Origin of the sequence: Winogradskyella wandonensis (assembly GCF_004346845.1) — a bacterium.
Lineage (GTDB): Bacteria > Bacteroidota > Bacteroidia > Flavobacteriales > Flavobacteriaceae > Winogradskyella > Winogradskyella wandonensis.
In genome coordinates this window covers 461,372-692,057 of sequence record NZ_SMGI01000002.1, presented here as the reverse complement: position 1 = coordinate 692,057, position 230,686 = coordinate 461,372, and the positions used below count along the sequence as shown (strand labels likewise).

Here is a 230,686-nt window from a genome sequence, read left to right as displayed (position 1 = left end):
TACCCTATCAAAAATAAAAAACAATAATTGCAAGGTGGTCATAGGAATGGACACTCAGTGGAGCGGATCCATTAGACAGTGCCTAGGAAGTTTATACTTTAGATTTTTTTTAAAGAAAAGATATGATTTTTGTTGGGTAAGTGGTTACTATCAATATGAGTTAGCCAGAGCTATAGGTTTTAAGAGAACCCAAATAATTAAAAACCTATACTGTGCAGATTTAGAAAAATTTAAACATAAAGAAATAAGTAAACTTCATAAAAATATAATTTATGTAGGTAGAATAGCCAAAGAGAAAAATATTAATCTTTTAATAGATTCTTTCAAAGAATTAAAAGTAGACTCTAAATATGAAGATTGGACATTAACTATCGTTGGAGGAGAAAAGAAATCGGTAAATAATAAAGGAATTTCGTATTTACCCTTCTTATCTCAAGAAGAGCTTTCGGTAATTGCTCAAAAATCATCTGTTTTTTGTTTACCTAGTTTATTTGAACCTTGGGGTTTAGTAGTACATGAGTTTACTGCCATGGGTTTAGCCCTATTAGTATCTGAAAAAGTAGGAGCATCTACAGAGTTTATGATTAATGGATATAATGGGTATCTATTTAATCCACTAGACAGAAAAGAATTTACTATTCAATTAGAGAAAATAATGAATAGCAGTGATTCTGAGTTAATCGAAATGATGAATAATAGTAAAAAACTTTCTCAGAGAATTTCATTACAAACAACATCAGCAAACCTATTGTCAATAATTAGGTAAAGTATTTAGTATTTATCTCTATTTATAACTAGTTAATACTAACCATAACAAAAATCAATTATTTATTTTTGTTTTTTACTAATATTTAGTTTGAGAAAGAAAATCATTTTAGAGGCTAGCAATATATATTCAGGAGGCGGTTTAGTTCTATTAAAATTGTTACTTGAGGAGATTCAGTTTAAAAATGTTGATGCTATAATTTATTTAAATTATAATCACGTCATAAATGAAATAGAAAAAGAAGGATATAAAAACTTAGAGATAAAAAAATCCACTTTTAAGTCTACTATAGTAAGATATTTTAAAAAAAGAAGCAATGTTGTTTTTTTATGTAACCTCCCCCCTTTTTTTAAAAACAAGAGGTCTTCACTTGTTTTCTATAATGAGCTTTTTTTTAAGAAGAAAAATTTATTAACGGCATCAGGGATTAAATTTCAGTTCTACAATCTTTGGTTTAGGTTATTTTGCAATAATGTAGACAGAGTTTTAGTTCAATCTCCACATATTGAAAAGTTGATTAACAAAAAGACTAGATGTAGAAATGTTATAAACATACCAATTTATAAGAAGTTTAATAAGACCATATCAGTAGATAAAAAATACGATTTCTGTTATGTAAGTAGTGGTGCTCCACATAAAAACCACGCTAAATTATTTCATGCTATTAGTATTTTAAACGCACAAGGACACGAGCCTAGTGTGGTTTTAACAATCCCTAAAACAGAAAAAAAATTAATAGAGAGCTTACACGAATTAAATAAAAAGAACAACAATAAAATTGTAAATTTAGGATATATTGATAACTCAGAAATAGAGCAGGTATATTCAGAGTCTAGTTGTTTAATATTTCCTTCTATTGCTGAGGCCTTTGGAATGCCTTTAATTGAAGCTCATGACTTAGGGCTAAGGGTTTTAGTTTCAGATTTGCCTTATGCTTATGATGTGTTTGAAAAAGTTGAAACTTTTAATCCCAAGGATGCATTAAGTATTGCTGAAAAAATGAAGGCCTTTTTAGATGGGGATTTAAATGGTAAAGAACAAATATCCAAAGTAGAAAATAAATTGGATGAATATGTAAATATACTTTTAGAAAGTAAAAATGAAGATGATCAATAAAAAACTTCTTATAACAGGCGGAACAGGGTCATTTGGGAATGCTGTCTTAAATAGATTTGTGAGCACAGACCATTTTTCAGAAATTAGAGTGTTTTCTAGAGACGAAAAAAAGCAAGACGAACTCAGACGAAAGGTAGCCAACCCTAAGGTAAAGTTTTATATAGGCGATGTTAGAGACTACAGGTCTGTAGAAACTGCTGTAAGAGGTGTAGATTACATCTTTCATGCAGCTGCTTTAAAGCAAGTGCCGTCTTGTGAGTTCTTCCCTATGGAAGCGGTAAAGACCAATGTTGTTGGTACGGAAAATGTTTTAGATGCTGCTATTGCTCATGGCGTAAAAAACGTTGTTGTATTGAGTACAGATAAAGCCGTGTACCCAATTAATGCAATGGGTATTTCTAAGGCTATGATGGAAAAGGTTTTAGTTGCAAAATCTAGAAATGCAGGCAATACCATTATTTCAGGAACACGATACGGAAATGTAATGGCCTCAAGAGGCTCAGTAATACCTTTATTTGTTGAGTTAATGCAAAGCAAAAGTGACTTAACAATTACTGACCCTCGTATGACAAGGTTTATGATGACTCTTGACGATGCAGTAGATTTAGTACTTTTTGCTTTTAAAAATGCCAAGCCTGGAGACATGTTTGTTCAAAAAGCGCCTGCGGCTACGATTGAGATTTTAGCAAAAGCATTGTTAGAACTCTACAAATCTGATAGTAAACTTAAAATTATAGGAACAAGACATGGTGAAAAGCTTTATGAGTCCCTATTAACAAGGGAAGAACGTGTTAAGGCAGAGGATTTAGGAGATTACTACAGAGTCCCAGCAGATGGTAGAGATTTAAATTATGCGAACTATTTTTCTGAGGGAGAAATAGACATGAATACAGTTGAAGATTATCACTCTCATAATACAGAGCAACTAGATGTCCAAGGCATGAAAAAACTCCTGCTAAAACTAGATTTTATTGGAGAAGATATAAAGTAAGATTTTCATGCAAGAATCATTACCAGAAATAATTACAGGAGGTTCTTATTCTGATAATAGAGGACTGTTACAATTTTTTAATGAGTTTGACATGTCTGAAATTAAAAGAATGTATTTCACAACTCATTTTAATACTAATGTTATCAGAGCATGGCAAGGACACAAGATAGAAAGCAGGTGGTTTAGATGTGTGAGAGGCAGCTTTGAAGTTAAGCTAGTTAAAATTGATAATTGGGAAACTCCAGACGATAATTTAAAGGTTAACGAATATACATTATCCTCAAACAAGGAAGAGATACTTTATATACCAAACGGGTATGTAAATGGCTTTAAAGCATTAGAAGAAAACTCTAAGCTTATGATTATGTCAGACTATGGTTTTCAAGAAATAGAAGATGATTATGTTAGATATGACCAAAATAAATGGACAACATGGTAAACAAAATTAAAGTTGGCATTACTGGTCAAGGAGGTTTCATGGGAAGCCATCTTTATAATTTCCTTGGCACAAAGCAAGAGGTAATTCAGCATGTTGAATTTAAAAGAGATTTTTTTCAAAACGAATCCCAGCTTCAAAATTTTGTCTCCACATGTGATGTAATTATTCACATAGCAGCTATGAACAGGCACGAAGACCAGCACGTTATTTACAACACAAATGTTAACTTGATTAAAAAGCTTTTAGATGCATGTGAGGCTACAAAAAGTAATCCTAAGATAGTTTTTTCATCTTCAACTCAGGAAGAGAATGATAACCTTTATGGGAAGTCTAAACGAGATGGAAGAAAACTTTTTGAAGACTGGGCATCTAAAGTAGGAGCATCAGTAACTTCATTTATTATACCCAATGTTTTTGGACCTTTTGGGAAGCCATTTTATAATTCTTTTATAGCAACATTTTGCCATCAAATAATTCAAGGGGAAAAACCTACTGTAATCAATGACAGTAAAGTTAATCTTATATACATCAACGAACTATCAAAAGCTTTCTATGACGAAATTTTAAAACCAAAAACTAAAAGTATACAATCTTTTGTTGTACCACACACGTCATCAAAAAATGTTTCAGAAATATTATCTCTCTTAGAAGACTTTAAAAAAGATTATGTAGACAATGGACAAGTACCAAAAGTAAATTTAAATTCTTTTGAGTTAGATTTATTTAATACGTTTACTAGCTTCATTCCCAAAGATTACTTTCCGAGAAAATTTGTAAAACATACAGATAACCGCGGTGCATTTGTAGAGATAATGCGATCAGATACCGCTGGTCAATCCTCTTACTCAACAACAGTTCCAGGGATTACTAGAGGCAATCATTATCATACGCGTAAAGTAGAGCGTTTTGCAGTAATTAAGGGGAAGGCTTCCATAAAATTGAGAAAAATTAATACAGATGAGGTTATTGAGTATTTATTAGATGGAGATGAGCCCGCTTATGTAGATATGCCTATTTGGCACACACATAATATTACTAATATTGGGAATACCGAATTAATAACCTTATTTTGGATTAACGAATCTTACAATCCCGATGATGCAGATACTTATTTTGTAGAAGTATAAAATTATTAAAATGAAGAAACTAAAAGTACTAACCGTAGTAGGTACAAGACCAGAAATAATAAGACTATCATGTACTTTAATAGCATTGGATAAAAATGAAGCTATCGAGCACATACTAGTGCATACAGGACAAAATTATGACTATGAGTTAAACGAAATTTTCTTCGAAGATTTAGGTCTAAGAAAGCCCGATTATTTTTTAGAAGCAGCAGGTAAAAACGCAACAGAAACGGTTGGTAATATTCTTATAAAAATAGACCCAATACTAGAGGAGGTAAACCCTGATGCTTTTCTTGTTTTAGGAGACACTAACTCTTGTTTATGTGCCATACCCGCAAAAAAGAGAAAGATTCCAGTATTTCATATGGAAGCAGGCAATCGTTGTTTTGACCAGCGTGTCCCTGAGGAAACAAATCGTAAGATAGTAGATCACGTTGCAGATATAAACTTAACCTACAGTAGTATTGCTAGGGAATACCTTTTAAGAGAAGGTCTGTCTCCAGATAGAGTAATAAAAACGGGAAGCCCTATGTACGAGGTTTTACATAAGTTCTTACCTCAGATTGAAGCATCTGAGGTATTAAATAAACTTAATTTAGAGAGCCACAAATTCTTTGTTGTTTCTTCTCATAGAGAAGAAAACATTAGTAATCCAAAAAACTTCAAAGGGCTTATAGATTCATTAAACCTAATTGCAGAAAAATACGATTACCCGATTATAGTCTCAACACATCCTCGAACACGAAATATGTTGAATGATAAAAATCTAAAAACGCACAAAAACATTCAATTTTTAAAACCATTAGGCTTTTCAGATTACAATGCATTACAGATGTACTCTTTTGCCGTATTGTCAGACTCTGGTACAATCTCGGAGGAATCTTCAATTTTAAATTTCCATGCTTTAAACATTCGAGAAGCTCATGAGCGCCCAGAAGCAATGGAAGAAGCTTCAGTTATGATGGTGGGGTTAAATCCAGAACGAATAATGCAAGGCTTAACCGCTTTAGAAGTTCAAAACAGAAGCCCAAAACGTAATTTTAGAGAAGTTTACGATTACTCAATGCCAAATGTTAGCGAGAAAATGGTGCGTATAATTCTATCTTATACAGATTATGTCAATAGAGTTGTCTGGTCAAAATAATAAAAAGCACATATGGCTTGTTTCTGAGTTATTTTATCCTGAAACTATATCAACGGGATATATAATGACTGAAATTGCCAAGTCATTGTCAAATGATTATAAAGTTTCTGTCATATGTGGTCCAGAATTTTACGAAGAAAAAGAAGAACAAAACGAAATAAAAACCCTGCCTGAAATAGAAATCAATCGAATAAAATCTAAAGGCTATAATAAGAATAGTCTTTTTTTTAGGGCAATAGGACATTTTTTGATAACCTGTAAGATGCTGTCTTTAATGACAAGAAAAATTCCTAATAATTCAGAAATTTTCATGGTTACTAACCCTGTACTTTTAGTTCTTTTTGCAAGTTCAGTAGCCAGAAGAAGAAATTGGAAAATAAAAATACTAGTGCACGATGTTTTTCCTGAAAACTTAGTCATATCAGGAGTTTTAAAATCTAAAACAAGCTATATCTACAAAATGATTAAGCGCATTTTTGATAAAGCTTTTGAAAAAATGGATACTATAATTGTACTAGGTAGAGATATGCTAAAACTATTTGAGAAGAAAGTAGGAAATCAAAAAAATATTACAATTATTGAAAACTGGTCAGATACAGAGAATATTTCGGCTCGACCAATTCCTGAATCATCTATAAAGAAACTACTATTTGCAGGAAACATGGGACGTTTACAAGGTCTAGAAATTCTGCTTGAAGCCTTAAAAAAAACTAAAAACGAGCCATATATGTTTACGTTTATCGGAAATGGAGCGTTGGAAAATGATATAACAGCTTTTATAAATAAAGAAAAAACTAAACACATTGAAAAGTATGGGTGGATACCAAGAGAACAGCAAGATGAGTTTATGTCTGATGCCGCTGTAGGAGTTGTTACATTAAAAGAAAATATGTACGGATTAGGTGTTCCTTCAAAATTTTATAATCTTTTAGCTGCCGGTAAACCTATTTTTTACATAGGAGATGTTAATTCTGAACTATATTTTGTTTTAAAGAATCACGATATCGGCTGGTTTGCTGAGGCGGGAAATTTAGAAGATATTTCAAACACGCTTATTAAGATAGCTAATACAAATACTAATGAGCTTGAGATGCTTTCCAAAAATGCAAGATTTTTAGCCGAAACACATTATAACAAAGAGCTTATTTTAAGAAAATTTAATAAGTTGTACAGTAACTACTAAAATTGTTTATGAAAAGAGTTTTGGTTACTGGGGCTTCAGGTTTTTTAGGAAAGTATATTATTTCAGAACTAACAAGGTTAAATTTCAATTTTGACACCTTAGGTAGAGATAGTACATCAACTATTTCTGCCGACATCTCCAAGACAATACCTGTTTTATCTCAAGAATATGATTTGGTTATTCACGCTGCCGGGAAGGCACATTCTATTCCTACAAATGATAAAGAAAGAGAGGAATTCTACAATATAAATTATTATGGTACGGAAAATTTGCTTTCTGCATTAGTGCATAAGCCTCAATTTATAGTTTTTATAAGCACCGTTTCGGTTTATGGGTTAGATAGTGGATATAATATTTCAGAGGACGTTGAGCTACTTGCTACAGATGCGTATGGAAAGAGTAAAATTAAAGCAGAAGAAGCAATAAGAGAATGGGGAAAAAATCACGGAGTAATTGTAACAATTTTACGACTCCCTCTGTTATTAGGAGCAACCCCACAAGGAAATTTAAAGTCTATGATTCATGCTTTGGAAAGAGGATACTATTTCAATATAGGGAAAGGTAATGCTCAAAAATCTATGGTTTGCGCATATGATGTTGCTGTATTTATACCTAGTATAATGAAAATTGGAGGGACTTATAATTTAACAGACGGATATCACCCAACGTTTTATGAGTTATCCGAGAAAATAACTGAGTTTCTAGGTTTAAAAAAACCAATATCAATACCTTACTATTTTGCTTTATTTGGAGCATATATAGGAGATATTATTCAAATTATAACAGGCAGGAGATTGCCTTTAAACAAAAGACAATTGATTAAACTCACAAAGCCTTTGACATTTAATGACAAAAAAGCGCGAACTTGCGGTTGGAATCCCAAGGAGGTTATTAGTCATCCAGCTTATTGGTTAGAAAAATAAATAATTCTTTAAGTAAGAATATAGAATGGAATACATTGTAGTAGCACTAGTATTATTGGTGTTTTCAATATTATATATTAAAATAGCAGAACGATATGATATTGTTGACAAACCAAATCATAGAAGTTCACATACAGAGCCAATAATCAGAGGAGCAGGATTGATTTTTTATTTAGCTATTTTAATATTTTTTATTTTCAGTGGTTTTAAAATGTCATATTTTATGATTGGATTAACCATAATCTCCCTGATAAGTTATATAGATGATTTAATCTCACTTAGCTCAAGAATAAGACTAGTATTTCAATTTATCTCTATAGGATTAATAATGTATCAATTAATTCTTTTTACTGACATATACTGGGGTATTATCCCAATACTACTAACTTTTGGGGTTGGTTTTATAAACATCTTTAATTTTATGGACGGTATAAATGGAATGACCGGTATATATTCTTTACTAGCGTTTTTAAGCCTTTACATAATTAATATCTATGAAAATTTAATAGATGGGCAATTATTAATTTTCATTATCATATCTATACTAATTTTCGGTTTTTTTAATTTTAGAAAGCAGGCACGCTTTTTTTGTGGAGATATTGGTAGTATATGTCTTGCAGTGACACTTTTTTTTCTTCTTTCTTTCTTTACAATAAAGTTAAAGTCACCTCTCTTTATCCTTTTGATGGGAGTTTATCTTACTGATGCTGGTTTAACTATTATTTACAGAAAATTTCTTGGAGAGAATGTTACAGTGGCTCATAGGCATCATATATACCAAAAGCTAACAGATGTTCTAAACTATTCTCACATAAAAGTATCTTTAATGTACGGTTTGTTGCAATTCGCGATATTCTTAATTATATTGAATACATATAAGCAAAGCCTAGTAATTCAGTCTATAGTATTTTTTGTAATAAGCTTAATTTTGCTTTTAGTTTATATAGCATTATTTCGCTTATTAAAAAACCAGAACTAGCAGGAATATTATTATCCTTTATTTTACGTTTAAGACTTAAATAAAAAGAAAATCAAACCTTTTGAAAAAGAGAAAAATTTTTCTATCGGCAACACATGTCAGCCCCTCTGTTAATAAATATGTCAGTAGAGCCTTGTCAAGCAATGAACTTTCATATTACGGAGAGAATATTGAAGACTTTGAAAGAGCATTGAAAAGTTATTTAGGCGGAAATAAAGAGGTCGTTTTGTTGAATTCGGGAACATCTGCTATACACTTAGCATTGATTCAATTAGGCGTTTCTCATGGAGACGAAGTTATTTGCCAAACTAACACATTTTGCGCTACAGCAAACCCAATAAAGTATGTAGGCGCCGAACCAATATTTGTTGATAGTGAACCGCAAACATGGAACATTTGCCCCAAGCATCTTGAAACTGCTATAAAAAATAGATTAGAAAAAGGCCGTAAGCCTAAAGCTATTATTATTGTTCATGCATATGGTATGCCTGCAATGATAGATGAACTTTTAATGATTTCTAATAAATATAATATTCCCATAATTGAAGATGCCGCAGAAGCACTTGGCTCCAGCCACAGAGGTCAAAAATGCGGTACTTTTGGAGACTATTCTATAATATCATTTAATGGAAACAAGGTTATAACTTCTTCTGGTGGAGGTGCTTTAATTTGTAATTCTACAGAGGAGAAAGAGAATATAATTTATTATGCAACCCAAGCTAGGGAGGCTAAAAAGTTTTATTACCATAATAATATTGGTTATAATTATAGAATGAGTAATCTTAATGCTGGTGTTGGTTTAGGTCAAATGGAGGTTCTTAATGATTATATAAAAAAGAGAAGAGAGATTAATCTTTTTTATAGAAGCGTTTTTAAAGATATAGAAGGCGTAAATGTTTTTACTGAAAATAGAGACTATGTTTTTTCAAACTTTTGGCTAAACTGTATTTTTTTTGATGAAAAGACAGCTCCTTTTACAAAAGAGGAATTGTTAAAAAAGTTTGAGGAAGAGAATATTGAAACAAAACTTCTATGGAAACCGATGCATAAACAACCTATTTATAAAGGCTCAATGTATTTTGGATACGGCGAAAGTGAAAAACTTTTTTCTTCTGGGCTTTGTTTGCCAAGTGGCTCAATACTAAGTGAAGAGGACTTGTTTAGAATCAAAAGAACAATAGAAACTATATGAAGATAAATAGACTAGCCAAAATATTATTTGTGGCAATTCTGGTTTTTTTGAGTTATGTAGTTTTCAATAATAATGGAATAAGATATAACCTAAGCTATTTATTTACTAGTTTTTTAATAATAGTTGTTTCTTTAGTTGGTATTTTTTCTTCTAAATCTCGTCCATTTTCATTAAATATAATGTTTCATTTATTCAATCTTTTTTTCATAGGAATAGCTCCTGCAATTCAATTTAAAGAGGACATTACTTTTATGGGAATTGAAAACAAATTATCTGACTCGGATTATTTAGCTGGTAATATTTTATTCTTAATTGCAATTTTGACTTATGTTTTAATTTATCACATTAAAGCTAAAAAATATTATACGCAAAACATTATAGTAAGCCAATTAAAACCAAATCCCCAAAAAGACTACGGAAAACTAGTTTTAATAGCATCAATCTTAATTCTTATAATTATTTATTGGAGCTTTAATTTCAACATTAAATTTTTTCTATCACGTGAAATGTTAATTAATGGGCAATCTAATTTTTCTTCTCATGTATTTATGATAATAAATCAGCTAAGAATTTTGCCACTAGTTTTTTTTCTGTTCTATAAGTTTTCGGGCAAAAAGATTTTTAAAATAGAAATCTCACTTTTAGTTATAATTTTATTACTAAACTTTCCCACGGCTATTCCTAGATATAGTCTTGGAGTAATATATTTACCAATACTACTTGTGTATTTTAGGATTTTTTATAGAAAATATATATTCTCTATAGTTTTTATTATTAGTTTCTTAACCGTTTTTCCTTATTTACACCATTTTAGATACAACACCAAATTATTACCTGAGAATGTTTTTCAATTAAATATGTTCAAAGAAGCTCACTTTGACTCTTACCAAAATTCAGTTCAGGCAATAACAAACTCTGTTAACACAGGAGGCGAACAATTATTTTGCACTATTTTCTTTTTTGTGCCAAGAAGTATTTGGGAAGATAAGTGCACAGGAAGTGGACACTTGTTAGCAAGCAAGTTAAATTATGATGGATTTTCTAATGTAGCAATTAGCTTTTTGGGAGAGGGATATATTAATTTTGGATATATTGGCATGGGAGTATTCCTTATTTTCCTTGCATTATCATTTTCATATTTAGACTCTCGTTTTTGGTACTTTAAGAACACTTCGCTATTTAAAATTATTTATTTAGTGAGCATTCCTTTTGTTTTTTATATTTTAAGGGGCGGTTTATTGTCTTCTTATGCCTATTATATTAGTTTTGTCTTCTTAATCTTTACGGTATCTTTGTTTTTAAAAATTTACTTTAATAAGCATCTAAAATAATGCCAAAACCCCAACTAAAGCAAGCAATAGAGCAAGTTTTAAAATCTAGTAAAAAAAGACTAGACTTTAAAAACATTGGGTACTTGCCTAGGTGGGCCATTTTAGGGTTTGACACTACTATAATAATTTTCTCATTACTAATAACTAAGATAATAGTAATCAAGATTAAAAGTCAACCATTTGATTTTACATTTTCGACAGCAGAAATTTTAATTATATCAGTTAATGTTGCCTTTTTTATCCTTTATAGAACATACGCAGGGTTAATAAGACATTCAACATTTTTAGACGCAATTAGATTCTTAGTTGCATCTGTATCCACTTTGATTATCATCTTAACGGCATATTATGTTTATTTTCTTTATAGTGAGCAAGAAATAATATTCGTACCGACACTCTTAATCTATTCACTTATATCTTTTTGTGGATTATTTTTGTTTAGGGTTTTAGTCAAACAAGTATTTGAGACCTATTTGAATTACTCAAATAAAGATAATGAATTAAAAGTGCTTGTTTTTGGAACAGATGAAAACGCAATTGCTATAGCTAGTGCATTAAAATCCGAAAAACCACACAGATATACAGTTATAGGATTTCTTGATAAGGGAGATAGAAACAAAAGTAAGCAAATACTTGGCCTTCCCATCATTAGTATTCAGAGAAATATTGCTGTTACATTAAGAGCTCACAAAGCACAAGCGCTTATTCTCGCAGATAGAGATATCAAAAATCAAGAGAAAGTTTCGTTAATAGATAAATGCTTGGATTATAATCTGAAAGTCTATCGCGCACCAATTTTGTCTGATATAGAAGAAAATAAAAATATCGCCAGTCAGATTGAAAAAATTCAGATTGAAGATATATTAGAAAGGCCCCCCATAAAACTTGATAATAAGTTAGTAGCCAAAGAGATATTTAATAAGTGTGTTTTAGTCACTGGTGGAGCAGGTTCTATAGGAAGCGAAATAGTAAGACAAGTAGCAGGTTACAAGCCTAGCAGGTTAATTATTTTAGACCAAGCAGAATCTCCATTATACAATATTCAACTTGAGATAAAGGATAATTTCCCCAAACTTACTTATGAAGCTGTGATATGCGATATTAGGAACATTGAAAAGACAAGAAAAGCTTTTAACAAGTATAAACCAGATGTAGTATATCATGCCGCTGCTTATAAGCACGTGCCGTTAATGGAGAATCATCCGTCCGAGGCTATATTTGCCAATGTTTTGGGTACTAAAAATGTAGCTGATTTGTCTCAAGAATTTGGTGCAGAAAAGTTTGTAATGGTATCTACAGATAAGGCCGTAAATCCCAGCAACGTTATGGGAGCTTCAAAGCGTATTGCTGAAATATATGTACAAGCCCTGCAAGAAGATAATAATACAAGTCTAAAGAAAAGAACAGGTTTTGTAACCACAAGATTTGGTAATGTTTTAGGCAGTAATGGTTCAGTTGTTCCATTATTCAAAAAGCAAATAGAAGAAGGAGGACCAGTAACTATTACTCATCCAGATATCATTAGATATTTTATGACTATTTCCGAAGCCTGTCAGTTGGTTTTAGAGGCTGGTGCAATGGGTAACGGAGGTGAGATTTTTATATTCGATATGGGTAAGGCTGTAAGAATAATTGACTTAGCAAAGAAAATAATCAGGCTAGCAGGTTACACTCCAAATAAGGATATACCAATTAAAATTATTGGCTTAAGACCTGGAGAAAAGCTATACGAAGAGTTATTGAACGATAAAACAACTACTTTACCAACATACAATGATAAAATAATGATTGCTAAAGTTAGTACGCTTGGGATTACTCAAGTAAAATCTGATATTGAAGAACTTTTAGAAATGGCTGAAAAAGGCGATAAGTCAGAGATTGTAAAAAAAATGAAAGAAATAGTGCCTGAATTTGTTAGTATGAATTCGGACTATGAAAAATTTGATAAACCAGAAGAAAAAGCAAGTTAGTTTATGAATATAACGGTTGTAGGCTCAGGATACGTGGGTTTAGTAACAGGAACGTGTTTGGCTGAGACAGGTAATAATGTTCTTTGTATAGATATTGATGAAAATAAAATCCATAAAATGAAAAACGGAGAGGTTCCAATATACGAACCTCATTTAGATATCCTTTTTCATAGAAACATAAAGGCAAATCGCCTCAATTTTTCAACAAGCCTTCAAGAAGGTTTAGACCACGGGGAAATTATATTTTTAGCTTTACCAACTCCTGAAGATGAAGACGGTTCTGCGGATTTAAAATATGTTTTAGGTGTAGCAGAAGACATCGGTAAAAAAATAACAGAATATAAAATAATAGTCGATAAAAGTACTGTACCAGTAGGAACTGCCGAAAAAGTTGAAGCTGTAATAGGCAAACATACTAATATAGAATTTGATGTGGTAAGCAATCCAGAATTCTTAAGAGAGGGTTTTGCTGTTGATGATTTTTTAAAGCCTGAACGTATTGTAATAGGTTCAAGTAGTGAGCGTGCTATTGAAAAAATGAAAAAACTTTACAAGCCCTATGTTAGATCTGGTAATCCAATAATTGTAATGGATGAAAAATCTGCTGAGCTTACAAAATATGCAGCAAACGCTTTCTTAGCTACAAAAATCACCTTTATGAATGAGATTGCTAATTATTGTGAGCGTGTTGGTGCTGATGTAGACAAGGTGCGTATTGGTATGGGGACTGATTCTAGGATAGGAAAACGTTTTCTTTTTCCGGGGATTGGTTATGGAGGTTCTTGTTTTCCTAAGGATGTTAAAGCTCTTCACAAATCCGGTAAGGATTCCAATTATGATTTCAAAATTCTCGATGCGGTAATCGATGTAAATCAAAAACAAAAACTAGCATTAATACCTAAAATCGAAAATTACTTTAACAACAGTTTAAGCGATAAAAAAATTGCTATTTGGGGCTTGGCATTTAAACCCGAAACAGATGATATAAGAGAAGCACCGTCATTAGAAATTATAAATGAGTTACTAGAAAATAATTGTAAAATTACAGCTTTTGATCCTGAAGCAATGCCAAACGTTGAGAAAAAAATAGGTAATAAGATTGCTTATGCAAATGACATGTATGATGCAGTTAAAGATGCGGACGCACTTATTATTTGTACCGAATGGAGTATTTTTAGAACACCTAATTTTGATAAACTTAAAGGATTAATGGCAAACCAAACAATTTTTGATGGACGAAATCTTTACGAAGTAAATGATGTTTTAGCAGAAAATTTTGAATATTTTTCAATAGGAAGATTGTAGTATGGAAGCTCAAAAGACAATATTGATAACTGGTGCTGCGGGTTTTTTAGGATCTCATTTATGTGATAGGTTTATCAAGGAGGGATATAAAGTTATCGGAATGGATAATTATATCACAGGAGATAGAAAAAACATCAATCATTTATTCAACCATACTAGCTTTAGTTTTATAGAGCATGATGTTACAGAGCACATAAAAATCAAAGATGAATTAGATTTTATTTTGCATTTCGCTTCTCCAGCAAGTCCAATAGATTATTTAAAAATACCAATACAAACCTTAAAGGTTGGATCATTAGGAACCCACAACTTATTAGGATTGGCTAAAGCCAAAAAAGCGAGAATTCTTATTGCTTCTACTTCAGAAATATATGGAGACCCATTAGTGCATCCTCAGCCAGAGTCATACTTTGGAAATGTGAGCACAATAGGTCCTAGAGGAGTTTACGATGAAGCCAAACGTTTTCAAGAATCTATAACTATGGCCTATCATAGATTTCATGGAGTTGAAGTTAGGATTGTTAGAATTTTTAATACTTATGGGCCTCGAATGCGATTAAATGATGGGCGAGTAATACCAGCTTTTATGGGACAAGTTTTACGAGGTGAGGATTTAACGGTTTTTGGAGATGGTTCACAAACACGTTCATTTTGCTATGTTGATGATCAAGTAGAGGGGATATTCAGATTACTATTGTCTGATTACTCTGAGCCTGTTAACATAGGAAATCCTCATGAGACAACCATATTAGATTTTGCTAAAGAAATAATTAAACTAGGTGAATCAGAGCAAAAGATAATTTATAAACCCCTTCCCCAAAATGATCCCCTTCAGAGGCAGCCTGATATTAGCTTAGCAAAACGATTACTGAATTGGGAACCAAAAGTACCTCGTGAAATAGGTATGAAAATTACATTTGATTATTTCAAGAGCTTAAGTCATGACGAATTGTATAAGAAAGAGCACAAAGACTTCTCGAAATATCATAAGCACTAAAAAATGGGTTACATAAGAGGCAGATATTCTTGGTTACTAAGACCTATTCTTATTCTCTTCGATATTATAGTTATTCTATTTCTTGCGTCTTATTATATAGACTTTAAGACGTTTGGATTGCCCTATTGGTCTGTTGGCTTTTTAAAGAGTGAGGCTACTGTTTTTGTTTTTTATGCTTCTATACTTTGGCTCATTTCAGCGTTTAGCATTAAGTTTTATAATGTTTACCGCTACACAACCTCCTTAAATATCTTTGGGCTTCTAATAAAGCAGTTCTTAATATTTTTTATAATAGTATTTGCATTTGTTGGCTTTTACAGAGGAATAGATATTAATAAAACAATCATCTTAAAGTACCTCTTATCCTCTTTTTTTATAATTGGTGCTGCAAAATTTTTAATGTTTTATGGACTTCGGAGTTACAGAAAACTCCTTAAAGGAAATCATAGGCAAATATTAATTATTGGCAATACAGAAAGTGCTAAAGAGCTAGAAACATTTTTTAAAGAAAATGAAAAGTATGGTTATAATGTTTTAGGCGTTTATAGCAATAAACAACCCTCATCAGTATCCGGAAACTTAGATGATGCCATTAAATTAATTTCTAAAAATCAAACCATTGACGAGATTTATTGTGCAATGGAAGAGTTAACAGAAAACGAGATTAATAGTTTTGTAAAATATGCCGAAATTAATCGATTCAACATCAAGTTTATTCCTAAAACAAGTGACTTTTTAAACAAACGACTAAAAACAGATTTTTACAATTATTTACCTGTATTATCCATACAAGAAGTGGCGCTAAACCAACCTTTTAATCGGGTATTAAAGCGCGCTTTCGATGTTTTGTTTTCTATTTTAATAATCGTGTTTGTATTGTCTTGGCTTAGTATAATTCTCTTTGTGCTTATTAAGTTAGAATCCAGAGGGCCATTATTTTACAAGCATAAAAGAAACGGTATCAACTACAAGGAGTTTAATTGCTACAAATACAGGTCATTAAAAACAAATGGCTCTGAAAAAGAAGATTATATAAAAAGGCAAGATAGTAGGGTAACCAAGATAGGCGCTTTTTTAAGACGAACCAGTTTAGACGAGCTGCCTCAATTTATTAATGTTTTAAAGGGAGAAATGTCCGTAGTCGGTCCAAGACCTCATATGTTGGCTTACACTGAGGCATACTCAAAAAAGATAGATACCTATAATTTTATTTTTAGACATAACGTAAAGCCAGGAATTACAGGTTTAGCTCAAGTTAAAGGCTTTAGAGGAGAAATTAAGTCTGATGAGGACATTATTAACCGAGTGAAATACGATATTTTTTATATCGAAAATTGGTCTATTTTACTCGATTTGGATATCATCGGAAAAACGATACTTTCTGTAATCAAAGGCGATGAAAAGGCTTATTAAATCAATTCTTTCAAGGCTTTTAATTGTACAGAGGCATTGAAATTATCTATTGCAGTTTTCTGAATCTCTCTTTTTGAATCGCTATTAAAATCCGATAGCTTTAATTTTGAAATAACAGCATTCAAAGCATTGTAATTTCCTGCTTCAGCAACCCATCCCAAACCATTTTGTTTAACGATGCGCTCACCTTCACCACCACCAAAATAGATAATTGGTAAGCCTAAACGTGAATATTCGAATATTTTTGAAGGGACAGCCCCATAAATTCTATTCTTTAGCGGAATTATAGTAGCGTCATACTTTAACAACTCATGATGCAAGACAGCTCTGGAAACACTACCATGAAATATAATTGGTAACTTTAAGTTGCTCTCAATGAAAGCTCTTAAAGATTCTTCTTCTGCGCCAGAACCATAAATATGAAATTCAATATTACTATAGTCTAAATTTTTCGCCAAGCTAACAATATCTTGTGCAACACCAAGCAGTCCGGCATATACAATTCTAATTTTACCTAAAGTTGAAGTGTTTTTTGTTTCAATTTTAGGGGGTTCAAAATCTGGATAATTTCTGAAGAGTATCGTTTCCTTTTCAGTGACAATAGTTTTTATATGCGACAATATTTCTTCGCTTTGACCTGAAATTAAATCGGCTTTTCTGTAATTGTAACGTTCAATTTTCAGTAATAAATTGTAACCAAAACCTTTTTTAACGGCATTGAGTTCAAGGGCAGATTTTGGCCATAAATCGCTCACGTTGAGTATTAATTGATGCTTTTTTCGACTTAAAAATAGTAGAGAAGCATAGGCAACAAAAAGTGGCGGCGAATTAACGATGACAGTTTTAGGAATGCGATGCCATAAAAAGTACCAAACAATACTTAAGCTAAAAGATAGTATCGAAAATAAGCGTACAAACTTGTTTTTAGATTTAGACGGATATAGCCACAAACGATTAACGGTTACATTATTAAGGGTTTCCTTTCGGTTGTAATTCTTAAACACTTTTCCTGTTGGGTAATTTGGTAAAGGGCAGATAACCGTGACGTTATAATCTTTAGAAAGTGATTTTGCCAACTGAGAGATTCTATTGGATGCAGCACCGATTTCTGGCGGAAAATAGTTCGATATAATAAGAATATCCTTCATTTATTGGTTGACATACGATGTAAATTGCTTTAGCTTTCCGCTATTAGAGCGATTTAATTTCTCAAATCTTTCGTAGATAATAGTAACGCCATCTTCTAAATACTTAATCATAGCCCTATTAATAGTTTCCTTTTGAGACTCTGATAACGCTTCAGAAGCAACATAATTTACTTGAAAAAGATGAGGTTTTAACTGCTCTATAGTAAACTCTTTTACGTTACCACCATCTTCTATAATGCTTTTTGTAATATAGTAAAACGTTAGTCCTGCTGCTTTTTTTCCGCTAGGCAAAACGGCAATATCATTTGTGCGTCCAATAAGTTTTTCTAAAATAGGCTTTTGTACTGAACTATTTTTTGAAAGCACACCCATGTCTCCAATATCGTATCTAATAAAAGGCGAGGCTTTGTTGTATAGCGACGTAATTACCAATCGGCCTTCTTCTCCATAAGGTAAAGGTTTGTTATTCTCATCTAAAACCTCAACAAATAGCGTTTCACTATTAACTTGCCATTCTCCTTGTAGATTTTCGAAAGCAATTAAATCTAATTCGGATGCGCCATACTCATTTACTATAGGCACACCAAATTGTTCTTGCATTAATATTTTATCGCTATCGAAAAGCATTTCAGACGTGACGACACAAACATTTAAAGACGGGCAAACGTCTTTTAAAACAATATTTTTTTGTTTTAAAAACTTAGCAAATTGTACTATGGGGCTTGTGTAGCCATTTATGTATTCAAAAGATGTTTTTTCAAATTTTTTAAGGCATTTTTCAAAAGCGTCATCACTTAAATCAAAAACAGAAAATCGAAATCGATTTGCTAAAAGGTCTTTTAAACGCTCTTTATAATATCCTTTTTTATCTAATGGAATTCCGTAAAATCGAGCTTGCTTAGAAGTGTTAAAATCTATATTGTACCAGGAGAAGCGGTCTATAATTTGCGCCCATGTGAGTGCATGACAAAATTTGTCTTTTGCGAAATAAAAGGGGTCGCCTGATGCACCAGAGGTTTTATCAATGTAGATATTTTTTTTATGAAATCCATCGGAGAGAACATTAGACAAAGGTTGTTGTAAATCCTTTTTAGTCATTATGGGTACCGAATACCAATCATCTAAATCAATATCCTTTCCTTTAGATTTATAGAATGAATTATGCGCTAAATGATATTCTAAAATAGATTGCCTTTGGTTTAAGACATAAGCTTCAAACTCAGCAATTTTTATATCCTGAATTTCAGACAATACGTGTTTTGCCTTGTCAATTGCAAAGCCTTTAAGTTGTAAAGTAAGGTCGAATAATCGCAAAAAATATGAAGCCAAAAGGTTTGTGTAAATTAATTGTTTTTTAAGCGTAAAAGCAATTATTTTTGTGCAAACAACACACAACTCATGAATATTTTAGTACTTGGTTCTGGCGGAAGAGAACACACATTTGCTTGGAAAATAGCACAAAGTCCACTTTGTAAATCGCTCTTTGTTGCGCCCGGAAATTCTGGAACTTCTAAAATAGCTGTAAATCTTCCAATAGCTGTAACAGATTTTCAAGCGATTAAAAACGCTGTTATAAAAAACAAAATAGACATGGTGGTTGTTGGGCCAGAAGACCCATTGGTTCAAGGAATTCATGATTTTTTCTTAAATGACGATACCCTAAAACACGTTACAGTGATTGGTCCGCAGAAAGCTGCAGCAGAACTCGAAGGTAGTAAGGAGTTTGCCAAGAAGTTTATGATGCGTCACAATATTCCAACCGCTGCTTACGAGAGTTTTACAGCAGCTAATTTGGAAGAAGGCTATGCTTTTCTAGAAAAGTTACAAGCACCATATGTATTAAAAGCTGATGGTCTAGCAGCAGGAAAAGGGGTTTTAATTCTTAATGATTTAGAAGAAGCTAAAACGGAGCTTAAACACATGCTTGTAGATTCTAAATTCGGAAATGCTAGTACTAAAGTCGTCATTGAAGAGTTTTTAGATGGGATTGAGTTGAGTTGTTTTGTATTAACCGATGGGAAAGATTACAAAATTCTACCAACAGCAAAAGATTATAAACGTATTGGCGAAGGTGATACAGGCTTAAATACTGGAGGAATGGGAGCGATTTCTCCCGTACCGTTTGCTACTGACGATTTTTTACAGAAGATTGAAACGAGAATTGTTAGACCAACTATTGAAGGTCTAAAAAAAGATAATCTGCCTTATGTAGGCTTTGTTTTTATAGGCCTTATAAAAGTAGGTGATGACCCAAAAGTTATCGAATACAACGTACGTATGGGCGACCCAGAAACTGAAGTTGTACTACCGAGATTAAAAACAGATATCGTTGAGATTTTTAAAGCTATGGGAAATGAAACACTCTCGGAAATTAACTTAGACATCGATTCACGAGCTGCAACCACAATAATGCTAGTCTCTGGCGGCTACCCTGAGGCTTATGAGAAAGGTAAAGAAATTATTGGACTAGAAACTATCACAGATTCGATACCGTTTCATGCTGGAGCGCAGTTAAAGGACGGAAAAATAGTAACTTCTGGAGGAAGAGTAATGGCAATAACATCTTTTGGCGACACTTACCAACAGGCCATAAAAAAATCTTACCATAGCATAGATAAACTATGTTTTGATAAGATGTATTTTAGAAAAGATATTGGTTTTGACTTATAAATAAGAGTGAGCCGAAACGCTTTTATCTTCTTCGTTGTTATCGTTATATTTTTTAAGCTCTAGCATCCAATATACAAAGGCTACAAAGCCAATAAGCATAAAAAACCATGACATAGCATTGGCTGCCCACCAGTTAGTTAACTCTAATTCTCTAAGAAAGTCTAGTGGCGCAAAAAGCACGTCAACAAATAAATCTTGTATACCGTAAAAGAAATCCTTCATAACTTTAATAAATTTACAGAGCAAAAATACAAAAACTGCAAATGATTACAAGCATTTTTAGTAAATCTAAACCTGTCAACCTAATAATTGGTTGCGCGTTGATTATAATTGCATTTGTATATCATATTTTTTTTCAGAAAGATTTAGAAAATTTATCAATGGCTGTTCATGGGCTAATCTTATTTATTGGCCTTTTTTATATGTTTATAACCGACTTCATTGTTTCTAAAAATAACCTTACCAAGCGTCATAGTTTCGCTATAATGATGCTAGGCTTGTTGTTTCTGGCAATTCCAGAAGCGTTTTCAGACGTTAATTTGTTGGTAGCAAATCTCCTTGTGTTATTTGCTATGCGAAGATTACTTAGTCTTCATTCTAAAAAAGGATTAATTAAAAAGTTTTTTGATGCTGCACTATGGATTGGTCTCGCAACCTTATTCTATTCTTGGGCAATTCTTTATGTGGTTGTTCTCATTGTTGCCTTAGCCTATTATTGGCAAAGTGAAGTAAAATATATCATGGTTTCCGTATTTGGAATACTTACCGTAGCCATACTTCTAATACTTTACAATGTTTTATGTAAAGACCAATTCTTGCTACTTAGTAATTTTAGTATGGCAATTAGCTTTGACTTTTCTGTGTATAATTCGCTGTCCAATATTTTAAAATTAACCATTGTCGCATCTGTCTATTTTTGGAGTTTGGTGTATTATTTAAAGGGAATTTCAGAAAAGAATAAAAAAATGAAGCCATCGCACGTGCTAATTGTAATAGCATCGATTGTCGCAGTAATCATTGCAGTGATTGCACCTTTAAAAAATGGAAACGAATTCGTTTTTATTCTCGTTCCATTTGCTATTATAGTTGCCAATTACTTAGAAACTATAGAAGAGAAATGGTTTAAAGAGGTTTTTGTGGCGCTTTTACTTCTGGTGCCTATCCTTAATTTAATTCTGTAATTTGGTGCCAAATGCCAAATCGCCAGCATCGCCAAGCCCAGGAACGATGTATCCTTTTTCGTTTAGTTTTTGATCAATAGCAGCAATCCATAAATGGGAGTCAGTGTCAAAATTTTCTGAAACAAAATCCACACCTTTTTGTGCCCCAATAACACTTACCAAATGAATTTCTTTTGGCGTACCAAAAGGTTTTAAAGCTTCAAAAGTAGCGACCATAGATTGTCCTGTAGCCAGCATTGGGTCTGCTAATATAAGCGTCTTGTTTTCTAAACTAGGACAAGCCAAGTACTCCACAACGATATCAAAACTTTCTGGGTTTTCTTTGTGTTGTCTGTAAGCTGAAATAAATGCATTTTCCGCTGTGTCAAAGTAGTTAAGTAAGCCGTTATGCAGCGGAACTCCTGCTCTTAAGATAGAGCAGAGAACAATATCTTTTTGATGAAGTTGCGCCTGTAAATTATCAAGCGGAGTTGTAATTTTTTTAGAATTATATTGAAGGGATTTACTCAATTCATAACCTAAGATTTCACCGATACGCTCAATATTTCTTCTAAAACGCATAGAATCTTTTTGAATCACCTCATCTCTAATTTCAGCAAGAAATGTGTTTAAGATTGATGGTGTTTCAGAAAGATGATGAATGTGCATAAGGCTAGATAAGTATTGAGTATTCAAAGTTAATAATTCAAACTATATTTGCAGAACTAAATCTTTTACAATGTTTTCAGAAAAAGCAAACTCCATATTTCAAGACGTCATTAAAACGTATAAAGTATTAAACACCGTTGATCAACCGTTTACAAATAAGTATGATAAGAATGACGATTTAATCGCTCATTTATTATACAGAAAATGTTGGATAGACACTGTACAATGGGCATACGAAGATATTATTAGAGACCCAAATATAGACCCAGTTGCCGCTTTAAAATTAAAGCGAATGATTGATGCGTCTAACCAAGACCGAACAGACACGGTAGAATATATAGACAGCTACTTTCTTGACAAATACAAAGATGTAGAGGTAAAGCCAAATGCTAAAATAAATTCCGAAAGTCCTGCGTGGGCAATCGACCGCTTGTCTATTTTGGCACTTAAAATTTACCATATGCATTTAGAGACTGTTCGCGAAGATGCAAGTGACAGCCATAAAGCAGCTTGCCAGAAAAAACTAGATGTTTTATTGGAGCAACGTGTGGACCTAAGCACAGCCATTGACGATTTATTGACAGATATTGCTAATGGCGATAAGTATATGAAAGTGTACAAGCAAATGAAAATGTACAACGATGATGAGCTTAACCCAGTGTTGCGCGGACAAAAATAATTAGCAACGTACATAAACTACTGTCATTTCGAGCGTAGTCGAGAAATCTTTAAAATTGATATTTGACACACTTACAACTTACTGCGTAAGGTGCTTTCTTCGAAATATGTTTCTCATCAAGCAATGCTCAGTGTGCCATTTAACAAAATGTCCAAACCTAAACACATACTCGTTTTACGTTTCTCAGCCATGGGAGACGTAGCCATGTCTGTACCTGTTATTACTGCGTTAACCCAAAAATATCCCGACCTAAAAATTACTGTAGTTACTCGGGCATTTTTTGCCCCATTCTTTAGAGATTTAAAAAATGTATCAGTTTTTGAAGCCGATTTAAAGGGAAAACACAAAGGTATTTTAGGACTTTATAAACTTTCAAGAGAACTAAAGAAACTAAGGATTGATGGCGTAGCCGACATCCATAATGTACTTCGGACAAAGATTTTAAAGTTTTTTTTAGGTGGAAATTTTAAACAAATACACAAAGGCCGAAACGAAAAGAAGGCTTTAGTTTCAGGCGAAATATTTCAGCAATTAAAAACCACGCACCAACGTTATGCCGATGTGTTTGAAGCGTTAGGTTTCCTAGTAGACTTATCAAATCCTAATTTCCCTAAAAAAGCGAGTTTAAATGAAAAGTTGAGACACTTCATTTCTAATAAGAATTTACCAATTATTGGCATTGCACCGTTTGCGGCATTTGAAGGTAAAATGTATCCGTTAGAGCAGATGAAATTGGTGATTAATCAGCTTTCCAGAGCAAATAATATCATTCTTTTTGGAGGTGGTAATACTGAAGTTCTTCAGCTAAATCAGATTGAAGCCCAAACACCAAACACCAAATCCATAGCAGGAAAATTAAGTTTAAGCGAAGAGTTAGATGTCATTTCTAACCTAGATGTAATGTTAGCCATGGATTCTGGAAATGCGCATATGGCTGCCATGCTTGGTGTAAAAGTGGTTACCATTTGGGGTGTAACACATCCGTTTGCGGGATTTTCACCGTTTAACCAACCAAAAGATTATTGCCTAGTGGCAGACAGAGAAAAGTATCCTAAAATCCCAACATCTATCTACGGCAACAAACAACCCGAAGGCTATGAAAATGCTGCTGGTAGCGTTTCGGTAGATGCTGTAGTTAAGAAGATTGGAGATGTTTTAGATGCGTAATTACAAATTATTAGAAAGCTATTAATTCTTCTTCTGGTATAGTTCAATAGCTTTAACGTAGTTTATGGCACCCATCATGCTCATATCATTTACAAAACCATCAAGTTTTGGATGATTTTTGGCAACCCAATTTACTAGACTATCTTTTTTTGATGTCCAGATATTCCAATTAACATCAATATAATCTAAGTCTTTAATTTTTTCAATCTTACCATTTTTGAATGAAATTTCAAGCTGGTATACCAAAGGATTATTTTCTAAAAATGCATTCCGAATACAATTTTGTGATACAGTGGCTATAACTTTTTCATTTGTTTCGACTGCTTTTAAAATATTGTATTTTGATTGAAAAACAGAATCCCATTTATATTGCTGGTAAAGACTTTCTCGGCTATATGGCATTATAAAATCACCGGAAATTAAAGTAATACTGTCGCTTACTTGTTTTTTAAGCGCATTAAAATTTCCTTGAGTTCGAGCTTCAAAATAGTTGTTAACTGTCGCAATAGGATTTGCCTTTTGCTTGTTACAGCTTGTAAGTAGCGCAGCTATTATTAGATAAACAAAACAATACAGAATCTTAACTTTCATTCAATGATTTTTGTTCAATTTAAGAAAAGAAATAAACTTATTGATTGCCACTTTGACTTAGCTCAGTAACCAATACGTTTAAATAAATCTCCAATCGAAAAATTTTTCTCTTCCCTTTGGGAAGAGATTAAGAGATGGGCTCTTTTTTACACATCGTCATAATCCACAACTACCTTCGGTGTTGTAGGATGCGCCTGGCAAGTGAGAATTAAACCTTCAGCAACTTCGTTATCCGTTAAGATATTGTTTTGTCGCATAGTAGCTTCACCTTCAGTAATTCTTGCAATACAGCTACTGCAGATGCCACCTTGGCAAGAGTATGGTGCATCTACATCTTGTTTTAGAGCTGCATCAAGAATTGTGGTGTCTTGGTTCATTTCAAACTCAAACTCTTCATCATCAACAATAACTTTAAGTTGTGTTTTTCCATTTCCAATTTCAGTAGAAGTATCGGCTTCAGTTTCTGTTGGCGCCGTAAATAATTCAAAGAAAATCTGCTTTTCTTTAATATTGTTTTCTAGAAGCACATCTTTTACAACATGAATCATGGCTTCTGGCCCACATAAATAGAAGCTGTCTATGGTAACACCTTTGTACTTGTTTTTTACAATGAGATTTACAGTACTTTTTTCGATACGTCCAAAAAGTGCATCCTCTTCTTGAGCTTGACTGTAAATAAAGTGCACATGAAAACGATTGCCAAAGGTTTGCTTTAATTCTAACAAGTCCTTCGCAAACATAGCATCCTTGAGACGTTTGTTTCCGTAAACTAAAATAAAATTACTAAAAGGTTCGTCTTCTAGTAAGGTTTTGGCTATGCTTAAAATTGGTGTTATTCCACTTCCTGCGGCAAACGCAGCAACAGTTCTTGTTTTGGCATCGTTAGCTTCAAAAACAAAGCGACCATTGGGTTCGGCAACTTCTAAAACATCTCCTGCATTTAGTTTTTCATTAGCATAAACCGAGAACGTTCCGTTTTCAACAGCTTTTACTGCTACCGTTAAATTACCACTACTTACCGAAGAGCAAATAGAGTAATCGCGACGAATATCTTCGCCATTGATTTCGGTTTTTAGCGTAATGTACTGCCCAGCTTTGAACTTAAAATTTTCTTCTAAGCTTGCAGGAATATCAAAAGTAATGGCTACTGATTTTTCAGTAACACGGTCAATAGATTTTATAGAAAGGGTATGAAATTGTGCCATAGCAAAAGTTTTTGGCGAAGATACATAATACATCACTTAAACTAAGGTCATTCAAAGGATGTAGATTTTAAAATTTTCTTAAAAAATGAATACCTAAGAAACTTATACATAAGAAAATTATGTATATTTGTTTTATGAGTAATTCAAAATTATACAAGGGAAGTTTAACCACTATTATCTTAAAGTTATTAAACGAAAACGATAAAATGTACGGTTACGAAATTACCCAAAAGGTAAAGGTATTGACTAAAGGCGAACTTAATATTACTGAAGGCGCATTGTATCCAGCATTGCACAAACTTGAGGCCGAAGGCTTACTAGATGTAGAGGTTGCTAAAGTCGATAACCGCTTGCGCAAGTATTACAAACTTACAGAAAACGGCACCAAAGAAACGGTAAACAAGCTGGAAGAACTAGCCGAGTATATTAAAACGATGCAAGCTTTGGTTAATCCTAAATTGGCATAAAATGAAAGTAAATAAGGAAGAAATACAGCGTATTGATGATTATTTGAAAAAAGGTGGTATAAAATATTGGGATGTACGTCTCGAGATGGTAGATCATTTAGTATCGGATATCGAGTCATATGAAGGTTCAGCAGATTTTGAGACACTTTTTAAGCAAAGTCTTATCAACGCAAATTGGCACAATAATCTTAAAGCTGTTAACACTCAAAGTTGGAAAACCACAAATAAGATTTACAGAAAAAAACATTCAAAAGAAATAATATCAGTAATAAAGGATCCTGTGAATTTACTTTTTTTTATTCTTTTTTATTTAGGGATTAATTGGATTGCACAGTCATTTCCTAAAATGTTAAAACCATTGTTTTTTGTAGTGTTGTTTTTACCATTTGTAATAATGACTTATGAATTTATAAAATCATGGTTAAAAAAACTAGGTAGGTCTGTAAATATGGACTATGGATTTTTTTATTTTTCTTTTGGAATATTCATAACCAATTTACCAATACAACTCATTCCAAAAGCGCAGCAGTCTATATGGCTACCTATAATTTTAACTTTATACCTAATAGTTATGTTTGCTGGATATAGAGTTTATAAATACGCTCTTAAAAAAGTACTTATAATGAAAAGTGTAACTTAATGAAACTTAACAAATCCCAAATACAAGACCTTTACGCATTTACCAGAAAGCATTTTGTTGAGTATTACGATTTGCAAACCGAGCTCGTAGACCATTTGGCAAACGATATCGAAAATATGTGGACGGAAAATCCAAAACTCTGTTTTGAAGACGCTAGAGATAAGGCGTTTAAAAAGTTTGGTATTTTTGGTTTTATGGAGCCTATAGAACAGAAGCAAAAGGCTATGGGTAAACGTTATAGAAAATACCTCTGGCAAGAGCTAAAACAATGGTTTCGAATACCGCAAATAGTAATTACTATAAGCATCTTTTTTATTTTATACATCTCCTTTTCCTCGGAATATGCAGAGTCATTTTCTGTAATACTATATGTCTTAGCTGCAACTTACAGTGGTTATAAGGCATTTAAACTCAACCGTTATTACAAAAAGAGACAAGACGTTTCGGGTAAAAAATGGCTACTAGAAGAAATTATATTTAGGCAAGCCAGTGCAACAGGACTTGTTTTATTGTCTCAAATGTACTCTACAGTTCACCTTTCTAATGGCGCATTAACCAATCCATACTTACTGCTAGTAGCTTGTACTTTATTTACGGTCTTAATTTTAGTGAGTTACATAAGTTTTGAACTTATACCCAATAAAGCAGAAGATTTGTTAAAAGAAACCTATCCAGAATTTATTGTGTAACAAAAGTTAGTATCTTGCTACTAACACCAACAGACAACCTAACCAAACTATGATAAAACACTTTTTAAGCTTAGAGAGGAAACAATATTTCCGGTCTTCGTATTGGCAAAAAAACATTGCACTAAATATTCTTCTTGTATTCTTTGCGCTATACATGATTGGTATTTTCGTGTTTTTTGGGGTATTTATGTATAAAATATTAACCAAACTTTTCCCAGAACAAGACCCATTTATAGTCGCAAATACATTTATCTTCTATTGGATTATTGCCGAATTATTTATTAGATTTTTCTTTCAGAAATTACCAGTAATGAGTGCAAAACCACTATTAACATTGCCGGTTAAACGCTCGTCTATTGTTAATTTTATTTTAGGGAAATCAGCACTATCCTTTTTTAACTTTTTACCATTATTCTTAACGGTTCCGTTTAGCGTTTCGTTGTTAAATAATGGTTATTCTGCTTCTGTTGTATTAACATGGTTAGCAACAATGGTCTTAATAACGTTTATTGCTAATTTTTTAAACTTTATTCTTGAAGCATTTTCTGCAGAATTAGATATTCCGTTTTTACCTCTTTTGATAGTTGGCGGCGGCCTATTTGCTTTAAATTATTTTGGGATTATTTCCTTCTCAGAAATCGTAAGCCAAGGAATTTTAGCAATAACTGAAAACCCTGTTTACATCTTAGTACTAATAGCGCTTTTAATAGGTCTATATTTTTACAATTTTAAACTACTTAAGGATAAATTATATCTAGACGCTTCATTACAATCTAAGGTAAAAGAGGTAAATGCATCAGACTTATCGTGGACTAATCGATTTGGTGATATTGCACCATTTATGCAATTAGATTTAAAGTTAATTTGGCGTAACAAACGCACTAAATCTATGGCATTTTTAATGGTAATAGGCTTGCTTTATGGCTTGTTTTTTTATCCACAGCCTATCTACAGAGACATGACGTTTATGTTCGCATTTATCGGAATTTTCTCCACTGGATTCTTCCTAATTAATTTTGGACAATTTATTCCAGCTTGGGATAGTGGTTACTACAAAATGCTGATGAGTCAGAATATTAAATACGAACAGTATTTGCGTTCAAAATGGATTCTTATGACTATGAGCGTGGTAGTAATGTTCGTTTTAGGTATTCCTTATGTATACTTTGGCTATAAAATTTTAATTGCGCATGCTGCCGCTGCGGTGTATAATATCGGTGTTAATACGCACGTCATTATGTGGGGCGGAAGTTTTAATCGTAAAAAGATAGATTTAGATAAAAAAGCAGCCTTCAACTACCAAGGCACAGGAGCAGTACAATGGCTAATTGGTATTCCTTTAATGCTGGTGCCTATGGCAATTTTTGGACTTTTAGATTGGCTTATCGGGTTCGAAGTTGCAGTAGCTGTACTCGTCCTGGCAGGAGGTTTAGGAATTTTACTACACAAACCATTAATGAAAGGTATCACACAAAAATATCTCGATTCTAAATACAAAATGATTGCTGCATTTGGCAAAGACTCTTAATAAAACACAACCATGATATATACTAAAGACATTTCAAAATCATACAACGGCGTTCAAGTTCTAAAAATAGACGAATTAGAAATTCCAAAGGGCCAAAGTTTTGGGCTTGTAGGTAACAACGGTGCTGGTAAAACCACCTATTTCAGCTTACTTTTAGATTTAATAAATCCGTCAACAGGCACAATTACTAATAATAGCGTGGTGGTATCGCAAAGTGAAGATTGGAAACCATTTACCTCGGCTTTTATTGACGAAACGTTTTTGATTGGCTACTTAACACCTGAAGAATATTTCTATTTCATCGGCGATTTAAGAGGTCAAAACAAAGCAGATGTAGATAGACTAACCGCTAAGTTCGAAGATTTCTTTAATGGTGAAATTATAGGAAAGAAAAAGTACTTACGCGACCTAAGTAAGGGTAACCAAAAGAAAGCTGGGATTGTTGCTGCCTTAATCGGTAATCCAGACGTTATTATTTTAGATGAACCTTTTGCAAACCTAGACCCAACAACACAGATTCGTTTAAAGCAAATCCTCAAAGATTTAGCTGAAAAACAAGGCGTTACCGTTTTAGTGTCTAGTCACGATTTAATGCACGTTACAGACGTTTGCGAGCGTATTGTGGTGTTGGAAAAAGGTGAAGTTGTTAAAGACTTAGAAACTAACCCTACAACCTTAAAAGAACTCGAAGCACACTTTGCAAAAAGTGCAGTTACCGTTTCTGAAGAGGAAGAGTAGGAACTAGAAATATGTCTAAAAAGACTCGAGTTATATCTCGGGTTTTTTTGTTTTCGACTTCAACTTCAGTTTCGATTTCGACTTCTTTTTCAAAAAGATGTTTATTTTTACCACTTAAGATAACATTAACGTCTATTTTTCGTTATGCTTTAACCAAATAATCTATCTTTTGAAAACCTTTACAAAAGCTTCAATATCACTTCTTTTAGTTGTATTAATTACTCAGAGTTGTTCAAGAAAAAAAGACAACTTTATAAACAGAGCTTGGCATTCTGTTGGTACAGAATATAACATTCTTTACAATGGCGAAATTGCTTTACAACAAGGTTTAGAAACCGTTAATAATGCTTATACAGAAAATTTTTGGGAGTTACTACCAATCGAGCGTTTCGAAGCTAATACAGATGAGGTTAGATTAGGCAATAAAGCCGAAAACTCGGATTTTGAGCGTGCTGAAGAAAAAGCCACAAAAGCTATTCAGAAGCATAGCATGACGATTAACGGGAAAGAAAAAAACCCACAGATAGACGAAGCCTACCTGTTGCTTGGTAAAGCAAGGTATTACGACCAGCGTTTTGTCCCTGCAATGGCGGCTTTTAATAACATATTAAACAAGTATCCTTCTAGCGACAAGATTAATCAGGTAAAAGTTTGGCGCGAAAAGACTAATCTGCGCTTAGGCAATCCAGAACTTTCTATAAAAAACTTAAAACGTCACTTAAAACAAGAAGAGGTCGAGGGTCAGGATTTAGCAGATATCTCAGCTGTTCTTGCAGATGCTTACTTAGACATTAAACAAAAAGATACAGCGTTAAAATATTTAGATACAGCAGCAGTAGCCTCTAAAATAAATGCTCAGAAAGCAAGATATCATTTTATTAGAGGACAACTATACAACGAGTTTGGTAAAAAGGACAGTGCAAATATGGCTTTTGACCAAATTATCGAAATGCATCGAAAAATTCCGCGCGCATTTTACATTAATGCGCATTTGGCTAAGTCCAATAACTTCGATGCAGAAACGGGTAACAAACTAGAGTTCTTGGAATACCTCACCGAACTAGAGGAAAATCGGGAAAACAGACCGTTTTTAGATAAAATCTATCACCGTATTGCACGATACCATCAGTCGCAATCTAGAGATAGTCTTTCAGAGGTTTATTACAACAAATCCATAGCATCTAATAAAACATTAAATAACGATAAAGTTCTTTTTGCAAGAAACTATCTAACGCTAGGAGATATGTATTTTGACCGTACGGAATACAAAACCGCTGGGGCTTACTACGACAGTACATTAACCAACATGGTCGAAAAGACCAAGCCTTATCGTGTTGTGGCTAAAAAGCGTAAAAATTTGGACGACGTTATATACTACGAAGGCATTGCTAGAGCTAATGATAGTATTATCGATTTGGTGAAATTACCTAAAGAAGAGCAAGTTACTTTTTTTAATGACTATATTAAAGAGTTGAAAGTTCAAGATTCTTTAGCTAAAGAGTTCGAGAAAAAAAGAGCGGACAAAGCAGCGAGCAGAAGTGGTAGCTCCAAAGGCAGCGGATTTGCTGGTCTAACAGGTCCAGGAGGCAGAACTGTACCAGGATTACCAGGTTCTAATAGTGGTAGTAATTCAGATTTTTACTTTTATAATCCTACAACTTCAGCATACGGTAAAGAGGAGTTTTTTAAACTTTGGGGAGAACGAAAACCACAAGATAATTGGCGATTGTCTGCTGGGAGAAAGGGAGCTTCCTCCGAAGGAAAAGGTGGAGAAACAGCCGAGGAAATCGTAACACAATTAGAATTGTACGATCCTGAATATTACATAAAAAAACTCCCTTCAGACAAGGTAATTTTAGATAGCATAGCCACAGAGCGAAACTTTGCATATTATCAGTTAGGCCTTATTTATAAAGAAAAGTTTCAGGAGTATATTTTAGCAAAAGATAAATTAGAAAACCTTCTGAAAAACAATCCTGAAGAGCGATTAATTATCCCTTCAAAATACAACTTGGTTAAAATTTACGAATTGCTTGGGCAAACAGACGAGTACGAAATTGCTAAAAATAACCTCATTGCGGAACACCCAGACTCTAGATATGCAGAGATTTTAAGAAACCCAAACTCTCAATTAGCAAAAGACCAAAACAATCCAGAAACGGTTTACGAGAATCTTTACCGTAAGTTTGAAGCGCAGGCTTACGCACAAGTTATTTCCGAGGCAGAAGAGAATATAAAACGTTTTGAAGGTGATGGGTATGTCCCGAAATTCGAAATTCTAAAAGCGTCTGCAATCGGACGATTAAAGGGCTTTGATGCTTACGAAGAAGCAGTTAATTATGTAGCGCTAACGTATCCAAACTCAGAAGAAGGTAAACGCGCTCAAGATATTTTAAAAGATGCGTTACCGCTAATGAAAAGTAAAGAGTTTTTACCAGAGGACGAGGGAAATTCGTTTTATGTCATTTATCAATTCGATAGCGCTCAGAAAGAAGAAATTAAGACCTTTAAAGATAAACTATCTAAAATAATGGAGCGTTTGCCATACAAGGATATAAGTCTTTCAGAAGATGTATATAACGAAAACACGACTTTTGTAGTAGTGCATGGCTTAACGTATTTAACTTCGGCTATGGGCTTTGGGCCAACCTTAGACGATTACACGTTAGATAACGAAAAACCAATTACTAAACCTTACATTACGGCTTCATCAGCCAATTATGCTATTATTCAACGCCATAAAAGTTTAAATGAATACATAAATCCAGAATAAATTCCCCAGAACAATGCGTTCAAATAAAAAACAAAAAACAACCATGGAGTCAACGAGTCAACAAAATATAATCGCACACGGAACAAAAATCGTAGGCGATATTGAAAGTAAAGGACCATTTAGAATCGATGGAACCGTAGAAGGAACTGTTAAGACCGATGGCAAAGTTGTTATAGGAAAAGCCGGAAGCATCGTCGGTACCTTAGAAGCGGTAAACGTGGATATCGAAGGTAAGTTTTCAGGTAAACTTAGCTTAAAAGGTACTTTATCCCTTAAATCTTCTGCTCAAATCGATGGCGAAGTACAAGTGAATAAATTAGCAGTTGAGCCAGGCGCAACATTTAACGCAACGTGTTCTATGGGCGCTGTAAAAACTTTGGCAAGTGATGCAGGAGAAGGAAAAAACCAAAAAGGACAAAGCGCCTAGTAAATTTATACGGTTTACAGGGACAGCATTTCAGATGGGTGGCACTATTTTCTTAGGGAATTACTTTGGGAAATGGTTAGACACTAAATATGGGACCGATTATCTAGAAACCACAGTAACATTATTTTCGGTGTTTGCAGCAATGTATATGGTCATTGCGCAAGTAATAAAAATTTCTAAAGAAGATGATTAAATCTTTGCTGATTTATGTGGTGTCCTTTGCGGCACTTTTTTTTGTGGTTTTACACTTGCAACATTGGTTGTTAGAGGCAAATAATCAATCTGTTAGATTTAGCTATTACGACACAAATATATTTTTTGCAGTTGCCTCGGCATTAATTTGTATTCACCTTCAGTTATTTTCTTCTATTAAAAGTTTACAACCTCAGTTGGGATATATTTATTTACCTACATTATTCATTAAAGGAGGTTTGTTTTTTTTCAGTTTTCAAGACGCGGTGTTTGCTTTAGAAAACCTAACAGTTTCAGAGCGCTTATGCCTTCTAAGTTCGTTGCTTATTTTTCTTCTTTTAGAAGTATTTTTTGTTATTAAAATCCTTAAACAAAACACGCCCAAAATTTTAAGCTAAAAAGCGCATTGTTTTCTTAATAAAAAGCGTACTTTTGCACCGAATTTGAAAAGAGTGGTTTTTTTGATTTTATAACAATGAAGATATTTCAACAAAGTTTTAAATTTTTAGCCCTTGTATTACTTGTAGTTTTGCCGACTTCAATTTTTGCAAAAGACACTAAAAACGATGGTGGTCAAGTAAATACAAAAGAAGAAGTAGAAGCTTATATTTTGCATCACATTCAAGATTCTCATGACTTCTCGTTATTCTCTTACACAAATGATGAAGGCGAACGTGTTCACGTTGGTTTTCCGCTTCCAGTAATTTTATGGACGTCTGAAGGTTTAGTGACGTTTATGTCTTCGGAATTTCATCATAACGATGATGGTTCTGTTATTGTAGAAAAAGACGGCTTAAAGTTTGCCAAAATTCATTCTAAAATTTATGAGTTAGATAAAGGAGCATCAGAAGTAAAGTTTGATGAAGACCATCACGCTACAAATGCGCATAGAGTTTTAGACTTTTCGATAACCAAAAGTGTTGTGGGAATTTTAGTTATTGGTTTGTTAATGTTGTTTTGGTTTTCTAAACTAGCAAGACAATACAAGAAAAAACAAATCCCAACAGGTTTTGGTCGTGTTTTAGAGCCTTTGGTACTTTATGTTAGAGATGAGATTGCAAGACCAAATATTGGAGAAAAGCATTACAGGAGATTTACAGGATATCTGTTAACTGTATTCTTTTTTATATGGATATTAAACTTAGCAGGTTTAACACCGCTAGGTTTTAATGTTACTGGTCAATTGGCCGTTACAGCATGTTTGGCGATTTTTACTTTAATCATTTACACAGCAAGCGGAAACAAAGACTACTGGATGCACATTCTATGGATGCCAGGCGTACCAGTTTTAATTAGACCAGTGTTAGCGGTAATTGAATTGGCTGGCGCTTTGCTAATTAAACCGTTTTCGTTATTAGTGCGTTTATTCGCAAACATTTCAGCAGGACATATCGTAGTGATGAGCTTAATAGCAATCATGTTTACTTTAAAAAAGGAGTTAACTCCTATAGGTGCAACAGGATTGTCTTTAGTTTTGTCATTTTTTATAACATTAATTGAGGTTTTAGTGGCTTTCTTACAGGCCTATATCTTTACAATGCTTTCGGCATTATTTATTGGTATGGCAGTAGAAGAACACGAGCATCATTAATACAATTTGTTTAATAAATTAAATCATTTAACATGGTAACTTACAACTTAATTGGAGCAGGTTTAATCGTAATCGGCGCAGGTATTGGTCTTGGACAGATTGGTGGTAAAGCAATGGAAGGTATTGCTCGTCAGCCAGAAGCTACAGGAAAAATCCAAACAGCTATGATTATTATCGCTGCACTTTTAGAAGGTTTAGCATTTGGTGCTTTATTCTTAGGAAAATAAGAACCAAAACAAACTCAAAATACGTTCCTGCAACGGTTGGTTGCAGGACGTATTTTAAACATTAAACAAAGACAACTATTTAAGTATTTATTAAAATGGATAAATTATTAAACGACTTTTCACCAGGGTTATTCGTAGTGTCAACGATACTATTGTTAGCTTTAATTGCATTAATGGTAAAGTTCGCATGGAAACCAATTCTTAACTCGTTAAATGAAAGAGAAGAAGGTATCCAAAGCGCTTTAGACGCTGCAGAAAATGCAAAGAAGGAGATGGAGAATCTTCAAGCAGATAACCAGAAGTTATTACAAGAAGCACGTTTAGAAAGAGAAACAATGCTTAAAGAGGCGCGTGGGCTAAAGGCAAAGATTATTGCGGACGCAGAAGAAGAAGCCCAAGCACAAGCAAGCAAGATGATAGCCCAAGCGCAAGCTGCAATAGATAGCGAAAAGAAAGCTGCTATGGCAGAATTAAAGTCTCATGTTGCTGGATTATCTATCGATATAGCAGAAAAAGTAGTCGGTAAAGAATTATCTAACAAAGGAAGCCAAGAAAAATTGGTTGAGGAAATGTTAGGTGAAGCAACTTTGAATTAAATTGAATTGGTCACTTCGAGTACCTCAGTGACATTTCAGAATAAATTAATATGAACAGAGCAGCCATAAGATATGCCAAAGCCGTTTTAAGCTTGGCGCGAGATCAAAAAGCAGAAGAGGCGGTTAACAACGATATGAAATCTATAGTTAATGCCATTGCTCAAAGCAAAGAGTTACATCAAATGCTTCAAAGTCCTGTTGTAAGATCATCAGAAAAAAAAGCAGTGTTGTCTTCAGTATTTGCTACAGCAAATAGCAATACAACCAATCTTATAGACACATTAATTTCTAACAAAAGATTAGCGTTGTTAAATGATGTAGCTACGAGTTACACGCATTTGTACGATGAGCTAAGAGGAAGTCAATTAGCAAAAGTAACAACGGCTGTACCTTTAACAGATGAACTAAAAACTAAGGTTTTAGCAAAAGTAAAAGAGCTAACAGGTAAAGAAGCCCAAGTCGAAAATATTATAGATGAAAGCATTTTAGGCGGTTTCATCCTCCGCGTAGGAGATAAGCAATACAACGCAAGTATTGCTAATAAGCTTAATAAATTAAAAAGAGAATTTACATTAAATTAAAATGCTTTTGAGAGTGTCACCCTGAGCGCAGTCGAAGGGTCTTTTTCAATAGCTAAAGACTAATAAAAATGGCAGAAGTAAAACCAGCTGAAATATCAGCAATCTTAAAACAACAACTTTCAGGATTTGAAGCAGGTGCTTCATTAGACGAAGTAGGAACAGTATTAACTGTAGGTGATGGTATTGTACGTGCTTACGGACTTGCTAATGCAGAGTATGGCGAATTAGTAGAATTCGATGGTGGTGCAGAAGGTATCGTACTTAACTTAGAAGAAGATAACGTAGGTATCGTATTATTAGGTGCTTCTACAGGCGTTAAAGAAGGTTCAACGGTAAAGCGTACTTCTCGTATTGCCTCTGTAAAAGTAGGTGAAGGGATTGTAGGTCGTGTCGTGGATACATTAGGTAACCCAATCGATGGTAAAGGACCTATCTCTGGTGAAACTTATGAGATGCCATTAGAGCGTAAAGCTCCTGGTGTAATCTACAGAGAGCCAGTGACAGAGCCAATGCAAACAGGTATTAAAGCGATTGATGCTATGATTCCAGTTGGTAGAGGACAGCGTGAGTTGGTTATTGGTGACCGTCAAACTGGTAAAACAACAGTTTGTATCGATACCATCTTAAATCAGAAAGAATTTTACGATGCGGGTGAGCCTGTATACTGTATATATGTTGCCGTTGGACAAAAAGCGTCAACAGTTGCAAACATTGCAAAGACGTTAGAAGAAAGAGGTGCCTTAGCCTATACAACTATCGTCGCAGCAAACGCATCAGATCCAGCAGCAATGCAAGTATATGCACCAATGACTGGAGCATCTATCGGAGAATATTTCCGTGATACTGGTCGTCCAGCATTAATTATTTACGATGATTTATCTAAGCAAGCGGTAGCATACCGTGAGGTGTCTTTATTATTACGTCGTCCTCCAGGACGTGAGGCATATCCAGGTGACGTTTTCTATTTACACTCAAGATTGTTAGAGCGTTCTGCGAAAATCATCAATGACGATGCTATTGCTCAAGAAATGAACGATTTACCAGATGTGCTTAAGCCAATGGTAAAAGGTGGTGGTTCTTTAACGGCGTTGCCAATTATTGAAACTCAGGCTGGTGATGTATCTGCATACATCCCAACTAACGTAATTTCGATTACAGATGGTCAAATTTTCTTAGACGGAGATTTATTTAACTCAGGTGTGCGTCCAGCAATTAACGTAGGTATTTCAGTATCTCGTGTTGGAGGTAACGCACAGATTAAATCTATGAAAAAAGTATCTGGTACATTAAAGTTAGACCAAGCGCAGTTCCGTGAATTAGAAGCGTTTGCTAAGTTTGGTTCTGATTTAGATGCATCTACATTAAACGTTATCGAAAAAGGTAAGCGTAATGTAGAAATTCTAAAACAAGCACAGAACGATCCGTTTACAGTAGAAGATCAAGTCGCCATTATTTATGCAGGTTCTAAAAACTTATTAAGAGATGTTCCTGTGGAGAAAGTAAAAGAATTTGAAAGAGATTATATAGAATTCTTAAATGCTAAGCATAGAAATATTTTAGATACGCTTAAAGCTGGTAAATTAACGGATGAGGTTATTGATACGTTAACAAGCGTGGCAAAAGATTTATCTGGCAAGTACAGAGCTTAATTATTAACTAAATAATTCCTCTCCTTTGGAGAGGTTTGGAGAGGCTATGGCAAACTTAAAAGAAATACGTAACAGAATATCGTCCGTGTCTTCAACGATGCAGATTACCAGTGCTATGAAAATGGTATCTGCTGCAAAGTTAAAGAAGGCTCAAGATGCGATTACTGCTATGCGTCCTTACTCTAATAAGTTAACCGAATTACTTCAAGGATTAAGTGCAAGTTTAGATGCAGATTCTGGAAGTAAATATTCGGTTCAAAGAGAAGTTAAAAATGTACTCATTGTTGCTATTACGTCTAACAGAGGATTGTGTGGCGCTTTTAATTCTAACATTATAAAGCAAACTAATTCCTTGATTAATGATGTATATGGAGATAAGAATGTTTCTGTACTAGCAATAGGGAAGAAGGCTAACGATGCTTTTCAAAAACAAGATAGAGTTATTGCTAATAAAAGCGAAGTTTTTGATGATTTAACCTTTGAGAACGTTGCGGAAATAGCAGAAATGCTGATGGAAAAATTTGTTGAAGGCGAATTTGATAAAATCGAAATCGTTTACAATCACTTTAAAAATGCAGCGACCCAGATTGTTATGACAGAGCAGTTTTTACCAATTGTTCCTGTTGAGGCAGACGAGAATGTTAATTTAGACTATATTTTTGAACCTTCAAAAGAAGAGATTGTAGAAACATTGATTCCAAAATCTTTAAAGACGCAACTTTATAAAGGTATTAGAGATTCGTTCGCTTCAGAACATGGTGCTCGTATGACAGCAATGCACAAGGCAACGGACAATGCCACTGAGTTAAGAGACCAACTTAAATTGACTTACAACAAAGCAAGACAAGCAGCAATTACTAACGAAATTTTAGAAATTGTTGGTGGAGCGGAGGCATTGAATAATTAATACCTAGATGTGTCATGCTGAACTTGTTTCAGCATCCCATTATAATTAACAAGACCTAACTTTTTTAAGTTAGGTTTTTTTGTTTTAAAAATGGTATTTTTAACCAGATATTTCACAAAGATTGAGCGGATTTAAAAGCCTTTTTAAACAAACATTCATTTACGGTTTAGCAACAGTTTTACCGCGTATGCTAAGCTTCTTGTTGGTGCCGCTTTACACCAACCCGGATGTGATGTCTGTTGAAGAGTATGGTCGTGTATCCTTTATTTTTGCTTACTTCGTCTTATTTAATGTGGTTTTAGCTTACGGAATGGAAACTGCATTTTTCCGATTTTTCAATAAAGAAAAACATCCCGAAAACGTAACCAGCACAGCTAGTATCTCTTTAGTTGTGACGTCTTTTTTAGTTTTAGGAATAGCATTCCTATTTCGCGATTTTATAGCTAGTGCTATTGAAATAGATTTAAAATACTTGAATCTGGTATTTATTATTTTACTCTTAGATGCCTTAGTTATTATTCCTTTTGCTTGGTTGAGAGCCACCAAAAAACCTACAAAATATGCTATAATTAAGATTCTTAATGTAGCTATTAATTTAGGCTTAAATGTCTTTTTACTACTGTATCTAAAAGGGCTCTCAGACGACTTTGATATTCTAAAAAGCATTTATAAGCCCGATTTTGAAATCAGCTATATTTTCATTTCTAATGTTGTTGCAAGTGGAGTTACGCTACTCTTATTAATTCCGTTTTACACAAAAATCAAGTATAGTTTTGATTCAAACCTTTGGAAACGGATGCTCAAATATGCAGCCCCAGTTTTATTAGCCGGAGTGGCATATTCAATAAACGAAACGTTTGATAGAATTTTACTCAAAGAATTATTACCAGCAGATATTTCAGAAGTCCAAATAGGTATGTATTCGGCGTGTTATAAAATAGCATTATTCATGACCTTATTTGCTACAGCTTTTAGATTGGGAATAGAGCCCTATTTTTTCAGTCATTCAAAAACTGAAAATCCTCAAAAAAACTATGCAAAAATTCTAGAATTTTTCGTGGCTTTTGGGTCAATTATTTTGTTAACGGTCGTCGTGTTTTCAGACATTATAAAACCATATATCATCAGAAGCGAAGACTTTTATGAAGCCATGTGGATTGTGCCTTTAATTCTTATCGCTAACTTCTGTTTGGGAATCTACCACAATCTATCAGTTTGGTACAAAATAACAGACCGTACTAAGTTTGGAGGCTATATTTCTGTTTTTGGCGCTATCGTTACGCTAGTCATAAACTATCTTTTAATTCCGCATATTGGATTTAAAGCCTCAGCAATCGCAACAGTTTCAGCCTATGGCGTTATGATGTTGATATCATTGTACTACGGTCAGAAATATTATCCAATCCCATATAATTTCAAAAAGATAGGACTTTATTTTATCCTCTCTATAGTGTTTTCAACCGTATATTTCTACGGATTTAGAGAGAACTATTACATAGGATTTGGCGCATTAATCGTATTTTTGATAGTTGTTTTTCAACTCGAAAAAAAGAATATTTCAGTATTAATTAAAAACTAAAATTTTCTTCGTTTTATCTCGGCTTAGCGTAGTTGAAAAGGAAGATTAGACATAAGGATATGAACATAAAAATCATTAATAAATCCAATCACGATTTACCGCACTACGAAACTATTGCTTCAGCAGGAATGGATTTACGTGCAAATATTTCGGAATCGATAATTCTAAAACCTTTAGAACGCACTATCGTAAAAACAGGGTTGTTTATTGAATTACCGATTGGAACAGAAGCTCAGGTACGTCCACGTAGCGGTTTAGCCGCAAAAAAAGGAATCACAGTACTCAATGCTCCAGGAACTGTAGATGCCGATTATAGAGGTGAAATAGGTGTGATTTTAGTAAATCTTTCTAGTGAAGATTTTGTAATAGAAAATGGTGAACGCATTGCGCAACTCGTCATAGCAAAACACGAACGCGCCGAATGGCAAGAAGTCCAAGAATTGTCTGAAACCTATCGTGGTGGTGGGGGTTTTGGAAGTACAGGTGTAAAGTAATTAAGTATGTCATTTCGAGCGAAGTCGAGAAATCTCATCAATAAAAGAAAATAAAGTCTAATTAAAAAGATTACCGCTTTCGCGGCAAATGAATATGAAAATAATAGTCCCAATGGCAGGTCGTGGTTCGCGATTAAGACCACATAGTTTAACAGTACCTAAACCATTAATTCCTGTTGCAGGCCAACCGATTGTTCATCGCTTGGTAAAAGACATAGCAAAGGTTTTAAAACAACCAATCGAAGAAATCGCTTTTGTGCTTGGTGACCCAGCATTCTTTGGAGACGATGTAGTAGCTAAATTAAAAGATTTAGCCAAAAGTTTAGGCGCCAAAGCATCTATATACAGGCAAGACCAGCCTTTAGGAACAGGTCACGCCATAATGAGTGCAAAATCATCCTTGTCAGGACCTGCGGTCATAGCCTATGCAGATACTTTAATTCGTGCCGAGTTTGATTTAGACCCTAACGCAGATGCGGTGATTTGGACAAAACGTGTTGCAAATCCTGAAGCTTATGGTGTTGTTAAGCTAAATACCAATGAAGAAATCGTGGAGCTGGTTGAAAAACCAGAAACTTTTGTGAGTGACCAAGCCGTAATTGGTATTTACTATTTTAAGGATGCCGCAGTTTTAAAAGATAAACTTCAAGAAGTTTTAGACGAAAACGTGATGAATGGCGGTGAGTACCAAATCAATGATGGTATTAAGCGTATGATGGCAGACGGAAAAGTATTTAAAACAGGTACTGTAGATGAGTGGATGGATTGTGGAAACAAAGCCGTAACATTAGAAACGAATACAAAAATGCTTGGTTTCCTTAAAGCAGATGGTGAAGAGACTTTAGTTGATGACTCAGTAGTTCTGGAAAATTCAACTATCGTAGAGCCTTGTTATATTGCTAAAAACGTAACCCTAAAGAACAGTACCATTGGTCCTAATGTGTCAATAGGAGAAGGGACAACAGTAGAAAATTCAGTCGTTAAAAATAGCTTAATTCAGACGCAGACTCATATTAAAAACGCTACATTAGACGAAGCCATGATTGGCAATTACGTAAAGTATAATGGTAAGTTTACTAAAATTAGTATTGGCGATTATACACAAATGGAATAATTGTTGAAGTTGATATAACGTGAAATTTAAACTAATATATAGAGCTTTTCTCACTGTACTAATGTTAACGCCATTGTTGGCATTATCTCAGGTAGATTTTAATCAAAAACCAGATGACGATTTAGGTAATGTTACCGACGCTTACCAAGACCATTTTTTTGAAGCCTTAAAACAGAAAGGCATAGAAAATTATGAGTTGGCAATTAAAGCGCTTCAAAAATGCTTGGATATCGACAGTCAGAAACCCGTTATTTATTTTGAGCTGGGTAAAAACTACAACCAACTAAAAAAATTTGAAGCTGCCGAACAAAACTTAAAAATTGCTATTAAAATGCAGCCAGATAACGAATGGTTTTTGGATGAGCTTTACGATGTGTATTACAAGCAAGACGATATTGATAATGCCATAAAAACCTTAAAACAACTGGTTAAATACCATCCAGATTATAAGCAAGACTTAGCGACGCTGTATATTAAAAAAGAGCGATTTAAAGACGCATTAGTACTTCTAGACGAGTTAGATGCCTCGTTAGGAGAAGACGAAGTGCGTAACACAATGCGTAATAATATTTATAACCTTACGGGAGACGCCACAGACCAAATTCAGAGATTAAAAGCACGAATTTTAGCGAATCCGACAAACGAAAACAATTATTTACAACTCATCTATAGATACAGCCAAACAGGAAAAACTAAAGACGCTTACGAAGTAGCAAAAACGCTTTTAAACGCTATACCAGAATCTAAATATGTGCACTTAGCATTGTATAAGTTTTACTTAGAAGAAGATCAAGTAGATATGGCGGTGTCTTCGATGAAACGGGTTTTAAATGCTCCCGAAATCGAAGAATCTTCTAAATCTAAAGTGCTTAAGGATTTTGTTCAGTTTGTGGAAAAAAACCCCCAATACCAAAAAGATTTAATCGAGGCTACGGATAGTGTTAACACTCAAAAAGACACAAAATCACTCACGAATCTGGGAAGCTTTTACCTAAAATCTGGTGATAAAGAAAAAGCACTTCAGAATTATAAAGCCGCTTTAAAACAAACGCCCAGTGACTTTAAATTATTACGAGATATCATTCTTATTCAAATTGATTTAAAACAATATCAAGATGCTTTACAACAATCTAAAAATGCTTTAGAATTATATCCAGCGCAACCTATTTTGTACTTGCTAAACGGTGTAGCTTATATTAATCTAGGCGAAGCCAAAAGCGCAATAGAAAGCTTGGAAATAGGACTTGATTTTTTAGTTGAAAATCCTAAAATGGAGCGTGATTTTTATCTGCAATTAAGCGAAGCTTATAAATTAAGTAATAATATTACCAAATCTAAAACGTTTGCTAAAAAGGCCGAAATGATTAAAGTAACAAATTAGAGTGATGCAATCTATTTCAAACAAAACAATAAAGGTATTTGCTATTATTTTATTAGTAACTGCGTGGTCTTGTAAATCAACCAAGGCAATAGTTACATCGGGAGAGGCTAGTTCTGCATTGTCCGCAAAGCAGGTCATTAAAGCACATCAAAAAAACAATGTTAATTTTAAAACGCTTCAGGCAAAAGCAAAAATCAATATTACACAGAACCAAAAATCTCAAGGCGCCACATTTAATTTAAGAATAAAGAAAGATGAGGTGATTTGGCTTAGCGCGCCACTAAATTTAGCTCGTATGATGATTACCCCAGACAGTGTTAAGTTTTATAACAAAACAGATAATACGTTTTTTAATGGTAACTATGCGTTATTAAGTGATTTTGCAGGCTTTGATTTAGATTTTTTTAAGGTTCAGAATATACTAATGGGGCAGGCAATTTCCGATTTAAGAGCAAAAGACCATGTGATTGATGTACAAGAAAATGCTTATGTCCTTGCGCCAAAGAGCCAGAATGTATTATCAGAATTATTTTATTTACTGAATGCCTCACATTTTAAGCTAAATTCTCTTCAATTAGCCCAGTCGGCGAAACGCAGATTTCTTCAAGTCGATTACAAATCGTACCAAGACATAGAAAAAAACGTAATTCCAAAGGAGATTAAAGTTATTGCTGTAGAAGATACGAGTGAAGCTTTAATAGACATGGAGATTAAATCAATTACACTTAACGAGGAGGTACGTTTCCCGTTTAGGATTCCTTCTGGCTATAAAGAAATCGAACTAAACTAATATGCGTTTTAAATCTATTTTTATACTTGTTTTAGTTTCTGTTTTTTCTTTGTCGGTTGTTAATGCCCAAAGTAATAAGCAGAAAGAACTTGAGGCTAAACGACAACGTATTCTAAGAGAAATAAATCAGCTTAATTCGTTAAATAGGCAAGTAAAGAAGAAAGAAGTTTCGGTTTTAAAGCAAGTTGAAGACGTAGACTTAAAGATAAGAATACGTCAAAATTTAATTAACGTCACTAACGAGCAAGCCAACCAGCTCACACGGGATATTAATAATAATCAAAAGCAAATTACAGAGCTAAGAGACCAATTAGAGCTTCTAAAGGATAATTATGCTAAGATGATCGTTAAGTCTTACAAAAGTAAATCAGAGCAAAGCAAAGTTATGTTTTTGCTCTCTTCAGATAATTTTAAGCAGGCTTATAAACGTTTACAATACATCAATCAGTATAAGGCTTACCAAAAGAAGCAGGCAGAAGATATCAAATTAAAAACCCAAGAGCTACAGAAGCTTAATCTAAAATTATCGGAACAGCGCGAACAGAAAAAGAAGCTTGTTGCAGAAAATCAAAAAGCAAAACGAGAATTAGAAAAAGAGATGAAAGCTCAGAAAGAGCTAATGGCACTTATTAGAAAAGATTTAAAAACATACACAGCTCAAATCCGTAAAAAGCGACAAGAAGCAGACCGTATCGATAGAGAAATAAATAGATTAATTCGAGAGGCCATTGCGGCATCTAATAAAAAAGCAGGTAAAACATCATCGTCTGGGGAATTTGCATTAACTCCAGCAGGAAAAGCTCTTGCTGAAAATTTTGAAGCTAATAAAGGTAGACTTCGATGGCCAGTAGACAGAGGTGTTATTAAAAGCAGATATGGTGTACAACGTTCAATTACTGATAAAACGGTAAAAAACAATTATCGAAGCATTTATATTACAACTGAAGAAAACGCTTCAGTTAAAGCTGTTTTTACAGGAGAAGTTTACAAGATAATGATTATTAAAAATGCGAATCCAGCTGTTATGATAAGACATGGAAATTACATTACAGTTTACATGAATATGTCAAAAATAAATGTAAAACCTGGTGAAAAAGTCGAAACAGGACAAGTTATAGGTAAAGCCTTTACAAATAAGACTACAGGCGAAACACTCCTTGGGTTTAGGGTCTATAAGAATGATGCTACCCAAAATCCTGAGTATTGGCTGTCTAAGAATTAAGTATAGTCACTTCGAGTGAAATTCAATTTTTTATAAATTGAATTTTGTATCGAGACGTTGTTAAATCCTCACAACAACATAACCATTTCTAGTTTTACGATAATGTTTTCCACCCCAAACATAATAACGCGTGCCATTAATTCTAACAACCTTATGCTGTCTTGGTAATGTTTTTACAACTGTTACATTGGTTGGTTGTCTTACAACCACACGTCTTGCACAAGAATTAAAGCTTAAGGAGAATATTAACCCGATTAAAATAAATAGATGTCTCATTATTAATTGATTTAAGATTAACAATGAGTAAGACTGATAAAGAATAAAAAAGTTTAATCACTCAAACAACGCTTTAAGCTCGGTAGCTTCAGCGGGCTTTAATTTGCCTGCTAAGACCAAACTTAGTTGTTTACGACGCAGCGCTGCCGCATAACGCTCTTTTTCTAGTTCGGTTTCTGGTATAAGTTCAGGTACTTTTACTGGCCGACCAGTAGCATCTACAGCAACAAAGGTGTAAATAGCTTCATTGGCTTTTATACATTCGCCAGACTCTCTATCTTCTATCCACACATCCATATAGACCTCCATAGACGATGTAAATGCTCTAGAGACTTTAGCCTCAATCGTTACCACACTTCCTAAAGGTACAGAGCGATTAAACGCCACATGATTTACAGAAGCTGTAACGACTATACGTCTAGAGTGGCGCCTTGCTGCAATACTAGCTGCACGGTCCATACGTGCCAATAATTCGCCACCAAAAAGATTATTTATAGGATTTGTTTCGCTTGGTAAAACAAGGTCAGTAACTATAGTTTTAGATTGAAATGCCGTTTTTGCCTCCATAAAAATTTAAAAAATTTCGTTTCCGAGACTTCGGAAAACTTTAATAGTGCAAAGGTAAATTAAAAAACAGGGATTTGGTCTAAATCTACTTGTTCAAATTCTTCACCAATAACCAAGCATCTTTATTGTGCGTTTTACGAATCTTGTACATTTCGCGCTGCGCTTCTGATCTAGTTTGGTAACTAGAATACACAACCTCGTGCAGACCATATCGATTTACGCCAATTTTTCGAGCCTTATAACCTTTAGCCTTAAGCTGCTCTACTTTTTTATCAGAATTAGCCTCAACTCTAAAAGCGCCAGCAACTATGTGATAATTTCCTGTTTGCTTTTCTACAGAAAACGTAGCTGCAGGTAACGGATTACTTATAAAGAAGGTCGCTTCTTGAATTTTGTTGTCAATCTCTGTTTTAGCTTCTTGTTCTGCAATTTGGTTTTGTTGTTCGATACTAGCAGTGTAGATTTTACCAGCTCCAAGACCGGTAAGTCCTAAAACAATTACGGCTGCAGCGGCATATTTTAGCCAATTACCTGAGCGTTTTTCTGGTGTAAGCGCAATAGGTGCTTTATCTTCAATGGCTATAGCTTCTTGCTTGTAGGTTTCGCGCGCAATATCAATAGAGTTAAAATGAGATAAGCCAAACGAGTCCGTCAAGTAATTAACGTGATACGATGGATTAAAAACAATGCTACCTTCAGCGTTTAGAAGTAAGTCTCCAATATTCTGAAATGAAATAGTTTCGCCCTCAACCAAATAAGATTTAATAGATTTTACCTGCTTAGCCACTTTTTCGATAGCGACCTGATACGGAATTTTCTCAATTTCAGCAATATAATTAATTAATAAACCATCGTTATTCTGAAGTTGTTCATTAAAAGATAATACTTTTTTAGGCGGATAAAACGTATGTGTAGATTCGTGAATTTTAGCCGATACGCGTTGCGTTAAAAATGCACCAAAATTAGGCACGATTACACAATCGTATCGGTAAAGTAAATCGCTGATGTAGGTTTCTAGTTGCATATGATACAAATTTAGAAATTTTTAAATGCTAACGAAGCTCCAAGACTCAAATTTATTAACAGTCAAAAAAAGAGTATTTTTAGTCACTATTTTTCTTATATGAACGAACAGCAACTTATACATACGCTCGCTTTACAGCATATACCAAAAATCGGAGGAACAACAGCTAAAAAATTAATTGCGCATTGCGGCAGTGCTGAAGCCATTTTTAAAGAGAAAAAAAGTAATCTATTAAAGATTGATGGTATTGGCACTATAACCATTGATGGCTTATATGATAAGAGCCATTTTGAAGAGGCCGAAAATGAACTTAGGTTTATTAGAGATAATAATATTGCATATAGTTATTTTTTAGATGACAATTATCCAGAGCGATTAAAGCATTGTATCGACGGTCCAATTTTGCTATTTCAATCAGGCAATATCAACTTAGAAAACAAGCATATTATTAGTGTTGTTGGCGCAAGAAAAATAACAACTAACGGTATTGCGTTTTGCGAAAAATTAGTTGAAGATTTGGCACCTTACAATCCAGTGATTGTTTCTGGTTTTGCTTATGGGACAGATATAACAGCACATAAAGCTGCACTAAAACACAACTTGCAAACCATAGGCTGTTTAGCGCATGGATTAAACCAAATTTATCCTAAAGTGCACAAAAAATATATGGCTGATATCGAAAAGCATGGTGGATTTCTCACCGATTTTTGGAGCTCTGATGCTTTTGATAGAAAAAACTTCTTAAAACGAAATAGAATTATTGCAGGTTTAAGCGAAGCCACTATTGTTATAGAATCTGCCGAAAAAGGCGGCAGTTTAGTCACCGCAGATATTGCCAATTCTTACAACAGAGATGTATTTGCTGTCCCTGGCAGAGTTACAGATAGTCAAAGTGTGGGTTGTAATAATTTAATAAAAGCCAACCAGGCACATTTATTATCTAATCCTTTGGACGTACCGTATATTTTGGGTTGGGAACTACAAAATGAAGCAAAACCTATTGTGCAAAAACAATTATTTGTGGAGTTAGAACCTGATGAAAAAGTGATTTACAATTATCTTAAAGAAAACAACAAAGAATTACTCGATGTTATTGCACTAAACTGTAATATACCAACCTACAAATTGGCAGGCTTATTACTAAATATGGAACTAAAAGGTGTTGTTAGACCGTTGCCTGGGAAGTTGTTTGAGGTTGTTTAAAAGAGGAAGTTAATATTCGCAAGAAAATACGCCGCCAAAACTAATTCCGAAAGGAGATTTTTCGCTCATATCAAAATATTTGTTAAGGCATTCCAAACTAATTTGTCTTATAGTTCCGTCATTTAATGCTTTTAGTGCTTTCCTAGAAAAGTCTAAAGCTTCCTTACCACATTCATTTTTAGAAAGAAATTGTTTAACAATTAAAACATATTCTTCAGAGACCTGATAATCCCCCAAATTCAATGAAGATAAACAATCCTTACTCAAAGAAATTTCACTTTTTGATTCTTTACCTTCTTTTACAGTCCTACAAGAATAAACTATTGTTACACAAAAAATAAATAAAACTAACTTATAAGTATAATTGCTGATGAATTTCATATGACTAATTTAATACCCAACTTTCGTTCTAACACGTGCTAACACTTCATTAGCAATACTACTTGCTTTTTCAGCACCAACAGCTAACGCAGCATCAACTTCGTTAAGGTTATCCATGTAGTAATTATAACGTTTACGCGGCTCGGCAAAACGCTTTAATATAAGTTCGTATAACGCTTGTTTCGCATGGCCGTATCCGTAACCACCGTTTTCGTAATTGGCTTTCATTTCTGTAATAGCATTATCATTAGCCAATAAACTATACAAAGCAAAACAGTTGCAAGTTGCCCAATTTTTTGGGTCCTCTAAAGCAGTACTATCGGTTTGGATAGACATTATTTGCTTTCGTAATTTCTTTTCCGGTAAAAAGATATTTATGGTATTGCCCTTACTTTTACTCATTTTAGCACCGTCTGTACCAGGAATAAGCATGGTTTCTTTTTGAACATCGGCCTTTGGCAGCACAAAGGTTTCGCCACCCATTTTTGCATGAAAACGAGAGGCGACATCTCTGGTCATTTCTATATGTTGTTCTTGGTCTTTCCCAACAGGAATAATTTCGGCATCATACAACAAAATGTCTGCAGCCATTAGCATTGGGTAGGTAAATAGTCCGCCATTAACATCGTCTAAACGGTCGGCCTTATCCTTAAAACTATGCGCTAAGGTTAAACGTTGATACGGAAAAAAACAACTTAAATACCATGATAACTCAGTCACTTGTGGAACATCACTCTGTCTGTAAAACACCGTCTTCTCAATATCTAGTCCAAACGCTAACCAAGTAGCCGCGGTAGAATAGGTGTTCTGACGAAGCATTTCTGCATCTTTTATCTGTGTTAATGAGTGCATATCTGCAATAAACAAATACGAATCGTTGGCATCGTTTTTTGCTTTTTCTATTGCAGGGATAATAGCGCCCAAAATATTACCCAAATGTGGTGTTCCTGTACTTTGTATGCCTGTAAGTATTCTTGCCATATTCATTTCCCACGAAAGTGAGAATCTTTTTAATAATTAATGAAAAAACAAAGGTAATTTTTTCTTTAAGACTATTTAATTTATTTAGCTAGTTTTGGAACGATGAAAATAGTCAACTATCCATTTTGGATTTTATATCGAATTTGGTTTTATGTTTTAGTAGCCATTCCTATTTTGGTTCTCATGCCTTTTCTATTGATTTCAATATCAAGAGAACAGTGGTACCCTCAATTTTTTAAGCTAGCACGTTTTTGGGCTAAGTTTATTCTGTTTGGAATGGGATTTAATTACCGTATAAAAAAGGAGCAAACACCAGATCCTAAAGCCAGTTACATGTTTGTCTCTAACCACACGTCGATGACAGACATAATGTTAATGTTGGTAGCCGTTAAAAACCCATTTGTTTTTGTGGGTAAAAAAGAGTTAGCAAAAATTCCGCTATTCGGATTCTTTTACAAACGCACTTGTATTTTGGTAGATAGGAGTAGCCCTAAAAGCCGACAAGCTGTGTTTTTAAGAGCGCAGAGACGACTTAAACAGGGTTTAAGTATTTGTATTTTCCCCGAAGGTGGCGTGCCAGAAGAATCTATTATCCTAGACGAATTTAAAGACGGTGCTTTTCGTATGGCAATTAATCAGCAGATACCAATAGTACCTATGACCTTTTACGATAATAAAAAACGGTTTTCATTTTCTTTTTTTAGCGGTGGCCCAGGAAAAATGCGTGTAAAAATTCACAAATTTGTGTCTACAGAAGGTCTAACCATAGAAGACACCAAAACCATAAATCAATCTGTACGAGAAATGATTTTAAAAGATTTAGTAGAAGACCAGAAACTACTGAAATAAAAAAGTCGCTCAAACCACTGAGCGACTTTTTTTATAGTTATTGCCATCATTGCTTAATTGAGTTTACAATAACTATCGTCTAACTAAAAAACCTAAAACTTAAAATTTAAGCCCGTATAAACACCAATAAAAAACGGTCTAAAATCACCAGATGTATTATTGAATGTGTTAAGTTGATACTTGAACTTGGGTTCAAGATTAATATTTAATTTTTCTGTAATATTATAATCGATGCCAACACCAAAATTGGCACTAAAACTGGTATTGTTTAAATTATTTGCTTCGCCTATAAGGGTACTTTCGCCATTAACGTCCGCAAATATGTCATTTTCATTAAGTAGCAACGTACTAAAACCGCTGCTAATATTAACACCAATTTTTTTATCGATTAATCTATATTCGACCTCTAGTGGAATTTCAATAAACCCAAAACGCTGTTCTAAATCACCTGTTTCTAAAGTTTTAATTGCTTCTGAAATTGTATTTTGATTTAAACTAGACCTACTCATTACCATAAGTGATGCATCGTTTACAGAATTGTTAAGCGAAACATTTTGCAATCGGCTTGCAGAGTCAGTAACTGAAGAAAAACTGTTGTCTGATATGGCGATAACATCACTCGTTGTACTGTTAAAATTAACACGATTAAAACCTGCAGTAATTTTAAGTCTTTTGTTAACAGCGTAAGAACCTTTAAGGCCATAGCTCATGCTAATATCACTACGTCTGTTGTTACTGTTAAACTGAGGGTCTATTGATGAGCCTTCACCTAACGAATTAAAATAAACCGGCGCAACATTTGGCGCTATGCTCCACCGGCGGGATTCTTTTTCTTCTTCATTTATTTTATTTGCTTCGGCAATAGCCTCTTCTATATCTTGACCTTTTTCTTGTTCTGTAATGTTTTTATTGGTAATAACTTCGTCTTTAGCCTCATTAAGTTTTTCAGTATTAGCATCTGATTTAACAACAACATCTGATGATGTAGAATTTGAATTAATGATACGGTCAAGTTCCTTTTTAGATTTCAGTTCTGGTTGAAGCGGCGATTTATTTTTGTTTGTTTGCTCATTAGAAGCAATAACACTATTTACATCTTTTTCGGAAGTTTTATCTGTAATATTGGTATTGTTTTGGTATTGCTTTGAAGCTGAATTTTGAGCTACAGTCTCTTTACTCTTTCTACTGTTTAATAAGGTATTGTTCTTAAAACTTGTAGTTTCATTAGATTTAGGTGTCTTGTTATTATCTAAATCCTCAGAAGCTTCAATATTTACTTTATCTGTAGCACTTAAGACGACTTTAGACTTTTCTTCTGAAGACGAATTTATTTCTTTAGAATCAATTTCTTTATTAGTCATTGTTTCTTTAACAATAGGAACATTGGTATTTGCATCTCTAGAAAAAATCGTTTTTCCTACTGCAAACAACAGTAAAAGTGCTGCAGCCACGCCACCTAATTGCCACCAAATAGGAATAATGCGTCTTTTCTTTTTCTTGTTTTGAAGTCTGGCCTCAATGCCTTCCCAAACGTGTTCGCTTGGTGTAGCTTCAAAATCTTTAAATTTCTCTTGAAAGAGACGGTCGATATGTTTTTTATCGTTCATTTTATAAGGATTGCGAATTTAAATTCGCTTTGTAATCTTCAATTTTTTCTTTTAAAATTAGTCTTGCTCTAGATAGATTAGATTTTGATGTTCCTGCAGAAATATTCAATAATTTAGAAATTTCTTTATGAGAATACCCGTCTAATACATAAAGGTTAAAAACTAAACGGTATCGATCAGGTAACTCTTGAATAATACTTAGAAGAAAATCTAAATCTATTTCATCGTTATCAACATCTAGTGAAACATCTTCGATAGCAGCTTCATCAATAATATTAAAAACGCCAACCTGTCTATATCGCTGTAGTGCAGTATTAATTGCAATACGCTTTATCCAACCTTCAAAAGAACCTTTTTGTTTGTACTGCTCTATTTTATTAAAAATCGTTACAAACGCGTCTTGCAGATTATCTTCTGCTTCGACGTAATTTTTAGAATACTTAAGGCAAAGAGAAAACAATTTACTTGCGTACTGCTTATATAATTGGCTCTGTGCGTTAGCATCCCTTTTCTTACAATTATTTATGAGTTCTTCTAAACTCACATTAAATGATTGGTTTAGTTTAATATTTACTCTACAACAGGTACATCAATAATTAAGTATTGATCCTCACCGTTTTCGTCTTTACCTTGATAAAATTGAAATGTATAAGTTTCTAAACTTAGCACATTAAAATTAAAGCTTACTGAAACCTCTTCAATGGCTTCTGTACAGTTAGCATCCAAATATACAGTATCAACAACAGCGACTATTCTTGTATTACCAATTGGGTCTACTAAAAAACGGTTAAATTCATGACAGCCATTAGGTTGGGTGTAATTAACAGTTATTTGATGTACTTGACCAAAAGTAAATTCGGATGGCACTTCAACACTATCAATAGGCATAAGTTGAAAGTCTATATTAGGTAAATCGTCATCACCACCAATGTCACATGAAAAGAGACTTACTAAGACAAATAATAAAAGTATTTTTTTCATTTGGGCTTTATTAAATTTATACTTGCTTCTAGCAAGATGCAAAAGGTTACAAAAGGTTGCGTCATAAATCAAAAAAATCCTGAAAATTTCAGGATTTTTTTGATTAGGCTTTACTTTCGTTGATTTTGGTTCTTACTTTTTCTTCAAGTTCGTCCATTAATTCTGGATTATCTTTAATTAAAGATTTAACGGCGTCTCGGCCTTGCCCAAGTTTTGTATCATCGTAACTAAACCAAGAACCACTTTTTTTAATAATGTCGTGTTCTACAGCTATATCTAATATTTCTCCAACTTTAGAAATACCTTCTCCGTACATGATATCAAATTCTGCCATTTTAAATGGTGGAGCTACTTTGTTTTTTACAACTTTAACTCTTGTTTTATTACCCATTACCTCGCTATTGCTGTCTTTTATTTGCGTTGAGCGCCTAATATCTAAGCGTACAGAAGCATAAAATTTTAGTGCATTACCACCAGTTGTAGTTTCTGGATTACCAAACATAACACCAATTTTTTCACGTAATTGGTTAATAAAAATCATGGTGCAATTGGTTTTGCTTATTGATCCTGTAAGTTTTCTTAATGCTTGGGACATTAAACGCGCGTGAAGTCCCATTTTAGAGTCTCCCATTTCGCCTTCAATCTCACTCTTTGGAGTTAATGCCGCAACAGAATCTACAACGATAATATCTATAGCCCCAGAACGCACTAAATTATCAGCAATCTCTAAAGCTTGCTCTCCATTATCTGGTTGAGATATAATTAAATTCTCTAAATCGACTCCTAATTTTTCAGCATAAAAGCGGTCAAACGCATGTTCGGCATCAATAAATGCTGCAATTCCGCCAGCTTTTTGAGCTTCAGCTATAGCATGAAGCGTTAATGTGGTTTTACCAGAAGATTCGGGTCCATAAATTTCTATGACTCGTCCTCGCGGATAACCACCAACACCTAAAGCAATATCTAACCCAAGTGACCCTGAAGAAATAGCATCTACATCTTCAATGGCTTGGTCGCTCATTTTCATTACTGTTCCCTTACCATAAGCCTTATCTAGCTTATCTAAAGTTAACTTTAATGCTTTTAATTTTGCATCTTTTTGACTACTCATTTTCTTATTTTTTCTCTATTAATCGTGATGATAAAAATAACACTTCTTTTAAGAGATTACAATTTACGACGCAACCATTTTACACTTTTTGCATCTACTATTTGAAAAAGGAAAAAATTGCTATGAATCACTTAAGGTTTTAGGTTAAATGAAATTTTTAGGAAAATTAATTCTTAGTAAAACTTTAGGTAAGACAGCAGCCGTATTCTTATTCTGCTGTTGTAAAGCCGATGGAGGTTAGCTCGTTATTAAAAACACTTAATTGTAAAAAATTAATATTAATAACGAGTTAGTCCTCAAAAAAGCGCTTTGATATAAATCAAGGTGCTTTTTTTATGTCGAGAAGTTATTGTACCAAATATGTTGATGCTGCAAGTGGAAAGATGAATTTTTTAAGTTGTTATAATTAATAATCTCTAATCTTTGCGCCTTTATTATTAAAAACTCCAGAAACTTCGTTGCCTGATTTACTATACTTCATTTTCCCAAGGCCATCGATTTTGTTATTTATAAACATGCCTTTAAAGACAGATCTATCGACGTAAGTGTACATACCATAGCCATTTCGATTACCATCGTCCGAGTAAGAACCTACATAATGGCTGTTGTTTGTCCAAGAGTAGGAACCAACGGCAGAGCGTTGTCCGTTTTTAAAAAACCCGCGATAAACATCTCCATTAGTATAAGTGAATTCTCCAAAACCATTAGAGCAGTCTCCGACACAATTTCCGTTGCTGGTCTGATTTTTATAATTGCCAGTTTTCTTTTCGATAAGAACACCATTTTCATAAATTCCTCCAGACAAAATATTAGAGTTTTGGTCCATTAAATAACCAATACCATGTTGTTTTCCATCTTTCCAATAGCCGACATATGTGTTTCCGCTTTTCCAACGATAATACCCAAACCCATGTCGAGTATTGTTAGCATATTCGCCATGATAAAATGAGTTTTCAGGATATGTAATGTAGGCTACACCATGAATGGCACCATTTTTAAATGTAGCTTCTGTGAGTATGTCCCCGATTTTTACTTTCCCCCAGCCATTTTCACAATCGCCTTGTATACAATCTAAACTACTGGATGAAGGTGCCGTTGTGTTCTCTGAATTTAACGTGTTGTTTTTTAATTCATTATCATATCGTCTTCCAATTTTAACTTCACCTTCTTGTGCTGTTCTAAAACCAGTTAACAGATACTTAGGCTCGTCATTTACGAATATTACGGGGTCGCCGTTGGTAAGATATTCAAATCGTGCTTTTTTGTAATCGATATGTTTACCCTTATCTACAATAAAGAAGTTTTCGTTTTGTAATTCTCGCAAATACAATATTGAGGTGGTATCTGCTGAAAACAGTTCCATTTGTTTTACAACCTGGTCCTTTATGTTTTTGTAATTTCTTATAATGTAAGTCCGTCCAAGGGATTTGTCTACACGATAATCAATCATGTGTGGACCGATAAAAGCAAAATCTCGAGATTTCACTTTGTTATACCCATGGACGTAGTTAATAAACTTGCCATCGTAAACATAGTTTATGTAAGGGTTACCTTTAGAAAGCACCTCTGTAACAGGAATTCGTGTTTGTAATGTGTGATTTTCTGGTATAATATTTTGAACTGAATAATACGTTTGTGTCAATCCATCGTAGACAATCTTTTCATTCGGTTTAACGCCTTTGCTAATAGCTACATCAGAACTTCGTTTACCGTTGACATATATAGTTTCCGTCTTTTTTGCTGTTTTACTAGTGCTAGTTGTATAATATCCGAACTCAATGGTTATAGGTTTGTTTATATCACTATAGTATCGATTAACAGTTTCGAAATGCCTGGGGTTTTCTCTTTCGGCATCGTAAAAATCGATTTTATTTCCTTTGGAATCGGTATCTACAATATATTTATAAGCCCCAGAGCTTACATCTTCTTTTACTAAAAATCCATTTAAATAGTATGACTTGGCTTTAAAGCTATTGCGACCGTTTGTATAGCTATATTTCATATCTACAACAACAGAATCACCACTTTTGCTATAGGAGAAAGTACGTTCTTGGCTTAAAACGCCTTTCTTTTTAATACTGGTTTTTATAATTCGGTTACGATTGTCGTAAACATGGTCTTTCTCATCGCCATAAGACGATTTTTCGTAGACCAACAGATTCTTGTTGTTAAATCTGTAGTTAGACTCACTTCCACTTTTGTATTTAAATTTTATGATGTTTCCTTGCGCATCATACTCAAAAATATCTCCGTAATTATTTCCAGTAATTCTATCATTATTATCATAATAATAGCGCGTACCGTAATTAAATACTATGTTGCCATTTTTGTCAAATATTTTTCCTCCGGAGGCATAAATATCGCCTCTTAAGAAGAAGTGTTCTTTTTTATGCTTAAACCCAATAGGGTTTCTCGGCGCATTAATCATATCAATTTTTTGTGCGTAAACGGAAATACACAAAGAGACGGAGATAAATAAATTGAGTGAGGTTTTTAAAGTCATGTCTTATTGATAATTTATGTTAGGCTAAATTCTTAATTCACAGCACAATATTCAATACGAAGAAATGCGTATATTCTAAAAGCGCTAATCGATAAAAAAATTGAAGTTGAGAGCCAGTTAGTCCTTTAAAAAATTACCTTTGCAACTGAAAATAAATTCTTTAACCTTAAAACATTAGTATAGCATGCAACTGTACAATAACTTAAGTAACGAAGAAAGAGCAGTGCTTATAGAACAAGCAGGTAAAGACCGTTTGACTATCTCTTTCTACAAATACGCAAAAATCGGAAACCCCGAATTATTAAGAAATCATCTGTTTATTAACTGGAACGAACTCGATGTGCTAGGACGTATTTACGTTGCACACGAAGGGATTAACGCCCAATTATCTGTACCTGCCGATAATTTTGAAGCGTTTAAAAAACATCTCGACTCCATATCGTTTCTAGAAAATGTTAGGCTTAATATTGCAATCGAGCACGATAATTATGCATTTCTTAAGCTAAAAGTAAAGGTTAGAAATAAAATAGTAGCAGATGGTCTTAATGACGATACCTTCGATGTAACAAATAAAGGCATACACGTAAATGCCGAAAAATTTAATGAGCTTATCGAAGACCCAGACACCGTCTTAGTGGATATGCGCAACCATTACGAAAGCGAAATAGGTCATTTTAAAAATGCCATAACTCCAGATGTCGATACTTTTAGAGAGTCGTTAGATTTAATAGAAGAGGATTTAAGAGAACATAAAGAGGATAAAAAATTAGTAATGTATTGTACTGGTGGTATTCGCTGCGAAAAAGCAAGTGCCTATTACAAGCACAAGGGTTTTAAGAATGTATACCAGCTCGAAGGCGGTATTATAAACTACGTCCGACAGATTGAAGCCGAAGGTTTAGAAAACAAGTTTATCGGTAAAAACTTTGTGTTTGATGAACGGCGCTCAGAGCGTATTTCGGATGATGTTATTGCTAATTGTCACCAATGCGGTGAGCCTGCAGATTTGCATACCAATTGTGCTAACGAAGCATGCCATTTATTGTTTATACAATGCGATAGTTGCAAGGAAAAAATGGACAATTGCTGCTCTACCAACTGTCAAGAAATTATAAAACTACCTTACGAGGAGCAAAAAGCCCTTAGAAAAGGTCAAGGTAATAGTAACCACATCTTTAAAAAAGGTCGTGCAGATCATTTGCCATACAAAAAAGATTTGCGGAATATTTTTGAAACCTTGAAGAAGTAGGTTTTATAATTCTGAATGACTGAGAATTTCTCAATTTTTACTTGGTAGAAACACCACCTTTCCTCAAGGAAAGAACCTATTTTTAAACTGAAGGAGGTATTCTTAAAATTCGAAAATTTTAAATAAACATCAATGAAAAACTCCTTCTCTTTTAGGGAAGGTGAGGCTGTCTGAAAAGTAAAATATATGTAAATCTGTCACATTGAGCGGAGTCGAAATGCATTGAAATTCAATTTTTTAATTTTCTCGCCTACGCTCGAAATGACTGAAAAAATTACTTTTCAAACAGCCTTGGAAGGGTTTTTAGAATGACATGGCTTTTTAACCCTAAAAATCCATAAATAATTTTATCTTTACTTTTCAAAGAATTATGAATCCTTCTTTCAGAATTAAATTGATATTCTGAAATATATATAACACATTATATGGCTTGTAACAGTTGCTCAACTGGTAAAGATGGCCAACCAAAAGGATGCAAAAACAATGGTACTTGCGGCACAGACAGCTGCAATAAACTCACTGTTTTTGACTGGCTGGCCAATATGTCGCTTCCTAACGGACAAGAACCTTTTCTTGGGGTCGAAGTACGTTTTAAAAACGGAAGAAAACAATATTACAAAAACACAGAAAATCTTACGTTAAGCATTGGCGATATCGTAGCTACGCAAGCCAAATCTGGTCACGATGTAGGCATGGTAACACTTACCGGAGAATTGGTCCGTGTACAAATGAAACGTAAAAAAGTAGATATAGACGATAAAGAAAACGTCTTAAAAATTTACCGGAAAGCATCTCAGAAAGATATAGATATTTGGTCTGCTGCCAGAGACAAAGAAGAACCGATGAAAGTAAAGGCAAGGCAATTTGCTATTGACCTTAATCTTAAAATGAAAATATCTGATATCGAGTTTCAAGGCGATGGCAGTAAAGCAACATTTTACTACACTGCGGAAGAACGTGTGGATTTTAGGGAGTTAATTAAAGTATTTGCAAGAGAGTTTAGGACGCGTATAGAAATGAAACAAGTTGGTTTCAGACAAGAGGCTGCAAGACTTGGAGGCATTGGCTCCTGCGGTAGAGAATTATGTTGTTCTACATGGTTAACCGATTTTAGATCAGTTAGTACATCAGCAGCGCGGTACCAACAATTATCGCTAAACCCATTAAAATTAGCTGGGCAATGCGGTAAACTTAAATGTTGCTTAAATTACGAGTTAGATTCATACTTAGATGCTTTAAAAGCATTCCCTAAAACAGATAAAAAACTACAAACCGAAAAGGGAATAGCTGTGTGTCAAAAAACAGATATTTTTAAAGGGCTTATGTGGTATGCCTACGAGGGCGAATGGATGAATTGGCATGTTATCTCCACAAAACAAGCAAACGAAATTATTGAATTAAACAAAAAAGGAAAAAAAGTTGCAAGTCTTGAAGAATACGCTGCCGAGCACCAACAAGATGCTATAGTTGAATTCGAAAATGTTGTCGGTCAAGATAGTTTAACACGTTTCGATAATCCAAAAGGGAATAACAGACGTAAAAACAATAAGAGTCGTAACAGAAATAAAAACCGTAGAAATAGAAACCCTCGAAATAATGCCAAGAAAGACTAGCTTATTCTTAGTACAATTTCTGTTGTTGGTTTTGGTTTTGTCTTGCGATTCAAAATTAGTGTTTGACCAATACCAATCATTGCCTAATCAATGGAATAAAGATGAAATTATTTCATTTAAAATCAAGGCGCCAGATACGACAAACAACTACAATTTGTTTGTTAACATAAGAAATAATAAAGACTACAAGTATAATAATCTTTTTCTAATCACGGCATTAGAATATCCTAACGGAAAGACATTTATAGATACTTTAGAATACAAAATGGCGGCACCAGACGGCACACTTTTAGGCGAAGGTTTTACTGATGTAAAAGAAAATAAACTTTGGTATAAAGGACACAAGGATGCCTTTAGATTTAAAGAAGAAGGCGTTTATACATTCTCGGTACAACAAGCAATGCGTAAATACGGAGAGGTGTCTGGCATTGATAATTTACAAGGTATCACAGAAGTTGGTTTTAGAGTAGAAAACAAATAGATATGGCTAATAAAAAGGCTAAAAAGACAGCAAATAACACTCAAGATTTTTCAAAATACATCCGTTGGTTTTGGATGTTGTTCTCTTTTGGAATAGTATCCATAATACTTATATTTTTACTAGCATCATGGGGATTTTTAGGAGAAATGCCAGACCATACCGTGTTAGAAAATCCCAGAACAAATCTAGCTTCCGAGGTTATTTCTTCAGACAATAAAACTTTGGCTAAATTCTATTTCGAAGATAACAGAACGCCAGTAGGATACGAGGATTTACCAAAGCACTTAGTAGACGCCTTAGTCGCAACTGAGGATATAAGATTTTACGACCACTCCGGTATAGACGGACGAGGAACTTTAAGAGCAATTTTCAAATTAGGTAGTGGCGGAGGAGCTAGTACTATAACGCAACAATTAGCTAAACAACTATTTACAAAACAGGTTTCAAAAAATAAATTTGGTCGCGTTTTTCAAAAGGTAAAAGAATGGGTTATTGCCACGAGATTAGAGCGCCAATACACCAAGGAAGAAATTATAACGATGTACTTTAACATCTATGACTTCAATAACAATGCAGATGGTATTCGTTCTGCGGCACGTATTTATTTTGGTAAAGAGCCTAAAGATTTAGATTTAAAAGAATCTGCTATGTTAGTGGGGATGTTTAAAAATTCGTCACTTTACAACCCAAGACCACAAAGAAACCCTGTTGGAACAAGAAATCGACGTAATGTTGTTTTAGCCCAAATGGCTAAGTATAATTTTATTACCGAAAAGGTTAAAGACTCACTTCAACAAACAGAGTTAGACTTAAACTATTCGCCAGAATCACATCGCGAAGGTTTAGCTACCTATTTTAGAGCTAACCTTGCAGAATTTATGAAAGACTGGATTAAGAAAAATCCAAAACCAGATGGCGAATTATACAATCTCTATAACGATGGGTTAAAAATTTATACCACAATAGATTATAGGATGCAAAAGTACGCAGAAGAGGCAATTGCGCAGCATATGCCAAGGCTTCAAGCGGAGTTCGATAATCAAAATACACCCGATAGAAATCCAACAGCACCATTTTTGGAATTAGACCAAAAAGAAATTGAAAGTCTAATGAATGTTGGTATGCGTCGAAGTGAGCGCTGGCGACATATGAAAAACGATTTAGGTAAATCCGAAAAAGAAATTATAGCGTCTTTTAGTAAACCAACGCAAATGGAAATTTTTGCATGGAAAGACGGAAAATATACCGAGATAGATACCGTGATGAAACCTATAGATTCGATGCGTTATTACAAATCGTTTTTACGACCTGCGATGATGTCTATGGACCCGCAGACTGGTCACGTGAAAGCTTGGGTTGGAGGCATGAATTACAAGCATTTTAAATACGACATGGTTAAGCAAGGAAAGCGTCAAGTAGGGTCTACCTTTAAACCGTTTGTTTATGCCACGGCTATTGACCAATTGCAATTATCGCCATGCGATAGTTTACCTAGAACACCAATTACTATAGAAGCCAATAAGTTTGGTAATCCTGAGCCATGGACAACAAGGAATACAGGCGGAAATTATCAAGGATATCAAACACTTAAAGCGGCATTAGCAAGTTCTACAAATACAATTACCGCTCGCCTGATGAATGAAATAGGTCCGCAACCCGTTGTAGAAATGGCTAAAAAATTAGGAGTAGAACAGGAGATTTTACCTGTTCCTGCAATTGCATTAGGAACGCCAGATATTAGTGTTTACGAAATGGTTGCTGCCTACTCAACATTTGCTAATAAAGGCGTTTATAATAAGCCTGTTTTAGTAACGCGGATTGAAGATAAAAACGGAACAGTTTTGTATCAGTTTAAGCCAGAAAGCCGCGATGTACTAAGTGAAGAAGTGGCATATGTTACGATTAATCTTATGGAAGGCGTGGTTCAGTCTGGTTCAGGTGCTCGATTACGTGATAACTGGAGAAAAAATCAAAAGTTTACTAAAGAAATGCTCACTGGTTATCCATGGGAACTTACCAATCCGATAGCAGGTAAAACCGGAACTACACAAAATAATAGTGATGGTTGGTTTATGGGCATGGTGCCTAATTTAGTTACTGGTGTATGGATAGGGTGCGAAGATAGAGCAGCTCACTTTAAAGACACAAAATACGGACAGGGCGCTTCAACTGCGCTTCCAGTCTGGGCGCTTTTTATGAAAGCATGCTACGAGGACGAAACGCTTAATGTTTCTAAAGAAGCTTTCGAAAAACCAGCCAACTTGTCTATTAATACCGATTGTACAAAAGAATCTAATGATGCTGCTTCAAGTAGCGATAATGACGACGATGACGATTTAGGTATAGATTTTTAAAATCCTTTTTGGGATGTCTTTCACAATCTTTATTGCCAAACTTTTGTAATTTAGAGCAGCAAATAATCTATAGCTCATGATTAATAAAAAAGTGGTCAATGTTACTTCGGCATTAGAAGGTGTTACTGATAATATGACCCTAATGCTTGGTGGATTTGGTCTTAGTGGCATACCAGAAAATGCAATAGCCGAATTAGTAAAACGAAACGTCAAAGGTTTAACCTGTATCTCTAATAACGCAGGTGTAGACGATTTTGGATTAGGCTTATTACTTCAAGCAAAGCAAATTAAAAAAATGATATCCTCTTACGTTGGCGAAAATGATGAATTTGAGCGTCAAATGCTAAGTGGAGAATTAGATGTAGAACTTATTCCGCAAGGGACACTGGCTGAACGATGTAGGGCTGCTCAAGCTGGATTTCCTGCGATATACACACCAGCAGGTTACGGTACTGAGGTAGCAGAAGGAAAAGAAACAAGAGAGTTTGATGGTAAAATGTATGTATTAGAATATGCATTTAAAGCGGATTTTGCTTTTGTAAAAGCTTGGAAAGGTGATGAAGCAGGAAACCTTATATTTAAAGGAACTGCTCGTAATTTTAATCCAAACATGTGCGGAGCAGCGAAGATTACAGTTGCTGAGGTAGAAGAGTTAGTTCCTGCAGGAGCGCTAGACCCAAATCAAATTCATATACCTGGAATATTTGTACAGCGTATTTTCCAAGGAGAAGCTTACGAAAAGCGCATAGAACAAAGAACTGTAAGACAAAGACATTAATTATGCTGGATAAAAACGGAATTGCAAAACGCATAGCAAAAGAAGTAAAGAACGGGTACTACGTTAATCTTGGAATTGGGATACCAACCTTAGTCGCTAATTTTGTAAGAGACGATATCGAAGTAGAGTTTCAAAGTGAAAATGGTGTTTTAGGCATGGGACCTTTCCCTTTTGAAGGCGAGGAAGATGCAGATATTATTAACGCAGGAAAGCAAACCATTACAACCTTGCCTGGCGCGAGTTTTTTCGATTCTGCAACAAGTTTTTCTATGATACGCGGAAAGCACGTAGATTTAACCATATTAGGTGCTATGGAGGTAGCAGAAAACGGGGATATTGCCAATTGGAAAATTCCCGGTAAAATGGTTAAAGGTATGGGCGGCGCTATGGATTTAGTTGCAAGTGCGGAGAATATTATTGTAGCTATGATGCATACCAATAGAGCCGGAGCGTCTAAATTATTAAAACGTTGTTCATTACCGCTTACGGGTGTTGGTTGTGTAAAGAAAATTGTAACAAATCTTGCGGTTGTAGAAGTTACCGACAAAGGATTTAAGCTATTAGAGCGTGCTCCAGGTGTCTCGGTGGACGATATTAAAAATGCAACGGAAGGGCATTTGATTATTGAAGGTGATATTCCAGAAATGGATGTTTAAGTCATATCTTCTAAAGACATGAAGGCCACAGAAATATAGCTTTTTTTGACTGAAATGTTAAAATTTAATGTATTTCATCGATTAATTATGTATTTAATCGTTGTATTTTAAAATTTGTTTCATATTAGCAGTCCCAAATCAAAATAACCAAGTTAGCCAAGTCTATCATAAACTTAATTTTATGATTTGTCCCAAATCTATCATAAACTTAAACTTATGGAAACAAAATCAAATCTACCAGAACCTACTTACGAAGTAAAACCTTCTAAACTAAAAAATACGCTTAGATTAATATCTGGCGTATTTTATTTAACCAAGAAAATCTTTTTTCTATAGACCTTTAGGGATAGCATCAATTAATATTTTGGTGTATTCTTTTTTTGGATTTTTATAAATAGAATCGGCTTCACCCATTTCTTCAATTTCACCTTTATTCATAACCAAAAGTTGGTCAGACATATATTTTACAACAGCTAAATCGTGAGATATAAATATATAGGTAAAACCAAAATTCTCTTTTAAATCGTTCAAAAGATTTAATACCTGCGCTTGCACCGATATGTCCAAAGCAGATACCGATTCGTCACAAATTATTAGCTTCGGCTCTAATGCTATGGTTCTAGCAATACCAATACGCTGACGCTGTCCACCAGAAAATTCGTGTGGATATTTATTAAAGTCTTCTTTTGATAGTCCAACCTCATTTAAAATATCAATAGCTTTTGCCTTGCGCTCTTCTGCGTTGGAGCCAATCCCATGAACCATCATAGGTTCTGTAATGGCTTGCCCTACAGTTAACCTGGGGTTTAATGACGCAAATGGGTCTTGAAAAATTATTTGAATATCTTTTCTAAGACTCCTAATTCTATTAGAATCTAGATTTGTAATATCTTCTCCTTTATATTTTATAATTCCTGCAGTAGCCTTATCTAACTGCAAAATAGCATTACCTAAAGTAGATTTTCCGCATCCGGATTCGCCAACTAACCCAACAGTTTCTCCCTGATAAACATTAAAACTCACATTATTTACAGCTTTAAATTGAGTTTTTGGTTTAAAAAATCCTTGTTTAGAGATATACGTCTTTTCTAAATCGATAACTTCTAATAGTGGTGGACGGTTGTAAATGGCTTGATGCCTTTTCAGGCGCTCTTCGGAGGTGACAACAGTTTTATTAACTGTATCCTTAACAAAGTCGCTGACTGTTGGCAATTTTTTTAATCGCGTCTTCATTGATGGGCGCGAATTAAACAACGCTTTTGTATACTGATGTTTAGGTGACTTAAATAGTTCTTCGACGTCGCCATTTTCGACAATTTGTCCTTTATACATTACAACGACCCTATCGGCCAGTTCCGACATTAGTGCTAAATCATGTGAAATAAATATAATGCTCAACCCTGTTTCTTGCTGAAGCAGTTTAAGTAAATCTAGAATCTCTTTTTGTACAGTAACATCTAGGGCTGTCGTAGGCTCATCTGCAATGAGTAGCTTTGGTTTGCAGGAAATCGCCATCGCAATCATAACACGTTGCTTTTGTCCTCCTGAAATTTCGTGGGGATAAGCCTTGTAAATACGCTCTGGATTAGGTAGTCTTACACGACTAAATAAGTCAATTACTTCTTTTTTAATTTCTTTTTTAGATAGAGACGTATGCTTTTTAATTAACTCTGAAACTTGTTTACCGCATGTCATAGACGGATTTAAAGAACTCATCGGTTCTTGAAAAATCATTGCAATATCATTTCCTCTTATATTCTGAAGCTCTTTTTGCGATGCAGATAATAAATCTTTTCCGCCAAATTGAATAGAACCAGAAGTAATTTTAGACACTTTTTCAGGCAGTAAACGCATTATTGCAAGAGAGGAAACAGACTTACCAGAGCCAGATTCTCCTACAATTCCTAAAATTTCATTTTCGAATACATCGAAAGAAACCTCATGGATTACTTCAGTTTTTTTGTTTTTAGAAACAAAACTGATGCTAAGATTTTCGACCTGAAGCAATGTAGAATTTTGCATGGCTAAATTTAGTAATAGATAATTAGTATATGGTATTAATATTAAAAAAACACCAGTCCTTAAAAGCCTGAAAACGAACGATTTAAAAAAGCCTTACATTTTAAAATTAATAAAAATTTAAAAGTTTTATTATCATATTAGCAACATTTCGTCGAAAATACTAACAATTTTATTGTGACTTAACAATATTTTAATATTTTCAGCCACTGAAATTTGGATATACATCTCTCTATAATTTATCAAGAAGAAAGGTTTTAAAAAAATAAATTTTATAGCTGATGTAGTCTTTTTCGTCATTACATATGTGGGAAAACCGTAATAAAAAAGAAATCAGTGTTAATAAACACAATCCTACAAAATGAATGATGAAATTTTAATAATTTGAATTAATTAAAATAAAAACCAATTAATATTCTATGAAAAAAACACTATTCTTCGCATTTTTTGTATGCTCGTTTTTTGCATTTTCTCAAAGTCAATCACTTTGGAAAAAAGAGTCAGCAAAAACGGTTGATGTTAAAGAAAGTAGGAGAGAACTTCCTACAAAACAAATCTATTCGTTAGATATTGAAGGCTTAAAAGCCATGCTATCTCAAGCGCCAGCAAGAGGTGAATTTAGTGGTCAGTCAAATGTTATTGTATCGTTTCCAAATGCTGATGGAGAGCTAGAGCGTTATCGTGTTATGGAGGCGTCTGTAATGCATCCTGATTTGGCAGCCAGATATCCGAATATCAAATCGTACGCAGGTCAGGGAATCGATAATCCTTCAGACCGTATTCGTTTTAGTGTATCTCCGTTAGGCCTACAAAGTATGCGCTTATCATCGGATAAACCAGCTTCTTTTATAGAGCCTTACACAAACGACTTATCTCAGTACACAGTATATAAGAGACAAGACAAATTACCAGTACAAGATAATTTTGAATGTGAGGTAACGGCTCAAGCAAATTCTTTGCTGCAAGGAAACTCTACATCATTAAGAAATGCAGACGATGGTACTTTGAGAACGTACAGACTTGCCGTCTCTACTACTGGAGAATATACACAGTATCATGGAGGAACTAGAGCGCTAGCACTAGCAGCAATAAATACCACGATGACAAGAGTTAACGGTCTTTTTGAAAATGACTTTAACGTTACTATGGTTCTAATTGCAAACACAGACAATGTTATTTATACAAACCCTAGTACAGATCCATATTCTAATGGAAGTTTCAATAGTCAAGTACAAAATACATTAACAAATGTAATTGGTGAAGCCAACTATGATGTTGGTCACTTATTTGCTAGAGCATCAGACAATGGAAACGCAGGATGTATAGGCTGTGTATGTGTCAACGGACAAAAAGGAAGCGCTTTTACATCGCGCTCAACCCCAGAAGGTGATCCTTTTGATGTAGATTATGTAGCTCATGAGCTAGGGCATCAGTTTGGTGGAAATCACACGTTTTCTTTTAGAAATGAAGGTACAAATGCACATTTTGAGCCAGGAAGTGGCACGACTATCATGGGATATGCAGGTATTACTGGAGCAACTGATGTTCAACAGAATAGTGATCCATATTTCCACTGGTTTACAATACAGCAAGTTACAAACTATGTTAAGTCTACAAGTTGTCAAACCAATACAAATACGGGCAATTCAGTACCAACGGTTAATGCTGGTCTTAATTATACAATTCCAAAGGGTACGCCTTTCGTCTTAGAAGGCACTGCATCAGATGCTGATTCAGGAGACGTATTAACTTATTGCTGGGAACAGGCAGATGAGAATAATGCAGCTACAACCTACCCGAGTACTACAGCAACCACTGGCGTAGCTTTTAGGTCATTTAATCCAACTACGGATAATAAACGTTATTTTCCAAGACTTCAAACTATAAAATCTGGTGCTACTTCTTGGCAATGGGAAGCTGTTCCTAATGTGGCGAGAATATTAAATTTTAGATTAACTGTAAGAGACAATCGCGTTGGAGGCGCAACAAATAATAGTGACGATACACGTATTACAGTAAATGGTACAGCAGGGCCATTTGTACTAAATTCTCCAAACACCAATGTAACTTGGGATGCTGGCACAACACAAACAGTAACTTGGAATGTTGCCGGCACAACAGGAAACGGAGTAAACGCAGCGAATGTAGATATCTTCTTATCAACAGATGGTGGAGACACCTATCCTATCACTTTAGCATCAGGAGTTCCTAATGATGGTTCTCATGATATTGTAGTGCCTAATAACCAAGGGTCGCAAAACAGAATTATGGTTAGAGGTTCTAACCACATCTTCTTCGATATCTCTAATGCTAACTTTACAATTGGAGCACCTGTTGTTTGTAATGCTACCACACCAAGTGGACTAGCAGCTTCGAACATTGGGTCGTCGACAGCTACTTTAAGTTGGAATGCAGTAGCGGGAGCAACCTACGATTTAAGATATAGAGTTTTAGGTTCATCTACTTGGACAACAGTCGCAGTGACTGGAGTTTCTTCTAACCTAACAGGGCTTAATACCCAAACACAATACGAAGCTCAAGTAAGAAGTAAGTGTAGTGGAGGAAGTAATTCAGCATACTCAGCTTCAGTTAATTTTACAACTACAGAAGTACAATTAAATTATTGCGCATCTAATGGTAATAATGTAAATGACGAATTTATCTCAAGAGTACAATTAGGGTCGATAGATAATTCTTCTGGTGCGGCAGCTAGCGGTTACGCAGATTTTACATCACAATCTACGGTACTAACTAAAGGAGCTTCAAATACAATTACAATAACACCAACTTGGACAGGTACTCTTTATAATGAAGCTTATGCAGTTTGGATAGATTACAACAAGGATGGAGATTTTACTGATGCAGGAGAGCAAGTCTTTTCTCAAGCTCCAACACAAGCAACACCTGTAAGCGGAAACTTTACGGTGCCAACTGCGGCTGTAGAAGGTGCAACCCGTATGCGTGTTTCCATGAAATACAATGCAGCTCCAGCGCCATGCGAGTCGTTTACGTATGGTGAAGTTGAAGATTATACAGTTGTAATTGAATCTTCTGGGCCAGACACTACAGCGCCAGTAATTACTTTAAATGGTTCTGCTTCGATTACTTTAGAGTTGCAAGAGACTTATAACGAATTAGGAGCAACAGCAACTGATAACGTCGATGGCGATTTAACATCGAGTATTGTAACATCAGGTACTGTAAATACTAATATAGCCGGAACATATACAGTAACATACAGTGTTAGTGATGCCGCAGGAAACGCAGCAAGTGCTACAAGGACGGTGACTGTAAATCCAGATACGACTGCTCCAGTAATTACATTATTAGGTTCAGCAACTGTTAGCTTAACTGTAGGTGACGCATATACAGATGCAGGTGCTACAGCTACAGATAACATAGATGGTAACTTAACATCTAATATTGTTGTTACAGGAGCAGTAAATACTAATGTTGCTGGAACCTACACACTGACTTACAATGTGAGTGATGCTGCTGGAAATGCAGCTATACCAGTAGTAAGAACAGTGACTGTAAACGAAGTATCGAATGGCTGTTCTGGAGGAGTATCGCTTCCATATGCTGAAGGCTTTGAGAGCGGTATCGGCGCTTGGACGCAGAGTAGTGCAGATGACCTTAATTGGACAGTAGATGCTAACGGTACTCCATCGAACAACACAGGACCATCAAGCGCAATAGAAGGAAGTAACTATATTTTTGTAGAGGCTTCTGGTAATAATACTGGTTATCCAAATAAGCGAGCTATAATTACGTCGCCATGTTTCGATTTATCAAGTGCAGCAGAAGCGACGTTCTCATTCAAGTATCATATGTTTGGTTCAACAAACGCAGGTTCAATAGCATTAGAGGTGAGCAATGACGAAGGTGCTAATTGGACAAGTTTATGGAGCCAAACTGGAAACCAAGGTAACCAGTGGTTAACGGTAAATATAGATTTGGTAGCTTATTTAGGAAGTGGTATTCAGTTACGATTTAATAGACTAACAGGTGGCACATGGCAAGCAGATGTAGCTATAGATGATATTAGTTTAACGGATGGTGGCACTAATCCACCTGCAGGTTGTGATACATTAAATTTCAATGATTATACGCTTAATTCATTTTCAACTCAAGATGCAAGTGGTGCTAATTCTATAGGAAATGGAGGAGCTTCATTAACATTAACCAATAATACTTGGAAGTATATCGATTTTCCTTATACAGTTACCGCAAATACTGTAATAGAATTAGAGTTTAGCAGTACATCAGAAGGTGAAATTCATGGTATCGGATTCGAAAATGATAATGCGTTAACATCTTCGTTCTACTTTAAGTTTTATGGAACTCAGAATTACGGAATTACCAATTTTGATAATTACGTAAGCGGAACAAGAACCTACGTTATTCCGGTAGGCGATTCTTACACAGGCGTTATGGACAGATTAGTATTTATAAATGATAATGATGCTGGTTCTGGTAACAACTCTACATTTACTAACGTAAAAATTTATGAGACCTCTTGTCCTACTTCTAGAGGAGAAGTTGTCTTTGGTGAAAGAGTTGATGTATTAGGTGATGAAGATGAAGATGCATTTAAAATGAGAATGTATCCTAATCCAGTAACAAACACGTTATATGTTGAAACTGTAGGCGTAGAAAATGCAACTTACCGAATTGTAAATATGCTAGGTCAAACCGTTTTACGCGGAGTTAACTCTAGCCAAATTGATGTTACTACACTAGATAAAGGCGTATATTTCTTAGAATTAAGTACAGGAGAAGTGTCTGTATCTAGAAAGTTTATTAAGCAATAAGCCTAACCAATATCTTAAAACAAAAAGAGCTCAGATTTTATCTGGGCTCTTTTTTATTGTAAAAAAATAATAGTTTAAATATGCTTTATCTCATTCTCATGAAGTAACTCATCACCTCTTAATCGCAAGAATATTTGTGCTACAGCAATCGTATCTTTTTCGCAATAGGTGATAATACGGTCTATGTTATTATCATTATAATAAACACTATAGACTTCGCTTCCATCAATATCATCTTTAGGAGAAGGAATCCCCAGAACATTAGTCAAAAGCTTGAGCGATGTATAGGTTTTATAATCGCCAAATTTCCACAATTCTAAAGTATCGAGATGTGGAACTTCCCAAGGTTTTTTCCCGAATAAATTGAGTTTATAAGGCAGCTCTATATTATGAATAATCATACGTCTGGCTATATACGGAAAGTCGAATTCTTTTCCATTGTGTGCACAGAGCAGATGCTTGGTTTGGCTAAAGTGCGAAATCAGTAAATTTTTAAAGTCTTTGAGGATTTTAATTTCATCACCGTAAAAAGACGTCACACGAAAATTTCTAATGTCGCCATCAACCTTAAAATAGCCTACTGAAATACAAATAATTTTTCCAAACTCTGCCCAAATACCTGCACGGTCATAGAACTCTTCGGCGGTGTAATCATCTTTACGTTGATATTGTGATTTTAGTTCCCAAAGTTGTTGTTTGGTTTCGTCTAAGTCCGAGAAATGCTGTGTTTCTGGTACGGTTTCAATATCTAAGAATAAAATGTTTTCAAGATGAAGCTTAGAAATCATAACGTTAAAATTTATTTAGACTTCAATACTAAAGATAATTGTTTTCCAAATAAAGCCGAAACGCCTGCTGCTAAACCTCCGATTAATCCCGTAACTAATAGTAACAGATATTCGTTACCAGCAAGAGGTAATAGTACAGCGATTTTTTTAGCCAATATAAAATCGTTTGCACTACTCAATGACCAAGAATAGACTATCCAAAACAGCGCAATGGCTAATAGTGGAACAACGAATACCGAAGCTTTTTTTAAGGGAATTAAAAGCGCTGAACTAAATCCCGCTAACATAACTGACCACCAAGGGAAAAACTGTGATAAAATGATAGCTAAAACGATTGTAATGATAAAGTTGATGCTATTTCGTTTCATATTATTTAGCTGGCTTTAAAGTTTGTGTAGATTGGATTGAAGTCGAGTCACTTTCTGACTGCAAAAAGTTAATTTCAAAATAGTTGCCCTTTGCCCAATCGTCTATAAAATTATCGTAATACTTACTACCCGGATTTCCTGATTGTCCACCTGGATAAATGCCAAAACCTTTGGGTTTGTTGCCCATTTCTACAATCATTCGCCATGAAGGCCCATGGTTTCTAGTCATGGCATTTACGGTATTGCCATCGCCACCAATTGGGATGTTCTGTACTGAGAATGCAGGTAAGGCCTGAAGCAAGTGTCCCACATAAGAACGCTTATAATTTTTCCAAGTGTAATCGCCATTCTTTTCTTTCCATTTGTTTAGTTTTTCCACCGTTTCTTTAAAGGATTGCTGAATTAAATCCTTCGCTGTTTCTTTTTCGGGTGTGTCTTGAATGTCCATAAAGTCATCATTAGGATGATTTTTAAGCATGTACATATATTGATAGGTAAACGGCCATTTTAGGGTTTCTTCTTCAACATCAAATTCATCCCAAAGCAAATTGTAAAGACTATTATTCCAACTCGAAAATAAACCTGGTGCTTTGCTGTCTATGTGATTATCAAAATCCCAATTTTTCAGAATATCCAAAGCTTCCTTTTCGGCGTCATTGAGTTCTGAAACTTCTAAATTTTCGATTAAATAAGGCACAATTTCACTTGCTTTTAAGTTGAAATTGTTGTTTTGTAAATCTTTAAAATCTTCGACATCAAACTTCTCCTTAGACCTAAAGAAGTTATTGATAATACGAGAGCGATACGTGTCATAACCATCGTTAAACACATAAAATGGGTACATAGAATCTGTAGGGTGCTGATTTGCGGAACTTACAAAACCACGTTCAGGATTTTTAGTATGTGCATTGTAGTCCGATGGAATAAAACTTTGCCAATCATGGTCAGGGTTACTACCATCCATTAAGAATTTACCTTGACCTTTCCATTTATTTGGGAATTGGCCTTGTACCCACATGGCAATGTCTCCAGTTTTTGAGGCGAAAATAAAATTCTGTGCCGGCGCAACATGGTTTTTTATAGCATTTCTATAATCATCATAATTTTTAGCACGATTGAGCTTATAAAACAAATCCGTAAAGTTATGGCCAATGTGACCAGCCCATTTCATCGCATAGCCTTTAAGCTCGTTATCACTTTTAAAATTATAATCGTAGCTGACGGGACCGTGATGCGTATAAATGACAGAGTCTATAAAGGTTTCTTTTCCTTTTATTTTAATTTCTTCGAGTCTCACTGAAGTTTCTTTCCACTGCCCGTTATACTTATAGGCTTTTCGGCTTTTGTCTTCAAAGTCTATTTTGTACCAATCTTTTACGTCTCGTGTGGCGTTGGTTACACCCCAAGAAATATCGTCGTTAAAGCCAATAATAACACCCAATGCGCCTGGTAAAGTAGCGCCATACACATTATGCTCTGGTGTTGATAATTGCATAACAAACCAAATAGAAGGCAAATTTAAACCCAGATGTGGGTCACTAGCTAAAATAGCATTACCGCTTGCTGATTTTTTAGGAGCCACAGCCCAATTGTTACTTCCGTTATTTGGATGTGGTTTTGCCATGAATTCAGTTACCGAAACAGTGTCGTCTGCCATTTCACTTTTTGGAATTTCCGTCATTTCCCCATATATAAAACTCCAGTCGGTGTCTTTTGAAATTACTGGGTCAATAATATCATAAAAATCGGGGAACAACATGTCAAAACGTTTCTTACCGAACTTTTTTATGGTATTAGTAAATTCTAAATCGTAATCCCGACCACAAAGCATATCGGTCATATACATCAGTAAATGCATGGTTTTATCGATAGTCCAAGCCTCTGGTCGGTAACCCAAAAGTTTATACTCTACAGGATAGTTTTCTGGTTCTAGACTATTAATATATGCGTTAACACCAGCACTGTAAGCCTCCAAAAGCGCTAAGGCTTCTGGGTCTTGTTTTACAACATCTAAACTGTTTTCAGCACCGAAAAGCATACCATTACGGCGTTGTTCTCTATCGTAGTTTAGAGCGCCTTCGCCAATAATTTCAGATAGGCGACCTGCCGCAGCATAGGTTTGAAACTCCATTTGCCACAAACGGTGTTTTGCCGTAATGTAACCTTGTGCTTTGTATAAATCTTTATCGTTTTTTGCAAAAATATGTGGAATGAGTTGTGCGTCGTAATGCACAGTGACAGCTTCATCCAATCCTGAAATTGCAATCTCTCCGCTGATAATTTCATCACCTTCATTTTGCCAAATCCCTTGATTCGGTGCAAGGAATTTTCCTAATGCTGGTATGTCTTCGAATTTATTGTTAAGACCGTAGAAAACAGCTGCTGTTAGGATTGCTGTTATAAGGAGTTTTAGGTATTTCATAAGAAGCTTAATTCTAAATATGCTGTAAAATACAAAAAATGCTGTCTCCTCGAGCGTCTGCGTGTCGCCGAAGCTATAACAGAGGAGCAAGTCGAGAGGTTTTAGTAATCGCAGCTTTGAGGTCTCGACTGCGCTCGACCAGACAAAAAATCAGTTAGTTCCCAAGCATTTTATAACCTTCTTCAATATACAAACTAATATCATCTGTAAAAGGTTTTGCGTTGAGGTTATCTGGCGATTTTTGATGACCGAGACGTACAATGATTACGTTGTCTTCGGGCTGCACAAATACATATTGTCCCAAATGTCCACGCATCATAAAAAAGTCTTTTCCCAGATGATTTTTAAGCCACCAACCATAGCCGTATTCTGGGCTATCCGGAAAACGAGGTTTTACAGATTTCGCTACAAATGCCGAATCTAAAATTTGTTTGCCATTCCATTTGCCGTGGTCTTTGTATAGCTTCCCGAAACGTGCAAAATCTTTGGCATTACTGGCTATACAGCAATAGGCTTTTACCAAATCATGGTCGTCACTATCAACTTGCCAAAGGGTTTCGTTTTCACTGCCGAGTGGTTTCCAAAAGCTTTCTTCAAAATAATCGTATAGTTTTTTACCAGTTGCTTTTTCAATAACCATGGCGAGCATTTGCGTATCGCCACTTGCGTATTTAAAGGCTTGACCAGGCTCGTCAACAACTTTAAGGCCGTTCATCACTTTGGCTAAATCGTCATCAAAATAAGCACGAGTTGTAATGCTCAATGGCGAATAATAGGCTTCGTCCCAATTGGTGCCAGATGCCATGCTACTTAAATCGCCAACGGTCATTTTCGCTGCTTTGCCATCGCAAAATGCAGGAAGAAAATCGCAAACAGGTTGGTTCAGACTTTTTATATGACCTTGCATAATGGCTTTTCCCATTAAACCAGATACATAACTCTTCGCCATAGAAAAGGAATTGGATTTTGAATCTTCGTTAAATCCATCGTAATAATTTTCAAACCAAATACTGTCATTTTTTATGATGACGTAAGCAATTGTTCCCCAATCTTTATTGGCTTTTGCTAGACGTTCTGTTTCTATAGCTGAATTATAACCGACATGATTTGGCCATGGTTGCGGATTGTTGCTGGCATCAATTTCTTGATTGTCAAAATGTTTATAGTCTTCTAGATACGCTGTAGTGTGACCTTTTAGGTAAATGGTTCTTACGGCTTTGAGCAAATAATCGGTATCTGTGATATAAAGTACGGCAATGACTAAACCGAAGAATATGATAAGAAATTTGAAGAGTTTTTTTAGCAATTTCATTTGATAGTATTTGTTGTCCTAAATATACTAAACCTTAGAATAAAGTTTGTTGTTTATTGGAGCTTTCGTGGTTGATGAGCCATTGTTTTCTATGTAAACCGCCAGCATAGCCAGTTAGGCTGCCGTCGCTACCAACGACGCGATGGCATGGGACTATAATCCAAAGCGGATTTTTACCATTGGCGTTTGCCACAGCTCTAATAGCCTTTGGGTCGCCTAATTGTTTTGATAAATCTAAATACGAACAGGTTTTACCAAATGAAATTTGCTGTAAGTGTTGCCACACGTTTTTCTGAAAGACGGTACCTGATGGATTTAATTTTAAGTCAAAATACTGACGCTCGCCCCTAAAATAGGCTTTGAGTTGCGTTACACAATCTAATAATTCTTCTGAGATAATTTCTGAAAGTTCTTGAAATGTATCACTAATGGAAACAGAAGAAATACCATTGGCATCACCAGTAATTTTTGCGTGACCAAGTGGTGTTTCAATCGTGCAACTTGGCATTAGTCTTCTGTATTATCTTCTTCTATAATACCTAGACGCTTGGCTCGCGTTTCCCAACTTTTACGGGCTAATAACTGTAGGTCGGACACATTATCACTTTCGTCCATAATTTCTAGACCGAGGAGTGTTTCAATAACATCTTCCATAGTCACTAAACCACTTACAGAGCCATACTCATCAACGACTAAAGCCATGTGATTACGGCTTTCCACCAACTGCTCAAAGAGTTTTGGAATTGGTAAGCTACGATTAACGATAATGATATTCCGCTTTAATTCGGATAGTAATTTAGAGCCATTTCCAAAGGCCATTTCTTTAAACACATCGTCCTTTAGAACCAAGCCTGTTATATTATCAGAATCTTCGGTATAAACTGGAATTCTAGAAAACCGAATGTTAGAATTTGCCTTAAAAAAATCTTCGACAGTCATAACCTCATTTTCAGTTTTCATAACCGTGCGAGGCGTCATCACATCTTTGGCTTGTACGTCTTTAAAGTTGAGTAGGTTTTTAATGACCTTGCTTTCATTTTCTTCAAAAACACCTTCTTCGTGTGCAATATCTGCCATTGCAGCGAATCCTTCACGACTTAAAACACTACCATGTCCTTTACCGCCAATAAGTTTTGTGGTGAGTTGCAATAACCACAAAATACCTGTCCATTTTAAAGGGAAAATAAGAGCGTTTAATGCTTTTGATGTAAAATTAGCCAGTTGCTTCCAGTACGTAGCACCAATGGTTTTAGGAATAATTTCTGAAGCTACTAAAATTAAAATGGTCATAATCGTAGATACAACACCGACCATAACATCTTCAGTAAATTTTATACCAAAAACAGAGCGAATTTCAGTGCCATAAAGCTCTGCATAGGCTACTTTGGCTTGTACACCAACTAATATGGCACCAACGGTATGTGCAATTGTATTAAGCGTTAAAATAGCAATTAGTGGTCTGTCAACGTCTTTTTTGAGTTCTTCCAATTCCTCGGCATATAGTTTACCTTCTTTCTTTTTAACATTTATAAATGTAGGCGTGATGCTTAATAGAACAGCTTCTAAAATAGAGCACAAAAATGAAAAGAATATTGAAATTACGGCGTAAAAAATGAGTAAGCCCATTAACGGTATATTGAATTGGTTAGTGCTAATTTACGAAATCAATTTTACAACATCCTTAGCAACCTTTCGACTCCGCTCAAGGTGATCAATTATGAGTAAAATCTAGTATGTGTTTAATATTTTAAAAGTTTAACTACGTCTTTTGCGAAGTAGCTGGCTATAATATCTGCGCCAGCACGTTTAATAGAGGTTACTTGTTCCAACATGACACTATCGTGGTCTAACCAGCCTTTTTCTGCAGCAGCTTTTAACATCGCATACTCACCAGAGACTTGGTAAACGGCAATTGGCACATCGAAACTATTTTTAATATCACGTACAATATCCAAATAGCACAAGCCTGGTTTTACCATAACAATATCAGCACCTTCGTTAATGTCCATTTCGGTTTCACGTATGGCTTCTTCGCGGTTGGCAACGTCCATTTGATAGGTTTTTTTATCCTTCGGAATATTCTGAATATCCACAGGAGCAGAATCCAAAGCATCTCTAAATGGGCCGTAAAATGCAGAAGCATATTTGGCTGAGTAGCTCATTATACCAACATCAATTAGATTGGATTGGTCTAAAGCTTCACGAATACCCAAAATACGACCATCCATCATATCGCTTGGCGCCACAAAATCGGCACCAGCTTCGGCATGAGAAATGCTCATTTCAGCTAAAACTTCTACAGTAGCATCGTTGGCTATTTTGCCATTTTCAACGATACCATCATGCCCGTAAACCGAAAATGGGTCAAGCGCCACATCCGTCATTACCAACATATCCGGACAAACCTCTTTTACGGTTTTAATGGCACGTTGCATTAAGCCGTTAGGGTTTAGCGCTTCTGTACCTTTGTTATCTTTTAGACTATCCTCAACCTTTACAAAGAGCAAAACCGATTTTAGGCCTAAGCTCCAAAGTGTTTTTACTTCATCTTTTAGTAAATCTAGACTGTAGCGGTAATAGTTTGGCATTGATGCTATTTCTTCTTTGATGCCTTTACCTTCAACAATAAAAAGTGGCACTAAAAAATCGTTTGGTGAGATGATGGTTTCTCTAACTAAACGTCTTATTGCATCAGATTGTCGTAGTCTTCGGTTTCTTCTAATTGGGAACATAGTTGTTTAAATTTAAATACCAAGGAATTTATTAACCTTGTCTGCCATTCGCATAAATGATTTAGGAGCTTTAAGCCTATAGCCGATGTAAAACTCTAAAAACGTTATTTGATCATCTATTCTTACAGACCTTTTTTCTTTGTGTTCAAAGATATTTAGACTAGAGTTAACTCCGGCAAAAAATCGTTCAGAATTGTATCCAATAGATGCACGACCTCCAAGCTCTAGTAAACCACTAGTAATGGTTCTCTCACCTGATGTATTTAGATTAAGACCAAAACCAGATGATGCGCCAACACCAAGTATAAAATTCTCATGTAGGACAAAGTTATAATAATATGAAGGCGCTACAGCTATATCAAAATTTTTGGTTTGATTTGTAATGCCTGTTGTATTGATATCGAAATTAGAATAATAGTAATACAATGTGGGAATAAAACTCCCGGCACTTTTGCGTTGCCACTCGTTTTGAAAACCAACGGCTCTGAACGAAAAATTAGGATTGAAGATATATGATGTAGAACCTCCAATCTTCAATGTTTTTACATCTGGATACGCAGTTTCTTGACCTTCAAAATCTTCAAAAAATCCTTTTTGGCGGTACACATCTATGGTTTGCATCCACTGGCCTAAAAACATTCTAAAGTTGAGGTTAAGTAGCTTTGAGTTATCGTTGTCTCTGTTCTGTTTTAAAAAGTTTGGAGAAAAGCCTAAATCTAACTCTACAGACCTAAAAAGAACAGAAATCCCCAAATATTCTCGGGTATTTGGTGAAAGATTAAAACGTCTATTGCTTTCTAAATCATTAAAAATAAATGAGTTCGACGTATTTACTAACCCAATTCTAGCTGTTATTTTATCATTAAAGGTCTGTATAGAAGTGCTATCTCTTACTTGTGTTTGCGATAAAACAGCATTTACAAATAAGAAAAGTAGAATACAATATTTAATTTTTAAAGCCATTCTTTAGGCTCCTGTAATACTTTAATTAATTTTTCTTCTTCGCTACCAGGTTCTGGCTGGTGGTCATACACCCATTGTACATGCGGTGGTAAGCTCATGAGAATGCTTTCAATTCTGCCATTGGTCTTTAATCCAAATAAAGTGCCTTTGTCGTGTACAAGATTAAACTCTACATAGCGTCCACGACGTATTTCTTGCCAATCGCGTTGCATTTTAGAGTAGTCTAAATCTTTTCGTTTTTCTACAATAGGTACATAGGCTTCTAAAAAGCTATCACCAACTTCGGTAACAAAGTTAAACCAATCGTTCATCGACATCTCGTCTGTTGCTTTGCAGTAATCGAAAAATAATCCACCTATACCTCGCGCTTCGTTTCTGTGGGCGTTGTAAAAATACTCATCGCATCTTGCTTTATATTTTGCATAAAACTCTGGATTATGTCTATCGCAAGCGGTTTTACAGGTTTGGTGAAAATGTTTGGCATCGTCTTCGAACAAATAGTAAGGTGTTAAATCTTGACCACCTCCAAACCACTGGTCGGCGATATTTCCATTGGCATCGTACATTTCAAAATAGCGCCAATTGGCATGTACGGTTGGTACCATTGGGTTTTTAGGATGCAATACTAAACTCAGTCCACAAGCAAAAAAGTTGGCATCTTTCACGCCAAAATGCTGTTGCATGGTTTTTGGTAATTCGCCATGAACCGCAGAAATATTAACGCCACCTTTTTCAAAAACACGACCATTTTCTATAACGCGCGTTCTTCCGCCACCACCTTCGGGACGGTTCCATAAATCCTCATGAAAACGCGCTAAACCGTCAACCTCTTCTAGTCTTGATGTTATTTGGTCTTGTAGATTTTGTATGTAGTCGTAGAATTTGTCTTTGATTTTTTGGTCTTGCATTTTTGTTTTTATGTTTTGACCTGCTAGGTTTTAGAAACCTTGCAGGATTACAAAGATTTATATAATTCGAACAACTCCATGTCGAGTGCTTTTTCTCCTGGAGGTGTATAGGATTCTTTTAGTGTTTTTATCCACTTAAAATTGTTCTTTTCGGCAACTTTAATACTTGCTGTATTTGTTTTATGCGAAATAACTTGAAGTATTTCTAAACCTAGATTTTGAAACGCATATTTTGATAAGGCTTTAATAGATTTAGAAATAAGGCTTTTCCCTTCAAAATTATAATCTATGCAATAGGCAAACTCGCCTTGTTTCTCATCCCAATCTAATTCTTTTATATAGATTAAACCAACTAATTTTCGAGTTTCAGAATGTTTTAATGTGAACAAAAAAACCGTTTTATTTTCAAAGGCTTTCACCTTATTATCCACAAAGATTTGAGATAATGTAGGGTTGATATTTTGTTCTAAGGTTTTAGGAAAATAGCGTTTAAAACGGTCTGCATTTGCAACACACAAATCACAGATTTTCCATGCGTCTCCATTATGCACAGGGTTGATTTCAAAACCATCGAATTGCGCAACCATTATCTATTCTCTATAACTTCAAATGGCTCGAAACCAATGTGTTCGCCTTCATCATCATCAAATAATAAGTCCACGGCAATTACGGATGCTGAAGTAACGCTTAATGGTAGAACTAAAATTACACCAATTACAGGGATAAATAGTAAGAGTAGAAACCCAATGCCATTTCCTATAGCTAAACCTCTGTTTTTTCTAATAAAGTTCACACTTTCTTTATAGGTGAAATGACGTTCAAGCGTATAATCCATATTACCGAAACCAGCATAATATGCCTGTACTATAAAGAGGAGCGCCGTTGAAAATATATTGACAACTGGTATAAATTTCAGCAGTAAAATAGGAATAGTATAAAGTAATTCTTTTGCAAGGTTTCTTAAACCTAGTCTAATGCCTCTAATTAATTGTTGCGTAAAAGATGATTTTATTTTGTTTTCGGCAGGTTGTCCTGTGTAATATTCTTCAATTTTTTCTGAAACAGGACTCATAAATGGTGAAGAAAGCGCCATAATAATGTGCTTAAACATAATAATACCAAGCGCAAAAATGATGACACCAGCAATTAGTGTTGAAATGAAAGTTACTGTAGCCTTACCCGTTTCCCACACCCATATACCCGCAATCCATTCACCTAGATTGTCTGAAAGACCATAAGCCGAAACAAATATTAAAATAAAAACCACAAAACTAATTAACATAGGAATTACGAAGTATTTCCAAAGTTTTAGTTTAGAAATAAGCCCGTAAGCTCCAGAATACACTTGTAAACCTCTAAAAATGTCTTGTATCATCGTTTTGTTTTTTAATAGAGTTGTCTATTAAATAGACGCAAAAACACATGATGTGTTACGTTTAATCTGGGCTTTTATATTCCTTAACCGCATCTATAAAGGCTTTAGCATTATCTAAAGGAATATCTGGTAAAATCCCATGACCTAAGTTAACGATGTATTTGTCTTTTCCAAAATCGTTAATCATTTTCGTGACCATTTTTTTGATTTCGGCTGGAGGAGAATACAGACGTGTTGGGTCAAAATTACCTTGTAAAGTAATGTTTCCGCCTGTTAAATAACGTGCGTTACGTGCAGAGCATGTCCAATCTACACCAAGAGCAGAAGCGCCAGATTTTGCCATTTCGCCAAGTGCAAACCAGCATCCTTTTCCAAAAGCAATCACAGGTGTTTCATCTTTTAAAGAATCAATAATTTGCTGAATGTATTGCCAAGAAAATTCTTGATAATCTACTGGAGATAACATACCTCCCCAAGAATCGAAAACCTGAACGGCATTTACGCCAGCTTTCACTTTTTGTCTTAAATACGAAATGGTCGTATCTGTTATTTTTTGAAGTAATCCATGTGCCGCAACTGGATTTGTAAAACAGAATTTTTTGGCCTTATCAAAGTTTTTACTGCCTTGACCTTGTACACAATAGCAAAGGATAGTCCATGGTGAGCCGGCAAAACCAATTAACGGAATTTCGTCATTCAGTTTTTCTTTTGTGGCTTTTATGGCTTGGTAAACGTAATCTAATTCTACAGTAACATCTGGAACAACTACATTGTCTACATCTTTTTGAGAACGAATAGGATTTGGTAAATACGGACCAAAATTAGGTTTCATCTGTACCTCAATATTCATGGCTTGTGGAATCACCAAAATATCTGAAAATAAAATGGCTGCATCCATACCATATCTACGAATGGGTTGAACTGTAATTTCACTAGCTAATTCAGGTGTTTGGCAACGTGTGAAGAAATCGTACTTGGCCTTTATCTCCATAAATTCTGGCAAGTAACGTCCCGCTTGACGCATCATCCATACAGGTGGACGTTCTACAGTTTCTCCTTTTAATGCTCTTAAAAATAAGTCGTTTTTTATCATGATAGCTGTTGGCTATTAGCTTTTGGCTTTTGGCTCAATGACTATTAGCTGTTTTTTATTTTATTTATTAAACTATTTAGCATTTTAGCTTCAATTTGAATTGAGCTGATAACACCTTTCAATTCTTTTTCTTCAATGAAATTAAGTTCTTGCGCAATTATTAATTGTGTTTCAACTTCAAAAAGTGATCCCATAGCAATTTCTAAAAACCGTTTAAATTCAATTTCACTATTTCTGCTACAACCTTCAGCAATATTAGAAGGAATAGAAACTGAAGCTCTCGTAATTTGACTCCTCAATCCAAATTTTTCCTCTGGTGGTAAGTGATTAGAGAGTTGATAAATCTGCTTTACAATCTCAATTCCATTTTTCCAAATTTCAAGTTTTCTAAAATCTCTCATGACATTTTATATTAGTGTTTCGTATTAAGTTAAGCATGATTTAGGCTAACAGCTAAAAGCCAATGGCTAAAGGCTTTTTATGCATAATATTCATTCACTAATTCTATCACACTTTCCACAGTTGGCACTTTAGCTACGCGGACATCTTCAAAATATTTGCGTGCTATGTTTGCAGTCGTTTCTCCAATACAAAAAGCAATACCATTGGCTTTGTTTTGTTTCAAAAAACTTTCAATTGTTGAAGGACTATAGAACATAATTCCATCAAGGTTTTGTTCTACTTTTATAGCGTCGTATTTGGTTTGGTAGGCTTCAACTTCATTCACTTTGATGTGATTTTCTGTCAAAATATTTGGTAAATCATCTAAGCGTAAATCACTACAGAAATAGGTGACTTCTGTGCCTTCTATAAATTCAACTAAATGCTCGGCTAACTTTTTAGCATTAGAAGCCATGTGAGCAACTTTACCAATACGCTTTTCAATCATACGCTTGGTTCGACGTCCTACACAGTAAATATTTTTGAATTGTAATTCAGGTGCTGAAAAGTTAGTCAATAAAGCTTCAACAGCGTTTTGACTTGTGATAACTACATTCTTAATTTCGTTTCTAACCACACTTTTAGGAATACGATTAAGACTGATTTTTATAGCATCATTACTTTCTGCAACTACATCTCTATGAAATAATTCTAATTGCGCTTCGGTAAGTGTTTTTGTAGAGTATATATTGGTCGTTTTATCGCTGCGTTGTAATTGGTCTATTAGTGTTTTTCCACCTTTGCCAATAATATAATCCGCACAAAATTCTGCCAAATTATCGTGTTTACCTAGCGGAACAACCTTAGTGACCTCAATCTTTCGTGTGCCATCTTTACTTAAAAGGATGCCTTTAAAATTGACTTCTTCCTCCTTATTTATGTAACAAATTGCACCGATTGGTGCTGTGCAACCGCCTTCGAGATGGTTTAAGAATTCCCGCTCAATGCTAGTACAAATTTCCGTTTCTCTATGGTTGATTTCGGCGCAAATCGTGCGTATTTCTTCGTCTTCTTCTAGTGCCGCAACCATAACGGCACCTTGAGCAGGTGCAGGAATCATCCAATGGAGATTAATCGCATTCTCTGGTTTTATGCCTAAACGCCCTAAACCAGCAGCGGCAAAAATTGCAGCATTCCAGTCGTTATTTTCTAACTTTTCTAAGCGGCTATTTACATTTCCTCTTAAATCAGTAACGGTATGTGTAGGATAACGGTTGAGCCATTGTGCACGACGACGTAAACTTCCTGTGGCAATAACTGCATCGCGTTGTGAGAGAAACTCTTCATTTTTCTTAAAAACTAAAGTATCGTTGATGTTTCCGCGTTTTAATACGGCAGCTTGTACAATACCTTTTGGTAAGACTGTAGGTACATCTTTTAGAGAGTGAACCGCGATATCAATATCACCATTGAGCATGGCAATATCTAATGTTTTTGTAAAAATTCCAGTGATGCCAAGCTCGTATAAAGGCTTGTCTAAAACGATATCTCCTGTAGATTTTACAGGAACTAATACGGATTTATGACCGAGTTGTTCAAGTTGAGATTGAACCGTTTTTGCTTGCCACATAGCGAGCTGGCTGTCGCGTGTGCCAATGCGAATTAGTCTAGACATTTTGGGTGTTTTCTAACTGAAATATTTTTTTGATGAGCTCTAAGCTTTCATCTGAAGTATTGGAGTCTTCTCTTAAGTGGTGAGCAAATTGATTGGTAATTTTCTGTATGAGATTGTTGGTAACCAATTCGATTTGCTCCTCGTTAAAGTTATCTAACTTTTTGCGCTGATTATTAACTTCAGAATTTTTAATATCTGTCAACTTGTGTTTTATCGCCTGAATGGTTGGCACAAACTTTAAAGTGTCTAACCAAGCATTAAAATCTGCGGTAACTTCAGCTATTATGTTTTCTGCGGCAGGAATAAATGCTTTGCGTTTTTCTAAAGTATCATCAGTGATTTTAGCCAAATCATCCATATGAACAAGTGTGATATTATCTAATTCCTTAACATCCTCATTCACATTTTTAGGAATAGATAAATCTAAAATCAGTAATGGTTTTTCTCTTGTAATAAGAGATTTGTAAACCGTAGGGTTTTGCGCGCCAGTCGCCACGACTACAATATCAGAAGTATTAATTTCGCTTTGTAAGTCTTCATAATCTCTGACGATTAAATTGAATTTACCCGCAATAGCTTCAGCTTTATCTTTAGTTCTGTTAATTAAAGTAATGTGTGGATTTTTAGTATGCTTCACTAAATTTTCACAAGTGTTTCTGCCGATTTTCCCTGTTCCAAAGAGTAAGATGTTTTTATCTGAAATATTCTCAACGTTATTCATGATGTATTGCACAGCGGCAAATGAAACAGATGTTGCTCCAGAAGATAATTCAGTTTCGGTTTTTATACGCTTACTAGCTTGAATAACAGCATTAAGAAGACGCTCGATATAAGAATTGAGCAAGCCAAGCGCTTTAGACTTCCGTGCACCAGCTTTAAGTTGCCCAATAATTTCGAAATCACCAAGGATTTGACTGTCTAAACCAGAGCCCACACGAAACATGTGTGAAATAGCCTCAGAATTTTTATGAATGTAAGCAACTTGTCTAAATTCCTCAACGGTGCCTTTGGTGTTTTCGCAAAGCAACTCAATAAGTTGGCAAGGACGCTCAGCAAATCCGTAAATTTCTGTACGGTTGCAAGTGGATACTAACAATAAACTTTCAACACCACTAGCTTTAGCCTGTGTCAAAATAGCTTCTTTAGCAGCATCACTTAAACTAAAATGACCACGCACCTCAGCATCAGCTTTTTTGTAGCTAAGCCCAATAGCATAAAAATGTGTTTGTTTGTGTTGCATTCGCTCGTTTACCTGACTTCGGAATTAACAATGCAAAAATAATTTTGTAAATAACATAAAAATAACGCTAGAAGAACTTAAAATAACGTTTGTGGTTTTTTAACGTCATTTTAAATAAAAACATGATAAATGTCATATTTTTGCAGTAAAAATAAGGGTTTTAACACCTTTTGTTTAGAATGAATCTAAATAACAAGAAAATGAAAATTGAAAATTCCATTTCTAAAAGTGTCGCTCAAGGGTCTTTTGAAGAAACCTATCTTGAAGAAGGCTTTTTTATTCTGTCTTATAAAAATGATAGTAATGCCATAGAAATCGCAGAACGCCAGATAGATAGCAGTTACATTCAGTTTCATTTTTGTGCTAAAGGGCAAGCCACGTTTGTATTTAATCAAGGCAGCTATCGCTTGCCCATTCTCGAAGATACCTCTTTGCTTTTGTATAATCCACAACGCGATTTACCTATACATTTAGAAGTTCAGCCAGGATGTATGCTCATTTCGTTAGTGATTTCGCTGGAAAAATTTCATCGTTTATTTTCTCAAGATGCATCGTATGTAACGTTTTTATCAGAAGATAATCGTGATAAAAAATATTATAAAGATGGAAGCATTACACCATCGATGGCAGTTGTTCTTAATCAGTTATTAAGTTTTAATCTCAATAATTCCATTAAACCCTTGTATTTTAAAGGGAAGGCTTACGAATTATTGAGTTTGTTTTTTAACCGTAGTGAAGATGCTAATGTAGAGCAATGTCCGTTTTTGGTAGACGAAACTAATGTGGCCAAGTTGAAACAAGCTAAAGATATTATTATTGCACAAATGGCCGAGCCACCAACGCTTCAAGAATTGGCAGACCAAATAGATTTAAGTTTAAAAAAGTTAAAAGAAGGCTTTAAGCAGATTTATGGGGATACGGTTTATGGCTTTTTATTTGACTATAAAATGGAAGTTGCTCGAAAACTCCTGGAATCGGGTAACTATAATGTAAATGAAGTGGGATTAAAAGTGGGTTATAGCACAGCAAGCCATTTTATTGCGGCGTTTAAGAAAAAATATGGAACAACGCCAAAAAAATATATTACTGAGGCCAATGGCTGATTTATTTAAATACTATTATAACAAAATACAATAGATCAATAAAAAACACTTTACTCAAACGGTCGTATCTTTACACTTGAAAAAGAAAATATAATATGAAAGGAATACTTCTTGTAAATCTTGGTTCACCAGACACACCAAACCCAAAAGACGTAAAACGTTATTTAGGCGAGTTCTTAATGGACGAGCGCGTTATAGACGTACCGCTTTGGGCGCGAACGCTTTTAGTGAAAGGAATTATTTTAAACACACGACCAAAAGCTTCGGCAAAAGCCTATAAAAAAATCTGGTGGGACGAAGGTTCGCCATTAATTGTATTGTCCGAGCGTCTTCAAGAAAAGGTGCAAAATAAAGTCGATTATCCAGTCGCTTTGGCGATGCGTTACGGAAGTATGACGCTTAAAAATGGTTTACAAGAGTTGGTTGATAAAGGTTGTACGGAGATTAAAACCATTCCGCTATATCCACAGTTTGCCATGGCAACAACGGAAACGATTGATGTGAAAATTGACGAGTTGGTCGCAGAGCATTTCCCACAAGTAAAAATCACAAGAACGCCAGCATTTTATAAGCGCGAAGATTACATAAATGCACTTTCTGCAAGTATAGGCGAAGTTCTTAATGGACTGGATTATGAGCATATTTTATTCAGTTATCACGGTGTGCCTGAGCGTCACATTCGTAAAAGTGACGTCACTAACGGTAATTGCAAAATGGATGGTAAATGCTGTTTTAAAAAAGGAAGTCCGCAACACGAATTTTGTTATCGTCACCAATGCGAAATCACTACTATAAACGTTGCTAAAAAATTAGGTTTAAAAAACGGAACGTATTCCACAACCTTTCAATCGCGTTTAGGATTTGACCCATGGTTAAAGCCATACACAGACCGAACGATTGAACGTATGGGAAAAGAAGGCATTAAAAAAATGGCTATTGTAACACCAGCTTTTGTAAGTGATTGTCTTGAAACTTTAGAAGAGATAGCTATGGAAGGCGAAGAAATTTTTCACGAAGTCGGCGGAGAAGAATTTACTGTGATTCCATGCCTCAATGAACGTGATGATTTCGCTCAAGTGTTAACCAATATTATTGAAGAATGGGCGAAGACGCCTGAAAATGCCATGGTTTAATGGCTAAAGTATCTTCACAAGACTTAGGGTATGAACCTATTGGTAAACTCCTGATAAAGCAAGCCGTACCAGCATCTATTGGTATTCTGGTGATGTCCTTAAACATTCTTGTAGATACTATTTTTGTTGGTAATTGGATAGGATCAACAGCAATTGCAGCCATTAACGTTGTGTTGCCAGTATCTTTTTTTATTGCTGCTTTAGGTATGGCCATTGGTGTTGGTGGTTCGTCCATAATCTCTAGAGCACTTGGCGCTAACCAAAATGCAAAAGCTTGTAAGACATTTGGTAATCAAATTACGCTTACCATTTTGTTTACTGTTGTTTTTGTGATTTTTGGACTTTTATTTGTAGATACACTTGTTCCAGCTTTTGGAGGTAAAGGTGTGATTTTCGAACCTGCAAAAACGTATTATACTATTGTCTTGTATGGTGTGCCAGTTTTAGCACTTTGTATGATGGGAAATACCGTAATTCGTGCTATCGGTAAACCAAAATTTGCCATGTACGCCATGATGTTTCCATCGGTTGGTAATCTTCTTCTCGATGTGTTATTTATAAATATTTTAGACTTAGGAATGGCTGGTGCTGCTTGGGCTACAACAGGTTCTTACATACTATGTTTTTTGTTTATCCTTTGGTTTTTTCTTTCAGAACATTCCGAATTAAAAATCAATTCAAAACATCTTGGACTTGATTTACCCATTATAAAAGAAATAGGAGCTTTGGGTTTTGTGACCCTTTCGAGACAAGCAATTGTTAGTGTTACCTACTTATTAATGAATAATATTCTGTTCGATTTAGGTGGTGAGACTTCCGTTACAGCTTACGCTATAGTGGGACGAATGCTTATGTTTGCGCTTTTTCCAATCTATGGCATAACGCAAGGGTTCTTGCCTATTGCAGGTTATAATTATGGTGCAGAAAAGTATAAACGTGTAAAAGAAGTTATCTATACGGCGATTAGGTATGCTGTACTTTTAGCGACAGTTATTTTTGTGTTTTTGATGATTTTTCCTGAGACTATAACAAAAGTATTTACACAAGATGCGCAAGTTATTAAAGAAACACCATCAGCAATGCGATGGGTTTTTGCAGCTACGCCTATAATTGCACTCCAGCTTATAGGAGCGGCTTATTTTCAGGCCGTTGGTAAAGCAATTCCGGCTTTGCTACTAACCCTAACTCGCCAAGGCTTATTTTTTATACCTCTTATTTTAATTCTTCCAAAGTTTTATGGCGAATTGGGCGTTTGGATAGCATTTCCTATTTCTGATGTGTTATCTACAATTGTCACTTTCTTTTTCCTAAAACGCGAAGTAAAGTTAAAGTTAGAAACAGCCTAAATCTTCTAGATTTTATTCTTTATTTTTAGATTTCGAAAACTAACTTATAACTACTCATGCGATTATCAACCATTATTATAGCAGTTCTGCTATCGTTTTTTAGTTTAAACCTTAACGCTCAAAATTTTGACGAATCCCATTATTCAGGATTAGAATACCGTCTTATTGGACCTTTCCGTGGTGGTAGAAGTGCTGCCGTAACAGGCGTACCCAATCAACCCAATCTTTATTATTTTGGTGCTACTGGTGGCGGCATTTGGAAGACTATGAATGGCGGTCGCCAATGGGAAAACATTTCCGATGGTTTTTTCGGGGGAAGTATTGGGGCAATTGCAGTTTCAAAAAGCGACCCTAATGTTATATATGTCGGTGGCGGAGAGAAAACAGTAAGAGGCAACGTATCTTCAGGCTATGGTATGTGGAAAAGCGTTGACGCAGGTAAAACTTGGCAAGCTTCAGGATTACCAAAATCGCGTCATATTCCACGAATTGCTATTCACCCAACAGACCACAATATCGTTTATGCAGGTGTTATGGGAAATATCTATAAACCAACACAAGAACGTGGTGTTTATAAGAGCGTAGATGGTGGAAAAACATGGAAAAAGACCTTATTTTCTAATGAACATTCTGGAGTGGTCGATTTAATCATGGACCCAACAAATCCAAGAATTTTATATGCTTCAACATGGCGTATCCAGCGTACACCTTATAGTTTAAGTTCTGGTGGCGAAGGTTCAGCATTATGGAAAAGTACCGATAGCGGAGAAACTTGGACAGAAATTTCTAAGATGAAAGGTTTTCCTGAAGGCACTTTAGGCATCATTGGTGTAACGGTTTCACCATTAAATAACCAGCGTGTTTGGGCAATTGTAGAGAATAAAGATAAAGGTGGTTTATACCGAAGCGACGATGGTGGCGAAACTTGGAACCAAGTAAATAGCGAACGCAAATTACGTCAGCGTGCTTGGTATTATACTCGTGTATATGCAGATACCAAAGATATTAACACAGTTTATGTGTTGAATGTAAGTTATCATAAAAGTACAGATGGTGGAAAAACATTCGGAAATTATCGCGCACCTCATGGCGACCATCATGATTTATGGATTGCACCAGAAGACCCAAACCGTATGATTATTGGAGATGATGGTGGCGCACAAGTCACCTACGATGGTGGCGAAACATGGAGCACCTATTACAATCAACCAACCTCACAGTTTTATCGAGTAACGACAGATAATGCATTTCCATACCGAATTTACGCTGCGCAGCAAGACAATTCTACGATTAGAATTCCGCATAGAACAGATGGATTTTCAATAACAGAAGACGATTGGGAAAGTACAGCTGGTGGCGAATCGGCACACATTGCTGTTGATCCAGAAGATAATGATATTGTTTACGGCGGAAGTTATGACGGTTTCTTAACCCGAGTAAACCATAAAACAGGAACGGTTAGAGCCATTAACGTTTGGCCAGACAACCCTATGGGTCATGGTGCAGAAGGTATGAAGTATCGTTTTCAGTGGAATTTCCCGATTATATTTTCTAAGCATAATCCAAATAGAATGTACACCTTTTCACAGCATGTACATGTTACTGAAAATGAAGGCCAATCGTGGGAAATTATTAGTCCAGATTTAACACGTAATGATCCAGAAAAACTAAAATCTTCAGGTGGACCAATTACACAAGATAACACGTCTGTAGAATATTATTGTACCATTTTCGCAGCGCAAGAATCGCCATTAAAAGAAGGTTTACTTTGGGTTGGAAGTGATGATGGATTGGTGCACGTGTCTAAAGATGGTGGAAAAAACTGGGATAACGTCACGCCAAAAGGAATGCCAGAATGGATGATGATTAACAGCATTGAGCCTAGTGCTTTTGACGAAGGCACCTGCTACATCGCAGGAACAAAATATAAAACAGGTGATTTTACACCGTACTTATATAAAACTACCGACTACGGAAAAAGCTGGACAAAAATTACAAACGGCATCTATAACGAGCATTTTACAAGAGTGCTTCGCGAAGACCCAAAACAAAAAGGATTGCTATATGCAGGTACAGAAACTGGAATGTATATTTCATTTAACGATGGAAAAAATTGGAAACCATTTCAGCTAAATTTACCAATAGTACCAATTACAGATTTAACCATAAAAGACAATAATTTAATCGTGGCAACACAAGGTCGAAGCCTTTGGATGATTGATGATTTAACGGTTATTCATCAGTTGTACAATGCCGATTTGAATAAGAATATATTATTCAAACCAAAAGACACTTACCGTATGCGTGGCGGAAGTCGTAAAGGAAGCAAAACAGCAGGCACCAATCATCCAAATGGTGTTATTACATATTTCAATTTGAAAAATTTAAAGGACGATGATAAAGTGTCTTTGACGTATTTTGATAAAAAAGGTGATACAATAAAAACTTATTCTAACAAAGACAAGAAGAATAAACTTACGGTAAAAAAAGGTGCAAATCAGTTTGTTTGGGATATGACCTACGATGGCGCAGAACGTTTGCCAGGCATGATTTTATGGTGGGCAAGTTTAGAAGGTCCAAGAGCAACACCAGGTAAGTATAAGGTGAGTTTAAATGTCAATGGTGAAGAATTATCGCAGCCTTTCACAATTCTTGCTGACCCAAGAGCAGAAAGTACTTTAGCAGATATGGAAGCACAATTCAAGTTTATTGAAGATGTAAATGCAACAATGGATGAAGCGCACAAATCCATTAAAAAGATTAGAAATATTAATAAGCAATTAGGCGCTTTCCAAAGCCAATATAAAGATGATGAAAATGTGAAAGACTTGGTAGAAAAAGCAAAAACACTCCAAGAAAAACTAGGCGATATTGAAAAAGCCTTATACCAAACTAAAAATCGAAGCGGACAAGACCCGTTAAATTTCCCAATTCGTTTAACCAATAAATTAGGGCATCTTAATTCTTTAGTTCGTATGGGCGATTTTGCACCAACGGCTCAAGATATTGCTGTAAAAAATGAATTAACTGGTAAAATTGAAACGCAATTATCTGCTTTTAATACCATTTTAAGTGATGAAGTAAAAGCGTTTAACGCAGCCTTCAATAATAAGCAGCTAAATTATTTATTTGTAGAGGATTAATAAAGATTCAGATGATAAAAGGACTCTATGAAACGCATTTATTTGTTGAAAATCTTGAACGCTCTATTGATTTTTATAAGAATACGCTTGGTTTAAAACAATGCCGTTTTAATAATGAAAGACGCACTTCCTTTTTCTGGATTGGAGATGACAAGCAGTATATGCTTGGTCTTTGGGAAAAACCAAAAGACCAAATTGATGTTAGACATTTCGCCTTTGAATGTGAGCCAGATTGGGTGTTAAATGAGTCAGTCGATTTTTTAAAATCTCGAAATATTGAATACTGGAATTTTTTAAATGACGGAACAAAAGGCCCTATGGTTTTCGTTTGGATGCCAGCTATTTCCATATATTTTTGCGACCCTGATGGACATTATCTCGAATTTATTGGTATTCTGCCAGGCAAGCCAAAATCCGATAGTGAAAAGCGAGTGGTCACGTATGAAGAATGGCTTAAAATAAAAGACGAATAACCATTAAATAGCATTTCATCTTAGAGAACTTATATAAAATCTGAAATAGGTAAGATTACATATGGAAAACATTTTAGCAGAATATTACAACTACATAAAATCACTACATATCATTTTTGTAGTCACTTGGTTTGCAGGCTTATTCTATATCCCAAGATTATTTGTTTACCAAATTGAGGCGTTTCATAAACCATCTCCAGAAAAAGAAATATTAGGGAAACAACTAAAACTAATGGCCAAACGCTTATGGTTTATTATCACGTGGCCTTCAAGTATTTTGGCAACTATATTTGGTATTTTACTGGTTTGGTCAAGACTGTTTTACTTAACAGACGCTTGGATGCAGGTAAAATTAGGCTTTGTGTTATTGCTCATTGTATATCAAATACAAACGCATGTGTATTACAAGCAACTTCAAAAAGATATTGTAAAAAAATCATCGAGTTTTATGCGCATTTGGAATGAGGGCGCCACATTCATTTTATTTGCCGTAATCTTCCTTGTAGTACTAAAAAACGCACTAAATTGGGTGTTTGGAGTTATAGGAATTGTTGTTTTAGGGACTTTGATTATGCTTGGTTTTAAGATTTATAAAAACATTAGAGCAAAAAACCCAGATGCTTAGTTGGCTTGATTATTGCTATATTTAAAACATCTTAAAACACCGCATGGCATTAAAAAAACTATCTCTTCGGTCGCGCATATTTATTGCTATGATACTTTTGGTATTGCTAGCATCTATTTTAATAGCACTAGTTACCATTCATCAATACAACGAAGAAGCAAGAGAGTATCATGCCGATAGATTAGAACGTAAAGAGGCAGCCATAAGACGAAGTATCGATTTAGTAATTGATAAGACCTCATTTCCTGTTATTACAGAAAAACTCCCTTTTATTTTTAAAGACGAAATTTTTAATATTGCCAGCGTTCATGGGCTTCAAATAAATTTATACGATTTAGAAGGTCAGTTATTAAAATCTTCTAAAGCAGCATTACAACAAAATACAGTTGAAATCTGTTTAAGTGCTGAGGTTTTAAATCAGCTTGCTAATACGGCCGAGCACCGTTATGTTATTAAAAACGAAATTAACGGGAAGGTTTTTCAATCGTCATACTCCTACATCACTGACGAAAAATTTAAAAACATTGCTATTCTAAACATCCCTTATTTAGAGGATGATGATATTTTTAATAGAGAGCTTAACGAATTCCTCACGCGCTTAGGTATTGCTTATATCGTTATGATTTTAGCAGCAATCGTCTTAGCCTATTTTGTATCTAGGTATATTACCCGTTCGCTTAAAACTATAAGTGATAAGATGAACGAATTCCGTCTAGAAAAACGAAACAAGAAAATAGATATCGAATCATCGAGTATTGAAATTGAAAACTTGGTAAAATCCTATAACGGAATGATTGACGAGCTTGAAGAATCTGCAGTACAATTGGCAACTAGTGAGCGCGAACAAGCCTGGCGCGAAATGGCAAAACAAGTTGCTCATGAAATTAAAAATCCATTAACACCTATGCGATTGAGTGTGCAAAGTTTTCAGCGAAAATTCAATCCAAATGACGAGAATATAGAACAAAAGGTTGCCGAATACAGCAATACGCTAATTCAACAAATAGACACCATGAGTTCTATAGCTTCAGCATTTTCAAATTTTGCTAAAATGCCAGCACAGCAAAAGGAAGAACTCAACGTAGTTCATGTCGTAAAGTTGGCATTAGACATTTTTAACGAAAGTTATATCCAATATTTTCCAGATGAGGAAGAAGTCATTGCAAAATTTGACAGAACGCAACTCATTAGAGTGGTAACTAACTTGGTAAAGAATGGTATTCAGGCTATTCCAAAAGATTCGGAAAATCCTAAAATTGAGGTTCGTGTATTTACAGACGACGAAAATGTAAATATTACCGTAGCGGATAATGGAATGGGAATTAGTGAGGACAATAGCCTTAAAATTTTCGAACCAAAATTTACGACCAAAACTAGCGGCATGGGCCTTGGTTTAGCCATGGTAAAAAATATCGTAGAAACCTACGGCGGAACTATTACTTTTACATCAGAATACGGAAAAGGCACTATATTTACGGTAACTTTTCCAAGAAAGTGATTTTATCATCCTGAACTGTCACACAGAGCGCAGCCGAAGTGTTATTTCAGGGTCTTTTTAAACGAACGAACTTATGAGTTACAACAACATTCTTACCGAAACATTAAACGGAATAACTACAATTACGATTAACAGACCAAGCAAGCTTAATGCACTTAATCGTGAAACTATTCAAGAATTGCATAATGCTTTTGATGGAGCAGACCAGTCTAAAGACACAAAAGTGATCATCGTAACCGGTAGTGGTGAGAAGGCTTTTGTTGCAGGCGCTGATATTAGCGAGTTTGCCGATTTTAATGTTGAAGAAGGTGGAAAATTAGCCGCAAAAGGGCAAGAGCTACTATTCGATTTTGTAGAAAATTTGAGCACACCAGTGATTGCTGCTGTCAACGGTTTTGCCCTTGGTGGAGGATTAGAGTTGGCTATGGCATGCCACTTTAGAGTAGCGAGTACTAATGCTAAGATGGGCTTGCCTGAAGTGTCTCTTGGTGTTATCCCAGGTTATGGCGGAACACAACGTTTACCGCAATTAGTAGGCAAAGGTCGAGCTATGGAAATGGTGATGACCGCAGGAATGATAGACGCTAATCAAGCCTTAAGTTATGGATTAGTGAATCATGTGGTTGAGCAAGAGGAACTATTAGCGTTTTGCGAAAAAATTGCAGGTAAGATTATGAGAAATTCTTCAGTGGCCATTGCCGAAGCTATTTCTGCTATTAATGCTAATTACAAAGATGGTGTCGATGGTTACCAAGCCGAAATAGAAGCTTTTGGTAATTGTTTTGGCACTGAAGATTTTAAAGAAGGCACGACTGCCTTTTTAGAAAAACGTAAAGCTGATTTTCCTGGTAAGTAATTGTTAATACTACATATTGTAGCTACATATAGTTGGACATAGTTCTAATTTTGAAGAATGTCCAAAAGCAGAATTATTAAAGGTCGCGGCGCACAACATAATAGTCACAATCGTTTTTTTGAGTTGTCTTATGAAATGCGTGACGATTTCTTAGAATTTTGCCATAAAGAAGGTGAGATTGCAGATAAAAACAAGATGCAATACCTCAATGTTTTTCCAAAAACTATAGTCAACAAAGTGACCAGTCCAGATGTGGGCATGGCCTATTCCATGAATATGTATCAAGGTTGCGAGCATGGTTGTATTTATTGCTACGCACGTAACAGTCATGAATTTTGGGGTTATAGTGCAGGCCTAGATTTTGAACGTAGAATTTTGGTCAAAAAAGACGCTCCAAAACTACTTGAAGTACTCTTGAAAAAGAAAAGCTGGAAAGCCCAAACTATTGTTATGTCTGGCAATACAGATTGTTATCAGCCTGCCGAAAAGCAGTTTCAGTTGACTAGAAAATGTCTAGAGGTTTTCTTAAAGTACAAACATCCTGTGGGTATAATTACTAAGAACAGTCTCATTCTTCGCGATTTGGATTTATTAAAAGACTTAGCAAAAGATAATCTCATAGGTGTCAATATTTCAATTACGTCCTTATCCGAGGACACCAGACGAATTTTAGAACCCAGAACGGCAACTATTAAAAAACGTTTGGAAACTATTGAGACTTTGAGTGAAATTGGAATCCCCGTAAATGTGATGTTAGCGCCAATAATTCCATCTATAAATAGTCATGAAATCTTACCAATGGCTAAAAAAGTGTCTGAATTAGGTGCTTTAAGTATTGCACATACCATTGTAAGACTTAATGGTGCTATTGGAGAACTATTTACGGATTGGATTAGAAAAACTATGCCTGATAGAGCCGATAAAGTATTGCATCAAATTCAAGATTGTCATGGAGGTACGCTTAATGAAAGCAGATATGGGAAGCGTATGCGTGGCGAAGGCCATATCGCAAAGCAAATAAACGACACTATAAAGTTGGCCAGGCTTAAGTATTTTGAAGACAAATCAATGCCTAGACTAAATAAGGAACTTCATGAACAATACAAAAACGGACAACTTAAATTGTTTTAAATCTCAAATCCCGAGCAGTCTTGATTAGTTTGAATATTTAAGTATATTTAGTCGATTAATCAACTAAAAATGAAATCAAGACTTTTTGTCCTTTTTATTACTGTTCTTCTGTTCTCTTGTAAAAACGATACAAAACCTAACGCTCAAGTTTTTCAAACATCAGATTTAAACGATGCCAACACCGTTTTGTTAGAAGCAGTTATGGAAGATGCGTTTACGCCACCAGTGGCAAGTCGGATATATGCTTATGCGCATTTAGCACATTATACAACGTTGCAAAGCATGCATCAAGATAGTTTAGCAGAAATTACAACAAAAATAAATGGTTTAGAGGATTTTAAGATTTCAAAGCGAGATGATGTAAATCCAGAATTAGCCTCACTTTTAGCATTTTCAACTATTGGTAAAAAACTCATTTATTCAGAGCACTTTTTTGAAGATTTAACCGATAGCCTTAAAACAAAGGCAGCACGTTTGGGACTTTCAGAATTAGCGATAAAGAACTCTGAAGATTACGCTTTAGAAGTTTCAAAACAGATAAGCAATTGGATAGATAAAGACATGTATTCCGAAACACGGACTTATCCACGCTTTACAAGTACAAAACAACCTGAAAATTGGAGAGAAACACCGCCAGATTACGCTACCGGATTAGAACCGCATTGGGATAAGATAAGACCTATGGTTATAGATAGCGCTAATGTTTTTAAGTATAAGCCTTTACCAACATATAGCACTGATGAGGATTCAGATTTTTATAAAATGGTCTACCAAGTTTATGAAGCGGTGAATAATAAGACAGAAGACACTGAAAAAACCGCTTGGTTTTGGGATTGTAATCCTATTATGACGGTTCATAAAGGGCATATGGTAACGACCATTCACAAATTCACGCCGCCAGGACACTGGTTAAATATTATCAATCAGATTTCCTCTAAAGAAAATTCACATTATTACACCACGACCAAAGCCTACACATTGACTTCCATGGCGATGTTCGATGCTATTATTGCGGCTTGGCATGTAAAATACAAAACTGATTTAGTGCGTCCTGTAACCTTTATTCAGGAGAATATAGACCCAGAATGGACACCTGTTTTGCAAACACCACCATTTCCAGAATATACAAGTGGGCATAGTGCAACGTCCGCTTCTGCAGCAGAAGTTTTATCATCTATATACGGGGAATATTATAGTTTTACAGATAATACCCAACTGCGTTTTGGATTGGAACAGCGAACCTTCAATTCCTTTAGAGAAGCTGCAAACCAGGTCAATATGAGTCGTTTTTATGGAGGTATCCATTACATGCAAGGCGTCGAAGAAGGAGCAAGGCAGGGTCGTGAAATCGCAAATTTAATTATGAAAAAATTACAATAGAAGATGACAAGGTTTTTGAGGTATTTAGGATTTATAATTTCAGTGTTGATGTGTGTTAATTGCAATGAGGATAGACAACAAGTGAAGACTGATTCAAAACCAAATACTGAAAAAAAGGAAATCAACAAACAACCACCTCTTTTTACATATTTAGAACCTTCAGAGACAAATATTTCATTTAGTAATGATATTGTCGAAACGGATAATTTAAATATTATCACTTACGAGTATCTCTATAACGGCGGTGGTGTGGCAGTAGGAGATATTAATAATGATGGATTAGACGATATCTATTTTACAGGAAATAGGGTAAGTGATAAACTTTATCTCAACCAAGGGAACTTCAAATTTAAAGACATAACCCTTTCCGCAAAAGTTGGCGGAGGTCAAGGCTTTAAGACAGGCGTAACCATGGCAGATATTAATAATGACGGGTTATTGGATATTTACGTTTGCAAGTCGGTTTCTAGTCAAGATCAATTAAGGAAAAATGTACTTTACGTTAATAATGGCGATTTAACTTTTACAGAAGAGGCTGAAGCTTATGGACTTGCAGATTCAGGATATTCAGTACAAGCTTATTTTTTCGATTCTGATGGAGATAATGATTTAGATGTTTATGTTCTTAATCATCCACGAAACCTTAAAGAAGCAAGCGTTATCAAGATAGCTCGAGATGAAAAAGGTAAAATCTCACCAGCTGTACCAAGCGATTTCACCAATTTATCCAATAGATTTTACGTTAATAATGGCAAAGGCTTTAAAGACGAATCTGAAAAAGCTGGAATCTTAAATGATGCCTTTAGTCTTAGTGCTGTTATTGGGGATTTTAATAACGATTTTAAGCCCGATATTTATGTGTGTAATGATTACATTAAGCTAGACAGACTTTTAATCAATAAAGGGAAAAATAGTTTTGAAGATAAAATAGATGAATATTTCAGTCATACCTCGTTTTCTTCTATGGGTTCTGACTTTGCAGATATTAATAACGATGGCAACTCGGATTTGCTCACTCTAGATATGGCGCCAAACGAGAACGACCGTCGAAAAATGATGATGATGATGCAGAACTACGACAAGTTTGAGAAAATGGTTAAATACGATTATGGTACCCAATACGCCTCAAATACTCTTAATATAAGTAATGGAAATGAGACGTTTTCCGATATTTCATTTTTAAACAATATTGCTCAAACCGAATGGAGTTGGAGTGTGCTTTTAGCAGATTTTGATAATGATGGTCTAAAAGATGTTCACGTCACTAATGGCTACATGCGTGATATTACCAACAATGATTACTCAAGATATAAAATGGACGAACTTCAGAAGAAGCTCAATACTAAGCAAATCACCTTAAAAGATTGGGTTGAAGAAATTCCAAGTATTCCAGTTTCAGCTTTTCTTTTTAAGAATAAAGGCTTAAATAACTTTGAAGATGTTTCCGAAGTTTGGAATAGTGGGAAACCTACGTTTTCTAATGGGGCAGCGTATTCAGACTTAGATAATGATGGTTATTTAGACGTCGTCGTTAATAATATTAATGATGTTCCATTCATCATGAAGAATAATGGAAAAGAACAGCTAGAAAACAATTTTTTATCTGTTGATTTTGAATATGAAAAAGGAAAAGTATTTACAGGGACAATAGGAAAGCTTACCTTATCTAACGGTGAAACAATTACAGAATCTTACAATCCTACAAGAGGCTTTTTGTCCTCTTCACAGCATAAACTACATTATGGAATTCCCAAAGGAGTCGTTGCAGAAAAATTAGAAATTATATGGCCAGATAAGCGTATGCAAATTATCGAAAAGCCAGAGTTAAATAAGTCTATTACCGTAAAACGAAACCCTACTTCTGTATTCAAGGAAGCGTCTAAAAATGCTAAGTTTTTTGAGGATAATTCAGCCGTGTTAGGCAAAGGATTTTCACATATAGAAAATGAGTTTATAGACTTTAAAAGAGAACCTCTTTTGCATCACAAGCTAAGTGAAGAAGGGCCAGCAGTTGCTATAGCAGATGTTAATGGCGATGGTCTCGAAGATGTTTATCTTGGTGGAGCAAAAGATTTCTCAGGAAAATTATTTTTACAAACTAATTCAGGTAATTTCAGCAAAAAAGAGATATTAGATTTTGAAGTCGATAAAACCCACGAAGATACTGATGCTGTCTTTTTTGATGCTAATGGCGATGGAAATTTAGACTTATATGTAGTCAGCGGTGGAAACGAAACTAAAGCCAATACGCAGAACTATTTAGACCGCATGTATTTTGGTGACGGAAAAGGAAACTTTAGCCGTATCCGCAATGTTATACCAACTATTTTAGAAAGTGGCTCTGTTGTAAAAGTTCATGATATCGACGGTGACGGTCAGCAAGATATGTTTATAGGCTCTAGAGTAAAACCGGGCCGATATCCAGAATCTCCTAAAAGTTACTTTCTTAAAAACGAAAATGGCTCTTTTAAAGATGTTACGATTCAATGGGGAAAGGACATTTCTAATATTGGTATGGTCACTGATGCAGAATTTGCAGACCTAGATAATGATGGTATAAAAGAATTAATTGTTGCTGGTGAATGGATGCCAGTTTCAGTATTTAAATTTGAAAATGGGACTTATAGAAATAGAACCACAGATTATGGCTTAGATAATAAAATAGGCTGGTGGAACTCCGTAACAATTGCAGATGTTAATGGCGATAGTTTTAAGGATATTATTGCTGGAAACTTAGGCTTAAACTCAATATTTAAAGCCTCGGATAGTGAGCCTGTGGAGCTATATTATAAAGATTTTGATCGTAACGGAAGTTTAGATCCAATAATTACAACGTATAATGAAGGTGTAAGTTACCCACTTCACAATCGTGATCGTGTTTTAGACCAAATGGCGTTTCTAAAAAAACGTTTTACGCGTTATACGCCATATTCTAATGCCACGATGACAGATGTTTTTACACCGCAGGAGCTTCAGAATGTAAAGATTTTAAAAGCTAATGACTTTAAGCATTATCTGTTTATTAATGAAGGCGGAAAACGATTCAACGCGCAACCTCTCCCGTCCGAAACACAAATCTCAGTACTTAATGATGCTGTAGTTACAGACCTTGATAAAGATGGAAATAAAGACATTATCACAGGCGGTAATTTCTATGGGACAGATGCCGAGTATGGCAGATACGATGCTTCCATTGGTGCAACATTATTAAATAGAGGCAATTCTAATTTTGAAGCGGTAATGCCATCAGAAAGTGGATTAAAAATACGTGGGAATGTTCAGCATCTTAAAGAAATTTCAGTTAATGGAGCGCGTCACGTTTTAGTTATAAGAAATAATGAGAGTGCGAGTTTAATTAATATTAAGAAGTAAAAAATCTCATAGTTTCCCTTGCCACTCCCCATAAAATTGTGTGAGGTATAACTCCATAAATTGATGCCGTTTTTCTGCAATCTGCTTTCCAGTTTTAGTATTCATTTTGTCTTTTAAAAGCAATAGCTTTTCGTAAAAATGATTAATTGTTGGAGCCTCAGAAGATTTATATTCTTCTTTAGACATGTTGAGGTTGGGCTTAATTTCTGGATTGTACAACGCCCTGTTTTTAAACCCACCGTAATTAAAACAACGCGCAATACCAATGGCACCAATAGCATCTAAACGGTCTGCATCTTGCACAACTTCAAGCTCTTTTGAGGTAAATTTCACTCCACTTTCTAGTGAATTCTTAAAAGATATATTTTCGATAATAGCAACGACGTGTTCTATAATCTTGCTGTCTACATTTTCTTTGAATAAGAACTCACGAGCTTTTGTTGGACCTACAGTTTCATCACCATCATAAAACTTTGGGTCGGCAATATCATGAAGTAGAGCTGAAAGAGAAACAATTTCTATATCTACATTTTCAGTTTTAGCAATTAGTAAAGTGTTTTTGTAAACACGCTCGATATGAAACCAATCATGTCCGCCTTCAGCATCTTTAAGCTCAGTTTTTACAAACCTTATAGTATTTTCTATGAGTTGGGTCATTTTCCTATAACAGCTTTTGTAATGATTTCTTCAAGTTGTTTTATAAGTGCTTCTTTATCATCAAATGTATTCAATTCTAAAGGTTGATGCACTGTAAATTTTATATGTGCTCCCAATCCCATAGGGAACTTTCCATAACGTAACGTTTTCCATGAGTTATTTATAGTAATTGGTAGAACTACTGCCTCTGGGGCATTAGCAAAAATGGTTAAAAGGCCTTTGGCTTTAAATGGTTTTGTTTTTCCTGTTCGACTTCGTGTTCCTTCGGGAAAAATCACAGCAGCCCAATTATTCTTTGCAATACGTTTTGCAAAATCCTTAATAGCAGTAATCGATTTTAGAGGCTCTTTTCGGTCTATTAAAACAGAGCCGCCATGTCTTAAATTATAAGAAACACTTGGTATGCCTTTTCCTAATTCTTTTTTACTTACAAACTTTACATGATGTTTGCGCAAATACCAAATCAGAGGTGGAATATCGTACATGCTTTGATGGTTAGCCACAATAATTACAGGACGTCCTACCTCAATTCTATGAGGGTTATTAAAACTAAAGCGTGTACCCAAAATATTAAGACAGCGCATTAAAAAAAACTGTAACCAATCTACACTCACTTTATGCGCTTTATAACCAAAGACATTAAAGCAGAACCATTGTATAGGATGAAATACAACAAGGGTTAAACCAAAACATAGAAAGTATAAAACAGTAAGTGGATAGGCTAAGAGTTTCATCATGCAGTAAAAATAAAAAACCCTGACGATAAAAGTCAGGGTTTAAATTTATGTTTTTAATGTTTAGCAATACTCGTTGTATGCGTCCATTAAATTTTCCGCAATCAATTCTGCAGGACGACCTTCGATGTGGTGACGCTCTAACATATGTACTAATTCTCCATCTTTAAATAATGCCATACTTGGCGAGCTCGGAGGAAAAGGAACCATATATTCTCTAGCTTTGTTTGTAGCATCTCTATCAACACCTGCAAATACAGTAACTAAGTTGTCTGGACGTTTAGCATTCTGTAAACTCATACGAGCGCCAGGCCTAGCATTTGCTGCAGCACAGCCACAAACCGAATTTACAACCACAAGTGTTGTTCCTTCTTTTGCAATAGCACTATCTACGGCTTCTGTTGTATGTAATTCTTCAAAACCAACATTGGTTAAATCCTCACGCATTGGTTTTACTAATTCTGGTGGATACATATTTTTTAATTTTAATTATCAAGTTGAGTTGCAAAGATACCAAATGTGTAACAAAACAAAAGAGTGATACACTAACAAATAGTATATTTACACATTCATAAAATCTATGATAGAATGAGTTTTTCAAAATGGATAGGTGCCGCAATAGGATGGTCTTTCGGAGGGCCAATTGGTGCTATAATTGGTTTGGCTTTAGGAAGTATAGTCGATAATGCCGCAGATTCTAGTCCGCTATTAGGCGAGCGTCAAGCAGGGAAAAAGCGTAGACGCGACCCTTATAAGCAACCAACATATCAAAGGAGACAACGAGAGCAACGCGCACAAACCCGTTCTGGAGATTTTGAGGTAAGCCTTTTAATTTTAGCTTCAGTAGTTATTAAAGCCGATGGAAAACAAGATCAGCGTGAGCTCGATTTTGTGCGTCAGCAGTTTACCAATATGTATGGTAAAGAACGTGCAAATATGGCGTTTCGTTTGTTTAAAGGTATAACCAAGCAAAATATTTCTACACGTCAAGTCTGTATGCAAATAAAGCAGATGATGGACCATGCGTCACGTTTACAATTGCTTCATTTTTTATTCGGCATTGCAAAAGCAGATGGATTAGTGACTCAAGACGAAATTAAACAGATTTACACGATAGCAGGTTATTTGGGTATTAGTAGTCGTGATTATGAAAGCATAAAAGCCATGTTTTACAATAGTACGAATAATGCTTATAAGATTTTAGAAATTGAAAAAACAGTTTCTGACGATGAGGTAAAGCGTGCCTACCGTAAGATGGCGAAAAAGTATCATCCAGACCGTTTAAGTCATTTGGGCGAAGAACACCGTGAAGGCGCAGAAGAGAAATTTAGACAAGTACAAGAAGCTTACGAACATATCCAGAAAGAGCGTGGGTTTAAGTAAACCCATTATCCTCGGAACAAAAAGAAGTCATCCTTCATATCTTCAATTTGTGCATCTTTGTTGGTAATGATATAGTCGATAGCTTTAGAGGTAAAAGTTTCACCTTTATTGGTAAGTGATACCACATCATTTTCAATATGAATCATGTTATTTTTTTTGGCTAATTCTAATACTTTTGTTGCTCTTACTTTTTGCCAATTGATGTGTTCTCTGAGATGATTTACATGGCGTTCTTCAACTTCATTATGATTTTGAAGGTGAAGTAAAAATGTGATGAGAGACACTTCTGCACGCTGTTGTTTTTCGCGATACATCACGGCAATTATACCTTTGCTTGGTGCAAACAAATACACCATTAAAAACAGTAAGCCTAAAGTTGTGGTTATAGAACCAGCGATGGAAGCATCTAACCAATGCGCAACCCAATAACCCAAAATGGCACTAAATACACCAAAACAAACTGAGAGCATAAGCATTTTCTTTAAATCTGTTGTCAATAAATAGGCAGCTGCGGCAGGCGCAATCATCAAGGCTACAACTAAAATAGCACCTACAGCATCAAACGCGCCAACCGTTGTTACCGATGAAACTGACATTAATCCATAATGAATAATCGCTGGAGAAAAACCTAAAGATGTTGCTAAGCCTTTATCAAACGTGCTGACTTTTAATTCCTTAAAAAACGCAAATAAAAGTATTAAAGTAATGAGTAAGATTACACCGATAATCCATAAAGATTTTGGTCCAACGTCCATGCCATTGATAATCAGTCTGTCGAATGGAGCAAATGCCAATTCGCCCAGCAAAACGGCATCAACATCAAGATGGACATCGTTGGCGTTTTTGGCAATCATAATAACGCCGACACTAAACAACGCAGGAAAAACGAGACCAATCGCCGTATCTTCTTTTACCAACCCTGTTTTCTGAATATATTCTACTAAAACTACAGTTAATATTCCTGAGAGCGCAGCCAAAACAATCAGTAAAGGCGAATTTAAATCGTGCGTTATAAAAAAACCTATTACTATTCCTGGCAAGATGGAATGACTTATAGCATCACTAATCATGGCCATTTTTCGGAGAACCAAAAACGTTCCTGGAATAGCACAAGCTATGGCAACTAAACTGGCAATAAGTTGTATTTCTATTTGAGCGCTATTCATCGTCGTTTGTTTGCTGGTTATATAAATTTGCTGCGGTTGAATAGCCTTTTTTTGTCATGCTCCACATATTGCCTTCCAAAGTCACAAAGCCTTTGTCAACCAATTTTTGGAGTGTTCCTTTAGTGTAACCTTGAAAATTATTGAGGATTTTAATGGTATGCGGATGCGAAATATCTTCATGGGTTTCCGCAATTTGATGCATAAAAGCTAAGGTTTTATTCAATTCTAAATCACGTCTATTTTTTATGAAGCGAATTTGTTTAAATAGTAGCCCACGACTTGGTGAAAAGACAAAAGATATAATAACAAATACGGCGGCAACCAAAACAATAACGGGTCCTGTTGATAGATTATTCTGACTCGCACTAACTGCCGTTCCAAATACACCAGAAAACGCACCAAAAATGGCAGCCAGAAACACCATTTTTGCCAAGCTATTGGTCCATTGTCGAGCTGCAGCAGCAGGTGCTAAAAGCATGGCACTCATCAACACAACACCAACAGTTTGCAATCCTAAAACAATAGCTAAAACAATAAAACTTGTAATTAATATATCGATGGTTTTGGTATTAAAACCAAGTGTTTTTGTGTAATCTGCATCAAATAATAAGATTTTGAATTCTTTCCAGAATAATAATAAAACAATAACGCAAAGTCCAGTAACCATGGTCATGAGCCAAACATCACTTTCTACCAAAGTGGCCGCTTGCCCAAATAAATATTTGTCTAATCCTGCTTGATTGGCATTGGGTTGCTTTTGAATGAATGTGAGTAACAACATTCCAAACCCAAAAAACAACGAGAGAATTAACCCTAAAGCAGTATCAGATTTTAAGTGTGTTTTTTTTATGATTCCACGAATCCAGAATGTGCCAATTAAACCACTTACTAAGGCACCCAACAGTAACGTATTGGTGTCTTTTGCTCCAGTGATTAAAAACGCAATTGCAATTCCAGGTAGTGCAGCGTGAGAAATGGCATCGCCGAGAAGACTTTGTTTTCGCAGTACAGCAAAACTACCAAGCATTCCGGTTACGGCACCGAGAATGGCTGTTCCCAGAGTAATGGTTCTCAAAGTGTAGTCGGTGAAAACGAGTTCTATGTATTCTAATAGTTCCATTTGTTTCCTGAATTATCAGGATTTTTTGCTTATTGACTTATGTCGTTGTTTTTCTAGTTCTATTCATTTTGCCTTGATGCAAAACGAATCAAAAAATCACAATCAAAATGAGGAAATTGCTGAAGCAAAATTCGCTTTCAGAACTTCGTGCCTGAGGCTTCGCCTCGCATCTTCATTCTTTCGCTCTTTATTTCTGCATTTTGATGTTTTTCGACTATGTCGAAATCTGGGATATTAATTTCCAGTTACTTTTTGTTTTATTCGATGTTTTTACAACTTATTTTCCTGTTTCCTGTTTCCTGTTTCCTGTTTCCTGTTTCCTGTTTCCTGCTTACTGCCAACTGAATACTGTTACTGAAAACTGTTTACTCTTGGATACTTACTTTATAATTAATACCGTAGGTTTTGGTTAAATTATCATCATTAAAAATATCCTTAACTGGTCCAGTGGCGATTTTCTTTACGTTTAAAAACGTTACCCAATCGAAATATTCGGGTACGGTTTGTAAATCATGATGAACGACAATTACTGTTTTTCCTGCTTTTCGTAATTCTTTTAGAATGTTTATTATGGCTATTTCCGTTGTGGCATCAACACCTTGAAACGGCTCATCCATAAAATAAATCGATGCATTTTGAACTAAAGCACGTGCTAAAAATATACGTTGTTGTTGCCCACCAGAAAGCTGACTTATTTGTCGGCCTTTAAAAGGTAACATACCTACTTTTTCTAAAGCTTCAAGTGCCGCTTTTTTCTGTTTTTGTCCTGGTCGTCTTATCCAGCCTAAACTTCCGTATGTTCCCATCATCACAACATCCAATGCTGTTGTTGGGAAATCCCAATCTACACTTCCTTTTTGAGGTACATAGGCTACAAGTTGACGTTGTTTTTCGTATGGTTTATCGTAGATACTAACACTACCTGCAATGGGTTTTAGTATACCTAAAATAGATTTAATAAGTGTAGATTTTCCTGCGCCATTAGGACCAACTATAGCCATAAGTACGCCTTCAGGGATTTCTAAATCGATATCCCATAATACAGGTTTGTAGTTATAAGCTACAGTAAGGTCGTCTATTTTTACAGCTATTTTTTGTTCCATTATTTCAATGCATTAACAATTGTATTCACGTTGTATTTAAACATGCCAATGTAAGTGCCTTCTAAAGTTCCAGCATTTCCTAAAGCATCGCTGTAAAGTGTACCACCAATTTCAACATCGTGGTCTTTTGCTTTTACAGCTGCCACTAAAGCTTCAATCGTTCGTTTTGGCACAGAACTTTCAATAAAAATAGCTTTGATTTTATTTTCTATTATGAATTCTGCTAACTTTCTTACATCTTTTACACCAGCTTCTGTTGCTGTGGATAAACCCTGTAAGCCAACCACTTCAAAATCATAATTTTTCCCAAAATAATTGAAGGCATCATGTGCTGTTACCAAGATGCGTTTTTCTTTTGGAAGTGCATTAATTACCGATGAAACTTCAGACTCTAAAGCCGATAATTTGGCTAAATAGTTCTTTTCGTTTTCAATATAATTCACTGCGTTTTTTGGGTCTTTTTCAGACAATGTTTTAGTGACTTGTTTTGCAAATTGCTTAAAGAATTCAATATTAAACCAAACATGTGGATCGTAATTAGAGGCAAAATAATCGGAACCAATTAATTGAGATTTGTCTAGATTTTCGCCTAAGGCTACTTGAGTTTTATTGCTGCGCTCCATCTTTTCGAACACTTCGACAAGCTTTCCTTCGAGATGTAAACCGTTGTAAAAAATGACATTGGCGTTGACTAATTTATTAACATCACCTTCACTGGCTTTGTATAAATGCGGGTCAACACCGCTTCCCATTAATCCTTCAACTTCTATAAAATCGCCACCAATATTTTTAACTAAATCGGTAATCATTGTAGTTGTGGTGACAACTTTTAATTTCCCGTTGGTTTGGGTATCGTTTTTGCATCCAAAAACGAGAGCTATAGCTAAAATATATATTAATTTTTTCATTGTTTATTGCTTTGGTTTTATGCGATAGCTTAGTCCTGCACCAAGTAAAAGGTCTTGTCCTTCTGTAAAACTTGTACCAAAGTACACATCAAACTGTAAATCATAGTTAGCTAAATAGGTAAAGCCAGCATCCCAATAATGGTTAGCCTTACTATCTTCGGGGAAGTCGCCGTAAACTTCGGCATACATTCCCCATTTATCAGAGAAACTATAGCCGTAAGCTAAAGTGTAGATGGCGGAAGCTTCTGGCGAATCGTCACCCCATTGAGCACCGATGTTATAGCCAAGACTCGATTTTTCGTTTAACGTATGTGATAAGGATAATCTAAAATCAACGCCTGTGGTTTCGGGTCTGTAGTCTGCGCCAGCACTAAAAACAGGAAATACATGTCCGATTAGAGCAATCTCGGGCATAGCGCCATTTTCTTCGGCGATATCCAATTTTAATCCAAGTAACAATGGTGATAATCCGCTAGTTACATTATCTAATTTGTTGCCATTTACGGAGGTAACACCTTCAACAAAGTCCCAACCTAAACGTAACTCAAGGTTATCTAAAAGTCCGTAACGGATAAGCATCGTGTTAAAAGTGTATGTTTCATTTTTAATATTGTTTGCTTCAAAAGATTCGTAAAGTCCACCTGTTTCAAATTGAAGTACGCCTTTACCTACCGTTGATGACGCTTCAGTCGCATCTGGTCTGTCAGTAACTAAAGGATTACTGAATCTGTCTTCTTGTTCTTGGGAAAAAGATTGAATGGTGAATATAACTATAAGTCCTTGTACTATGTGTTTAGTTAATTTCATTTACGTATATGATTTGAGTAAAATCCTCGTTAAGGACAATGGTGTTAGTATAAATTTTGATTTGTGTCATTTTAGAGCTTTGAAACTGCTTCTTTACAGTAAGCGTATTTCCATATTTAATACCGTTTAGCGCACAAAACTCAAAGAATTCTTTATCTGTACTCATTAATCTTGAAATAACATACTCAGTATTTTCTTTGGCTTGCGATAGCGGAATTGAGGTGTCTTCTGTAGTAATTTCGCCTTTAGCATTCGGTATTGGGTCACCATGTGGGTCGAACTTAGGATTACCCAAATATTCGCTAATTTTTTCGGCTAAAAAGTCCGATGTTTCATGTTCTAAAAGCTCTGCTTCGCGATGAATTTCATGCAAAGACATATCAAAAGTTTTATGCAAAAAGGCTTCCCAAAGGCGATGTTTACGAATAACATTAAGTGCCATTTTTTCGCCATCTTCTGTTAGGCGAAGTGCCTTGTATTTTTCGTAATTGAGTAATCCTTTAGCGTCTAGCTTTTTTGCCATGTCAGTTGCAGCAGCGTTAGATATACCTAATTTAGAAGCGATATTCCCAGGTTTTGTATTAGTAATATCTTGATTCTCGTTGTTGTAAATGGCTTTTACGAAATTCTCTATAGCAACAGACATTTTTTATAGCTTTAATTTAAAATTTAAGTATACTTAAATATTTTTCAAATATAACTAAAAAATTAATTAGAAATGATTTTCTATATTTTGTCACACTTTTATTTAATAACAGTCTTTAACGTATGAAGCAAATTTTTACACTAGGATTCAGTTTTTATTTTTTCCTCTTATTTGGACAAGAAGCTGAAACTGAATTACAGACTTTAACAGAAGTCTACAACCTCTCTATTGGAGATAGTTTTGAGTTTGATGATTACAAAATCCGGTTTATTGATGTGTTGTCTGATTCGCGTTGCCCAAAAGCAGTAATGTGTGTTGTGGCAGGAGAAGCAAAGGTTGTTGTCGAAGTTTATAAAGAAAATAAAAAACTTTCAACAAAAAATATAGTCTTTACGCCGACCTTTTTTATGCCAAATAAAAAAGGAAATTTATTTGATTCTGAAATTATAAAACTCACGGGTGTTGAACTATTTCCTTATCCAGTTGCAGATAATCAAGTTCCAAAAGACGATTATAAGTTAAAACTTTTGCTTGAAGAGTTAGTACAATAATTTAATGACACCCACAGTCATTATTTCCACAAGCTTTGACTGCTTTCTTCTTTGGTTTCAATATAAATTTCCGTACTAAGAACGTCAATGCTAATCCTAAGGTGATAAAAACTAATATGTTTTGTAGAATGTCGTTCATATTATTTTAGTGGTCAACTTTTCTATTTCCTTACTTTAAAAGTTGGTATGCAATTAATGCTACAATATAGGCAAAAGCTGTCATGGTTACTAATTGAAACATTGGCCATTTCCAAGTATTGGTTTCTCGTTTTACAATGGCGAGCGTACTCATACATTGCATGGCGAAGGCATAAAATAATAGGAGTGAAATACCCGAAGCTAAATTAAATAAAGGTCCACCCAAAATTGGGTTAACTTCTGCCGCCATTCGGTTTTTTATAGTGACTTCTTCATCGCTTCCAACGCTGTATATTGTAGCTAAAGTCCCCACGAACACTTCACGTGCAGCGAAAGAACTAACGATAGCAATACCAATTTTCCAATCGTAACCTAATGGACGAATGGCTGGTTCGATGGCTCTACCTACTATACCAATAAAGGAATGTTCTAATTTGTGAGATGCTACTTTTTGGTCTAGCTCTTCTTGAGAAAGATTTTGAGAAGCGTATTGTTCCGTTACAATTTCTTCAGCATTATTGAACTCCTCTCCTGGGCCATACGAAGCTAAAAACCACAAAACAATAGAAATAGCAAGGATAATTTTACCTGCACCAAAAACAAAAGATTTTGTTTTCTCTAAAACCGTTAAAGCTACATTTTTAAATAGAGGTAATTTATAATTTGGCATTTCTACCACGAAGAACGATTTCGACTTCATCTTCATGAATTTATTTAGTAAGTATGCTGAGCCAACAGCTGCTCCAAAACCTATTAAATACAATAGCATTAAGGTCAAGGCTTGATAGCTTAAACCTAAGAATCTTCCTTGAGGAATTACTAAGGAAATAATAATTAAATATACCGGTAAACGCGCCGAGCATGTTGTAAATGGTGTAACTAAAATGGTAATTAAACGTTCTTTCCAATTTTCGATATTACGTGTGGCCATTATAGCTGGGATAGCACATGCTGTACCAGATATTAGAGGTACAACACTCTTTCCGCTAAGTCCAAAACGACGCATAATGCGATCCATTAAAAACACAACACGACTCATATAGCCACTTTCTTCTAAAACGGAAATGAATAAAAACAGAAATGCAATTTGAGGAATAAAAATGACGATTCCACCCAACCCAGAAATCACACCTTCTGCTAAAAGATTTGTAAATGCACCAGCAGGAAGTGTATTTTTTGTCCATTCACTTAGGCTTGCAAAAGCACTATCTATAAAGTCCATTGGTACTTCAGCCCAATCATAGATAGCTTGAAAAATAGTCAATAAAATGATAAAGAAAATTAGATAACCCCAAACTTTGTGAGTAAGAACTCTATCTAATTTAATACGTAAGTCCTTAGCCGATTTTAAGTCGATACTTTGTCCTTTTTTTAGAACATTATTAATAAACTGGTAGCGCTTAATCGTTTCTTTTTGCTGAAGTCTTTTTAGATCTGTTTCTGATTTGGTTTTAAATGCGGATGTGTCTGCAATTGTTTTTCTATCTACCTTTCCAAAGTTGACATCTTGCGTTATCACCAACCACAGCTTATAGAGAGATTGGTTTGGAAATGCTTTTTTAAGACCTTCGAAATATGCAGTATCTATATCTCTAGTATCCAAACATGGCTCTGATGAAAGTGTTTTGTAGTTTGATATAAGATTTTTTAGGTTATCAATACCTTTATTTTTACGAGTACTTACAAGAGCAATTTTTGTTTTTAATTGCTCTTCAAGATGAGAGATATCTAACGATATGCCTTTGTAAGCCATTCGGTCTGACATATTGACAACCAATATGGTTGGAATCTCTAAATCCTTAATTTGCGTGTAAACTAAAAGATTTCGCTTTAAGTTTTCGACATCTGTAATCACTACGGCAACGTCCGGATAGTCTTTGTCATTTTTGTTTAGTAGTAACTCAATAACGACACTTTCGTCTAGAGAAGATGCATTAAGACTATACGTCCCAGGTAAATCTATGATGTGTGCTTTAAGACCTCTTGGAAGTTTGCAAACGCCTTCTTTCTTTTCAACAGTGATTCCAGGATAGTTACCCACTTTTTGGTTGAGTCCTGTGAGTGCATTAAAGACGGATGTTTTCCCAGTATTTGGGTTTCCTATTAAAGCTACATTTATTTGCTTACCCATTAGTTGTAGTTTCAATTAGGATGTGTGTGGCAGTTTCTTTTCTAATCGCCAAATGTGTACCATTAATGTTAAGATACATGGGGTCTGAAAAAGGCGCAACTTGCACTAATTCTACGGCATTGCCAGGTAAACAGCCCATTTCTAGAAGTTTTAAAGGAATGCTTTTGGAAGAAACGTCCTTAATAATACCCTGTTGTCCACGTTTTAATTCAGCTAAAGTCAATTTTGTCACAAATTATTCATGAGAGACCGACTTTCGTCGGCATAAATTTAACCATCGATTTTTGTAAGTGTAACGCAACAAAAATCGGGTTTCATTTATTTAGATTAATTTTAAAGAAGCAAAAATAAGTGAAAATATTTAGTGTAAGATATCAGCTTCACACATTTTTAAGAACCACCGAAAGATTTAAGCGTTTTAATATCATCAAGAAGTCTATCGATGTCTTCAGGATTGGTACCATCATAGAAGCCACGAATTTGTCGTTTTTTATCAATAAGTAAGAAATTCTCAGTGTGTATCATATCGTAAACATCGCCATTACCTTCAGTTTTTACGGCTAAATAGCTTTTTCTAGCGAGGTCGTAAATCTGTTTTTTATCGCCAGTAACAAGATTCCACTTACGGTCTATAACGCCTTTCTTTTCGGCATAGGCCTTAAGAACAGGAACGCTATCTTTTACTGGTGTTACGGAATGTGAAAGTAGCATCACATCGTCATCGCTAATTATTTCTTTTTGTATCTGATACATGTGGTCTGTCATGATCGGACAAATGGTTTGGCACGTTGTAAAAAAGAAATCTGCCACATAGATTTTGTCCTTATAATCGTCTTGGGTAATGGTTTCGCCATTTTGGTTAATTAAACTAAAGTCTGCTATAGTGTGGTATTTAGAGACATGACGAATGCTTTCGTCTACCATTTCTTCGTTAACACGTTCTGGATTCCAAATAGGGAGAGGCTTTTTTTGGTTAAGAACATTGTAGATTATTCCAATAATAACAATGCATAAAACCGAAAAGAAAACTCCGAACTTTTTGTAATCTTTAAAGAATGTAGTTAGAGACATAATATTGACCAAATTTAAGTTTTGCAAAGATACATCTCAATCAAATTTTATTCATGATTTTTGTCAGCATTTAACGTTTGAATACCAGATTACTACAGAAGCTGTTAAAAAACTCTTTAATAGAAAGTCAATAATTTTCTAAATCTCTTTAAAAGATTACTTTTGTCAATCGAAATTTTTGAAAAAGACTACATGGAGTTTGTAATTAAAATATCTCAATTTTTACTTAGTTTATCCTTGCTTATAGTATTGCATGAGTTGGGACACTTTATACCAGCTAAATTATTTAAAACCAAGGTGGAGAAATTCTATCTTTTTTTTGATGTGAAGTTTTCACTCTTCAAAAAGAAAATAGGCGAAACGGTTTACGGAATTGGTTGGTTGCCTTTAGGCGGTTATGTAAAAATCGCCGGGATGATTGATGAAAGTATGGACAAAGAGCAAATGGCTTTGCCACCAAAACCATGGGAGTTCCGTTCTAAACCGGCGTGGCAGCGATTAATCATCATGTTAGGTGGAGTTACGGTAAACTTTATTTTGGCTTATGTAATTTATGTGGGTATCTCATTTGTATATGGAGATAAAGATTACACATTAGACGGATTTAAAGATGGGTATTGGATAGATGCCCCTATAATGAATGAATTAGGGTTTAGAACCGGAGACAAGGTATTAAAAGTCAATGGAGAAAGTGTTACAACGCATTCCGAGGTTACAAGAAGTCTAATTACAGCGCAAAGTTTTACAATCGATAGAGATGGTATCGAAAAGAAAATAGATTTACCAGAGGACTTTTTAGGTCAATTATCGACCCGAAAAGCTAAATCTAGTTTATTTAAAAAGCGTTTTCCGTTTATAGTTGCCGAAGTTGAAGATACGCTTCAGAATAGAAATGTTGATTTAATTAAAGGCGACGTTCTTTTATCTATTAACGGAGAACAACTTAAATATTACGATCAGATTGATGAAGGCTTAAGCCAGTTTAAAAATCAAAACGTTAACGCAACGTTTCTAAGAGGCGATAAAGAAATTACACGCGAAATAAAAATAAGTGATGACGGTAAAATGGGTATTTATCCGTTAATATCTGAAGACAGATTTGAGGAATTGGGATATATGGATATCACTAGAAGAGATTATACCTTTTTTGAGAGTTTTGGTGGAGGATTAAATAAATTTAAAGAAGAAGTTATTGGGTATTTTGATCAGTTAGGCGCCATATTTAACCCAAAAACAGGAGCTTATAAAGGTTTGGGTGGCTTTAAGGCCATCTACGATGTATTTCCTGAGTTTTGGAGTTGGGAGGCCTTTTGGAAACTAACAGCCTTCCTTTCCATTATGTTAGCCATTCTTAATTTATTGCCAATTCCTGCATTAGATGGAGGTCACGTTATGTTTTTATTATACGAGATGATTTCTGGTCGCAAACCGAGCGAAAAGTTTTTAGAGCGCGCGCAAATTATTGGATTCTTTATCTTAATTGCACTAGTTTTATTTGCAAACGGAAACGACATTTTTAAAGCCATAACGAACTAATAATTTTGAAGAAAAAAATCTTCAAAAAAAAATGGTTTAGGTTGTTGTAAATGAAAAAATACTATATATTTGCGCTCGCTAAAAGCGAAAAACATCTTCCTCAGTAGCTCAGTTGGTTAGAGCATCTGACTGTTAATCAGAGGGTCACTGGTTCGAGCCCAGTCTGAGGAGCAATAAAAGTTCAACAGCAATGTTGGACTTTTTTTGTGGAATAAATTGTACGATAAGTGAAGCATTGAGATAAGCTGAAAATTATTATTGTCTAAGCTTAATCCAAGGCGGAAAAGAAGAAAAAGGCTGTCCGAAAAGTAAGTGTTGCTGTCATTTCGACTAAAAAGGAGAAATCTAATTGTTTGATAATGAATAAACTATATTTTTCGACTGCCTGCTTAGCGTCAAGGCTGGCGCCCAAAATGATAATTATAAACACTTTTCAGACAGCCTCTTTTGTTTTAGTATGTGTTGTTAGGTTTAATTTGTTTAATTCAAACGCTTAAAAATCAACTTTACAAACTTGTTTCTCCAAGTTTTCAATCATTTCTTGAGTCATTTTATCAAGATCAAAATCATGCTGCCAGCCCCAATCTTTTCTTGCTGTACTATCATCTATAGATGAGGGCCAACTGTCTGCGATAGCTTGTCTAAAGTCGGGCTTATAGGTAATTGTAAAATCTGGAATATGTTTCTGAATACTTTCAAATACCTCTTTTGGTGTAAATGAAATTGCAGCTAAATTATACGCAGAACGAATGTTAATTTTTTCAGCTGGTGCCTTCATTAAATCTGTAGTTGCTTTTATCGCATCTTCCATAAACATCATTGGTAGCATTGTGTCTTCAGAAAGGAAACACTCATAAGTACCTTCTTTTATGGCTTTATGATAAATTTCTACAGCATAATCTGTTGTCCCACCACCAGGCATAGCTTTGTGACTTATAATGCCTGGATAGCGAATACTTCGTACATCGACACCGTATTTTTTATGATAATATTCGCACCAACGCTCACCTACTTGTTTAGTAATCCCATAAACTGTTGTTGGCTCGCAAATGGTATGCTGTGGTGTATTTTCTTTTGGTGTTGTAGGTCCAAAAACTGCGATGCTGCTAGGCCAAAACACCTTTTTTAAGGCGCCACCTTTGGCGAGATTAAGGACGTGAAAAAGTGAATTCATGTTTAAATCCCAGGCTTCCATCGGATACTTTTCTCCAGTAGCACTTAAAAGAGCCGCCATAAGATATACAGTGTCGATATTGTAATTTTTACAACAATCTTTTATGGCATTAAAATTTTTAGCATCTATGATTTCAAAAGGGCCAGAGTTAACTAAGTCTAAATTTCTTGTGTTAATATCGCTGGCAATCACGTTATCTACACCGTAGAGTTCTCTTAATTTCGTTGTAAGCTCGGTACCAATTTGGCCACATGCACCTATGATTAAAATCTTTGAAGACATATTCGTTTTGATAATTTCAACAAAAATAACAAGAATCGACACTGTGATTTTAAAAAATAATCATAAAAAGTAGAATATATTAAGAATCTGATAATTAGGATTTTTAAGGCATAAATTGAATACGGTAAAATAAATGGTATAATATTCAGTTTATTTACCTTTACCGTGAAATGTTTTGTATGATGAATATCAAATATCTTTTTATACTACTGGGCTTGTTTGTTTTAATGGCATGCGGAGACAAAATGGAGGCTAATCAAAATCCCGACTCAGAAAAGAAATCGTCTAAAAAAGAGATTTCTGTTGGTGCCATAGAGCACTTTAAATATAACGATTACATACTTAGTTCTGATGCAGAAAGAGAAGTGCGCGAGTGGCCAAGATTTCAAGAACTAGAAACACAAATATCTTTTCTAAAAAAAGCAGACGTAACGTTTTTTACAGCAGAAAAAGATACATTAAAAGCGTTTATGGATAGTCTAAGAGTGAGCGTTCCAAAAATTATTAATACAACGCCTGTTAACGCTAGAATTACAGCATTAGAGACAAAACTACTTAAACTTAATAACGATTTAACTTTAGATAATTACTCGGCTGAAAATAAGCTATCTAGTATAAAGGATTTATTGATTGCCAATTCTAATCTCATTTTTGTAATTAATAAGAAACTAGAGTTTGACAAAAACGATGTTGGTCGCCCTGAGGATGAGTAGATAATATTTAGTTTATAAAAAATCCCGCTGACATGTCAGCGGGATTTTTTTATTTGTCTTAATAGCCTAGTTTAATTTTTAGGAGCTGCTTTTTTAGCTTCTAAGGCTTCGCGAGTACGTTTTGCCATATTAAAGTTAGGGTCAATTGTTAGAGCTTCGTTTACTAACTTTAAAGATGCGTCTATATTTGTTTCTTGATTCTCTTTAAATAATGCCAATCCTTTTAGATAAAGAAATGCTGCCTTTAATGAGGTTTCATATGGACGCTGTGTTTCGTAAAATGCACGTTTCATATCGTCTTTTACATTAGCCAAACCATATTCTATCTTAGTCTTTGCAGCTGCATCTTGGTTATCTTGCATCATTAAATCTGCTAACTCATAGGCTAAAGGGGCACTTGGATTTCTATTGAATAAAACTTCGTAATGCTCTATAGCTCTCTTAATTTCATTTAAATTTTTAAGTGATACAGCCTTTACCTCTACATTTAAGTCCGAGTCAGAGGCATTCTTTTCAATACCTACTACGTTTAATGCTTGTAAGTAACGACCTTCCGTTAAGTAAAGATAGGCTAAGGTATCTCTTCTTGCTTGTGATGGTGCAAGTACCTCTAGGTGAGTCATAGCGTTAACGATGCCTTGCACATCACCTTGTTGTTTCATTTGTTTGTAAAAAGCTTCGTAATGTGCTTTTAGGTCTGCATTACCTTGAGCAAAACTAAGTGCTGAAATTAGCATTACTACTGCGATTGTAATCTTCTTCATTATTAATAAATTTAGTGCGCCAAATCTATGAAAATTAATACTAAATGCTCTTAAAAACTTATTAATTTCCTAGGGGCTAGTTTGGTACTCGTATTTCAAGAGTTGTGCCAAAAGGGAACCATCGATTATTTTTCCTTTGGAAGTATTGCCAGTTTGAAACTTTGGCAATTGTAAGTTATGCTTTTGGCAATAGTTAGTATAATATTCTTTTTTCGTGGGATGATAGGGGAAAGATGCATTTAGCGTTGCATCCCAAAATTGTTTTTCTATTATAGATTGAATAATCCCAATACAATCGTCTTTATGAATAAGATTAACAGGTGCTTCAGGATTTTGAATATCTTCTCTGCCTGAGAGTATTTTGCCTGGATGACGATTTGCATCAAACAAGCCAGAAAATCGTAATATAGTTGTTTTGAAGTTAGTATTCTCTTTCAGAGATTTTTCAATTTCTATAAGTTGTTTTGCTGATTTCAATGTGCCATTTGGTGGTGTTTGTTCTGTAATAGTAGGGAACGGGAAGGCGTCTGCATAAACCGAAGTGGAGCTTACATAAAGAACATACTTTACAGTACTTTTTTCTACGTAAGACATTAGCTGAGCTATTTCTGCTACATGATTTTTATTAGGATTTTTTCTTATTCCAGGTGGAATATTAATAATTAAGACTTCAGAATCTTTTAGGAATTCTTCAATATTTCCTTTTATATTCGATTCGTTGAGTTCAATTAGAAACGGAGAAATTCCGATATTTTCTAAATTTGAAAGTTTAATTCTGCTAGTAGTAGAACCTTTTACCAAATAGTTTAAAGAAACTAACTGTTTTGCTAACGGAAGTCCCAGCCAACCGCAGCCGATAACACTAATGGAGTTATTTTTCAAATTATAGCGCTTTATACAATACAAATATAAGAGGATAGGGTTACTTTTTGTTTAACTCGTTAATTTTAAGTAACTTTAGTATTCATCATAAATTACAGAGGTCATGGGTATAAAAAGTTTTCAAGGTGCGCGTAAGCAGCAAAATAATACTACGGTCGACAAAACTCTAAGAGTTAAAGATTACATGACTACAAATCTTATAACCTTTAAGCCGAATCAAAAGATACATTCTGTTGTAGAAGCCATTATAAAAAATAAAATCTCTGGTGGCCCAGTAGTTAATGAGAAAAATGAGCTTGTAGGTATAATATCTGAAGGCGATTGCTTAAAACAATTAAGTGAAAGCCGTTATTATAATATGCCGTTAGAAGAAGATTTGGTCGAAAAGCGGATGATAAGAAATGTGGAAACCATTGATGGTAATATGGATATTTTTGATGCAGCAAATAAGTTTTTAAATTCAAAAATTAGACGTTTTCCAATTGTCGAAAATGGAAAACTTGTTGGGCAGATAAGTCAAAAAGATATCCTTAAGGCGGCGCTTCAGCTTAAATCCGAAAACTGGAATAGTACTACAAAAGGTTAATCGTTGCGTTTTACCAAAGCATAAAAATCGCCATCTAGCGGCAAATAGCCTTGGTCGTATACAAAGTAGTATACGGTGCCTGCTTTTGTGGTATAAATACTTGTAAAATATTTAAAATCGAATCCTTTTTCTACTAACTTAGCTCTTGAGGTTTTGGTCTTTTTATCAGGGTTCAATTCTTCTAGAATCCTGTAGTTTTTTCTTAATCTATTATTGGTATTCCGGATAAGGTTTTTAGAGTCTTTGTTTATACGATTGTTATAAGCATTTCTGCAACCGTCACTACAGAATTTCTTATCAATCCTGCCAATTATTTTATCACCACATTCTGGACAAGCTTTACTCATAATTTTTGTTTTTAATACTATACCATCTTAAAGTACTTCCGTCTGTATGTTTAAAATCTTCTACGTAGTTTAATCCAATTTTAAGTAGCGCTTTGTGAGAGGCTACATTATCTATTTCTGTAATTCCATATATAGTTTCGATATTTAGAATATTGAAGCCATAATCTACCGAAGCTTTTCCAGCTTCTGTTGCATAACCTTTATTCCAATACTTAGGTATTAGTCTGTAACCCACATCATAGAAATTGGTATGGTCGTTAAAGGTATAATCGTCGATAAATCGTAAACCAGACCAACCAATAAAATTACCGCTTTCTTTTTCTAAAATTGCTAATCTGCATATACTGTGACTCTCATATTTTTGGATGCAATCTTCGATATATTTTTCGGATTCTGCTTTTTCTTTTACAGGTTTTTTTCCTAAAAATTCATGCACAATTGGGTTGGAGTCTAACTTAAAAAGAGCATCAGTGTCATCTAACTTAAATTCTCTTAGAATAAGTCTAGGCGTTTCAATATGGATTGGTTTTCTTTCGATTCTTTCAGATTTTAAAAGGGTTAAGCTGCCATTGCAATATACTAATTATTCGTTTACAAATGACTACAAATATTTACAAACGAATTTAAATACGTAATAACCGAATAAAATTTGCTTGCCGTAAGATATTTGCACTGTCGAAACATAAGAACTCGATAGTATTAACTGTTTAACCTGTCTCGCCGACAAGGCGGACATTAAAATTTTAGAACACATGAACACATTAAGAAACAAAGTACAGTTGATTGGTAACTTAGGAAACGACCCAGAAATTGTAAACTTAGAATCGGGCAAAACATTAGCTAAATTTTCAATCGCTACAAATGAAAGTTACAAAAACGCTCAAGGCGAAAAAGTAACAGATACGCAATGGCACAACATTGTAGCTTGGGGAAAAACAGCACAGATTGTAGAAAAGTATATAGGCAAAGGAAAAGAAGTTGCTATAGAAGGTAAACTAACTACTCGAAGCTGGGAGGACAAAGACGGTATAAAAAGGTATACGACAGAAGTTGTCTGTAGCGAATTATTAATGCTTGGAAAATAATAAAGTAAAATTAGTTTAATAAAAAAGGGGAACTTTATGTTCCCCTTTTTTATTTTAGAAATAATATAATTATTGTTTTATAATTTTTTTGGTAATTCTTAAGTCAGAACTTTTGCTTTCTATAGTCAAGAAAAACAGACCTTTTTCCAAACCACTTAAATTATTTATTGTAATTTCACTACCGCTACTTACTTTATCATTTACAACAATGCGACCGTTAATATCGATGATAGAAATATTAAATTCTTGGTTGGAAAGTTGAGTTGATAAATTAATGGTTAAGCTTTCTCTAAAAGGATTGGGACTAATTTTTATATCTTCTAGTGCAAAATCATTTGTACTTAATGATTGACATCTTTCCCATCCCATATCTTCCATAAAAGCGAGGGTTATAGGCCCTGGGTCATGTATAGCCTCTGCAGGAGCTGCAAACGGAGTCATTAACGCATTAGGAGTATTATTAAATTCAACTTCGTCCCAGTGACTATAACTTGAGCCGGGATTAAAGGTGCCAGGAGCATAGGTTCTTGCAGCTTCACCATATTCTTGTACTACTGATGGACTAAAACATGATAATGTACTATTAGCACCACCTCTGAAGGCATTAAATAATGTGGTAGAGGGGTCTGCAAATTCGTTTTCATCAATTACAGGTTCATTGGTAATTGGGAAACCAGGGGCTCTCGCCTGGATGAATGTATCCCATATACTAACATGGTTCGAACTTGCAGATATTGTAAAACCACTTGCATCGCGTCTAATACGGCCTTGACCTGTTGGATTTTCTATACCAAAACCCGCTACTCCAAGACCATGTCCTAATTCGTGTAAAACTACAGTTACAAAATCAAATTGACCAGAAGGAGTATTACCATCAGTACCAAAATACCAATCAGATCTATTAGAGTTAAAATTACAATTAATATCTATGGATTCACCACTAATGCCGTCACCATCAACACCAGTCAACTTTTCGTATAGTGCAGCAGGATACAATACCTGTGCGTTAGGATTTGTTAAGCCAGGGACTTCCCTGTAATATGCGGGACTTGCAGAACCTAAATTTGATGAGTTAGCCGCAGGAGCAAATGTAGCATTAACTCTTATGGGCACATTAGAAGCCAACAAGTTCTCCCAAATATCTACAGCAAATTGAAATGCATCTCTTTCTGGGCTACCAAGAGGAAAACCAGAATAATTAACAATAAAAGTGGAACAACTTGTTCTTTCAGAAGTATTATTCATTCGTTCTTTAACAAATTCGGGTCTCGGAATAAAAATTTTATTGTCAATATCGGTTGTTTTAGGCATTTCACAAACAGGACCATTTATTGAAATCCTAGAGCTATCGGTTGTATCTAATTCTTGAGAATGTCCTAGAAAATTAAAAAGACATACTAACAAAAAAAGTGCCTTTTTTATGTAATTTCTTTTCATAATTATTGAATCTACTTTTTTTAGGGCATAAAAATAGCGAAACACTAACATTTTTAATTCTGATTTAACAAAAAAAAGGAGGGATATTATAGAAAACACCTCCTTTTTTGTGTTTACCGACAATTATTTTACCACCAAGGTATACTGAGGTGTTTTATTTAGCGGACAAAAATATACATATTCGCCTTTTGCTAGTTTTGTAGTATTAGATGTTTCTGTCTTTCCTTCTTTTACAACGTTAGTAACATAAGCTGTTTGTATATGGTTCTCTGGGTTGCTTGCATCTTTACCTTTTGGTACTAAAACAAATCCAACATCGGTACCAGCGTTCTTATTTGCGATTTCAAAAATATATGACCCTTCTTTTAAGGTTAATGACTTCTGTGTAAAAACGCCTTCAGTTTGTTCTAAAGAAATCGTTTTCACGGTATCATCATTCATCATGGCGTCTTTTTGCATTTGGTCTTGTGCATTTGATATGGTTACAAATACTAAAGCAATAACTAGGATTGAAATGATTTTTTTCATGTTTTTTGTGTTTTTGATTTATATAATTAATTAGGCGATTTCTAATTCTAAAGGCTGAGCTACAGGGAAATCAACGGGGACTTTTGTAGTACTATGGATATAGTTAGAAATGGTTTTGTCTCCTACTAAAGAAATAGTATCGATTAGATTTGCTTTTGTATAACCTGCATTAAAAAAGTTTTTCAATACAGCCTCATCTGTATTTCCGCGATTTTCAGTAATGTTTTTAGCTAGTTTAGCTAAAGCGTCTAATTTGTTATTAACGGAAGAATAGCCAGCTCTTAATTCTAATATTTGCTCATCTGTAAATCCATTCATTTTTCCTATTGCAGTATGTGCAGATAAACAATAGATACAATTATTTACTTGGCTAACAGCAAGGTTAACCACTTCTTTTTCTTTTGCAGAAAGTGATGTTTTTGCATTTGCAAAATTGAGGTAATTTTCTAATGCGGTATCGCTATTAGCGTAAGTAGCATATAGATTAGGAACAAAACCTAAGGCTTTTGTTAAATTGTCGAAAATTACTTGATTGTTTTCGCTTACGTCTTCTCTTGTTGGTACATTAAATGTGCTCATAATAGTATTTTATTTGTTATTAATTATTTTTTTCTGAAACGATTTTCAGTTATAAAATTTGTTGGTACAAAGGTGAATCGATTCCTCTTTCTATAGAATGTAAATTCTTCCTATTGAGTTGTCAATAATTCCCTATCTATTTTTGACTAATAAATGGCTGCTCGGAATCGCAATAGTAATCGTGAATAAATTTGTGCTCGCAATGAGAACTAGGACTTATTGTATTTACGATTCTTTTTGGTGTGTTTCTAAATATTCCTATAAGATTAAATAGAGATTTGTGTGTGTTTTTCATCTTTTTTATTGTTTTAGTATTACAATGCAAAGATGCGAGATAGCGAGAGCTTAAAGAATGAAGAAATTACCCTAATACTTATCAATTTTTCCTAATAACCCTTTTTTAGTTGCTTTTTAAACTCTGATGGCGATTGTGAAGTATGTTTTTTGAATAATCTGCTTAGATGTGAAGCGTCATCAAAACCAATTTCGTAAGCAATTTCTTTTGCAGGCTTATCTGTGTAAATAAGAAGGCGTTTTGCTTCTAAAATAATACGTTCATGAATTATTTGAAGCGGACTCTGATTGAGTTTTGCAAAGGTATTAGATAAGGTTTTGGGAGATTTATGGAGCTTATCTGCGTAAAAACCTACACTATGTTCATTTCTAAAATGTTGTTCTACCAAAAAATTAAATGAGCGTAATAAATCTACTTTTGAGCTTTTTGGAGTTTCTAAAACACCGTTTTTTTCTTTTAATAAACGTGTACTTTTAATAATAAAACGAGCCATAAGCATTCTAAGCATTTCGGCCTGTATAGTATCCTTTGTTTCTAGCTCATCAATAAAAACCTCGTGCAGCAAATTAAATTTATGTTGTTCTGTTGAATTTAGTGCGAATGTTGGGATATTAGAGTTTCCAAAAAATAATATACCAACACAACTTACTTCTTGATCATGGTCCTTGATGCAATAAAATTCTCTATTAAATTGATAGACTGTGGCTTTGGCAAGATGTGTGACTTGTAAATACTGAATTGGTGTTAATGCCAATATCGTATGTGGCATTAAAGTAAACGGAACTCCATCTATAACTAACTCAATTAATTGGCCTTTACTCCAGATAAATGTGTAAAGTTGGGTTTGTTTAGGAGAGGAAAAAGATACTAATGCGGTCTCATCACTGACATTAAGTAGGGCATTGGTAGAGAATTCTTTGAATTGATACTGCATTTGCACTTAGTCTATATAACGACTCTAAAATTACAAATTACAGAATGTAAAACTATCATAGCAAAAAAAGCAGCTGTTTAGGCCACTTTTTTAAGTAAATCAAAACAAGGACACTTCTTACAACGTTTGTGTTCTGCTTTTTTATATTTCTTACAGCATTTAGATTTTACTTTACCCAATGTTTCTATTCCAGAGGTTTCAAGTATCTTAATACGTTCTTTTTTTAGTTTTTTACTTTCCTTTTTCTTTTTGCCCATTCCTAATAGGTCTCAATCAGAGTTGTACTTCTTTAAAGATGGTGCAAAATTAATTATTTAAATTTAATCTAAATAAACTTTAACATTTAAGCGCCTGGTTCTGGTGCTGCAGAACTCACAACGGTTAATTGCTGAATATCTCTATCAAACAGATATAAGCCGCCTTTGTCATCGCCAATCATATTTATTTTGTCAAGTATAGTTCTGGCCGTAGCTTCTTCTTCAATTTGTTCTGCTACATACCATTGCAAAAAGTTATGTGTTGCATAGTCTTTCTCTTGAAGTGAAATATGCACCAATTCATTAATACTTTCCGAAACAAAGATTTCGTGTTCTAAAAGTTTTTCAAACATTTGCTTAAAAGAATCGAATGACACGTTTGGCGCGGCAAGTTCGCTAACATGTGCGTGTCCACCACGTTCGTTTACAAACTTTACGAGCTTAAGCATATGCTCGCGTTCTTCGTTGGATTGGTCGTACATAAAATTAGAAATGCCTTCTAATCCTTTTACTTCTGCCCAAACCGCCATTGCTAAATAGACTTGTGAGGATTCTGCCTCGATTCTTATTTGTTTATTCAGTGCGGATTCTATAGTTTTTGATAGCATAGCTTGTGTTTTTATCAAAGATAAGCAGATAAAAATTGAAATAAAATAAATGTATTGTAAAGTAAATACTTTTGATATCAATTCATATTCAATCTAATTTTACTTTAGTATTTTTAAATAAAAAATTTTCGATGTCTGTAAAGCCAAAACTCACTAGATTTAATCAAGAAGTACTTCAAAAATATCAAGTTTACAATGGTATTTTTATGAATTTGCCTTTCGACTCACTTTCAAAAACAGTGGCGCTGTTACCGTTGTTTTACGAAACGTGTAAAAATGGCTTTGAAGCTGGTGATGACCCTACGAGTATTGTCCAGACGTTTTTCAAAAAATACCAAGCAAGACGTTCAGAGCAAAGTCAGATAAATTTATTGTTTCGGTTTATTCAATATATAGAGCGCCAAGTGGTTTTATTCGATGCTGTCGAGGATGCTGCTTTTCCTGTTGTTAATAATATGGAAGGTATTGGTACGCTAAGAAACCTAAAAGAAAAGGCAGAGGCAGAGAACAAAAGGCAGTTGCTTCAAGATTATTTAAGAAACTTTAAAGTACGAATTGTACTTACCGCGCACCCTACTCAATTTTACCCAGGTGCCGTTTTAGGCATTATTACAGATTTAGCCAAGGCTGTTGAAAAAGATAATTTACAAGAGATAAATGATTTATTAGGTCAGCTTGGAAAAACGCCGTTTTTTAAAGACAAAAAGCCAACTCCATACGATGAAGCTGTTAATCTAATATGGTATCTAAAAAACGTGTTTTATCACTCTTTTGGGAGCATTTACGACTATGCCCAACAAAATATTTTTGACGAAGAAGAGATTGATAATTCGATTCTTAATATTGGTTTTTGGCCTGGTGGCGATAGAGATGGAAACCCTTTTGTAACTCCAGAAATTACGCTTAACGTTGCAAAAAAGCTAAGAGAGTCTGTCATTAAAAAATACATTAAAGATGTAAAATACTTACGAAGACATCTTACATTTCGTGGTGTTAGAGAGCGTATTATAGATTTAAATCATAGACTACATAATACCTTATTAGATAAAGAAAACGCTATAGAGTTGCAGGACTTTATAAGTGAGCTAAAAGACATTCGCCACATTTTGGAGACAGAACATCAGTCTCTTTATTTAGATCAAGTCACATCTTTAATTAATAAGACTACACTATTTGGATATCATTTTGCAAGTCTAGATATTAGACAAGATAGTCGTGTGCACGATAGTATGTTTAGGGCGTTGGTAGACGAATTAAATAAAAACGGAAGCGATTTATTTTCTGATAACTTTTTTAATTTGAATGTAAATGAACAAATTAAACATTTATCCAATATAAAAGGTTCTGTTAGTGATATTGAGTTTAAAGATGAAATGGCTATAAATATTGTTGAAACAATTAGAGCCATGAAAACCATACAAGAGCAAAATGGTGAAGTTGCCTGTAATCGTTACATTATAAGCAACAACCAAACGACATTAAATGTAATGCAGCTTTTTGCGATGCTTAAAATTGTAGCTTTTGGTGACCACTTAACGGCGGATATTGTCCCACTTTTTGAAACTGTACCCGATTTACAAGCAGCACCAAAAGTAATGGAAGAGTTGTATACAGATTCTAATTATAGAGCGCATTTAGAAGCTCGCGGGAACAAACAAACGATAATGCTTGGTTTTAGCGATGGCACAAAAGATGGCGGCTATTTAATGGCAAATTGGGCAATTTTTAAGGCTAAGGAAGCGATGACGGCAATGTCTAGAAAGTATGGTATCGATGTTCTTTTCTTCGATGGCCGAGGAGGGCCACCAGCTCGTGGCGGTGGTAAAACACATCAGTTTTATGCATCACTAGGACCAACCGTAGAGGATAAAGAAATTCAGTTGACGATTCAAGGGCAAACGATTAGTTCTAATTTTGGAACATTGGCGTCTTCACAATACAATATGGAGCAATTAATAAGTTCTGGAATCTCTAATCGATTAGACGATAAAAATCTTGAAATGTCATCAGAAAACAAGGTAGTAATGGATGACTTGGCAGAGTTAAGCTATGCGGCTTATGTAGATTTTAAAAATCATCCCAAATTTTTAGACTATCTACAGCATATGAGTACGCTAAAATATTATGCAAAAACCAACATTGGCAGCCGTCCATCTAAACGAGGGAAGTCTACAGAATTAGTGTTTTCTGATTTAAGAGCTATCCCTTTTGTAGGTAGTTGGAGCCAGCTAAAGCAAAATGTACCTGGTTTTTTCGGTGTTGGTACTGCATTAAAAGTATACGAAGATAAGAATGAGTTTGATAAAGTAAAACAGCTCTATAATGACTCAAAATTCTTTAAGACCTTGATAGAAAATAGTATGATGTCGTTGACCAAATCGTTTTTCGATTTAACTAAATACATGCAAGAAAATGACGAATTTGGGGCATTTTGGTCTTTGATTCATGAAGAGTATAAAACATCTAAACGTTTAATTTTAAAACTAACAGGTTACCAAACACTTATGGAAAACGAGCCTGTTGGTAAGGCATCAATAGACGTTAGAGAATCTATTGTGTTACCGTTATTAACCATTCAGCAATATGCCTTAAAGATGATTAAGGACTTAGAAAAAGCTGAAAAACGAGACGATGAAAAAATAGCAATTTTCCAAAAAATAGTAACACGTGCTATGTTTGGTAATATTAATGCAAGTAGAAACTCGGCTTAAAAAAAGATGTCCTGCGCGAGTCTAAAAGTGTTGGCGTGGGCATCTACAATGGTCTTAATATCAGGAGAATAGCCGCCGCCCATAGAACACATTACAGGAATTTGGTTATTTCTACATTGCTCTAAGACAAAGCGGTCTCTTGCCTTACAACCTTCTATAGTCATACCTAATTTTCCTAATTTGTCCGTAGAGATAACGTCAACACCACAGAGATAATAAATAAAATCTGGCTGTTGCTCGTCTATTAATCTAGGTAAAGTGTCTTTAAGGATGTTGAGATACGTTTTATCATCCGTTCCATTTTCTAGAGCAATATCTAAATCACTTTTTTCTTTTTTAAAAGGGTAGTTACTTGCACCATGCATAGAGAACGTAAAGACAGAGTCATCGTCTTGGAAAATCTCGGCAGTTCCATTGCCTTGGTGCACATCCAAGTCAACGATTAATACCTTTTTAACCAAGCCCGAATTCTGAAGATATCTTGCGCCAATAGCTTGGTCGTTTAGCATACAGAAGGCTTCGCCACGATTGGTGTAGGCATGGTGTGTGCCACCTGCAATATTCATAGCTATTCCTTGCTCCAAGGCATATGTACTAGCTTTTATAGTGCCATGAGTAATCAGTCGCTCTCGTTCCACTAAAACTTCGCTTAGCGGAAATCCTATTTTCCTTGCAGCGCGTTGGTCTAATGTTATATTGAGTAAATCGTAATAATATTCGGGCTCATGTACGACAACAATGTGCTTATCATTTGGTCTTTGTGGTTCGAAAAAATTTGTGGCTTTACATGTACCTTCGTGAAGTAACTGCTCTGGTAAAAGCTCGTACTTTTCCATGGGAAATCGATGACCTTCGGGTAACGGATGTTTGTAAATAGGATGGTAGGCTATTTTGAGCACTGTTAGCTAATTTGAGAGATAAAGTTTTTGTGAAACAAACTCATTATTATTTGTAATTCCTTCTATAAATAAGGTTATACCACTTTTGCTAGGAGTAGTAAACCTAAGTTCAAACTCACCGTTTAAGCTGGGCGTAATTTCAGGCAACCAATCGATTACGCCATATTCTTTGAAGAATGATGAATCGTAGTATTGATATTTTGGAGTATAGAATTTTTTATTACGACTGAAAGTTAAGGGAAACTTTACTGTTGTTGTATTTGTAGAAAAATTATTGTTGGTATTGTCTTCTATAATTAAACGAGGATTTGTTTTAATTTTAATTATACCAAAATTACCTCTCATACCCATTACAAAAGCATTTCTGTCTATCTCAACATACTCTATTGTATCCATTCTAAAGTTGGCCAATACATTAGTATCTAGTAACTGGACTCCATCTAAAATAATCATAGGGGAAGTTGGTGCGGTACTTAACGTATTTCTCCTCTGATTAAATATACTTAATCTTCCAAGATCTTGTACCACATTAAAACCCTGTGCAGAAATCCAAGTAGCAAAATCAGGATAATCTCTTCTCATTAATTTGTCAAACACAATAACTCTACTTGAGCTAGCATTTTTTAACTTTTCATACTTTGTAAGCTCTTTTTTCTTTCCTTTTATTATTACCTCGTCTAATTGTTCTACATCATCGCTAATTTTAAAATTTGAAGATTCGTACAAGTTCGTTTTAATAACTACATTCTTCAGAAATAGATTTTTATTAATTTCTATATCGAGCTCTGGTATTGTGCTTGGACTAAAGGTGATGTATAAATTTGGTTTAATAGGTTTTCCTTTTCTATTTAGTCCATAAATGCTAAGTTTATCATTTTCCTCAGGGAATAGTGCCTGAGCGCCAAACTCTTCATCATTATTTTCAAGGTTCACGATGAACGATTTAGAATTTTTCAAGGGACTTATAAAATATTCATTCGTTTTTTTATCATTTATTTTAGCTTTAAAGCTAATGCCTTGTTCGAATAAATATATTGGTTTTTCGAAGTTATTGAGTATTCTATCCCAATCATAACTGCTCCAACCTTGTGTAATTAATAATAAATCCAAATCGTATTTGGTTTTTTCATTTATGTCGCTAAAATAGTATCTGGGGTTTTCAATATGTCCATTTAGATAGGGCTGCAATAGTGTATATGATAAAATATTATTGTCGTGGTAGTATGATTTTGTGTCAGAAGGTAAAATAGAAATACTCAAGCTATTAAGTTTATTGATATCTATATCCTTTAGTTTTAGACGTACTGAAATCGAATCATTATTTTGTTTGTTTAAGTAAGAAACTCTAGCGGAATTTAAATTAATATCGTTGTATGAGAAAATTAATCGTTCCAGTAATGGCGAGTTGTTTTGATCGAACACAGTAATAATGTTAATACCAGAATACAAGAGGTCGTTATCTATTAGTTTTACATCTTTATTGGTTTTATCATCTATTTTAAAATCTAAAATATTTATTTCTTTTCCGTTATGTAAAACAACTTTATAGAATCTGTCTTTAGTAGCGTTGTTTTTATATACAGATATTAGTGTTTTGTCTCTCATCTGCTTAACACTAATACCAATCCCAGTTTTTTTAATATTTTCAATCGGAGTTGTAAAGGGTGTACGGTCTTTAAAAACTACGGCTTTGTAATTATTTCCCTTTTTTGGCTTAAACAAAACTTTTCCTATGCCAAATTGATTAAGTGATAACGTAGAGATGGTATCTTTGTCATTCTCAACAATTGAAGCTTTTAATAAAGACAAGCCTTGACCAAATTGGTCCTTTGCTATGATTCCAAAAGTATTAAATGTATCGTAAATAGCGTGTCCGCCCTCAGGTAGTACCTGGATTTCAGGAGCGAGGTCGCTGTTTGTAGTAATAGCTTCTTTGGTAATTTCTGGGTCTATGACTTTGAAAGAACTTACAAAATAATTTTGTTCATCAAAATTTCGCATCCAATTAGTATATGCTTTTATGACATATGTTCCAGTAGTAAATGAGCTATCTATTTCTATGGAATTATTAGTAATACCTTTAACAAGCATTAATAAGTCTTCCTTTATTCTATTACCGTTCTTATCCTCTATCGTACAGTAAAGATTTGTTGAGTTTGTACTTAATGTAGTGGAAGCTTTATCAAATACGTAAGCTGTTAATCCTAACATTTCACCCTTGATATAAATGGACTTATTTATATGAACATAGCTAATTTCTCTAGGGTTTTTGAAATTTTCTTGAAACGAATTTAATATTCTTTCGGACTTCAAATTTTGGGCATAAAAATCAGAAGGTAGAGTAACATTTACAATAAAGAGAAAAAAAATGACTTTATTAATTTTTGAAATGAAATTTTTTATCATCAATCTTAGTTTAAATTTACTGTTGTTATTTCGGAAATAAATTCATTATTATTAGTAATACCTTCTATGTAAAGATTGATAGAGTTGATTTTAGGATTAAAAACTCGGATTTTAAACACACCATTAATATTAGGAGTAAGATTTGAAGCCCAACCTATAGTACCGTATTTTTTAAAAAAAGGGGTGTTATAGTACTTATATTTAGGGGTGTAATAGGCCTTTTGAGAGTTAAACTTTAAAGGAAAATCAATAATCTGAATATCTCTAAAGTCTTTACTTTTCAAGGTTACAGAAGGGTCAGTATAAATTTTAATTACACCAAATGCTCCTCGCATGCCCATAGAAGAACCGCTTTTATCAATTTCTATATAGTCTACAATATCCATTTTAAAACCATATAGTACTGATAAATCATCGAGCGGGACATCATTAAGGAATATTAAAGGCGAATCAAGATTTCCTGTAAGTCTATTTTTTCGGGTATTATATATTGTTAACAATGGTACACGTTCTCCGTTAGCAGCTGGTTGTCCTATATTTTCGTTTACAATAAAACCTTTAGAGGCAATATAAGTTGCAAAATCTGTATAGGCGTTTCTCTTCATGTCGTCAAATATGTCTATTGTACCTCGACTTAATTTTTTAAGCGACTCATACCTTGTACGCTGTACTTTAACTGACAACTGTACCTCGTCTAGTTTTTGTATTTCATCTAAATTTACAGTATTGCTCTCCGTGTTAGAGAAAATAGCTTTTTTTCCCTCCACATTCGTGTTATTTAAACTTAATTTGTTGAGTAACGGGATTCTATTGGGCTTAAATGTTAAGTAAAGACTTGGCTTCTTAGTTTTACCATTTTTAGGATTTATTTCTGTAATAAGAAGCTGATCATTAGCTACAGGAAATAATGCCGCTGCTTGAAATGATTTATCGTCCTCTTTCAAATCAAACAAAACAGATTTAGAGTTTTTCAAAGCCTGAATAAGATATTGTACTTTGTAATTTCCATTTCTATTGGCTTTGTAGCTAATTCCCTGTTCAAACGAAAAAGCTGTTTCCGGAAGAGGACCAAAAATTTCGCCCCAGTTATAGCTACTCCATCCTTGAGTCAATAATAAGTTATCTAGTTCAAATTGTTTTTTAGCAGTAATGTCTTTGAAGTAATACTCTATATTTTCAACTTTTCCCTTTAAGTAGGGTTTTACAAATAACGAAGACACTATGCCTTCATTTGGAGAATAAGACTTAGTTTCAGTAGGAAGTATAGATACGCTTAAACTGTTAAAACTATTAGGTTTTAGATTAGGTATTTTAATTAAAATGTCAAGTGAATCTTTAATTTTGGTTTCTATTTTAGAAACTGAACTTACCCTAGTAATATTATCATGGTTAAAAAACATCCGTTCTAATAAAGGGTTATTCTCAGAATCAAAAATTGTAAAAATATTTATTCCAGGGTAGAGATTAGCTTTATTAAAAACTTTGTTAAGTGAGGTTTTGTCTTCTTTAAAATTGAATTCCCATCCTTCGATTTCGGTGCCATTATGAAGCGTAAGAACATAATTTTTGTTTAGAATAGTTGGCAAGGTCTGCTCATTTGTAAAAAGAGATAAAACTACTTTATCTCTATTGTCTTGTACAGATAAACCAATACCATTTTTTTTAGGTGACTCGATAGGATGCTTGTAGTCTTTAAACCCAAAGCTAAATTTAACAAAGTATTTATCAGTATTTTTAGGGGTAAAGGTTGTCTTACCAATACCAAATTTGTTTAATGTAAAATCACTTACTTTATTATCGTTTTCATCTACAATCAAGCCAGAGATGTCGGAGATGCCTTCCCCGTATTGATTTTTTATAACTATACCAACTACGTTTTTGGTGTTTGCTAATAAGTGTCCGCCTTCGGGAAGTGCTTGGATGTCTAGTTTAACAATCTCTTTTTCATTAGGCTGTTCTTCCTTTTCAATATCTGTGTCAATAACTCTTATTTGTTGGGAATAATAATTCTTTTCTTTGAAATTACGCATCCAATTAGTGTATGCATTAAACGTGTAATTTCCAGAAGTGAATAAGCTATCAGTATCAAAAACATTACTAGTAACACCGCTTTTTACGGAAAAGAGACCGCTTCGAATAATTTTATTCTCATTATCTGTTATTGTACAATACAGGTTGGTTGTAGAAAAACTTAATTCTTTTGAAGCTTTGTCAAAAACATAAGCCGAAAAACCAATCATTTCACCTTTAATGAAAGTCGTTTTATTTAAATGGACGTATACAACTTCGCGAGGTGCCTCTGTAAAATCTTCGAATTGGCTAATAATTTCAGAATCTTCTATTTGCCCATTTGAAATAAAAGGTAGTACTATAAATATGATAAGAAAGCGATTGAAAATTTTACATCTAAATCGTGAGAATATTTTTGCTAGGAACATGTTGGTAAGTTTTATTAGATAAAGTTATCAAAATTATTAGATAAAGTTATCAAAAACTGTACCGCTTCTCTTACAATTTAACTTAGCTTTTTAATAATATATGGAAAAACTCAACTAATCTTTAAACCATTGCTAACACCATCACCTGCACTGAGTGGAGTCGAAGTGTCGGGATTTACAAACACCAAATCACCTTGCGCGTTTTCGGTCATTAAAATCATGCCTTGGCTTTCTACGCCTCTTAGTTTTCTTGGTGCAAGATTTACCAAAACGCTAACACGCTTACCAATAACGTCTTCTGGTTTAAAACTTTCTGCTATACCAGAAACGATAGTACGCGTGTCGATACCTGTATCTACTTTAAGCACCAAAAGTTTTTTTGTTTTAGGCATTTTTTCAGCTTCTAAAATAGTGCCAACTCGGATATCTAGTTTGGTAAAATCGTCAAAAGTAATTTCGTCTTTTTGAGGTTCAATAGTCTTATTAGCAGCTTCATTTGCTTTTTTACTTGCTTCGAGTTTGTCTAACTGTAGTTGAATGGTTTTGTCTTCAATTTTAGAAAATAATAATTCAGCTTTTCCTATGGTGTGACCGGCAGGTAGAAGAATGTTTTTTTCTGAAATATCTATCCAAGAGTTCTCGACTCCGCTCGAACTGACAGCGAGTATAGTATCTAATTTTTTTGAAGTAAATGGTAAAAACGGCTCACTTAAAACTCCTAAAGCAGATGCAATTTGGAGCGCAACAAACATGACTGTTTTTGTACGCTCTTCATCTGTTTTTATGGTTTTCCACGGTTCTTCATCTGCTAAGTACTTATTACCTAATCGCGCTAAATTCATGAGCTCTTGGCTAGCTTCTCTAAAGCGGTAGCGTTCTATAGAACTAGAAATTACATGAGGATACGCTTTTACAGCAGCTAATGTCTCTTGGTCAACTAAAGATAAGTCACTAGGTTCTGGTACAACACCATTGTAATACTTATTTGTGAGGACAACAACACGGTTAATAAAATTACCAAAAATGGCAACTAATTCGTTATTGTTTCTAGCTTGAAAATCTTTCCAAGTAAAATCATTGTCTTTGCTTTCTGGAGCATTTGCCGTTAGTGCATAGCGTAACACATCTTGCTGATTTGGGAAATCTTGTAAATAATCTGGAAGCCAAACTGCCCAATTTTTAGAGGTGGATAGCTTATTTCCTTCTAGATTTAAGAATTCGTTTGCAGGTACATTTTCAGGTAAAATATAAGAACCTTCAGCCTTTAGCATAGCAGGGAAAATAATACAATGAAAGACAATATTATCTTTACCTATAAAGTGAATTAAAGACGTGTTTTCGTCTTTCCAATAGTCTTCCCAATTTTTTCCTTCGCGTTCTGCCCATTCTTTGGTTGCAGAAATATAACCTATCGGTGCATCGAACCAAACATACAATACCTTACCTTCACCACCTTCAACAGGTACAGGAATTCCCCAATCTAAATCTCTGGTTACAGCTCGCGGACGCAAACCATCATCAATCCAGGACTTTACTTGCCCATAAACATTAGGTTTCCAGTCTTTTTTATGTCCTTCTAAAATCCATTCTTTTAAGAATTGCTCGTGCTTGTTCAATGGCAAAAACCAATGTTTAGTTTCCTTTAGAGTCGGTACATTTCCTGTTATTGCAGATTTTGGATTTATTAAATCTGTAGCGTTATGGCTAGTCCCACAGTTTTCACATTGGTCGCCGTAAGCTTCCTCGAATCCGCATTTAGGACAGGTTCCTGTAACAAAGCGATCTGCTAAAAACTGATTAGCTTCTGCATCGTAAAGTTGTTCTGAAACTTCTTCAACAAATTCGTTTTTATCGTATAGTGTTTTAAAAAATTCTGATGCGGTATTGTGATGAATCTTCGCCGATGTACGCGAGTAATTATCAAAAGAAATCCCAAAATCCTCAAACGATTGTTTGATAACCGCGTGGTATTTATCTACAATATCTTGAGGCGTAACACCTTCTTTTTTTGCTTTAATAGTAATAGGTACACCATGCTCATCACTCCCACAAATAAAAGCAACATCATTCCCCGTTAGACGCAAATATCTGGAGTATATATCTGCAGGCACATAAACACCAGCCAAATGCCCGATGTGTATTGGACCGTTAGTGTAAGGTAGTGCTGCTGTTATAGTGTATCTTTTAGACATAATAAATTACCATTTAGTAAGGCACAAAAGTACATATTATAAAGGCTATTTTGAAAAAAAATGTACATTTACAGAAAGCGTATTTTATGAATTTAAAAAACCAAAGAATTACTTACTTCTTCATGCTTTTTATGAGCTTAAGTCTAGTCGTAAACGCTCAAAATAATCAGAAACAACATATAGAAATGATTCAACCTCCATATCTTAAGGCAGGAGATACAGTGGCCATAGTTGCACCATCGGGAATTTTGAAAAATAGAGAAGGCGAAATACAGCAAGCGGTTAGTCTTCTGAAAAGTTGGGGTTTAAATGTGGTTATCGGTAAACATGTATTTAGTAAAGACAATCATTTTGCAGGTACAGATGAGCAAAGATGTGAGGATTTTCAAAATGCTTTAGACGACCCTAAGATTAGTGCAATTTGGTGTGCTCGTGGTGGCTACGGGACAGTTAGGATATTAGATAAATTAGACTTTACAAAGTTTACGAAAAATCCTAAGTGGCTCATTGGCTACAGTGATATAACAGCACTACATAACCAATTTCATAACCAAGGTTTCCAGTCTCTACACGCTTTAATGTGTGTGAGTTTAACCAAAGATTTAAGCGAAATACAAGAGACTGTAGACACCTTTAAATCTGCAATTTTTGGGAATCCTGAAAATTATGTTTTAGAAGGCTCCAAATACAATAGAGAAGGAACTACCGAAGGTATTTTGGTTGGTGGAAACTTAACCATGTTGCACACCATGTTGGGTTCTGACACTAGCATCGATACTTCGGGTAAAATCCTATTTATTGAAGAAATTGGGGAATATAAATACCATATAGACCGTATGCTACAAAGTTTGAAGCGTGCTGGCTATTTTAAAAATTTAAAAGGTCTCATTGTTGGTGATATGTCTAAATTAAGAAAAAACACCACGCTTTGGGGAACGTCTATCGAACAACTTATTTTAGATGCCCTTTCTGAATACGATTTCCCAATAGCTTTCAATATGCCTGCAGGTCACGAACAAGATAATCGGGCTTTAGTTTTAGGAAAACAAGTAGAATTGAAGGTTGAAAAATCAAAATCTACACTAAAATATTTAGACTAACTACCTGAAAACTGTGACTGCAAACTGAAGACTAACACAAAATGGCGCAACACAACGAATTAGGTAAAAAAGGCGAACAACTTGCCGTTGATTTTCTTTTGAAAAATGATTACAATATAATTGAACGCAATTACCGTTTCGAAAAAGCTGAGGTAGATATCATTGCTCAAAAAGAAGATATTTTAGCTGTTGTTGAGGTAAAAACACGCTCGACTTTAGATTTTGGAAATCCACAAGACTTTGTAAAACCGAAGCAGATTAAAAATTTAGTGAAAGCAGTTGATGAGTATGTCACCGTTAACAACTTAGATGTAGAAGTGCGTTTTGATATCATTGCAATTGTAAAAGAAAACGGAGACTATAAGATTGAGCATTTAGAAAATGCGTTTTATCATTTTTGACGGCATATTTCTCATTCTGTCCCGAAGCGTCGGGATTGTTTCAGCAGCTCATCAAATTTCTAAAACTATCTGTAAAAATTCATTTCATCCACATATTCCCATACATGTTCTGGAAGCATAGGACGAATGTTTTTTCCAGCCTTTATTGACTTTCTAATAAACGTTGAAGATAGTTCCATTATCGGCGCATCGATATGATGGATTTTTGGATGGGCATCAAATTGCGTTTCAATTTTTCCTTCAGAAATGCGAGGATACACATAGATGTTATGGTTTTCTAGGATAAGTTCGTAGTTTTTCCATTTATGAAAACTCTTTAGGTTGTCTTCACCCATGATTAAAGAAAACTCATAATCTGGATGTTTTTCTTGTAAGTAAGTTAGCGTATCTATGGTGTAATTGGGTTGTTTCAGTCCAAATTCTATGTCGCTAGGACGCAACTTATCGTAGTCTTTTGTGGCGCGATACACCATTTCGAATCGCTGACGATTATCGAGTAAGCTACTTTTCTTTTTAAACGGACTTAATGGGGTTACTACAAACCAAATTTGGTCTAAGTCGCTATGCTCTGCAATATGGTTGGCAATGGTTAGATGTCCAATATGTATTGGATTAAATGTCCCGAAGTATAAGCCAATTTTCATATTAGTCTTTCAAAAAATCAGAAACTAAGTTATACGCATCTTTTAATGCATCCTCTAAATTTGAGTTTACAACTATCTCATCAAATAAAGGTGCAGTTGCTAACTCTGCAGGCGCTTTAGAAACGCGCATACTTATTTTCTCTTCACTTTCTTCGCCACGTTCTTTAAGTCGTTTTACAAGCTCGTTTAAGTCTGGTGGTTTTACAAAAATGGCCAAGGTTTGTTCTGGAAATTTTCGTTTTATACGTAAACCACCCGAAACATCAATATCAAAAATAACATGTTTGCCTTTCGCCCAAATACGTTCTACTTCTGTTTTTAAAGTACCGTAGAAATTATCACGATAGACTTCTTCCCATTCTAAAAATTCGTCGGCTTTAATTTTGTCTTTAAACTCTTTTAACGATAGGTAGTAGTAATCTTTTCCGTGTACTTCTTGACCTCGTTTTTCGCGTGAGGTTGCAGAAATAGAGAACTCTAAGTTAAGTTCTTCTTGTTTAAGCAAATGCCGTACAATCGTGGTTTTACCTGAGCCAGAAGGTGCTGAAAATACGATAAGTTTACCTTGTTTCATTCTTAAAGTGCATTAAGCATTTGTTTTTTTGTTATTTAGGCGGTTTCGAGTGCCTCAACCACCAAAATAGATTTAAATTGGTAGCTGAGGTTCTCGAAGCTACAAAACATTTAGCATTTGTTCTTTTATCTTTTCTAACTCGTCTTTCATTTGTACTACCAATTTTTGCATTGGCGCATAGTTAGACTTAGCCCCAATTGTGTTAATCTCACGACCTATTTCTTGAGAAATAAAGCCTAATTTTTTACCGTTAGAATCATCAGAGTTTAATGAAGAGATAAAATAATTTAAGTGATTGTCTAGACGCACTTTCTCTTCAGTTATATCAAATTTTTCGATATAGTAAACAAGTTCTTGCTCAAAACGGTTCTCATCTACCTTTTCTTTAATATCAGCAATGCCTTTCTCTAAGCGAGCTCTAACACCATCAATCCGATCTGGGTCCATTTCTATCACCTTGTTAAGTAAATCTCTTAAGGTTGCAATACGATTTTCAAAATCTTGTTTTAGTATTTGGCCTTCGTCCGCGCGATACGTTTTTATGTGATTAAGAGCAGTATCAATTTCAGATTCAATAGACTTCCATTCATCGTCATCAATATCGTCACGCTCTGTAGTTACCGCATCAGGTAAGCGAATGGCCATTTTTAGAAGTTCTGTTTCGTCGCCATCAACTACATCTTTTAGCTGATTAATATATTCCTTAACAACCGTCTTATTAATTTTGGAGCTTGTATCCTCGCCAGTAATTTCTACATACAGCGAAAAATCGACTTTTCCCCTAACTAAGTGCTTAGCTATTAATTTTCTAATATCTAGTTCTTTGGCACGATACATAGATGGCATCCTAACATTAAGATCTAGATTTTTGCTGTTAAGCGATTTTAATTCTATGGTTATTTTTTTTGTTGGAAGCTGTAACACAGATTTCCCGTAACCAGTCATAGATTGTATCATGTAGTACGAAACATTTTTGTTCGTCAAAGGTACAAAATCGAATGCTTTTAATTGAAAAAAGAATTCCGTAATGCTTGGCATTTCGGTTTCCCAAAAATTGTCATTCCGAACTGTCACACTGAGCTTGTCGAAGTGTTGTTTCGGAATCTACACTAAAGTAAATTTTAAAGACTTTAGTGTATCTTAGCGGCTTCAATAAATTGAAAGTAATTATGTACAAAAAACAGTTTGAAATACGTTGGAGCGATGTCGATGCAAATGGACATTTAGCTAACTCTGCATATACCAATTTTATGAGTCATGCAAGGATGTCTTTTTTTGCGGAACAAGGGTTTTCGATGAAAGAAATTCTTAAAAATGGAATAGGTCCAGTGGTATTTTACGAGCACATGTATTATTTTAAGGAATCCTTTATAGGAACACCAATAACCGTAACTATCGAAGTTTCTGGATTAAGTGAGGACGGCATGTTTTTTATGTTTGAGCATAATTTTTATAACCATAAAGGCGAAAATTTAGCACATTGCGAAATGCAAGGCGGATGGATAGATTTAAAAACAAGAAAGCTTTGCGGACTTCCTGAAGACTTATTGCAATTAGCTGAACAATTTCCTAAATCTGAAGGATTTAAAACACTAACAAGAGAAGATACGCGTAAACATGGCGTGAAACCAAAAAATATATCTATTTAAATGGCTGATGCTGTTTAAATGTCTTTATAGCTATATTCTTTACAAAGGGTCTTATCACTTTATTAGGTAAGGCGCTTTTGTGTTTAAAATAGCAGGTTAATGCTTCGGGTTGAGCGCCGAGCGTACTTTTAATCTCCGATGCTGTACGTCCTAAGTTAATACGCTTTGCATTGGTTGATAGACCGAGTCTTACATAGTCATTTAGAATGCGCGGGTAAATTGCCAGTTCTTTGTTTTTGTTGTAATCAAGACCTATGAAATGCGCGTCAAGATTATCGCCGTTTTTCATAGCAGATAAAAAACCAACCAGTTTCTTTTCTTTAAAATAACCGATAACTGTAAACGCTTCGGAAAAGCTTTTCTTTAGGTAGGTGTAGGTATTTAAATCTAAAACTTGAGCGTTAAAATCGGCATTATCAATCGTGTTTTGATACAAGGCTTGCAATTGTGGTTTGTATATTTCAATATCATCCGCATCAAATACTTTTGATACTAAAACATTACTTTTTGTGTCAGCCTTATTAGCTTTTACACGGTATTTAGATTTTAATGCGCTTTTGTAATCGGCAAACGTTTGCCACTCTGCCTTTAGGTTAATAATCATGTTTGGCTCTACGCTCATAGGCGTATAGTCAAACTTACTGAGGTGTTTTGTAATGTAAATGGATTCATTTTTAAAGTCTTTTAAAAATAAACCGTTGTGTTTTTTTAGGGATTTTGATAACCGCTGAATGCCTTCAGCGAGATATGTAAACGTTTTAATTTTATCTTCACCTTCTTTTAAAAACGTCCCGTATTCACCACTTAAAAAGATATTTCCGCCAAATAAAATCTTAATACTGCTCTTGCAAAAGATACGATTGATATGTCGCTTTAGCCAAGCGTTTATTCTAATATTTTTAGTTATGGTTTCTATACCGATAGAAACTAGCTGTGTGTTTGCAAAAGCTATGGCTTCTCCGTTTCGTGTTATAAAAATATAATTAAAGATAATGTCTTTATTTGCTATCTCGAAAGCCTGAAGAAACTCGGGTGAATAGTAAATATTTGTACAACATTTAAGATTATCCCAATAGGACTGTGGAATCTTATTTACGGCATTAAATATTTCGGTTTTTAAAGACAAGTTTAATGGGCTACTTTAGGTTTCTTAGTCACAAAATATACACCTAAAAATATTAACGAGATGGCAACTATTTTTACTATGCCAATAAAATCGGCACCATTAATAACAGCAAATAGCCCAGCAATAACTGGTTGAAGATAAATAAAAATCCCAACGGTAGAGGCTTTAAGACGGCTTATAGCTAGTGGATTTAAAAAGTAAGTTCCAAAGGTAGCGCCTATAACCACAAATAGTAAAGCATAAGTTATGTAAGGTGTAAATGATGTCCATTGTACCTCACTTACTTCAGAAAAACCAAACGGTAATACTAAGATTAAACCAAATAAGAAGAGCCACTTAATAAAAGCAAGCGGATGGTATTTTTCTGTCAGGCGTTTTATAAGTATTACGTAGACACTATAAGAAACGGCGTTTAGAAAAATCATTAAATTACCTAACGGAACATTGTCAGCAGCTCTTGCCGACTTTCCATAAAGCGTTAGTATTAATGCGCCAATAAATCCTAATGCAACTCCAAAAATCTTAAGTTTGGTTATGTTTTCTTTTAAAACAATTACAGAAAGAACCAAAATAACAATGGGTGTTATGGTCATTATCGTAGATGCGTGTATTGGCGTTGTATATTCTAGTCCCTTTAAGAAGAAAAGCATGTTTATAAAAACACCAAACACAGCCGCCAGAAAGAGTTTAGAAAAATCTTTTTTATCTATTTTTTCTGTCTTGTAGAACATACCGAGTAACCAAAATAATAGTGTTGCTCCCGCAACTCTAAGTAATACCAAGCCAAAAGGTTTAACGTAGTTTTCATTCATTATGGTTTTAGCTAATGTATAATTAAAACCATAAAGAAGTTGAACTATAAATAATGCTGCTAAAGCAAGATTTCTACTTTTCATGAATGGCTGATTTTGCAGCTTCAACTACTTTTTTAGAATTGCCGATAAAAATTTCATTTTCAACCAAAATTACTGGTCGTTTAAGAAAGGTATAGTGTTCAAGGATATACTTTTTATAATCCTCTTCGGACAAGGATTTATCTTTTAGACCAAGCTCTTTATACAGTCTGGCACGCTTACTAAAAAGACTTTCGTAGCTATCAGTTAAAGCTCTCATCTCTGTGAGTTGAGACACGGTTATGGCTTCTGTTTTTATATCTTGAAGACTAAATTCCGAAGGTAAATCTAATTCATTTATTATGCGTTTACAGGTATCGCAAGTACTTAGATGGTATATTTTTTTCATCTTTAAAGGTTTCTAAAATGAGAACTTATCTTTCGATTAGCTTATTTTTGTAAGCACAAAGAAACTTTATTTAAAGCGAAACGCCGGAAGTTTTAATAAAAAAATAAGAAGATGTATTACGATATAGACATTACAAGAAAAAACAGAGTTCTATTTGAAGGATTTTTAGACAGATTCTCTTTAGAAGATCTTAATAAAGTACCATTGGGATTTAAAAACAACATAATTTGGAATATTGCCCATTGCATAGTAACACAGCAACTATTGGTTTACAAATTATCAGGGTTAGATGGTGATTTATCGGACGATATGATATCTAAATTTAGAAAAGGCACCAAAACTGAGGGCGATTTAAATCAAGCCGAAGTAAACGAAATTAGAAACTTACTTTTTACACCAATAGACCAAACAGAAAAAGATTACAAGAACGGTATTTTTAAGAGCTATAAAGAATATACGGTATCTACCGGAAGCACATTGACCAATGTAGAAGAGGCGTTAGCATTTAATAACTTTCACGAAGGCATACACTACGGCTATATTTTGGCATTAATAAAATCACTTTAAGGGATGGATTACTTTGGTATTGCTTCAATATTAATTGTTTTATCAGCGCTTTTTGGATACATTAATGTGCGCTTTTTAAAAATGCCCATTACAATTGGATTAATGGTAATAACCATTGTTTTTACTCTGGTTGCGGTAGTAATTGGTCAGTTCGATGATACCTTACTACAAACCGAACGCGAGTTTATCTCTAATATAAATTTTGAAACTCTGCTCTTAGATGTCATGCTAAGTTTTCTGCTATTTGCTGGAGCACTTCATACTAATTTCGAGCAGCTGAAAGTACAGCGTTGGCCTATCTTAGTTTTTGCCACAATAGGAGTGATGACTTCGACTTTATTAGTAGGCGCTATAATCTATCCTCTTCTAATTTCTATGGGATTTAATGTCTCATTCATTCACTGCCTTTTGTTCGGAGCTTTAATCTCACCAACAGACCCAATTGCAGTTTTAGGAATTTTAAAGAAAGTAGGAGCGCCAAAAAAGCTAGAAACAAAGATTGTTGGTGAATCTTTATTTAATGACGGTGTTGGAGTCGTGATATTTTTAACCATTTACGCTATAGCCAAAAAACCAAATGCAGCCATAGAATTTTCTGAAATAGCTACGCTTTTTGTTCAAGAAGTTGGTGGTGGCATTCTTTTGGGAGGTATTTTGGGTTGGATAACCTATAAACTGATGAAGTCTATTGATAATTACGAAGTCGAGGTTATATTAACTCTAGCTGCAGTAATGGGCGGCACTTTAATTGCACATAAGTTTCACTTATCTGCACCTTTAGCTATGGTAACTGCTGGTTTAATAGTAGGTAACGACACGATAAGAGAGACCTCTATGTCCGAGATTACAGAAACTTACGTCGATAAGTTTTGGGAACTTATAGATGTACTGCTTAATACCATTCTCTTTGTTATGATAGGTATGGAAATGCTTGTATTAACTATGGATTTAAACTACGTTTATGCTGGGCTAATAGCCATACCCTTGGTATTGGCATGCCGCTATATCTCACTTTTTTTACCAGTAAAACTCTTTGCAAAACGATTAGATTTTGTTCCCAAAACAACGCTTATTATGACTTGGGGCGGATTACGTGGTGGAATCTCTATAGCATTAGCATTAAGTCTAACGCCAGATATGAGCAAAGATTTATTTTTGGTAATTACCTACATCGTAGTTATCGTATCTATTGTAGGACAAGGGTTGTCTGTAGGACCAATTATAAAAGGAATTACAAAGCGCTACGTAAATTAGAATTTTAAAAAACGCCGAGCCTTATCCATAGGAATTACAAACTCGGTATAACCTTGGTTATAGGAGGCAATTTCGTATTGGTTATAAAGTAGAACAACACCTTCGTCATTAAACCCAATATTTTCTGGTAATTGAAATGGTTTTCCAAAGAAAAATTCCGAGACGTCTGAACCTTCATTTTTCATATAGTCTAAGAAAAATGACTCAGCAAGTTGTTTAAAGCCTTCCATATCAATTATCAGGTTATCATTAGTTAATAGGTCTCCTGTTTCAGGATTAAAGTTTAAGAATTGAATGGTATCGTTACCATGCGCGCCACCAGTATCAGAATAGATACTTAAACCCATTGATATAATGGTCTCCGTTTTATAAAGTAACTCCGTCTCAATAGCCAATGCCCATCTTTGTTCGCTGTCTTCAAAATTGGCTTTAAAGGACTTAAAATCTTCATCAAAGGCTGTCAGCGCTTCCTCTAGTGTTGTCGATTTGTTTTCTTCAGAAATAGGGATGCTATTTGCTATAGAAAGCTCTATGTTTTTATTAATTTTTTCTGCAATCTCAGAATTAGGCTTGGCCTTGTCTATATAAACTTCGATATCAGCTTCAAATTCCTTTTTAATTGAAATAGTCTCGAATTCTAAAGGTTTTATTTCATCTTCGCAAGAGAAAAGAAGAAACAACATTAGCAATGGTATAAGTATTTTTTTCAAACTAGAGAAACTTCTGTTAAACGTTCTATAAAGGTATGGTATATACATTTGAATACAACGAATTAAGGATTAAATTTGTTATGGTTTGGAAGGATTTTCTTCATGCCTTAGAATAGATAAGTTTTTTTTAAAATAAAATAAAGATGAAATTTAATACCAAAGCAATACATGGTGGACAAAAGCTAGATCCGGCTTATGGGTCTGTGATGCCACCAATTTACCAGACGTCTACTTACGCGCAATCGACTCCTGGAGGACATAAAGGCTACGAATATTCCCGAACGCATAATCCCACGCGTGATGCTCTGGAAAATGCTTTAGCAAGTTTAGAAAACGGAAGTTTTGGAATAGCATTTGGTTCGGGATTGGCAGCAATCGATGCTGTATTAAAGTTATTAAAACCTGGTGATGAGGTAGTTTCTACAAACGATTTATATGGTGGAAGCTATAGGTTATTTACAAAAATCTATAAGAAGTTTGGAATGAAATTTCATTTTATAGGCATGGAAAACGCTTCTAGTATCGAAGATTACATTAACCAGAATACAAAACTAATTTGGGTAGAAACACCAACAAACCCTATGATGAATGTTATAGACATTAAAACAATTGCCGAAATAGCTAAACGTAGAAACGTTCTGCTGGCAGTTGATAATACATTTGCAACGCCATATTTACAGCAACCATTAGATTTGGGAGCTGATATTGTTATGCATTCTGTAACAAAGTATTTAGGAGGACATTCTGATTTAATTCTAGGAGGACTTGTTGTTAGAGATAAGGAATTAGCAGATCAACTTTATTTTATTCAAAATGCTAGTGGTGCCATCTGTGGCCCTCAGGATTGTTTTTTAGCATTAAGAGGAATAAAAACATTGCATGTGCGAATGCAGCGTCATTGTGAGAACGGAAAAGCTGTTGCAGAATATTTAGCAAATCACCCAAAAATCGATAAGGTATATTGGCCAGGATTACAACACCATCCAAATCATGATATAGCCAAGTCTCAAATGAAAGATTTTGGGGGCATGGTGTCATTTGTTACTAAAGGGAATAATTATAATGAAGTGATTAAGATCGTGGAAAATTTAAAAGTGTTCACATTGGCAGAATCTCTCGGCGGCGTAGAGTCGTTGGCGGGTCATCCAGCAAGTATGACTCATGCCAGCATCCCTAAAGAAGAACGCGAAAAAACAGGAATAGTAGACTCTTTAATTCGATTAAGTGTAGGTATTGAAGATACAGCCGATTTAATTGCAGATTTAGAGCAAGCGATAGGATAATAGCTGCTTCTGCTTTAATAAAGTAACTTTTTTAATCCAAATAGTAGATGTACCCAAAATTTAACCATACAAGGACATCATTAAATTTATTTGAAGGTAATTTATGGTTTAGACCATCAATCCAATCACTAAAATAATACTGAAATCTCAGGTCAATCATCAGGTCAGAGAGTATCGTTAATTTATAACGTGTACCTACACTAGAAACTACAGACCAGGCATTTATCTGACTTGTATCTATTGGGTATTCTCCGTTACTTGCTTGTATCCATGGGCCATAAATATTATCAGGGTTGAAAACATTTTGGTCAGATATACCACTACCACCTTGACGTGCAAAAGTTGTGAATTGTTTTGGATTTGATGTTGTATAATGAACGCCAAAACTTATAAACGGAGCCCAACCACCTGCATGAGAAGAAAATGCCCTAATACTTAAAGGGAAATACTCAAGTTGCATACCTATATCAAAATTTTCTGCTTCACCAGAATGAGCTCTTAAACGCTGTGCATCAATACCAAATTGGGTGTCATCAACCCATCTCCCAAAATGGTCTAACTTCGTTTTATTGTAAGAAATTTCACTCCTTAATTTAAAGTGGTCATTAAAATAAGTATCGGATGTGTAGCAATTACAGTCCGCTCTGTAAGAAAAATTTATGTAATGTATTATACCAACGCCATAGCCAGTATTACCAATATTATTTTCTTCATTAAAACGTTGTCCAAAATCGGACCTAAACTGCACTGGACCAGCAATAACACCAACTTCGTGAGAAAAGCCAAACTGTGCTTGGGCGAAAAATGACGCACAAACTAAAGTACAAACTGCTAAAAATTGCCTCAATTTTGTGGCCATAGGTTAAGTCTTTTTAAATTTAGACATGAGCAAATATATAAAATATCGACGAAATACCAAATAAAACGGACGAAATGCAAAAATATTGTTTTGTTGAATAAATCTAAACTAAAAATTATAGTTTAAAAACTTATTGATAATATTAAAAAAATAAACCTAAATTTTTACAGATAACGTATCTTTGTTGCTTATTATTAAGAATACATTAAAAACTTTTTAAATGAAAGATAAAATAGATGCCTTTTTAGACCTTGTTAAAGAGCGAAATGGTCATGAGCCAGAATTTTTACAAGCCGTTCAGGAAGTTGCTGAAACAGTAATTCCTTATATCGTAGAACACGATATTTACCATGGTAAAAACATTTTATTGCGTATGTGCGAGCCAGAAAGACTGATCTCTTTTAGAGTGTGTTGGGTAGATGATTCTGGAGAAATACAAGTTAATAGAGGTTACAGAATTCAGATGAATTCTGCAATTGGGCCTTATAAAGGCGGATTGCGCTTTCATCCTTCTGTTAATGCAAGTATCTTAAAATTCTTAGCATTCGAACAAGTATTTAAAAATGCCTTGACTACGCTTCCTATGGGTGGCGGAAAAGGAGGCTCTGACTTTGACCCAAAAGGTAAAAGTGATAACGAGATTATGCGTTTCTGTCACGCATTCATGTCAGAATTATTCAGGCATATTGGTCATAACACAGATGTACCTGCAGGAGATATCGGTGTGGGCGCTCGCGAAATAGGATTTATGTTTGGTATGTATAAAAAACTTAAAAATTCTTTTACTGGTGTGCTAACAGGTAAAGGTCAATCTTGGGGTGGTTCTTTAATAAGACCAGAGGCGACAGGATATGGTAATGTGTATTTTGCGGAAAATATGCTTAAGACCAAAAACGATTCTTTTGATGGAAAGACAGTTGTTATTTCTGGCTCTGGAAACGTTGCGCAGTATGCGGCAGAAAAAGCAATAGAATTAGGAGCTAAAGTACTTACGCTTTCAGATTCTGGAGGATATATTTTAGATGAAGATGGTATTGACTCCGATAAATTAGCTTTTGTTATGAAGCTTAAAAATGAAAAAAGAGGGCGCATTAGTGAGTATGTCGATAAATATCCGAATGCTAAGTTTTTTGAAGGCGAAAGACCGTGGTCTGTGGCATGTGATATTGCCCTACCATGTGCAACGCAGAATGAATTAAATGGAGAAGAAGCAAAACAACTAATTAAAAATGGTTGTATCTGTGTTTCCGAAGGTGCAAATATGCCATCTACTCCAGAAGCCATTCACGAATTCCAAAACGCAAAAATCTTATTTGCACCAGGAAAGGCATCTAATGCAGGTGGTGTTGCAACATCTGGTTTAGAGATGAGTCAAAACTCATTACGTCTAAGCTGGTCCAGAGAAGAAGTCGATGCACGTCTTAAAGATATTATGGAAGATATACATGACTCTTGTGTAGAATATGGAAAGAATGAAGATGGCTCAATAGATTATATTAGAGGTGCAAATATTGCCGGATTTGTTAAAGTGGCAGATGCAATGTTGGCGCAAGGAATAGTTTAATTGAATTCTAAAATGGTATAAAAAGCTTCTGCGTATATAAGCAGAAGCTTTTTTTGTATATGATATCATTAATTATAACGTTACTAATAAATATATTTGAACAAACTTAAAAACAACAATGCTTAAGCGATACCTGTTAGTATTTTTTCTGACCTTATTTTGCGTGCAAGAGGCTATATCCCAAGATTTTTCTGCTTTATGGCAAGATTACTTTTCGTTTTTTGAAATTATTGATGTTACCAAAAGTCAAACCAAAATTTACGCAGCATCAGAAAATGTAGTTTTTAGCTATGATGTAAATACTAACGAAGTTGAAAAAATCACTACAATTCAAGGATTATCAGGTGAGCTTATTTCTACTATAGAATATAGTACAACCAACGATTTACTTCTTATTGGGTATAAGACAGGGCTTATAGAAATTTATTTCGAGTCGGACCAAAGCGTACTAACCGTTGTAGATATTCTAGAAAAGGAAAGTATAGACCCAAGTATTAAAACCATTAATGATTTTAATGAGCACGAAGGATTTGCTTATATATCCACCGATTTTGGTATTTCTGTTTTCGATTTACAGCGGTTAGAGTTTGGCGACACCTATTTTATAGGCAATAATAACGCACAAATACCTGTGGAGAAAACCACGGTTAATAATAACTTTATATACGCAGCTTGTAATGTCGGAAACGGTGTTAGAAAAGGATTATTAACCAATCCAAATTTAATAGATGCTAGTCAGTGGCAAACAATAACTACAGGAAGTTACGTATCTATAGAGACTGTTGAAGGTCGTTTGTATGGCCTAAGGACAGATCGTAATTTGGTTGAGTTTGTAAATGATATACCAAATACTGTTTTTACCTTTAATATCTTACCATTAGATTCAGAAGCAACAGAAGGACAATTACTATATACAACTCAGCAAAATGTATTTGTATTTAATTCTCAGGCTAGTTTAATAGCCCAAATAAATCAGCCACAAGATTTTGATACTACATTTACTTCAGCGACTAGTTTTGGCACAGATTTTTATTTAGGAACTACGTCTAAAGGGCTTTTGAGAACTAGTATTAGCGACTTAACTACTTTTTTAGAAATAAGACCCGATGGACCACTACGAAATAACGGATTTAGAATCCAAGCTTTTAATAATGGTATTTGGGTTACTTTTGGAGAGCACGACCAGTTTTTAAATCCTTTTCCTCTAAACAGTAGAGGTGTTAGCATATTAAGAGATGAAGATTGGCAAAATATTCCGTTTGATAGTCTTTTGGGTATGCGAGAGCTTAATAAAATTACCATTAATCCGGACAATCCTAGTCAAGTATTTGTTAGCTCGTTTATAGACGGAATTTTAGAATTCAATAATTTTGAACCAACCAATGTTTTTGACGAAACTAATAGTCCGCTTCAATCCTTACAAAATACTTCTGGATTTGTAGATATAAGAACTGGAGTTTCAGAATTTGACAATGAGGGTAATTTATGGAATCTTACCAGTAAGGTCGATTTGGCTTTAAAATCGTACAATCCTTCTAGCAACCAATGGCGTACATTTAGTTTTGCAGATTTTATTCAGGATCCTGTAGACGATGAGATTGGTTTTTACGATATAGCCATAGATAATAATACAGGTACAAAATGGATAGCGACTTTCTTTAATGGACTAATTGCCTTTAATGAAAATGAAAGTCCAAGGATTAAACAAATTAAAGACGAAACCCAAGGTTTTCCGACAACTTGGATTAGATCACTTGCCGTTGATAACTCTGGTCAGTTATGGATAGGAACAGCTTTTGGGTTAAGAGTTTTATTTAATACATCTGGATTTTTCGGAGATGAGAACCCTCAAGTAGAGCCAATTATTTTTTTAGAAGATGGTTTGGCACGAGAGCTTTTAGAGAATCAGGCGATTACAGATATAGAAGTAGATGGTTCTAATAACAAATGGATTGGAACTCAAGATTCAGGTGTTTTTTATTTTACACCAAATGGGCAGACCACCATTTATCATTTTACGAAAGATAATTCGCCATTACCAGTAAATGCCATAAATGATATTTCTATAGACGAAAGTAACGGTACGGTTTATTTTTCAACCCCAAATGGGTTGTTGTCTTTTAGAGCAGGCGGTTCTTCTCCTGTAGAAGAATTAAGTGAAGCTTATGCCTATCCAAACCCAGTACGGCCAGAATATAACATTTTAGGGTCGAACGACTTAAACGATATTAATAAAGGTGTGAAAATTGTTGGTCTCACCGAAAATGTTAATATAAAGATTACAGATGTAACAGGCAATCTCGTTGCAGAAGCACAGTCTAGAGTTAACCGTAGAAATAGTAACTTAAGTAACAATTTTGCTATTGATGGCGGTACAGCTATATGGAATGGTAAAAATCTAGCTAATAATATTGTAGCCTCTGGTGTCTATCTAATTATAATTAATGACCTAGATACTTTCGAGAGTAAAATAATAAAGCTGCTAATTATCCGATAGCAGTACCATATATGCTTACCAAATCTAATATTATTGTTCTAAGTAAATTAAAGTATAAGGATTACGACCTCATTGTAAAAGCTTATACAAAGCACAGAGGTACAGTAAGTTACCTAATTAAAGGTGGTTTAAAAAACACTAAGTCTAGTAGAGCAAAGTCCGTTTATTTTCAACCATTAATGCAATTAGCTGTAGAGGAAAACTACAAACCCAATCAAACGCTGCACTTTCTCAAGGATATAAAACCCAGCTACATTTATAGTACGCTACATACAAATGTCTACAAAAGTGCTATTGTGTTATTTCTTTCGGAATTAATGTCTAATGTGTTAAAAGAAGAAGAGAAAAACGAAAACTTATATGAGTTTATAGAAACAGCCTTTCAATATCTAGATAGTGAGGATAGTTTTGCTAATTTTCATTTGTTATTTCTTTTAAAATTATCTAGGTATTTGGGATTTCAACCAGATAAGGCAAAGACCGATTCGGCATATTTTAATCTTGTTACTGGTTATTTCGAAGATGTGTCCAAAGGTCATTATTCCATTTCAGGTAAAAATTTAACACTGTTAAAAGAGCTACAGGGCATAAATTTTGATGCCTTATCATCAGTAAAAATGAATTCAAAAGAGCGTCATGACTTTTTAAGTATGCTATTATTATATTTTGAATTACATTTGGAAGGCTTTAAAAAACCAAAATCATTAACTGTTTTAAGCGATGTTTTTCGCTAGACATTTATACAGTTTTCACCTTGAAATTTTCTAAGACAAAGATTATATCTTCTTTAATTATGCTGCTCACTTTAGTAGCGCATACACAAGTAATTTCTGTTTTTGAAGCATCTACCGAAGAACCTATACCAGGTGTTGTTTTGTATAACTTAAAAAAAGATAAATCTGTTATTACAGATATTAATGGTAAAGTGTCTATTGATATTTTTAGTGCTAACGAAACAATATACTTTCAGAATTTCTTATACAATAAATTAGCACTAAAAAAGTCCGAAATTATTAATCGCGGTAACGTGGTATATTTATTTTTTAATATTGAAGGCTTAAACGAGGTCGTTGTTTCAGCTTCAAAATTCGAGCAAGACAAAAAAGATATACCTCAACGAATAGTTAGTGTTACGGCACGTGATATAGCTTCGGTAAATCCACAAACAAGTGCTGATGCGCTAGCCGCTACAGGAAATATATTTGTACAAAAAAGTCAGTTAGGTGGCGGTAGCCCAATGATAAGAGGTTTTTCTACCAATCGATTGCTAATAGCTGTAGATGGCGTTCGTATGAACAACGCCATATTTAGAGGCGGAAATCTTCAAAATGTAATATCTATTGACCCTTTTTCCATTCAGAAAGCAGAAGTTACCTTAGGTTCAGGGTCCGTGGTTTACGGAAGTGATGCTATTGGTGGTGTGATGAGTTTTTATACAAAAAAGCCGCAATTATCCTACAAGGACGAATTATTTCTAAAAACCAACGCTGTTCTAAGATATGCTTCGGCTAATAACGAAAATACGGCTCATGCAGACGTTAATTTAGGATATAAAAAATGGGGTTTCTTAACCAGTATTAGTTATACGGATTTTGATGATTTGAGAATGGGAAGGCATGGTCCAGAAGATTATTTAAGAAATCAGTTTGTCCAAACTGAAAATGGAGTAGATGTGTTAGTAGATAATCCCGACCCTTTAATTCAGAAACCTACAGGCTACAACCAACTAAACCTAATGCAAAAAGTACATTATGAGCCTGCAGATAACCTTAAGTTCGATTTAGGATTGCACTATTCTACAACCTCAGAATATGGCAGGTACGACCGCCTAATTAGACCAAGTAGCGACGGATTGCGTTCTGCGGAGTGGAATTATGGCCCGCAAAAATGGTTTATGAGTAATTTAACGGTGACTAAAACTAGTAGTAATTCGTCGTTCTATGACAAAATTCAAGGTACATTGGCATATCAGAATTTTCAGGAAAGTAGAATAGATAGAAATTTTCAGTCAGATGTTAGAAGGACACGTTCAGAAACTGTAGATGCTTTTTCTTTTAATTTAGACTTGGAAAAAACGCTTAATCCTAAGTCTAGCTTGTTCTATGGTATAGAATATTTATTTAATTACGTGGGCTCATCTGGTGTAGAAACAGATATTACTACAAACCAAAATAGTGATGCTCTTTCTCGATATCCAGATGGCTCAACTTGGCAATCTATGGCGGCGTATACAAGTTATAAATATAAGCCAAACGATAAATTTGTATTTCAGTCTGGGATTAGGTATAACCATGTTATTGCCAGTGCAGATTTTACCGCGAATAATGCATTTTTAAATTTACCTTTCAATACTTCAGAAATTAATACAGGCGCGTTTACAGGCACAGCCGGAATCAGATGGATACCAAACGATATTATAGAGTGGAATTTTAATGCGTCAACAGCCTTTAGAGCTCCAAATATCGATGATATTGGTAAAGTGTTTGACTCTGAGCCAGGCGCTGTGGTTATACCTAATAATAAACTAGATGCTGAATATGCCTATGGCGCAGAGCTTGGATTAAAACTAAACTTTAACAATAAATTGCGTCTGGACCTAGCAACCTATTATACATACCTGAATGATGCCTTAATTCGAAGAAATTCTACCTTAAATGGGAATAGTGAAATACTATACGATGGTGAGTTAAGTACAGTACAATCTATACAGAACGCATCTGAAGAATATATCTACGGTTTCGAGGTTGGAGCAGAAATTAACTTTTCCGAAGACCTAAAATTGCGGTCGCAGTATAATATACTAGGAGGCGTAGAAGAAGCTAATGGTATCGAAGCCCCTGTTAGGCATATTGCCCCAAGTTTTGGTAGAACTCATCTAATTTATAATCACAAAAAATTTAATTTCGATGCTTTTGCTGTATATAACAATGAATTAGCATTTGAAGACTTAGCACCTTCAGAAATTAGTAAAGACTATTTATATGCTATAGACCGTAACGGAAATCCTTATTCGCCATCGTGGTACACGCTTAACTTTAGAGTACGATATAGTCTAAATTCTAGTTTCGAAATTAATACAAGTATAGAAAATATAACAGACCAACGTTATAGACCATATTCTTCCGGTATATCAGGCGCAGGAAGAAATTTAATCATTTCTGTAAAATATAGTATGTGAAAAGGCCTGTTCGAAAATTATGAAAATCTGTCATTCTGAATTTCAGAATCTGAAACAAGTTCAGATTGACAAAACACTAACTCTTCAGACAGCCCGTTTTCTTAGTGCATTATATGTCTATGTTTATTTTTTAACCGCTTTTTTACTAATAGTACTACCATTAGATAACTCTATTTTGGCAATATAAACTTGAGATTTTAGATTAGATAAGTTATAAACTTCGATATTAGAATTTCCTTCTAAATTGTAAATTAAACGTCCTTGTAAATCGTAGATAGATATAGTTTCAATAGAAACTGAATTTGAGTTTAATTGGAATTTCACGAGGTCATCTTCTTGCTCTATGATGGTTAAATCATTCCCATCAAATTCATTATCAGAAACAGATAATGCCTGGTTTTTAAACACGATTTCAAACCTGTCCTCGAAAGTACCGCCATCCGAGTTAAACGTATAGCTAGATTCTGTTAAATCGTGAACAGTATTAAGAAGATTATCTTTTAAGTAAATAGGATTAGAGGACATAAAAGTTCCTTCTGTTTTAATAGCATCAATGGTATAGGTCTCATTAGTTGAGATATAAGTACCAAACCCTATTCTAATGACTTCGTCTTCATTAAGGCTAGAAAATGCCTTGCCTTGAATAACATAAAAGCCGTTTCCAGTGTTATCCAAAGAATAGAGAACACCTGCGTTACCAGCGTAGTTTCTTTCAGTATCTATAGATTTTCCGTCATAACCATCTGTAGCTATATCTGCATACGCCACACAAATTTGGCTATATATACCCACAGTAGAGCTTAGGTTAAGATATAATCGTTCAGTATTGCTAACTGTATTTTCAGTTGTATTAGTTCTATAAAATTCGTCATTAGCATTATTGCCACTAACACGCATACTGTTTGTAAAAAGCACATTGTTTGATGCTTTTGAAGCAACGAAGAATGCTTGACCAGATGGTACTTTACGAGAAGGAGGAGCAGTTGTGCCATTACCAGCTTCGCCAACGGCGTTTATGGTTATATAATCGTTTTGATTAAAGTTTAAGACCTCATTTCCTGGGTTAGTGCCTTCAGGAGGACTTACATGAGACCACATGTATAAGACATCGTAAAGGATATCGCTTGCTCCAGAAGCGGTATCTTCCCCATTAACAGCAAAAAAAGCGTCGGCATCTATAGCAGAAGGATATGGATTGCCAATTAAATTCCAATGTAGGGCATTTGGAGATGTATAGACTAACGGATAATTAATATCACCGGTATTATAAGCGCCATCAAAATTGTACGAATATGAGTTACCAGAGATAAAACCAATTGTACTATGTGTTGCTGCAAAACCTTGACCAGGTGTCATTAAAAAGCTTCCAGAAGCTAAAGCCCAGTCATCGCCATTATCGTCAACACCATCTGTTCCATTAGCTCCTGTGCTGTTAATTACAACATCGAGATAGTTGGCGGCATTAAAATAGAATCGTCTATTAGGGTCAGAGGCAAATAGTGCCACATCTGTTGTGGCATCCTCTACAGGAGAACTCCAATAGGTATAGTCGTACCAGTTTGTAAGCGGCGATGTGGTTTTATTCACATCTGAGTTGCCGCTAGCGCCTAAGGTAAAGGTACCAGCATCTGTATTATCACCTTGTTGTACAAAACTACCTCTTGTTTGCGTTGTAATTCGGCCATCATTAACCAAAACATCATTAATCACTTCAACATAATTACCATTATTAACATTCAGAATACTGGCATTATTTATGACTAAACTACAAGCGCTAAAACTGCCTTGAGCAGATGTGTCATAGTCATCGTTTATATATACAACTGTGCCAGTATTTGGAGCAGTACCATTTGCAGTACCATCGTTCCATAACCAAGTCGTTCCATTCCATGAAGCTGTTGGAACAGAAACCGAAACTGTCTCAGAAACAATGTAGCAACTCGCATCGTTTTCTCTAACTTCGCAATAATACTGATAACCATCTAAACCTAAAGTAGAAGATATATTTAGAGTATTTGTACTGGTATTAGAGTACACTCCAGTATCTGTTAATAAAGTCCAACTTACATCTCCAGGAACTAAACTATACCAGAGATATACCAAATCTTTGGTGTCTCCCACGCCATCAAATCCTTCCGAAGCAACAACTGTAATACTTCCGCTACCACCACAAGAATCAATAGTAGGTGTAATTGAGGAAATTGAAGGAGGTAATCCAGTGGTGTAATTATCAATATCACTGTAATCATCATCTGTACAAGCATCATCTTCCCAATCTACAATAGTCCAATCACCAGCGGAAAAAGTTGTACTTGGCGCTGTTACTGATGTCAATCGACTAAAATTATAACCTTCATTACCTATTCCAAGAGAACTCATCCAATTATTATCACCACAATCTCCCCAAACATCTACCAAAGTCCCTGGCGAAGCACTTGACACATAATTCCTGTAAAGTGATATACAATCAGAGTTATTATTACCTGCATTAATACCACTAATGACCGATGTTTGTTCACTTAAACTACCATCTGCACCAGTAACAGAAGAACACGGTGTGTCAATGGTTGTTGAGGCTACAAAAGTATCGTCATTAGCTAACAATCCGCTTAGAGGTATTGTACTAACAGTGGCACCAGCATTATAACGTACTTGTAAGGTATAGTCACTTAAGTCTACAGTAGCACCAGTACCATTGTATAATTCTATATAAGATAAACTACCAGAAGTAGCATCTGTCAGTTGTGAAATAAATAATTCAGAAGGTGATACGACCCCATCACAACTAGTAAAGTTTGAAGACAGAATTGTAAACTCAGAAGCAGTTGAAGTATCGCACCCAGCCTCAGTGATTGTAATAACTCCTGATGTTGTACCACTTGGTAAAATAACACTAAGCTCTGTAGATGTTTGTGACACAATGGTAGCACTTTGGCCACCTATGGTTACTGTACTAGAACCTGTAAAACCACTGCCAGATATGGTAATTTGCGTATTTACAGGACCTTCGGTAGGGGAAAATGATGTAATTGTATGTGTGGGAGTGCAACTTGCGCAACTTGCAGTATGGCTACCTAAATTGGAAACGGTATCTTGAGCATATGCTGTCCACTCTGTACCTAGCGTTATAAAAGCGCCTGAGCCAGTACCACTGGGGTTTGTTGTAATACCACCACAAATTGAGCTTTGTCTAACCCAAGTTCGGTTTGCTGTGCCGTTACCTCCACTTACCCATTGAGTTCCAGGGTCGTCACCAATGACACCAAAAATATCCACAAAACTAGATGTTGATATTTTATATAGTGCGATAGCATCATCACCATTAAAATTAATTGTCGAAAGGTTTAAAGTGGTACCAGTATATAAAGTCGCGCTTGAGTTACTGTATACTATAACTCCAGTATCAGGTAAAAGACCAGCTAATGTGTTAGTGTCACTTGGCGTACCCGAGCCATTGCTGTAAAGTCGTAGTTCATAATCCGACAAGTCTACACTAGCTCCAGTACCGTTGTAAATCTCTAGATATTTATTGTTGCCTGAACCTTCAATGTACTCGGAAATAAACAAATCCGAGGCTTGACCAAAACAATTAAGAATAAAAAAAATAAGGGTAATAGTAACTAAGTTACGCTTTTGAATATTAATTCTTGAAAATGAAAAAAACAAAAGGCTCTTTGGTAGATAAATGTAATTTTTTATCATTGGGGGAAGAGATAAATTAGTAGTATGCAATAAAAGAAAATAAATTAATTCTTAAAACGGGCGTAAGGTATTATTTTTCAGAGGTTTTATTAACAAATTCTATATATTTTTACCCGATGTTATCAAATAAAACATATTCTATCGACGATGCGCAAAAAGTTGTAGAAAATTTCTGCACGTATCAAGAACGTTGTCACAAAGAGGTAAGAGATAAACTAAAAGCAATGAAAATGATTCCTGAAGCAATCGACCAAATCATGGTGCATTTGATAGCAGAAAATTATCTGAACGAAGAACGTTTTGCTAAGGCGTTTGCAAGAGGAAAATTTAGAATTAAGAAATGGGGAAAAAATAGAATTATTAGAGAATTGAAATTCCGCGAAATTTCTAAATATAGTATCGATTCTGCATTACAAGAAATCGACATAGATGACTATTACCAAACGCTACACGAACTAACAGAAAAGCGAATTGCTCAAGTAAAAGAAAAAAACATTTATAAAAAGAAAAAGAAAGTCGCTGACTATCTATTATACCGCGGCTGGGAATCTAATCTAGTTTACGAAAAACTTAACGAACTTATTAAATAGCGTTTTGGGCCTTATTTGTTCTTAAAACGGCTTGTTCATTCTTCCAATCTATCCATTTTTGTCCTTTTACACGTCGCATTATGTTATCAAAACTTCGCATAATAAATACATTATATATGGCTTTACCTAAATTTTTAGGATTACGAGCAATAGCACGCAAACTCATAGAAAATCCTGGTGTAATGTAGCGCATATAATGCCAGTAGCCTTCTGGCATATAAAGTACTTCGCCATGGTTAAGATTGCAAACCCAACCTTTTGCATTTTTAAGGGCAGGCCATTTTTCGAAATCTGGGTTGGCAAAGTCGATATCTTCTCGTGTGATTAAAGAATGTGGTATTTTATACAAATGTTTATTTTGCTTTTGATCAAAGAGGATGCATTGTTTTTCTCCTTCAAAATGAAAATGAAAAATATTAGCCAAATCAATATCATAATGCATAAACGTGTACGAATCTCTTCCGCCAAAGAATAGCATTGGTAAGCCTTTCATAAGGCGTAAACCAAAATCGGGATAATCAAAATCGTTCTGAAGTTGTGGTACTTCTTTTAAGATATTCCATAGAAAAATTCTGAATTTGGTTGGCTCTCGTTTTAATAAATCTACATAGTCGCTCATCTTCATTTTAGCATGAGCCTCGTTAAATCCATCTTTATAATCTACGGGTCTGTCATCGTAAAGAGGCACGATTTTATCTCCTGCTATCTCTTTCATGTAGTCAAGATTCCATTTGGAATATGCAGGCCAATCTTCAATAAAACGCTCAATTACTACAGGCTTTTGAGGTTTAAAGTAGTGTTTAATAAAATCCTCTTTGGTAATCGTTTTTACACGAGGAATGTCTTGTAGATTTAATTCCAAGATTGACTGATTTTATACTTCAAAATTAATAAAACGTTATCAATTTTAATTAATTGTTCTTTAAAGAAAGACCCCAAGAATTCTTTTTCTTGGGGTCGTCTTACTAAAAAATGAGAGTTATTTACTATCTGAATTTTCAACTTCAGCATCGTCTGCCTCTATCTCTTTTTTGTCTTTACCTTTTAAGTACTCAGGTAAATCCATACCAGCCATATTAAACATTTCTTGTAATGGCGGTACGGCTTTGTACATGCCAGAAATAAAGTTAGAGGTCGATGATTTACCATCTTTTCCGCCACCATTTTCCCAAACAGTTACTTTATCTATTTTTATATTCTTAATAGCTTCTGCTTGCGTTTTTACCAACTCTGGTAATTTGTCTGCAATTAATAATAAAACAGCATCTTTAGAACTATTACCCGCAGCTTTTACAATTTCGTCTAAACCTGCAGCTTGCTTTGTTAAGACTTCATACAAACCTTTTGCTTCAGCTTGTGCCTTAAACAATATAGCATCGGCCTCACCTTTAGCACGTCTTCTAATACGCTCAGCTTCAGCTTCGGCATCAATTTCTACTTTGCGTTTATCAATTTCCGCAGGGACAATAACATCTGCCATTTGAGACGAACGCTCGCGCTCTGCTCTTGCCAATTCGGCTTGTTGCTCAGCAGCATAAGACTCTTCTAAGGCTTTTGCCGACTGTACTTTTTCTGCAGCTATAGCCACACGCTCAGCCTCTGCTTCGCGCTGACGACGTAACGAATCGGAATTGGCTACCGAAATTTTAGCAGCATTTTCGCCCTCAACCGCTTTTGCATTTGCAGCAGCTACTTGGGTTTTTTCGTCTTGTACAGCGTTGGCTTCACCAATAGAACCATCTCTGGTTTTTTCTGCAACCGACTTACGTGCTGCGTTAATGGCATGTGCCGCAGCCTCTTTTCCTAAAGCTTCGATATAGCCAGACTCATCTACAATATCTGTAATATTTACGTTGATTAATTTTAGACCTACTTTCTTTAATTCGGTTTCTACAGATTGCGAAATATTGGTTAAAAACTTATCACGGTCGTTATTAATTTCTTCAATATCCATCGAAGCCACAACCAAACGCAATTGACCAAAAATAATTTCTTTGGCTAGCTCCTGGATGTCTTGTAAACCTAAGCCCAACAAACGCTCGGCAGCGTTTTGCATAACGCCAGGCTCTGTAGATACACCTATTGTAAAACGCGATGGTACGTTAACACGAATATTTTGTTTAGAAAGTGCATTTACCAGATTAACTTCAATAGAAATAGGTGTTAAATCTAAGTACTCATAATCTTGAATAACTGGAATGATAAAGGCGGCACCACCATGAATACATTTGGCAGACTGACCACCACCAACTTTACCGTAAACAACTAATATACGGTCCGACGGACAGCGTTTATAGCGTTTAATAAGTATAAACAAAGTTAAAATAACAAACAGTGCAACAAACAGAATAGTCATTGTAGAACCAATGCCTTCTAGCATGTTTTGTAAGAGGAAAAAAGAGTATTTCATAGGTTAGTATTTAAGATATTAAGCATTTAATTTTTTGGTGTCATTCATGTCAAGTTGTAAAGCCTCTATAGGCTTTTTATTTTGAGCTACGATTAAAATACCGTTGGAGGTCACATCAACGACTTTTATAATAGTACCAGATTTTAAATCAGTAAGAGAATCAGTAAGGGCATCTAGCTCGCGCATTGTGCCTTGTATAGTTACGCTAACTTTTCCCATTTTAGAGCGGTCTGCGCCAATGGTTAAATAAACTTCGCCAACGGCATCAATAGCGTTTTTATAATCTAACGTACCACTGTCGCTGAGTTTGTAAATAAAATAAAATAGTGTTGCCATAATAAACATCATTAGTAGTCCGCAAACTACAGAAATGATAATCGTAGGAATAGTCCCTAGACCGGCATCGATGCAAGCAATACCGCTCCAACCAAAAATGGTAAAGAAGCCTACTAAATTTTTAAAACTTATAAACTGAAATCCAGCACCAACATCAGCATCCATATCAGAATCCAAATCGCCAATATCATCAGCATCTCCACCTGCAAATGCCATGAGCATTACAACTACGAATACGATTGAGCCAATTAGCGCAATACTCCAATACACTTTAGAGAAAAACTCCAAATTAGAAAACCAGTCTATCATAATTACATCGGTTTAGATACGTTAATAAATATACAATCTAAATTAGATTTTGATTGTTGATTTGGAAAGTAGTTTTACGTGAATTATGCCGTCAAAAAATGCTGCATTTTTATAAAAAAGATGCATTTAAATTCCTGTAATTAGGACGTGTTTGAAGTTTTTTGATGGTTAGTTCAAATAAAATTGAACGTTTAAAATACGCAGGTTCAATTTACTTTCTATATATCAGTAGATGGAACTTTGGTTTTGTTACAGTAGATGGTAAATATTTTTTGAAATATACACAAACAAAAAAGCTGTCTAAAAAATACCTTTTAGACAGCTTTTATAATTTTAAAGCCTTTTTTTTAGTTTAGTGTATATCGTAACCCGAATAACACATTGCTTGGTGGCATAGGAACAAAACCAGCCTCGATATAATCTGCGTCAAAAATATTGCTAGCTGTAACAGTGAATTCCATTTGTTTTAGTTTCATTACCAATGAAGCGTCCCAAACATTATAACTTTGGCCTGTAGTACGTTCAGCATGTTTATAAACAATATTTTGTCGTATGTTTTTAAACAATTGTGTACTTAATCTTGTAATAAATTGATGCCTTAATGTATTTAAAGAATACCTAGATAATTCAGGATTTTGGTCCATTATATTATCATCTAAATAAGAATAACCAAAACCTAGCGTCTGATTAAATTCTGAAATTTTAAAATTATAAGCAGCATCAAATTCAAGACCTTTAGTATTTACTTCTCTAATATTTGTAGCTGTAAAAATACCTTCGTTTACGTTAGGTCTGATGTAATCTATTAAATTTTCGGCATCTCTATTAAACACAGCAATAGATGCGTTAAATTTTGGAGAGAAGTATTTTAAGCCTATTTCTTGGGCAAAAGCTTCTTCGGGTTCTAAATCTGGATTTCCTGCAGTTGCTGGATCGCTGTAAAACAAATCTGTATACGTTGGTATTCTGTAGGTAAAACCAACATTACCATAAGCTCTTAGGTTATTTGTAATAGCATATCCTATGTCAATTCCGGGGAAGGCATTAAACTTAAAGTCCGAAAAGTAGGTCATAGCCACGCCTGGTGTTATATCTAATTTTCCATTATCTAATTTAAAACGATGTTCTAAGAACGCAGTAGCCATAAAACGGTCTCTATTTCCTAAGTTGTTACTATTAATAGAGACACTAGCTAAATCTAGACCAAAACCTGTAATTCCTAAATTTGAACTATATGATGCATTGGCTTCTGCGCCGACTTTATTTGTGATGTGAAAGTTTCTAAAAAACGAAGGGTCTTCCCGCCTTAATAAAAACATGTCTTGGTTACGTCTCCAATACATACGCGGCGATATTTTAAATTTTTCATTTTTAAAAGTGGTCGTAAAGGCAACTAAGCTGTTTTGAGTTTCTTCGTATTCGGTAAATCCACGACTTGGCGGTGTGTAAAAGTTTTGTGCACCAAATTTACGCTCCATAAACGTGGCAATCATTTGTATAGGTTGCTTGTCTTCGTTAAAGGTGCTTTTTATAAAATAGTTGGCATTATCGTAGTCCGAGTTAAAGCGATAGCCTTCAGAAGTGACACGCCCAACATGAACAATGTGCGATGAGTTTTCTAAATCTACACCGGCAGTTACATTTCCGTTTAATTGTCCAAACGAACCTGCTTCTATATTTGCAGAAACCGTGTTTTCTACAGTTTTTTTAGTCACAATATTAATAGCTCCTGTAAATGCATTCTGTCCAAAAACACGAGCTGCAGGACCTTTTACAATTTCTATACGCTCAATAACTTCTATAGGTAGTGCGGCATTCATGGTATGATGTCCTGTTTGGGAGTCGTCCATTTTTATGCCATCAATCAGTAAAAGCGTTTGGTCAAAACCACCGCCACGAATATAAAGGTCAGCTTGACTTCCGCCTGTACCACGACGACGAATATCCACACCAGCCACTTGCTGCAATAAGTCGGCAACGTTAACCGCAGCACTGTTTTTAATATCTGCTTTTGTGATAATAGTTATAGTTCTAGAATTTTTTTTAAAGGGTAGATTAATACGCTGTGTAGAGGTTACTGTAACCGAATCTAATTCTTCTAAAGGTAGGTTTTGTGCGAACAGAGTGCAAGTTCCTAATACTGATATAGCTATATAAAGAAAATTGGTTTTAAAACTCATTTTAAGTCTAATTTTCGGCAAAGGTAGAATTATTTCTAAGTTGAAAAAGTATTAGTTCACTAAAATATGATATATAAAAATTATTGTTTTTCAATAATTTTTATATATTTGTTATCGTAAAACAATAATTTTATGAATTCAGCAAAAACACTTTATTCAATACTAAACGTTATAATTTTTCTTCTTCTAATGGGGATTGGTTTGGGGGTTTTCTTTTTTTTGATGTTGCTCCTTGGTATAAAACAGGATGTTGTCAATCTAAGGGTGGACTTAATAAATTTTAAAACCGAAGCAATGCCTTATGTTTATACCGTCTTAAGGCTAGGAGTTTATGTTATTTTTATTAATGCGCTTTGGAATTTGAGAAAGGCTACTAAACTATTTTTAAAAAATGATTTTTATAATTATAAACTTATAAGAGTTTTAGAGATTTCTGGGAAGCTTATGATAATTTCAGCCATTTCTGCATGGAGTATTGATTGGATAAGTGATGTGTTTTTTAAGTTTAGAATTTCGATTGGTTTAAGTGAAACAACATTGGTTTATTTATTTGTTATTGCTATAGGATTATTTTTGATGCTAATAAGTAAAGTGCTTAATGATGCTAAGACGATGAAAGAAGAAAACGACTTAACCATCTAAGCTATGTCTATTAAAGTAAATCTTGACATAGTACTCTCAGAACGTAACATGAAAAGCAAGGAGCTCGCAGAAATCATAGGCATTACCGAGGCTAATCTTTCTATATTAAAATCGGGTAAGGCTAAGGCTATACGATTTTCTACATTAGAAGCTATTTGCAAAGCACTAGACTGTCAGCCAAGTGATATCCTAGAGTACATACAAGATTAACTACTGATGCCTATTCGCCAATAGAGGTGGTGGTTCCCCATTAAAAGGATTCCAGCGACTAATGGTTTTAGCTTCCATACCAGCGGCACTCATTACAACCCTATCGCCATAACGTTTGCGCATCTTATCCATGGCATTTGCTAAATTGAGATGCATCTCGTTATCTTCAAAAAGGTTGACTTGATGACCACCTTCTACCAAATGACTAAACTTTACACCAATGAGACGCACTAATAATCTACGATTATAAAGTTTTTTAAATAAATCCAACACCACAGGAATAATGTTGTGATCCATGGCGCTGTAAGGAATACGCTGCTGTTGTGTATAGGTTTGAAAATCGGAATATCGAATTTTAAAAGTGATACAAGCCGTGAGCTTATGACCACGGCGCAGTTGGAAAGCCAAATTTTCTGCCATAGCAATGACCAGGCCTTTAAGCTTATGCATATCTGTAGTGTCTTGCCCAAAGGTGCGTTCTGTAGAAATAGACTTACGCTCATGGTATTGTATTACAGGACTGTTATCAATACCGTTTGCTTTTTTCCAGATGGATAATCCATTTTTACCCAAGACTTTATGCATCAGTTCCATAGGCATGTCTTGTACAGTTTTTATACGTTTTACACCTAAATCGCATAAGGCCTTATAAGTTACATTACCAACCATTGGAATCTTCTTTACCGAAAGTGGTGCTAAAAACGGCTTTTCATCACCAGAAATAATTCTAATTTCATTGTTGGGTTTCGCCTCGCCTGTTGCAATTTTCGAAACCGTTTTATTTAGTGACAATCCAAAAGAAATGGGTAAGCCAGTTTCTCTGATAATACGTTGCCGCAATTCTGAAGCTAATTTATGGCAGCCAAAAAATTTATCCATTCCTGTGAGGTCCAGATAAAACTCATCAATGGATGTTTTTTCATAAAGTGGCACACTTTCTTTTATAACTTCTGTGACGTCATTAGAAAATTTAGTATAAATGCCAGAATTTCCCCTAAGCACAATAGCTTCTGGACAAAGCTGTTTTGCCATACGCATAGGCATGGCAGAATGGATTCCGAATTTTCGAGCTTCATAGCTACAAGAAGCGACAACACCACGATCACTAGTTCCACCAATAAGTACAGGTTTCCCATTAAGTCGGCTGTCGAGTAAGCGTTCGCAAGACACAAAAAAGGTGTCTAAATCCATGTGTACTATAGAGCGATTATTATTCATATTGTGCTTTAAGGTCTTTGAAACTTTTCTTCCTTTGAAATGTTGGATTTAATGATTTTATGGAATAGCGTGGATCTTCAATAATAGCCAGACGCTCTAGCTTTGAAACTTCAATAGTAACACAATCGAATTCTATCATCACTTTTCCTATAATTTCATAAATCCCTTTTCCTCTAAAAGGATATTTTGCTGCGATAGGTGGAAAGTGAACCGTATCTATAAAATCACCATCACGATCCAAAAACGTCCCGAAGTGCATCAACTTTCCATTGGCGGTTTTTGTGTTTTTTGTTGTCACCAAATAGCCTTCAATTTTTACAAATTTTCCCTCTAGCCTTAGCAGATGATTTGCACGTAATTTACTCGTGGATGGTTGCTCTAATAAGTGAAAGGGATTGCATAGCGGAAAACCTAATAGCTCTATTTCATCAAAGGCATTTTCCAATGCCGTACTCGGCAATTCTGGTGTATTGTAATTGATACGCTGTGTTTTAAATAGTGTAACAATATGTTCTTGAGTAATAGTTTTACTGATTTTTAGATGTGCTTCCCATAACAGCTCACGCTTATTAATTCCAGTAAAGCGAAACGCATTTATTTTTATAAGAATGGTAATCTGTTCTACAGAAATAGGAACACGCTCTATAAAATCATCAAGAGATTTAAACAATCCGTAATTTTCGCGTTCGTCAAGAATACGCTCTATGGTTTTAGATTCTAAGGATTGCAAAAACATAAAGCCTAAAAAAATAACGTCACCATTGATAATGGCTGGTGCAAAACTAGTGTTTATGCAAGGCGCTTCAATTTTTCCACCATGCATTCTGGCCTCGTGAACGTAAAGCTCTGTTTGGTAAAATCCACCAAAATTGTTGATAGTGGCCGTCATATATTCCAAAGGATAATAGGCTTTTAAGAACAGACTTTGATAGCTCTCAACTGCATAGGATGCCGAATGACCTTTTGCAAAGGCATAGCCAGCAAAACTTTCAATTTGTCGCCATACGTCAGCCACAAACTCATAAGGTTTTCCATCGTTTATGCAGTTGTCAAAAAATTGTTGTTTCACTTTTAAAAACTCGTCACGCGAACGGAATTTACCAGACATACCACGACGTAACATATCAGCTTCGCCCAAATCCAAACCGCCAAAATGATGCGCCACTTTAATCACATCTTCTTGATAGACCATAACACCAAATGTTTCTGGCATTAGTTCTGCTAATACAGGATGTGCTTCTTTTCGCTTTTCAGGATAACGATAACGCAAAATGTATTGACGCATCATGCCACTTTTAGCCACACCAGGACGAATTACGGAACTCGCAGCGACTAAACCTAAATAGTTATCTACTTGTAGTTTTTTTAGCAGCATGCGCATGGCAGGCGATTCTACATAAAAGCAACCAATGGCTTTAGCGTTGCGCAATAGATGTTTTATGCGTTCGTCTTGTTTAAACCGCTTGATATCGTGAATGTCGAGTTTTGGTTGATGAGGATGGTTATACGCTACAATGTCTACGGCATCTTTAATTTTCCCTAAACCGCGTTGACTTAATATATCGAACTTGTAGAGTCCAATATCTTCTGCAACGACCATATCAAATTGCGTGGTGGGAAACCCTTTAGGAGGCATAAATGTGGCACCATAATAATGAATCGGCTTTTCCGAAATTAAAATACCACCTGCATGAATGCCTAAGTAGTTGGGAAACCCCTCAATATATTGGCTGTATTTAAGAACGAGTTGCGAGAGCCTGTCCAACTGACTGATATTAAACTTACCTCGTGTTAGCATATCCATTTCAGACTTTGGTAAACCAAATACTTTACCCAATTCGCGTACAGAAGCTTTGAATTTAAAGGTGTTATAAACCGTTATTAAAGCTGTATTCTTAAAATTGTCGAAAATGAAATGTGTAATATCATCTCTATCCTTCCAGGAAAAGTCGATATCAAAATCTGGCGGATTTTGTCGAAAGAGATTAATAAAACGCTCAAAGTACAGATCTAGCTCAATAGGATCTACATCTGTAATACGAAGCAAATATGCAATAATACTATTGGCACCACTTCCGCGACCAACGTAGAAATATCCTTTGCTACGTGCATATTCTAAGATTTTCCAATTGATTAGAAAATAGGATACAAAGCCTTTCTCTTTTATTATATGAAGTTCTTTTTTAATACGTTGGTAAATTTTTGGCTCAGCATCATTACCATAACGATAGGGAATACCAGCATAGGTCAGTTTTTCTAATAGGGCATAGTCTGAAGCTTCATTTTCAGTCAAACACTTTTGATTTTTGGGCTCGTTATTTTCAAAATTGAAATCAATGCTACAATCCTCTAAAAGTTGTTTTGTATTATGTATCAATTTTGGAAATTCAGAATATGTATGACACAGTTTCTCATAAGGCAACATCATATCATGTTCGCTACCTTCTTCAGTTTTTGGTAGCTTACTCAATAAGGTATTATTATCAATAGCACGTAGTAAACGATGTGTATTAAATCCTTTTTTATTTTGAAAAGAAACGGTTTTCAATACCACTAATTTCTCTCTAAATTGACTCCATTTCGAAAATTTTAAATGATTAAGGTCTTTAGGTGTAATGCCTAAAAACTCATTAGATTTTAAGTTGAAATTCTTGCCTTTTTGGTAGGGATAAATCACGAAACAGTCTTCCAAAATAACGTCAGGTCGTTCAGGAATTTTTAAATCACGATTATGAAGAAATTTAGATAAATAATCATTTATATTTTTAAATCCATTGTTATTCTTTGCAATGAGAATAAATTCTTGATGTGCCTTGTTTCTAAAATCTACACCAAGAACAGGTTTTATCTTATATTTCTTGGAAAGGCGCATTACGTCTAAACAGGCTGTAGTGCTGTTTATATCTGTAAGTGCTAGGGTTTGAACCCCATTTTCTGAGGCAATAGCTAGTAATTGTTCAGGCTTAATTGTGCCATAACGTAAGGAGTAATATGTGTGACAGTTTAAATACATAGGAAAACAAAATTAGCTACTATATGTAGTTTTTGTTGCTTATATTTGTAGCAAATACTGTTAAAACTATGAAACCCATTCAAGTTAATATCAAACATTTGCGCACCTTAAAAAAGTTGTCTCAAGAGCGTTTTGCAGACGAGTTAAAATGGACGCGCGCTATGGTTGGTTCTTACGAAGAAGGCCGTTCTGAGCCACCAATCGAGCGCTTGATAGACCTTTCTAATTATTTTAATATACCTATCGATATTTTAGTACGAAAGGATTTACGAAAGGCTAAAGACACTTCGTTTATAGAGGTTGGTAATAAGCGGGTACTTTTTCCTGTAACCGTTAACGAAGACAATGAAGATTTAATAGAGATTGTTCCAGCAAAAGCTTCGGCTGGTTATTTATCGGGTTATGATGACCCAGAGTATATAGAACAGTTACAGAAAATTAAACTACCATTTTTACCTACAGGTACACATAGAGCTTTTCCGATTAAGGGAGACTCAATGTTGCCTGTAAAAGACGGTGCTTTTGTAGTGGCAAAGTTTGTCGAAGATATTTTGGATATAAAAAACGGTAAAACCTATGTCGTATTAACTAAGGACGATGGTTTGGTTTACAAGCGTATCTACCTTCCTAAAAATGACGAACAACATTTATTACTTAGCTCAGATAACAAAACGTATCAACCTTACTTGGTTGCTAAAGACAGTATATTGGAACTTTGGGAATTTACCTGTTGCATCAATACCCAAGAGTATGATGAAAAGGAATTAAAACTCAGTAGCATTATGATGATGTTTCAAGAATTAAAGGTAGAATTAGAGGCTGTAAAACAAATGCAATAAAAAACGCGAAGCAATTGCTTCGCGTTTTTATGGATTAATAAGTCTTGCAAAAGTTAGTCTGCAAGGATAATTATTTTGTTATCGTTAATCTCTAATGTCCCCGAGTTAATAGCTAACATGGTTTTACCATCCTTTTTGGTAAACTTATTTTCTACTTCTTCTTCGAGAGAAATATCGCCACTAATCTTTACATGACCAGCTTTAAGAATAGATACAATAGGAGCGTGGCTATTAAGCATTTCAAATTCTCCATTTGCACCTGGTACAGTAACACTTGTTACTTCTCCGCTAAACAATGTAGCTTCTGGTGATACTATTTCTAAATACATGTTTTTTAAGTATTCAGTATTCAGTATTCAGTATTCAGAGTAGCAAGCTACTAACTGAGACTGCCAACTGCCTACTAGTTTTACGCTTCGGCTAACATTTTCTCTCCAGCTTCGATAGCCTCTTCAATAGATCCTTTAAGGTTAAATGCAGCTTCTGGTAGGTGGTCTAATTCACCATCCATAATCATGTTAAAACCTTTGATAGTTTCTTTAATATCTACTAACACACCTGGGATACCTGTAAACTGCTCGGCTACGTGGAAAGGCTGAGATAAGAAACGTTGTACACGTCTTGCGCGACCTACAGCAAGTTTATCCTCTTCTGATAATTCTTCCATACCAAGGATAGCAATAATGTCTTGTAACTCTTTGTAACGTTGTAATAACTCCTTAACACGCTGAGCACAATTATAGTGGGCATCACCTAAAATATCAGCAGTTAATATACGGGAGGTAGAATCTAATGGGTCTACCGCAGGATAAATACCAAGCTCAGCAATTTTACGAGACAATACGGTTGTTGCATCTAAGTGAGCAAACGTTGTTGCTGGTGCAGGATCCGTTAAATCATCCGCAGGTACGTAAACTGCTTGTACAGATGTAATCGATCCTTTTTTAGTAGATGTAATACGCTCTTGCATTGCACCCATCTCTGTTGCTAAAGTAGGTTGGTAACCTACCGCAGATGGCATACGACCAAGTAGTGCAGATACCTCAGAACCAGCTTGTGTAAAACGGAAGATGTTATCTACGAAGAAAAGAACATCTTTTCCTTGTCCATCTCCAGCACCATCACGGAAATATTCTGCTATAGTTAATCCTGAAAGTGCTACACGAGCACGAGCTCCAGGAGGCTCATTCATTTGTCCGAATACGAAAGTTGCTTTAGAATCTTTCATGGCTTCTTTATCAACTTTCTGAAGGTCCCAACCACCTTCTTCCATAGAATGCATAAAGTCATCACCGTACTTAATAATTCCTGACTCTAACATCTCACGAAGTAAATCGTTTCCTTCACGAGTTCTTTCACCAACACCTGCAAATACAGAAAGTCCACCGTGTCCTTTTGCAATATTGTTAATCAACTCTTGGATTAATACTGTTTTACCTACACCAGCACCACCAAATAATCCAATCTTACCACCTTTTGCATAAGGCTCAATAAGGTCGATTACTTTAATACCTGTAAATAAAACTTCTGTAGAAGTTGATAAATCTTCAAACTTAGGTGCGCTTCTGTGAATAGGAAGACCAGCATCACCAGCTTTAGGTAAATCACCTAAACCATCAATAGCATCACCAATAACATTAAATAAACGTCCGTAAACATCTTCACCTATAGGCATTTGTATCGGAGCTCCAGTAGAATTAACTTCTGTACCTCTACTTAAACCATCTGAAGAGTCCATTGCTATAGTACGCACAGTGTCTTCACCAATGTGAGACTGTACCTCAAGTACTAATGTTGAACCATCTGGTCTTTTAATTTCTAACGAATCATAAATCTTTGGAAGCTCTGAACCAGAAGCGAATTCTACATCGATAACTGGACCTACAATTTGTGCAACTTTACCTGTAACTTTTGACATTACTTATATGTTTTTGTTTTGCAATAGTTTAAAAATGAAAACGGAGAACATTTCATAACGAAATTTAGCTCTGTTTTTCGCGCTGCAAAGATAGAGTTTTATTTAAAAAATAAGCACTTTTTTATGAAGCTTTTTTGCATAAAAAAAGCACGCTAAAAATTAGCGTGCTTCAAGTATTATTTATTCAAGATTTTACTGTAATAATCCTGGTGAATAATTAGTGTTGTATGTAGAAACGTCTACAAGATTGCCCGATGCTTCAAAATTAGTACCGTAAGTAGCGTCTATGGCTTTAAGCATTTCGTTAGCAATAAGAGCGTAACCTCTAGATGTAGGGTGAACACCGTCTAAAGAGAAAGCACCACCAGTAACCAAGTCTGAAGTTAAAACTAAACCACTAGTTGCTATACCAGAAGATGCTAATTCGTCTAATAATGCGTTTGCATCTAATAACGCAAAGCCATTTGCACTTGCAACTGCAGATATTACACCGTTGTACTGAGCGGTAGCATCCGCAATCTCAGCTTGCTCTTCAGGAGTTAAGACCCATCTATCAGATAAAGGAATAGCAACACCGTTAACCGATAAAGGGTTATTAGGGTCTGCTAAAGTCCCGATAAAAGAAGCAGCAGGTAAGACTAATAAGTCTGCCGCCGTGGCTTGTCTAAAATTTGGTAATCCTAATCCAGATAAGTCGGTTAAATCTTCATCTACGATTACGACAGCGTTAGTTGCCGAAGCCTCGAAGTTTATAGTACGAGCAGCAGCTTCTTCAGATGTTATTAAACTATTCGCTAACGCTAATTGAAGCCCTCCATTATATTGAGCATAAGCTTGATTGACAGCTCCAGCAGTAGCCGCATCTAATGGCACTGGGTCATGTGGAACCGTTGTAAAATGCGGTATAGCCGTTACATTAGGGATATTTCCTAAAATACCCTGAACGCCTGGTACATTTCCTGTTAGTGTAGCGGCAAGAGCCTGGTAAGTCTGCTCAAAGCCAACTCCTGGAGGTCCAGTCATTGGGGTAATTGGATTAGAGCCATCACCACCTGAGAGTGCATAACCTAACACATCGTTGTTACCTATCCATAAAGAGATGAAAGATGGTTGCTGTGCCACAGCATCGGCTATAACACTAGTTCCAGGTGAACTAGCCATTCTTACAAAGTAAGGATTAGCCGTTGGAGGGTTTGCAATTACTCCAGAAAAATTGCCATATCCTGGTGCTAATAAATGAAAACTTTTTGCCCCAGGAACACCTAAATTATTAAATGGTCCAGTAGGATTGTTTAATACTATGTCTGTTGTAGGGCTAGCACTTGGTACTAAGGATTGTAATGGTGCTGGACCAGAACCATTAAAAACGAGTCTTGGTCCGAAACCTGGCAGTGGATTACCTCCAGCTAATAAACCTCCAACATTATCATTCATTAATGGCTGCGTAAAACTACCACCATTTGCTAAGGCTGCAAATTGTTCGGCCATAATAGCAGGCGTAGAATTTTCTTGCGATATTTTGTAAAGCGCGCCATCTGCAAAACCAGCAGTAAGCGAATTACCCATAGATACGAATTTTGAAAAATCCGCAGATCCTTGAGTAAAATCTTCGAAAACAACTGGCTCTTCTTGGCCACGATTTCTTAAGTCTTCTAAGGTCTCATTTTCACAGGCTAAAAATCCTAATGTAAAAATGGATAATGCTATATATTTTAAATTTTTCATCATGCAAATTTTTATAAGTTGTTGATTGTCCAAGATAAGTAGTACTGCGAACCAATAAATCCTGTACCAAATGCAGTAAAGTATTCGTCTTGTAATAAGTTGGTTGCACCTAACTTAAATGTAGATTTAAAGCTTGGAATTCTATAATTGATTTGAGCATCTAATACATTAAATGCTGGTACTTCGCCATCACCAAAAGATGCTTCCCAGAAATAGTTATCACTCCATCTCCAAGCCACATTAAATCCAAAATTCTCAAATAAATCAGTTTTACCAAAAGATACTTTTACTTTGTGCTCTGGAGTATTAAAGTTAGTTCTAAAGTCTGGATTTGCGTTAACATCAAAATCTAATTTAGCGTAAGTATAATTTGCGCTTAAATCAAAACCGTCAAAGATTTTTGTAGATACTTGTACCGCCGCACCATAAGAGTTGATGTCGGCATCAGAATTTGTGTACGTTTGATAAGCTTGGAAATCGCCATTTGCGATTGCTGCAAGTGATAATGAGTTGTCCCCTACTGTACCGTATAACGGGGCAATTACAGTTTCGTTGGCTAAAAAGTCTTGGTATTGGTTGTAGTAAGCCGAAGCATCAATAACAAATCCTTCTACCTTACCACGGTAACCAACTTCGAAAGACGTTACTTGCTCTGGAGTCGCTAGGCTAGAGTTTCCAATCTGTAAGTTTGCTGGATTTCCAGTCTCTGCAAAAGCTTGAACCGAGCTAGCTAAGAACGAGTTGTTATATGCTGCCGCACCTGTCTGAGTTATTGTTGCTGGATTTCCAAGGTTTTGTCCATCTACGCTAACGCCATAATCTCTTGAGTATCTTTCTGGATTATCAAATGCACCACCAATTAAAACGGCGCGACCAACATCTAAACCGATGTATAAATCTTGTGTTGTTGGATTTCTGAAACCAGTCTGGAAAGAGGCTCTAAAGTTGTGGTCTTCGTTGACAGTTAAACCCGCAGAAAGTCGTGGAGAGAAAAAGCCATCGAATAACTCTGACTTGTCATATCTTAAAGACCCTGTTAATTTTAGTTCTAAATTGTCATTCAGCTCTAATGCTTTTTGAACTTGAGTGTAAACACCAACTTCAGAATAGTTTATTGGGCCATCAAAATCTGTATAGATAGTTCCGAAAGAATTTAATCTATATCTTCTGTATGAAGCTCCCACTTGAACTTCTGCTGCATCCCAAAGATGACTAAAATTATAGTTAGCGTCTGCATGGTAAATTTTAGAGTTATCTTGGAATTTAGAACCAGTACTTAAATCAGGATTGTTGATACTTTGGTTAAATGCATTTTGAAATTCAGGTGTTCCTGGTAAGAAACGACCTGTATCTGCAACTGCTCTTGCTGCATCATGCTTTTGTTGGTCAGTTAAGCCTTGTGGGTTACCAGAAAGTTCTATACCTGCATACGTTGCAATATATTCTTGGAACCATTGTGTATCACTTTTCCAAGCACGGTTAATATTAATACCAGTAAATACCATATCATAAGAATCACCAGCCTTATCTTCTGTTACGTAACCTCTAACAAAGAAATTATCGTTTCTAACCTCGATTTTGTGTTGTTGTAAAAAGAAGTTTTTGATGTTGTATCTGTTGGCTCCTTGATATATAGTGTTACCAGAACCAACTTTACCTACATATTGGATTTCGAAATCATTTGCCCAAGGACGGAAATATAAGCCCCAATCTGCTTTGATACTTTCGGCATTATAATTAGTTAAGTCACTTTCGTTGTATCCTGTTCTACTTACTTCTACATCTGGAATAATACCTAGTCCCGATGCTTCTCTAATATTTGTTGAAACCTCATCACCATACACATTGATACCATCGTAATCTGTAGCACTTCTATCGAGTCCTCGATTAAATCTATCTTCAGTACTTGTAGCAGCCCAATCAGTACCTTTTAGGTAACCAAAGTTAACTTTTGCAGCAAATTTATCACTGAACTTGTATGCCATTCTAATACCAAAATCAGTATAGTCATTATCACCAGCTGCTTCTTGAGATGTAATTCCTCTTTTTAGATAAGCACTTATACCTTGGTTATCGAAAGGGCTCTTACTTCTCATAAACAGAATACCATTAAATGCATTTGCACCATATAATGCCGATGCTGCACCTGGTAAAAGTTCTACACTGTTTACATCTGTCTCAACCATACCAAGTAAGTTACCTAGAGGGAAGTTAAGCGCAGGAGCTGAGTTGTCCATTCCGTCTACTAACTGCATAAAACGTGTGTTTGCAAAGCTTGCAAAACCTCTTGTGTTAATAGACTTAAATGTTAAACTGTTGGTGTTAATATCAACACCTTTAAGGTTCTCTAACCCATCGTAAAAGTCTGATGACGGTGTATTTTTAATTTCTTTTAAACCGAAGCGTTCTACCGTTACTGGAGATTCAAAAATACGCTCTGGTGTTCTTGAAGCAGAAATTACAACCTCATCTAATTCATTACCTTCTACCATTTGAACGTCTACTGTTTGGTTATTCGACGTTACTTCAATCGTTTGAGTTTCGAAGCCAGTGTAGGTAACTACAAGTTTAAATGGTGGAGTTTGGTCAGTGGTAATGATGTATTTCCCATCAAAATCTGAACTTGTTCCGATTGTTGTCCCTTCAATAATGATATTTGCACCAGGTAGGGGTTGACCTGTGTCATCCGTAATTGTTCCTTTAACTGTGGTTTGAGCAAATGAAATCACAGTAAAAAGCATTACAAAAAGCTTTAAGGTTGTCTTCATGTTAAAGAATTAGTTAATTTATTAGGTCGCCAATTTAACTAATTCTATGAAAAGATGATAAGAATTTATTCTAAAATTATGCGCGCACAGCAATTTTTGGCAATAAAATCTATTTAAAACCAAAAAATCCATAAAAAAGTAACGTTATTTTATGGATTTGTGAATTTTATAATTTACTGTTAAAACTATTCTACAGTTACTGATTTTGCCAAATTTCTTGGCTGGTCCACATTTTTTCCGAGCATTACAGCAATGTGATATGATAGTAATTGTAATGGAATAGTGGTAAGAAGTGGACTCAAGGATTCGAGAGTTTCTGGTACTTCTATAATGTGGTCTGCCAATTTTTTTACATCGACATCACCTTCTGTAACTATAGCGATAATTTTACCTTTTCTTGACTTGATTTCTTGAATGTTACTTACAACTTTTTCGTAGTGCCCTTTTTTTGTAGCAATAACGAATACAGGCATCTGTTCGTCTATCAAGGCAATCGGCCCGTGTTTCATTTCTGCAGCAGGATAGCCTTCTGCATGAATGTATGATATTTCTTTAAGCTTTAAAGCGCCTTCTAGGGCTACAGGGAAATTATAACCTCTTCCTAAATACAAGCAATTAGTGGCATCCTTATATGTTTCTGCAACTTTTTTAATGTGTTCATCGGACTTAAGTGCTTGTTTTACTTTATCAGGGATAAGTTCTAATTGCTCTAGGTGATAATGAAAATCTGAATTAGAAATTGTTCCCTTTTCTTTAGCTAATTTTAAGGCTATTAAAGTTAAAACCGTGATCTGTGTCGTGAACGCCTTTGTGGAAGCAACTCCGATTTCTGGACCCGCGTGCGTATATGCACCTGCATGCGTTTCTCTGGCGATACTAGAGCCAACAACATTGCATACGCCAAAAACAAAAGCACCATTAGCTTTGGCTAATTTAATTGCCGCTAACGTATCTGCTGTTTCACCAGATTGAGAAATGGCAATAACGACATCTTTTTCCGTGATAACAGGATTTCTGTATCTAAATTCTGAAGCGTATTCTACCTCTACAGGAATCCTAGCGATATCTTCAAATATGTATTCTGCAACGAGTCCTGCATGCCATGACGTACCGCAAGCGACTATTATAATTCTATTGGCATTAAGGAATTTTTCTTTGTGATTCTCTACACCAGACATCCTTATTATACCTTCATTAGCTAATAAGCGTCCACGATATGTATCTCTAATGGCGTGAGGTTGTTCGTAAATTTCTTTAAGCATAAAATGCTCATAGCCACCTTTTTCAATTTGCTCTAGATTAAATTTAAGCTCTTGCATTATAGGATTTACTAAGGAATCGTCTTTAATTTTTCTAATTCTAACCTTTTTACCTAAACGAACAACAGCCATTTCCTCATCTTCGAGATAAATAGCATTTTTGGTAAATTCAATAAAAGGCGAGGCATCACTCGCTATGAAAAACTCATCTTCACCAACACCTATAGCTAACGGGCTGCCTAGTTTGGCGACAACTATTTCGTTAGGTTTATTCTTATCAAAAACAGCTATCGCATAAGCGCCAACGACCTCATTAAGAGCTATCTGTACTGCTTTACCTAATTTTACACCTTCCTTCTTTTTAACCTCTTCAATTAAGTTAATAAGCACTTCTGTATCTGTATCTGATTTAAAACTGTAGCCCCTGTTAATTAATTCGGTTTTAATGGCTTCGTAATTTTCTATAATACCATTATGAATAATTACTAGATTACCAGAGTTAGAGTAATGAGGATGAGAATTAACATCGTTTGGGACGCCATGCGTAGCCCATCTTGTATGGCCTATTCCTAACTTACCATCTGTCTTAATCTCATTTTCAAGACGATTTTTTAAATCCGCAACCTTGCCCTTGGTTTTTGATAGTTTAATAGTGTTCCCGTCGTATAGAGCAATTCCCGCACTATCATATCCTCTATATTCTAATCTTTGAAGTCCTTTAAGTATTATAGGGTAGGCTTCTCTGTGTCCAATGTATCCAACTATTCCGCACATAAAGTAAAATTATTCGTTAGGGCAATTATTGTCAGTGTCTAAGCAGGTGTAGAAAATTTCTAAGATTATACGTTTAGAAATATCATTACTATCGCTACCATGGAGAATTACACCTCGAGGAGTGATTAAGCTACTTACAGGAACAGTGTTTTCTTGATTTTCAGCGCTCTGTACTTGGTACTGCGGAATAAATCCCTCTAAGTTAACATTTCCTGACACGGACAACCCTAGTTCTACATTTTCGGAATTATTGAATAAAAGATTCCTTAAATGAGAGGTTATTCTCATTTTATAACGAAGATGTCCATCATTGTCTCTCTCAATAATACCCAGATGATTTGGTATTGATATCTCTGGCAATGAATTATTTTGTTCATCTTCAAAGTAGTCAATTAAAGGTTGCCCATTGGTTTTATCATACAAATAAAGTCTTTCGGGTATTTCATTAAAATTAGTACTCTCATCTACATAAAAAACTAAATGAGCTTCGTTTATGAGTCTTCTAGGAGATTCAAATTCACCTTCATCGTTTAAATTCACATATTCTTTTCTCCATGCTTCGAAAGAATTATCAACATTATCGTTATCATCAGGATTTTCACCATCAAATAATTTTATGGTTGCAACTGACCCTTCACCTCCTTTTAAAGAAATTCTTTCATCTCCGTTTACTGTGTCTCCATCCGGAATTGAAAAGTCATTGTCGAAAAAATTAATTCTTGTGGGTCCAAATGTGAATGTGTATGTAGTCTGAACTCTATCTAAACCTTCCGTAAATGGGTCTCTAGAATAATGCATTGTTATGTTTGCATTACTCTGAGACAGGTCTAGAAGCATTAATGAGCTATCACCAATGTTATCTTCAGCTTCAAAGTACAAACCTCTAAAATAATTTCTAAAGTTGTTAGGATTATCTAAAACTGGTTCACCAACTTGATTTAAAATTTTTTCTTCCCAAAATGCATTATCAAGAACAATTCTAATTGCAGGTCCTATTGTCTGAGTGATTTCGCCATCATTGTCAAGTAAACGAATTTCTTGATTTGATATATTTAGCTCATTTTCAGTATGTAATAATCTGCTTTTTAGTAAACTTTCACTAATAGTTTCGCTACTGGATAAAGATTTATTCGAGAAATAATTTTGAGCTTCTTCAAAATCTCCAGCTGGGTTAAAGTCTCTCAAGTAAAAGTCGGATTCGTATATCCTTAATCTTATTGCCGGATAATCATTATTTGGTTTTTTAGGCAAAATAGAATCTAAATCGTAAAGGTTGTTGCCTGCCGTTGATATCCCCAAGTTAGTGGCAAAATAGGGTATGGTTAGTACAACTGAGTCAAGTTCTGGGTTGTTACCGAAACTTGGATTATTTTCTGGGGAGTTTATTTGTGTTAAAAAGCTTGAAGTAGTTCTCCCGAAGATTGGATCTATATATATACCTAGAGTAGCTAATCCTAAATCATTCGTCTGTACAGGTCCCAATTTATTCGTGTAACTTATAACTTCAAATTTTTCTGAAATAGTATTAAAGCTTGTCGCAGTGTCTGAATTTATAATATCAGATTCTATAGTCGTAAATTCGTCATCACATGCAATAAAGCCAAAACCAATAATAGTGGCTATTGCAAAATATCTTAGGGCAATTTTATTCAATTTCATAAATTATTTTAACTATTGAATTACACTATTTGTGTAAAATTCTGAATACGGTTCTGCAAACTCTTCGGGACTGTGGTATCCAAGTGTTGGAACATCAAGATTGTCTATATATTCATCTAATTCTTTGGGTAGTTCTTCGGAACCTTTTATAACAGCATCAGAGTTATCAATCGCAATTTTCATCAAATTAATGTAGTTTGGCTCACTTAGAGGTTTTATAGCCTCTTCATTTAGTCCATCAAAGCTTACTTTCTTTTTCATGTCTTTATCTAACGTTCCTTCGAAGTTTTGATTGTACACAGAGGTCACAATTTTACTTTCTGTAAACAAAGGTTCTGTTTTGTAGAATTCTTTTAAATACAGAGGCAATAATGATGCTAGCCAACCATTCACGTGTATAATATCTGGTGCCCAATTAAGTTTCTTAACAGTTTCTATAACACCTTTTGCAAAAAATATGGCACGCTCATCATTGTCAGGAAATAAATTTCCCTCTTCGTCAGTTAAAGTCGCTTTGCGCTTAAAATATTCTTCGTTATCAATAAAGTAAACCTGAATACGCTCTTTAGGTATAGATGCAACCTTAATAATCAAAGGCATATCTACATCGTTTATTACTAAGTTTATACCAGATAACCGAATAACTTCATGCAGCTGGTGTCTTCTTTCATTTATATTTCCAAATCGCGGCATAAATATCCGTATCTGCCCACCTTGTTTGCTTACCATTCTAGGCGCTTCAAAAGACATTGAAGAGATTTCATTTTCTGGTAAGTAAGGAACAACCTCAGAGGACACATACAATATTCGTTTATCTTTCATAAAGTGATTGATTTAGAAATTCAAAGTAAAAAACATGCAAAATTACAAAAATTTATGCGATTTGCTAGTAAAATCTTAAGTTTGCACGCGTTAAACTTATGTTACAAGGTTTGAAAATTTATCATAAAAAATTAGAACTCATCCAATATATAAATGTTTTAAAATCTGAATTTAAAACTATTGGGTTTGTTCCTACTATGGGTGCGCTTCATCAAGGTCATTTGTCTCTTGTAAATTTTGGGTTAGAGGATAACGATTATGTCGTGGTAAGTATTTTTGTAAATCCAACACAGTTTAATAACAACGAAGATTTAGAAAAATACCCAAGAACCTTAGATAGAGATGTTAATCTGTTAAAGACAGTATCGGGCAATAAAATTATTGTTTACGCCCCAAGCGTTGAAGACATCTATGAAGGAAATACAGTATCGCAGAGTTTTACGTTCGATGGATTGGAACATGAGATGGAAGGTGCTTTTCGTCCTGGACATTTTAACGGTGTAGGTACAATAGTAAAGCGTCTTTTAGAAATTGTTAGGCCAGACTATGCCTATTTTGGGCAGAAAGATTTTCAGCAACTACAGATTGTTAAGAAGTTGGTAGAGCTTCATAAGATACCAACGGAAATTATAGGATGTCCAATTTTTAGAGCCTCTGATGGATTAGCAATGAGCTCTAGAAATGAAAGATTAAAACCAGAATACAGAGCAGCAGCACCATTTATCTACAAAACATTAAAAACTGCCAAAGAAAAGTTTGGCACAAAAAGTGCTAAAGCAGTGACGGAATGGGTAGCGAAGCAATTTAAAAATCATGGGCTGTTGAAGCTTGAATATTTTTTAATTGCGGATGTAAAAACCTTAAAACCAGTTAAACGTAAATCAACAAAAAAGACATACAGAGCCTTTATTGCCGTGTATGCAGACGATATAAGACTTATAGATAATATCGCACTAAATTAATTATCTTTGCCTCATGCAAATTCAAGTAGTAAAATCTAAAATTCACCGCGTAAAAGTTACAGGTGCCGACCTTAATTATATTGGAAGTATAACCATTGACGAGGATTTAATGGATGCTGCAAATATTATACAAGGTGAGAAGGTTCAGATTGTTAATAATAACAACGGCGCACGTTTAGAAACTTACGCTATTCCTGGACCAAGAAATAGTGGCGAAATTACGTTAAACGGAGCAGCAGCAAGATTAGTAGCTCCTGGTGATGTGCTTATTCTTATAACTTATGCTTTTATGGACATAGAAGAAGCAAAAGTTTTTAAACCTTCTTTAGTATTCCCTAACGAAGAAAACAATCTTCTAAAATAGTGTAGTTGCAACCAAAACTAAAAAAAGTACTTACCATTACCATACCCATTTTATTGAGTGTTGTTTTGGTGTGGTATTCTTTAAGTAAAGTTCCACTAGATAAAATTATAGAAGAAGCTAAAAAGGCCGACTATAGATGGATTTTACTAAGTGTTGTATGCCTAACGCTTAGTCATTTATCAAGAGCTTATCGTTGGCTCTTTATGTTAGAACCTTTAGGGTATAAAGTGAAGTTTAAAAATAGCCTTATGGCCGTTTTTGCTACATATCTTATAAACTATGGTATCCCTAGGTCTGGAGAAGTGGCTAGAGCATCAATTTTAACCAATTACGAAGGCGTGCCTTTCGAAAAAGGATTTGGAACTATTATAGCAGAACGCGTGGCAGATTTAATTGTTATGCTTTTAATAATTGGTGTTACTCTTGTTCTTCAGTTTCAATTTATAATTCAATTTTTTTCTGAAAAACTAAATGTAAAGACTTTATTTTTTCTTGGTGTTTTTGGGATTCTTGGGTTAATTCTTTTAGTTGTCTTCAGGAATAGTGAAATCAAATTTATTCAAAAAATTATAGGTTTTGTAAATGGCTTAATCGAAGGCGCATTAAGCATATTTAAGATGAAGAAAAAATGGGCCTTTATTGCTCATACGCTTTTTATTTGGGGGATGTACATTTTAATGTTTTATACTACCACCTTTGCCTTTAAAAGTTTAGAGGGTATCCCTATAGCAGCAATTTTAATAGGATTTATCTCAGCAAGTTTTAGTATAGCTGCAACTAATGGAGGTACTGGTGCATACCCAGCTGCTGTTTATGCAGCATTTTCAATTTTCAATATTGCAAAAAACCCGAGCTTTGCTTTTGGTTGGGTGCTTTGGGGCTCGCAAACACTAATGACTATTCTTCTGGGAGGTCTTTCATTAATCTATTTGCCGATTTACAATAAGACAAAAACTACGGTACAAATAGATTCGTGAAAATTTGTGCCATTCGTGTCAAAAGCTCGTTGTGTTTCAACTTATCTTTCTCATAACATATTTACCAAAATATTTTTTACCTTGGCGCAACAACCAAAATCAATCACAGAAGATGAAAACGCTAAAGGTTACAATTCTTTTATTATTTGTTGGCATATCAAGTTTTTCTCAGGCAAAATACAAAACCATTTCATCTCAAATTTTAGGAGAGAATAGAGAGCTTAAAATTCTTCTTCCGCGAGGCTATTCCGAAGACGATGATAAGGCTTATCCAGTTATTTATGTTTTCGATGGGGATTATCTATTTGAGGCTGTAGCTGGTAATGTAGATTACTATGCTTATTGGGAAGACATACCAGAATCAATCGTTGTTGGTATTAATCAGGTAGAAACTAGACAGGATGATTTAATGTATTCTGAACAAAACTCTTTACCTATTGAAAGCGGTGCAGATTTTTTCGAATTTATAGGAAAAGAGCTAATACCTTTTGTAGAAGAGAATTACAAAACCGAAACATTCCGCGTAGCTGTGGGTCATGGCGAAACAGCAAATTTTATTAATTATTATTTAATACGTCAAAACCCAGTTTTTAATGCTTATGTGGCAATAAGTCCAGATTTGGCAGTGGACATGGAAAGCTATGTTGAAGAAAAACTTAATGCTGTTGAAGAAAAGATATTCTATTATTTAGCGGTCTCAACGACAGATATTAAGCATATAGCAGAAGCTTCGATTTCTTTAAATAATACATTAAAAAGCTTACAAAATACTAATCTTTTATACACTTTTAAGGAATTTGAAGGTGCAACGCATTATGCCATGCCGGCCCACGCCATACCAAAGGCGCTGGAGTCTATATTTTTTGTGTTTCAGCCAATTAGTAAAAAAGAGTATAATGAATCTATACTTAAATTAGAAGGGTCTCCCGTAGAGTATCTTCAAGAAAAATATGCTACAATAAAAGATTTATTCGGAATTGATAAGCAAATACTTATTAATGATTTTAAAGCAGTTGCAGCAGCAATTAAGAAAAAGCAAAAATGGGAGTATTACGAAGATTTATCTAAGCTTGCAAAAAAGCATTACCCAGATACGGTATTACCAAAATACTATTTAGGATTATATCAAGAAAATATTGGGGAGTCTAAAAAAGCAATGAAAACCTTTCAATCAGCTTACATACTTGAGGAAATAGGTGGAATCACTAAAGATTTTATGTTAGAAAAAGCAGAACAAATTAAAGCCGATTTCGGATACTAAAATTTGACAAGTTTCGCAATAGCGAATAAATTATATGGCAAAAGTAAAAACTACTTTTTTCTGTCAGAGTTGTGGCAGTCAGTATAGCAAATGGCAAGGGCAGTGTACAGCTTGTAAACAATGGAATACTATTGTAGAAGAAGTTATCCAGAAGCCAGAAAAGAGCGGTTGGAAGACCACTGCCACCTCACAGAAGCGCGTATCGAAGCCTTTAAAAATTAATGAGATAGATAGTTCTCAAGATGCGAGGCTCGACATGAGTGATGGTGAGTTTAATCGTGTTCTTGGCGGTGGCATGGTGCCAGGATCGTTAACTCTGCTTGGCGGAGAACCAGGAATAGGGAAGAGTACTTTATTGCTTCAAATTTCTTTAAAATTACCATATAAGACATTATATGTTTCTGGTGAAGAAAGTCAGAAACAAATAAAAATGCGTGCAGAACGTATTCAGCCTAATAGTGAAAACTGCTACATTCTCACAGAAACAAAAACTCAGAACATCTTCAAACAAATAGAAGCGCTAGAGCCAGATATAGTAATTATAGATTCCATCCAAACGCTACACAGTGATTATATCGAATCTTCAGCAGGAAGCATTTCTCAGATAAAAGAGTGCACAACAGAGCTTATAAAGTTTGCAAAAGAAACAGCAACTCCGATTTTGTTAATAGGTCATATAACAAAAGACGGTAACATTGCAGGGCCAAAAATATTAGAACATATGGTGGACACGGTTTTACAATTTGAGGGTGACCGCAATCATGTTTTTAGAATTCTTCGGGCTAATAAAAATCGTTTTGGTTCTACAAACGAACTGGGTATTTACGAAATGCAAGGTTCTGGCTTAAGAGAAGTAAGTAATCCTTCAGAAATTTTAATTTCTAAAAAAGACGGAGAGCTTTCTGGTAACGCTGTTGCAGCTACATTAGAAGGTATGCGACCTTTAATGATTGAAGTACAAGCTTTGGTAAGCACCGCGGTTTACGGAACCCCACAACGTTCTGCTACTGGCTTCAATGCCAAAAGACTAAACATGTTACTAGCTGTTTTAGAAAAGAGAGCAGGCTTTAGATTAGGGGCAAAAGATGTCTTTCTTAATATTACGGGAGGCATTACTGTCGATGACCCAGCGATAGATTTAGCAGTTGTAGCCGCAATATTATCGTCTAATGAAGACGAGGCTTTACAAAGCACCTATTGTTTTGCTGCCGAGGTAGGTTTATCAGGAGAAGTTAGACCAGTACAACGTATTGAACAGCGCATACTTGAAGCAGAAAAGTTAGGCTTTTCTACGATATTTGTATCTAAGTACAACAAAATTAGTTTAAAGAATACGACGATTAAAATTCAATTGATTTCTAAGATTGAAGATTTAGTTAAGTTTTTAGTATAAGTATGAAATATTTAAGTATTGTTTTCATACTAATTTTTTCAATTTCTTTTTGCCAAACTCAAGAGGCAACACTTTATTTTAAAGATGGTGGTGAGCCTATTTCTGGATATGCAGAAATTTACCAAGGCTATAAAATAAAATTTAAGTTAGAGGAAAATGGAGAGGTAAGTATATGGACTGGAGCTGTTGTAAAAGGAATTACATTCCATGGATTTGAGTTTGATAGAAGTTTTGAGTATGTCTTAACTCAGAAGTTTAAACGTTATCCTCTGCTTCTAGAACTTTTAACTGATGGCGAAGTAAAATTGTATGCAGATGTTTTGAAGCCAAACTTTTATGTTCCTGTTCCTTTAGATGGTGGTTTGGGAGTTTGGCGCCTACCAAAATCTACCAAGTATTATGTAAAAAGAGATTCCGAACTTTATGCTTCTAGATTAAAAGGAAATTTTAAAAAAAGTATTAGAGAATACTTTGGTAATTGTATAGGAATTGAAAAACGAATTAAAAATCATCAGTTCAGATGGGCGACATTACCAGAACTCGTTGAATATTATAATAACTATTGTGTAGATTTTTAGAATTAAAATTTTGATTGTAATAAATTTCTTTATTTTTAGCTATTTAAACCTTAAAAACTAAATACTTATGAGTAAAAAATTAATCTCTATCGAAGACGCTAAAAAATGGACAAAAAATTATCAGGATAATATGAAATCTGGTGATGCAAAGGCTTTTTTAATCAGTTGCGAGACCATCATAGATATTCTTAAAGAAATGAAAGTCATCCAAGAAACAAAAGCAGGCATCACATTAAATGATGTTGAAAATTCTAGCATAAGAGCTTATTTGGCAGTAAATCCAAGCCAGACTAAAGCCAATGGACAAACTTTGGTAATGGTAGGTACAAAAAAAGACAGTTCTGGCGTGGAGCGTGATATTGTAGAAGGCGAAGTAAACCCACCTTACAGTAGGTCTGAGGTTAATGGTAGTGGTACGTTTGATTTTATAGTGCCTTGTCCAGACAGATGCGATGAAAACAGTCCTTTAAACCATTAATTTGTTTTTTAATTGGATAAATTGGACACATATATATCCTATTTTTTATTGGGATTGTCGTTTATTTTATTTGCTACAACTTATCTTGCAAATAAAAAAAGTAAGTACTATAACAGATTTTTAGTATTTCTTTTAACAATGATTTCAATAGAGTTAGCCTCTTCTTATTACTACAGGCAAGGAAATAATCTCTTTTTATCCCATATTTATTTTTTTGTACGTTTTTTAACCTTGTCTTTTTTCTATAGGGCATTACTATATGAGTTTCAAAAGAGAATAGTAGATATTGTTTTCGTAATTGTTTCGGTAATTTTTGTATTCTACCACGTAGGAGGTTATATGGATTATTATCATGTCTCAGCTTTTAATCCTTTCGAAGTGTTTGTTTGTTCGGTGCCTATTTGTATTTATTCAGTATTACACGTTTATAATTCTTTAGAAAATAAGATGGTTTTTGCTTATATAAATTATGGATTATTAATCTATATAACAGTAAGTACCTTGTTGTTTATAACTGGTTTTGTTTTAAATAATAACGAAAATGTTTCTAAGAAATTGGCATTATTCATGTGGAACTTAAATAGCGTATTTTGGATTATATGTTTGCTTTTATTTATAGTTGAATGGTGGAAGAATTATCGGCCCAAGAAAATAGTGTAGTCTTAATGTTGCTTTTTGCAACTATATTTTTAACTCTAGTTACTTTAGGGCTTATTCTGTTTTTCTATTTTTCAAGAAAAAAAGTAATTCAGAAAGAACGTGAAAAGGCAGAGTTAAAAATTGCTAATCAACAAAAAATATTAGAAACATCAATAGCTATTCAAGAATTAGAACGCAAACGTATAGCTCAAGACTTGCATGATGCCATAAGCTCAAAGCTTAATATTGTAAGTCTTTCTACAAATGTACTTTTATCAGATAAAAAGACAACTAATAAACAAAAGAAAACTTTAGAGCAAATACTAGAGATTACATCTACAACATTAGAGAGTTCTAGGAAAATTGCTCATGATTTGTTGCCTCCAATCTTAGATAAATTTGGGCTTAAAGCCGCCTTAGAGGAATTATTCGAGGACTATTGTAAAAACACTCAAATCGATATACAATACGATTTAGAAGAATTAGAAATCTCAAAAGAAAAGCAATTGCATTTATTTAGAATATTACAAGAGCTCGTTAATAACTCAATACGTCATGGAAAGGCTGATGAACTTGTAGTTTTTTTGGAAGAAAATGATAATGGTTATAAATTGAGATATCAAGATAACGGCCTAGGCTTTGACGTAGAAGCTGTTAAGAAAAAAGCTGGAATAGGTATGCAAAACATAATGAGCCGTGCTAGGATACTCAATGGGAAATTCCACTATGATAGTCAAATAGGTAAAGGAAGTACTTTTGTAATAAGATCTAATTATGAAAAGACTCATTAAAATAGCTTTAGCGGATGATGAGTTGCTCTTCCGTCAAGGTGTAAAGGCAATCCTTCAGGCAGAAGATAAAATTCGAGTTCTATTCGATGCAGAAAATGGCCAAGACCTACTGGATAAATTAAGAATAGCTAAACAAAAACCTCAGATAATAGTGACAGATTTAAAAATGCCTGAGCTTAATGGGATTGATGTCACCAAAATAATTAGAAAAGAGTTTCCCGATATAAAAATAATTGCTCTGACCAGTTATTTTAGTAAACCATTTATTCTTAACATGATATCTATTGGAGCAGCCGGATATTTAGCTAAAAATAGTGCGCCAAAACTTATGATATCAACTATCAAAAAAGTTTATGAGAATGGTTTTTATTACGACGAAAAAATAAAAAAATTCATAAAAGAGAACGAAAAAGAAGCTAAACAAGTTAAGTCCACGTTAGATTCAAATTATTTTACATTAAGAGAGTTAGACGTTTTAAATCTCATTTGCAGACAGTATCTAACTAAAGATATTGGAGATAGATTAGGAATTAGTCCAAGAACTGTAGAAGTTCATCGTAACAACTTGTTACTAAAAACACAATCCAAAAACATAGCAGGATTAGTCATTTATGCGCTTAAGAACAAATTGGTAGATTTAGATTCGGATTTTTCTTTCAGTTAAAATGTTAAGTAGCTCGATTTTGCTCATATTTTGCTATGGTTCATAAAGAAATATAACAAAAATTAGTATTTTCGCATCCTTATTAGAAAAGCGAAAAATGAGCCAAAAGTTCCCTGAATACAAAGGACTTAACTTACCTAAAGTTGCCGATGAAATTAGTAACTATTGGGAAGCTAATGATATCTTCAATAAAAGCGTAACCACTAGAGAAGGAAAACCACCTTATGTGTTTTTCGAAGGCCCACCTTCTGCAAACGGATTGCCTGGTGTTCACCACGTTCTAGCACGTGCTATCAAGGATATTTTTCCACGCTACAAAACCATGAAAGGCTTTCAAGTAAAGCGAAAAGCTGGTTGGGACACGCACGGTTTACCAATTGAACTTGGAGTTGAAAAAGAACTTGGTATTACCAAAGAAGATATTGGCAAAAAAATTACGGTAGAAGAATACAACGCAGCTTGTAAAAAAGCCGTAATGCGTTATACAGATATTTGGAACGACCTTACAAAAAAAATGGGCTATTGGGTTAATATGGACGACCCATATGTGACCTACAAATCCAAATATATGGAGTCTGTTTGGTGGCTCTTAAAGCAGATTTACGATAAAGATTTATTATATAAAGGCTACACCATTCAGCCTTATTCGCCAAAAGCAGGAACTGGTTTAAGTTCGCATGAGCTCAATCAACCAGGAACGTATCAAGATGTAACAGATACTACGGTTGTAGCGCAATTTAAAGCTAATGCAGATAGTTTGCCAGACTTTTTACAAAACGAAGGTGATATTTATTTTTTAGCTTGGACAACTACTCCTTGGACGTTGCCAAGTAATACGGCTTTAACCGTTGGACCAAAGATTGACTATGTTTTGATTGAAACCTATAATCAGTACACATTTAAGCCAATGAATGTTGTTTTAGCAAAGAGTTTGGTAAACAAACAATTTGCTGGAAAATTCAATTTGGTTGAAGAAAAGTCTGAACTTTTAGCTTATAATTCTGGTGATAAAAAAATCCCTTACTATGTTGTAAAGGAATTTAAAGGTGCCGATTTAGTCGGAATTACTTACGAGCAGTTATTAGATTTTAATCTTCATTTCGAAAATAAAGAAAACGCCTTTAGAATTATTTCTGGTGATTTTGTAACGACCGAAGACGGAACAGGAATCGTTCATACGGCGCCAACATTTGGTGCGGACGATGCTTTAGTGGCAAAACAAGCTACTCCAGAAATTCCGCCATTTTTAGTAAAAGACGAAAATGATAATTTAGTGCCATTGGTGGATTTACAAGGTAAATTCAGAAAAGAATTAGGTGAGTTTGGCGGTAAATACGTTAAAAACGAATATTACGACGAGGGCGAAGCGCCAGAAAAATCTATTGATGTAGAGCTTGCCATTAAACTAAAAACCGAAAACAAAGCCTTTAAGGTTGAAAAATATAAGCACAGCTATCCAAACTGCTGGCGTACAGATAAGCCGATTTTATACTATCCGTTAGATTCTTGGTTCATCAAAGTGACCGATGTTAAGGGTCGCATGCACGAGCTTAATATGGGCATCAACTGGAAGCCAGAATCTACAGGAACAGGCCGTTTTGGTAATTGGTTGGCAAATGCAAACGATTGGAATTTATCTCGTTCGCGTTTTTGGGGAATTCCACTACCAATTTGGCGCACCGAAGATGGAAAAGAGCAGATATGCATCGGCTCAATGAAAGAATTAAAAGCTGAAATTGAAAAGTCAATTAAAGCCGGATTAATGACCGAAGACATTTTTGCTGATTTTGAAGTTGGTAACATGTCTGAGGAAAATTACGAAAAGATAGATTTACATAAAAACATCGTCGATAAGATTACGTTAGTTTCAGATTCTGGGCAACCAATGAAACGTGAAAGCGACTTGATTGATGTATGGTTTGATTCGGGTTCTATGCCTTATGCACAATGGCATTATCCGTTTGAAAACAAAGAACTGATTGACGAGAATAAATCATTTCCAGCAGATTTTATTGCCGAAGGTGTAGACCAAACACGTGGTTGGTTTTATACGCTTCATGCTATTGCAACAATGGTTTTCGATTCCGTAGCTTATAAAAATGTAGTTTCAAACGGTTTAGTATTAGACAAAAACGGACAGAAAATGTCTAAACGCCTTGGTAACGCCACTGATCCATTCGAAACACTATCAACTTACGGCGCAGATGCCACACGTTGGTACATGATAAGCAACGCAAATCCTTGGGATAATCTTAAGTTTGATGTTGATGGCATAGAAGAGGTAAAGCGTAAATTCTTCGGAACGTTGTATAACACCTATTCATTCTTCAGTTTGTATACAAATCTAGATGGTTTCGATTATTCTGAAGCAGATATTCCACTAAACGAACGACCAGAAATAGACCGCTGGATACTTTCAGAATTAAATACATTGATTCAAAAAGTAGATGAATTTTATGCGGAATACGAGCCAACAAAGGCAGCACGAGCCATTTCAAACTTTACCCAAGAATACTTAAGTAACTGGTATGTGCGTTTAAGTAGAAGACGTTTTTGGAAAGGCGATTACCAAACCGATAAAATTTCGGCATACCAAACGCTTTATACCTGTATGGTAACCTTAGCAAAATTAGGGGCGCCAATTGCGCCATTCTTTATGGACCGCTTGTATTTAGATTTAAATGCAGTCACCAAGAAAGAAGATTTCGAAAGTGTACATTTAGCAGAGTTTCCTGTAGCGGATGTAAGTGCAATAGACAAGGTGTTAGAACGCAAAATGGAGAATGCACAGACCATTTCCTCTTTGGTATTATCATTAAGAGCAAAGGAGAAAATTAAGGTGCGTCAACCGTTACAGAAAATTATGATTCCTGTAAATAGTTCGTCGCAAAAAGAAGAAATAGAAGCTGTTGCCGATTTAATTAAACACGAAGTTAATATTAAAGAAATTGAGTTGTTAGAAGATGCTTCGGATATTTTGGTAAAACAAATTAAACCTAATTTTAAAGCGTTAGGACCGCGTTTTGGAAAAGATATGAAGCTGATTGCCAATGCTATAAGTGCTTTTTCAGCAGAAGATATTAACAAAATTGAGCAAAACGGAAGTTTTGAGCTTGAGATTAGTGGAAAAAATATTACATTGGAGCTTAGTGATGTAGAAATTACATCTCAAGACATCGAAGGATGGCTTGTAGCTAATGAGGGTGCATTAACCGTGGCATTAGACGTAACTATTAATGAAGAATTACGTAAAGAAGGAATTGCTAGAGAGTTAGTAAATCGTATTCAAAATTTACGAAAAGATTCAGGATTTGAGGTTACTGACAGAATTGACGTACAATTACAAAAAGACGTTAATATTACTGCGGCAGTTAGTGCAAACGAAAATTATATTAAGAGAGAAACTCTGACAGACGATTTAAAAATTGTAGATAACCTAAACAATGGTATAGAAATTGTGTTCGACGATGTAAATACTAAATTGTTTATTCAAAAAAATTAAAATATGGCTTCGGAAACTAAAGTAAGATATTCAGATAAGGATTTAGAAGAGTTTAGAGTACTTATCCAAGAAAAAATAGATAAAGCAGTACACGATTTAGAATTAATCAAATCTGCTTATATGAACGACCATAATAATGGTACGGACGATACATCGCCGACCTTTAAGGCTTTCGAAGAAGGTAGTGAGACCATGAGTAAAGAAGCTAATTCTGCTTTAGCCATTCGACAAGAGAAATTTATACGTGATCTAAAAAATGCGTTAATTCGTATTGAGAATAAATCCTATGGTGTTTGTAGGGTTACAGGAAAACTGATTAATAAAGAGCGTTTAAAATTAGTTCCGCATGCGACGTTAAGTATCGAAGCAAAGAACATGCAGAAATAATATAGTATTTTGAATACAACTTACAATATAAAGTCTTGGAATATCTATTTCAGGACTTTTTTAATAATCTTTTTTTTAGGACTTACTTTTGTTTGTTTAGGTCAAAATACAGCCATGCAAACATTTTCATCGGATGGAATTTTAGAAGTTAAAGTCAATGGTTATCAGATATTTAATATTTCAGTCACAACTTCGAAAAGCAGCCAAATAGTTCTAAAATCGATATCGGACGGCGAATATGGCAATCAATTTCAAGTTGTTTCAGAAGTAAAAGGGAAACAATTACAAGTGGCTTTAAGTCGCACCGTACCTTACGAAACCCCAGATGATAAACGAAATGCGCATAAGGTTATTGCGGCAGAACTTCAGATAACTATGCCAGAGAATCTTAGTTTGGCAATAAAAAGCGACGTAGGCTCGGCAACTATAAAAGGACTATACAATGAGCTTAAAATTAATTTGGCTCAAGGCAGCTGTACAGTTGATGGTATGGCAAGATTAGCTACAATAAAAACAACCGATGAGCCAATTTTTGTAATTACTAAAGATGCTATTATTTCTACGGACTCTAAAAGTGGGCTGGTCGATTTCCCTAGTGATATGTTAGGGCTTAATTTATGGCGATTAACAACTATTAGCGGTGATATTACAGTAAAGAAGCGCGAAAACTAGATGATGTCCTTTAAAAAATCTTTAATTCTCATCAGTATCATCTTGCTCATAGATCAGGTGAGCAAAATCTATATAAAGACAAATTTTTATCTTCAAGAAGAGGTAGAGGTATTTTCCTGGTTTAAAATCTTGTTTGTAGAAAATGATGGTATGGCCTGGGGCACAAAGCTTAGTGATATTTTTTCTTTTATAAGTGACCAATCTGCCAAGTTAATACTTACACTTTTTAGAATTATGGCTGTTACAGCCATTGGGTTTTGGCTTAGAGATGTTATTAAAAAACAAAAAAGTACAACGCTAGTTTTTGCCATTTCTCTAATTTTTGCAGGTGCCTTAGGAAATATTATTGACTCTGTCTTCTATGGTGTTTTATTTAATGATAGTTACGGACAAGTAGCTACATTTTTACCAGAAGGTGGTGGCTATGCAAATATCTTTTACGGAAAGGTCGTAGATATGCTACATTTCCCGCTATTTTCTGGTGTTTTACCAGATTGGTTACCTTTTATTGGCGGAAAATATATCTCTTTTTTCGACCCTGTTTTTAATGTGGCGGATGTGGCAATAAGCACGGGAATTGGTATGTTGATTGTGTTTAATAGAAAGGCGTTTAGATAAACAAGATAACGCTTAGATGAAACGATAAGTTTTCTCGGGACTTACACAATAATCCAGCTTTATATCATTTTCTAAAACTTCAAACTCTTCAGTTTCAGCTTCAAAAAAAGAGAGTCCAATTTTAAGAGTTTCAGGTTTACACTCAGAAAGAAATCGGTCATAGAATCCTTTACCATAACCAATGCGATTTCCTTTTATGTCAAAGCTTAAAAGCGGAACAAAAACTACATCTATTTGTTCTGGTTGAATAGGAATACCGTTAACGGGTTCAGGGATGTTGTAGTCGTTCTTCTTTAGTTTGGTATTATCAGTAAGCAAAAAGTGAGACATACTATAATCTTCAAAATTGCTTTTAGATACCACAATGTTTTTATCTTTTCCGGCAAGGATATTTAAGATATATTCTGTGTTAATTTCCTTTTGTTCTTCTATACTCAAAAAGATGTGATAGAAATCTAAATCCCAAATATTAAGTTGTAGTAATTGATTGGCTATGGCTAGACTTTTATCTTCAATCTCGTCATGGCTAAGCCCTTGTCGTAGTGCCTTGTATTTTTTTCGTAAGTCTTGTTTGGTCATTCGTTTACAAGCTTTGTCGAGATATGAAAAATGGCATCGCCCTGATAAATTATCGGCGATTCATTAACATTAAAAACATAGCCGCTGTTTGGTGCTTTGACAAAATGATTAAAACTTCCGTAAGGATCAGTGATATTACCTATTACATCGCCCTTTTCTACTTTGGTATTAACGCTAATCGTTGGTCTAAACATACCAGAGTATTTGGCGCGTACCCATTTACTTTCATCAATTTTTATGACGTCTTTTTTTGGGCGCGAGACTTTAAATTTTCGATTTAGCATTTCTAAATGATGCAAAACACGTTTAACACCGTTAACGCCTGTATTGGTAATGGTGTTATCTATATGGAAAGATTTGCCACCTTCAAAAAGTAGCATAGGAATTCCCAATTTATAACATGAATTTCTGAAGGATTTATTCAAATTTTTCGAATAAAAAATAAACGGCGCACCGAAGACTTGAGCTAATTCGTCTAAGACCAATTCGCCTTTTACAATGCGTATATGAGCAGAGTTAAAACGGTCTGATCCTCCTGTGTGGAAATCCAAAATTAAATCGGCATGCGGCACTATTTCGGTCATTAACTTATGGGCCACCCGACTTGCCAAAGAACCCTTTTTACTACCAGGAAATACACGGTTAAGGTCTCTTCCGTCTGGGAATAGACGATCCATGTGTATAAAGCCAAATGCGTTGATTACAGGGACACAAATTATAGTTCCTTTCTTTGGCTTATTAATGCCTTTAGAAATAATCTGTCTTACAATTTCTACACCGTTAACCTCATCACCATGAATACCAGCAGTAATTAAAACTGTTGGTCCCGGTTTTTTAGAACGCTCGATAATTATAGGAACATCTATAGTGTTTTGGGTATGAAGTTTAGCAACATTAAAACTTACTGTTGCACTTTGGCCTAATGCTACTTTTTTACCTAAAATATCTAAGACTTCTTGTTCACTCATAGTCATCTTCCGTGAAAACGGGAATCTTTTAATAGTTGTCTTTTATTTTCTATTACGTTCTATAAACGTAATAATTGCCCGTGCGATATTTTTTTTAGTTGCACCTTCTATACCTTCGAGTCCAGGTGTAGAATTTACCTCCATAATCAATGGGCCACGAGAAGATTGTAACATGTCTACACCGCAAACAGGTAGCTTTAATGCTCTTGCTGCTTTAATGGCTAACTTTAGTTCGTCCTCGCTAAGCCTAATTAAATTTGCGCTTCCGCCTCTATGTAAGTTAGAACGAAATTCACCTTCGCCACCTTGGCGCTTCATAGCCCCAACAACTTGTCCATCTACGATTAGTGCTCTAAGGTCTGCACCTTTTGCTTCTTTAATATATTCTTGTACTAAAGCTCTGGCTTGCAATCCATTAAATGCTTCTAGTACAGACTTGGCAGCATTCTTAGATTCTGCTAGTACAACACCAAGACCTTGTGTGCCTTCAAGGAGTTTTATTATTACTGGTGGGCCACCTACATGTTCTAAAACCTCTTCAACATCTCTAGAATAGTTGGTAAATACCGTTTTGGGCATGCCAATACCTGCTTTAGAAAGCCTCTGAAAGCTTCGTAGTTTGTCTCTAGAGCGTAAAATAGCGTCAGAGGATACCGTTGTAAAAACATTCATCATTTCGAATTGTCGCACAACAGCACATCCAAAAAAAGTAACCGAAGCTCCAATCCTAGGAATAATGGCATCTACGTAATCGAGATAGCGATCCCTATAAAATATGGTTGGTTTTTCTTGTTCTATAATTATATCGCATTTTAGTGGGTCTATAATTTCTACCTCATGACCTCTTTTTTCGCCTTCTTCTATTAATCGTTTTGTTGAATAGAGATGAGGATTACGCGATAAGATAACTATGTTCATTGCTGTGAAGCATTAAAGGATTGATTTTCTAAGTCGACATCAACAATAAATTTTTTCTTCAAAAATTGACGTCCTATTAAAACAGGAAACTTCATGTCGTCTCTAGTGCTTAAAGTTAAGTTGATTTTATAAGTTTTTCCAAAGAAAATAACATCTGTTTTAATTTTGAATCTATTTTCTTTAACACCATTGCTGCTTTTTACATCAGTATAGGTATAATTATCGAATATAATTTCTTCGGTTTTAAAATTCGGATGTCCTTCATGTTCAAAAATACAATGTAGTTTTCCGTCGATTTCTTTTATATGAGAACAATGTATAGCTGAGGTATAAGCACCGGTATCAATTTTTACATCGATATGGTATAAATTCAGTTTTGGAAAGTCAATTTTATCAACACGTCCCAACAGTTGTTTTGCCATTTAGTAAGTTTCAAAATTTGTGCGGCGAAAGTAGTAATAAAACCCGTTGAAAAAACATCAAATACAACCAATTTATTACCTTTGGATGTATGTCCGAAACCGCACTTGATATCCAAATAAAAACCTTGCCGCATCAGCCTGGTGTATATCAGTATTACGATGCTGAGGACAACTTAATCTACGTTGGTAAGGCAAAGGATATAAAAAAACGCGTGAGTTCTTATTTTACTAAAAACCACGACTACGGAAAAACTAGAGTTCTCGTAAAAAAAATTGCTAAGATTAAGCATATTGTTGTAGAGACCGAAAGTGATGCCTTGTTGCTCGAGAACAATCTTATAAAAAAATACAAACCACGCTATAACGTACTATTAAAAGACGATAAATCGTACCCTTGGATTTGTGTAAAAAACGAACGTTTTCCTAGAATCTTTCCTACACGTCGTGTTATAAAAGATGGGTCTGAATATTTTGGGCCATATACTAGTATGAAAACAGTTAAGACGCTGTTAGGGCTTATTAAAGGTCTTTATCAATTACGAACGTGTAATTACCATTTATCTGAAGAAAAAGTAGAATCAGGCAAGTACAAGGTTTGTTTAGAGTATCATTTAGGAAATTGCAAAGGTGCTTGCGAAGGACTAGAAACCGAAGAAGAATACCACAGCAATATTAAAGCGATTAGAGAGATTCTAAAGGGAAATTTTAAGGATTCTTTACAGCAGTTTAGAAAGCAAATGAAGGCTTTAGCAGAAAACATGCAATTTGAAGAAGCACAGAAAGTAAAAGAAAAGCTGGACATATTAGAAAATTATCAGTCTAAATCTACGGTTGTTAATCCAAAAATTAGCAATGTCGATGTGTTTTCAATTATTAGTGACGAAAGCTACGCCTATATTAACTTTTTGCAATTGTCCTATGGCTCAATCATACGCTCGCATACACTAGAAATAAAAAAGAAACTACAAGAAAGTGATAAGGACCTGTTAGAGTTGGCAGTGACAGAAATTCGTCAACGTTTTCATTCAAAATCCAAAGAAATCTATGTGCCTTTTAAAATAGATTTAGGAGATGAGGTAAAGGTTACTGTACCAAAACTTGGTGATAAAAAAAGCATTTTAGACTTATCCGAAAGAAATGCAAAGTACTATCGATTAGACAAGTTAAAACAAATAAAAATTACCGACCCAGACAGACACACCAATCGTATTATGGCACAGATGAAGGCCGATTTGCGTTTGTCCGAAGAACCAAGGCACATCGAGTGTTTTGATAACTCTAACATTCAAGGTACTAATCCTGTTGCGGCGTGCGTGGTATTTAAGAACGGAAAGCCTAGTAAGAAAGATTATCGTCATTTTAATATTAAAACTGTAGAAGGTCCTGATGATTTTGCCTCTATGGAAGAGGTGGTTTTTAGACGTTACAAACGCCTTTTAGAAGAAGACCAACCGTTACCACAGCTTATTATTATCGATGGAGGAAAAGGTCAGCTGTCTTCGGCACTTAAAAGTTTAGATAGTTTAGGCTTGCGCGGAAAAATTGCGATTATCGGTATTGCAAAGCGTTTAGAAGAATTATTTTACCCAGATGACCCAATTCCTTTATATTTAGATAAAAAAAGCGAAACACTTAAGATTATTCAGCAACTCCGAAATGAAGCGCACCGTTTTGGTATTGAGCATCATAGAAATAGACGAAGCAAAGGCGCTTTAAAAACCGAATTAGAAAATATTCCTGGTGTAGGCGAGCAAACAATTATAGATTTAATGAAGCGTTTTAAAACCGTTAAACGTATTGCAAATGCGAAGTTAGACGAATTAGAAGCTGTAGTTGGAGCGTCAAGAGCAAACAAAGTGTATAACTACTATCATAACGATTAATTTGAAATTTAAATTAACATATATCATCATTTTTTTAGCAACCATATGCTTTAGCCATAACCTTTCGGCTCAAGCTTCTGATTCTACAAAAGTTGGATTGGTTCTTAGCGGTGGTGGTGCTAAAGGCTTTGCACATATTGGTGTGTTAAAAGTTATCGATAGTTTAGGCATAAAAGTCGATTACATTGCTGGAACTAGTATGGGTGCCATAATAGGTTCTCTATACGCTTCTGGGTATTCCGGTAAACAATTAGACTCTATATTTAGAACCATAGATTTTGATGTTTTAATAAACGATAAGTTCCAAAGAAAATCTAAGTCACTTATCGAGCGAAATAATTCGGAGCGCTATGCTATAAATTTACCAATAGACGGTTTTAAATTAAAATTACCTTCAGGTCTATCGCGTGGGCAAAATGTGTATAATCTATTATACAAGTTGCTGCTTCCGGTAAATGAAGTTTCAGATTTTTCAAAATTACCAACGCCGTTTTTCTGTATAGCCACAAATATCGAAACAGGAGAACCTATATTAATGGATAAAGGAAATTTGGCAGAAGCCGTAACGGCCAGCGGTGCTTTTCCTTCATTATTTCAGCCTGTAAAAATCAAAGATAAAATTTATGTCGATGGTGGTGTAACTAATAATTATCCTATTAACGAGCTCCGAGCAAAAGGTGTTGATGTTATTATTGGGGTAGATGTACAAGATGGATTAAAAGATAGGGAAGAGTTAGAATCTGCTCCCGAGATTTTGCTGCAAATCAATAATTTTAGAACTATAAACGACATGAAGGTTAAGCGTAAGCAAACCGATATTTATATAAAGCCAGACATCACCAATTTTTCTGTCATTTCGTTTAGCGAAGGGCGAGATATAGTTAAGGCAGGAGAAGCAGCTGCAAAAAAAGAGTTAACAGCACTTGTAAATTTAAAGAAGACGCAACCCAGTTTTTACATAAAGGATAATGTCCGCATTGCAGATAGCCTTAAAATTGCAGATGTTATACTAAAGGGAAATAAGAGATATACACGGTCTTATATTTTAGGGAAATTAAAGCTTAGAGGTAATGACAATATTAGTTATGAGCAACTAAACGAGGGCATAAATAATTTAGTAGCTACCAATAATTTTGATGCAGTAAGGTATAAACTCGCACCGACTAAAAGTCCTGATGTTTATAATTTTGAAGCAGACATAAACGAGTCTAAGGCAAATACTTTTGTGAAGCTTGGTTTACACTACGACGGACTATATAAAAGTGCTGCATTGCTAAATATAACCCGAAAGCGATTAGTATTTAACAACGATTTTGCGTCGTTAGACATTATTTTAGGCGATAATCTTAGATACGATTTCGATTATTTTATAGATAAAGGCTTTTATATTAGTATAGGTCTTAAATCCAGATACAACCAGTTCGACAGATTAGTTAATGCTAATTTACTACTGCAACCAGACGACCCATTGTTGGTTGATTTAAACAAAGTAGATGTTGAGCTTCAGGACCAAACAAATCAGCTTTACTTTCAAACGCTTTTAGCTAAAGAATTCGAATTTAATCTCGGTTTCGAGCATAAGCGCTTAAAGATTACAACAGAGACTTTAAATAACACTAATAGCAACGACGACTTCATATTTGAGAATACAGATTATTTTAGCCTTTTTGGAAATCTAAAAATTGATACCTATGATAATCGATTTTTCCCTAACTCAGGATTTTTGCTTAACGGTACAGCCCATTGGTATATCGGTTCTCGAGGATTTAATGATGCTTTCGAGTCATTTTCTATAGCTAAAGCAGATATTGGTTATGCATTTAGCCCTGTTGGGGATTTGTCAATTAACCTTAGTACGTCTGGCGGCTTTAAATTAGGCGACCGTTCTACAAGTTTTTTAGATTTTGCATTTGGTGGCTATGGTCAGAATTTCATCAATAATTTTGGGTCGTTTTACGGTTATGACTATGTGTCTATTGTAGGCAATAGTTTTGTAAAAGCAGATGTTACGTTTGATTACGAAATCTTTAAAAAGCATCACATTTTACTCTCTGGAAATTTTGCAAATATTGCCGATAATATTTTTGATGATGGCGAGTGGTTTACAGAACCAGATTACACAGGGTTCGCTCTAGGATATTCAATAGAAACATTCTTAGGTCCTATAGAAGCAAAGTATACAATTTCTCCAGAACTCAAAGAAAGCTACTGGTTTTTTAATATTGGTTTTTGGTTTTAAGTCTTTTCAAATTTTACGATATTTGTATTGTTATGAAACCCTTTTGGAAGAATTATAAAATACTACTTCACTATCTTATTAAGAGAAATCCTGAGTAACTTTCAGAAAAACGCTATTGATTACATTTTAAGTAAGAGTAAGCAAACATAACGTAATAGCGAAAAGCCAATTCATTTTTTGTAACTTTATAACTCGTTGATTCTTGAGGCATAAGTCAATTGAACAAATCAACGAATACACGCTTAAACATAAATAAAAATGCCATTTTATCATAAACTTGGAGAAATTCCTCCTAAACGACATACACAGTTTAAAAAACCTGATGGAAGTTTTTACTACGAGCAGCTTTTTGGCACCATTGGCTTCGACGGCATGTCTACCAATAGCTACCATGAACAGAGACCAACTCAGGTAAAGGCTATTAATGCCCAATACAGTGTTGCACCAAAAATTGCTAAGGCTAATAACATGCAGTCTTATCGTTTTCATGGCTTTAAAGTAAAACCAGAGAACGATTATTTAGAGAGTCGAAAGATTGTACTTTCTAATTCCGATTGTAACATCATTTTAGCAGCTCCGAAGGCATCTACCAAAGATTATTTTTATAAAAACACAGATGCAGATGAGTTAATTTTTATTCATAAAGGAAGCGGAAAGCTGAGGACGCATTTGGGTAATCTCGATTTTAAATATGGGGATTATTTGTTAGTTCCGAGAGGAATCATCTATAAGCTAGATTTTGACACCGAAGATAATCGACTATTTATTGTAGAGTCTTATCACCCAATATATACGCCAAAACGTTATCGAAATTGGTTTGGACAATTATTAGAGCATTCACCTTTTTGCGAGCGCGATATTAGAAGACCTCATGAATTAGAAACTTATAACGAAACGGGAGATTTTTTGATAAAAGTAAAAAAGCAAGACGAAATTTTCGATATGGTTTATGCTTCACATCCTTTCGATGTCGTGGGCTACGATGGGTATAATTATCCGTATGCTTTTTCTATTCATGATTTCGAACCCATAACAGGTCGCGTACATCAACCGCCACCAGTACATCAAACCTTTGAAACTGATGCTTTTGTGGTGTGCAGTTTCGTGCCAAGATTATACGATTATCACCCTTTAGCTGTTCCTGCACCTTATAATCATAGCAATATAGATAGTGATGAGGTGTTGTATTACGTAGATGGTGATTTTATGAGTAGAAACGATATTGCTGCAGGGCACATTTCACTTCATCCTGCGGGAATTCCTCATGGGCCACATCCAGGAGCTATGGAACGTAGTATTGGAAAAGTAAAAACAGATGAATTAGCGGTAATGGTAGACACATTTAAGCCTTTAAAAGTAACCGAAGAGGCACTTAAAATTGCTGATGAAGATTATTATAAATCTTGGTTAGAATAGAAATAGAAGATAACTCATTTAAAACAACTACTTATCATGAGTAAAGAAATAAAATCCGTCAATTACGGACTCGAAAAGATATTCAAAGGGGCTAAAGACTTTTTGCCACTTTTAGGAACAGACTATGTAGAATTTTATGTTGGTAATGCCAAGCAAGCTGCACATTTTTATAAAACGGCTTTTGGTTTTCAATCTCATGCTTATCGCGGCTTAGAAACTGGTGCAAAAGACTCTGTGAGTTACGTACTAACTCAAGATAAAATTAAGTTGATGCTTACTACACCATTAAGTAGTAAGTCACCAATTAACGACCATATTGTAAAGCACGGCGATGGCGTTAAAATCATTGCACTATGGGTAGACGACGCTAGGCAAGCATATAAGGAAACAACCTCTAGAGGTGCAAAATCCTATATGGAGCCCATAGTAGAGAAAGACGAATATGGCGAGGTTGTTAGAGCAGGTATTTATACCTATGGTGAAACAGTGCATATGTTTGTAGAGCGTAAAAACTACAACGGTGCATTTTTACCAGGATTCGTAAAATGGGAGTCAGACTATAATCCTCCTGCTGCTGGGCTTAAATATATAGACCATATGGTTGGAAATGTAGGTTGGAACCAGATGAATGTTTGGGTAAAATGGTACGAAGATGTAATGGGCTTTGAGAATTTTTTATCATTTGATGATAAACAAATACATACGGAGTATTCTGCTCTAATGAGTAAAGTTATGTCTAATGGAAATGGACGAATAAAATTTCCTATAAATGAACCAGCTGAAGGAAAAAAACGCTCTCAAATCGAAGAGTACTTAGATTTTTATGAAGGTGCGGGCGTACAACACATCGCCGTTGCAACAGACGATATCATCAAAACAGTAACTCAACTTCGTAGAAATGGCGTAGAGTTTTTGTCTACACCACCAGAAGAATATTACAAAGCTGTACCAGGTCGTTTAGAAGAATTTAGCCATGAGCTTAGAGAAGATATCGAAAAGCTAAAAGCGTTAGGTATTATGATTGATGCAGACGAAGAAGGATATCTTTTGCAGATTTTTACAAAGCCAGTGGAAGATAGGCCAACCCTCTTTTTTGAGATAATTCAAAGAATGGGGGCAAAAGGCTTTGGTGCAGGTAATTTTAAAGCACTTTTCGAATCTATCGAAAGAGAACAAGCCAAACGAGGTACATTATAGTTGTTAATGTTGTTATTACGTTAAAAACACCATCAAAAATCGATGGTGTTTTTTCTTTTAATATTTTTGGAATAGTAATTGTAATTCTAACCGATATAACAATAAAATGTTGATATAAAAGTTACATTTGCATTACGGATACGATATGAAAAAGCATTTACTATTTTTTCTAACATTAGTAATCTTTCAATTAGGTTCAGCACAACAACAATCTGCGTTTACGGACGGAGAATGGTTTAAATTTCGTATGAGCTACAGTGGTTGGCTAAAAGCTGGTGAGGCTACTCTTAATGTTAAACAAAAAAAATATAACGGTAAAGAGGTGTACCACGTAGTAGGTAAAGGTGCTACAACGGGACCTATTAAATGGTTTTTTAAGGTAAAAGACCGTTACGAAAGTTATTTTGATGCAAAAACAGGCCTGCCATACAGATTTATTCGAAAAATTGATGAAGGTGGACATACTAAAGATATCGAAATAGAATTTGACCACAATAAGAAAAAAGCAACAGTAAACAATAAAAAGTATAAAACTGTTAAGGAAATTGATATCGATGTTAATGTACAAGATATGGTTTCTGCTTTTTATTATCTAAGAAACAACTACGATACAGATAAAATTAAGGTTGGCGATGTTGTACAATTAAGCATGTTTTTTGATGAAGAAAACTATCCTTTTAAGCTTAAGTTTTTAGGTCGTGAAACTCTTAAGCTAAAAGTTAATGGAAATAAGGTAAAAGTTAAAACATTAAAATTTAGGCCCTATGTAATGGCAGGTCGTGTCTTTAAAGAAGAAGAAAGTTTAACGCTTTGGGTAAGTGCAGATAAAAATAAGATTCCTTTAAAAATTCAGGCCGATTTAGCAGTAGGTTCGCTTCGTGCAGATTTAGACCAATATAAAGGTCTTAAGCACTCCTTTGTCGTTCAATTTGATGATTAATAACTATGCCAGACCAACCAGATTATTCACATATTATAAAAGCACTTCAAGAGAAATACGATAGTATAGATCAAGATACGGACGACCATCTTTTAGGATTATTATACAGCAAACCAATTACCTACTGGGATTATATTCAAACCGATGCTTTATTATCGCTTCAAACCCAAAGAACGACGCTTCCAGATGAAATGGTCTTTATTGCCTACCATCAAATTAATGAGTTGATTTTTAAAATGATACTTTGGGAAATATCACAGGTAGCCGAAAAAGAAAAGCTAGACGTTGTGTTTTTCGAAAGTAAAATCATGCGTATTTCAAGGTATTTCGACATGCTCACGACTTCTTTTAATATTATGAGAGAAGGTATGGAGGTAGAGCAATACATGAAATTTAGATATACCTTGACGCCAGCTAGTGGTTTTCAAAGTGCACAATATAGACTTATAGAGTTTGCATCTACAGAGCTAATAAATCTTATAGACTATCGCTTTAGAAAAGATATTGATAGAAAAACACCTTACACACACGCCTTTGAGCATTTGTACTGGCAAGCGGCTGGTAAAGACCACAAGACAGGAAAAAAATCTACTCTTTTAAAAAACTTTGAAGCACGCTACAAAGACGAGTTCTTAAGATTTATGGAAACATATAACACAAAGAATCTCTGGACGCGCTATAAAGAATTACCAAAAGAAGATCAAGCGGATAAAGATTTAGTCAAAGCTATGCGGCACTACGATTACACGGTAAATGTAACTTGGGTAATGGCACACTATAATGCGGCAAAGCATTACATCGATAGTGGTATTGGTGATGGCGAAGCGACTGGAGGTAGCGATTGGAAGAAATATATGCACCCAAAGTATCAGAGACGTATTTTCTTTCCAGATTTATGGAGTAAAGAAGAATTAGACAATTGGGGAACAAACTTATAAATAGAGAACGATTAATGCATTTGAAACGATTAGTATGGTTAGCGGTAATTTCTGCAACCTTTTTAAATTGTAAAGAAGAGAAAAAAGAAGAGCTAGTAGAAGATTTGGCCGTTGTCGAAGAAGTTGAAGAACGATACGAGTTTGGCTTTAACCTAGATAACTTTATAGTTAAAAGAGATACCATACGAAGAGGCGAGAGCTTCGGAGAAATCTTAGAAAGAAACAATATCGGATACCCTAAAATTTTTCAAATTGCCGAAAAGGTAAAAGACACTTTTGATATTAGGACACTAAGGTTTGGTAAGCCTTACACGCTTCTTTGCTCAAAAGACAGCTTAGAAACGCCAAAAAGCTTTATTTACCAGCCTAATAAAGAAGAGTACGTTGTTATAGATTTTCAAGATTCTATACAGACCTACATGGGCAGAAAACCAATAAAATATGTCGAAAAGGAAGCGTCTGGTGTAATAACACCAGGAAGTGGTATTTCCATAGTGTTAGATAAAAAAGGACTTAGTCAGCGTTTAGCCAATAAAATGGCAAACGAAATCTACGCGTGGACCATAGATTTTAACCGCTTACAACCAGGTGACCGTTTTAAGGTTATTTATACAGATAAGTATATCGATGACAGCATTTATGCAGGAGTAGACCGTGTTAAAGCAGCATATTTCGAACATAATAAAAAACCCTTTTACGCCTTTGAGTTCGAGACGGATAGCGTAAAAGGCATCATAGATTATTTTAACGAAGATGCAAAAAACCTAAGACGTGCCTTTTTAAAATCACCACTACGATTTGGACGCGTATCATCGCGTTATAATCTAAGAAGACGAATTGCCCATTACGGATATCGTGTAAAAGCGCATCGTGGGACAGATTTTGCTGCACCAAATGGTACCCCAATTTTAGCCACAGCGAGCGGCACAGTTACTAAATCGTCTTACACTAGAGGAAATGGTAAATATGTTAAAATTAGACATAATTCCACTTACGAAACACAGTATTTACATATGTCTCGCCGAAAAGCTAAAGTGGGCGAATTTGTAAAGCAGGGAGACGTTATTGGCTATGTTGGTAATACAGGAAGTTCCGCTGGGAACCATGTTTGCTATCGTTTTTGGAAAAACGGAAAACAAGTCGATCCTTTTAAAGAAAAACTACCTGAGGCCAAACCAATTTCAGATAGCCTTAAAGCTAAATTTTTAGACCACATCGCCCCGATTAAAAAACAATTAGATAATATAATCTTGGTCGAAGATTCACTTCAGCCAGAAACAGAGGAAACCCTCTCAGAGATACAATAATTATGGCATTACAATCAACTAATCCAACGACCACAAAGACGTGGCCTAAACTCTTATCTCATTTTTCAGAAATAAAAGATATTCATCTTAAGGAGTTGTTTAAATCAAATCCAAAACGCGCCGAAGAGTTGACTATTATTTGGGATGACTTTTATGCTGATTTTTCAAAAAATAGGATGACATCAAAAACATTGTCTCTGTTGGTAGAATTAGCAAATGAAGTGAATCTTAAAGATGCTATTTCAAAATATTTTGAAGGCGATATTATCAACCAAACCGAAGGTAGAGCAGTGCTTCACACCGCATTAAGAGCGCCAAAGTCTACTGAGGTTTTTGTAAATGGCGAAAATGTAATTCCTGGTGTCTATGACGTAAAGAACAAGATAAAAGACTTTACCAATGCAGTAACTAGTGGCAGCCACAAAGGATTTACAGAAAAACCAATTACCGATATTGTAAATATTGGAATAGGCGGAAGTGACTTGGGTCCTGCAATGGTAGTAGATTCACTTCAGTTTTATAAAAATCATCTCAATACGTATTTTGTAAGTAATGTAGATGGTGATCATTATCAAGAAATTGTAAAACATCTTAATCCAGAGACAACACTTTTTGTAATTGTATCAAAGACCTTTACGACTCAAGAAACATTGTCTAATGCCAATTCTATTAGAGATTGGTTTTTACAAAGTATGCCTAACGAGGCAGTTGCGAACCATTTTGTGGCAGTTTCTACTAACGTAAGTGCCGTAAAAGATTTTGGAATTGACGAAGTGAATATTTTCCCAATGAAAGATTGGGTCGGTGGACGCTTTTCGCTATGGAGTGCTGTAGGTTTATCCATTAGTTTAGCTTTAGGCTATGATAATTTTGAAAGTCTATTATCTGGTGCTCATAAAATGGATGAGCATTTTAGAACGTCAGATTTTGATAAAAATATACCTGTAGTTTTAGCTTTATTAACCATTTGGTACAACAACTTTTTTAATGCAGAAAGCGAAGCTGTAATTCCTTACACACAATACCTCAACCAATTTGCTACTTATTTGCAACAAGGTATTATGGAGAGTAACGGTAAGAGTGTTGATAGAGATGGAAATCCAGTTAACTACCAAACCGGAACATTAATTTGGGGAGAACCTGGTACTAATTCGCAACATGCCTTTTTTCAATTAATTCACCAAGGAACAAAGCTAATACCAGCGGATTTTATAGGTTTTGTAAAATCGCTTCATGGTAATAAAAGTCATCATGATAAATTAATATCCAATTACTTTGCCCAGACAGAAGCCTTAATGAATGGTAAAACTAAAGAAGAGGTTTTAGAAGAGTTATCAACAACTAGCCTATCACTTGAAGAAAAAGAAATGCTCTTACCGTTTAAAATATTCGAAGGTAACAAACCAACTACATCGATTTTAATTCAACAACTTACACCTGAAAGTTTAGGGAAACTCATTGCTATGTACGAGCATAAAATTTTTGTTCAAGGTATTATTTGGAATATATATAGTTATGATCAATTTGGCGTAGAATTGGGTAAAAAATTGGCCAAAACAATTTTAGAGGAGTTAGAATCTTCAGATTTTAATGCTTCGCACGACAGTTCAACTCAAAATATGCTTCAATTTTATAAAAAGAGTTAATTTTTATAGTTTGTTAACTGATAATTTTTCGATTTTTTTGTTAAAAATCATCAAAATTCTTACCAACTAATTCTGTTAATATTTCTTAACGTTGAGTTAATACTTTAAGTGTTTTATATCGTATTTTTGCACTGTTCAAAACAAACTCAACTTTAACAATGAAAAAAATTACACAATTTTTAGTAATGACCGTTGCATTTTTATTTGCAACAATGTCTTTTGCGCAAGGTGTTACAACAGCTTCGCTTAACGGACAGGTAACAGATGTAAACGGAGATCCATTACCAGGAGCTACTGTTTTAGCTGTTCACACTCCTTCGGGAACTAAGTATGGTGTTGCCACAGATTTTGATGGATACTATCGTATCTCTAATATGAGAACAGGTGGTCCATACACAGTGACAATTACTTATGTGGGATTCAAAGATTATGTTGAAAACAACGTGTTTTTAGCATTGGGAGAATCTAAAAGAGTAAGTACTAAACTTTCTGAGGATGCTAGTGTCCTTGACGAAGTGGTTATTGTAGCCGGTACAGATGGTGTTTTCGATTCTGGTAAAACAGGGGCAGATACTAAAATTTCTAGAAGACAGGTAAATACGTTACCTACAATTTCTCGAAATATTGCGGATTTTGCAAGATTAACACCACAAGCTAAGGTAACAGGTGACGACGTTATATCTATTGCTGGCCAGAATAATAGATTTAATACTATTTTTATTGATGGTGCTGTAAATAACGATGTCTTTGGTTTAGCAGGTAATGGTACAAATGGTGGACAGACAGGAGTGAGTCCAATTTCGTTAGATGCTATTGAGTCTTTTCAGATTAACGTAGCGCCATTTGATGTAAAGCAATCTGGTTTCGCAGGTGGTAGTATTAATGCAATTACAAAATCTGGAACAAATACTTGGGAAGGTTCTGCATATTCATTTTTAAGAAATCAAGATTTAGCGGGGAAAACGCCAGTAGATTTAGTTGGTAATGGCGAAAGAGAAAAATTGGCAGAATTTTCAGCAAACATCTATGGTGCAAGAATTGGCGGTCCAATCATTAAGGATAAATTATTCTTCTTCTTGAATTATGAAAGAGAAGATAGAGAGACGCCAGCACCATTTGACTTTGGGACTTATAGAGGAAACTCTTCTTTAGCAGATATCACAAACTTAGCCAACTTCTTACAATCAAATTTTGGATATAATCCAGGAGGTTTTGAGGACAGTGTTTCTTCATTAGTTTCAGATAAATTTAATGTAAAGATAGATTGGAATATTAATGATAATAACGCATTATCGTTAAAACATAGTTACGTTAAAGCACTTCAAACTAGCGCTGGTTCATCAAACCAAGGAAGTATTAATTTCTTTAATGGAGGTTTAGGATTTGAGTCTATTACAAACTCTACTGCTTTAGAATTAAACTCTAGAATTGGTAATAAATTTTCTAACAATTTAGTAATTGGTTATACTACTGTTAACGATGATAGAGATCCGTTAGGGAATCCTTTCCCTAGAGTAAATATTAGAGATGGTGCTGGAAACATTAATTTTGGTTCTGAGGCTTTCTCTACTGCAAACTTATTGGAGCAACGTGTTTTAACGTTGACAGACAACTTTAACATATACTCTGGAAGACATACCATTACTATTGGTACTAACAATGAGTTTTCTAACATGAAAAATGTTTTCTTCAGACAAAACTTTGGTGATTACCGTTTTTCAAGTCTTCAAGATTTCTTAGATGGAGAATTACCAAACAGATACCGTCATGGTTACTCTTTAATTGGTGGTAGTGGAGATGCTTCTGAAGGAGCACCAGAATTTGACTTCTTTCAAACAGCATTTTATGTTCAAGACGAAGTTAACGTAAACGATAATTTTAGAATAACAGCAGGTCTTAGATTCGATGTTCCTTTCTGGGCAGATGGCACCGTAAACGAAGACTTTAATACCAGAACGGTAGCTTTATTAGAGGCGGCTGGTAAAGACTTACAAGGCGCAAGAGTTGGTAAAGGTGTTAATCCTAACGTACATGTATCTCCAAGACTTGGTTTTAACTGGGATGTTAAAGGAGAAAATAAAACACAAATTCGTGGTGGTTTAGGTATTTTTACTTCTAGAGTTCCGCTAGTATGGCCAGGTGGTACATACGGAAACAATGGTGTTACTACAGGATTTATTCAATTAACAGGTTCTAACGTTCCTGCATTTAATCCTAACCCAAATACACAATTCCAAGACCCACCACAAGGTTCAGGTTCGGTCGGAGGACAAATAGATTTATTTGCACCAGACTTTAGATTACCTCAAGTATTTAAAACTAATATCGCTATAGATCAAAAATTACCTTGGGGAATTACATTCTCTGCTGATTTCATTTGGAATGATAACATCACAGCAGTAATTTATGAAAACATCAATATTGCAGGACCTCAATTCTTTACAACAGGAGCAGGTTCTAGACCTAACTATGGTTTCCAGAAAGTAGATAACACGTATAGTGATATTTATTTAGCATCTAATACTGGTGAAGGAAGCTCTTATAATATTAGTGGTACTTTGTCTAAAAACTTTATCACAGATAGATTAGACGTTAGAACGTCTGCAACGTATTCTTATGGTGAAGCAGATGGCATATTAGATGGAACAAGTTCTCAAAACAGTTCTCAGTGGCGTAATTTAGAAACAGTTAATGGTTCTAACAGACCAGATTTATCAATTTCAGATTTTGCTGCTGGACACAGAGTTGTTGCTAATTCAACATTCGAATTTAAGTGGTCAGAGACTATTAAAACTCGCATTGGACTATTTTATGAAGGTGCAGAGGGCGCTCCATTCAGTTATGTAGTCGATGGTACTGGTTTATTAGCTGATACTGGTTCTGACTCAGCTTTAATTTATGTTCCAGCTAATGAGTCTGAAGCCAATTTAGTAGATACTAGCGATTTATCTGCATCTGAGCAATGGACACTATTGGACGCGTACATTGAAGGTAACGATTATTTAAGAGGAAGAAGAGGTCAATTCGCAGAGCGTAATGCTGACCGTTCTAATTGGAGTCATATTGTTGACTTAAAGTTTGCTCAAGAGTTTGGATTAAAATTTGGAGACAAAATTCATAAATTAGAATTAACAGCTGATATCTTTAACTTCACTAATTTACTAAACAAAGAATGGGGTGTAAGAACATTCACAAACTTTAACCAAGTACAATTATTGGATTTTGAAGGTTTTGCTCCTGATGGAACAACACCAACATTTAGTTATAACCCTAGAAACGCTGAAACGGATAACATCATAGATGATAGAGGTTTGGTTTCTTCTAGATGGCAGATGCAAGTAGGCTTAAGATATTCTTTCTAGAATTTTAAGCTTACTCAATCATAAAAAAAAGCGCAACGTTTAAGTTGCGCTTTTCTTTTATAACGTGTTTTAAAGTTTAATTTAATCTTTCCACTCTAAACTCTCCATAACACGTTTAATATCATTTTTTAGATAAATTGCCGCAGGATAGATAGAGTCGTAATTTGGTTTTGCATAGAAGTACAAAGAGCCACTTAGAAAGTGATTAATGCTGTCTGTTGCATAAAACTGGGACTGAGACGCCGCATTGCCACCGACTTCGTAAAACATGCCGTAAACGTCTTTATTTTCATTTATAAATTCGTTACTTATAATTTCATCAGCTTTTTGGGTATGCTTTTGCGTTAAATTCTGTGCGTCTCTCAATAAATCTTTTAAGTTATTCTCCTTAACTTTTTTATAGGTTAAATAAACAGTTCCTTTAAGCGATGGATATTCGACATCTACGCTTATGGAATTACCATTGTCCGATTGTTTAATTTTTGATATTGGTTTAGCTAATACATTTTTCTCGAAAGAAAATGGGACTGGGATATCTACTCGTTTGTAATTAGGTGTAGGATATTCTAAACGTAAATAAGCGCTCGGTTTTGGTAAGGTATCCTCACCGCAACCAAAAAGAAATAAAGAAAATATAGGTATAAGAATCTTTTTCATATGTAATTCCCACGGAAGTGAGAAGCTGTTTTTTATTAAACGTTTGATCTAATCTAGAAGCGTTAACTTAATCTGCTTAATGCGTTTTTTTTCTATAGCCTCTACTGTAAAAACGTAATTTTCAAAATTTATTTTACTACCGACTTTCGGAAAACCTCCCGAAATTTCTAGAACAAAACCAGCAATGGTTTCGGCTTCGCCCTTTTTTGCTTCAAAAGATGTAAAATCCTCTAAGGATAAGATTTTATAGATGTCTTTAAGCTGGGTCTTGCCATCGAATCTATAGTTATGATTGTCTAGTTTGGTAAAATTTAAATCATCTACATCATACTCATCACTTATATCTCCTACAATTTCTTCAATAATATCCTCTAAAGATACGACACCAGAAGTTCCGCCATACTCATCAACGACAACAGCAAGATGTACCTTTTTTGTCTGAAATTCTTGCATCAAGTCATCAAGCTTTTTGTTCTCTGGAACAAAAAAAGGCTCTCGTAAAATAGATGTCCAATCGAACGTTTTTTTGTTAATATGAGGCAATAAATCTTTAACATATAGTATACCAACAACAGTGTCTATGCTTTCTTTAAATACTGGGATTCGGGAATAACCATTATTAATAATTTCTGGAATGATTGTATTGAATTTAGCCTCGATATTAACAGCAAAAATATCCATTCTGGGGCGCATTACCTGTTTGGTATCCGTGTTGCCAAAAGAAACAATACTCTGTAATATTTGCTGTTCTTCTTTGGTAGTATCGTTATCGTCAGTAAGTTCTAATGCTTGTGATAATTGATCAACACTGATATTGGATTTCTGTTTACCTAATTTTTTTTGAATTTGAATGGTAATATACCTCAAGGGCATGCTAACAGGAGAAAAAACGACATCTAAGACTTTTAGTGGCTTAGCCAAGGCTATAGAAAATTTTAGACTATTACGGCTAGCATAAATCTTTGGAATAATTTCACCAAACAATAGAATTAAGAATGTTGCAGATACAACCTCGAGTAGAAATCTAAAAATAGGACTATTTATAGAACTAAATAAAAACTCTCCGATGTATGCAAACAGAATGACAATAGCAATATTGATAAAATTGTTAGCCACAAGAATAGTAGCTAATAATTTCTTTGGACGTTCTAAAAGAGAAACAATTAAGGCTATCTTACTAGAATGTTCCTCGGATGCCTTATTAATATCCGTTTTTGTTAATGAGAAAAGCGCAACTTCTGCGCCAGATATTAAAGCAGAACATATCAGTAGAAGTATTAATGCAAAGATACTCACAGCTAAAGAGCTGTTAAATGCTATAAGGTTTATAAAATATATACTGGGTTCGGGATCCAAAATAAACAAATAGAATTACAATAAACTAAAATGGTAAATCGTCATTATCATCAATTAAAGATGTGTCTATCGATGGTTTAGAAGCTTCAGATGAATTTGGTGTATTCTGCGAAGATGGTGAGCCGCCAGTCTGCTGTTCGTTTTTATTAGTCAAAAACGTAAAATCCGTACATTGAATTTCTGTAGAATAGCGTTCCATGCCTTTATCGTCTGTCCATTTACGTGTTTTAATGCGACCTTCGATGTAAACTTTATCACCTTTACTTAGATATTTTTCGCATATTTCTGCAGCCTTATTTCTAACCACTATATTATGCCATTCGGTATTAGAAACACGCTCGTTTGTTTGTCTGTTTATATAGGTTTCGTTAGTTGCTAACGGAAATCGGCCAACACAATTTTTATCATCAAAGTAGTGCATCTTTACTTCGTCTCCCAAATGGCCAATGAGCATTACTTTATTTAGCGTTCCTGACATAATTTCTTTTAATTTATTAGCTTACAAAATTAAACTTTTTAATTCTCTTCTTTAAAAATAATAAAAATAAGAATAGGGTGATTTCAAAATTTGAATTTGGAAATAAATTCGCTGATTAAAGTAGGTACAGGATACGCTTTCAATTCTTTTATAGAAATAGCATTTTTATAGGGTTGGTCTGTGCTTATAATCCAAAACTTGGTATGTAAGTGTTGGTGTGACAATTTATGAACTACGTCAGTCTCATTATAGAGACTTAAATCGTAATCAACATTTTTTAGAAGTCTATGCTTTTCCGCTACTTCTTCAAAAGCTTCAATGGATAAACTTTTTTCGGTTTCTATTAGCGGAAACTGATATAAATTCTGCCATATGCCTTTTCCTTTGCGTTGCTCAACTATAATATTTTTTAATTTATCTATAATAACTAAATAATTAAAATAGCGATGTCTAACTTTAGTTTTCTTAAGTTTTACAGGCAACTCGGAAATCTTATTTTTCTGAAATGCTACACAAGCAGATTGTAGCGGGCAAACAATACAATAAGGATTTTTTGGTTTACATTGTTGTGCTCCAAACTCCATAATGGCTTGATTGAATTCTGCAGGGCGTTTTTTATCTATCAATTCTGTGGCTAAAGCTTTAAACTCTTTTATGCCCTTTGTAGAATTTATAGGTGTTTCAATTCCGAAAAATCGAGACAGAACACGGTAAACATTCCCATCTACTACAGCTGCAACTTCGCCAAAGGCAATGGAAGCTATGGCGCTTGCTGTATAATCACCTATGCCTTTAAGTTTTATGATATCGTTGTAAGTATCTGGAAATTTGCCGTCTAACTCATTAGCAACATATTTAGCCGTATAATGAAGGTTTCGTGCTCTGGAATAGTAGCCCAAACCTTGCCATAATTTCAGAACGCCTTGTTCATCACTTTTGGCAAGATCAAATATGGTAGGAAATGTATCTACAAAAGCTTGGTAATAAGGTAACCCTTGTTTTACTTGTGTTTGTTGTAAGATAATTTCTGATAACCAAATATAGTATGGATTAGTGGTTTTGCGCCAAGGTAAATCTCTTTTATGTTCTGAATACCAATTAATTATGTTTGTTGTAAAATCCATTTAGAAATAGTGTAGAACTGTGCAAACATAAAACTATATCCGCTTAAATTTTAATGAATTACGTTTGAAATATTGAAATTAAATTACATATATTTGCAACCCCTTATAAATAATAGTAACACAAATAATTAAGTAAAATGACAAAAGCAGATTTAGTAGCTAAAATTTCTGATAAATTAGGAATTGAAAAAGGTGATGTACAAGCTACAGTAGAATCTTTCATGGACGAAGTAAAGACATCTTTAGAGAGCGGAGACAATGTATATTTAAGAGGTTTTGGAAGCTTTATTATAAAAACAAGAGCAGAAAAAACAGGTCGTAATATCTCTAAGAATACAACAATAAAAATACCAGCTCACAACATACCAGCGTTTAAGCCAGCTAAAATCTTTTTAGAAGGTGTAAAAGCTAAAGTAGAGGTGAACTAAAATATTAAGTAAAATATTAATCTAAAAAAACGAATTATTTATGCCAAGTGGTAAAAAACGTAAAAGACACAAGGTAGCGACGCATAAGCGTAAAAAACGTAGACGCGCTAATCGTCACAAGAAAAAATAAATCGATAAAAGTAGTTGATAAAGCTACTTTTTTCGGTTTTAAAAGAACGTTCTTTGATATAGAATTATAGGTGCTATTTAATAGAGTACACCTATTAATTTGTTGGAATTTCCGATAATTTAATCGGAACATCCTGTGTCAAATAATTAAGTAAAATCCGTCTATCTCAATTAAGGGATGGATATAAATTAACATTATGAACAAGGAATTAATCGTAAGATCAAGTTCGGATATTGTTGATTTTGCCTTATTAAAAGATGGAAAACTTATTGAATTGCACAAAGATGAAGAGGATAACAACTTTGCAGTAGGTGATATTTTTATTGCCAAAATACGTAAAGTTATACCTGGACTAAATGCAGCCTTCGTAAACGTTGGCTACGAAAAAGATGCGTTTTTGCATTATCACGATTTAGGTCCGCAACTCCCTTCTCTTTTAAAATTCACTAAACGTGTAAGCACAGGGAAATTAAGAGATTACTCTTTAAAAAACTTTCCTTTTGAAAAAGATTTAGACAAGCATGGTAAAATTGCAGAAGCCATTAAGTCCAACCAATCACTATTGGTACAAGTTGTAAAAGAACCAATTTCTACTAAAGGACCTCGTATAAGTTCAGAACTGTCTATTGCAGGTCGCTATATTGTTTTAGTTCCTTTTTCTAATCGTATATCTGTTTCTCAGAAAATAGAATCTCAAGAAGAAAAAGACCGCCTAAAACGTTTGGTAAAAAGTATTACACCAAAAGGTTTCGGTGTTATTATTCGTACTGTAGCCGAAGGTAAAAAAGTAGCAGAAATTGATAGTGATTTGCAAAGTTTGCTGAACAGATGGACAGCAATGTGCAAAAAACTCTACAAAGCCCATCATCCTACAAAAGTGTTGGGAGAAATGAACAAAGCATCCTCGATTTTAAGGGATATTTTCAATGATTCATTCTCAGGCATTCACGTAAATGATGAAGCATTGTATGAGCAAGTAAAAGATTATGTGCATCAAATTGCACCAAAAAAGGAATCTATTGTAAAATTCTATAAAAATGGAATGCCCATTTTTGAAAAATTCGGAATCGAGCGCCAAATTAAAACATCATTTGGTAGAACGGTTTCAATGGCAAAGGGCGCATATTTGGTAATAGAACATACCGAAGCACTTCATGTTATAGATGTAAACAGTGGAAATCGCTCTAACAAAGAGAAAAACCAAGAAGACACGGCTTTAGAAGTTAATTTAATCTCTGCTACAGAAATAGCGCGCCAATTGCGCTTACGTGATATGGGTGGAATTATTGTTATTGATTTTATCGATATGGGTAGAGCAGAAAACCGAAAAGCCCTTTACAATCATCTTCGTGAAGAAATGAAAGATGATAAAGCAAAGCATAAAATATTACCGCCGAGTAAGTTTGGATTAGTGCAAATAACCAGACAGCGCGTTAGGCCAGAGCGTAATATTAAAACAAAAGAGATAAATCCTAATACTGTTGGTGGTGACGAAATCGAAGCACCGATAAAAGTCGTAGAGCGAATGAGCCAAGACTTAGAGCGGATTTTTAAACAAAAAGACTATAAAAAAGTAGCATTGCACGCACATCCTTTTATAGCGGCCTTTCTAACCAAAGGGTTTCCATCTGTACGTTCAAAGTGGTTTTTTGAACACAAAAAATGGGTAAAAGTTTTACCTAGAGATGCTTACACTTATCTTGAATATCATTTTTTCGATAAAAATGGTAACAAAATCAAATAATATCTATTAGTAAAAAGCCCTTCCAGATTTGGAAGGGCTTTTTTGTTAAAAAAAATCCTTTCATCTTGCGACAAAAGGATTAATAACGATTTAAAACTAAATTATGTGCTTAGCACAATCTCTCTCTTCGCACTTTGTCTTTTAGACTTTTGCGATACGCTTTTATGCTTATAATGTCATTACTCTTTTTGTAATTAACTTCAAGAACTTTAGAGTTTCTTGCAGCTTTTACTTTTCTAGGAGTAACGTCTTCAATTTTTTTAATAGAAACCAATTCTGTAGTACTAGCACTTGCAGGTGTATGAGCCTCTGCAAACCCTAAAAGTGGTAAGGTTAAGAATGCTACTATTAGAATTAAGTTTTTCATTTGATTAATTGTTATTACTTTTAACAACAGCACAAATAAACAACACGTTTATACTAAAACGCGAAATTTTTAGACGAACCCCTATCACTTTTAGTTAAATGGAACTGTTTTGTACAAAACATCGACGAAATGCACAATTTTAGTCCGTAGCCCTTTAAAATCAGGAATATAAAATGAAGACATCCCCCGAAAACCCATATTATAAATTGTTTTTTAATCAAAAAGCGAATCAGTTTAAAGTAGCTAATAGTACCTATAATGAGCGATTACAGAAGTTAGATGCAATTCAACGAGCAGTAGAAGTAACATTTAGAAACGATATTAAAGATGCGCTTAAGAAAGATTTAGGCAAACCTGTGGTAGAGACTGAAATGACCGAAATCTATCAAATTGTAGGCGATATTAAGCATGCAAAAAAATACCTACATAAATGGATGCGTAATAAAAAGGTTAAAACACCCTTGTCTATGCTCGGCTCTTCATCTTATATAAAATATGAAGCTAAAGGCGTGTGTTTAATTATTTCGCCATGGAATTTTCCTTTCAATTTAACTTTTGGGCCATTAGTATCTGCCATTGCAGCTGGAAATACGGTTATTATAAAACCGTCGGAAATGACGCCACACTCTTCAGCCTTGATGAAGACCATAGTTGAAACTGTTTTTACAGAAGATGAAGTGGCGTTGGTGGAAGGCAAAGTAGAGACAGCAACACAGTTGCTACAACTCCCATTTAATCATATTTTTTTCACGGGTTCACCAGTGGTTGGTAAAATTGTTATGAAGGCTGCGGCTGAGCATCTTGCTTCTGTTACCTTAGAACTCGGCGGAAAATCACCAACTATAATTGATGAAACTGCAAATCTAAAAGCTGCCGCAAAAAAAATCATGTGGGGAAAATTTATGAACTGTGGACAGATTTGTGTCTCTCCAGATTATGCACTTGTAGATGAAACAGTAAAAGATGCATTTATTAAAGAGTGTAAATCATGGTTAAAAGAATATTATGGGGAGAATCCTGAAACTTCAGATTCTTATGGACGCATTGTTACGACAAAACATTTTAACCGCCTTAATGCGCATTTAGATGATGCGAAATCAAAAAATGCAACGATAAATAGTGGTGCAAATTCTAATAAAGACAATAAGTATATTGACCCAACTATAGTTTCTGATTTAAGCGATGATGCTTCATTATTAGAAGAGGAAATTTTTGGTCCAATTTATCCAATAGTTACTTATAAAACCTTAGATGAAGCTATCGACTATATTAAAGAAAAAGAACGTCCGTTAGCGCTTTACATCTATAGCAAGAGTAAAAAGAATATTAAAAAGATATTGAATCATACAAAAGCTGGAGGCACATGTATTAATAATAATATTATTCATTATTCAAATCACAATTTACCCTTTGGAGGTATAAATAATAGTGGTATTGGAAAATCGCATGGCTATTATGGCTTTAAAGCCTTTAGTAATGAGAGAGCAGTTGTTAAGCAACATACATTTGGAATTGCAGAATTGCTATTTCCTCCTTATACAAATTATAAAGAAAAAATTGCAAGGTTTACTGTTAAGTGGTTTTAAGTTTTATTAAAAAAATCTGACTGTATCTGCTTGTTTTCACCATCTTGGTATTTGGTCATACTAAAATACTGGTGTATGGAATAGCAACCTGTTTCACCCTTTTTATTGACGGCGATATAGCCAATCTGAAAATCTTTATAGTTTTTCCCGGGTTTGTTTACGATACGCCCAATAGCTTCTTCACAGGCCTCTTGTGGAGTTTTACCTTGACGCATGAGTTCTACAATTAAAAAGCTTCCAACGGTTTTTACAACTTCTTCACCAAGTCCAGTAGCAGTAGCACCACCAACTTCGTTATCTACAAATAATCCTGAACCTATAATTGGAGAGTCACCTATGCGACCATTCATTTTATAGGCTAAGCCACTTGTTGTACATGCTCCAGAAATAGTTCCATTTTTATCTACGGCGAGCATGCCTATAGTATCATGGTTTTCGATATTAATAATGGGTTTGTACTTCGCTTCAACTTTCCATTTTTCCCAGGCTTTTTTAGAAGCTTCGGTTAATAAATCTTCAGCTTCAAAACCGCTTTCTAAGGCAAATTGTTTTGCGCCTTCACCAGCAAGCATCACATGCGGTGTATCTTCCATAACTTTTCGTGCAACAGAAACAGCGTGCTTTATGTCTTTTAAATAAACAACGGCACCACAATTTCCTTTGTCGTCCATTATACAAGCATCAAGAGTCACATTACCTTCGCGGTCTGGTAAACCGCCTTTACCCACAGATTGCCCTTTTTCGTTAGCTTCTTCTATTTTGCAACCTTCTTCTACAGCATCGAGTGCCGTACCTCCAGATTGTAATACGTCCATCGCTTTAGCGGTTGCTGCTTCAACGTGCCACGTGGCAACGATGACAGGTAAAATAGCTTTTGATTCTGAATTGACTTTTTGTTGAATAGGTTTACCTTGAGCAGCATCATCACACGACACGATAGATGAGCCAACGGCTAATCCAACTCCTGTTAACGACGTATTTTTTAAAAATTTTCTTCTGTTCATCTTATTTTTTATCCAATTTTCATCTTCAGTTTCGAATTCGTATTCATCTTCGACTTCTCCCGATAGCTATCGGGATTCAACTTCAATTTAATACGTTACGCCTTGTTTGTCAAGGACAGTCTTTGTTCTAAAAGCATAAAACAATAAGTATCCAAAACACGCTACAGCAATCCAATACGACGATTGAATACTAAAGATGTCTGCCAATTTACCTTGTAAAGGTGGAATAATTGCGCCACCTAAAATCATCATGATTAAAAATGCAGAACCTTGTGAGGTGTATTTTCCAAGACCAGCAATACTAAGCGTAAAGATGCATGGCCACATAATAGAACAGAACAAGCCGCCTGATAAAAATGCGAATAACGCCAAATTACCTGTAGTGAATAAACCAATGAGCATGCCTAAAATACCAAATAAACTAAAGATTTTAAGCGTAGCAACAGGCTTATCTTTTGCCATAAAAAATCCAAAGATTTGAACAGCAATACAGATGGCAAAGAAGAGTAACTCGTTATTCGAAAAATTCAATTCGCCCGAAGACATTAAAGAATTTGCTGAATTTGCCAGTATAATTACGCCAAAAGCAACATAAGGTACTAGAATTAAAAGAACTTTCTTTAGACCTTTACTTGGACTAAATACGGTAATGGCACCAACCCAACGCCCAATCATAAGGCCACCCCAATACATAGAAATGTATTTTCCAATCTCGGCATCATTTAAAACCGGCAAACCTAGAGGATTGAGATTTTTAGCAGCGTCGCCAACGGTTTTTAATAATTCACCTAAATTAGATTGAATCGTTACCTCAACCCCGACATAAGTAAAAATGGCAAGCATGCCCAAAACCAGTTGTGGATATTTCATGGCGCCCCAACCGATAGGATTTTTCGAAGCGCTTGAATTAGCAATAAATACTGAAGCTATAACAGCAATTAATGCAACAAATAATAAGGCTAATCTTGTGTTTTCAACACTTTCAGTAGCTACTTCATCGCCGGCATAAGTACTAAATATATAACCAAAACAAGCCACAATTATTAGGGTTAAAATAATGAGTAAATTCTTGGCTTTGTTAGCTGCTTCAAAATCAGTTTCTGACTTTAGAGCTGGTAATTTTTTCGAAAAATGAAATAAAGCGGCTGCCACTAAAAACAATGCACCAACACCTAAATACAGCAGTTGAACTGTGGTTAGAGTAATTTCATTTTCTTTAATCATTCGCACCAATTCTTCTGGACTAACGGCTGCAGCACCAAAAAGCACTAAAGCCACGACTATTGGTCCAATGGTTGTACCAAATGAATTGATTCCGCCAGCCAAATTTAAACGATGCGAACCTGTTTCTGGTGGACCGAGTGCAATTGCAAAAGGATTGGCGCCAGTTTGTTGCAATGAGAAACCAAGACCCACAATAAACAAGGCGATTAAGACAAAATAAAATACTGCTGTTTGACCTTGCTCTGCGCCTGCAGTTGCTGGATACATAATAAAAGCACCAATTGCCGAAAGTAACAAGCCATAGACAATAACTTTTTTGTAGCCCCATGAATTGACAATGTCTTTTTTAATACCACTCGAAATAATAAATAACAAAAGTGCCCCGATGTAATAGGCGCCATAAAATGCAAAATCTACCAATTGCGACTGAAACTGGTCGATATTAAAATAGGTTTTACAAAATGGAATAAATACACCATTTGATGCTGCGATAAAGCCCCAAAAAAAGAAAACAGTCACTAGCGTTGTTAATGCCGATTTGTTGGTTTGTTGATTACTCATGTTTTTTTATGTTAGTTAGTTTGATTTTTTGTCATGCTGAACTTGTTTCAGCATCTCATTTTTTCAGTCACATCGAGTGTAATCAAGATTAATAGAACTAAGATTTCTCGACTACGCTCGAAATGACAGGTCACTTTTTATTACTTAACCGAAATCTCATCCACAAATATCCAGCTTTTCCCATTCATAGGATAGCCTATGTGCCACTCTGGTAAATTACCTAATTTTTTAGCAATAACTTTGACGTATCTATAATTAGATTTCGGGATTTTCATCTCTACAGTTTCAATAGCGATATTGTAATTCTTAGGTTTTGTTTCTAAGGTTTTCTTTCCAATTGAGGTGAATGTTTTTCCATCTTTTGACACTAAATATTCCACTTCGGTTGGATGAAAAATCCACGCGCCTTGGTCTCGTAAATAGTTTGAAGTGATTAAGTTTATTGGTTTCACAGAGCCCAAATCGACAACCGCCACCAAATCTTGGTCATGATAACCTTGCCAACTTCCTGTTCTGTAATTTTTGGTGCTTCTTATGCCGTCAATTAAAGCGTCATTCCCACCTGCGGAATATTGATTAGCATACTTAGATTCTAAGGTAATGCTTAAATTAGGGTCAATCTTAAAGAAAGGGGTTTGTAAAACAGGACTTTTTAATTCGCCTTTTTCAGAATACATTTTCACTTTCGTATCTGTTTTAATTTTGAAAGGTTTTGAATATTCTTGAAATGCCCCATCGTCTAATGCATAAAAGATTTTGGCATCTTTTTCAGAAGTGTTTAAAACCACTTCAGTTTCACCTCTAAAGGTAATATCACCTTTTTCAATATATGGCGAAGGCAAAATAATGTGCTCAGCAATTTCGGTTTTTGGTTCGGTACCTTCGGCTGTTCCCCAATCGGTTGGAGAAGAAGTCATATTGAATTCCAACGTGCCACCTTCAACAACATCTGAATGTTTGATGAATGTTTTGTCTAAAGCTTTACCATTCAGACTCACACTTTCAATGTAAATGTTGGTATCACTTAAATTATTTGCGATAATGTTGAATTGTCTTCCATTTTCAAGATTAATCGTCGCTTTATCAAATAACGGTGTACCAATCACATACTCATTACTTCCTGGTGTTACCGAATAAAATCCCATAGAACTCAAAACATACCAAGCACTCATTTGGCCGCAATCTTCGTTACCCGAAACACCATCAGGGTCATTGTTGTAAAGCTCGGTTAAAATTTGATGAACTTTCTCCTGTGTTTTATGCGGTTTGTTTACAAAATTATAGAGATATGCCATGTGATGACTTGGCTCATTACCGTGGGCATACTGGCCAATAAGTCCTGTAATATCAGATTGGTCACGACCAGTAATCTCTGTTTGTGCAGAAAATAAGTCGTCTAGTTTTGCTTCAAGTTGTTCTTTTCCACCTAATAAGTTTATAAATCCAGAAACATCTTGCGGCACATAAAAACTGTATTGCCATGAGTTGGCTTCGGTGTAATTAAAATTTACCTCATAAGGGTCAAAAGGCGCAAACCACGTGTTTCTAAAACGTCCTCGCATAAATTGAGTTTCTGGGTCAAATACATTTTTGTAATACTGGGCTCTTTTTATGTAGGTTTTATAATCTTCGGTCTTGCCCATGTCTTTTGCCATTTGCGCAATCGTCCAATCGTCATAAGCGTATTCTAAGGTTTTGGATACCGATTCGCTTTCTTCATCAACAGGAATAAAACCAAATTTCTTGTAAGCCTCAAGTCCAAATTTATCTCTCGTGGCAGAATGTTTCATAGCTTCAAAAGCTTTATCCGTATCATAACCGCGAATGCCTTTTAAATAAGCGTCTGCAATAACTGGTACGGCATGATAGCCAATCATACAATCCGTATAATTACCAGCTAAATCCCACATGGGCATAATACCACCTTCATCATATTTTGCTAAAAATGTATTGATAAAATGGCTGGTGCGGTCTTGCTCAATAATGGTATACAACGGATGTGCAGCGCGATAGGTGTCCCAAAGTGAAAACACTGAATAGTAATCGAAATCCGCTTCATGAATTTCTAAATCCATACCGCGATAACGCCCATCGACATCTTGGTAACGTTGTGGCGCAAGCATTGTATGAAATAATGCGGAGTAGAAATTTGTTTTCTTATCGATATCATTAGACTCTATAACGATTTTTTCAAGCTGAGTTTCCCAATAATCTTGTCCAATTTTCTTGACGGTTTCAAAATCTTTATTGCCAATTTCGGCTTCTAAATTTTTCTTAGCACCTTCAATATCAACAGCTGAAATCCCGACTTTAATATAAACAGGTTCATTATTTGGATTGTTAAACTTAATAACCGCTTTTTTACTGCTGAATTTATAGTTTTTTGAAATGGGATTTCCTTCATTATCATCGTAAACAATGCTTTCCATCGCATGCGAAAACGTCATGTAGTAAAACAAACGTTGGTCTTTTGCCCAAGCTTCGGAATGTCGCAATCCTTGAATGGTTTTGTCGTCTATTTTCTGAATTTTATAGTCTAATAATTTATCGCGATGCGCCAAGTCAAGAACCATATATTGATTTTCGGCAGATGGAAATTCGTATTTATGAATTCCACTTCGGTTAGAAACTGTAAGCTCTACATCAATTTCTGTAGAATCTAAATGTACTTTGTAATAGCCAGGTTCAGCAAATTCGTTGTCATGCGAAAAATGGGCACGATAGCCAGGTTTACCATCAGCACCGTTATTGAATTCTACTTTATTTGTTGGCATCAAAAGCACATCGCCATAATCGCTAATACCTGTTCCGCTGAGATGCGTATGCGAAAATCCGTAAATATATTTGTCTGTATAATGGTAACCAGAGCAGCCATCCCAGCCTTCTAATCGTGTGTCAGGACTTAACTGCATCATGCCAAAAGGCAGTGTTGCACCTGGATAAGTATGACCATGTCCACCAGTACCTATGAAGGTATTAACATAGCTGATGAGCGGTTGGTCTTTTTCTGCAGAAGTAACGGATGTTTTGTTATTGCATCCAAATAAGAAAAAAGCTCCAAGGAAAGCGGAAATAAATTTAAGATTCATTAAAAGATTACTAATTTTAACGGACCTAAGATACTAAAATGAATTTCAAGAAAAACTACATCCTTTTATTTTTGCTTATAGCTTGTTTGAGTTGTAAAAAAAGTGAAGTAAAAGCCATTCAGGCTCAGATAATTCCCGCTCCAAATAGTTTAAAACTTTTAAAAGGTCAATTTTTATTGAGTTCAGAAACGCATCTCATTTATGATGAAGAATTAGAACCAGTTGTAGCATATTGGAAATCCTTAGTGACATCTGTTTTTGGTTTGAATACTGGTAAATCAAATATCATAAGATTTGTATTTGATGATGCTATTCAAAATCCCGAAGCTTATAGATTGAATGTTAAACCAGAAGAAATTACTATAAATGCAAGTTCTTCAAAAGGGGCATTTTATGCGGTTCAAACCTTAATTCAATTATTGCCGCCAGAATTCGCTAATGGCAGCTTAAACACAGATGGTATTTACATTCAAAATCTTAAAATTGAAGACGAGCCTCGATTTAGTTACAGAGGCATGCATTTGGATGTTGCCCGCCACATGTATCCTATAGATTTTATTAAAAAGCATATAGATATGTTGGCAATGCTTAAGATGAATACCTTTCATTGGCATCTTACAGAAGACCAAGGATGGCGGATAGAAATTAAGAAGTATCCTAAACTACAAGAGATTGCAGCCTACAGAGACGAAACACTAATAGGTCATTATAGTGACCAACCACACCAATTTGATGGAAAAAAATATGGTGGTTATTATACGCAAGACGAAGTAAAAGAAGTTGTAGCTTATGCCCAAGAACGATTTGTTACAGTTATTCCAGAAATTGAAATGCCTGGACATAGTCAAGCCGCTATAGCTGCATATCCACAATTAGGCTGTACTGGAGAACAAGTAGAAGTTGCAACAAAATGGGGCGTTTTTGAAGATATTTATTGTGCAAAAGATGAAACCTTTGATTTTCTCGAAGACGTTTTAGATGAAGTTTTAGAGTTATTTCCAAGTAAATACATCCATATTGGAGGTGATGAAGCCCCAAAAACGCGTTGGAAAACTTGTGATAATTGTCAAGCTCGAATTAAATCTGAAGGCTTAAAAGATGAGCACGAACTTCAGAATTACTTTATAACTCGGATGGAGAAATACCTTAACTCAAAAGGACGACAAATTATTGGCTGGGACGAGATTTTAGAAGGTGGTTTAGCACCAAACGCCACAGTAATGTCATGGCGTGGAACCGAAGGTGCTGTAGAAGCCGCAAAGTCTGGACATAATGTAATTATGACACCAACATCTCATTGTTATTTAGACTATTACCAATCAGACACTGATGACGAGCCTTTGGCAATTGGTGGTTATTTGCCTCTAGAAAAGGTGTATAGCTTTAATCCAATTCCGGAGGAGTTAAATGAAGAAGAAGCCCAGTACGTTTTAGGTTCTCAAGGAAATATTTGGACAGAATATATGCCAACAGAAGCACAAGTAGAGTATATGGCTTATCCTAGAATTTTAGCAATTGCTGAGGTCAATTGGACAAAATCTGAAAATAAAAATTATGAAAACTTTGTTACTCGAGTTGAAAATTTTCATAGGCGATTAGATGTTTTGAATATTAATTATGCAAATCATTTGTATGAAATTGAAGGTGGAATGACTTCTGAAAATGGCCGATCATTTTACGAATTAACCACACTCACAAAAGGTAAAGACATACGCTATACTTTGGATGGCACAGAACCCACTTTAAATTCGGAGGTTTACACATCTCAAATTCCAATTACAGAAAGTGTAAAAATTAAAGCCGCCGTTTTTAATTCAGAGAAACAATTAGGAAAAACGTTTACTCAAACTATTAATTACCACAAAGCTGTCGGTGCAAAAATAACCATTGATAAAGAGCCACACAAAAGCTATCCTGGAAGTGGCGCAGAAGGTTTAATAAACGGTATTAGCGGAAGTGATACGCGTTATGGTGATAAAGAATGGTTGGGCTTTTGGGGTGATGATATTGAGATTACGATTGACTTAGGTAAAGAAAAAAAGATAAAGTCTGTCGAAACGATATTCTACAACGCGAATGGTCAATGGATTTATATTCCAGATGGAGTTCAAATAGGTTTTCTAAATTCTAAAAATGAAATTGTTTTCCCTTTTGTTGAACAATTATTTGAACCAATAACACGAAATACTTGGGGTATAAATTTTGATTACGATGAATGGTTCATTACCAGATATATTGTTTTTAAAATCAGAAACTACGGAGTAATCCCAGAAGGCAAACAAGGCGCAGGTAATAAAGCGTGGACGTTTATTGATGAAATTATAGTCAATTAATATGAAACTTGAAGTCTGTGCCAACTCATACCAATCTGCAAAAAACGCACAAGATGCAGGGGCATATCGTGTAGAACTTTGTCAAGAATTGTCCATCGGCGGAATCACACCATCTTATGGGTTATTAAAGCAAGTTATAGAAAATTTAAAGATTAAGACTTTTGTCTTAATTCGTCCTCGAAGTGGAAATTTTGTGTATTCTGAAGAGGAATTTCAGATTATGAAAAATGACATTCAATTGTGTAAAGATTTGGGTTGTCACGGCATTGTTTCTGGAGTTTTAAATCCTGATGTAACGATAGATGTAAAAAGAACAAACGAATTGGTGGAATTATCTAAACCACTGCCATTTACTTTCCATCGTGCGTTTGATGAGGTAAAAAATCCAAAAGAAGCTTTAGAACAGTTAATCGATTTAGGTGTAGAACGTGTATTAACATCAGGTCAGAAAAAAACAGCACAAGAAGGTTTAGATTTACTTAAACAATTAAATGAAATTGCTGATGGTAGAATAACCATTTTAGCTGGTGGTGGAATTAATGCTAGCAACGCTTCAAAATTTAAAGCGATTGGATTACAAGAGATTCACGCATCTGCATCAGTAACAATTAATCAACCCAATTCTATGTTTGCAATGCCGCAAACCGTTTCAGATATTACCAAAATAAAAGCCATTTTAGATGCGATATAGTTATCTCATTTTTGTGCTACTCATTTTTGGCTGCCAACCCAAACACGACGTGCCAGTTAGTATAGAGTTAAATAAAAACTGGCAATTCAAAAAAGCAGGTGATACTATTTGGAATTCGGCTACAGTGCCTGGAAATATATTTTCAGATTTATTAGAAAACAAACAAATTAAAGACCCGTTTATTGGCGACAACGAAAAAGATGTACAAT

Annotated in this window: 202 protein-coding genes and 1 tRNA gene (2 of these 203 cut by a window edge); 110 read left to right on the top strand and 93 right to left on the bottom strand. The window is 34.9% G+C overall.

The window, feature by feature from the left end; all coding sequences use genetic code 11:
• The 15 genes from DFQ05_RS07845 to DFQ05_RS07775 all read left to right on the top strand — a co-directional run.
• A protein-coding gene (locus DFQ05_RS07845; RefSeq protein ID WP_132704838.1) for a glycosyltransferase family 4 protein crosses the window boundary here: on the top strand, positions 1-766 show its 3' portion. 272 nt of this gene lie to the left of the window's left edge; only the last 766 of its 1,038 coding nucleotides appear in the window; the start codon falls outside the window, past its left edge; it ends in the stop codon at positions 764-766.
• 90 nt (positions 767-856) lie between these two features.
• Positions 857-1,882, top strand: coding sequence for a glycosyltransferase (locus tag DFQ05_RS07840; RefSeq protein WP_158281899.1), 1,026 nt, complete (start codon positions 857-859; stop codon positions 1,880-1,882).
• Entirely contained in the window at positions 1,866-2,873 is a 1,008-nt protein-coding gene (locus DFQ05_RS07835) for a polysaccharide biosynthesis protein (protein ID WP_132704836.1), read from the top strand. Before DFQ05_RS07840 ends, DFQ05_RS07835 begins: the two co-directional genes overlap by 17 nt.
• 7 nt (positions 2,874-2,880) lie before the next feature.
• Positions 2,881-3,312: a WxcM-like domain-containing protein gene (locus tag DFQ05_RS07830; RefSeq protein WP_132704835.1), complete on the top strand. Its 432-nt coding sequence runs from the start codon at positions 2,881-2,883 to the stop codon at positions 3,310-3,312.
• Positions 3,306-4,439 (top strand): polysaccharide biosynthesis C-terminal domain-containing protein, encoded by a 1,134-nt coding sequence (locus DFQ05_RS07825; RefSeq protein ID WP_132704834.1) that lies wholly within the window; start codon positions 3,306-3,308, stop codon positions 4,437-4,439. Before DFQ05_RS07830 ends, DFQ05_RS07825 begins: the two co-directional genes overlap by 7 nt.
• Before the next feature lie 10 nt (positions 4,440-4,449).
• Positions 4,450-5,583 (top strand): non-hydrolyzing UDP-N-acetylglucosamine 2-epimerase, encoded by a 1,134-nt coding sequence (gene wecB, locus DFQ05_RS07820; protein ID WP_132704833.1) that lies wholly within the window; start codon positions 4,450-4,452, stop codon positions 5,581-5,583.
• The gene (locus DFQ05_RS07815) at positions 5,555-6,766 is read left to right on the top strand and encodes a glycosyltransferase family 4 protein (protein WP_132704832.1); all 1,212 of its coding nucleotides are present in this window, start codon (positions 5,555-5,557) and stop codon (positions 6,764-6,766) included. Before wecB ends, DFQ05_RS07815 begins: the two co-directional genes overlap by 29 nt.
• Positions 6,767-6,774: 8 nt before the next feature.
• Positions 6,775-7,689, top strand: coding sequence for an NAD-dependent epimerase/dehydratase family protein (locus tag DFQ05_RS07810; RefSeq protein ID WP_132704831.1), 915 nt, complete (start codon positions 6,775-6,777; stop codon positions 7,687-7,689).
• A 25-nt stretch (positions 7,690-7,714) separates the two neighbouring features.
• Positions 7,715-8,668, top strand: coding sequence for an MraY family glycosyltransferase (locus DFQ05_RS07805; RefSeq protein ID WP_132704830.1), 954 nt, complete (start codon positions 7,715-7,717; stop codon positions 8,666-8,668).
• Between the two features lie 61 nt (positions 8,669-8,729).
• Positions 8,730-9,860, top strand: coding sequence for an aminotransferase class I/II-fold pyridoxal phosphate-dependent enzyme (locus tag DFQ05_RS07800; RefSeq protein ID WP_132704829.1), 1,131 nt, complete (start codon positions 8,730-8,732; stop codon positions 9,858-9,860).
• Complete coding sequence (locus DFQ05_RS07795; RefSeq protein WP_132704828.1) at positions 9,857-11,191, top strand: O-antigen polymerase; 1,335 nt, start codon at positions 9,857-9,859, stop codon at positions 11,189-11,191. The genes DFQ05_RS07800 and DFQ05_RS07795 overlap by 4 nt, the downstream gene beginning before the upstream one ends.
• On the top strand, positions 11,191-13,161 hold the full coding sequence (locus DFQ05_RS07790) for a polysaccharide biosynthesis protein (protein ID WP_132704827.1): 1,971 nt from the start codon (positions 11,191-11,193) through the stop codon (positions 13,159-13,161). Before DFQ05_RS07795 ends, DFQ05_RS07790 begins: the two co-directional genes overlap by 1 nt.
• A 3-nt stretch (positions 13,162-13,164) precedes the next feature.
• Positions 13,165-14,466, top strand: a complete 1,302-nt coding sequence (locus DFQ05_RS07785; protein WP_132704826.1) for a UDP-glucose dehydrogenase family protein — start codon at positions 13,165-13,167, stop codon at positions 14,464-14,466.
• Position 14,467: 1 nt separating this feature from the next.
• Entirely contained in the window at positions 14,468-15,463 is a 996-nt protein-coding gene (locus DFQ05_RS07780; RefSeq protein WP_132704825.1) for a UDP-glucuronic acid decarboxylase family protein, read from the top strand.
• A gap of 3 nt (positions 15,464-15,466) precedes the next feature.
• Entirely contained in the window at positions 15,467-16,876 is a 1,410-nt protein-coding gene (locus tag DFQ05_RS07775; protein ID WP_132704824.1) for an exopolysaccharide biosynthesis polyprenyl glycosylphosphotransferase, read from the top strand.
• Here DFQ05_RS07775 and DFQ05_RS07770 read toward each other — a convergent pair.
• Together DFQ05_RS07770 and DFQ05_RS07765 are read right to left on the bottom strand one after the other, a co-directional pair.
• A complete protein-coding gene (locus tag DFQ05_RS07770) occupies positions 16,873-18,024 on the bottom strand; it encodes a glycosyltransferase family 4 protein (RefSeq protein ID WP_132704823.1) in 1,152 nt (383 codons plus the stop codon). The genes DFQ05_RS07775 and DFQ05_RS07770 overlap by 4 nt on opposite strands.
• Entirely contained in the window at positions 18,025-19,338 is a 1,314-nt protein-coding gene (locus DFQ05_RS07765) for a phenylacetate--CoA ligase family protein (protein ID WP_132705112.1), read from the bottom strand.
• 84 nt (positions 19,339-19,422) lie between these two features.
• On the opposite strand from DFQ05_RS07765, the gene purD reads away from it, so the two are divergent.
• Entirely contained in the window at positions 19,423-20,694 is a 1,272-nt protein-coding gene (gene purD / locus DFQ05_RS07760; RefSeq protein WP_132704822.1) for a phosphoribosylamine--glycine ligase, read from the top strand.
• On the opposite strand, the gene DFQ05_RS07755 is transcribed toward purD, so the two are convergent.
• Complete coding sequence (locus tag DFQ05_RS07755; RefSeq protein ID WP_132704821.1) at positions 20,689-20,916, bottom strand: DUF6341 family protein; 228 nt, start codon at positions 20,914-20,916, stop codon at positions 20,689-20,691. The genes purD and DFQ05_RS07755 overlap by 6 nt on opposite strands.
• A gap of 41 nt (positions 20,917-20,957) precedes the next feature.
• On the opposite strand from DFQ05_RS07755, the gene DFQ05_RS07750 reads away from it, so the two are divergent.
• The gene (locus tag DFQ05_RS07750) at positions 20,958-21,875 is read left to right on the top strand and encodes a DUF6427 family protein (RefSeq protein ID WP_132704820.1); all 918 of its coding nucleotides are present in this window, start codon (positions 20,958-20,960) and stop codon (positions 21,873-21,875) included.
• Here the strand turns inward: DFQ05_RS07750 and upp are convergent.
• Positions 21,864-22,523, bottom strand: coding sequence for a uracil phosphoribosyltransferase (gene upp, locus DFQ05_RS07745; RefSeq protein ID WP_132705111.1), 660 nt, complete (start codon positions 22,521-22,523; stop codon positions 21,864-21,866). The genes DFQ05_RS07750 and upp overlap by 12 nt on opposite strands.
• Positions 22,524-22,593: 70 nt before the next feature.
• Between upp and DFQ05_RS07740 the strand changes: the two genes are divergently transcribed.
• Together DFQ05_RS07740 and DFQ05_RS07735 are read left to right on the top strand one after the other, a co-directional pair.
• Positions 22,594-23,202 carry a DUF4254 domain-containing protein gene (locus DFQ05_RS07740; RefSeq protein ID WP_132704819.1) on the top strand — a complete coding sequence of 203 codons (609 nt, stop codon included), beginning with the start codon at positions 22,594-22,596 and terminating at the stop codon, positions 23,200-23,202.
• 147 nt (positions 23,203-23,349) lie between these two features.
• Entirely contained in the window at positions 23,350-24,369 is a 1,020-nt protein-coding gene (locus DFQ05_RS07735; RefSeq protein ID WP_241974231.1) for a glycosyltransferase family 9 protein, read from the top strand.
• 21 nt (positions 24,370-24,390) lie between these two features.
• On the opposite strand, the gene DFQ05_RS07730 is transcribed toward DFQ05_RS07735, so the two are convergent.
• Together DFQ05_RS07730 and DFQ05_RS07725 are read right to left on the bottom strand one after the other, a co-directional pair.
• Positions 24,391-24,960 (bottom strand): hypothetical protein, encoded by a 570-nt coding sequence (locus tag DFQ05_RS07730; protein ID WP_132704818.1) that lies wholly within the window; start codon positions 24,958-24,960, stop codon positions 24,391-24,393.
• Positions 24,961-25,106: 146 nt separating this feature from the next.
• A complete protein-coding gene (locus tag DFQ05_RS07725) occupies positions 25,107-26,165 on the bottom strand; it encodes a ferredoxin--NADP reductase (protein ID WP_132704817.1) in 1,059 nt (352 codons plus the stop codon).
• A 134-nt stretch (positions 26,166-26,299) separates the two neighbouring features.
• Between DFQ05_RS07725 and DFQ05_RS07720 the strand changes: the two genes are divergently transcribed.
• From DFQ05_RS07720 to DFQ05_RS07625, 21 genes are all read left to right on the top strand, one after another.
• Positions 26,300-26,632, top strand: coding sequence for a PadR family transcriptional regulator (locus tag DFQ05_RS07720; RefSeq protein WP_132704816.1), 333 nt, complete (start codon positions 26,300-26,302; stop codon positions 26,630-26,632).
• A gap of 1 nt (position 26,633) precedes the next feature.
• Complete coding sequence (locus tag DFQ05_RS07715; protein WP_132704815.1) at positions 26,634-27,272, top strand: hypothetical protein; 639 nt, start codon at positions 26,634-26,636, stop codon at positions 27,270-27,272.
• Entirely contained in the window at positions 27,272-27,961 is a 690-nt protein-coding gene (locus tag DFQ05_RS07710) for a hypothetical protein (RefSeq protein ID WP_132704814.1), read from the top strand. Before DFQ05_RS07715 ends, DFQ05_RS07710 begins: the two co-directional genes overlap by 1 nt.
• A gap of 49 nt (positions 27,962-28,010) precedes the next feature.
• Positions 28,011-29,489: a DUF5687 family protein gene (locus tag DFQ05_RS07705; RefSeq protein ID WP_132704813.1), complete on the top strand. Its 1,479-nt coding sequence runs from the start codon at positions 28,011-28,013 to the stop codon at positions 29,487-29,489.
• 12 nt (positions 29,490-29,501) lie between these two features.
• The gene (locus DFQ05_RS07700) at positions 29,502-30,227 is read left to right on the top strand and encodes an ABC transporter ATP-binding protein (protein WP_132704812.1); all 726 of its coding nucleotides are present in this window, start codon (positions 29,502-29,504) and stop codon (positions 30,225-30,227) included.
• A 169-nt stretch (positions 30,228-30,396) separates the two neighbouring features.
• Positions 30,397-33,000 (top strand): type IX secretion system periplasmic lipoprotein PorW/SprE, encoded by a 2,604-nt coding sequence (gene porW / locus DFQ05_RS07695; protein WP_132704811.1) that lies wholly within the window; start codon positions 30,397-30,399, stop codon positions 32,998-33,000.
• A gap of 13 nt (positions 33,001-33,013) precedes the next feature.
• Positions 33,014-33,427 (top strand): bactofilin family protein, encoded by a 414-nt coding sequence (locus DFQ05_RS07690; RefSeq protein WP_132704810.1) that lies wholly within the window; start codon positions 33,014-33,016, stop codon positions 33,425-33,427.
• Entirely contained in the window at positions 33,387-33,620 is a 234-nt protein-coding gene (locus DFQ05_RS07685; RefSeq protein WP_132704809.1) for an AtpZ/AtpI family protein, read from the top strand. The genes DFQ05_RS07690 and DFQ05_RS07685 overlap by 41 nt, the downstream gene beginning before the upstream one ends.
• Entirely contained in the window at positions 33,613-34,017 is a 405-nt protein-coding gene (locus DFQ05_RS13825; RefSeq protein WP_422398650.1) for a DUF6168 family protein, read from the top strand. The genes DFQ05_RS07685 and DFQ05_RS13825 overlap by 8 nt, the downstream gene beginning before the upstream one ends.
• 77 nt (positions 34,018-34,094) lie before the next feature.
• A complete protein-coding gene (atpB, locus tag DFQ05_RS07680) occupies positions 34,095-35,210 on the top strand; it encodes a F0F1 ATP synthase subunit A (protein WP_132704808.1) in 1,116 nt (371 codons plus the stop codon).
• Positions 35,211-35,242: 32 nt separating this feature from the next.
• On the top strand, positions 35,243-35,437 hold the full coding sequence (atpE, locus tag DFQ05_RS07675) for an ATP synthase F0 subunit C (protein ID WP_036825176.1): 195 nt from the start codon (positions 35,243-35,245) through the stop codon (positions 35,435-35,437).
• 95 nt (positions 35,438-35,532) lie between these two features.
• Positions 35,533-36,033 carry a F0F1 ATP synthase subunit B gene (locus tag DFQ05_RS07670; RefSeq protein WP_132704807.1) on the top strand — a complete coding sequence of 167 codons (501 nt, stop codon included), beginning with the start codon at positions 35,533-35,535 and terminating at the stop codon, positions 36,031-36,033.
• Positions 36,034-36,083: 50 nt separating this feature from the next.
• Positions 36,084-36,614 carry an ATP synthase F1 subunit delta gene (gene atpH, locus DFQ05_RS07665; protein ID WP_422398649.1) on the top strand — a complete coding sequence of 177 codons (531 nt, stop codon included), beginning with the start codon at positions 36,084-36,086 and terminating at the stop codon, positions 36,612-36,614.
• A gap of 68 nt (positions 36,615-36,682) precedes the next feature.
• A complete protein-coding gene (gene atpA / locus DFQ05_RS07660; RefSeq protein WP_132704805.1) occupies positions 36,683-38,263 on the top strand; it encodes a F0F1 ATP synthase subunit alpha in 1,581 nt (526 codons plus the stop codon).
• 46 nt (positions 38,264-38,309) lie between these two features.
• Entirely contained in the window at positions 38,310-39,170 is an 861-nt protein-coding gene (gene atpG / locus DFQ05_RS07655) for an ATP synthase F1 subunit gamma (RefSeq protein WP_132705109.1), read from the top strand.
• A gap of 121 nt (positions 39,171-39,291) precedes the next feature.
• Positions 39,292-40,749 (top strand): oligosaccharide flippase family protein, encoded by a 1,458-nt coding sequence (locus DFQ05_RS07650; protein WP_132704804.1) that lies wholly within the window; start codon positions 39,292-39,294, stop codon positions 40,747-40,749.
• Between the two features lie 59 nt (positions 40,750-40,808).
• Positions 40,809-41,243, top strand: coding sequence for a dUTP diphosphatase (gene dut, locus DFQ05_RS07645; protein ID WP_132704803.1), 435 nt, complete (start codon positions 40,809-40,811; stop codon positions 41,241-41,243).
• Positions 41,244-41,337: 94 nt separating this feature from the next.
• Complete coding sequence (locus DFQ05_RS07640; RefSeq protein ID WP_132704802.1) at positions 41,338-42,357, top strand: sugar phosphate nucleotidyltransferase; 1,020 nt, start codon at positions 41,338-41,340, stop codon at positions 42,355-42,357.
• Positions 42,358-42,376: 19 nt separating this feature from the next.
• Positions 42,377-43,738, top strand: coding sequence for a tetratricopeptide repeat protein (locus tag DFQ05_RS07635; RefSeq protein WP_241974230.1), 1,362 nt, complete (start codon positions 42,377-42,379; stop codon positions 43,736-43,738).
• 4 nt (positions 43,739-43,742) lie between these two features.
• Entirely contained in the window at positions 43,743-44,528 is a 786-nt protein-coding gene (lolB1, locus tag DFQ05_RS07630; protein WP_199221973.1) for a lipoprotein insertase outer membrane protein LolB1, read from the top strand.
• Position 44,529: 1 nt separating this feature from the next.
• A complete protein-coding gene (locus DFQ05_RS07625; protein WP_132704800.1) occupies positions 44,530-45,750 on the top strand; it encodes a murein hydrolase activator EnvC family protein in 1,221 nt (406 codons plus the stop codon).
• A 60-nt stretch (positions 45,751-45,810) separates the two neighbouring features.
• On the opposite strand, the gene DFQ05_RS07620 is transcribed toward DFQ05_RS07625, so the two are convergent.
• The 3 genes from DFQ05_RS07620 to DFQ05_RS07610 form a co-directional block, all read right to left on the bottom strand.
• On the bottom strand, positions 45,811-46,026 hold the full coding sequence (locus DFQ05_RS07620; protein ID WP_241974229.1) for a DUF6515 family protein: 216 nt from the start codon (positions 46,024-46,026) through the stop codon (positions 45,811-45,813).
• A gap of 57 nt (positions 46,027-46,083) precedes the next feature.
• On the bottom strand, positions 46,084-46,593 hold the full coding sequence (locus tag DFQ05_RS07615) for an acyl-CoA thioesterase (RefSeq protein ID WP_132704799.1): 510 nt from the start codon (positions 46,591-46,593) through the stop codon (positions 46,084-46,086).
• A gap of 85 nt (positions 46,594-46,678) precedes the next feature.
• Positions 46,679-47,617 carry an HU domain-containing protein gene (locus DFQ05_RS07610; protein ID WP_132704798.1) on the bottom strand — a complete coding sequence of 313 codons (939 nt, stop codon included), beginning with the start codon at positions 47,615-47,617 and terminating at the stop codon, positions 46,679-46,681.
• A 99-nt stretch (positions 47,618-47,716) separates the two neighbouring features.
• Here DFQ05_RS07610 and dprA point away from each other — a divergent pair, with 99 nt between their 5' ends.
• Positions 47,717-48,820 (top strand): DNA-processing protein DprA, encoded by a 1,104-nt coding sequence (gene dprA / locus DFQ05_RS07605; protein ID WP_132704797.1) that lies wholly within the window; start codon positions 47,717-47,719, stop codon positions 48,818-48,820.
• A gap of 9 nt (positions 48,821-48,829) precedes the next feature.
• Here dprA and DFQ05_RS07600 read toward each other — a convergent pair whose 3' ends face one another.
• Positions 48,830-49,201 carry a hypothetical protein gene (locus DFQ05_RS07600; RefSeq protein ID WP_132704796.1) on the bottom strand — a complete coding sequence of 124 codons (372 nt, stop codon included), beginning with the start codon at positions 49,199-49,201 and terminating at the stop codon, positions 48,830-48,832.
• Positions 49,202-49,210: 9 nt separating this feature from the next.
• Entirely contained in the window at positions 49,211-50,182 is a 972-nt protein-coding gene (gene trpS, locus DFQ05_RS07595) for a tryptophan--tRNA ligase (RefSeq protein WP_132704795.1), read from the bottom strand.
• Positions 50,183-50,284: 102 nt separating this feature from the next.
• Here trpS and DFQ05_RS07590 point away from each other — a divergent pair, with 102 nt between their 5' ends.
• Entirely contained in the window at positions 50,285-51,031 is a 747-nt protein-coding gene (locus DFQ05_RS07590; protein ID WP_132704794.1) for a lysophospholipid acyltransferase family protein, read from the top strand.
• 92 nt (positions 51,032-51,123) lie between these two features.
• On the opposite strand, the gene DFQ05_RS07585 is transcribed toward DFQ05_RS07590, so the two are convergent.
• The 5 genes from DFQ05_RS07585 to DFQ05_RS07565 all read right to left on the bottom strand — a co-directional run bounded on the left by DFQ05_RS07585 (position 51,124) and on the right by DFQ05_RS07565 (position 57,233).
• Positions 51,124-52,638 carry a porin family protein gene (locus tag DFQ05_RS07585; protein ID WP_132704793.1) on the bottom strand — a complete coding sequence of 505 codons (1,515 nt, stop codon included), beginning with the start codon at positions 52,636-52,638 and terminating at the stop codon, positions 51,124-51,126.
• A 1-nt stretch (position 52,639) separates the two neighbouring features.
• On the bottom strand, positions 52,640-53,182 hold the full coding sequence (locus DFQ05_RS07580) for an RNA polymerase sigma factor (protein WP_132704792.1): 543 nt from the start codon (positions 53,180-53,182) through the stop codon (positions 52,640-52,642).
• 26 nt (positions 53,183-53,208) lie between these two features.
• Positions 53,209-53,619: a hypothetical protein gene (locus DFQ05_RS07575; RefSeq protein WP_132704791.1), complete on the bottom strand. Its 411-nt coding sequence runs from the start codon at positions 53,617-53,619 to the stop codon at positions 53,209-53,211.
• A gap of 103 nt (positions 53,620-53,722) precedes the next feature.
• Positions 53,723-54,730 carry a recombinase RecA gene (gene recA, locus DFQ05_RS07570; protein ID WP_132704790.1) on the bottom strand — a complete coding sequence of 336 codons (1,008 nt, stop codon included), beginning with the start codon at positions 54,728-54,730 and terminating at the stop codon, positions 53,723-53,725.
• Positions 54,731-55,136: 406 nt separating this feature from the next.
• The gene (locus DFQ05_RS07565) at positions 55,137-57,233 is read right to left on the bottom strand and encodes an MORN repeat-containing protein (protein WP_132704789.1); all 2,097 of its coding nucleotides are present in this window, start codon (positions 57,231-57,233) and stop codon (positions 55,137-55,139) included.
• Positions 57,234-57,417: 184 nt separating this feature from the next.
• Between DFQ05_RS07565 and trhO the strand changes: the two genes are divergently transcribed.
• The 6 genes from trhO (at position 57,418) to DFQ05_RS07535 (ending at position 64,364) form a co-directional block, all read left to right on the top strand.
• Positions 57,418-58,482 carry an oxygen-dependent tRNA uridine(34) hydroxylase TrhO gene (gene trhO / locus DFQ05_RS07560; RefSeq protein WP_132704788.1) on the top strand — a complete coding sequence of 355 codons (1,065 nt, stop codon included), beginning with the start codon at positions 57,418-57,420 and terminating at the stop codon, positions 58,480-58,482.
• 425 nt (positions 58,483-58,907) lie between these two features.
• Complete coding sequence (locus DFQ05_RS07555; protein WP_132704787.1) at positions 58,908-60,095, top strand: PSP1 domain-containing protein; 1,188 nt, start codon at positions 58,908-58,910, stop codon at positions 60,093-60,095.
• Complete coding sequence (locus tag DFQ05_RS07550; protein ID WP_132704786.1) at positions 60,079-60,576, top strand: gliding motility lipoprotein GldH; 498 nt, start codon at positions 60,079-60,081, stop codon at positions 60,574-60,576. Before DFQ05_RS07555 ends, DFQ05_RS07550 begins: the two co-directional genes overlap by 17 nt.
• Before the next feature lie 2 nt (positions 60,577-60,578).
• On the top strand, positions 60,579-62,930 hold the full coding sequence (locus DFQ05_RS07545) for a penicillin-binding protein 1A (RefSeq protein ID WP_132704785.1): 2,352 nt from the start codon (positions 60,579-60,581) through the stop codon (positions 62,928-62,930).
• Between the two features lie 76 nt (positions 62,931-63,006).
• Positions 63,007-63,708 (top strand): CoA transferase subunit A, encoded by a 702-nt coding sequence (locus DFQ05_RS07540; protein ID WP_132704784.1) that lies wholly within the window; start codon positions 63,007-63,009, stop codon positions 63,706-63,708.
• A gap of 2 nt (positions 63,709-63,710) precedes the next feature.
• Positions 63,711-64,364, top strand: coding sequence for a 3-oxoacid CoA-transferase subunit B (locus tag DFQ05_RS07535; protein ID WP_132704783.1), 654 nt, complete (start codon positions 63,711-63,713; stop codon positions 64,362-64,364).
• Positions 64,365-64,694: 330 nt separating this feature from the next.
• Here DFQ05_RS07535 and DFQ05_RS07530 read toward each other — a convergent pair whose 3' ends face one another.
• Positions 64,695-66,386, bottom strand: coding sequence for an ABC transporter ATP-binding protein (locus tag DFQ05_RS07530; RefSeq protein ID WP_132704782.1), 1,692 nt, complete (start codon positions 66,384-66,386; stop codon positions 64,695-64,697).
• A gap of 416 nt (positions 66,387-66,802) precedes the next feature.
• Between DFQ05_RS07530 and DFQ05_RS07525 the strand changes: the two genes are divergently transcribed.
• On the top strand, positions 66,803-71,197 hold the full coding sequence (locus DFQ05_RS07525; RefSeq protein ID WP_132704781.1) for a reprolysin-like metallopeptidase: 4,395 nt from the start codon (positions 66,803-66,805) through the stop codon (positions 71,195-71,197).
• 74 nt (positions 71,198-71,271) lie between these two features.
• Here DFQ05_RS07525 and DFQ05_RS07520 read toward each other — a convergent pair whose 3' ends face one another.
• From DFQ05_RS07520 to hemA, 15 genes are all read right to left on the bottom strand, one after another.
• Positions 71,272-71,985 carry a 3'-5' exonuclease gene (locus DFQ05_RS07520; RefSeq protein WP_132704780.1) on the bottom strand — a complete coding sequence of 238 codons (714 nt, stop codon included), beginning with the start codon at positions 71,983-71,985 and terminating at the stop codon, positions 71,272-71,274.
• Positions 71,986-71,996: 11 nt separating this feature from the next.
• Positions 71,997-72,353, bottom strand: a complete 357-nt coding sequence (locus DFQ05_RS07515) for a hypothetical protein (protein WP_132704779.1) — start codon at positions 72,351-72,353, stop codon at positions 71,997-71,999.
• A gap of 1 nt (position 72,354) precedes the next feature.
• Positions 72,355-74,775 carry a penicillin acylase family protein gene (locus DFQ05_RS07510; protein WP_132704778.1) on the bottom strand — a complete coding sequence of 807 codons (2,421 nt, stop codon included), beginning with the start codon at positions 74,773-74,775 and terminating at the stop codon, positions 72,355-72,357.
• Between the two features lie 154 nt (positions 74,776-74,929).
• Positions 74,930-76,087: a serine hydrolase domain-containing protein gene (locus DFQ05_RS07505; protein ID WP_132704777.1), complete on the bottom strand. Its 1,158-nt coding sequence runs from the start codon at positions 76,085-76,087 to the stop codon at positions 74,930-74,932.
• A gap of 34 nt (positions 76,088-76,121) precedes the next feature.
• Positions 76,122-76,595 carry a methylated-DNA--[protein]-cysteine S-methyltransferase gene (locus DFQ05_RS07500; protein ID WP_132704776.1) on the bottom strand — a complete coding sequence of 158 codons (474 nt, stop codon included), beginning with the start codon at positions 76,593-76,595 and terminating at the stop codon, positions 76,122-76,124.
• Entirely contained in the window at positions 76,595-77,713 is a 1,119-nt protein-coding gene (locus DFQ05_RS07495; protein WP_132704775.1) for a CNNM domain-containing protein, read from the bottom strand. The genes DFQ05_RS07500 and DFQ05_RS07495 overlap by 1 nt, the downstream gene beginning before the upstream one ends.
• A 113-nt stretch (positions 77,714-77,826) precedes the next feature.
• Positions 77,827-78,819, bottom strand: a complete 993-nt coding sequence (hemB, locus tag DFQ05_RS07490) for a porphobilinogen synthase (protein ID WP_132704774.1) — start codon at positions 78,817-78,819, stop codon at positions 77,827-77,829.
• 12 nt (positions 78,820-78,831) lie between these two features.
• A complete protein-coding gene (locus DFQ05_RS07485) occupies positions 78,832-79,782 on the bottom strand; it encodes a DUF4421 family protein (RefSeq protein WP_132704773.1) in 951 nt (316 codons plus the stop codon).
• Positions 79,773-80,675, bottom strand: a complete 903-nt coding sequence (gene hemF, locus DFQ05_RS07480; protein ID WP_132705106.1) for an oxygen-dependent coproporphyrinogen oxidase — start codon at positions 80,673-80,675, stop codon at positions 79,773-79,775. Before hemF ends, DFQ05_RS07485 begins: the two co-directional genes overlap by 10 nt.
• Positions 80,676-80,737: 62 nt before the next feature.
• A complete protein-coding gene (locus tag DFQ05_RS07475) occupies positions 80,738-81,277 on the bottom strand; it encodes a GNAT family N-acetyltransferase (protein ID WP_132704772.1) in 540 nt (179 codons plus the stop codon).
• A complete protein-coding gene (locus tag DFQ05_RS07470; protein ID WP_132704771.1) occupies positions 81,277-82,065 on the bottom strand; it encodes an EI24 domain-containing protein in 789 nt (262 codons plus the stop codon). The genes DFQ05_RS07475 and DFQ05_RS07470 overlap by 1 nt, the downstream gene beginning before the upstream one ends.
• Positions 82,066-82,126: 61 nt before the next feature.
• Positions 82,127-83,158, bottom strand: coding sequence for a uroporphyrinogen decarboxylase (gene hemE / locus DFQ05_RS07465; RefSeq protein ID WP_132704770.1), 1,032 nt, complete (start codon positions 83,156-83,158; stop codon positions 82,127-82,129).
• Positions 83,159-83,202: 44 nt separating this feature from the next.
• On the bottom strand, positions 83,203-83,559 hold the full coding sequence (locus DFQ05_RS07460) for a four helix bundle protein (protein WP_132704769.1): 357 nt from the start codon (positions 83,557-83,559) through the stop codon (positions 83,203-83,205).
• Positions 83,560-83,636: 77 nt separating this feature from the next.
• Positions 83,637-85,214 carry a hydroxymethylbilane synthase gene (gene hemC, locus DFQ05_RS07455; RefSeq protein ID WP_132704768.1) on the bottom strand — a complete coding sequence of 526 codons (1,578 nt, stop codon included), beginning with the start codon at positions 85,212-85,214 and terminating at the stop codon, positions 83,637-83,639.
• A complete protein-coding gene (gene hemA / locus DFQ05_RS07450) occupies positions 85,207-86,454 on the bottom strand; it encodes a glutamyl-tRNA reductase (RefSeq protein ID WP_132704767.1) in 1,248 nt (415 codons plus the stop codon). Before hemA ends, hemC begins: the two co-directional genes overlap by 8 nt.
• A 200-nt stretch (positions 86,455-86,654) precedes the next feature.
• Between hemA and DFQ05_RS07445 the strand changes: the two genes are divergently transcribed.
• The 11 genes from DFQ05_RS07445 to DFQ05_RS07395 all read left to right on the top strand — a co-directional run bounded on the left by DFQ05_RS07445 (position 86,655) and on the right by DFQ05_RS07395 (position 102,514).
• Entirely contained in the window at positions 86,655-87,557 is a 903-nt protein-coding gene (locus DFQ05_RS07445) for an AraC family transcriptional regulator (protein ID WP_132704766.1), read from the top strand.
• A gap of 95 nt (positions 87,558-87,652) precedes the next feature.
• Positions 87,653-88,690 (top strand): ferrochelatase, encoded by a 1,038-nt coding sequence (gene hemH / locus DFQ05_RS07440; protein WP_132704765.1) that lies wholly within the window; start codon positions 87,653-87,655, stop codon positions 88,688-88,690.
• The gene (locus DFQ05_RS07435; protein ID WP_132704764.1) at positions 88,690-90,036 is read left to right on the top strand and encodes an MATE family efflux transporter; all 1,347 of its coding nucleotides are present in this window, start codon (positions 88,690-88,692) and stop codon (positions 90,034-90,036) included. Before hemH ends, DFQ05_RS07435 begins: the two co-directional genes overlap by 1 nt.
• 56 nt (positions 90,037-90,092) lie before the next feature.
• Positions 90,093-93,179: a VPS10 domain-containing protein gene (locus DFQ05_RS07430; protein ID WP_132704763.1), complete on the top strand. Its 3,087-nt coding sequence runs from the start codon at positions 90,093-90,095 to the stop codon at positions 93,177-93,179.
• An 11-nt stretch (positions 93,180-93,190) separates the two neighbouring features.
• Positions 93,191-93,652, top strand: a complete 462-nt coding sequence (locus DFQ05_RS07425; protein ID WP_132704762.1) for a VOC family protein — start codon at positions 93,191-93,193, stop codon at positions 93,650-93,652.
• Positions 93,653-93,713: 61 nt separating this feature from the next.
• Positions 93,714-94,277 (top strand): CopD family protein, encoded by a 564-nt coding sequence (locus DFQ05_RS07420; protein ID WP_132704761.1) that lies wholly within the window; start codon positions 93,714-93,716, stop codon positions 94,275-94,277.
• Between the two features lie 43 nt (positions 94,278-94,320).
• Positions 94,321-95,775 (top strand): sensor histidine kinase, encoded by a 1,455-nt coding sequence (locus DFQ05_RS07415; protein ID WP_132704760.1) that lies wholly within the window; start codon positions 94,321-94,323, stop codon positions 95,773-95,775.
• A 73-nt stretch (positions 95,776-95,848) separates the two neighbouring features.
• Positions 95,849-96,631, top strand: a complete 783-nt coding sequence (locus DFQ05_RS07410; protein ID WP_132704759.1) for an enoyl-CoA hydratase/isomerase family protein — start codon at positions 95,849-95,851, stop codon at positions 96,629-96,631.
• 57 nt (positions 96,632-96,688) lie between these two features.
• On the top strand, positions 96,689-97,762 hold the full coding sequence (locus DFQ05_RS07405; RefSeq protein WP_132704758.1) for a PA0069 family radical SAM protein: 1,074 nt from the start codon (positions 96,689-96,691) through the stop codon (positions 97,760-97,762).
• Between the two features lie 69 nt (positions 97,763-97,831).
• The gene (locus DFQ05_RS07400; protein WP_132704757.1) at positions 97,832-99,142 is read left to right on the top strand and encodes a vanadium-dependent haloperoxidase; all 1,311 of its coding nucleotides are present in this window, start codon (positions 97,832-97,834) and stop codon (positions 99,140-99,142) included.
• Positions 99,143-99,223: 81 nt separating this feature from the next.
• Positions 99,224-102,514 (top strand): VCBS repeat-containing protein, encoded by a 3,291-nt coding sequence (locus tag DFQ05_RS07395; RefSeq protein ID WP_158281898.1) that lies wholly within the window; start codon positions 99,224-99,226, stop codon positions 102,512-102,514.
• Between the two features lie 6 nt (positions 102,515-102,520).
• On the opposite strand, the gene DFQ05_RS07390 is transcribed toward DFQ05_RS07395, so the two are convergent.
• Genes DFQ05_RS07390 through DFQ05_RS07380 form a run of 3 tightly spaced genes read right to left on the bottom strand, consistent with a single transcriptional unit; the run spans position 102,521 to position 104,379 of the window.
• Positions 102,521-103,171, bottom strand: a complete 651-nt coding sequence (locus DFQ05_RS07390) for an HD domain-containing protein (RefSeq protein WP_132704755.1) — start codon at positions 103,169-103,171, stop codon at positions 102,521-102,523.
• Complete coding sequence (locus DFQ05_RS07385; RefSeq protein ID WP_132704754.1) at positions 103,168-103,908, bottom strand: lysophospholipid acyltransferase family protein; 741 nt, start codon at positions 103,906-103,908, stop codon at positions 103,168-103,170. The genes DFQ05_RS07390 and DFQ05_RS07385 overlap by 4 nt, the downstream gene beginning before the upstream one ends.
• Before the next feature lie 60 nt (positions 103,909-103,968).
• Positions 103,969-104,379 (bottom strand): BrxA/BrxB family bacilliredoxin, encoded by a 411-nt coding sequence (locus DFQ05_RS07380; RefSeq protein WP_132704753.1) that lies wholly within the window; start codon positions 104,377-104,379, stop codon positions 103,969-103,971.
• A 114-nt stretch (positions 104,380-104,493) separates the two neighbouring features.
• Between DFQ05_RS07380 and DFQ05_RS07375 the strand changes: the two genes are divergently transcribed.
• Positions 104,494-105,288, top strand: a complete 795-nt coding sequence (locus tag DFQ05_RS07375) for a TerB family tellurite resistance protein (RefSeq protein ID WP_132704752.1) — start codon at positions 104,494-104,496, stop codon at positions 105,286-105,288.
• A 5-nt stretch (positions 105,289-105,293) separates the two neighbouring features.
• Here the strand turns inward: DFQ05_RS07375 and DFQ05_RS07370 are convergent, their stop codons facing one another.
• The 6 genes from DFQ05_RS07370 to DFQ05_RS07345 all read right to left on the bottom strand — a co-directional run bounded on the left by DFQ05_RS07370 (position 105,294) and on the right by DFQ05_RS07345 (position 111,038).
• On the bottom strand, positions 105,294-106,454 hold the full coding sequence (locus DFQ05_RS07370; RefSeq protein WP_132704751.1) for a metal ABC transporter permease: 1,161 nt from the start codon (positions 106,452-106,454) through the stop codon (positions 105,294-105,296).
• Positions 106,447-107,574, bottom strand: coding sequence for a metal ABC transporter permease (locus tag DFQ05_RS07365; protein ID WP_132704750.1), 1,128 nt, complete (start codon positions 107,572-107,574; stop codon positions 106,447-106,449). Before DFQ05_RS07365 ends, DFQ05_RS07370 begins: the two co-directional genes overlap by 8 nt.
• 365 nt (positions 107,575-107,939) lie before the next feature.
• Positions 107,940-108,677, bottom strand: a complete 738-nt coding sequence (locus DFQ05_RS07360) for a metal ABC transporter ATP-binding protein (protein ID WP_132704749.1) — start codon at positions 108,675-108,677, stop codon at positions 107,940-107,942.
• Positions 108,677-109,585, bottom strand: a complete 909-nt coding sequence (locus DFQ05_RS07355; protein WP_132704748.1) for a metal ABC transporter solute-binding protein, Zn/Mn family — start codon at positions 109,583-109,585, stop codon at positions 108,677-108,679. The genes DFQ05_RS07360 and DFQ05_RS07355 overlap by 1 nt, the downstream gene beginning before the upstream one ends.
• 3 nt (positions 109,586-109,588) lie before the next feature.
• Entirely contained in the window at positions 109,589-110,392 is an 804-nt protein-coding gene (locus DFQ05_RS07350; RefSeq protein WP_132704747.1) for a transporter, read from the bottom strand.
• Positions 110,379-111,038, bottom strand: coding sequence for a metal-dependent transcriptional regulator (locus DFQ05_RS07345; RefSeq protein ID WP_132704746.1), 660 nt, complete (start codon positions 111,036-111,038; stop codon positions 110,379-110,381). The genes DFQ05_RS07350 and DFQ05_RS07345 overlap by 14 nt, the downstream gene beginning before the upstream one ends.
• 122 nt (positions 111,039-111,160) lie before the next feature.
• Between DFQ05_RS07345 and DFQ05_RS07340 the strand changes: the two genes are divergently transcribed.
• Positions 111,161-111,589, top strand: a complete 429-nt coding sequence (locus tag DFQ05_RS07340; protein ID WP_132704745.1) for a hypothetical protein — start codon at positions 111,161-111,163, stop codon at positions 111,587-111,589.
• Between the two features lie 169 nt (positions 111,590-111,758).
• Here DFQ05_RS07340 and feoB read toward each other — a convergent pair whose 3' ends face one another.
• The 3 genes from feoB to DFQ05_RS07320 form a co-directional block, all read right to left on the bottom strand.
• Positions 111,759-113,858, bottom strand: coding sequence for a ferrous iron transport protein B (gene feoB / locus DFQ05_RS07330; protein WP_132704743.1), 2,100 nt, complete (start codon positions 113,856-113,858; stop codon positions 111,759-111,761).
• Positions 113,851-114,081, bottom strand: a complete 231-nt coding sequence (locus tag DFQ05_RS07325) for a FeoA family protein (RefSeq protein ID WP_199221972.1) — start codon at positions 114,079-114,081, stop codon at positions 113,851-113,853. The genes feoB and DFQ05_RS07325 overlap by 8 nt, the downstream gene beginning before the upstream one ends.
• A 167-nt stretch (positions 114,082-114,248) precedes the next feature.
• Positions 114,249-114,929, bottom strand: a complete 681-nt coding sequence (locus DFQ05_RS07320; protein ID WP_132704741.1) for an SCO family protein — start codon at positions 114,927-114,929, stop codon at positions 114,249-114,251.
• Positions 114,930-115,121: 192 nt separating this feature from the next.
• On the opposite strand from DFQ05_RS07320, the gene rseP reads away from it, so the two are divergent.
• Both rseP and DFQ05_RS07310 read left to right on the top strand, forming a co-directional pair.
• Positions 115,122-116,465 (top strand): RIP metalloprotease RseP, encoded by a 1,344-nt coding sequence (gene rseP, locus DFQ05_RS07315; protein WP_132705105.1) that lies wholly within the window; start codon positions 115,122-115,124, stop codon positions 116,463-116,465.
• Positions 116,466-116,562: 97 nt separating this feature from the next.
• Positions 116,563-116,636 (top strand) — tRNA-Asn (locus DFQ05_RS07310).
• A 322-nt stretch (positions 116,637-116,958) separates the two neighbouring features.
• On the opposite strand, the gene DFQ05_RS07305 is transcribed toward DFQ05_RS07310, so the two are convergent.
• Entirely contained in the window at positions 116,959-117,921 is a 963-nt protein-coding gene (locus DFQ05_RS07305; protein WP_132704740.1) for an L-threonine 3-dehydrogenase, read from the bottom strand.
• A 179-nt stretch (positions 117,922-118,100) separates the two neighbouring features.
• Between DFQ05_RS07305 and DFQ05_RS07300 the strand changes: the two genes are divergently transcribed.
• The gene (locus tag DFQ05_RS07300) at positions 118,101-118,634 is read left to right on the top strand and encodes a hypothetical protein (protein WP_132704739.1); all 534 of its coding nucleotides are present in this window, start codon (positions 118,101-118,103) and stop codon (positions 118,632-118,634) included.
• Between the two features lie 71 nt (positions 118,635-118,705).
• Here DFQ05_RS07300 and DFQ05_RS07295 read toward each other — a convergent pair whose 3' ends face one another.
• Together DFQ05_RS07295 and DFQ05_RS07290 are read right to left on the bottom strand one after the other, a co-directional pair.
• Positions 118,706-119,398 (bottom strand): hypothetical protein, encoded by a 693-nt coding sequence (locus tag DFQ05_RS07295; protein ID WP_132704738.1) that lies wholly within the window; start codon positions 119,396-119,398, stop codon positions 118,706-118,708.
• Positions 119,399-119,467: 69 nt separating this feature from the next.
• The gene (locus tag DFQ05_RS07290; RefSeq protein ID WP_132704737.1) at positions 119,468-120,280 is read right to left on the bottom strand and encodes an NAD-dependent epimerase/dehydratase family protein; all 813 of its coding nucleotides are present in this window, start codon (positions 120,278-120,280) and stop codon (positions 119,468-119,470) included.
• A gap of 103 nt (positions 120,281-120,383) precedes the next feature.
• Here DFQ05_RS07290 and DFQ05_RS07285 point away from each other — a divergent pair, with 103 nt between their 5' ends.
• On the top strand, positions 120,384-120,866 hold the full coding sequence (locus DFQ05_RS07285; RefSeq protein ID WP_132704736.1) for a CBS domain-containing protein: 483 nt from the start codon (positions 120,384-120,386) through the stop codon (positions 120,864-120,866).
• Here the strand turns inward: DFQ05_RS07285 and DFQ05_RS07280 are convergent.
• Both DFQ05_RS07280 and DFQ05_RS07275 read right to left on the bottom strand, forming a co-directional pair.
• Positions 120,863-121,213, bottom strand: a complete 351-nt coding sequence (locus tag DFQ05_RS07280; RefSeq protein ID WP_132704735.1) for a hypothetical protein — start codon at positions 121,211-121,213, stop codon at positions 120,863-120,865. The two genes, DFQ05_RS07285 and DFQ05_RS07280, sit on opposite strands and share 4 nt — an antisense overlap.
• The gene (locus DFQ05_RS07275; protein WP_241974246.1) at positions 121,206-121,712 is read right to left on the bottom strand and encodes a GNAT family N-acetyltransferase; all 507 of its coding nucleotides are present in this window, start codon (positions 121,710-121,712) and stop codon (positions 121,206-121,208) included. Before DFQ05_RS07275 ends, DFQ05_RS07280 begins: the two co-directional genes overlap by 8 nt.
• Positions 121,713-121,965: 253 nt before the next feature.
• Here DFQ05_RS07275 and DFQ05_RS07270 point away from each other — a divergent pair, with 253 nt between their 5' ends.
• Entirely contained in the window at positions 121,966-122,298 is a 333-nt protein-coding gene (locus DFQ05_RS07270) for a single-stranded DNA-binding protein (RefSeq protein ID WP_132704733.1), read from the top strand.
• Between the two features lie 69 nt (positions 122,299-122,367).
• Here DFQ05_RS07270 and DFQ05_RS07265 read toward each other — a convergent pair whose 3' ends face one another.
• The 6 genes from DFQ05_RS07265 to DFQ05_RS07240 form a co-directional block, all read right to left on the bottom strand.
• Positions 122,368-123,735 carry a T9SS type A sorting domain-containing protein gene (locus DFQ05_RS07265; RefSeq protein ID WP_158281897.1) on the bottom strand — a complete coding sequence of 456 codons (1,368 nt, stop codon included), beginning with the start codon at positions 123,733-123,735 and terminating at the stop codon, positions 122,368-122,370.
• Positions 123,736-123,858: 123 nt separating this feature from the next.
• Entirely contained in the window at positions 123,859-124,263 is a 405-nt protein-coding gene (locus DFQ05_RS07260; RefSeq protein WP_132704731.1) for a cupredoxin domain-containing protein, read from the bottom strand.
• 30 nt (positions 124,264-124,293) lie between these two features.
• Positions 124,294-124,842 carry a carboxymuconolactone decarboxylase family protein gene (locus tag DFQ05_RS07255; RefSeq protein ID WP_132704730.1) on the bottom strand — a complete coding sequence of 183 codons (549 nt, stop codon included), beginning with the start codon at positions 124,840-124,842 and terminating at the stop codon, positions 124,294-124,296.
• 386 nt (positions 124,843-125,228) lie between these two features.
• Entirely contained in the window at positions 125,229-126,071 is an 843-nt protein-coding gene (locus DFQ05_RS07250; protein WP_132704729.1) for a helix-turn-helix domain-containing protein, read from the bottom strand.
• Positions 126,072-126,148: 77 nt separating this feature from the next.
• Complete coding sequence (locus DFQ05_RS07245) at positions 126,149-126,328, bottom strand: hypothetical protein (RefSeq protein WP_132704728.1); 180 nt, start codon at positions 126,326-126,328, stop codon at positions 126,149-126,151.
• Between the two features lie 86 nt (positions 126,329-126,414).
• Entirely contained in the window at positions 126,415-126,936 is a 522-nt protein-coding gene (locus DFQ05_RS07240; protein WP_132704727.1) for a ferritin, read from the bottom strand.
• Between the two features lie 131 nt (positions 126,937-127,067).
• On the opposite strand from DFQ05_RS07240, the gene DFQ05_RS07235 reads away from it, so the two are divergent.
• Positions 127,068-129,647, top strand: a complete 2,580-nt coding sequence (locus tag DFQ05_RS07235) for a phosphoenolpyruvate carboxylase (protein ID WP_132704726.1) — start codon at positions 127,068-127,070, stop codon at positions 129,645-129,647.
• Here DFQ05_RS07235 and DFQ05_RS07230 read toward each other — a convergent pair.
• From DFQ05_RS07230 to metG, 4 genes are all read right to left on the bottom strand, one after another.
• Positions 129,644-130,546 carry a histone deacetylase family protein gene (locus DFQ05_RS07230; RefSeq protein ID WP_132704725.1) on the bottom strand — a complete coding sequence of 301 codons (903 nt, stop codon included), beginning with the start codon at positions 130,544-130,546 and terminating at the stop codon, positions 129,644-129,646. The two genes, DFQ05_RS07235 and DFQ05_RS07230, sit on opposite strands and share 4 nt — an antisense overlap.
• A gap of 6 nt (positions 130,547-130,552) precedes the next feature.
• Positions 130,553-132,952, bottom strand: a complete 2,400-nt coding sequence (locus DFQ05_RS07225; RefSeq protein WP_132704724.1) for a hypothetical protein — start codon at positions 132,950-132,952, stop codon at positions 130,553-130,555.
• Positions 132,953-132,957: 5 nt separating this feature from the next.
• Positions 132,958-135,390, bottom strand: coding sequence for a hypothetical protein (locus tag DFQ05_RS07220; protein WP_132704723.1), 2,433 nt, complete (start codon positions 135,388-135,390; stop codon positions 132,958-132,960).
• A gap of 110 nt (positions 135,391-135,500) precedes the next feature.
• Positions 135,501-137,582: a methionine--tRNA ligase gene (metG, locus tag DFQ05_RS07215; RefSeq protein ID WP_132704722.1), complete on the bottom strand. Its 2,082-nt coding sequence runs from the start codon at positions 137,580-137,582 to the stop codon at positions 135,501-135,503.
• Between the two features lie 86 nt (positions 137,583-137,668).
• Here metG and DFQ05_RS07210 point away from each other — a divergent pair, with 86 nt between their 5' ends.
• Together DFQ05_RS07210 and DFQ05_RS07205 are read left to right on the top strand one after the other, a co-directional pair.
• Entirely contained in the window at positions 137,669-138,682 is a 1,014-nt protein-coding gene (locus DFQ05_RS07210; protein WP_422398648.1) for a S66 peptidase family protein, read from the top strand.
• A gap of 41 nt (positions 138,683-138,723) precedes the next feature.
• Positions 138,724-139,083, top strand: a complete 360-nt coding sequence (locus tag DFQ05_RS07205) for a YraN family protein (protein WP_132704721.1) — start codon at positions 138,724-138,726, stop codon at positions 139,081-139,083.
• A 65-nt stretch (positions 139,084-139,148) separates the two neighbouring features.
• On the opposite strand, the gene nadD is transcribed toward DFQ05_RS07205, so the two are convergent.
• From nadD to DFQ05_RS07190, 3 genes are all read right to left on the bottom strand, one after another.
• Positions 139,149-139,727 carry a nicotinate (nicotinamide) nucleotide adenylyltransferase gene (gene nadD, locus DFQ05_RS07200; protein WP_132704720.1) on the bottom strand — a complete coding sequence of 193 codons (579 nt, stop codon included), beginning with the start codon at positions 139,725-139,727 and terminating at the stop codon, positions 139,149-139,151.
• A 1-nt stretch (position 139,728) separates the two neighbouring features.
• Positions 139,729-140,301 (bottom strand): guanylate kinase, encoded by a 573-nt coding sequence (gmk, locus tag DFQ05_RS07195; RefSeq protein WP_132704719.1) that lies wholly within the window; start codon positions 140,299-140,301, stop codon positions 139,729-139,731.
• 99 nt (positions 140,302-140,400) lie between these two features.
• Positions 140,401-141,258, bottom strand: a complete 858-nt coding sequence (locus DFQ05_RS07190; RefSeq protein WP_199221980.1) for a YicC/YloC family endoribonuclease — start codon at positions 141,256-141,258, stop codon at positions 140,401-140,403.
• 212 nt (positions 141,259-141,470) lie between these two features.
• Between DFQ05_RS07190 and DFQ05_RS07185 the strand changes: the two genes are divergently transcribed.
• A complete protein-coding gene (locus DFQ05_RS07185) occupies positions 141,471-141,950 on the top strand; it encodes an acyl-CoA thioesterase (protein ID WP_132704718.1) in 480 nt (159 codons plus the stop codon).
• Here DFQ05_RS07185 and DFQ05_RS07180 read toward each other — a convergent pair.
• Genes DFQ05_RS07180 through DFQ05_RS07170 form a run of 3 tightly spaced genes read right to left on the bottom strand, consistent with a single transcriptional unit; the run spans position 141,943 to position 144,318 of the window.
• Positions 141,943-143,076: a hypothetical protein gene (locus DFQ05_RS07180; protein WP_132704717.1), complete on the bottom strand. Its 1,134-nt coding sequence runs from the start codon at positions 143,074-143,076 to the stop codon at positions 141,943-141,945. The two genes, DFQ05_RS07185 and DFQ05_RS07180, sit on opposite strands and share 8 nt — an antisense overlap.
• 2 nt (positions 143,077-143,078) lie before the next feature.
• Entirely contained in the window at positions 143,079-143,972 is an 894-nt protein-coding gene (locus tag DFQ05_RS07175) for a DMT family transporter (protein WP_132704716.1), read from the bottom strand.
• Entirely contained in the window at positions 143,962-144,318 is a 357-nt protein-coding gene (locus DFQ05_RS07170; RefSeq protein ID WP_132704715.1) for an arsenate reductase family protein, read from the bottom strand. Before DFQ05_RS07170 ends, DFQ05_RS07175 begins: the two co-directional genes overlap by 11 nt.
• 111 nt (positions 144,319-144,429) lie before the next feature.
• Between DFQ05_RS07170 and DFQ05_RS07165 the strand changes: the two genes are divergently transcribed.
• Positions 144,430-144,885 (top strand): DinB family protein, encoded by a 456-nt coding sequence (locus DFQ05_RS07165; RefSeq protein ID WP_132704714.1) that lies wholly within the window; start codon positions 144,430-144,432, stop codon positions 144,883-144,885.
• Between the two features lie 3 nt (positions 144,886-144,888).
• Positions 144,889-146,139, top strand: coding sequence for a cation:proton antiporter (locus DFQ05_RS07160; RefSeq protein WP_132704713.1), 1,251 nt, complete (start codon positions 144,889-144,891; stop codon positions 146,137-146,139).
• Here the strand turns inward: DFQ05_RS07160 and DFQ05_RS07155 are convergent.
• Positions 146,136-146,849, bottom strand: a complete 714-nt coding sequence (locus tag DFQ05_RS07155; RefSeq protein ID WP_158281896.1) for a DUF3298 and DUF4163 domain-containing protein — start codon at positions 146,847-146,849, stop codon at positions 146,136-146,138. The genes DFQ05_RS07160 and DFQ05_RS07155 overlap by 4 nt on opposite strands.
• Positions 146,850-146,992: 143 nt before the next feature.
• On the opposite strand from DFQ05_RS07155, the gene DFQ05_RS07150 reads away from it, so the two are divergent.
• The gene (locus DFQ05_RS07150; protein ID WP_132704711.1) at positions 146,993-148,132 is read left to right on the top strand and encodes a cystathionine gamma-synthase; all 1,140 of its coding nucleotides are present in this window, start codon (positions 146,993-146,995) and stop codon (positions 148,130-148,132) included.
• Positions 148,133-148,163: 31 nt separating this feature from the next.
• Here DFQ05_RS07150 and DFQ05_RS07145 read toward each other — a convergent pair whose 3' ends face one another.
• Positions 148,164-148,991 (bottom strand): THC0290_0291 family protein, encoded by an 828-nt coding sequence (locus DFQ05_RS07145; RefSeq protein WP_132704710.1) that lies wholly within the window; start codon positions 148,989-148,991, stop codon positions 148,164-148,166.
• Between the two features lie 220 nt (positions 148,992-149,211).
• Here DFQ05_RS07145 and gdhA point away from each other — a divergent pair, with 220 nt between their 5' ends.
• The 4 genes from gdhA to DFQ05_RS07125 all read left to right on the top strand — a co-directional run bounded on the left by gdhA (position 149,212) and on the right by DFQ05_RS07125 (position 156,230).
• On the top strand, positions 149,212-150,555 hold the full coding sequence (gene gdhA, locus DFQ05_RS07140; RefSeq protein WP_132704709.1) for an NADP-specific glutamate dehydrogenase: 1,344 nt from the start codon (positions 149,212-149,214) through the stop codon (positions 150,553-150,555).
• A 118-nt stretch (positions 150,556-150,673) separates the two neighbouring features.
• The gene (gene porZ / locus DFQ05_RS07135; protein ID WP_132704708.1) at positions 150,674-153,052 is read left to right on the top strand and encodes a type IX secretion system anionic LPS delivery protein PorZ; all 2,379 of its coding nucleotides are present in this window, start codon (positions 150,674-150,676) and stop codon (positions 153,050-153,052) included.
• An 11-nt stretch (positions 153,053-153,063) separates the two neighbouring features.
• Positions 153,064-153,786: a DNA repair protein RecO gene (recO, locus tag DFQ05_RS07130; protein WP_132704707.1), complete on the top strand. Its 723-nt coding sequence runs from the start codon at positions 153,064-153,066 to the stop codon at positions 153,784-153,786.
• Between the two features lie 59 nt (positions 153,787-153,845).
• Positions 153,846-156,230: a TonB-dependent receptor gene (locus DFQ05_RS07125; RefSeq protein WP_132704706.1), complete on the top strand. Its 2,385-nt coding sequence runs from the start codon at positions 153,846-153,848 to the stop codon at positions 156,228-156,230.
• Positions 156,231-156,353: 123 nt separating this feature from the next.
• Here DFQ05_RS07125 and DFQ05_RS07120 read toward each other — a convergent pair whose 3' ends face one another.
• Complete coding sequence (locus DFQ05_RS07120; RefSeq protein ID WP_132704705.1) at positions 156,354-159,932, bottom strand: lamin tail domain-containing protein; 3,579 nt, start codon at positions 159,930-159,932, stop codon at positions 156,354-156,356.
• 116 nt (positions 159,933-160,048) lie between these two features.
• On the opposite strand from DFQ05_RS07120, the gene DFQ05_RS07115 reads away from it, so the two are divergent.
• Positions 160,049-160,522, top strand: a complete 474-nt coding sequence (locus DFQ05_RS07115; RefSeq protein ID WP_132704704.1) for a regulatory protein RecX — start codon at positions 160,049-160,051, stop codon at positions 160,520-160,522.
• Here DFQ05_RS07115 and DFQ05_RS07110 read toward each other — a convergent pair.
• From DFQ05_RS07110 to DFQ05_RS07095, 4 genes are all read right to left on the bottom strand, one after another.
• A complete protein-coding gene (locus DFQ05_RS07110; RefSeq protein ID WP_132704703.1) occupies positions 160,515-161,384 on the bottom strand; it encodes a cupin-like domain-containing protein in 870 nt (289 codons plus the stop codon). The genes DFQ05_RS07115 and DFQ05_RS07110 overlap by 8 nt on opposite strands.
• Positions 161,385-161,501: 117 nt before the next feature.
• Positions 161,502-162,878, bottom strand: a complete 1,377-nt coding sequence (locus tag DFQ05_RS07105; protein ID WP_241974245.1) for a flotillin family protein — start codon at positions 162,876-162,878, stop codon at positions 161,502-161,504.
• Positions 162,879-162,950: 72 nt separating this feature from the next.
• Entirely contained in the window at positions 162,951-163,577 is a 627-nt protein-coding gene (locus tag DFQ05_RS07100; RefSeq protein ID WP_132704702.1) for a hypothetical protein, read from the bottom strand.
• 347 nt (positions 163,578-163,924) lie between these two features.
• Positions 163,925-165,757, bottom strand: a complete 1,833-nt coding sequence (locus DFQ05_RS07095) for a TonB-dependent receptor plug domain-containing protein (protein ID WP_132704701.1) — start codon at positions 165,755-165,757, stop codon at positions 163,925-163,927.
• 132 nt (positions 165,758-165,889) lie between these two features.
• On the opposite strand from DFQ05_RS07095, the gene DFQ05_RS07090 reads away from it, so the two are divergent.
• Complete coding sequence (locus tag DFQ05_RS07090; protein ID WP_132704700.1) at positions 165,890-166,399, top strand: DUF2975 domain-containing protein; 510 nt, start codon at positions 165,890-165,892, stop codon at positions 166,397-166,399.
• A 3-nt stretch (positions 166,400-166,402) separates the two neighbouring features.
• Positions 166,403-166,609 (top strand): helix-turn-helix domain-containing protein, encoded by a 207-nt coding sequence (locus tag DFQ05_RS07085; protein ID WP_132704699.1) that lies wholly within the window; start codon positions 166,403-166,405, stop codon positions 166,607-166,609.
• Here the strand turns inward: DFQ05_RS07085 and dinB are convergent, their stop codons facing one another.
• Both dinB and DFQ05_RS07075 read right to left on the bottom strand, forming a co-directional pair.
• Positions 166,610-167,827, bottom strand: a complete 1,218-nt coding sequence (gene dinB / locus DFQ05_RS07080; protein ID WP_132704698.1) for a DNA polymerase IV — start codon at positions 167,825-167,827, stop codon at positions 166,610-166,612. It lies immediately after the preceding gene.
• A complete protein-coding gene (locus DFQ05_RS07075; protein WP_132704697.1) occupies positions 167,820-170,840 on the bottom strand; it encodes a DNA polymerase III subunit alpha in 3,021 nt (1,006 codons plus the stop codon). The genes dinB and DFQ05_RS07075 overlap by 8 nt, the downstream gene beginning before the upstream one ends.
• A 68-nt stretch (positions 170,841-170,908) precedes the next feature.
• Here DFQ05_RS07075 and DFQ05_RS07070 point away from each other — a divergent pair, with 68 nt between their 5' ends.
• On the top strand, positions 170,909-171,679 hold the full coding sequence (locus DFQ05_RS07070; protein WP_132704696.1) for an XRE family transcriptional regulator: 771 nt from the start codon (positions 170,909-170,911) through the stop codon (positions 171,677-171,679).
• Positions 171,680-171,732: 53 nt separating this feature from the next.
• On the opposite strand, the gene DFQ05_RS07065 is transcribed toward DFQ05_RS07070, so the two are convergent.
• The 7 genes from DFQ05_RS07065 to DFQ05_RS07035 all read right to left on the bottom strand — a co-directional run bounded on the left by DFQ05_RS07065 (position 171,733) and on the right by DFQ05_RS07035 (position 182,604).
• A complete protein-coding gene (locus DFQ05_RS07065) occupies positions 171,733-172,008 on the bottom strand; it encodes a F0F1 ATP synthase subunit delta/epsilon (RefSeq protein WP_132704695.1) in 276 nt (91 codons plus the stop codon).
• Between the two features lie 80 nt (positions 172,009-172,088).
• A complete protein-coding gene (atpD, locus tag DFQ05_RS07060) occupies positions 172,089-173,597 on the bottom strand; it encodes a F0F1 ATP synthase subunit beta (RefSeq protein WP_132704694.1) in 1,509 nt (502 codons plus the stop codon).
• Between the two features lie 192 nt (positions 173,598-173,789).
• Positions 173,790-175,322, bottom strand: coding sequence for an SGNH/GDSL hydrolase family protein (locus DFQ05_RS07055; RefSeq protein ID WP_132704693.1), 1,533 nt, complete (start codon positions 175,320-175,322; stop codon positions 173,790-173,792).
• 11 nt (positions 175,323-175,333) lie between these two features.
• On the bottom strand, positions 175,334-178,090 hold the full coding sequence (locus DFQ05_RS07050; protein WP_132704692.1) for a TonB-dependent receptor: 2,757 nt from the start codon (positions 178,088-178,090) through the stop codon (positions 175,334-175,336).
• A 185-nt stretch (positions 178,091-178,275) separates the two neighbouring features.
• The gene (glmS, locus tag DFQ05_RS07045; RefSeq protein ID WP_132704691.1) at positions 178,276-180,123 is read right to left on the bottom strand and encodes a glutamine--fructose-6-phosphate transaminase (isomerizing); all 1,848 of its coding nucleotides are present in this window, start codon (positions 180,121-180,123) and stop codon (positions 178,276-178,278) included.
• 9 nt (positions 180,124-180,132) lie between these two features.
• Entirely contained in the window at positions 180,133-181,782 is a 1,650-nt protein-coding gene (locus DFQ05_RS07040; protein WP_132704690.1) for a BamH family beta-barrel-assembly machinery protein, read from the bottom strand.
• Positions 181,783-181,794: 12 nt separating this feature from the next.
• Positions 181,795-182,604 (bottom strand): glycogen/starch synthase, encoded by an 810-nt coding sequence (locus DFQ05_RS07035; RefSeq protein ID WP_132704689.1) that lies wholly within the window; start codon positions 182,602-182,604, stop codon positions 181,795-181,797.
• Positions 182,605-182,702: 98 nt separating this feature from the next.
• On the opposite strand from DFQ05_RS07035, the gene panC reads away from it, so the two are divergent.
• The 13 genes from panC (at position 182,703) to DFQ05_RS06970 (ending at position 195,890) form a co-directional block, all read left to right on the top strand.
• Entirely contained in the window at positions 182,703-183,566 is an 864-nt protein-coding gene (gene panC, locus DFQ05_RS07030; RefSeq protein WP_132704688.1) for a pantoate--beta-alanine ligase, read from the top strand.
• Between the two features lie 13 nt (positions 183,567-183,579).
• Entirely contained in the window at positions 183,580-183,930 is a 351-nt protein-coding gene (gene panD, locus DFQ05_RS07025) for an aspartate 1-decarboxylase (protein ID WP_132704687.1), read from the top strand.
• 5 nt (positions 183,931-183,935) lie between these two features.
• A complete protein-coding gene (locus DFQ05_RS07020; protein WP_132704686.1) occupies positions 183,936-184,907 on the top strand; it encodes a lysylphosphatidylglycerol synthase transmembrane domain-containing protein in 972 nt (323 codons plus the stop codon).
• 112 nt (positions 184,908-185,019) lie between these two features.
• Entirely contained in the window at positions 185,020-186,168 is a 1,149-nt protein-coding gene (locus DFQ05_RS07015; protein ID WP_132704685.1) for an alpha/beta hydrolase, read from the top strand.
• A 34-nt stretch (positions 186,169-186,202) separates the two neighbouring features.
• Positions 186,203-187,561, top strand: a complete 1,359-nt coding sequence (gene radA, locus DFQ05_RS07010) for a DNA repair protein RadA (protein WP_132704684.1) — start codon at positions 186,203-186,205, stop codon at positions 187,559-187,561.
• Positions 187,562-187,563: 2 nt separating this feature from the next.
• Positions 187,564-188,139, top strand: a complete 576-nt coding sequence (locus DFQ05_RS07005) for a hypothetical protein (protein WP_132704683.1) — start codon at positions 187,564-187,566, stop codon at positions 188,137-188,139.
• A gap of 67 nt (positions 188,140-188,206) precedes the next feature.
• Entirely contained in the window at positions 188,207-188,617 is a 411-nt protein-coding gene (locus tag DFQ05_RS07000) for a hypothetical protein (protein ID WP_132704682.1), read from the top strand.
• Positions 188,618-189,240: 623 nt separating this feature from the next.
• Entirely contained in the window at positions 189,241-190,047 is an 807-nt protein-coding gene (locus DFQ05_RS06995) for a sensor histidine kinase (protein ID WP_132704681.1), read from the top strand.
• The gene (locus DFQ05_RS06990; RefSeq protein WP_132704680.1) at positions 190,031-190,711 is read left to right on the top strand and encodes a response regulator transcription factor; all 681 of its coding nucleotides are present in this window, start codon (positions 190,031-190,033) and stop codon (positions 190,709-190,711) included. Before DFQ05_RS06995 ends, DFQ05_RS06990 begins: the two co-directional genes overlap by 17 nt.
• 97 nt (positions 190,712-190,808) lie before the next feature.
• Entirely contained in the window at positions 190,809-194,213 is a 3,405-nt protein-coding gene (gene ileS / locus DFQ05_RS06985; protein WP_132704679.1) for an isoleucine--tRNA ligase, read from the top strand.
• Positions 194,214-194,216: 3 nt separating this feature from the next.
• The gene (locus DFQ05_RS06980; protein WP_132704678.1) at positions 194,217-194,600 is read left to right on the top strand and encodes a TraR/DksA family transcriptional regulator; all 384 of its coding nucleotides are present in this window, start codon (positions 194,217-194,219) and stop codon (positions 194,598-194,600) included.
• Positions 194,601-194,714: 114 nt separating this feature from the next.
• A complete protein-coding gene (locus DFQ05_RS06975; RefSeq protein WP_132704677.1) occupies positions 194,715-195,272 on the top strand; it encodes a hypothetical protein in 558 nt (185 codons plus the stop codon).
• Between the two features lie 3 nt (positions 195,273-195,275).
• Positions 195,276-195,890 (top strand): lipoprotein signal peptidase, encoded by a 615-nt coding sequence (locus DFQ05_RS06970; RefSeq protein ID WP_132705101.1) that lies wholly within the window; start codon positions 195,276-195,278, stop codon positions 195,888-195,890.
• Between the two features lie 12 nt (positions 195,891-195,902).
• Here DFQ05_RS06970 and DFQ05_RS06965 read toward each other — a convergent pair whose 3' ends face one another.
• The 4 genes from DFQ05_RS06965 to DFQ05_RS06950 are packed head-to-tail and all read right to left on the bottom strand — an operon-like array spanning position 195,903 to position 198,777.
• Positions 195,903-196,469, bottom strand: a complete 567-nt coding sequence (locus DFQ05_RS06965) for a 5-formyltetrahydrofolate cyclo-ligase (protein ID WP_132704676.1) — start codon at positions 196,467-196,469, stop codon at positions 195,903-195,905.
• On the bottom strand, positions 196,466-197,437 hold the full coding sequence (locus tag DFQ05_RS06960) for a succinylglutamate desuccinylase/aspartoacylase family protein (RefSeq protein WP_132704675.1): 972 nt from the start codon (positions 197,435-197,437) through the stop codon (positions 196,466-196,468). The genes DFQ05_RS06965 and DFQ05_RS06960 overlap by 4 nt, the downstream gene beginning before the upstream one ends.
• Before the next feature lie 42 nt (positions 197,438-197,479).
• Positions 197,480-198,355 (bottom strand): 30S ribosomal protein S6--L-glutamate ligase, encoded by an 876-nt coding sequence (gene rimK, locus DFQ05_RS06955; protein WP_132704674.1) that lies wholly within the window; start codon positions 198,353-198,355, stop codon positions 197,480-197,482.
• Positions 198,352-198,777 (bottom strand): ATP-dependent zinc protease family protein, encoded by a 426-nt coding sequence (locus DFQ05_RS06950; protein ID WP_132704673.1) that lies wholly within the window; start codon positions 198,775-198,777, stop codon positions 198,352-198,354. The genes rimK and DFQ05_RS06950 overlap by 4 nt, the downstream gene beginning before the upstream one ends.
• A gap of 89 nt (positions 198,778-198,866) precedes the next feature.
• On the opposite strand from DFQ05_RS06950, the gene uvrC reads away from it, so the two are divergent.
• The 9 genes from uvrC to DFQ05_RS06905 all read left to right on the top strand — a co-directional run bounded on the left by uvrC (position 198,867) and on the right by DFQ05_RS06905 (position 213,705).
• Positions 198,867-200,660, top strand: coding sequence for an excinuclease ABC subunit UvrC (gene uvrC, locus DFQ05_RS06945; RefSeq protein ID WP_132704672.1), 1,794 nt, complete (start codon positions 198,867-198,869; stop codon positions 200,658-200,660).
• Between the two features lies 1 nt (position 200,661).
• Positions 200,662-202,899 carry a patatin-like phospholipase family protein gene (locus tag DFQ05_RS06940; RefSeq protein ID WP_132704671.1) on the top strand — a complete coding sequence of 746 codons (2,238 nt, stop codon included), beginning with the start codon at positions 200,662-200,664 and terminating at the stop codon, positions 202,897-202,899.
• Between the two features lie 258 nt (positions 202,900-203,157).
• Complete coding sequence (locus DFQ05_RS06935) at positions 203,158-204,315, top strand: homogentisate 1,2-dioxygenase (protein ID WP_132704670.1); 1,158 nt, start codon at positions 203,158-203,160, stop codon at positions 204,313-204,315.
• A gap of 36 nt (positions 204,316-204,351) precedes the next feature.
• Positions 204,352-205,512: a 4-hydroxyphenylpyruvate dioxygenase gene (gene hppD / locus DFQ05_RS06930; RefSeq protein WP_132704669.1), complete on the top strand. Its 1,161-nt coding sequence runs from the start codon at positions 204,352-204,354 to the stop codon at positions 205,510-205,512.
• Positions 205,513-205,657: 145 nt separating this feature from the next.
• Complete coding sequence (locus DFQ05_RS06925) at positions 205,658-206,452, top strand: DUF3108 domain-containing protein (RefSeq protein ID WP_132704668.1); 795 nt, start codon at positions 205,658-205,660, stop codon at positions 206,450-206,452.
• Between the two features lie 5 nt (positions 206,453-206,457).
• Positions 206,458-207,390: a tryptophan 2,3-dioxygenase family protein gene (locus tag DFQ05_RS06920; RefSeq protein WP_132704667.1), complete on the top strand. Its 933-nt coding sequence runs from the start codon at positions 206,458-206,460 to the stop codon at positions 207,388-207,390.
• Between the two features lie 14 nt (positions 207,391-207,404).
• Positions 207,405-208,697 carry a peptidoglycan DD-metalloendopeptidase family protein gene (locus DFQ05_RS06915; RefSeq protein WP_132704666.1) on the top strand — a complete coding sequence of 431 codons (1,293 nt, stop codon included), beginning with the start codon at positions 207,405-207,407 and terminating at the stop codon, positions 208,695-208,697.
• A gap of 2 nt (positions 208,698-208,699) precedes the next feature.
• Positions 208,700-210,343 (top strand): glucose-6-phosphate isomerase, encoded by a 1,644-nt coding sequence (pgi, locus tag DFQ05_RS06910; protein WP_132704665.1) that lies wholly within the window; start codon positions 208,700-208,702, stop codon positions 210,341-210,343.
• A gap of 158 nt (positions 210,344-210,501) precedes the next feature.
• Positions 210,502-213,705: a TonB-dependent receptor gene (locus DFQ05_RS06905; protein ID WP_132704664.1), complete on the top strand. Its 3,204-nt coding sequence runs from the start codon at positions 210,502-210,504 to the stop codon at positions 213,703-213,705.
• A gap of 81 nt (positions 213,706-213,786) precedes the next feature.
• On the opposite strand, the gene gldD is transcribed toward DFQ05_RS06905, so the two are convergent.
• The 4 genes from gldD to mutY all read right to left on the bottom strand — a co-directional run bounded on the left by gldD (position 213,787) and on the right by mutY (position 217,320).
• Positions 213,787-214,362 (bottom strand): gliding motility lipoprotein GldD, encoded by a 576-nt coding sequence (gldD, locus tag DFQ05_RS06900; protein WP_132704663.1) that lies wholly within the window; start codon positions 214,360-214,362, stop codon positions 213,787-213,789.
• Positions 214,363-214,410: 48 nt separating this feature from the next.
• Positions 214,411-215,718: a gliding motility-associated protein GldE gene (locus DFQ05_RS06895; RefSeq protein WP_132704662.1), complete on the bottom strand. Its 1,308-nt coding sequence runs from the start codon at positions 215,716-215,718 to the stop codon at positions 214,411-214,413.
• A 25-nt stretch (positions 215,719-215,743) separates the two neighbouring features.
• Positions 215,744-216,196 carry a single-stranded DNA-binding protein gene (locus tag DFQ05_RS06890; RefSeq protein WP_132704661.1) on the bottom strand — a complete coding sequence of 151 codons (453 nt, stop codon included), beginning with the start codon at positions 216,194-216,196 and terminating at the stop codon, positions 215,744-215,746.
• Positions 216,197-216,279: 83 nt separating this feature from the next.
• Positions 216,280-217,320, bottom strand: coding sequence for an A/G-specific adenine glycosylase (gene mutY, locus DFQ05_RS06885; protein ID WP_132704660.1), 1,041 nt, complete (start codon positions 217,318-217,320; stop codon positions 216,280-216,282).
• A gap of 137 nt (positions 217,321-217,457) precedes the next feature.
• On the opposite strand from mutY, the gene DFQ05_RS06880 reads away from it, so the two are divergent.
• Complete coding sequence (locus DFQ05_RS06880) at positions 217,458-217,748, top strand: HU family DNA-binding protein (protein ID WP_087492065.1); 291 nt, start codon at positions 217,458-217,460, stop codon at positions 217,746-217,748.
• A 326-nt stretch (positions 217,749-218,074) separates the two neighbouring features.
• The gene (locus DFQ05_RS06875; protein WP_132704659.1) at positions 218,075-219,622 is read left to right on the top strand and encodes an Rne/Rng family ribonuclease; all 1,548 of its coding nucleotides are present in this window, start codon (positions 218,075-218,077) and stop codon (positions 219,620-219,622) included.
• A 109-nt stretch (positions 219,623-219,731) separates the two neighbouring features.
• Here DFQ05_RS06875 and DFQ05_RS06870 read toward each other — a convergent pair whose 3' ends face one another.
• Positions 219,732-219,989, bottom strand: coding sequence for a hypothetical protein (locus DFQ05_RS06870; protein WP_132704658.1), 258 nt, complete (start codon positions 219,987-219,989; stop codon positions 219,732-219,734).
• Positions 219,990-220,162: 173 nt separating this feature from the next.
• On the opposite strand from DFQ05_RS06870, the gene DFQ05_RS06865 reads away from it, so the two are divergent.
• Positions 220,163-221,575 carry an aldehyde dehydrogenase family protein gene (locus tag DFQ05_RS06865; RefSeq protein ID WP_132704657.1) on the top strand — a complete coding sequence of 471 codons (1,413 nt, stop codon included), beginning with the start codon at positions 220,163-220,165 and terminating at the stop codon, positions 221,573-221,575.
• On the opposite strand, the gene DFQ05_RS06860 is transcribed toward DFQ05_RS06865, so the two are convergent.
• The 3 genes from DFQ05_RS06860 to DFQ05_RS06850 all read right to left on the bottom strand — a co-directional run bounded on the left by DFQ05_RS06860 (position 221,572) and on the right by DFQ05_RS06850 (position 227,453).
• The gene (locus DFQ05_RS06860) at positions 221,572-222,579 is read right to left on the bottom strand and encodes a glycosylasparaginase (RefSeq protein WP_132704656.1); all 1,008 of its coding nucleotides are present in this window, start codon (positions 222,577-222,579) and stop codon (positions 221,572-221,574) included. The two genes, DFQ05_RS06865 and DFQ05_RS06860, sit on opposite strands and share 4 nt — an antisense overlap.
• A gap of 87 nt (positions 222,580-222,666) precedes the next feature.
• Positions 222,667-224,364, bottom strand: coding sequence for an MFS transporter (locus DFQ05_RS06855; protein WP_132704655.1), 1,698 nt, complete (start codon positions 224,362-224,364; stop codon positions 222,667-222,669).
• Between the two features lie 140 nt (positions 224,365-224,504).
• Positions 224,505-227,453: a GH92 family glycosyl hydrolase gene (locus DFQ05_RS06850; protein WP_132704654.1), complete on the bottom strand. Its 2,949-nt coding sequence runs from the start codon at positions 227,451-227,453 to the stop codon at positions 224,505-224,507.
• A 38-nt stretch (positions 227,454-227,491) separates the two neighbouring features.
• On the opposite strand from DFQ05_RS06850, the gene DFQ05_RS06845 reads away from it, so the two are divergent.
• The 3 genes in view from DFQ05_RS06845 to DFQ05_RS06835 are tightly spaced (at most 1 nt apart) and all read left to right on the top strand, a layout consistent with a single transcriptional unit that may run on beyond the window.
• A complete protein-coding gene (locus DFQ05_RS06845) occupies positions 227,492-229,786 on the top strand; it encodes a beta-N-acetylhexosaminidase (protein WP_132704653.1) in 2,295 nt (764 codons plus the stop codon).
• A 1-nt stretch (position 229,787) separates the two neighbouring features.
• On the top strand, positions 229,788-230,477 hold the full coding sequence (locus DFQ05_RS06840; protein ID WP_132704652.1) for a copper homeostasis protein CutC: 690 nt from the start codon (positions 229,788-229,790) through the stop codon (positions 230,475-230,477).
• Positions 230,467-230,686 carry the 5' end (the start) of a beta-mannosidase gene (locus tag DFQ05_RS06835; RefSeq protein WP_132704651.1) on the top strand. The gene runs 2,258 nt beyond the window's last position, so only the first 220 of its 2,478 coding nucleotides appear in the window; the start codon lies at positions 230,467-230,469; the stop codon falls past the right edge of the window. Before DFQ05_RS06840 ends, DFQ05_RS06835 begins: the two co-directional genes overlap by 11 nt.

Coding starts and splice junctions, on each gene's coding strand:
- atpE (WP_036825176.1), top strand. CDS start 35,243: ATGGTAACTTACAACTTAATTGGAGCAGGTTTAATCGTAATCGGCGCA.
- DFQ05_RS06950 (WP_132704673.1), bottom strand. CDS start 198,777: ATGGCAAAACAACTGTTGGGACGTGTTGATAAAATTGACTTTCCAAAA.
- DFQ05_RS06925 (WP_132704668.1), top strand. CDS start 205,658: ATGAAAAAGCATTTACTATTTTTTCTAACATTAGTAATCTTTCAATTA.
- DFQ05_RS07320 (WP_132704741.1), bottom strand. CDS start 114,929: ATGTCTCTAACTACATTCTTTAAAGATTACAAAAAGTTCGGAGTTTTC.
- DFQ05_RS07710 (WP_132704814.1), top strand. CDS start 27,272: ATGAAACTTAACAAATCCCAAATACAAGACCTTTACGCATTTACCAGA.
- DFQ05_RS07625 (WP_132704800.1), top strand. CDS start 44,530: ATGCGTTTTAAATCTATTTTTATACTTGTTTTAGTTTCTGTTTTTTCT.
- DFQ05_RS07705 (WP_132704813.1), top strand. CDS start 28,011: ATGATAAAACACTTTTTAAGCTTAGAGAGGAAACAATATTTCCGGTCT.
- DFQ05_RS07425 (WP_132704762.1), top strand. CDS start 93,191: ATGATAAAAGGACTCTATGAAACGCATTTATTTGTTGAAAATCTTGAA.
- DFQ05_RS07255 (WP_132704730.1), bottom strand. CDS start 124,842: ATGAGCACATTTAATGTACCAACAAGAGAAGACGTAAGCGAAAACAAT.
- DFQ05_RS07770 (WP_132704823.1), bottom strand. CDS start 18,024: ATGAAGGATATTCTTATTATATCGAACTATTTTCCGCCAGAAATCGGT.
- DFQ05_RS07210 (WP_422398648.1), top strand. CDS start 137,669: ATGAATTTAAAAAACCAAAGAATTACTTACTTCTTCATGCTTTTTATG.
- DFQ05_RS07515 (WP_132704779.1), bottom strand. CDS start 72,353: ATGAAACGAAATAGCATCAACTTTATCATTACAATCGTTTTAGCTATC.
- DFQ05_RS07790 (WP_132704827.1), top strand. CDS start 11,191: ATGCCAAAACCCCAACTAAAGCAAGCAATAGAGCAAGTTTTAAAATCT.
- DFQ05_RS07815 (WP_132704832.1), top strand. CDS start 5,555: ATGTCAATAGAGTTGTCTGGTCAAAATAATAAAAAGCACATATGGCTT.
- DFQ05_RS07545 (WP_132704785.1), top strand. CDS start 60,579: ATGGCTAATAAAAAGGCTAAAAAGACAGCAAATAACACTCAAGATTTT.
- DFQ05_RS06915 (WP_132704666.1), top strand. CDS start 207,405: ATGCATTTGAAACGATTAGTATGGTTAGCGGTAATTTCTGCAACCTTT.
- DFQ05_RS07145 (WP_132704710.1), bottom strand. CDS start 148,991: ATGGCCACAAAATTGAGGCAATTTTTAGCAGTTTGTACTTTAGTTTGT.
- DFQ05_RS07615 (WP_132704799.1), bottom strand. CDS start 46,593: ATGGAGGCAAAAACGGCATTTCAATCTAAAACTATAGTTACTGACCTT.
- DFQ05_RS07220 (WP_132704723.1), bottom strand. CDS start 135,390: ATGTTCCTAGCAAAAATATTCTCACGATTTAGATGTAAAATTTTCAAT.
- DFQ05_RS07620 (WP_241974229.1), bottom strand. CDS start 46,026: ATGAGACATCTATTTATTTTAATCGGGTTAATATTCTCCTTAAGCTTT.
- nadD (WP_132704720.1), bottom strand. CDS start 139,727: ATGAAAATTGGCTTATACTTCGGGACATTTAATCCAATACATATTGGA.
- DFQ05_RS07550 (WP_132704786.1), top strand. CDS start 60,079: ATGCCAAGAAAGACTAGCTTATTCTTAGTACAATTTCTGTTGTTGGTT.
- DFQ05_RS07225 (WP_132704724.1), bottom strand. CDS start 132,952: ATGATAAAAAATTTCATTTCAAAAATTAATAAAGTCATTTTTTTTCTC.
- DFQ05_RS07250 (WP_132704729.1), bottom strand. CDS start 126,071: ATGCAGTATCAATTCAAAGAATTCTCTACCAATGCCCTACTTAATGTC.
- DFQ05_RS06865 (WP_132704657.1), top strand. CDS start 220,163: ATGAAGACATCCCCCGAAAACCCATATTATAAATTGTTTTTTAATCAA.
- DFQ05_RS07555 (WP_132704787.1), top strand. CDS start 58,908: ATGGCTTGTAACAGTTGCTCAACTGGTAAAGATGGCCAACCAAAAGGA.
- DFQ05_RS07520 (WP_132704780.1), bottom strand. CDS start 71,985: ATGATTTCTAAGCTTCATCTTGAAAACATTTTATTCTTAGATATTGAA.
- DFQ05_RS07350 (WP_132704747.1), bottom strand. CDS start 110,392: ATGAAATTAACTAAACACATAGTACAAGGACTTATAGTTATATTCACC.
- DFQ05_RS07095 (WP_132704701.1), bottom strand. CDS start 165,757: ATGAGTTTTAAAACCAATTTTCTTTATATAGCTATATCAGTATTAGGA.
- DFQ05_RS07235 (WP_132704726.1), top strand. CDS start 127,068: ATGTCTGTAAAGCCAAAACTCACTAGATTTAATCAAGAAGTACTTCAA.
- DFQ05_RS07260 (WP_132704731.1), bottom strand. CDS start 124,263: ATGAAAAAAATCATTTCAATCCTAGTTATTGCTTTAGTATTTGTAACC.
- DFQ05_RS06920 (WP_132704667.1), top strand. CDS start 206,458: ATGCCAGACCAACCAGATTATTCACATATTATAAAAGCACTTCAAGAG.
- DFQ05_RS07300 (WP_132704739.1), top strand. CDS start 118,101: ATGATGAATATCAAATATCTTTTTATACTACTGGGCTTGTTTGTTTTA.
- DFQ05_RS07150 (WP_132704711.1), top strand. CDS start 146,993: ATGAAATTTAATACCAAAGCAATACATGGTGGACAAAAGCTAGATCCG.
- DFQ05_RS07105 (WP_241974245.1), bottom strand. CDS start 162,878: ATGACTATTCTGTTTGTTGCACTGTTTGTTATTTTAACTTTGTTTATA.
- DFQ05_RS07035 (WP_132704689.1), bottom strand. CDS start 182,604: ATGAAAGATAAACGAATATTGTATGTGTCCTCTGAGGTTGTTCCTTAC.
- DFQ05_RS07735 (WP_241974231.1), top strand. CDS start 23,350: ATGTCCAAACCTAAACACATACTCGTTTTACGTTTCTCAGCCATGGGA.
- ileS (WP_132704679.1), top strand. CDS start 190,809: ATGAGCCAAAAGTTCCCTGAATACAAAGGACTTAACTTACCTAAAGTT.
- recA (WP_132704790.1), bottom strand. CDS start 54,730: ATGAGTAGTCAAAAAGATGCAAAATTAAAAGCATTAAAGTTAACTTTA.
- atpG (WP_132705109.1), top strand. CDS start 38,310: ATGGCAAACTTAAAAGAAATACGTAACAGAATATCGTCCGTGTCTTCA.
- DFQ05_RS07415 (WP_132704760.1), top strand. CDS start 94,321: ATGGCATTAAAAAAACTATCTCTTCGGTCGCGCATATTTATTGCTATG.
- DFQ05_RS07410 (WP_132704759.1), top strand. CDS start 95,849: ATGAGTTACAACAACATTCTTACCGAAACATTAAACGGAATAACTACA.
- pgi (WP_132704665.1), top strand. CDS start 208,700: ATGGCATTACAATCAACTAATCCAACGACCACAAAGACGTGGCCTAAA.
- upp (WP_132705111.1), bottom strand. CDS start 22,523: ATGCACATTCATCATCTTTCTGAAACACCATCAATCTTAAACACATTT.
- hemB (WP_132704774.1), bottom strand. CDS start 78,819: ATGTTCCCAATTAGAAGAAACCGAAGACTACGACAATCTGATGCAATA.
- dprA (WP_132704797.1), top strand. CDS start 47,717: ATGAACGAACAGCAACTTATACATACGCTCGCTTTACAGCATATACCA.
- DFQ05_RS07750 (WP_132704820.1), top strand. CDS start 20,958: ATGATTACAAGCATTTTTAGTAAATCTAAACCTGTCAACCTAATAATT.
- DFQ05_RS06935 (WP_132704670.1), top strand. CDS start 203,158: ATGCCATTTTATCATAAACTTGGAGAAATTCCTCCTAAACGACATACA.
- DFQ05_RS07280 (WP_132704735.1), bottom strand. CDS start 121,213: ATGAGTAAAGCTTGTCCAGAATGTGGTGATAAAATAATTGGCAGGATT.
- DFQ05_RS07755 (WP_132704821.1), bottom strand. CDS start 20,916: ATGAAGGATTTCTTTTACGGTATACAAGATTTATTTGTTGACGTGCTT.
- DFQ05_RS07780 (WP_132704825.1), top strand. CDS start 14,468: ATGGAAGCTCAAAAGACAATATTGATAACTGGTGCTGCGGGTTTTTTA.
- DFQ05_RS07685 (WP_132704809.1), top strand. CDS start 33,387: ATGCAGGAGAAGGAAAAAACCAAAAAGGACAAAGCGCCTAGTAAATTT.
- glmS (WP_132704691.1), bottom strand. CDS start 180,123: ATGTGCGGAATAGTTGGATACATTGGACACAGAGAAGCCTACCCTATA.
- DFQ05_RS06890 (WP_132704661.1), bottom strand. CDS start 216,196: ATGTCAGGAACGCTAAATAAAGTAATGCTCATTGGCCATTTGGGAGAC.
- DFQ05_RS07065 (WP_132704695.1), bottom strand. CDS start 172,008: ATGTATTTAGAAATAGTATCACCAGAAGCTACATTGTTTAGCGGAGAA.
- DFQ05_RS07380 (WP_132704753.1), bottom strand. CDS start 104,379: ATGTATCCACCAGAATTAGTAAAACCAATGCGTGAGGATTTAACCAAT.
- gdhA (WP_132704709.1), top strand. CDS start 149,212: ATGAAAGATAAAATAGATGCCTTTTTAGACCTTGTTAAAGAGCGAAAT.
- DFQ05_RS06850 (WP_132704654.1), bottom strand. CDS start 227,453: ATGAATCTTAAATTTATTTCCGCTTTCCTTGGAGCTTTTTTCTTATTT.
- DFQ05_RS07000 (WP_132704682.1), top strand. CDS start 188,207: ATGAGTAAAAAATTAATCTCTATCGAAGACGCTAAAAAATGGACAAAA.
- DFQ05_RS07050 (WP_132704692.1), bottom strand. CDS start 178,090: ATGAAGACAACCTTAAAGCTTTTTGTAATGCTTTTTACTGTGATTTCA.
- atpD (WP_132704694.1), bottom strand. CDS start 173,597: ATGTCAAAAGTTACAGGTAAAGTTGCACAAATTGTAGGTCCAGTTATC.
- recO (WP_132704707.1), top strand. CDS start 153,064: ATGCTTACCAAATCTAATATTATTGTTCTAAGTAAATTAAAGTATAAG.
- DFQ05_RS07785 (WP_132704826.1), top strand. CDS start 13,165: ATGAATATAACGGTTGTAGGCTCAGGATACGTGGGTTTAGTAACAGGA.
- DFQ05_RS07725 (WP_132704817.1), bottom strand. CDS start 26,165: ATGGCACAATTTCATACCCTTTCTATAAAATCTATTGACCGTGTTACT.
- dut (WP_132704803.1), top strand. CDS start 40,809: ATGAACATAAAAATCATTAATAAATCCAATCACGATTTACCGCACTAC.
- purD (WP_132704822.1), top strand. CDS start 19,423: ATGAATATTTTAGTACTTGGTTCTGGCGGAAGAGAACACACATTTGCT.
- DFQ05_RS07120 (WP_132704705.1), bottom strand. CDS start 159,932: ATGATAAAAAATTACATTTATCTACCAAAGAGCCTTTTGTTTTTTTCA.
- atpH (WP_422398649.1), top strand. CDS start 36,084: ATGAACAGAGCAGCCATAAGATATGCCAAAGCCGTTTTAAGCTTGGCG.
- DFQ05_RS07015 (WP_132704685.1), top strand. CDS start 185,020: ATGAAAACGCTAAAGGTTACAATTCTTTTATTATTTGTTGGCATATCA.
- DFQ05_RS07040 (WP_132704690.1), bottom strand. CDS start 181,782: ATGAAATTGAATAAAATTGCCCTAAGATATTTTGCAATAGCCACTATT.
- DFQ05_RS13825 (WP_422398650.1), top strand. CDS start 33,613: ATGATTAAATCTTTGCTGATTTATGTGGTGTCCTTTGCGGCACTTTTT.
- DFQ05_RS07430 (WP_132704763.1), top strand. CDS start 90,093: ATGCGATTATCAACCATTATTATAGCAGTTCTGCTATCGTTTTTTAGT.
- DFQ05_RS07375 (WP_132704752.1), top strand. CDS start 104,494: ATGAGTTTTTCAAAATGGATAGGTGCCGCAATAGGATGGTCTTTCGGA.
- DFQ05_RS07240 (WP_132704727.1), bottom strand. CDS start 126,936: ATGCTATCAAAAACTATAGAATCCGCACTGAATAAACAAATAAGAATC.
- DFQ05_RS07505 (WP_132704777.1), bottom strand. CDS start 76,087: ATGAAATTGCTAAAAAAACTCTTCAAATTTCTTATCATATTCTTCGGT.
- DFQ05_RS06855 (WP_132704655.1), bottom strand. CDS start 224,364: ATGAGTAATCAACAAACCAACAAATCGGCATTAACAACGCTAGTGACT.
- DFQ05_RS06995 (WP_132704681.1), top strand. CDS start 189,241: ATGGTGGAAGAATTATCGGCCCAAGAAAATAGTGTAGTCTTAATGTTG.
- DFQ05_RS07170 (WP_132704715.1), bottom strand. CDS start 144,318: ATGAAAAAAATATACCATCTAAGTACTTGCGATACCTGTAAACGCATA.
- DFQ05_RS06840 (WP_132704652.1), top strand. CDS start 229,788: ATGAAACTTGAAGTCTGTGCCAACTCATACCAATCTGCAAAAAACGCA.
- DFQ05_RS07100 (WP_132704702.1), bottom strand. CDS start 163,577: ATGATAGACTGGTTTTCTAATTTGGAGTTTTTCTCTAAAGTGTATTGG.
- DFQ05_RS06870 (WP_132704658.1), bottom strand. CDS start 219,989: ATGAAAAACTTAATTCTAATAGTAGCATTCTTAACCTTACCACTTTTA.
- DFQ05_RS07540 (WP_132704784.1), top strand. CDS start 63,007: ATGATTAATAAAAAAGTGGTCAATGTTACTTCGGCATTAGAAGGTGTT.
- trpS (WP_132704795.1), bottom strand. CDS start 50,182: ATGGCAAGAATACTTACAGGCATACAAAGTACAGGAACACCACATTTG.
- DFQ05_RS07125 (WP_132704706.1), top strand. CDS start 153,846: ATGCTGCTCACTTTAGTAGCGCATACACAAGTAATTTCTGTTTTTGAA.
- DFQ05_RS06875 (WP_132704659.1), top strand. CDS start 218,075: ATGAACAAGGAATTAATCGTAAGATCAAGTTCGGATATTGTTGATTTT.
- DFQ05_RS07190 (WP_199221980.1), bottom strand. CDS start 141,258: ATGATACAATCTATGACTGGTTACGGGAAATCTGTGTTACAGCTTCCA.
- DFQ05_RS07085 (WP_132704699.1), top strand. CDS start 166,403: ATGTCTATTAAAGTAAATCTTGACATAGTACTCTCAGAACGTAACATG.
- radA (WP_132704684.1), top strand. CDS start 186,203: ATGGCAAAAGTAAAAACTACTTTTTTCTGTCAGAGTTGTGGCAGTCAG.
- DFQ05_RS07575 (WP_132704791.1), bottom strand. CDS start 53,619: ATGAAAAAAATACTTTTATTATTTGTCTTAGTAAGTCTCTTTTCATGT.
- hemE (WP_132704770.1), bottom strand. CDS start 83,158: ATGATAAAAAACGACTTATTTTTAAGAGCATTAAAAGGAGAAACTGTA.
- trhO (WP_132704788.1), top strand. CDS start 57,418: ATGCAACTGTACAATAACTTAAGTAACGAAGAAAGAGCAGTGCTTATA.
- atpA (WP_132704805.1), top strand. CDS start 36,683: ATGGCAGAAGTAAAACCAGCTGAAATATCAGCAATCTTAAAACAACAA.
- hemC (WP_132704768.1), bottom strand. CDS start 85,214: ATGTCTAGACTAATTCGCATTGGCACACGCGACAGCCAGCTCGCTATG.
- DFQ05_RS07075 (WP_132704697.1), bottom strand. CDS start 170,840: ATGTATTTAAACTGTCACACATATTACTCCTTACGTTATGGCACAATT.
- DFQ05_RS06960 (WP_132704675.1), bottom strand. CDS start 197,437: ATGAGTGAACAAGAAGTCTTAGATATTTTAGGTAAAAAAGTAGCATTA.
- DFQ05_RS07435 (WP_132704764.1), top strand. CDS start 88,690: ATGGCTAAAGTATCTTCACAAGACTTAGGGTATGAACCTATTGGTAAA.
- DFQ05_RS07445 (WP_132704766.1), top strand. CDS start 86,655: ATGAAAATTGAAAATTCCATTTCTAAAAGTGTCGCTCAAGGGTCTTTT.
- DFQ05_RS07460 (WP_132704769.1), bottom strand. CDS start 83,559: ATGAGAGATTTTAGAAAACTTGAAATTTGGAAAAATGGAATTGAGATT.
- porZ (WP_132704708.1), top strand. CDS start 150,674: ATGCTTAAGCGATACCTGTTAGTATTTTTTCTGACCTTATTTTGCGTG.
- DFQ05_RS06970 (WP_132705101.1), top strand. CDS start 195,276: ATGTCCTTTAAAAAATCTTTAATTCTCATCAGTATCATCTTGCTCATA.
- DFQ05_RS07245 (WP_132704728.1), bottom strand. CDS start 126,328: ATGGGCAAAAAGAAAAAGGAAAGTAAAAAACTAAAAAAAGAACGTATT.
- DFQ05_RS07700 (WP_132704812.1), top strand. CDS start 29,502: ATGATATATACTAAAGACATTTCAAAATCATACAACGGCGTTCAAGTT.
- panD (WP_132704687.1), top strand. CDS start 183,580: ATGCAAATTCAAGTAGTAAAATCTAAAATTCACCGCGTAAAAGTTACA.
- DFQ05_RS07640 (WP_132704802.1), top strand. CDS start 41,338: ATGAAAATAATAGTCCCAATGGCAGGTCGTGGTTCGCGATTAAGACCA.
- hppD (WP_132704669.1), top strand. CDS start 204,352: ATGAGTAAAGAAATAAAATCCGTCAATTACGGACTCGAAAAGATATTC.
- hemH (WP_132704765.1), top strand. CDS start 87,653: ATGAAAGGAATACTTCTTGTAAATCTTGGTTCACCAGACACACCAAAC.
- DFQ05_RS06965 (WP_132704676.1), bottom strand. CDS start 196,469: ATGACCAAACAAGACTTACGAAAAAAATACAAGGCACTACGACAAGGG.
- DFQ05_RS06880 (WP_087492065.1), top strand. CDS start 217,458: ATGACAAAAGCAGATTTAGTAGCTAAAATTTCTGATAAATTAGGAATT.
- DFQ05_RS07525 (WP_132704781.1), top strand. CDS start 66,803: ATGAAAAAAACACTATTCTTCGCATTTTTTGTATGCTCGTTTTTTGCA.
- DFQ05_RS07305 (WP_132704740.1), bottom strand. CDS start 117,921: ATGTCTTCAAAGATTTTAATCATAGGTGCATGTGGCCAAATTGGTACC.
- hemA (WP_132704767.1), bottom strand. CDS start 86,454: ATGCAACACAAACAAACACATTTTTATGCTATTGGGCTTAGCTACAAA.
- DFQ05_RS07590 (WP_132704794.1), top strand. CDS start 50,285: ATGAAAATAGTCAACTATCCATTTTGGATTTTATATCGAATTTGGTTT.
- DFQ05_RS07365 (WP_132704750.1), bottom strand. CDS start 107,574: ATGGAACTATTAGAATACATAGAACTCGTTTTCACCGACTACACTTTG.
- DFQ05_RS06975 (WP_132704677.1), top strand. CDS start 194,715: ATGCAAACATTTTCATCGGATGGAATTTTAGAAGTTAAAGTCAATGGT.
- DFQ05_RS07475 (WP_132704772.1), bottom strand. CDS start 81,277: ATGGTTGCGCAATTCGATGGTTTTGAAATCAACCCTGTGCATAATGGA.
- DFQ05_RS06990 (WP_132704680.1), top strand. CDS start 190,031: ATGAAAAGACTCATTAAAATAGCTTTAGCGGATGATGAGTTGCTCTTC.
- DFQ05_RS07405 (WP_132704758.1), top strand. CDS start 96,689: ATGTCCAAAAGCAGAATTATTAAAGGTCGCGGCGCACAACATAATAGT.
- gldD (WP_132704663.1), bottom strand. CDS start 214,362: ATGAAAAAGATTCTTATACCTATATTTTCTTTATTTCTTTTTGGTTGC.
- DFQ05_RS07355 (WP_132704748.1), bottom strand. CDS start 109,585: ATGAAAAAATTAATATATATTTTAGCTATAGCTCTCGTTTTTGGATGC.
- DFQ05_RS07730 (WP_132704818.1), bottom strand. CDS start 24,960: ATGAAAGTTAAGATTCTGTATTGTTTTGTTTATCTAATAATAGCTGCG.
- DFQ05_RS07585 (WP_132704793.1), bottom strand. CDS start 52,638: ATGAACGATAAAAAACATATCGACCGTCTCTTTCAAGAGAAATTTAAA.
- DFQ05_RS07830 (WP_132704835.1), top strand. CDS start 2,881: ATGCAAGAATCATTACCAGAAATAATTACAGGAGGTTCTTATTCTGAT.
- gmk (WP_132704719.1), bottom strand. CDS start 140,301: ATGAAACAAGGTAAACTTATCGTATTTTCAGCACCTTCTGGCTCAGGT.
- lolB1 (WP_199221973.1), top strand. CDS start 43,743: ATGCAATCTATTTCAAACAAAACAATAAAGGTATTTGCTATTATTTTA.
- DFQ05_RS07720 (WP_132704816.1), top strand. CDS start 26,300: ATGAGTAATTCAAAATTATACAAGGGAAGTTTAACCACTATTATCTTA.
- DFQ05_RS07715 (WP_132704815.1), top strand. CDS start 26,634: ATGAAAGTAAATAAGGAAGAAATACAGCGTATTGATGATTATTTGAAA.
- DFQ05_RS07810 (WP_132704831.1), top strand. CDS start 6,775: ATGAAAAGAGTTTTGGTTACTGGGGCTTCAGGTTTTTTAGGAAAGTAT.
- DFQ05_RS07485 (WP_132704773.1), bottom strand. CDS start 79,782: ATGGCTTTAAAAATTAAATATTGTATTCTACTTTTCTTATTTGTAAAT.
- rseP (WP_132705105.1), top strand. CDS start 115,122: ATGGAGTTTGTAATTAAAATATCTCAATTTTTACTTAGTTTATCCTTG.
- atpB (WP_132704808.1), top strand. CDS start 34,095: ATGAAGATATTTCAACAAAGTTTTAAATTTTTAGCCCTTGTATTACTT.
- DFQ05_RS06980 (WP_132704678.1), top strand. CDS start 194,217: ATGGCTTCGGAAACTAAAGTAAGATATTCAGATAAGGATTTAGAAGAG.
- DFQ05_RS07825 (WP_132704834.1), top strand. CDS start 3,306: ATGGTAAACAAAATTAAAGTTGGCATTACTGGTCAAGGAGGTTTCATG.
- DFQ05_RS07690 (WP_132704810.1), top strand. CDS start 33,014: ATGCGTTCAAATAAAAAACAAAAAACAACCATGGAGTCAACGAGTCAA.
- DFQ05_RS07175 (WP_132704716.1), bottom strand. CDS start 143,972: ATGAAAAGTAGAAATCTTGCTTTAGCAGCATTATTTATAGTTCAACTT.
- DFQ05_RS07070 (WP_132704696.1), top strand. CDS start 170,909: ATGAAACCCATTCAAGTTAATATCAAACATTTGCGCACCTTAAAAAAG.
- DFQ05_RS07610 (WP_132704798.1), bottom strand. CDS start 47,617: ATGCAACTAGAAACCTACATCAGCGATTTACTTTACCGATACGATTGT.
- mutY (WP_132704660.1), bottom strand. CDS start 217,320: ATGGATTTTACAACAAACATAATTAATTGGTATTCAGAACATAAAAGA.
- DFQ05_RS06860 (WP_132704656.1), bottom strand. CDS start 222,579: ATGAACAGAAGAAAATTTTTAAAAAATACGTCGTTAACAGGAGTTGGA.
- DFQ05_RS07205 (WP_132704721.1), top strand. CDS start 138,724: ATGGCGCAACACAACGAATTAGGTAAAAAAGGCGAACAACTTGCCGTT.
- DFQ05_RS07565 (WP_132704789.1), bottom strand. CDS start 57,233: ATGACTTTAAAAACCTCACTCAATTTATTTATCTCCGTCTCTTTGTGT.
- DFQ05_RS07160 (WP_132704713.1), top strand. CDS start 144,889: ATGGATTACTTTGGTATTGCTTCAATATTAATTGTTTTATCAGCGCTT.
- DFQ05_RS07285 (WP_132704736.1), top strand. CDS start 120,384: ATGGGTATAAAAAGTTTTCAAGGTGCGCGTAAGCAGCAAAATAATACT.
- DFQ05_RS07530 (WP_132704782.1), bottom strand. CDS start 66,386: ATGCAAAATTCTACATTGCTTCAGGTCGAAAATCTTAGCATCAGTTTT.
- DFQ05_RS07345 (WP_132704746.1), bottom strand. CDS start 111,038: ATGTCTGTTGCTATAGAGAATTTCGTAAAAGCCATTTACAACAACGAG.
- DFQ05_RS07775 (WP_132704824.1), top strand. CDS start 15,467: ATGGGTTACATAAGAGGCAGATATTCTTGGTTACTAAGACCTATTCTT.
- DFQ05_RS07055 (WP_132704693.1), bottom strand. CDS start 175,322: ATGAAAAATTTAAAATATATAGCATTATCCATTTTTACATTAGGATTT.
- DFQ05_RS07185 (WP_132704718.1), top strand. CDS start 141,471: ATGTACAAAAAACAGTTTGAAATACGTTGGAGCGATGTCGATGCAAAT.
- DFQ05_RS07295 (WP_132704738.1), bottom strand. CDS start 119,398: ATGAAGAAGATTACAATCGCAGTAGTAATGCTAATTTCAGCACTTAGT.
- DFQ05_RS07270 (WP_132704733.1), top strand. CDS start 121,966: ATGAACACATTAAGAAACAAAGTACAGTTGATTGGTAACTTAGGAAAC.
- DFQ05_RS07805 (WP_132704830.1), top strand. CDS start 7,715: ATGGAATACATTGTAGTAGCACTAGTATTATTGGTGTTTTCAATATTA.
- metG (WP_132704722.1), bottom strand. CDS start 137,582: ATGTCTAAAAGATACACTATAACAGCAGCACTACCTTACACTAACGGT.
- DFQ05_RS07400 (WP_132704757.1), top strand. CDS start 97,832: ATGAAATCAAGACTTTTTGTCCTTTTTATTACTGTTCTTCTGTTCTCT.
- DFQ05_RS07390 (WP_132704755.1), bottom strand. CDS start 103,171: ATGACCCAACTCATAGAAAATACTATAAGGTTTGTAAAAACTGAGCTT.
- feoB (WP_132704743.1), bottom strand. CDS start 113,858: ATGGGTAAGCAAATAAATGTAGCTTTAATAGGAAACCCAAATACTGGG.
- DFQ05_RS07535 (WP_132704783.1), top strand. CDS start 63,711: ATGCTGGATAAAAACGGAATTGCAAAACGCATAGCAAAAGAAGTAAAG.
- uvrC (WP_132704672.1), top strand. CDS start 198,867: ATGTCCGAAACCGCACTTGATATCCAAATAAAAACCTTGCCGCATCAG.
- DFQ05_RS07470 (WP_132704771.1), bottom strand. CDS start 82,065: ATGATACAAGACATTTTTAGAGGTTTACAAGTGTATTCTGGAGCTTAC.
- DFQ05_RS07600 (WP_132704796.1), bottom strand. CDS start 49,201: ATGAAATTCATCAGCAATTATACTTATAAGTTAGTTTTATTTATTTTT.
- DFQ05_RS07385 (WP_132704754.1), bottom strand. CDS start 103,908: ATGATGAAACTCTTAGCCTATCCACTTACTGTTTTATACTTTCTATGT.
- DFQ05_RS07360 (WP_132704749.1), bottom strand. CDS start 108,677: ATGGAACAAAAAATAGCTGTAAAAATAGACGACCTTACTGTAGCTTAT.
- DFQ05_RS06845 (WP_132704653.1), top strand. CDS start 227,492: ATGAATTTCAAGAAAAACTACATCCTTTTATTTTTGCTTATAGCTTGT.
- panC (WP_132704688.1), top strand. CDS start 182,703: ATGTTACAAGGTTTGAAAATTTATCATAAAAAATTAGAACTCATCCAA.
- rimK (WP_132704674.1), bottom strand. CDS start 198,355: ATGAACATAGTTATCTTATCGCGTAATCCTCATCTCTATTCAACAAAA.
- wecB (WP_132704833.1), top strand. CDS start 4,450: ATGAAGAAACTAAAAGTACTAACCGTAGTAGGTACAAGACCAGAAATA.
- dinB (WP_132704698.1), bottom strand. CDS start 167,827: ATGAATAATAATCGCTCTATAGTACACATGGATTTAGACACCTTTTTT.
- DFQ05_RS07090 (WP_132704700.1), top strand. CDS start 165,890: ATGAATTCAGCAAAAACACTTTATTCAATACTAAACGTTATAATTTTT.
- DFQ05_RS07740 (WP_132704819.1), top strand. CDS start 22,594: ATGTTTTCAGAAAAAGCAAACTCCATATTTCAAGACGTCATTAAAACG.
- DFQ05_RS07420 (WP_132704761.1), top strand. CDS start 93,714: ATGGAAAACATTTTAGCAGAATATTACAACTACATAAAATCACTACAT.
- DFQ05_RS07165 (WP_132704714.1), top strand. CDS start 144,430: ATGTATTACGATATAGACATTACAAGAAAAAACAGAGTTCTATTTGAA.
- DFQ05_RS07370 (WP_132704751.1), bottom strand. CDS start 106,454: ATGAATAGCGCTCAAATAGAAATACAACTTATTGCCAGTTTAGTTGCC.
- DFQ05_RS07265 (WP_158281897.1), bottom strand. CDS start 123,735: ATGAAAAGAAATTACATAAAAAAGGCACTTTTTTTGTTAGTATGTCTT.
- DFQ05_RS07795 (WP_132704828.1), top strand. CDS start 9,857: ATGAAGATAAATAGACTAGCCAAAATATTATTTGTGGCAATTCTGGTT.
- DFQ05_RS07835 (WP_132704836.1), top strand. CDS start 1,866: ATGAAGATGATCAATAAAAAACTTCTTATAACAGGCGGAACAGGGTCA.
- DFQ05_RS07115 (WP_132704704.1), top strand. CDS start 160,049: ATGTTATCAAATAAAACATATTCTATCGACGATGCGCAAAAAGTTGTA.
- DFQ05_RS07670 (WP_132704807.1), top strand. CDS start 35,533: ATGGATAAATTATTAAACGACTTTTCACCAGGGTTATTCGTAGTGTCA.
- DFQ05_RS07340 (WP_132704745.1), top strand. CDS start 111,161: ATGAAGCAAATTTTTACACTAGGATTCAGTTTTTATTTTTTCCTCTTA.
- DFQ05_RS06905 (WP_132704664.1), top strand. CDS start 210,502: ATGAAAAAAATTACACAATTTTTAGTAATGACCGTTGCATTTTTATTT.
- DFQ05_RS07500 (WP_132704776.1), bottom strand. CDS start 76,595: ATGCCAAGTTGCACGATTGAAACACCACTTGGTCACGCAAAAATTACT.
- DFQ05_RS07005 (WP_132704683.1), top strand. CDS start 187,564: ATGAAATATTTAAGTATTGTTTTCATACTAATTTTTTCAATTTCTTTT.
- DFQ05_RS07495 (WP_132704775.1), bottom strand. CDS start 77,713: ATGGGCTTACTCATTTTTTACGCCGTAATTTCAATATTCTTTTCATTT.
- DFQ05_RS07510 (WP_132704778.1), bottom strand. CDS start 74,775: ATGAAATACCTAAAACTCCTTATAACAGCAATCCTAACAGCAGCTGTT.